The sequence below is a fragment of the Geodermatophilus sp. URMC 63 genome, assembly GCF_053502565.1.
Genome location: NZ_CP199956.1, coordinates 4,024,981 through 4,250,722 on the forward strand (window position 1 = coordinate 4,024,981; position 225,742 = coordinate 4,250,722).

Annotated in this window: 211 protein-coding genes, 1 tRNA gene, 6 pseudogenes and 1 other annotated feature (2 of these 219 running past the window's edge); of the genes and pseudogenes, 112 read left to right on the forward strand and 106 right to left on the reverse strand. The window is 73.4% G+C overall.

The genetic code is table 11. The features are described from left to right. Both ACWIZO_RS19625 and ACWIZO_RS19630 read right to left on the reverse strand, forming a co-directional pair. On the reverse strand, window positions 1-969 hold the 5' portion of the coding sequence (locus ACWIZO_RS19625; RefSeq protein WP_448639321.1) for a serine hydrolase domain-containing protein. 213 nt of this gene lie to the left of the window's left edge; 969 of the gene's 1,182 nt are visible here — the first part of the coding sequence; it begins with the start codon at window positions 967-969; the stop codon falls past the left edge of the window. Between the two features lie 86 nt (window positions 970-1,055). After that, a complete protein-coding gene (locus ACWIZO_RS19630; protein ID WP_448639322.1) occupies window positions 1,056-2,279 on the reverse strand; it encodes a serine hydrolase domain-containing protein in 1,224 nt (407 codons plus the stop codon). Between the two features lie 159 nt (window positions 2,280-2,438). Between ACWIZO_RS19630 and ACWIZO_RS19635 the strand changes: the two genes are divergently transcribed. Together ACWIZO_RS19635 and ACWIZO_RS19640 are read left to right on the forward strand one after the other, a co-directional pair. Then, on the forward strand, window positions 2,439-4,178 hold the full coding sequence (locus ACWIZO_RS19635) for a sensor histidine kinase (RefSeq protein ID WP_448639323.1): 1,740 nt from the start codon (window positions 2,439-2,441) through the stop codon (window positions 4,176-4,178). Further along, window positions 4,166-4,813 carry a response regulator transcription factor gene (locus ACWIZO_RS19640; protein WP_448639324.1) on the forward strand — a complete coding sequence of 216 codons (648 nt, stop codon included), beginning with the start codon at window positions 4,166-4,168 and terminating at the stop codon, window positions 4,811-4,813. Before ACWIZO_RS19635 ends, ACWIZO_RS19640 begins: the two co-directional genes overlap by 13 nt. 68 nt (window positions 4,814-4,881) lie before the next feature. On the opposite strand, the gene ACWIZO_RS19645 is transcribed toward ACWIZO_RS19640, so the two are convergent. The 3 genes from ACWIZO_RS19645 to ACWIZO_RS19655 form a co-directional block, all read right to left on the reverse strand. After that, window positions 4,882-5,637 (reverse strand): ferredoxin reductase, encoded by a 756-nt coding sequence (locus tag ACWIZO_RS19645; RefSeq protein WP_448639325.1) that lies wholly within the window; start codon window positions 5,635-5,637, stop codon window positions 4,882-4,884. Further along, window positions 5,607-6,209: a molybdopterin-dependent oxidoreductase gene (locus ACWIZO_RS19650; RefSeq protein ID WP_448639326.1), complete on the reverse strand. Its 603-nt coding sequence runs from the start codon at window positions 6,207-6,209 to the stop codon at window positions 5,607-5,609. Before ACWIZO_RS19650 ends, ACWIZO_RS19645 begins: the two co-directional genes overlap by 31 nt. A gap of 82 nt (window positions 6,210-6,291) precedes the next feature. Continuing rightward, window positions 6,292-9,111: an AAA family ATPase gene (locus ACWIZO_RS19655; protein WP_448639327.1), complete on the reverse strand. Its 2,820-nt coding sequence runs from the start codon at window positions 9,109-9,111 to the stop codon at window positions 6,292-6,294. 345 nt (window positions 9,112-9,456) lie between these two features. Between ACWIZO_RS19655 and ACWIZO_RS19660 the strand changes: the two genes are divergently transcribed. The 3 genes from ACWIZO_RS19660 (at window position 9,457) to ACWIZO_RS19670 (ending at window position 11,030) form a co-directional block, all read left to right on the forward strand. Next, the gene (locus ACWIZO_RS19660) at window positions 9,457-9,879 is read left to right on the forward strand and encodes a DUF5709 domain-containing protein (protein ID WP_448639328.1); all 423 of its coding nucleotides are present in this window, start codon (window positions 9,457-9,459) and stop codon (window positions 9,877-9,879) included. 34 nt (window positions 9,880-9,913) lie between these two features. After that, window positions 9,914-10,210 carry a DUF6510 family protein gene (locus ACWIZO_RS19665; protein WP_448639329.1) on the forward strand — a complete coding sequence of 99 codons (297 nt, stop codon included), beginning with the start codon at window positions 9,914-9,916 and terminating at the stop codon, window positions 10,208-10,210. Between the two features lie 214 nt (window positions 10,211-10,424). Then, a complete protein-coding gene (locus tag ACWIZO_RS19670; protein WP_448639330.1) occupies window positions 10,425-11,030 on the forward strand; it encodes a TetR/AcrR family transcriptional regulator in 606 nt (201 codons plus the stop codon). Between the two features lie 190 nt (window positions 11,031-11,220). Here the strand turns inward: ACWIZO_RS19670 and ACWIZO_RS19675 are convergent, their stop codons facing one another. Next, on the reverse strand, window positions 11,221-13,989 hold the full coding sequence (locus ACWIZO_RS19675) for a helix-turn-helix transcriptional regulator (protein WP_448639331.1): 2,769 nt from the start codon (window positions 13,987-13,989) through the stop codon (window positions 11,221-11,223). Between the two features lie 272 nt (window positions 13,990-14,261). Between ACWIZO_RS19675 and ACWIZO_RS19680 the strand changes: the two genes are divergently transcribed. Continuing rightward, window positions 14,262-15,263 carry a thioredoxin gene (locus tag ACWIZO_RS19680; RefSeq protein WP_448639332.1) on the forward strand — a complete coding sequence of 334 codons (1,002 nt, stop codon included), beginning with the start codon at window positions 14,262-14,264 and terminating at the stop codon, window positions 15,261-15,263. A gap of 422 nt (window positions 15,264-15,685) precedes the next feature. On the opposite strand, the gene ACWIZO_RS19685 is transcribed toward ACWIZO_RS19680, so the two are convergent. Next, on the reverse strand, window positions 15,686-16,939 hold the full coding sequence (locus ACWIZO_RS19685; RefSeq protein ID WP_448639333.1) for an epoxide hydrolase family protein: 1,254 nt from the start codon (window positions 16,937-16,939) through the stop codon (window positions 15,686-15,688). A gap of 320 nt (window positions 16,940-17,259) precedes the next feature. Between ACWIZO_RS19685 and ACWIZO_RS19690 the strand changes: the two genes are divergently transcribed. The 3 genes from ACWIZO_RS19690 to ACWIZO_RS19700 all read left to right on the forward strand — a co-directional run bounded on the left by ACWIZO_RS19690 (window position 17,260) and on the right by ACWIZO_RS19700 (window position 19,565). After that, entirely contained in the window at window positions 17,260-18,531 is a 1,272-nt protein-coding gene (locus tag ACWIZO_RS19690) for an epoxide hydrolase family protein (protein ID WP_448639334.1), read from the forward strand. After that, window positions 18,528-18,920, forward strand: a complete 393-nt coding sequence (locus tag ACWIZO_RS19695; protein WP_448639335.1) for a cupin domain-containing protein — start codon at window positions 18,528-18,530, stop codon at window positions 18,918-18,920. Before ACWIZO_RS19690 ends, ACWIZO_RS19695 begins: the two co-directional genes overlap by 4 nt. Before the next feature lie 213 nt (window positions 18,921-19,133). Beyond that, complete coding sequence (locus tag ACWIZO_RS19700; protein ID WP_448639336.1) at window positions 19,134-19,565, forward strand: DUF302 domain-containing protein; 432 nt, start codon at window positions 19,134-19,136, stop codon at window positions 19,563-19,565. 195 nt (window positions 19,566-19,760) lie between these two features. On the opposite strand, the gene ACWIZO_RS19705 is transcribed toward ACWIZO_RS19700, so the two are convergent. Together ACWIZO_RS19705 and ACWIZO_RS19710 are read right to left on the reverse strand one after the other, a co-directional pair. Then, window positions 19,761-20,480 (reverse strand): hypothetical protein, encoded by a 720-nt coding sequence (locus ACWIZO_RS19705; RefSeq protein WP_448639337.1) that lies wholly within the window; start codon window positions 20,478-20,480, stop codon window positions 19,761-19,763. Window positions 20,481-20,574: 94 nt separating this feature from the next. After that, window positions 20,575-21,240 (reverse strand): DUF6875 domain-containing protein, encoded by a 666-nt coding sequence (locus ACWIZO_RS19710; protein WP_448639338.1) that lies wholly within the window; start codon window positions 21,238-21,240, stop codon window positions 20,575-20,577. A 266-nt stretch (window positions 21,241-21,506) separates the two neighbouring features. On the opposite strand from ACWIZO_RS19710, the gene ACWIZO_RS19715 reads away from it, so the two are divergent. Continuing rightward, window positions 21,507-22,121, forward strand: coding sequence for a hypothetical protein (locus tag ACWIZO_RS19715; protein WP_448639339.1), 615 nt, complete (start codon window positions 21,507-21,509; stop codon window positions 22,119-22,121). Window positions 22,122-22,207: 86 nt separating this feature from the next. On the opposite strand, the pseudogene ACWIZO_RS19720 reads toward ACWIZO_RS19715, so the two are convergent. The 6 genes and pseudogenes from ACWIZO_RS19720 to ACWIZO_RS19745 form a co-directional block, all read right to left on the reverse strand. After that, a pseudogene (locus tag ACWIZO_RS19720) lies at window positions 22,208-22,294 on the reverse strand (helix-turn-helix domain-containing protein); the annotation flags it as partial. Between the two features lie 71 nt (window positions 22,295-22,365). Continuing rightward, window positions 22,366-22,545, reverse strand: a pseudogene (locus tag ACWIZO_RS19725) (hypothetical protein); the annotation flags it as partial. Between the two features lie 81 nt (window positions 22,546-22,626). Beyond that, window positions 22,627-23,643 (reverse strand): cellulase family glycosylhydrolase, encoded by a 1,017-nt coding sequence (locus ACWIZO_RS19730; RefSeq protein WP_448642973.1) that lies wholly within the window; start codon window positions 23,641-23,643, stop codon window positions 22,627-22,629. A 36-nt stretch (window positions 23,644-23,679) separates the two neighbouring features. Continuing rightward, window positions 23,680-24,504 (reverse strand): transposase family protein, encoded by an 825-nt coding sequence (locus ACWIZO_RS19735; RefSeq protein ID WP_448642974.1) that lies wholly within the window; start codon window positions 24,502-24,504, stop codon window positions 23,680-23,682. 136 nt (window positions 24,505-24,640) lie between these two features. After that, window positions 24,641-24,778 (reverse strand): hypothetical protein, encoded by a 138-nt coding sequence (locus tag ACWIZO_RS19740; protein ID WP_448639340.1) that lies wholly within the window; start codon window positions 24,776-24,778, stop codon window positions 24,641-24,643. 1,078 nt (window positions 24,779-25,856) lie between these two features. Further along, the gene (locus tag ACWIZO_RS19745; protein WP_448639341.1) at window positions 25,857-27,161 is read right to left on the reverse strand and encodes an MFS transporter; all 1,305 of its coding nucleotides are present in this window, start codon (window positions 27,159-27,161) and stop codon (window positions 25,857-25,859) included. A 185-nt stretch (window positions 27,162-27,346) separates the two neighbouring features. On the opposite strand from ACWIZO_RS19745, the gene ACWIZO_RS19750 reads away from it, so the two are divergent. Next, complete coding sequence (locus tag ACWIZO_RS19750) at window positions 27,347-27,544, forward strand: hypothetical protein (RefSeq protein WP_448639342.1); 198 nt, start codon at window positions 27,347-27,349, stop codon at window positions 27,542-27,544. Here ACWIZO_RS19750 and ACWIZO_RS19755 read toward each other — a convergent pair. The 4 genes from ACWIZO_RS19755 to ACWIZO_RS19770 form a co-directional block, all read right to left on the reverse strand. Then, window positions 27,538-28,374, reverse strand: a complete 837-nt coding sequence (locus ACWIZO_RS19755) for an enoyl-CoA hydratase-related protein (RefSeq protein ID WP_448639343.1) — start codon at window positions 28,372-28,374, stop codon at window positions 27,538-27,540. The genes ACWIZO_RS19750 and ACWIZO_RS19755 overlap by 7 nt on opposite strands. Then, window positions 28,371-29,081: a hypothetical protein gene (locus tag ACWIZO_RS19760; RefSeq protein ID WP_448639344.1), complete on the reverse strand. Its 711-nt coding sequence runs from the start codon at window positions 29,079-29,081 to the stop codon at window positions 28,371-28,373. Before ACWIZO_RS19760 ends, ACWIZO_RS19755 begins: the two co-directional genes overlap by 4 nt. 143 nt (window positions 29,082-29,224) lie before the next feature. Further along, window positions 29,225-29,992, reverse strand: coding sequence for an SDR family NAD(P)-dependent oxidoreductase (locus ACWIZO_RS19765; RefSeq protein ID WP_448639345.1), 768 nt, complete (start codon window positions 29,990-29,992; stop codon window positions 29,225-29,227). Next, window positions 29,989-30,768 (reverse strand): crotonase/enoyl-CoA hydratase family protein, encoded by a 780-nt coding sequence (locus tag ACWIZO_RS19770; RefSeq protein ID WP_448639346.1) that lies wholly within the window; start codon window positions 30,766-30,768, stop codon window positions 29,989-29,991. The genes ACWIZO_RS19765 and ACWIZO_RS19770 overlap by 4 nt, the downstream gene beginning before the upstream one ends. Window positions 30,769-31,105: 337 nt before the next feature. Here ACWIZO_RS19770 and ACWIZO_RS19775 point away from each other — a divergent pair, with 337 nt between their 5' ends. Further along, complete coding sequence (locus tag ACWIZO_RS19775; RefSeq protein ID WP_448639347.1) at window positions 31,106-31,513, forward strand: IS630 transposase-related protein; 408 nt, start codon at window positions 31,106-31,108, stop codon at window positions 31,511-31,513. Then, the gene (locus ACWIZO_RS19780; RefSeq protein WP_448642975.1) at window positions 31,510-32,103 is read left to right on the forward strand and encodes an IS630 family transposase; all 594 of its coding nucleotides are present in this window, start codon (window positions 31,510-31,512) and stop codon (window positions 32,101-32,103) included. The genes ACWIZO_RS19775 and ACWIZO_RS19780 overlap by 4 nt, the downstream gene beginning before the upstream one ends. A 132-nt stretch (window positions 32,104-32,235) precedes the next feature. Here the strand turns inward: ACWIZO_RS19780 and ACWIZO_RS19785 are convergent, their stop codons facing one another. The 15 genes from ACWIZO_RS19785 to ACWIZO_RS19855 all read right to left on the reverse strand — a co-directional run bounded on the left by ACWIZO_RS19785 (window position 32,236) and on the right by ACWIZO_RS19855 (window position 49,300). Then, window positions 32,236-33,231, reverse strand: coding sequence for a fumarylacetoacetate hydrolase family protein (locus ACWIZO_RS19785; RefSeq protein ID WP_448639348.1), 996 nt, complete (start codon window positions 33,229-33,231; stop codon window positions 32,236-32,238). A 10-nt stretch (window positions 33,232-33,241) separates the two neighbouring features. Further along, complete coding sequence (locus ACWIZO_RS19790; RefSeq protein WP_448639349.1) at window positions 33,242-34,252, reverse strand: cyclase family protein; 1,011 nt, start codon at window positions 34,250-34,252, stop codon at window positions 33,242-33,244. Window positions 34,253-34,364: 112 nt separating this feature from the next. Further along, a complete protein-coding gene (locus ACWIZO_RS19795) occupies window positions 34,365-35,576 on the reverse strand; it encodes an FAD-dependent oxidoreductase (RefSeq protein ID WP_448639350.1) in 1,212 nt (403 codons plus the stop codon). 20 nt (window positions 35,577-35,596) lie between these two features. After that, window positions 35,597-36,727 (reverse strand): FAD-dependent monooxygenase, encoded by a 1,131-nt coding sequence (locus ACWIZO_RS19800; RefSeq protein WP_448639351.1) that lies wholly within the window; start codon window positions 36,725-36,727, stop codon window positions 35,597-35,599. Between the two features lie 175 nt (window positions 36,728-36,902). Continuing rightward, window positions 36,903-38,234, reverse strand: coding sequence for an aminomethyl transferase family protein (locus ACWIZO_RS19805; protein ID WP_448639352.1), 1,332 nt, complete (start codon window positions 38,232-38,234; stop codon window positions 36,903-36,905). Next, window positions 38,231-39,214, reverse strand: a complete 984-nt coding sequence (locus tag ACWIZO_RS19810) for a quinone oxidoreductase family protein (protein ID WP_448639353.1) — start codon at window positions 39,212-39,214, stop codon at window positions 38,231-38,233. Before ACWIZO_RS19810 ends, ACWIZO_RS19805 begins: the two co-directional genes overlap by 4 nt. Then, window positions 39,214-40,392, reverse strand: a complete 1,179-nt coding sequence (locus ACWIZO_RS19815; RefSeq protein ID WP_448639354.1) for an FAD-dependent monooxygenase — start codon at window positions 40,390-40,392, stop codon at window positions 39,214-39,216. The genes ACWIZO_RS19810 and ACWIZO_RS19815 overlap by 1 nt, the downstream gene beginning before the upstream one ends. Window positions 40,393-41,090: 698 nt before the next feature. Beyond that, window positions 41,091-42,005, reverse strand: a complete 915-nt coding sequence (purU, locus tag ACWIZO_RS19820; RefSeq protein ID WP_448639355.1) for a formyltetrahydrofolate deformylase — start codon at window positions 42,003-42,005, stop codon at window positions 41,091-41,093. Between the two features lie 46 nt (window positions 42,006-42,051). Beyond that, complete coding sequence (locus ACWIZO_RS19825; RefSeq protein ID WP_448639356.1) at window positions 42,052-42,915, reverse strand: methylenetetrahydrofolate reductase; 864 nt, start codon at window positions 42,913-42,915, stop codon at window positions 42,052-42,054. A 146-nt stretch (window positions 42,916-43,061) separates the two neighbouring features. Then, window positions 43,062-43,991, reverse strand: a complete 930-nt coding sequence (locus ACWIZO_RS19830; RefSeq protein WP_448639357.1) for a VOC family protein — start codon at window positions 43,989-43,991, stop codon at window positions 43,062-43,064. 129 nt (window positions 43,992-44,120) lie between these two features. Further along, complete coding sequence (locus ACWIZO_RS19835) at window positions 44,121-45,056, reverse strand: PDR/VanB family oxidoreductase (RefSeq protein ID WP_448639358.1); 936 nt, start codon at window positions 45,054-45,056, stop codon at window positions 44,121-44,123. Further along, entirely contained in the window at window positions 45,053-46,027 is a 975-nt protein-coding gene (locus ACWIZO_RS19840; RefSeq protein ID WP_448639359.1) for a fumarylacetoacetate hydrolase family protein, read from the reverse strand. Before ACWIZO_RS19840 ends, ACWIZO_RS19835 begins: the two co-directional genes overlap by 4 nt. Beyond that, window positions 46,024-47,313: a phosphopyruvate hydratase gene (eno, locus tag ACWIZO_RS19845; RefSeq protein ID WP_448639360.1), complete on the reverse strand. Its 1,290-nt coding sequence runs from the start codon at window positions 47,311-47,313 to the stop codon at window positions 46,024-46,026. The genes ACWIZO_RS19840 and eno overlap by 4 nt, the downstream gene beginning before the upstream one ends. Next, on the reverse strand, window positions 47,310-48,302 hold the full coding sequence (locus ACWIZO_RS19850; protein ID WP_448639361.1) for a phosphotransferase family protein: 993 nt from the start codon (window positions 48,300-48,302) through the stop codon (window positions 47,310-47,312). Before ACWIZO_RS19850 ends, eno begins: the two co-directional genes overlap by 4 nt. Next, window positions 48,299-49,300, reverse strand: coding sequence for a C-terminal binding protein (locus tag ACWIZO_RS19855; protein WP_448639362.1), 1,002 nt, complete (start codon window positions 49,298-49,300; stop codon window positions 48,299-48,301). The genes ACWIZO_RS19850 and ACWIZO_RS19855 overlap by 4 nt, the downstream gene beginning before the upstream one ends. A 124-nt stretch (window positions 49,301-49,424) precedes the next feature. Here ACWIZO_RS19855 and ACWIZO_RS19860 point away from each other — a divergent pair, with 124 nt between their 5' ends. After that, entirely contained in the window at window positions 49,425-50,378 is a 954-nt protein-coding gene (locus ACWIZO_RS19860) for a LysR family transcriptional regulator (RefSeq protein WP_448639363.1), read from the forward strand. Window positions 50,379-50,425: 47 nt separating this feature from the next. Here ACWIZO_RS19860 and ACWIZO_RS19865 read toward each other — a convergent pair whose 3' ends face one another. From ACWIZO_RS19865 to ACWIZO_RS19885, 5 genes are all read right to left on the reverse strand, one after another. Next, window positions 50,426-51,658, reverse strand: coding sequence for an ABC transporter substrate-binding protein (locus ACWIZO_RS19865; protein ID WP_448639364.1), 1,233 nt, complete (start codon window positions 51,656-51,658; stop codon window positions 50,426-50,428). A 96-nt stretch (window positions 51,659-51,754) separates the two neighbouring features. Then, window positions 51,755-52,840, reverse strand: coding sequence for a branched-chain amino acid ABC transporter permease (locus ACWIZO_RS19870; protein ID WP_448639365.1), 1,086 nt, complete (start codon window positions 52,838-52,840; stop codon window positions 51,755-51,757). Further along, on the reverse strand, window positions 52,840-53,721 hold the full coding sequence (locus tag ACWIZO_RS19875) for a branched-chain amino acid ABC transporter permease (RefSeq protein WP_448639366.1): 882 nt from the start codon (window positions 53,719-53,721) through the stop codon (window positions 52,840-52,842). The genes ACWIZO_RS19870 and ACWIZO_RS19875 overlap by 1 nt, the downstream gene beginning before the upstream one ends. Next, on the reverse strand, window positions 53,718-54,467 hold the full coding sequence (locus ACWIZO_RS19880; RefSeq protein WP_448639367.1) for an ABC transporter ATP-binding protein: 750 nt from the start codon (window positions 54,465-54,467) through the stop codon (window positions 53,718-53,720). The genes ACWIZO_RS19875 and ACWIZO_RS19880 overlap by 4 nt, the downstream gene beginning before the upstream one ends. Then, window positions 54,464-55,327, reverse strand: coding sequence for an ABC transporter ATP-binding protein (locus ACWIZO_RS19885; RefSeq protein ID WP_448639368.1), 864 nt, complete (start codon window positions 55,325-55,327; stop codon window positions 54,464-54,466). The genes ACWIZO_RS19880 and ACWIZO_RS19885 overlap by 4 nt, the downstream gene beginning before the upstream one ends. Window positions 55,328-55,416: 89 nt before the next feature. On the opposite strand from ACWIZO_RS19885, the gene ACWIZO_RS19890 reads away from it, so the two are divergent. The 6 genes from ACWIZO_RS19890 to ACWIZO_RS19915 all read left to right on the forward strand — a co-directional run bounded on the left by ACWIZO_RS19890 (window position 55,417) and on the right by ACWIZO_RS19915 (window position 60,146). Further along, window positions 55,417-56,334 (forward strand): LysR family transcriptional regulator, encoded by a 918-nt coding sequence (locus ACWIZO_RS19890; RefSeq protein ID WP_448639369.1) that lies wholly within the window; start codon window positions 55,417-55,419, stop codon window positions 56,332-56,334. A 78-nt stretch (window positions 56,335-56,412) separates the two neighbouring features. Further along, window positions 56,413-57,408, forward strand: a complete 996-nt coding sequence (locus ACWIZO_RS19895) for an amidohydrolase family protein (RefSeq protein WP_448639370.1) — start codon at window positions 56,413-56,415, stop codon at window positions 57,406-57,408. After that, on the forward strand, window positions 57,405-58,403 hold the full coding sequence (locus ACWIZO_RS19900; RefSeq protein ID WP_448639371.1) for a cyclase family protein: 999 nt from the start codon (window positions 57,405-57,407) through the stop codon (window positions 58,401-58,403). The genes ACWIZO_RS19895 and ACWIZO_RS19900 overlap by 4 nt, the downstream gene beginning before the upstream one ends. A gap of 1 nt (window position 58,404) precedes the next feature. Continuing rightward, a complete protein-coding gene (locus ACWIZO_RS19905; RefSeq protein WP_448639372.1) occupies window positions 58,405-59,358 on the forward strand; it encodes a fumarylacetoacetate hydrolase family protein in 954 nt (317 codons plus the stop codon). Next, window positions 59,355-59,807 carry an SDR family oxidoreductase gene (locus tag ACWIZO_RS19910; RefSeq protein ID WP_448642976.1) on the forward strand — a complete coding sequence of 151 codons (453 nt, stop codon included), beginning with the start codon at window positions 59,355-59,357 and terminating at the stop codon, window positions 59,805-59,807. The genes ACWIZO_RS19905 and ACWIZO_RS19910 overlap by 4 nt, the downstream gene beginning before the upstream one ends. A gap of 3 nt (window positions 59,808-59,810) precedes the next feature. Continuing rightward, complete coding sequence (locus ACWIZO_RS19915) at window positions 59,811-60,146, forward strand: hypothetical protein (protein ID WP_448639373.1); 336 nt, start codon at window positions 59,811-59,813, stop codon at window positions 60,144-60,146. Window positions 60,147-60,179: 33 nt separating this feature from the next. On the opposite strand, the gene ACWIZO_RS19920 is transcribed toward ACWIZO_RS19915, so the two are convergent. From ACWIZO_RS19920 to ACWIZO_RS19930, 3 genes are read right to left on the reverse strand one after another with little or no spacing between them, the layout of a single operon-like run. Then, window positions 60,180-60,653 (reverse strand): nuclear transport factor 2 family protein, encoded by a 474-nt coding sequence (locus tag ACWIZO_RS19920; RefSeq protein ID WP_448639374.1) that lies wholly within the window; start codon window positions 60,651-60,653, stop codon window positions 60,180-60,182. A 16-nt stretch (window positions 60,654-60,669) separates the two neighbouring features. Continuing rightward, window positions 60,670-60,843, reverse strand: coding sequence for a 3-hydroxyacyl-CoA dehydrogenase family protein (locus tag ACWIZO_RS19925; RefSeq protein ID WP_448639375.1), 174 nt, complete (start codon window positions 60,841-60,843; stop codon window positions 60,670-60,672). Continuing rightward, window positions 60,825-61,664, reverse strand: coding sequence for a 3-hydroxyacyl-CoA dehydrogenase family protein (locus tag ACWIZO_RS19930; RefSeq protein WP_448639376.1), 840 nt, complete (start codon window positions 61,662-61,664; stop codon window positions 60,825-60,827). The genes ACWIZO_RS19925 and ACWIZO_RS19930 overlap by 19 nt, the downstream gene beginning before the upstream one ends. A 262-nt stretch (window positions 61,665-61,926) precedes the next feature. Here ACWIZO_RS19930 and ACWIZO_RS19935 point away from each other — a divergent pair, with 262 nt between their 5' ends. Both ACWIZO_RS19935 and ACWIZO_RS19940 read left to right on the forward strand, forming a co-directional pair. Continuing rightward, a complete protein-coding gene (locus tag ACWIZO_RS19935; protein WP_448639377.1) occupies window positions 61,927-62,568 on the forward strand; it encodes a tyrosine-type recombinase/integrase in 642 nt (213 codons plus the stop codon). Next, the gene (locus ACWIZO_RS19940) at window positions 62,559-62,690 is read left to right on the forward strand and encodes a hypothetical protein (protein WP_448639378.1); all 132 of its coding nucleotides are present in this window, start codon (window positions 62,559-62,561) and stop codon (window positions 62,688-62,690) included. Before ACWIZO_RS19935 ends, ACWIZO_RS19940 begins: the two co-directional genes overlap by 10 nt. Window positions 62,691-62,863: 173 nt before the next feature. On the opposite strand, the gene ACWIZO_RS19945 is transcribed toward ACWIZO_RS19940, so the two are convergent. The 3 genes from ACWIZO_RS19945 to ACWIZO_RS19955 are packed head-to-tail and all read right to left on the reverse strand — an operon-like array spanning window position 62,864 to window position 68,556. Further along, the gene (locus ACWIZO_RS19945) at window positions 62,864-63,553 is read right to left on the reverse strand and encodes a TetR/AcrR family transcriptional regulator (protein WP_448639379.1); all 690 of its coding nucleotides are present in this window, start codon (window positions 63,551-63,553) and stop codon (window positions 62,864-62,866) included. A gap of 22 nt (window positions 63,554-63,575) precedes the next feature. Continuing rightward, window positions 63,576-65,288: an AMP-binding protein gene (locus tag ACWIZO_RS19950; protein ID WP_448639380.1), complete on the reverse strand. Its 1,713-nt coding sequence runs from the start codon at window positions 65,286-65,288 to the stop codon at window positions 63,576-63,578. Between the two features lie 31 nt (window positions 65,289-65,319). Further along, window positions 65,320-68,556, reverse strand: a complete 3,237-nt coding sequence (locus ACWIZO_RS19955) for a carboxyl transferase domain-containing protein (RefSeq protein WP_448639381.1) — start codon at window positions 68,554-68,556, stop codon at window positions 65,320-65,322. Window positions 68,557-68,989: 433 nt separating this feature from the next. On the opposite strand from ACWIZO_RS19955, the gene ACWIZO_RS19960 reads away from it, so the two are divergent. The 3 genes from ACWIZO_RS19960 to ACWIZO_RS19970 all read left to right on the forward strand — a co-directional run bounded on the left by ACWIZO_RS19960 (window position 68,990) and on the right by ACWIZO_RS19970 (window position 71,058). Further along, window positions 68,990-69,121: a hypothetical protein gene (locus ACWIZO_RS19960; RefSeq protein ID WP_448639382.1), complete on the forward strand. Its 132-nt coding sequence runs from the start codon at window positions 68,990-68,992 to the stop codon at window positions 69,119-69,121. A gap of 310 nt (window positions 69,122-69,431) precedes the next feature. Beyond that, entirely contained in the window at window positions 69,432-70,880 is a 1,449-nt protein-coding gene (locus ACWIZO_RS19965; RefSeq protein WP_448639383.1) for an MFS transporter, read from the forward strand. Between the two features lie 22 nt (window positions 70,881-70,902). Continuing rightward, on the forward strand, window positions 70,903-71,058 hold the full coding sequence (locus ACWIZO_RS19970; protein ID WP_448639384.1) for a hypothetical protein: 156 nt from the start codon (window positions 70,903-70,905) through the stop codon (window positions 71,056-71,058). A 154-nt stretch (window positions 71,059-71,212) separates the two neighbouring features. Here the strand turns inward: ACWIZO_RS19970 and ACWIZO_RS19975 are convergent, their stop codons facing one another. From ACWIZO_RS19975 to ACWIZO_RS19985, 3 genes are all read right to left on the reverse strand, one after another. Continuing rightward, entirely contained in the window at window positions 71,213-71,593 is a 381-nt protein-coding gene (locus ACWIZO_RS19975) for a hypothetical protein (protein WP_448639385.1), read from the reverse strand. Between the two features lie 200 nt (window positions 71,594-71,793). Further along, complete coding sequence (locus ACWIZO_RS19980; RefSeq protein WP_448639386.1) at window positions 71,794-73,050, reverse strand: class I SAM-dependent methyltransferase; 1,257 nt, start codon at window positions 73,048-73,050, stop codon at window positions 71,794-71,796. A gap of 14 nt (window positions 73,051-73,064) precedes the next feature. Next, window positions 73,065-74,432 (reverse strand): FAD-binding protein, encoded by a 1,368-nt coding sequence (locus ACWIZO_RS19985; RefSeq protein WP_448639387.1) that lies wholly within the window; start codon window positions 74,430-74,432, stop codon window positions 73,065-73,067. Between the two features lie 730 nt (window positions 74,433-75,162). Here ACWIZO_RS19985 and ACWIZO_RS19990 point away from each other — a divergent pair. Next, on the forward strand, window positions 75,163-76,197 hold the full coding sequence (locus ACWIZO_RS19990; RefSeq protein WP_448639388.1) for a ketopantoate reductase family protein: 1,035 nt from the start codon (window positions 75,163-75,165) through the stop codon (window positions 76,195-76,197). A gap of 835 nt (window positions 76,198-77,032) precedes the next feature. On the opposite strand, the gene ACWIZO_RS19995 is transcribed toward ACWIZO_RS19990, so the two are convergent. Together ACWIZO_RS19995 and ACWIZO_RS20000 are read right to left on the reverse strand one after the other, a co-directional pair. Further along, window positions 77,033-77,923, reverse strand: a complete 891-nt coding sequence (locus tag ACWIZO_RS19995) for a transposase (protein ID WP_448639389.1) — start codon at window positions 77,921-77,923, stop codon at window positions 77,033-77,035. Between the two features lie 64 nt (window positions 77,924-77,987). Then, window positions 77,988-78,140, reverse strand: coding sequence for a hypothetical protein (locus tag ACWIZO_RS20000; RefSeq protein ID WP_448643013.1), 153 nt, complete (start codon window positions 78,138-78,140; stop codon window positions 77,988-77,990). 491 nt (window positions 78,141-78,631) lie between these two features. Here ACWIZO_RS20000 and ACWIZO_RS20005 point away from each other — a divergent pair, with 491 nt between their 5' ends. Then, complete coding sequence (locus ACWIZO_RS20005) at window positions 78,632-79,783, forward strand: hypothetical protein (RefSeq protein ID WP_448639390.1); 1,152 nt, start codon at window positions 78,632-78,634, stop codon at window positions 79,781-79,783. Between the two features lie 16 nt (window positions 79,784-79,799). Here the strand turns inward: ACWIZO_RS20005 and ACWIZO_RS20010 are convergent, their stop codons facing one another. Beyond that, window positions 79,800-82,214 carry a TOTE conflict system archaeo-eukaryotic primase domain-containing protein gene (locus ACWIZO_RS20010; RefSeq protein WP_448639391.1) on the reverse strand — a complete coding sequence of 805 codons (2,415 nt, stop codon included), beginning with the start codon at window positions 82,212-82,214 and terminating at the stop codon, window positions 79,800-79,802. 443 nt (window positions 82,215-82,657) lie between these two features. On the opposite strand from ACWIZO_RS20010, the gene ACWIZO_RS20015 reads away from it, so the two are divergent. After that, window positions 82,658-82,924, forward strand: coding sequence for a hypothetical protein (locus tag ACWIZO_RS20015; RefSeq protein WP_448639392.1), 267 nt, complete (start codon window positions 82,658-82,660; stop codon window positions 82,922-82,924). A 318-nt stretch (window positions 82,925-83,242) separates the two neighbouring features. Here ACWIZO_RS20015 and ACWIZO_RS20020 read toward each other — a convergent pair whose 3' ends face one another. From ACWIZO_RS20020 to ACWIZO_RS20030, 3 genes are all read right to left on the reverse strand, one after another. Further along, window positions 83,243-84,202 (reverse strand): DUF5996 family protein, encoded by a 960-nt coding sequence (locus ACWIZO_RS20020; RefSeq protein WP_448639393.1) that lies wholly within the window; start codon window positions 84,200-84,202, stop codon window positions 83,243-83,245. A 72-nt stretch (window positions 84,203-84,274) separates the two neighbouring features. Next, the gene (locus ACWIZO_RS20025) at window positions 84,275-85,021 is read right to left on the reverse strand and encodes an alpha/beta fold hydrolase (RefSeq protein WP_448639394.1); all 747 of its coding nucleotides are present in this window, start codon (window positions 85,019-85,021) and stop codon (window positions 84,275-84,277) included. A gap of 102 nt (window positions 85,022-85,123) precedes the next feature. Then, the gene (locus ACWIZO_RS20030; protein WP_448639395.1) at window positions 85,124-85,828 is read right to left on the reverse strand and encodes a hypothetical protein; all 705 of its coding nucleotides are present in this window, start codon (window positions 85,826-85,828) and stop codon (window positions 85,124-85,126) included. A 744-nt stretch (window positions 85,829-86,572) separates the two neighbouring features. Here ACWIZO_RS20030 and ACWIZO_RS20035 point away from each other — a divergent pair. The 3 genes from ACWIZO_RS20035 (at window position 86,573) to ACWIZO_RS20045 (ending at window position 90,480) form a co-directional block, all read left to right on the forward strand. Beyond that, complete coding sequence (locus ACWIZO_RS20035) at window positions 86,573-86,875, forward strand: hypothetical protein (RefSeq protein WP_448639396.1); 303 nt, start codon at window positions 86,573-86,575, stop codon at window positions 86,873-86,875. Continuing rightward, window positions 86,817-87,524: an alpha/beta hydrolase gene (locus tag ACWIZO_RS20040; protein ID WP_448642977.1), complete on the forward strand. Its 708-nt coding sequence runs from the start codon at window positions 86,817-86,819 to the stop codon at window positions 87,522-87,524. Before ACWIZO_RS20035 ends, ACWIZO_RS20040 begins: the two co-directional genes overlap by 59 nt. 214 nt (window positions 87,525-87,738) lie before the next feature. Next, window positions 87,739-90,480 carry an AAA family ATPase gene (locus tag ACWIZO_RS20045; protein ID WP_448639397.1) on the forward strand — a complete coding sequence of 914 codons (2,742 nt, stop codon included), beginning with the start codon at window positions 87,739-87,741 and terminating at the stop codon, window positions 90,478-90,480. Here the strand turns inward: ACWIZO_RS20045 and ACWIZO_RS20050 are convergent. The 3 genes from ACWIZO_RS20050 to ACWIZO_RS20060 all read right to left on the reverse strand — a co-directional run bounded on the left by ACWIZO_RS20050 (window position 90,443) and on the right by ACWIZO_RS20060 (window position 94,505). Continuing rightward, complete coding sequence (locus ACWIZO_RS20050; RefSeq protein ID WP_448639398.1) at window positions 90,443-92,392, reverse strand: helix-turn-helix domain-containing protein; 1,950 nt, start codon at window positions 92,390-92,392, stop codon at window positions 90,443-90,445. The genes ACWIZO_RS20045 and ACWIZO_RS20050 overlap by 38 nt on opposite strands. Then, a complete protein-coding gene (locus tag ACWIZO_RS20055) occupies window positions 92,389-93,069 on the reverse strand; it encodes a sigma-70 family RNA polymerase sigma factor (protein ID WP_448639399.1) in 681 nt (226 codons plus the stop codon). The genes ACWIZO_RS20050 and ACWIZO_RS20055 overlap by 4 nt, the downstream gene beginning before the upstream one ends. Before the next feature lie 701 nt (window positions 93,070-93,770). Continuing rightward, window positions 93,771-94,505, reverse strand: a complete 735-nt coding sequence (locus ACWIZO_RS20060) for an SDR family oxidoreductase (RefSeq protein ID WP_448639400.1) — start codon at window positions 94,503-94,505, stop codon at window positions 93,771-93,773. 324 nt (window positions 94,506-94,829) lie between these two features. Between ACWIZO_RS20060 and ACWIZO_RS20065 the strand changes: the two genes are divergently transcribed. Beyond that, the gene (locus tag ACWIZO_RS20065) at window positions 94,830-95,018 is read left to right on the forward strand and encodes a hypothetical protein (RefSeq protein WP_448639401.1); all 189 of its coding nucleotides are present in this window, start codon (window positions 94,830-94,832) and stop codon (window positions 95,016-95,018) included. 227 nt (window positions 95,019-95,245) lie between these two features. Here the strand turns inward: ACWIZO_RS20065 and ACWIZO_RS20070 are convergent, their stop codons facing one another. Further along, window positions 95,246-95,623 carry a response regulator gene (locus ACWIZO_RS20070; protein ID WP_448639402.1) on the reverse strand — a complete coding sequence of 126 codons (378 nt, stop codon included), beginning with the start codon at window positions 95,621-95,623 and terminating at the stop codon, window positions 95,246-95,248. Between the two features lie 180 nt (window positions 95,624-95,803). On the opposite strand from ACWIZO_RS20070, the gene ACWIZO_RS20075 reads away from it, so the two are divergent. From ACWIZO_RS20075 to ACWIZO_RS20085, 3 genes are all read left to right on the forward strand, one after another. Then, window positions 95,804-95,938 carry a hypothetical protein gene (locus ACWIZO_RS20075; RefSeq protein ID WP_448639403.1) on the forward strand — a complete coding sequence of 45 codons (135 nt, stop codon included), beginning with the start codon at window positions 95,804-95,806 and terminating at the stop codon, window positions 95,936-95,938. Between the two features lie 333 nt (window positions 95,939-96,271). Next, the gene (locus ACWIZO_RS20080) at window positions 96,272-96,397 is read left to right on the forward strand and encodes a hypothetical protein (RefSeq protein WP_448639404.1); all 126 of its coding nucleotides are present in this window, start codon (window positions 96,272-96,274) and stop codon (window positions 96,395-96,397) included. A gap of 209 nt (window positions 96,398-96,606) precedes the next feature. Then, a complete protein-coding gene (locus tag ACWIZO_RS20085) occupies window positions 96,607-97,065 on the forward strand; it encodes an anthrone oxygenase family protein (RefSeq protein ID WP_448639405.1) in 459 nt (152 codons plus the stop codon). A gap of 521 nt (window positions 97,066-97,586) precedes the next feature. Here ACWIZO_RS20085 and ACWIZO_RS20090 read toward each other — a convergent pair. The 3 genes from ACWIZO_RS20090 to ACWIZO_RS20100 form a co-directional block, all read right to left on the reverse strand. Next, window positions 97,587-97,811, reverse strand: coding sequence for a hypothetical protein (locus tag ACWIZO_RS20090; RefSeq protein WP_448639406.1), 225 nt, complete (start codon window positions 97,809-97,811; stop codon window positions 97,587-97,589). Between the two features lie 40 nt (window positions 97,812-97,851). After that, complete coding sequence (locus tag ACWIZO_RS20095; protein WP_448639407.1) at window positions 97,852-98,145, reverse strand: transposase; 294 nt, start codon at window positions 98,143-98,145, stop codon at window positions 97,852-97,854. A 77-nt stretch (window positions 98,146-98,222) separates the two neighbouring features. Further along, window positions 98,223-98,996, reverse strand: a complete 774-nt coding sequence (locus tag ACWIZO_RS20100) for an alpha/beta hydrolase family protein (RefSeq protein WP_448639408.1) — start codon at window positions 98,994-98,996, stop codon at window positions 98,223-98,225. A 373-nt stretch (window positions 98,997-99,369) separates the two neighbouring features. Between ACWIZO_RS20100 and ACWIZO_RS20105 the strand changes: the two genes are divergently transcribed. Then, window positions 99,370-99,456 carry a helix-turn-helix domain-containing protein gene (locus ACWIZO_RS20105; RefSeq protein ID WP_448642978.1) on the forward strand — a complete coding sequence of 29 codons (87 nt, stop codon included), beginning with the start codon at window positions 99,370-99,372 and terminating at the stop codon, window positions 99,454-99,456. A gap of 261 nt (window positions 99,457-99,717) precedes the next feature. On the opposite strand, the gene ACWIZO_RS20110 is transcribed toward ACWIZO_RS20105, so the two are convergent. From ACWIZO_RS20110 to ACWIZO_RS20120, 3 genes are all read right to left on the reverse strand, one after another. After that, window positions 99,718-100,794 (reverse strand): hypothetical protein, encoded by a 1,077-nt coding sequence (locus tag ACWIZO_RS20110; protein ID WP_448639409.1) that lies wholly within the window; start codon window positions 100,792-100,794, stop codon window positions 99,718-99,720. A gap of 9 nt (window positions 100,795-100,803) precedes the next feature. Then, window positions 100,804-101,217 carry a hypothetical protein gene (locus ACWIZO_RS20115; protein ID WP_448639410.1) on the reverse strand — a complete coding sequence of 138 codons (414 nt, stop codon included), beginning with the start codon at window positions 101,215-101,217 and terminating at the stop codon, window positions 100,804-100,806. A 465-nt stretch (window positions 101,218-101,682) separates the two neighbouring features. Next, window positions 101,683-101,979 (reverse strand): serine dehydratase beta chain, encoded by a 297-nt coding sequence (locus tag ACWIZO_RS20120; protein ID WP_448639411.1) that lies wholly within the window; start codon window positions 101,977-101,979, stop codon window positions 101,683-101,685. 32 nt (window positions 101,980-102,011) lie between these two features. Between ACWIZO_RS20120 and ACWIZO_RS20125 the strand changes: the two are divergent. Beyond that, window positions 102,012-102,110, forward strand: a pseudogene (locus ACWIZO_RS20125) (SDR family oxidoreductase); the annotation flags it as partial. Beyond that, complete coding sequence (locus ACWIZO_RS20130; protein WP_448639412.1) at window positions 102,107-102,277, forward strand: SDR family oxidoreductase; 171 nt, start codon at window positions 102,107-102,109, stop codon at window positions 102,275-102,277. The pseudogene ACWIZO_RS20125 and the gene ACWIZO_RS20130, both read left to right, overlap by 4 nt. A gap of 73 nt (window positions 102,278-102,350) precedes the next feature. On the opposite strand, the gene ACWIZO_RS20135 is transcribed toward ACWIZO_RS20130, so the two are convergent. Then, entirely contained in the window at window positions 102,351-102,815 is a 465-nt protein-coding gene (locus tag ACWIZO_RS20135) for a pyridoxamine 5'-phosphate oxidase family protein (RefSeq protein ID WP_448639413.1), read from the reverse strand. Window positions 102,816-103,393: 578 nt separating this feature from the next. On the opposite strand from ACWIZO_RS20135, the pseudogene ACWIZO_RS20140 reads away from it, so the two are divergent. Next, window positions 103,394-106,549: pseudogene (locus ACWIZO_RS20140) on the forward strand (NAD-glutamate dehydrogenase); the annotation flags it as partial. Then, the gene (locus ACWIZO_RS20145) at window positions 106,533-108,233 is read left to right on the forward strand and encodes an NAD-glutamate dehydrogenase domain-containing protein (protein ID WP_448642979.1); all 1,701 of its coding nucleotides are present in this window, start codon (window positions 106,533-106,535) and stop codon (window positions 108,231-108,233) included. The pseudogene ACWIZO_RS20140 and the gene ACWIZO_RS20145, both read left to right, overlap by 17 nt. A 439-nt stretch (window positions 108,234-108,672) precedes the next feature. Here ACWIZO_RS20145 and ACWIZO_RS20150 read toward each other — a convergent pair. Beyond that, window positions 108,673-108,933, reverse strand: a pseudogene (locus ACWIZO_RS20150) (transposase); the annotation flags it as partial. Window positions 108,934-110,020: 1,087 nt separating this feature from the next. Here ACWIZO_RS20150 and ACWIZO_RS20155 point away from each other — a divergent pair. Further along, window positions 110,021-111,865: a matrixin family metalloprotease gene (locus ACWIZO_RS20155; RefSeq protein ID WP_448639414.1), complete on the forward strand. Its 1,845-nt coding sequence runs from the start codon at window positions 110,021-110,023 to the stop codon at window positions 111,863-111,865. A 49-nt stretch (window positions 111,866-111,914) separates the two neighbouring features. Here ACWIZO_RS20155 and ACWIZO_RS20160 read toward each other — a convergent pair whose 3' ends face one another. From ACWIZO_RS20160 to ACWIZO_RS20180, 5 genes are all read right to left on the reverse strand, one after another. After that, window positions 111,915-113,237 carry a glycogen debranching protein gene (locus tag ACWIZO_RS20160; RefSeq protein ID WP_448639415.1) on the reverse strand — a complete coding sequence of 441 codons (1,323 nt, stop codon included), beginning with the start codon at window positions 113,235-113,237 and terminating at the stop codon, window positions 111,915-111,917. A gap of 87 nt (window positions 113,238-113,324) precedes the next feature. Then, window positions 113,325-114,047, reverse strand: coding sequence for a hypothetical protein (locus ACWIZO_RS20165; RefSeq protein ID WP_448639416.1), 723 nt, complete (start codon window positions 114,045-114,047; stop codon window positions 113,325-113,327). 249 nt (window positions 114,048-114,296) lie between these two features. Next, window positions 114,297-115,220 carry an IS5 family transposase gene (locus ACWIZO_RS20170; protein WP_448639417.1) on the reverse strand — a complete coding sequence of 308 codons (924 nt, stop codon included), beginning with the start codon at window positions 115,218-115,220 and terminating at the stop codon, window positions 114,297-114,299. Between the two features lie 119 nt (window positions 115,221-115,339). Continuing rightward, window positions 115,340-115,735 carry a hypothetical protein gene (locus ACWIZO_RS20175; protein ID WP_448639418.1) on the reverse strand — a complete coding sequence of 132 codons (396 nt, stop codon included), beginning with the start codon at window positions 115,733-115,735 and terminating at the stop codon, window positions 115,340-115,342. A 355-nt stretch (window positions 115,736-116,090) separates the two neighbouring features. Beyond that, a complete protein-coding gene (locus tag ACWIZO_RS20180; RefSeq protein ID WP_448639419.1) occupies window positions 116,091-116,324 on the reverse strand; it encodes a hypothetical protein in 234 nt (77 codons plus the stop codon). Window positions 116,325-116,836: 512 nt separating this feature from the next. On the opposite strand from ACWIZO_RS20180, the gene ACWIZO_RS20185 reads away from it, so the two are divergent. From ACWIZO_RS20185 to ACWIZO_RS20205, 5 genes are all read left to right on the forward strand, one after another. Then, entirely contained in the window at window positions 116,837-117,511 is a 675-nt protein-coding gene (locus ACWIZO_RS20185) for a hypothetical protein (protein WP_448639420.1), read from the forward strand. Further along, window positions 117,498-118,040, forward strand: coding sequence for a site-specific integrase (locus tag ACWIZO_RS20190; protein ID WP_448639421.1), 543 nt, complete (start codon window positions 117,498-117,500; stop codon window positions 118,038-118,040). The genes ACWIZO_RS20185 and ACWIZO_RS20190 overlap by 14 nt, the downstream gene beginning before the upstream one ends. A 474-nt stretch (window positions 118,041-118,514) precedes the next feature. Next, window positions 118,515-119,270 carry a hypothetical protein gene (locus tag ACWIZO_RS20195; RefSeq protein WP_448639422.1) on the forward strand — a complete coding sequence of 252 codons (756 nt, stop codon included), beginning with the start codon at window positions 118,515-118,517 and terminating at the stop codon, window positions 119,268-119,270. A 671-nt stretch (window positions 119,271-119,941) separates the two neighbouring features. Further along, the gene (locus ACWIZO_RS20200) at window positions 119,942-120,391 is read left to right on the forward strand and encodes a hypothetical protein (protein ID WP_448639423.1); all 450 of its coding nucleotides are present in this window, start codon (window positions 119,942-119,944) and stop codon (window positions 120,389-120,391) included. 11 nt (window positions 120,392-120,402) lie between these two features. Beyond that, window positions 120,403-121,161 carry a hypothetical protein gene (locus ACWIZO_RS20205; RefSeq protein ID WP_448639424.1) on the forward strand — a complete coding sequence of 253 codons (759 nt, stop codon included), beginning with the start codon at window positions 120,403-120,405 and terminating at the stop codon, window positions 121,159-121,161. 87 nt (window positions 121,162-121,248) lie between these two features. Here the strand turns inward: ACWIZO_RS20205 and ACWIZO_RS20210 are convergent. The 6 genes and pseudogenes from ACWIZO_RS20210 to ACWIZO_RS20235 form a co-directional block, all read right to left on the reverse strand. Continuing rightward, window positions 121,249-121,593 (reverse strand): annotated as a pseudogene (locus ACWIZO_RS20210) (IS982 family transposase); the annotation flags it as partial. A 236-nt stretch (window positions 121,594-121,829) separates the two neighbouring features. Next, the gene (locus tag ACWIZO_RS20215) at window positions 121,830-122,459 is read right to left on the reverse strand and encodes a hypothetical protein (RefSeq protein ID WP_448639425.1); all 630 of its coding nucleotides are present in this window, start codon (window positions 122,457-122,459) and stop codon (window positions 121,830-121,832) included. After that, entirely contained in the window at window positions 122,456-123,082 is a 627-nt protein-coding gene (locus ACWIZO_RS20220; protein ID WP_448639426.1) for an IS3 family transposase, read from the reverse strand. Before ACWIZO_RS20220 ends, ACWIZO_RS20215 begins: the two co-directional genes overlap by 4 nt. Then, window positions 122,990-123,121: a sequence feature (AL1L pseudoknot), on the reverse strand. (Overlaps the previous gene by 93 nt.) After that, window positions 123,079-123,399 (reverse strand): transposase, encoded by a 321-nt coding sequence (locus ACWIZO_RS20225; RefSeq protein WP_448639427.1) that lies wholly within the window; start codon window positions 123,397-123,399, stop codon window positions 123,079-123,081. (Overlaps the previous feature by 43 nt.) Before ACWIZO_RS20225 ends, ACWIZO_RS20220 begins: the two co-directional genes overlap by 4 nt. Before the next feature lie 154 nt (window positions 123,400-123,553). Beyond that, window positions 123,554-124,477, reverse strand: coding sequence for an IS5 family transposase (locus ACWIZO_RS20230; protein WP_448639428.1), 924 nt, complete (start codon window positions 124,475-124,477; stop codon window positions 123,554-123,556). A gap of 431 nt (window positions 124,478-124,908) precedes the next feature. Further along, window positions 124,909-125,100 (reverse strand): hypothetical protein, encoded by a 192-nt coding sequence (locus tag ACWIZO_RS20235; RefSeq protein WP_448639429.1) that lies wholly within the window; start codon window positions 125,098-125,100, stop codon window positions 124,909-124,911. Between the two features lie 368 nt (window positions 125,101-125,468). Here ACWIZO_RS20235 and ACWIZO_RS20240 point away from each other — a divergent pair, with 368 nt between their 5' ends. The 6 genes from ACWIZO_RS20240 to ACWIZO_RS20265 all read left to right on the forward strand — a co-directional run bounded on the left by ACWIZO_RS20240 (window position 125,469) and on the right by ACWIZO_RS20265 (window position 132,280). Further along, window positions 125,469-126,977: a hypothetical protein gene (locus ACWIZO_RS20240; protein ID WP_448639430.1), complete on the forward strand. Its 1,509-nt coding sequence runs from the start codon at window positions 125,469-125,471 to the stop codon at window positions 126,975-126,977. A 3-nt stretch (window positions 126,978-126,980) separates the two neighbouring features. Next, entirely contained in the window at window positions 126,981-127,220 is a 240-nt protein-coding gene (locus tag ACWIZO_RS20245; protein ID WP_448639431.1) for a hypothetical protein, read from the forward strand. A gap of 20 nt (window positions 127,221-127,240) precedes the next feature. Continuing rightward, window positions 127,241-127,969: a hypothetical protein gene (locus tag ACWIZO_RS20250; protein ID WP_448639432.1), complete on the forward strand. Its 729-nt coding sequence runs from the start codon at window positions 127,241-127,243 to the stop codon at window positions 127,967-127,969. Between the two features lie 52 nt (window positions 127,970-128,021). After that, entirely contained in the window at window positions 128,022-129,125 is a 1,104-nt protein-coding gene (locus ACWIZO_RS20255; protein ID WP_448639433.1) for an ImmA/IrrE family metallo-endopeptidase, read from the forward strand. 124 nt (window positions 129,126-129,249) lie between these two features. Continuing rightward, window positions 129,250-130,449 (forward strand): hypothetical protein, encoded by a 1,200-nt coding sequence (locus ACWIZO_RS20260; protein ID WP_448639434.1) that lies wholly within the window; start codon window positions 129,250-129,252, stop codon window positions 130,447-130,449. 1 nt (window position 130,450) lies between these two features. Next, a complete protein-coding gene (locus tag ACWIZO_RS20265) occupies window positions 130,451-132,280 on the forward strand; it encodes an ATP-binding protein (protein ID WP_448639435.1) in 1,830 nt (609 codons plus the stop codon). Here the strand turns inward: ACWIZO_RS20265 and ACWIZO_RS20270 are convergent. The 5 genes from ACWIZO_RS20270 to ACWIZO_RS20290 form a co-directional block, all read right to left on the reverse strand. Beyond that, window positions 132,277-133,632, reverse strand: coding sequence for a DNA methyltransferase (locus ACWIZO_RS20270; protein WP_448639436.1), 1,356 nt, complete (start codon window positions 133,630-133,632; stop codon window positions 132,277-132,279). The genes ACWIZO_RS20265 and ACWIZO_RS20270 overlap by 4 nt on opposite strands. Before the next feature lie 277 nt (window positions 133,633-133,909). Then, window positions 133,910-134,800 carry a hypothetical protein gene (locus ACWIZO_RS20275; RefSeq protein ID WP_448639437.1) on the reverse strand — a complete coding sequence of 297 codons (891 nt, stop codon included), beginning with the start codon at window positions 134,798-134,800 and terminating at the stop codon, window positions 133,910-133,912. After that, the gene (locus ACWIZO_RS20280; protein ID WP_448639438.1) at window positions 134,797-134,952 is read right to left on the reverse strand and encodes a hypothetical protein; all 156 of its coding nucleotides are present in this window, start codon (window positions 134,950-134,952) and stop codon (window positions 134,797-134,799) included. The genes ACWIZO_RS20275 and ACWIZO_RS20280 overlap by 4 nt, the downstream gene beginning before the upstream one ends. Window positions 134,953-135,124: 172 nt before the next feature. After that, window positions 135,125-135,209 (reverse strand) — tRNA-Leu (locus ACWIZO_RS20285). A 16-nt stretch (window positions 135,210-135,225) separates the two neighbouring features. Beyond that, window positions 135,226-136,323, reverse strand: a complete 1,098-nt coding sequence (locus ACWIZO_RS20290) for a GGDEF domain-containing protein (protein WP_448639439.1) — start codon at window positions 136,321-136,323, stop codon at window positions 135,226-135,228. Between the two features lie 87 nt (window positions 136,324-136,410). Between ACWIZO_RS20290 and ACWIZO_RS20295 the strand changes: the two genes are divergently transcribed. The 4 genes from ACWIZO_RS20295 to ACWIZO_RS20310 all read left to right on the forward strand — a co-directional run bounded on the left by ACWIZO_RS20295 (window position 136,411) and on the right by ACWIZO_RS20310 (window position 139,730). Beyond that, window positions 136,411-137,733 (forward strand): M20/M25/M40 family metallo-hydrolase, encoded by a 1,323-nt coding sequence (locus ACWIZO_RS20295; protein WP_448639440.1) that lies wholly within the window; start codon window positions 136,411-136,413, stop codon window positions 137,731-137,733. Between the two features lie 64 nt (window positions 137,734-137,797). Next, window positions 137,798-138,604, forward strand: a complete 807-nt coding sequence (locus ACWIZO_RS20300; RefSeq protein WP_448639441.1) for an SDR family oxidoreductase — start codon at window positions 137,798-137,800, stop codon at window positions 138,602-138,604. A gap of 173 nt (window positions 138,605-138,777) precedes the next feature. Then, complete coding sequence (locus ACWIZO_RS20305) at window positions 138,778-139,257, forward strand: alcohol dehydrogenase catalytic domain-containing protein (protein WP_448639442.1); 480 nt, start codon at window positions 138,778-138,780, stop codon at window positions 139,255-139,257. Beyond that, on the forward strand, window positions 139,188-139,730 hold the full coding sequence (locus tag ACWIZO_RS20310) for a zinc-binding dehydrogenase (RefSeq protein WP_448639443.1): 543 nt from the start codon (window positions 139,188-139,190) through the stop codon (window positions 139,728-139,730). The genes ACWIZO_RS20305 and ACWIZO_RS20310 overlap by 70 nt, the downstream gene beginning before the upstream one ends. 27 nt (window positions 139,731-139,757) lie before the next feature. Here ACWIZO_RS20310 and ACWIZO_RS20315 read toward each other — a convergent pair whose 3' ends face one another. Further along, the gene (locus ACWIZO_RS20315; RefSeq protein ID WP_091107896.1) at window positions 139,758-139,961 is read right to left on the reverse strand and encodes a DUF5703 family protein; all 204 of its coding nucleotides are present in this window, start codon (window positions 139,959-139,961) and stop codon (window positions 139,758-139,760) included. 142 nt (window positions 139,962-140,103) lie between these two features. On the opposite strand from ACWIZO_RS20315, the gene ACWIZO_RS20320 reads away from it, so the two are divergent. The 3 genes from ACWIZO_RS20320 to ACWIZO_RS20330 all read left to right on the forward strand — a co-directional run bounded on the left by ACWIZO_RS20320 (window position 140,104) and on the right by ACWIZO_RS20330 (window position 141,769). Next, window positions 140,104-140,364 carry a hypothetical protein gene (locus ACWIZO_RS20320; protein WP_446760547.1) on the forward strand — a complete coding sequence of 87 codons (261 nt, stop codon included), beginning with the start codon at window positions 140,104-140,106 and terminating at the stop codon, window positions 140,362-140,364. Window positions 140,365-140,452: 88 nt separating this feature from the next. Beyond that, window positions 140,453-140,941 carry a hypothetical protein gene (locus tag ACWIZO_RS20325; RefSeq protein ID WP_448639444.1) on the forward strand — a complete coding sequence of 163 codons (489 nt, stop codon included), beginning with the start codon at window positions 140,453-140,455 and terminating at the stop codon, window positions 140,939-140,941. A 66-nt stretch (window positions 140,942-141,007) separates the two neighbouring features. After that, window positions 141,008-141,769, forward strand: coding sequence for a DUF2470 domain-containing protein (locus ACWIZO_RS20330; RefSeq protein ID WP_448639445.1), 762 nt, complete (start codon window positions 141,008-141,010; stop codon window positions 141,767-141,769). Between the two features lie 99 nt (window positions 141,770-141,868). Here ACWIZO_RS20330 and ACWIZO_RS20335 read toward each other — a convergent pair whose 3' ends face one another. Continuing rightward, window positions 141,869-143,845 carry an AAA family ATPase gene (locus tag ACWIZO_RS20335; protein ID WP_448639446.1) on the reverse strand — a complete coding sequence of 659 codons (1,977 nt, stop codon included), beginning with the start codon at window positions 143,843-143,845 and terminating at the stop codon, window positions 141,869-141,871. Next, window positions 143,842-144,822 (reverse strand): aldo/keto reductase, encoded by a 981-nt coding sequence (locus ACWIZO_RS20340; RefSeq protein WP_448639447.1) that lies wholly within the window; start codon window positions 144,820-144,822, stop codon window positions 143,842-143,844. Before ACWIZO_RS20340 ends, ACWIZO_RS20335 begins: the two co-directional genes overlap by 4 nt. A gap of 215 nt (window positions 144,823-145,037) precedes the next feature. On the opposite strand from ACWIZO_RS20340, the gene ACWIZO_RS20345 reads away from it, so the two are divergent. The 5 genes from ACWIZO_RS20345 (at window position 145,038) to ACWIZO_RS20365 (ending at window position 148,507) form a co-directional block, all read left to right on the forward strand. Beyond that, window positions 145,038-145,871 carry an undecaprenyl-diphosphate phosphatase gene (locus ACWIZO_RS20345; protein ID WP_448639448.1) on the forward strand — a complete coding sequence of 278 codons (834 nt, stop codon included), beginning with the start codon at window positions 145,038-145,040 and terminating at the stop codon, window positions 145,869-145,871. Between the two features lie 151 nt (window positions 145,872-146,022). Then, window positions 146,023-146,727, forward strand: a complete 705-nt coding sequence (locus ACWIZO_RS20350) for a histidine phosphatase family protein (RefSeq protein ID WP_448639449.1) — start codon at window positions 146,023-146,025, stop codon at window positions 146,725-146,727. Window positions 146,728-146,768: 41 nt separating this feature from the next. Continuing rightward, entirely contained in the window at window positions 146,769-147,320 is a 552-nt protein-coding gene (locus tag ACWIZO_RS20355; RefSeq protein WP_446760553.1) for a DUF3090 family protein, read from the forward strand. A gap of 19 nt (window positions 147,321-147,339) precedes the next feature. Beyond that, entirely contained in the window at window positions 147,340-148,086 is a 747-nt protein-coding gene (locus tag ACWIZO_RS20360; protein ID WP_448639450.1) for an SCO1664 family protein, read from the forward strand. A gap of 34 nt (window positions 148,087-148,120) precedes the next feature. Beyond that, entirely contained in the window at window positions 148,121-148,507 is a 387-nt protein-coding gene (locus ACWIZO_RS20365; protein WP_448639451.1) for a VOC family protein, read from the forward strand. 86 nt (window positions 148,508-148,593) lie between these two features. Here ACWIZO_RS20365 and ACWIZO_RS20370 read toward each other — a convergent pair whose 3' ends face one another. Both ACWIZO_RS20370 and ACWIZO_RS20375 read right to left on the reverse strand, forming a co-directional pair. Next, window positions 148,594-149,310: a maleylpyruvate isomerase family mycothiol-dependent enzyme gene (locus ACWIZO_RS20370; RefSeq protein WP_448639452.1), complete on the reverse strand. Its 717-nt coding sequence runs from the start codon at window positions 149,308-149,310 to the stop codon at window positions 148,594-148,596. A gap of 47 nt (window positions 149,311-149,357) precedes the next feature. Continuing rightward, window positions 149,358-150,338, reverse strand: a complete 981-nt coding sequence (locus ACWIZO_RS20375; RefSeq protein ID WP_448639453.1) for a sugar-binding transcriptional regulator — start codon at window positions 150,336-150,338, stop codon at window positions 149,358-149,360. Between the two features lie 164 nt (window positions 150,339-150,502). On the opposite strand from ACWIZO_RS20375, the gene ACWIZO_RS20380 reads away from it, so the two are divergent. The 6 genes from ACWIZO_RS20380 (at window position 150,503) to ACWIZO_RS20405 (ending at window position 157,162) form a co-directional block, all read left to right on the forward strand. Further along, window positions 150,503-152,248, forward strand: coding sequence for a glycerol-3-phosphate dehydrogenase/oxidase (locus tag ACWIZO_RS20380; RefSeq protein ID WP_448639454.1), 1,746 nt, complete (start codon window positions 150,503-150,505; stop codon window positions 152,246-152,248). Between the two features lie 157 nt (window positions 152,249-152,405). After that, window positions 152,406-153,131, forward strand: a complete 726-nt coding sequence (locus ACWIZO_RS20385; RefSeq protein ID WP_448639455.1) for an MIP/aquaporin family protein — start codon at window positions 152,406-152,408, stop codon at window positions 153,129-153,131. Between the two features lie 98 nt (window positions 153,132-153,229). Then, window positions 153,230-153,706, forward strand: a complete 477-nt coding sequence (locus ACWIZO_RS20390) for an FGGY family carbohydrate kinase (RefSeq protein WP_448639456.1) — start codon at window positions 153,230-153,232, stop codon at window positions 153,704-153,706. Continuing rightward, window positions 153,624-154,751, forward strand: a complete 1,128-nt coding sequence (locus ACWIZO_RS20395) for an FGGY family carbohydrate kinase (protein WP_448642980.1) — start codon at window positions 153,624-153,626, stop codon at window positions 154,749-154,751. Before ACWIZO_RS20390 ends, ACWIZO_RS20395 begins: the two co-directional genes overlap by 83 nt. Window positions 154,752-154,835: 84 nt before the next feature. After that, entirely contained in the window at window positions 154,836-156,107 is a 1,272-nt protein-coding gene (gene mshC, locus ACWIZO_RS20400; RefSeq protein ID WP_448639457.1) for a cysteine--1-D-myo-inosityl 2-amino-2-deoxy-alpha-D-glucopyranoside ligase, read from the forward strand. Then, window positions 156,107-157,162, forward strand: coding sequence for an HD domain-containing protein (locus ACWIZO_RS20405; RefSeq protein ID WP_448639458.1), 1,056 nt, complete (start codon window positions 156,107-156,109; stop codon window positions 157,160-157,162). Before mshC ends, ACWIZO_RS20405 begins: the two co-directional genes overlap by 1 nt. A 256-nt stretch (window positions 157,163-157,418) precedes the next feature. On the opposite strand, the gene ACWIZO_RS20410 is transcribed toward ACWIZO_RS20405, so the two are convergent. Next, complete coding sequence (locus ACWIZO_RS20410) at window positions 157,419-158,282, reverse strand: PAC2 family protein (protein WP_448639459.1); 864 nt, start codon at window positions 158,280-158,282, stop codon at window positions 157,419-157,421. A gap of 138 nt (window positions 158,283-158,420) precedes the next feature. Between ACWIZO_RS20410 and metH the strand changes: the two genes are divergently transcribed. Then, window positions 158,421-162,224, forward strand: coding sequence for a methionine synthase (gene metH, locus ACWIZO_RS20415; RefSeq protein WP_448639460.1), 3,804 nt, complete (start codon window positions 158,421-158,423; stop codon window positions 162,222-162,224). A 3-nt stretch (window positions 162,225-162,227) separates the two neighbouring features. Here the strand turns inward: metH and ACWIZO_RS20420 are convergent, their stop codons facing one another. The 3 genes from ACWIZO_RS20420 to ACWIZO_RS20430 form a co-directional block, all read right to left on the reverse strand. After that, window positions 162,228-162,872, reverse strand: coding sequence for a response regulator (locus tag ACWIZO_RS20420; protein ID WP_448639461.1), 645 nt, complete (start codon window positions 162,870-162,872; stop codon window positions 162,228-162,230). Continuing rightward, entirely contained in the window at window positions 162,860-164,176 is a 1,317-nt protein-coding gene (locus ACWIZO_RS20425) for a sensor histidine kinase (RefSeq protein WP_448639462.1), read from the reverse strand. Before ACWIZO_RS20425 ends, ACWIZO_RS20420 begins: the two co-directional genes overlap by 13 nt. Before the next feature lie 90 nt (window positions 164,177-164,266). Further along, window positions 164,267-165,769, reverse strand: coding sequence for a helix-turn-helix domain-containing protein (locus tag ACWIZO_RS20430; protein ID WP_448639463.1), 1,503 nt, complete (start codon window positions 165,767-165,769; stop codon window positions 164,267-164,269). 210 nt (window positions 165,770-165,979) lie between these two features. Here ACWIZO_RS20430 and ACWIZO_RS20435 point away from each other — a divergent pair, with 210 nt between their 5' ends. From ACWIZO_RS20435 to ACWIZO_RS20455, 5 genes are all read left to right on the forward strand, one after another. Beyond that, a complete protein-coding gene (locus tag ACWIZO_RS20435) occupies window positions 165,980-167,023 on the forward strand; it encodes an amidohydrolase family protein (protein ID WP_448639464.1) in 1,044 nt (347 codons plus the stop codon). Window positions 167,024-167,034: 11 nt separating this feature from the next. Beyond that, complete coding sequence (locus ACWIZO_RS20440; RefSeq protein WP_448639465.1) at window positions 167,035-167,817, forward strand: iron-sulfur cluster assembly protein; 783 nt, start codon at window positions 167,035-167,037, stop codon at window positions 167,815-167,817. Further along, window positions 167,814-168,839: an NAD(P)-dependent alcohol dehydrogenase gene (locus ACWIZO_RS20445; protein WP_448639466.1), complete on the forward strand. Its 1,026-nt coding sequence runs from the start codon at window positions 167,814-167,816 to the stop codon at window positions 168,837-168,839. Before ACWIZO_RS20440 ends, ACWIZO_RS20445 begins: the two co-directional genes overlap by 4 nt. Window positions 168,840-169,100: 261 nt before the next feature. Beyond that, complete coding sequence (locus tag ACWIZO_RS20450; protein WP_448639467.1) at window positions 169,101-170,453, forward strand: MFS transporter; 1,353 nt, start codon at window positions 169,101-169,103, stop codon at window positions 170,451-170,453. Between the two features lie 35 nt (window positions 170,454-170,488). Further along, window positions 170,489-171,217: an HAD family hydrolase gene (locus ACWIZO_RS20455; RefSeq protein WP_448639468.1), complete on the forward strand. Its 729-nt coding sequence runs from the start codon at window positions 170,489-170,491 to the stop codon at window positions 171,215-171,217. 86 nt (window positions 171,218-171,303) lie between these two features. Here the strand turns inward: ACWIZO_RS20455 and ACWIZO_RS20460 are convergent, their stop codons facing one another. Further along, window positions 171,304-172,278 (reverse strand): RecB family exonuclease, encoded by a 975-nt coding sequence (locus tag ACWIZO_RS20460; protein WP_448639469.1) that lies wholly within the window; start codon window positions 172,276-172,278, stop codon window positions 171,304-171,306. A gap of 210 nt (window positions 172,279-172,488) precedes the next feature. On the opposite strand from ACWIZO_RS20460, the gene ACWIZO_RS20465 reads away from it, so the two are divergent. The 9 genes from ACWIZO_RS20465 (at window position 172,489) to pafA (ending at window position 182,191) form a co-directional block, all read left to right on the forward strand. Then, complete coding sequence (locus tag ACWIZO_RS20465) at window positions 172,489-173,316, forward strand: tRNA (adenine-N1)-methyltransferase (protein ID WP_448639470.1); 828 nt, start codon at window positions 172,489-172,491, stop codon at window positions 173,314-173,316. Between the two features lie 174 nt (window positions 173,317-173,490). Then, window positions 173,491-175,215 (forward strand): proteasome ATPase, encoded by a 1,725-nt coding sequence (arc, locus tag ACWIZO_RS20470; protein ID WP_448639471.1) that lies wholly within the window; start codon window positions 173,491-173,493, stop codon window positions 175,213-175,215. Between the two features lie 130 nt (window positions 175,216-175,345). Continuing rightward, window positions 175,346-176,851 carry a depupylase/deamidase Dop gene (gene dop / locus ACWIZO_RS20475; protein WP_448639472.1) on the forward strand — a complete coding sequence of 502 codons (1,506 nt, stop codon included), beginning with the start codon at window positions 175,346-175,348 and terminating at the stop codon, window positions 176,849-176,851. Beyond that, window positions 176,851-177,894 carry an acyl-CoA dehydrogenase family protein gene (locus tag ACWIZO_RS20480; protein ID WP_448639473.1) on the forward strand — a complete coding sequence of 348 codons (1,044 nt, stop codon included), beginning with the start codon at window positions 176,851-176,853 and terminating at the stop codon, window positions 177,892-177,894. The genes dop and ACWIZO_RS20480 overlap by 1 nt, the downstream gene beginning before the upstream one ends. Window positions 177,895-178,025: 131 nt before the next feature. Further along, a complete protein-coding gene (locus ACWIZO_RS20485) occupies window positions 178,026-178,235 on the forward strand; it encodes a ubiquitin-like protein Pup (protein ID WP_446760577.1) in 210 nt (69 codons plus the stop codon). Between the two features lie 33 nt (window positions 178,236-178,268). Beyond that, window positions 178,269-178,892, forward strand: a complete 624-nt coding sequence (locus ACWIZO_RS20490) for an endonuclease VII domain-containing protein (protein WP_448639474.1) — start codon at window positions 178,269-178,271, stop codon at window positions 178,890-178,892. 121 nt (window positions 178,893-179,013) lie between these two features. After that, window positions 179,014-179,856, forward strand: coding sequence for a proteasome subunit beta (gene prcB / locus ACWIZO_RS20495; protein ID WP_448639475.1), 843 nt, complete (start codon window positions 179,014-179,016; stop codon window positions 179,854-179,856). 5 nt (window positions 179,857-179,861) lie between these two features. After that, window positions 179,862-180,776, forward strand: coding sequence for a proteasome subunit alpha (prcA, locus tag ACWIZO_RS20500; RefSeq protein WP_448639476.1), 915 nt, complete (start codon window positions 179,862-179,864; stop codon window positions 180,774-180,776). Between the two features lie 56 nt (window positions 180,777-180,832). Next, window positions 180,833-182,191 (forward strand): Pup--protein ligase, encoded by a 1,359-nt coding sequence (gene pafA / locus ACWIZO_RS20505; protein ID WP_448639477.1) that lies wholly within the window; start codon window positions 180,833-180,835, stop codon window positions 182,189-182,191. Between the two features lie 103 nt (window positions 182,192-182,294). On the opposite strand, the gene ACWIZO_RS20510 is transcribed toward pafA, so the two are convergent. Next, window positions 182,295-183,392, reverse strand: coding sequence for a DUF3866 family protein (locus tag ACWIZO_RS20510; protein ID WP_446760582.1), 1,098 nt, complete (start codon window positions 183,390-183,392; stop codon window positions 182,295-182,297). Between the two features lie 115 nt (window positions 183,393-183,507). Between ACWIZO_RS20510 and ACWIZO_RS20515 the strand changes: the two genes are divergently transcribed. The 8 genes from ACWIZO_RS20515 to ACWIZO_RS20550 all read left to right on the forward strand — a co-directional run bounded on the left by ACWIZO_RS20515 (window position 183,508) and on the right by ACWIZO_RS20550 (window position 191,941). Next, window positions 183,508-184,485, forward strand: coding sequence for a helix-turn-helix transcriptional regulator (locus ACWIZO_RS20515; protein WP_448639478.1), 978 nt, complete (start codon window positions 183,508-183,510; stop codon window positions 184,483-184,485). Further along, entirely contained in the window at window positions 184,482-185,471 is a 990-nt protein-coding gene (locus tag ACWIZO_RS20520; RefSeq protein ID WP_448639479.1) for a helix-turn-helix transcriptional regulator, read from the forward strand. The genes ACWIZO_RS20515 and ACWIZO_RS20520 overlap by 4 nt, the downstream gene beginning before the upstream one ends. A 9-nt stretch (window positions 185,472-185,480) precedes the next feature. After that, on the forward strand, window positions 185,481-185,711 hold the full coding sequence (locus tag ACWIZO_RS20525) for a hypothetical protein (RefSeq protein WP_448639480.1): 231 nt from the start codon (window positions 185,481-185,483) through the stop codon (window positions 185,709-185,711). A 121-nt stretch (window positions 185,712-185,832) separates the two neighbouring features. Beyond that, on the forward strand, window positions 185,833-186,117 hold the full coding sequence (gene tatA / locus ACWIZO_RS20530) for a Sec-independent protein translocase subunit TatA (protein ID WP_446760586.1): 285 nt from the start codon (window positions 185,833-185,835) through the stop codon (window positions 186,115-186,117). Window positions 186,118-186,200: 83 nt separating this feature from the next. Next, window positions 186,201-187,091, forward strand: coding sequence for a twin-arginine translocase subunit TatC (gene tatC / locus ACWIZO_RS20535; RefSeq protein ID WP_448639481.1), 891 nt, complete (start codon window positions 186,201-186,203; stop codon window positions 187,089-187,091). A 218-nt stretch (window positions 187,092-187,309) separates the two neighbouring features. Next, window positions 187,310-188,224 carry a diacylglycerol/lipid kinase family protein gene (locus tag ACWIZO_RS20540; RefSeq protein ID WP_448639482.1) on the forward strand — a complete coding sequence of 305 codons (915 nt, stop codon included), beginning with the start codon at window positions 187,310-187,312 and terminating at the stop codon, window positions 188,222-188,224. 165 nt (window positions 188,225-188,389) lie between these two features. Then, window positions 188,390-191,236, forward strand: a complete 2,847-nt coding sequence (locus ACWIZO_RS20545) for a DEAD/DEAH box helicase (protein WP_448639483.1) — start codon at window positions 188,390-188,392, stop codon at window positions 191,234-191,236. A 111-nt stretch (window positions 191,237-191,347) separates the two neighbouring features. Then, window positions 191,348-191,941, forward strand: a complete 594-nt coding sequence (locus ACWIZO_RS20550; RefSeq protein WP_448639484.1) for a DUF4333 domain-containing protein — start codon at window positions 191,348-191,350, stop codon at window positions 191,939-191,941. A 16-nt stretch (window positions 191,942-191,957) separates the two neighbouring features. On the opposite strand, the gene ACWIZO_RS20555 is transcribed toward ACWIZO_RS20550, so the two are convergent. After that, window positions 191,958-192,878: a 5'-3' exonuclease gene (locus tag ACWIZO_RS20555; RefSeq protein WP_448642981.1), complete on the reverse strand. Its 921-nt coding sequence runs from the start codon at window positions 192,876-192,878 to the stop codon at window positions 191,958-191,960. A 77-nt stretch (window positions 192,879-192,955) separates the two neighbouring features. Here ACWIZO_RS20555 and ACWIZO_RS20560 point away from each other — a divergent pair, with 77 nt between their 5' ends. The 3 genes from ACWIZO_RS20560 to ACWIZO_RS20570 all read left to right on the forward strand — a co-directional run bounded on the left by ACWIZO_RS20560 (window position 192,956) and on the right by ACWIZO_RS20570 (window position 196,857). Further along, on the forward strand, window positions 192,956-194,095 hold the full coding sequence (locus tag ACWIZO_RS20560; RefSeq protein ID WP_448639485.1) for a M24 family metallopeptidase: 1,140 nt from the start codon (window positions 192,956-192,958) through the stop codon (window positions 194,093-194,095). Next, window positions 194,070-194,549 carry an Lrp/AsnC family transcriptional regulator gene (locus tag ACWIZO_RS20565; protein WP_448639486.1) on the forward strand — a complete coding sequence of 160 codons (480 nt, stop codon included), beginning with the start codon at window positions 194,070-194,072 and terminating at the stop codon, window positions 194,547-194,549. The genes ACWIZO_RS20560 and ACWIZO_RS20565 overlap by 26 nt, the downstream gene beginning before the upstream one ends. 136 nt (window positions 194,550-194,685) lie before the next feature. Next, a complete protein-coding gene (locus ACWIZO_RS20570; protein WP_448639487.1) occupies window positions 194,686-196,857 on the forward strand; it encodes an intein-containing Rv2578c family radical SAM protein in 2,172 nt (723 codons plus the stop codon). A gap of 22 nt (window positions 196,858-196,879) precedes the next feature. Here ACWIZO_RS20570 and ACWIZO_RS20575 read toward each other — a convergent pair whose 3' ends face one another. Beyond that, the gene (locus tag ACWIZO_RS20575; protein ID WP_448639488.1) at window positions 196,880-197,734 is read right to left on the reverse strand and encodes a hypothetical protein; all 855 of its coding nucleotides are present in this window, start codon (window positions 197,732-197,734) and stop codon (window positions 196,880-196,882) included. Window positions 197,735-197,883: 149 nt separating this feature from the next. Here ACWIZO_RS20575 and ACWIZO_RS20580 point away from each other — a divergent pair, with 149 nt between their 5' ends. Both ACWIZO_RS20580 and ACWIZO_RS20585 read left to right on the forward strand, forming a co-directional pair. After that, a complete protein-coding gene (locus ACWIZO_RS20580; RefSeq protein WP_448639489.1) occupies window positions 197,884-199,032 on the forward strand; it encodes a carboxylate-amine ligase in 1,149 nt (382 codons plus the stop codon). 54 nt (window positions 199,033-199,086) lie between these two features. Beyond that, window positions 199,087-199,956, forward strand: a complete 870-nt coding sequence (locus ACWIZO_RS20585) for a lysophospholipid acyltransferase family protein (RefSeq protein WP_448639490.1) — start codon at window positions 199,087-199,089, stop codon at window positions 199,954-199,956. 29 nt (window positions 199,957-199,985) lie between these two features. Here ACWIZO_RS20585 and ACWIZO_RS20590 read toward each other — a convergent pair whose 3' ends face one another. Continuing rightward, the gene (locus ACWIZO_RS20590; protein WP_448639491.1) at window positions 199,986-200,519 is read right to left on the reverse strand and encodes a GNAT family N-acetyltransferase; all 534 of its coding nucleotides are present in this window, start codon (window positions 200,517-200,519) and stop codon (window positions 199,986-199,988) included. A gap of 78 nt (window positions 200,520-200,597) precedes the next feature. On the opposite strand from ACWIZO_RS20590, the gene ACWIZO_RS20595 reads away from it, so the two are divergent. The 4 genes from ACWIZO_RS20595 to ACWIZO_RS20610 all read left to right on the forward strand — a co-directional run bounded on the left by ACWIZO_RS20595 (window position 200,598) and on the right by ACWIZO_RS20610 (window position 205,306). Continuing rightward, window positions 200,598-202,124: an amidohydrolase gene (locus tag ACWIZO_RS20595; protein WP_448639492.1), complete on the forward strand. Its 1,527-nt coding sequence runs from the start codon at window positions 200,598-200,600 to the stop codon at window positions 202,122-202,124. A gap of 185 nt (window positions 202,125-202,309) precedes the next feature. Beyond that, window positions 202,310-203,959 (forward strand): apolipoprotein N-acyltransferase, encoded by a 1,650-nt coding sequence (gene lnt, locus ACWIZO_RS20600; protein ID WP_448639493.1) that lies wholly within the window; start codon window positions 202,310-202,312, stop codon window positions 203,957-203,959. Next, window positions 203,956-204,750 (forward strand): polyprenol monophosphomannose synthase, encoded by a 795-nt coding sequence (locus ACWIZO_RS20605; protein WP_448639494.1) that lies wholly within the window; start codon window positions 203,956-203,958, stop codon window positions 204,748-204,750. Before lnt ends, ACWIZO_RS20605 begins: the two co-directional genes overlap by 4 nt. Before the next feature lie 52 nt (window positions 204,751-204,802). Continuing rightward, complete coding sequence (locus ACWIZO_RS20610) at window positions 204,803-205,306, forward strand: FxsA family protein (protein ID WP_448639495.1); 504 nt, start codon at window positions 204,803-204,805, stop codon at window positions 205,304-205,306. Between the two features lie 94 nt (window positions 205,307-205,400). Here the strand turns inward: ACWIZO_RS20610 and ACWIZO_RS20615 are convergent, their stop codons facing one another. The 4 genes from ACWIZO_RS20615 to ACWIZO_RS20630 form a co-directional block, all read right to left on the reverse strand. After that, window positions 205,401-205,745, reverse strand: a complete 345-nt coding sequence (locus tag ACWIZO_RS20615) for an RNA polymerase-binding protein RbpA (protein ID WP_448639496.1) — start codon at window positions 205,743-205,745, stop codon at window positions 205,401-205,403. Between the two features lie 193 nt (window positions 205,746-205,938). Further along, complete coding sequence (locus ACWIZO_RS20620) at window positions 205,939-206,589, reverse strand: thymidine kinase (RefSeq protein WP_448639497.1); 651 nt, start codon at window positions 206,587-206,589, stop codon at window positions 205,939-205,941. After that, window positions 206,586-207,935 carry an MFS transporter gene (locus tag ACWIZO_RS20625; protein WP_448639498.1) on the reverse strand — a complete coding sequence of 450 codons (1,350 nt, stop codon included), beginning with the start codon at window positions 207,933-207,935 and terminating at the stop codon, window positions 206,586-206,588. The genes ACWIZO_RS20620 and ACWIZO_RS20625 overlap by 4 nt, the downstream gene beginning before the upstream one ends. 59 nt (window positions 207,936-207,994) lie before the next feature. Beyond that, window positions 207,995-208,771: a glycerophosphodiester phosphodiesterase gene (locus ACWIZO_RS20630; protein WP_448639499.1), complete on the reverse strand. Its 777-nt coding sequence runs from the start codon at window positions 208,769-208,771 to the stop codon at window positions 207,995-207,997. Between the two features lie 106 nt (window positions 208,772-208,877). Here ACWIZO_RS20630 and ACWIZO_RS20635 point away from each other — a divergent pair, with 106 nt between their 5' ends. Further along, window positions 208,878-209,318 (forward strand): hypothetical protein, encoded by a 441-nt coding sequence (locus tag ACWIZO_RS20635; RefSeq protein ID WP_448639500.1) that lies wholly within the window; start codon window positions 208,878-208,880, stop codon window positions 209,316-209,318. Between the two features lie 54 nt (window positions 209,319-209,372). Here ACWIZO_RS20635 and ACWIZO_RS20640 read toward each other — a convergent pair whose 3' ends face one another. Together ACWIZO_RS20640 and ACWIZO_RS20645 are read right to left on the reverse strand one after the other, a co-directional pair. Next, a complete protein-coding gene (locus tag ACWIZO_RS20640) occupies window positions 209,373-209,615 on the reverse strand; it encodes a hypothetical protein (protein WP_448639501.1) in 243 nt (80 codons plus the stop codon). 517 nt (window positions 209,616-210,132) lie between these two features. Further along, window positions 210,133-211,086, reverse strand: coding sequence for an ABC transporter permease (locus ACWIZO_RS20645; protein WP_448639502.1), 954 nt, complete (start codon window positions 211,084-211,086; stop codon window positions 210,133-210,135). 67 nt (window positions 211,087-211,153) lie between these two features. Here ACWIZO_RS20645 and ACWIZO_RS20650 point away from each other — a divergent pair, with 67 nt between their 5' ends. From ACWIZO_RS20650 to ACWIZO_RS20665, 4 genes are all read left to right on the forward strand, one after another. Then, window positions 211,154-212,011: an ABC transporter permease gene (locus ACWIZO_RS20650; RefSeq protein WP_448639503.1), complete on the forward strand. Its 858-nt coding sequence runs from the start codon at window positions 211,154-211,156 to the stop codon at window positions 212,009-212,011. 54 nt (window positions 212,012-212,065) lie between these two features. After that, on the forward strand, window positions 212,066-212,431 hold the full coding sequence (locus ACWIZO_RS20655) for a VOC family protein (protein ID WP_448639504.1): 366 nt from the start codon (window positions 212,066-212,068) through the stop codon (window positions 212,429-212,431). A 582-nt stretch (window positions 212,432-213,013) separates the two neighbouring features. Continuing rightward, the gene (locus ACWIZO_RS20660; protein WP_448639505.1) at window positions 213,014-214,963 is read left to right on the forward strand and encodes an MFS transporter; all 1,950 of its coding nucleotides are present in this window, start codon (window positions 213,014-213,016) and stop codon (window positions 214,961-214,963) included. Window positions 214,964-215,203: 240 nt separating this feature from the next. Then, entirely contained in the window at window positions 215,204-215,911 is a 708-nt protein-coding gene (locus ACWIZO_RS20665; RefSeq protein WP_448639506.1) for a M50 family metallopeptidase, read from the forward strand. A 73-nt stretch (window positions 215,912-215,984) separates the two neighbouring features. Here the strand turns inward: ACWIZO_RS20665 and ACWIZO_RS20670 are convergent, their stop codons facing one another. Continuing rightward, entirely contained in the window at window positions 215,985-218,357 is a 2,373-nt protein-coding gene (locus ACWIZO_RS20670; RefSeq protein WP_448639507.1) for a glycoside hydrolase family 65 protein, read from the reverse strand. Beyond that, window positions 218,354-219,085 carry an HAD family hydrolase gene (locus tag ACWIZO_RS20675; protein ID WP_448639508.1) on the reverse strand — a complete coding sequence of 244 codons (732 nt, stop codon included), beginning with the start codon at window positions 219,083-219,085 and terminating at the stop codon, window positions 218,354-218,356. The genes ACWIZO_RS20670 and ACWIZO_RS20675 overlap by 4 nt, the downstream gene beginning before the upstream one ends. A 182-nt stretch (window positions 219,086-219,267) precedes the next feature. Here ACWIZO_RS20675 and ACWIZO_RS20680 point away from each other — a divergent pair, with 182 nt between their 5' ends. Then, window positions 219,268-219,813, forward strand: coding sequence for a YbhB/YbcL family Raf kinase inhibitor-like protein (locus ACWIZO_RS20680; RefSeq protein WP_448639509.1), 546 nt, complete (start codon window positions 219,268-219,270; stop codon window positions 219,811-219,813). Between the two features lie 93 nt (window positions 219,814-219,906). Next, a complete protein-coding gene (locus ACWIZO_RS20685) occupies window positions 219,907-220,839 on the forward strand; it encodes a serine hydrolase (protein ID WP_448639510.1) in 933 nt (310 codons plus the stop codon). A 25-nt stretch (window positions 220,840-220,864) separates the two neighbouring features. On the opposite strand, the gene ACWIZO_RS20690 is transcribed toward ACWIZO_RS20685, so the two are convergent. Continuing rightward, on the reverse strand, window positions 220,865-221,671 hold the full coding sequence (locus ACWIZO_RS20690; RefSeq protein ID WP_448639511.1) for a GNAT family N-acetyltransferase: 807 nt from the start codon (window positions 221,669-221,671) through the stop codon (window positions 220,865-220,867). A gap of 123 nt (window positions 221,672-221,794) precedes the next feature. Between ACWIZO_RS20690 and coaA the strand changes: the two genes are divergently transcribed. The 3 genes from coaA (at window position 221,795) to ACWIZO_RS20705 (ending at window position 225,247) form a co-directional block, all read left to right on the forward strand. Continuing rightward, entirely contained in the window at window positions 221,795-222,748 is a 954-nt protein-coding gene (gene coaA / locus ACWIZO_RS20695; RefSeq protein WP_448639512.1) for a type I pantothenate kinase, read from the forward strand. A gap of 97 nt (window positions 222,749-222,845) precedes the next feature. Further along, window positions 222,846-224,921 carry a CehA/McbA family metallohydrolase gene (locus ACWIZO_RS20700; RefSeq protein WP_448639513.1) on the forward strand — a complete coding sequence of 692 codons (2,076 nt, stop codon included), beginning with the start codon at window positions 222,846-222,848 and terminating at the stop codon, window positions 224,919-224,921. Window positions 224,922-225,043: 122 nt separating this feature from the next. Then, window positions 225,044-225,247 (forward strand): DUF5999 family protein, encoded by a 204-nt coding sequence (locus ACWIZO_RS20705; RefSeq protein ID WP_448639514.1) that lies wholly within the window; start codon window positions 225,044-225,046, stop codon window positions 225,245-225,247. 129 nt (window positions 225,248-225,376) lie between these two features. Here ACWIZO_RS20705 and ACWIZO_RS20710 read toward each other — a convergent pair whose 3' ends face one another. Then, a protein-coding gene (locus ACWIZO_RS20710; protein ID WP_448639515.1) for a hypothetical protein crosses the window boundary here: on the reverse strand, window positions 225,377-225,742 show its 3' portion. It continues 435 nt past the right edge of the window; 366 of the gene's 801 nt are visible here — the last part of the coding sequence; its start codon lies beyond the right edge, outside the window; the stop codon is at window positions 225,377-225,379.

Genomic DNA, 225,742 nt, shown 5'->3' on the forward strand with positions numbered 1-225,742 from the left:
CCGGGTGCCGGTCGAGGTGAGCGGGGTCCACTCCTGGCGCAGCCGGGCGGTCTCCGGGGCGAGGCCGGCCCCGGTCGCCAGCTGCTCGGCGTAGCGGACCATGTCCGGTACGGTGGAGACGACCGCACCGGCGGTGAACGGGACGTCGGGGTTGCTGAGCGTGACGTCCCGGGGCCCGTCGGCGGCCGGGTCCGCCGGTGCCAGCTCGCTGTCGGTGTTCACGTAGCCGTGCGCGAACGGCTCCGGCAGGGCCGCGGTCGTGGGGTACGACGTCTCCGGGAGGCCGAGGTCCTCGATCACCGAGGTGGTGCACTGCCGTGCCGAGCGGCCGGTGACCCGCTCGAGGACCAGCCCGAGCAGCACGTACTCCGAGTTGGAGTACACGGTCGCCGAGCCTGGCGGGGTGGTCTCGTCGGCGTGCGCGCGGATGATCTCGAGGGCGTCATAGGGGGACCACCCCGGCAGCAGCGGATCGGCGGCGTACCGCGCCAGGAAGTCCTCGTCCGCGACGAAGTCGTACACGCCGCCGCGCATGCCCAGGAGATCCCGGACGGTGATCTCGTCCCCGTGGGGGATGTCGGGCACGTACTCGTCGAGGCGGTCGTCGAGGGACAGCCTCCCCTGGTCGGCGAGCTGCAGCACGGCCTGCGCGGTGAGGGTCTTGCTCACGCTGGCGATGCGGTAGTGGACGTCGGGGGTCATCGGGGTCCCCGCGGCGTCCGCGGTCCCGTAGGCCTGCAGGTAGCTCCCGCGGACCGGGTCGGAGATGCCGACCACCGCACCGGTGACGCCGCCGGTCAACGCGGCCTGCGCGAGGTCGTCGACCCGTGCGGCGAGGTCCGGGTCGAGGGCCGCGGCCGGGGGAGAGGCGGGTCCGGCCGCGGAGACGGGGGTGGCCGTGACGCCGGTCGTCGCCGCGCCGGCGAGCAGGGCGAGGGCCAGGGCGGCGGGGCGCATCCATCGGCGCATGGCGAGCAGCTCCTCCGGAGAGGGAACGGGATGGTGTCCCCGGAGCCGGGCCCGGTCGTGCCGGCCCGGTCCGCCAGGGGTGCCGGTCAGTCGGCGTAGAGCTCGTCGATCACCGCTCGGGCGAGCTCGACGGCCGGGCCCTCGCCGTCGGGCGCGGGGGCGGTGGCGGCCCAGGTGACGACGGTGGTGCCCGTGACGGGGTCGTGGCCCATGAAGGAGTTGGTCCCGGGCAGTTCACCGGAGTGTCCGTACACGGGCCCGAAGCGGGCCAGGCCGAGTCCGTAGCCGGGGCTGGCCGGGTCGTCCGGGTCCACCGGCCGGACGCTGTCGATCCGCTGCTGCTGCAGCTGCGGGCTGAGCAGGCACCCGTCGACCAGGTCCTCCACGTAGTCGGCGAGGTCCTCCGCGGTGGAGATCCCGGCGCCCGCGGTCCAGCCCCACGAGGGGTTGAGGTCGGTGACGTCCATCGGCTCCAGGGTGCCGGCGCTGGCCGCGGCCTGGACCTCCGGTGGGAGCACCAGGCTGTCGATGGTCTCCACGTTCGTGCCGAACGTGTACGTCTGCGGGTGCGGCTCGGGGATCGACGCGTCGGTCACGGCCGGGAAGGAGGTCTCGTCCAGCCCGAGGGGGTCGAAGAGGCGGTCCTGGAAGGCCTGCTCCACCGGGACCCCGGTGAGCTGCTCGATGATCAGGCCCAGCAGCACGTAGTTGGTGTTGGAGTACAGGAACCCCTCACCCGGGGGGAAGGCGGGCGGCTCGGCGAGGCCGATCGCCAGCAGCTCCTCCGGGTCCCACACCCGGCCGGGGTCGCTGTCGAGCTGCTCGTTCAGTTCCAGGTCGGTCGTGTAGTTGGCCAGCCCGCTGGTCATGTCCAGCAGCTGGGCGATGGTGATGTCCTCCCCGTTGGGCACGTCCGGGCGGTACCGCGACACCGGGTCGTCGAGGCCGATCCTGCCCTCGTCGACCAGCTGCAGGACCACCGTGGCGGTCCAGGTCTTGGTGTTGCTGCCGACCCGGACGTGGTCGGCCGGCGTGACCGGCTCCGTGCCGTGCCAGGTCCGGGTGCCCATGGCGGTGACCCAGTCGCCGAGCTCGGGGGACCGCACCAGGACGACCGCGCCGGTGACCGCCATGTCCCTCATCAGCCGGTCGAGCTCGGGCTGGACCGCCGCGGCGTACGCCGGCACCTCCGACGCCGTGGCGCTCCCCGGGGACGCGTCCACGGTCGACGCGTCCGCGGGCGACGAGGTGAACGCCGTCAGGACGACGGTCGACACGAGCAACGGGACGGCGGCCGCTCTGCGGGACATGGCGCCGACCCTGGCGGCGCCGGAACCGCCGGGCAAGGGACCGGGGTGGCCCGCCACCCTGGACCTGGGTACAGGGTCCGGCGGGAGTCGTCGCCGCCGCGACCTGCACCGATCGCGTGTCGCCGGTGCCATGCTGCCCCGGTGCCGCATCGGGGAGGCGTGCGATCACCGCTGGCGCGGGCGCTGATGGTGAGCCTCGCGCTGATCGGCGCCCTCGGTGTCGTCGTCGCCGGCGTCGAGATCGCCCTGTTCGCCGAGCAGGGCGCCGCCCCGTGGTGGCTGCTCGCGTCGTTCCCGGCCGGGGGGCTCGTCCACCTCGCCGCGGGCCTGGAGGCGTGGCGTCGCCGGCCGAGCAACCGGACCGGCCCGATCATGGTCCTCGGCGCCCTGACGTGGTTCGTGGTCGCGCTCGCCAACACCGGGACACCAGCCCTGGTGGCGGTCGGTGTCGTGCTCGCCACCAGCCCGCTCGCCGTGGTCGTGTGGCTGCTGCACGCCTTCCCGTCCGGCCGGCTGCGCTCGCGCACCTCCCGCCTGACGGTGGTGGGGGGCTTCGTGGTGTCGCTCGTCCTGCAGGTCCCGGGGTACCTCTTCGACCGGGGTGCCAGCCCCGGCGGCATGCTCTCCGTCGCCCACCGGGTGGACCTCTCCCTCGCCGGCACCTGGCTCCAGCGGGGCGCGGGGATGGCCGTCATGCTGGTCACCGCCGGTGTGCTCGCCGGCCGGCTGCGCACCGCGACGCGCGGCCAGCGGAGGGTGCTGCTGCCGCTGTACGCCTACGGCATCCTGGCCGTCCTGGCGACGCCGCTCGGTCCGCTCCTGGGGCCCTCCGCCGGTCTGTCGGCCGTACAGGTCGTCGGGCTGCAGATCGTCCTGCTGGCCGGGGTGCCCGTGGCCTTCACGGCGGCGGTGCTGCGCGGCGGCTTCGCGAGGACCGCCGAGGTCCAGGAGCTCAGCGCCTGGCTGGCGTCGTCCGCAGCCACCCCGGGCCTGCTCGCCGACGCCCTCGGCCGTGCGCTCGGGGACCCGTCGCTGCAGGTCGTCTACGCGTCCCGCGACGGACGCGCCCTCGTGGACGGCGACGGCACCGCGGTCGACGTGTCGGCGCTGGGGGAGCACCGCGACCTGGTCGACATCGAGCTCGGGTCGAGACGGATCGGCGCCATCGTCTACGACACGACGGCCGTCGACGACACCGAGCTGGCCCGCGGGGCGGGTCAGGTGGCCGCCCTCGCCATCGACCACGACCGGCTGACCGCTGAACTGCGGGCCAGCCACGCCGACCTGCAGCAGTCGCGCGCCCGCCTCGTCGAGGCCGGCGACCGGGCGCGGCAGCACATCGCGCAGGACCTGCACGACGGTCTGCAGGTGGAGCTCGTCCTGCTGGCGGTGGAAGCGCAGCAGCTGGCCCGCGTCGACGGGCCGGCCGACCTGCCCGCCGCGGCGACGCGCCTGCGGATCGGCATCGACGGTGCCGCCCGGCACCTGCGGGAGATCGCCCACGCCGTGATGCCGGCCGCCCTCATCGAGCGGGGTCTCACCGCGGCGATCGAGGACCTGGCCGACCGCGTGCCGCTGCCGACCCGGCTGGTGCTGGTCGGCGGCGACGGGCGCCTGCCGGCGACGGTCGAGCGCACGGCGTACTTCGTCGTCGCGGAGGCGCTGACCAACGCCGTCAAGCACGCCGCGGCCGACACGCTGACCGTGACGCTCGCGCGCGAGCCGACACGGCTCCTCATCGGCGTGACCGACGACGGCGTCGGCGGGGCGACCCCGGAGGGTGGCGTCGGGCTGCACGGCCTCGCCGACCGGGTCGACGCCCTCGGCGGCCGGTTCACCCTCGAGAGCCCGGCCGGCAGGGGCACGCGTCTGCGGGTGGAGCTGCCGTGCGGGTCGTGATCGGCGAGGACGAGGCGCTGTTGCGGACCGGGCTCGTGCACATGGTGCAGGCGGCCGGGTTCGACGTCGTCGCCGCGGTCGGCGACGCACGCGAGCTGGTCCGCAGCGCGGGGGACCACCTCCCCGACGTCGTCGTCACCGACATCCGGATGCCGCCCGACCACGGGGACGCGGGCCTGCGGGCGGCGATCGAGATCCGCCGGCAGCACCCCGGGATCGCCGTCCTCGTGCTGTCGCAGCACCTCCAGCGCGCCTACGCCGTCGAGCTGCTGGGCGATCGCCCGTCGGGGGTCGGGTACCTCCTCAAGCAGCGGATCGCCGACGTCGACACGTTCACCGACGACCTCCGCCGCATCGCTGCCGGCGGCACCGTCCTCGACCCCGAGGTGGTGAGCCTCGTGGTCGCCCGCGCCCGGGGGCACCGCGAGGCGCTCGACCGGCTGACCCCTCGGCAGCGGCAGGTGCTGGCCCTGATGTCCGAGGGCCGGACCAACGCCGCGATCGCCCGGACCCTGTCGATCACCGAGCGGGCGGTCGTGCAGCACACGTCGCACATCTACGACGAGCTCGGCCTGGCGCCCAGCGACGACGACCACCGCCGGGTGCTGGCGGTGATCCGCTACCTCTCGTCGTGAGCCGCCGACCGAACCGTCCAGCACCGGTCGACACCGCCGCACGCGCCGCGCCGGGGGGCCGGGTACGGCTAGGACGGATCCCCGGACGCCCCGAAGCGCTCCAGCCTGATGTCCGACGGCTCGTGTCCCAGGTCGACCAGTGCCGCGGCGATGTCCTCCACGAAGTACGTGGGCCCGCAGACGAAGACCCGCGGCCGCTCCGAGGGAGGGGAGGTCCGCTCCTGCAGCATCCCCCGGTCGATGCGACCGGTCGGTCCCGTCCAGCCCGCCGGCGCCCCGCGGGTGAGGGTGACCGTCGTGTGGGGGCCGAGGGCGTCCCGGGCGACGACGTCGTCGAGCGTGCGGGCCGAGTACAGCAGGCGCACCGGTGTCGTGCTGCCGGCGTTGCGGTGGTGGCCGAGCATCGCGAGGAACGGCGCCACACCGGCGCCCCCGGCGACGAGCTGCACCGGACGGCGCCCGCCGCTCGCCGCCGCGTCCGTGTCGGCGGACCAGACGAAGTACCCGCCGATCGGTCCCCGCAGCTCGAGGCGGTCACCGGGCCGGAGCTCGCCGGTGAGGTACGGCGAGACCTCGCCCCCGTCGACCCGCTCGACCAGCAGGTGCAGCCGGGGCTCCTCCGGCGGCGAGGCGATGGAGTAGCTGCGCTGCGCCGTGTAGCCGTCCTCGGCGGTCAGGCGCAGGTCGACGTGCTGTCCCGGCAGGTGCCCCCGCCAGTCGGGGACGTCGAAGAGGAGCCGGCGCACACGAGCGGTCTCCACCTGCTGGTCCAGCAGGGTGGCGACCAGCCAGTTCAGTCGCCGCTGTACCGCTGCTCGAGCCATGGGTCCCCACGATCGTGGTATCCGAAGGTCTCCCAGAAGCCCGGCTCGTTCGCGCGCGTCAGCGCGAGACCGCGGAGCCACTTCGCGCTCTTCCAGAAGTAGAGGTGCGGGACCAGCAGGCGCACCGGCCCGCCGTGCTCGGGCGCGAGGGGTTGCCCGTCGTAGGTGTCGACCACCCACGCCCGGCCGTCGGTCAGGTCGGCCAGCCGGTGGTTGGTGGTGTACCCGCCGTCGCAGAACGCGGTGACGTACTCGACCGGGGTCTGCACGCCGGCCAGCAGCGTGTCGACGGCGACGCCCTCCCAGCGCGTGTCGAACTTCGACCACTTCGTGACGCAGTGGATGTCGACGGAGACCGCCTCGCGCGGCAGCGCGCGGAACTCCTCCCACGTCCAGCGCCGCCCGCCGTCCACCTCGCCCTGGACGGTCAGGTCCCAGGAGGCGAGCGGCGTCCGCGGTGTCGGGCCGGCCGAGAGCACCGGGAAGGACGCACCGACGTCGTACTGGCCCGGCGGGAGCCGCTCGTCGCGGCGCACCTCGTGGCGTCCGAACCCGCGGGATACCACCGACATGACCCCTCCACGGTGTCGACTCGGTGCGACCCTCGCCGACGGCGGTGGTGGCGCGCATCAGTCAAACAACCGGGCCAGGCGGTCAGCCGGCCCGGGACGGGACGCCGGCGCCGGCCGGCACCCCGTCCCGGGCCGCGCTCAGGGCGTCCCTCAGCGCGGCGCGGGAGCTGATGCCGAGCTTGGGGAACACCCGGTACAGGTGGGCGCCCACGGTCCTCGGGGACAGGAACATCCGGCTGCCGATCTGCTTGTTCGACAGCCCGGACGCGGCGAGCATCGCGATCTGGTACTCCTGCGACGTCAGCGCCCAGCGCCGGTCACCGGCCGGCGCGGGCCCGGCGGTCCACCCGGTGGCGGCGAGCTCGGTGGCGGCCCGGGCCGCCCAGGGCGTGGCCCCCAGCCGGCGGAAGGCCTCCGCGGCCGACGTCAGCTGCAGCCGCGCCGCCGTCGTCGCCCTGCTCCGCCGCAGGTGCTCGCCGTACGCGAGCCTGGTGCGGGCCTCCTCGAAGGGGTGGCGGTGCGCGCCGGGCGTCGCGAGTGCGGCCTCGAACAGGCCCGTGGCCTCCTCGCCCGACGCCACGACGGCCGCCGAGGCGGACGCCACCACGGCCGGCCACGGACGGCTCCGGAAGACCGTCGAGCGCTGCACGGCCGCGACGTGCCGCTCGGCCTCGGACCTGCGTCCCGTCCGGACGGCGGCCTCCACGACGTCCATGGCCACCTCGAGCGCCACCGGCGCGTGGGGCCGGAGGTCGCCCGGCGCGTTGACGGCCGCGAGGTGCCAGTACGCCTCCTCGAACTCGCCACGTCCCAGGGCCTGCAGCCCGCGCACGTGGTCGGCGTACTGGCCGAGGAGCCGGGTCCCGCGGGAGGCCGACCACGCCTCCAGCCGGTCGGCGCACGCGGCGGCGGTCGCCTCGTCGCCGCGTGCGGCGGCCACCAGGCCCTCGCAGTGGACCGCGGACACCGCCAGGAGCCGGTAGCCCAGGCGCTCGCTCCAGGCGGTGGCCTCCTGCGCGGTCCGTGCCGCCTCGTCCCAGCGGCCCTCCCGCTGCGCGTCGTGGGCCAGCAGCACCAGGGCCTGGAGCGCGGAGGCGACGGCACCGCCGGCCCTGCCGTCCGCGACGACCCGCCGGAGCGCCTGCCGGCAGCCGGCCAGCCGGTCGGACCAGCGGGCCGCCGTGGCGACGCGGACGACGTGCGCGGGGTCGGACCCACCCTGGACCGCCGACACGAGCTCGTCGAGCCGGTCGAGCGCCTCGGGTGTGGCGCGCGCCGGGTCGGCGAACACGGTGGCGGAGACGGCCAGCACGTCGGACGCGCCTGCGCCGACCCGGTCGAGGGCTCGCTCGAACTCACCCCAGAGCTCCTCGCGCCCCGCGACGTGGCAGGCGAGCAGGAGGCAGTGCAGCGCGTCCTCGAGCGTGCGGGCGTCCGGCCGGTCCGACCCGGGGTGGTGGAGCGCCCGCAGGAGGACCAGGGACGCGGTGTCGACGTCGCCGTCGGCGTGCAGCAGGTGGTGGGCCGCCGCGGTGGCGACCCGCAGGGACCCGCCGGCCGAGGGGTCGGCCGCGGAGGCCTCCGACAGCAGCGGCGGGACGGTGCGCAGGTAGCCGGTCGTGTCGGCGCCCACGAACGCCGCCTCGGCCAGGCGCCGGGCGCGGTCGGGCCCGGCCGGGGTGAGGTGTGCCGCCTGGAGCAGGGAACGGACCGAGCGGGGTGCGTCCCCCTTGGCGCGCGCCCGGTGGGAGGAGGTCTCCAGCAGGTCCGCGGCGGCGGTGTCGGGGCCGACCGCGGACTGACCGAGGTGCCAGGCGCACCGCTCCGGGTGGTCGACCAGGGCGGCGGCGAGGGCGCGGTGCGCCCGGCGCCCCTCACTGCTGGTCGCCAGCTCCACCACGGCGGCACCGATGAGCGGGTGCCGGAACGACACGTGGTTCCGTGCCACGTCGACCAGCACCAGGCGGTCGCGCTCCGCCGGTCCGAGGCCGTCGAGCCAGTCGTCGTCGCCGGCCGCCGCCCGGAGGGTGCCCAGGTCGCCGGTGACGTCGAGGGCGACGAGCAGGAGCAGGTCCCGTGTCGTCGCGGGCAGCCGCGCCAGCCGCTCGGCCTGGTCGCGGCGCAGCGCCGTGCTCAGCGGCAGGCGGCGGGGGAGCGCGACCGCCCCCGCACGCTGCTCGGCGGTCACGACGGCCGGCAGCTCGAGCAGGGCGCGCGGGTTGCCGGCCGCTGCCGCCATGACGCGCTGCCGGAGCAGGCCGGTCGACGTCGGGAACCCGCGGTCGAGGAGCTCGGCGGCGGACGGCTCGTCCAGGGGCGGCACCTCCAGCTCGGGGAGTCCGGCCTGCAGCAGGAGGCACCGGCTGCCGGTGGGCGCCGCGCCGACGACGCCGATCCGGCTCCCCTGCAGGCGGCGGGCGACGAAGCCCAGCGCCGCGGCGCTGGCCGTGTCCAGCCAGGGGAGGTCGTCGACCTGCACCAGCACCGGGCACCCGGTCGCGGTGTGCCGGAGCAGACCGAGGGTGGCCGCCGACACCAGCAGGGCCGGCGGCGGCGGGCCGGTGCTCAGTCCCAGGGCCACGGCGAGCACGTCGCGGTGGGGCCCGGGGAGCGCCGGGACGTCCCCGAGCAGGGGCAGCAGGAGCTGGTGGAGCCCGGCGAAGTCCATCCCCGCCTCGAACTCCACCCCGGCCGCCCGCAGCACCGTCGTCCCGGACGCCGCCGCCTCCCGCGCCACGGCCTCCAGCAGAGCGGACTTGCCGACGCCCGGTTCCCCGGTCAGCACCAGGGCCGCGCCGCCGGCGGACATCCGTCGGAGGAAGGAGGACAGGGCCGCCAGCTCGGCGGACCGACCGACGAGGGCCAGGTCCCCGCCCTGGGGAGATCTCGTCTGCTGTGGCACAGGGCCCCCTCCGGCGCGTCCGCTCGTCGCCCGGCGCTGCTCGATCCCCGCTGCGGCCGACCCGGACACCCGGCCGCCCGCCGGCTGAGAGTGTCTCTCACACCGGGGGTCGGCCACCAGCGGTTGCGCCGTGGCGTCGGCGCGGGCGCACGGGCAGTCGGATGACCGATGCGCGTCCCCGGCGTCGCGGGCCAGAGTCGTCCGGCCGGGGGATCGGGCGACGGCCGGACGGCCTCCCGCCGGGGTGCCCGCGCCGTCCCCGTGCCGAGTGCCGCGCCCTCGAGGAGGTCGTCGTGAACCCGTTCCTCTTCGGCTCCGACGGGACCGATCCGGAGGAGGGGTCCGGTGTCCTGCAGCCGCAGGACACCCTCGAGGACCTCGACGGCATCGGCGACGTGCTCGACACGGGGTGGTCCCCGGCCGAGCGTCCCTGGGCGGTCACCGACTGGGGGACGACGGAGCGGGAGGAGCTCGCCGGCGAGGGCCTCGCCGGGAGGCTGTCCAGGGAGCTTCCCGGAGCGGGAGCAGCCCGACGGCGACGGGCTGGGGGACGCCTCCGACACCGACGGCGAGCTGATCGACCGGGAGGTCGGCTGGGCGCGGGCCGGCCGGCTCCTCGAGCCGCCCGGGACATGGGGCGACGCGGAGCCCGAACTGCACGGGCGCGACGTCGGGATCGACTCCGGCGCCGCGTCCGCCGAGGAGGCAGCGGTGCACCTCGTCCCCGAGGACGGCGACGACCGGTCGTCCGGCTGGACCGACCGGTGACCTGCCGGGCTGCGCGATCGATCGGAGGGGTGTCATGACCGAGGCCACGGAGGCGGCCGGCCGCCGCCTGGACGGCAACGCGGCGGCCGGAGTGCTGAGCGAGGTCCTGGCGGTCGACGCGACCACGGCGGTCGTCACCTGTGCCCACTGCGGGAACCCCGCCGCGCTCGGCGCCCACCTCGTGTACGCGGACGCCCCCGCGCTGGTGCTGCGGTGCCCCGGGTGCATGCAGGTGGTCCTGCGGTGCGCCTCCGACGCCGCCGGGGTGCGGCTGGAGATGACCGGCGTCCGGCTCCTGCGGACGCCGCCGGGCGCCTCCCTCGCCCCGTAGCGGCGCCCGGAGCACCTGCACGCGAGCGCCGGTCGGCCGTCCCGCCGTGGCCGGGCGCGGCAGCCGGACACCGTCTCGCCGCCGGGCCCGGCGGACGGGTCGGTCGGTCGCGCGACGGGCCCGGACGGGGGACGGGGCGGGTGGGCCACCGGCAGCGGTGCCACACTCCACCGCGCTCGCGATCGGCGCGGCGACGGGTGCGGATGGAGGCGGCATGGCCCCGAGCGGCCGCGACGGCGGCGGCGGGTCACGGGAGCAGCGACGCTCCCGGATCGAGGAGGTCGCACTGGAGCTCTTCCGGGCCAGGGGGTTCGACCAGGTCACCGTGGAGGACGTCTGCGCGGAGGCAGGTGTCGCCCCCGCGACCTTCTACCGCTGGTTCGGGACGAAGGAGGAGGTCGTCTTCGCCTACCAGGAGGACTTCACCGCGGCACTGGGCAGGGCGCTCGAGGCCGGCGCGGCGGCGAGCGAGCCCGCCCGCCTGTCCGTCGTCCTCGAGGAGTTCGCCTCCTTCCTCGAGTCGCAGCAGGACCTGCTCGCGGTGCGGGACCAGATCGTCCTGGGGCAGCCGCGGCTCATGCAGCGCACCCTGGTCGTGCAGCGGGACCTCGAGGCGGTGCTGGCGCGCGGACTGGCGGCGATGCGCGGCTCGCGCGAACCGGACGCGGCCGCCCTGCTGCAGGCCGGTGTGGGCATCGTCGTCCTGCGTGTGGCCGTGCGCTCCTGGCGGGAGGCGGGCGGGGGCTCGCTGCTGGAGGGCGTCCGGCGGGCGCTGGCGGGGCTGCGGGCGTTCGCGGCCGAGGCGGCCCCGCCGGGGTAGCGGGCCGGGGGAGCGGCCCTGGGCGCTGCCTCGGCCGCCTCCTACCGGCCGAGGTGCTCCTCCGCCTCCCGGAGCAGCCGCCCGGAGCAGCCGGGTCGGCCCGTCGACGTCCCTGGCGTCCTCCTCGGTGGGGAGCGTGCCGCGGTCCCGGCCGGGCCGGCACCGGGCGCCGGCCGGGGTGGTCCGGACGTCACGGGACGGCGTGGTCGCCGTCCTGCAGCGTCCGGCGCAGCTCCCGGCGACTGCTCACGCCCCGCTTGGTGAAGACCTTGCGGAGGTGCCACTCCACCGTCCGGGGGCTGATGAACAGCATCGCGCCGATCTCGGGGTTGGTGAACCCGCCGGCGGCGAGCCGGGCGATGTGGGCCTCCTGGGCGGTGAGCTCGGCGAAGGTCTCCACGCTGCGCCTGCGCGCGGTCTCACCCGTGGCGAGGAGCTCCCGGCGCGCCCGGTCGGCGAAGCCGCAGACCCCCAGGGCGACCAGCTCGTCGTGGGCCGTCCGCAACTGCGCGCGGGCGTCGACCCGGCGACCGGCCCGCCGCAGCCACTCCCCGTACAGGAGCCGGGCGCGGGCGACCTCGACCCGGATGCGGGTGCGGCCGAGTCGCTCGATGCCCTCCCGGTGGAGCTGCTCGGCGGCGTCGCCCGTCGCCAGCAGGGCGCGCCGGCTCGCCTCGGTGCCGAGGGCCCAGTCGGTGCCGCTGGCCCGGGTCAGCGCGGACAGCTGCTCCAGTGCGGCCGCGGCGACCTCCGTGTCGCCCCAGCGGGCACCGGCCTCGACGAGCTCCGCGAGCGCCCACCTCGGCGGCCCCAGCCCGAGCGGGTCGGCCGATGCCTCCCTCGCCGCCCGCAGGGCGTCGCCGTAGCGGCCCAGCCCGTTGTAGAGGACCGATCGGCCCCACTGCACCGTGGTCACGCCGACGCCCTCCCCGCGGGCGACGACGTCGGCCAGGCAGCTGCGGAACAGCCGCTCGGCCCGCTCGGCCTCCCCCCGCAGGGCGAGCAGGGCGACCGCGCCGTAGGGCGCCAGGCTGCCGGTCGTTCCGTCGGTCACCGACCCGGCCTCCTGGACGGAGGCCTCGGCGGAGGCCAGGTCGCCGGTGAGGACCAGCACGGTCGCACGGGTGTCCAGCGCGAGGGGCAGCGCGCTCAGGGCGCCCGCCCCGCGGGTCTCCTCCAGGTGCCGGCGGGTGAGGACGTCCCAGCCCTCGTCGTCCCAGAGCGACGCCGCCGTGGCCGCGGCGAGCCAGGCGTACCGCAGGCCCTCGTCGACGGTCAGGTCCTCGGTGACGAACGCGCGCACCGCCCGCCGCAGGAGCGGCACGGCCGGCGCGTACCCCTCGGTGCACAGGACGGCGAGGCCGTCCAGCAGGACGTCGTCCTTGCGCGGGGCGTCCGGCCGGGGGGCCGCCCGCACGACCTCGGCCACCTCGCGGGCGGTCGGCCCGGCGGCGAGCCGCCCGGCGGACAGCGCGGCGGACAGCGCGTCGAGGTAGGTGTCCCGGGCCGCCGTGGGGTCCAGTGGTTCGAGCCGGCGGGCCGCGGCGAGCAGCAGGGAGGGCGCCTCGGTGCCGCGGTCGGCGACGAACGCGAGCTGCGCCTGTAGCAGGTCCGCCCGCGCCCGCTCGGCCGCGGCGAGCGGGCCGGTCCGCGCCGTGGTGAGCAGCGCCGCCGCGTCGTCGAGCTGACCGGCGTGCAGCTTGGCCTGTGCGGCGTCGAGGGAGCGGCGCACGCGCCGCCCCGGGTCAGGGGTCAGCGAGGTGGCCTGCTCCAGGAAGGCGGCCGCCGCGGCCCACCCCCCGTGCGCCAGGGCACGTCCGGCGGAGCGCTCCAGCTCGGCGGCGACCTCCTCGTCCGGGCCCACGACGGACCGGGACCGGTGCCAGGCCCGGCGGTCGGCGTCGACGTCGGGATCGGTGGCCTCGGCGAGCGCGCCGTGCACGCCCCGCCGCTCCGCCGGCGTGGCCGACCGGTAGACGGCCGAGCGGACCAGCGGATGGCGGAACCGCACCCACTCGCCGAGCTCGATCAGGCCGGCCGCCTCGGCCGGCCGGGCCGCGTCGAACGCGATGCCGAGCCGCTCGGTAGCCCGCCGCAGCAGGGCCAGGTCGCCGACCGGTTCCGCGGCCGCGGTGAGGAGCAGCCACCGGGAGGACGCCGGCAGGGGAGCCGCCTGGCGCAGGAACCCCTGCTCGAGGCGGTGGACCAGCGGCGTCGTCGGACCACCGGTGGCGCCCCCGAACACCACCTCCGCTCTGGTCAGCCCTCCGGGGAGCTCCCGGAGGGCCAGCGGGTTGCCGTGTGCCTCGGCGAGGATGCGGTCCTGGACCCGGAGGTCGAGGGTCCCGGTGACGGCCGACCGGAGCAGGGCCGCCGCGTCGCGCGAGCGCAGGCCGCCGACCGTGCACACCGGGAACCCGGCCAGCAGCGGAGCGTCGTCGGTCTCCCGGACGGCGACCACGACGGCCACCGGCTCGGCTCCCAGGCGGCGGGCGACGAACTCCAGCGTCTGCACCGTCTCACGGTCGAGCCACTGGGCGTCGTCCACGACGCAGACCAGCGGCCGCTCCTGCGCCACCTCGGCGAGGAGGGTGAGCACGGCCAGGCCGACGAGGAAGCGGTCCGGTGCGGTGCCCGAGCGGAGCATGAACGCGGTGGCCAGGGCCTCCTGCTGGGGTCCGGGCAGCGCACCCAGCCGGTCCAGGAAGGGACCGCACAGCTGGTGGAGGCCCGCGAAGGGGAGCTCCGTCTCCGACTCCACGCCCGCAGCACGCGCGATCGTGCAGCCCGCTGCCCGGGCCACGACGAAGTCGAGGAGCGCGGTCTTGCCGATGCCCGCCTCGCCGCGCAGGACGAGCACCTGGCCGCGCCCGGCCCGGGCCGCCGCGACCGTGCCGGTGAGCAGCTCGCACTCGCTGCGCCGCCCCAGCAGGCCCGGCCACGTCGCCGTACCCGACATGCGCACCGCCTCCCTGGGGACGGGCCCGGCGCGACCGGCCGGACCGGGGGACCCCGGGGCGGTGACGCTAGGTGCGGGTGCGGTCGGGCACATGCGTCATTCGACTCCGATGGGCGGTCGAGGCTCCGGTGGCGGTCCCGGCCAGCGGCCGGGACCGGGCCGGCCGGCCCGGGAGGGGCGGGGGAGACCAGGGCATCCGACGGGCGCGACCGGTGCCGCGGACCTGCAGCCTCCCTCCGTCAGCTCGACGCCCAGCCCCCGGAGGTCCCGGCATGTCCGTGTTCGACCGCCTGCGTGTGCACCTGCCCCCGTTCGACGGGGCCACCGCGTGGATCAACTCCGAGCCGCTGGACCCCGAGGGCCTCCGCGGATCGGTCGTCCTCGTCGACTTCTGGACGCTGACCTGCATCAACTGGCTGCGCACGGTGCCCTGGATCCGGGCCTGGTCGCGGGCCTACCGCGACGACGGCCTGGTCGTGGTCGGCGTCCACACGCCCGAGTTCTCCTTCGAGCACGACCTGGACCTGGTGCGCCAGGCGACACAGGCGCGGGGCATCGACCACCCCGTCGTCGTCGACAACGGCTACGCCGTCTGGAGCGCCTTCGACAACCACTACTGGCCGGCGCTGTACTTCGTCGACCGGGACGGCGTCATCCGCGACGAACACTTCGGCGAGGGACGCTACGAGGAGTCCGAGCGGGTCCTCCAGCGGCTCCTCGGGGTGCAGCGGACACCGGTCGCCGTCGAGGGGCAGGGTGTCGAGGGGCACGGTGTCGAGGGGCACGGTGTCGAGGGGCACGGTGTCGAGGGGCAGGGTGTGGAGCAGGAGGCCGACTGGTCCTCCCTGCGCACGCCGGAGACCTACCTGGGTTCCGGGCGCGGCGCGGCTCCCGCCGTGCCGGTGGACGGCATCCACCGGCTGCCGCAACGGCTGCGACCCGGCTCCTGGGCGCTGCAGGGCCGCTGGGCGGTCGACGCCGAGAGGGTCACGCTGCGGGAGCCCGGCGGCAGCATCGCGCTCCGGTTCTCCGCGCGCGACGCCCACCTCGTGCTCGCCGGCGCCGGTCGGGCGCCGATCCCCTTCACCGTGCGCCTCGACGGCGCGGCGCCCGGCTCGGCGCACGGGGTCGACGTCGACGAGCGGGGCGACGGCGTGCTCCGGGAGGGGCGCCTGTACCAGCTCGTCCGGCAGCGCGACGGCGTCCGTGAGCGACAGCTGGAGATCACCTTCTCCGAACCCGGCGCCGAGGCCTACTGCTTCACCTTCGGATAGCCGCGGGACCGGGTGCCGCGGGACCGGGCCGGCTCTGCGGCCGGCTCTGCGGCCGGGTCTGCGGCCGGCTCTGCGGCCGGGGAGGCGCTCGGTGACCTCCTGCAGCACGCAGCCGTCGCCGTCCGGGTCGTCGCCGTCCGGGTCGTCGCCGTCCGGGTCGTTGCCGTCCGGATCGGGGAAGACGGCGGGCGTCCGGTAGCTGCGGCCGTCGGGGTCGCGGCCGGACTGCCGGACGCCGGGATCGTCGGGGTGGGAGCGCCCGGCTGAGCCGTGGGAGACCTCGCCGTGGAAGACGTCGCTCCCGGGCGCACCGCACTCGAGCTCGGCCCGGGCGCCCCCCCGCGAGGGTGTGAGCGGCCGCGCGCGGCCGGCAGGGAGGCCCCGGCCGCGCCGCGGCGCACGGCGTCCGGCGGTGCGGGCGGTCAGCGACGCGGTTCGGGGATCCGCGGCCGGCGCTGGGACCGGAACGCGGCCCGGACCTCGCTGGTGAACAGCTCGGGTTCCTCCCAGGCGGCGAAGTGCCCGCCCCGCTCGACCTCGGAGAAGTAGCCGAGCGTGGGGTAGCTCTGCTCGGCCCAGGTGCGCGGCGTGCGCCAGATCTCGCCCGGGAACGTGGTGAACCCGGCCGGGACCGTGACGGGCGGAGGGGTCTGGCCGGCGGCGGCCGCGGCCGCGGGGGCGTCGGGGCCGTAGCTCTCCCAGTACGAGCGGGCCGCCGACGCCCCGGTGCCGGTCAGCCAGTACACCGTGATGTTGTCGAGGACGTGGTCGCGGGTCAGGTTGCCCACCGGCTGCCCGTCCACGAAGGCGCGGGACATCTTGTAGTAGGAGTCCGTGTCGTGGTCGAGCATCCAGGCGGCCAGGGCCACGGGGGAGTCCAGCAGGCCGTAGCCGATCGTCTGCGGCCGGGTGGCCTGCTCGAGGAAGTAGGCGAAGCCGCTCGACCGGAACGTGCCGATCGCCTCCAGGGCCGCGCGCTCCGCGTCCGTGTCGCCGGGCAGCGAGCTGCCGAGCGCGGTCACGAGCAGGTTCAGGTGGATCGCGAGCAGCCCCTCGGGCGCCTGGCGGCCCAGGGCGTCGGTCACGCCGGCACCCACGTCGCCGCCCTGGGCGACGTAGCGGGTGTAGCCGAGGCGGCGCATCAGCTCCGCCCAGGCCCGCGCGACCCGGCCGACGTCCCACCCGACCTCCCGCGGCTCGGCCGAGAAGCCGTACCCGGGGAGGGAGGGCAGCACCAGGTGGAAGGCGTCCTCGGCCCGCCCACCGTGCGCGGTGGGATCGGTGAGCGGGCCGATGGTCTCCAGCAGCTCGACGACCGAGCCGGGCCAGCCGTGCGTCATGACCAGCGGCAGGGCGTCCTCGTGGGGGGACCGCACGTGCAGGAAGTGCACGTCCACGCCGTCGATCTCGGTCGTGAACTGCGGGAAGGCGTTGAGCCTCGCCTCGCAGCGGCGCCAGTCGTAGCCGTCCACCCAGTACCGGGCGAGCGCCTGCACGGTCGCCAGCTGCACCCCCTGCGACCGGTCGGCCACCAGCTCCTGCGTCGGCCAGCGCGTCGCCGCGACGCGCCGGCGCAGGTCGGTCAGCGCCTCCTCCGGTACGTCGATCCGGAAGGGGCGGACGGCGGTGCCGCGCTCGTCGGCGGCGGTCGTCGTCGGGGCGGTCGACGCGGACATCGGTGCCTCCTGGCACTCGGGCGCTCGCCGTCGGCGAACGGTCGGGAGGGGACTGCGGGAGGACGACCCTCGCCGGGCCCGGCCGCCCTTCGCACCAGGGACACCCACGGGCGGGGTGCCTGGCCGCCGTCCCGGGGTGGTCGAGCCCCGCTGCCGCGACCTGGCCGTCCCCGGGGACCAGGGTGGGCACCAGGGAGAAGCACGGGGGCGACGAGCGCGTCCCGCGGCCAGCGTGGGCACGCGTCGCGGAGCTCCCCTCGCCGGCCCGACCGGGGACGGACACCGCTGCTCGGCCGCCCCGAGACCGCCAGGAGGACCGGATGTCCGCGCCCACCGCCCCGGCCCCGCCGTCCGTCGCATCCGACGACCGCCGGGCGATCCGCCCGTTCCGCTTCGAGGCATCGGAGGAGGCACTGGCGGACCTGCGCAGACGGCTGGAGGCGACGGTCTGGCCGGAGCGCGAGACGGTCGGGGACACCTCGCAGGGCGTGCCCCTGGAGCTGGTGCAGGAGCTGACGCGCTACTGGGCCGGCGGCTACGACTGGCGCCGGTGCGAGGCCCGGCTGCACGCGCTGCCCCAGTTCGTCACCGAGATCGACGGGCTGGACATCCACTTCATCCACGTCCGCTCGCGGCACGAGGACGCCCTGCCACTGATCGTCAACCACGGGTGGCCGGGGTCGGTCATCGAGCAGCTGAAGATCATCGAGCCGCTGGTGGACCCGACGGCGCACGGCGGCAGCGCGGCCGACGCCTTCCACGTCGTCATCCCCTCGATGCCCGGGTACGGGTTCTCCGGCAAGCCGACGAGCACCGGCTGGGGCCCCGAGCGCATGGGCCGCGCCTGGGACGAGCTCATGGGCCGGCTGGGGTACACCGGCTACGTCGCCCAGGGCGGGGACTGGGGCGCCTTCGTCGTCGACCTCATGGGGGTGCGGCGGCCACCGGGACTGCTCGGGATCCACACCAACTACGCCGGCAGCGTGCCCACCGACGTCTACCGGGCCCTGCTGACCGGAGAGCCCCCGCCCTCCGGGCTCTCGGCCGGGGAACGGCGCGCGTACGAGCAGCTGGCCACGACCCTGACGCGCGTGGCCTACGCCAAGTACATGGCGGCGCGTCCGCAGACCCTGTACGGCATCGCGGACTCACCGGTCGGCCTGGCCGCCTGGCTGCTCGACCACGACGACGCCGGTGGCCAGCCCGCCGCAGCGGTCGTGGAGGCCGTGCGCCGGACGACGACCACCACCGGCGAGCTCACGCGCGACGACCTCCTCGACAACATCACGCTCTACTGGCTGACCGGTACGGGCGTCTCCGCGTCCCGGCTGTACTGGGAGTACCGGGGCGGTTTCTGGGACGCCAAGGGCGTCTCCGTCCCCGCGGCGGTGAGCGTCTTCCCCGGCGAGGCGTACCAGGCCCCCCGGAGCTGGGTCGAGCGGGCCTATCCGCAGCTCGTCCACTTCAACGAGCTGGACAGGGGCGGGCACTTCGCGGCCTGGGAGCAGCCGCAGCTGTTCGCCGAGGAACTGCGCGCCGGCTTCCGGTCGATGCGCGCAGCCCCGGTCCCCGCACCGCGTGGCCGGTCGTGACCGCCGGAGCCGCTACCGGCGTGCAGCCGCCGGACGCCCTCGCGGGGACCCTGCGGCGCACCGAGCTGCAGCGCAGCCGGTTCTCCGTGCCGGGGCGGGAGATCGTCCAGGTCCTGACGGAGATCCCGGAGGGCGTCGAGTCCGGCTGGCACACGCACCCGGGCGAGGAGGTCGGCTCCATCGCGGCGGGGACGGTGGAGGTGCTCGTCGCCGGCCGCCCCCCGCGGACGCTGCACGCCGGTGAGGGCTTCCTCGTCCCACCCGGCACCCCGCACAACGCCCGCGACCTCGGTCCGGGGACCGGCCGGATGCTGTCGACCTACCTGGTGGAGATCGGCGAGCCGCTGGTCACGCTGGTGCCCCCGGAGCGGGACGGCGGAGCCGGATGACCCGTGCCCGCAGCCGCCCCCTGCGGCCGGGCCGGGCCGACACCACGCACAGCAGTGCTCGGCGCCGGACCGCATCGTCGTCCACCGACCCGCAGGGAGCCGACGTGAAGCCCACCATCCTCCTCCACGGCGCCTCGGACGTGGTCGGCACGTCCCACCCGGCCGAGACGGTGCAGGTCATCGGCGAGGCCGCCACGGCAGGCGCACCGGTCGGTGCCTGACCACCGCGCCGCGACGGAGTTCCCCGCGTCCGACGGGCTCCGGGTCCGTGCGGTCCCCGGGGAGGTCGCCTCGGTCGTGGAGCGGCTGACCCGGGCGTTACGGAGGCGAGGGGTCGAGCTCTTCGCGACCATCGACCACGCGGCGGGAGCCCGCGCGGCGGGGCTCGACTTGGACGACGAGGTCCTCCTCGTGCTCGGGGACCCGGCGGTCGGGACGCCGCTCATGCAGGCCGACCCGCGGTGCGGGCTCGACCTCCCCCTGCGGGTCCTCGTGTGGTCCGACGGCGCGGTCACGTGGCTGGCGTTCCAGGACCCCGCCCTGCTGGCCGAGCGGTACGCGGTGGGATCCGGGCGACCGACGGTGGACAGGATGCGTGGGCTGCTCGAGGGGCTGGCCGACGAGCTCGGCGCACCCCTGCGCTGAGGACCCCGTCGGCTCCGGGCCGCGGGCCGCCCTGCGCCCAGGGAACCGGGCGAGCGCGCCGTCCCCTCGGTCCGATCGCCGACCCGGGGACGGTGCGGGTGCTGGTGAGCCGGCAGGTCACGGCAGCCGGTCCTCGCCGTCCAGCAGGCGGTCAGCCCGTGTCCCCGGGCACGCGCTCGACCGACGTCCGGGGCGTCACGGCCGGCCCTGTGGACCGAAGACAGCGCCCCAGACCTGTATCGCCGGCAGCGTCCCCTCGCCGGTGCGGTACCGCAGGTGGCGGAGCTGCATCTGCACGGGCTCACCGCCGGCGACCTCGTGGCACGGCAGGTGCATCGCGAACGGGCGGTCGAAGTCGCTGGTCGCCGCGTTGACGATGGCGAACCACCCCGGCGTGGTGTCCCCCGGGACGGGCTGGACGATCCACACCGTCGTGCCCGGGACGTCGCACGGCTGCAGCGTGAGCCCCTCGCCCTGGACGACGCGCGCCACGCCCACGCACATGCCCGTCTCGACCCCGAACGGCGCGTACTCCTGCTGCACGGCGTTCAAGGGGCCGTAGTGGGCGTTCGCCTCGGCGGACACCATCCCGTCCGCGTAGAAGTCGGCGACCGTGCCCCCGCCCGTGGCCGTGCCGGGTCGGAAGTCCTCCGCCGGGTCGGTGCCGCTGACCGGCGCCAGGCCGACCGGCTGCCCGGGTCGCGCCGCGCCTCCGTCGAGGACGGCCTCGACGAAGCCGACGTCGGCGTAGGTGCCCAGTGCGCTGCTGAAGACGGAGATGCAGCCCGGGCCGCACTCGGCGGTGGCCGCGTCCGCGGGAGGGGCCACCGCGCTCACGGCGCCGGCCACCGCCACCGTCGCCGCGGCGGCCAGCACCCTCCTGCGTGACGGCACCGGGGTCGACCGTGGGGTCATGACGAGCTCCTCTCGCACAGCCCGGCGGACCGCTCGGTGACGGCGGGGAACGTCCTGGGCGGGACGGCGCGACGCATCTGCGGCGAGGCGCCGGTCATCCGGGGGTCACGCGCCACGGCAGGCGGCGCAGTTCCCCGGCGAGGGCGTGGACGGCGGACTCCCCGAAGCGACGCGCGTACAGGGGGAACCAGGTCTCGTCGTCCAGGAAGAACTCCCAGTCCTCCACGACCCCGTGCCGCACGAACACGAACGGCACGGGCGATCGGAACGGCCGGAAACGGGAGTTGTGGATCGCGGGCCCGTCGTGACCGTCGTAGAACGGCCCGAACACGATCCCGTCCTCCACGTACGACGGGACGGCGATCCGCTGCAGGACGTCGGCGAAGAGCTCGCGTGCACGATCCGCGGACAGGTCCGTGAAGACGACGATGATCGCCGCGTGGCCGGCGTCCTCGCCGCCGGCGGGCTGAGCCTCCAGGAACCGCCTGCGATAGCCCGTCATGAGCTCGACGACGTCCGGCACGGTCGCGTCGCCGATCCGCTCGGGAGCGAACCAGAGCGTGCGTCGCTCCAGGGCCCCCGGCACGAAGGGACAGACGGGCCCGGCGCGGCCGAGGTCCTGGTGGGGCTCGACCACGAAACTCCTGACCCAATTCGCCACCGCGCGCAGTGCATTCAGGTCGCTCCCCGCGAGCCCGGTGGTCCGGTCGACGTCGTCGAGCTCGTCGGCGAGGAGGAGACCGGCGGTCCGTGTGGGCATGGGTTCTCCTCCTGGGGAGCCGTGGGTGGGACGCCTCCCGGTCGGGGGCGCCACGAAGAGTGGTCGCCACCGGTGCCCGTCGCACCCGGGGAAGGCCCCGGCGCACTCCCTGGCTGCCCCCGGGGGGTCCCCTCGGGACGGCGGGGCCGGGGGCCCCGCTGCGGAGGCCGGCGACACGCCTGCCCTCACCGGACTGCCGCGCCGGGAGCCCGCCACCGGAGCCCGGTCCGCGGCTAGCGTGGGACGCAGCCGTTCGGGGGATCGCCATGCGGGGGATCGCCATGCGGGGGATCGCCATGCGCCGCACCGTCCTGCTCGCTGCCTGCCTCACCGTGCTCGCCGGTTGCGGGCCCGCAGGCGATGGCGCCGCGCCAGGCGAGGCCGTCGGCACCAGCACCCTGGCGCCCGTCGCGGACGTGGGGGATACCGTTCCGTTCACCGATCAGGTGGGCGGCGCGGCCACGATCACCCTCGACGGGGTCCGCCGCAGCCATGGGGCGGACAGTTCCCGGCTCGTCGTCGACGTCGACGTCACCGCCGCCGGCGACGCCGTGTCCGTGGACCCGCTGCGCTTGCGAGCGCAGACCGTCGCGGGTGCCACCGTCGACCCCGGGGACGGCGCGATCGGTCGTCCGGTGGAGGACGGGGTCGCCTTCGACGTCCCGGAGGGCGAGGTCCTGATCTCCTACCTCGACCCGGACGGGGAGGTCCTGGCGGCGTTCCGGATCGACCCGGCGAGTCAGGTGCCCGCGGACGACGAGGTCGACTACCCGCCCTTCAGTTGCGACATGGGCGTGGACGGCATCCCGGTCTGCGAGGGCGACGTCCCCGACTCGGTCGGCGTCTACCGGACGCCCGACGGCGTCCTGGTCGGCGACTGACAGTGCTGCCGGGTAGGCGGTCCGGCTCTCCCGTCGCAGCACGGCGCCCCTCCGTCGGCAGCCCGGCGGGCGAGGAGAGGAGCTCCTCAGGTGATCCCGAACTCGCGCATCTTGCGATAAAGCGTGTTGCGCCCGATACCCAGCGCCTGCGCAGCCCGGCTCCGGTTGCCGCCAGCAGCGCGGAGGCCTCGGCCACGGCTGCCCTCTCCGCCGACTCCAGCAGCCCGACCGTCCGGCGGGAGGAACGGAGCTCGTCGGGCAGGTCGTCGGTCCCGACGGTCCCGCCCCCGGCGCGGCGCGCCAGGAGTCCGACGGTGTTGCGCAGCTCCGCGGGGTTGCCGGGCCAGTGCCACGACATCAGCAGCTCCCACACGGCCGGCGCGAACCGCGTCGCGGACTCTGGTGCCGGCAGCTCCGCGAGCATCGCGTGGACGAGCGCCGACTGGTTGCCAGCGCCGACCCGTGGCCGCAAGCCCGGGCGCCGAGCGTGCGCCCGCAGGGCCGCTCACACCGTGTTGGGCGTCAGGTGATTGTCGTACCACTTTGCCTTCAGCTGCGGGCCATCCTCACGGTCCTGCGTCGTAGGATCTTTGACCGTCAGGGTGAACGGATGGTCGTTGTCGTCCTCGGCGTCGTCCCATGGTGTCCAGCCGAGCCACACGTCGGCGTTGGCGTCCAGGTAGTCGAGCAGGCTGTCCAGCGCGCTCTGGCCCGACGGATCGGTCTTCTCGACGCCGAACTCCGAGAGGAACAACCGCTTGTTCTGCGCCATCGCCCAGGTGGTCACCACCTCCATCTGGTCGGCGTAGGTCGCGAATTCGGTGTTGCGGTATTCGTGCATGTCGAAGGCCAGATTGTTGACGCTCGTGTCCTGGATGGCCAGCGCCGCGATACTGTCCTTGGGGCCGCCCAGCGGGCACCAGACGTCGGTGTCCCAGTGTTCTACGTCTGATCCGTGGCTGTTGGGCACGAGGATCAGTTGGTCGGCCCCGGTGCCGCGGATGCCGTAGATGACCTGCTGCAGACAGGCGAACCAGATGTCCGAGGGGATCTTGTACTTCGTACACCAGTCATGGTCGGATGTACCCGAGGGATAGACCGGCGTGCCGTCCGGCTTCTTCTGCTCCTGATCGCACGGGAAGCGGTGCGGCTCGTTCATCAGCCCGAACACGACCCGGTTGTTGCCGAGGAACCGTTTCGCCAGTTTGGTCCAGACGTCGGCCAGAGCGGTCACGCCGAGCGTGCCATCACCGAAGACGTGTTGGGTGAACGCTCCCACGGGGGTGGGGTGGCCCGCGGCGTCGAACGCGTTGATGGCATAGCGGTTGTAGTTGTGCAGATCGACGATGACCAGAAAGCCCGCCGCGGTGGCCTGGGTGACGTACGTGGTGACTTGCTCGGCGTATCCGGGAATGCCGTCGACCGGGGTGTCGTCGAGCGGGCCCAGCAGCGTGTGCTGCACCCGTTCCCAGGCGATGGGGAGACGGATCGCGTTGAATCCCCTGTTGGCGTAGTAGGTCAGTGAGCCATTCCCAGTAACGGCTCCGCTGACCGTTGATCATGTGGTGCGGCCGTGTTCGTGGTGAAGCAGGACGAGGGCGGCGGCGGTGATCGCCCCGATCCGCCAGGGGCAGAGGCTGACCCGGCGCAGCGCCTTGAAGGTCGTCTTGAGTAGGGAGTTGCCGCGTTCGGCCGGGGCCCGGGTGGCCGCGTGCAGCAGGTTGACGGTGCGCTGGTCGGCGGTCAGCCGATGGCCGGTGCGGTGCTTGATCGGGGTGGTCAGCGCCCCACGTTCGCCCTCGTAACCCAGGTCGGCCAGGGCGGCATGCAGTTCGTCGGTCCACTCGGCCAGCAGCGGCAGCACCTCGGCGTGGGCGCGCAGCGCGGTGGTGTCGTGCTCGCGGCCCGGCCGCACGGAAGAGGTCCACAGCGGCCAGCCGTCCGGTGCGGCGATGACCTGGATGTTGCCGCCGTGTGCCGCGTGCTTGCCCGACCACCACAGGTCCACCCGTCGATCCGAGCGATCCGCCCGGGCGGTCGGACCCGGCGCCGAGCAGCGGTCGGTGCGGATTAGCGTCCCGTCCACCGTCACATGCGTATGGCCGGCGGCACGCGCGGCCAGCAGCGCGCCGCGCAGCCCGGGTGCGGCTGCGGCCAGGACGTCGATGCCCTCGTGCAGATACCGGTAGGCCGTGGAGCGGCCGATCCGGTTGTCGGCGGCCAACTGGGCCAGCCGGGTCCCGTCGACGAACCAGCGCAGCACCAGCACCGCCTGCCGGTAGCAGCCCAGCGCCCGGCGGCGACCTCGGGTACCGCGGCGACGCCGCTCGGCACTCAACAGGCCCGACACGAACAGCACTGTCTGCTCGGAGACCGGAAGCACGGCGGTGTAGCTGACAGGATCGGACACAGCAGGACCTCGGTGTGGGACATCCGTGAGAAGACGTCCCTCCTACCGAGGTCCTGCGCTTGTCCCGGTCACCTCGCCCCCCGGCGTGTCCCTGACCTGCCTGCCTCGGCTACTGGGAATGGCTCAGTTCCTGGGTCAGCCGCGGGCCCTCGGGCACCTCGTACCAGTCGATGGTCTGCCTGGACTTCCAGCCGTCCCACGCGGCCGGGTTCTCGGCGCCGGTCCGGTTGATCCCGCGGTATCTCACGCCACTGGGGTAGGTGCCCATGCTGTCGTGGCCTCCTCGGAGGGGGAGCCGATCCGCGAGCCGTCCCCCGTGTGCGGGCGGCTCCGGAATCAGGTCGAGCACAGTGCAGCGCTTACTGGCCTTCGGCAACAGCGACCGAAGAACAGCGGCACGGGATGAGCGCGTGCAGGTGCAGCGCGGTCAGCGTCGGCAGCGGCCGGTATCACCAGGGTGGAGCGAGTGATCACTCATCCCTGTCCTCCGCCGCCTCCGGAAGTGTGGCCTCGGCAGTGTCGGCCCATTTCGGTGATCGCGTCAATGTCTGTCGCGTCCACGCTGCTAGGCCAACTCGATCCTCATCTGTCCCTCGAAGGGCAGGTCGTCCGTGTGGACGCGGCGGACGTGGAAGTCCGTCACCTGGTGCATGAACTCCGTGTCTTGCGTTCGTGGTCCTTGATCCGCTTGAAAGGGTCCACATCCGTCGTCCTGCCGACGTAGAGGGCCAGGCCCTCCGCCCGGACGTCGTGGACGAAGCCGTGACGCGAGGTGTGGCTGTCATGTCGGCACGATGGCGAGTCGGGCCGCCGATGATCACCCCACGTCAGGGAGGGTACGTTCCGGCCGTCTCAACGGGACGGGATGGCGTCATCGACTGACGGCCGCGACGGATCACCGCCCCCGAGACGCTCTCGCACAGATCCCGGCGACCTCAGGTTGCTGCGCCACCGTTGTGGAGTTCAGCGGGGGCGACCACCACTCATGCCAGCTTGTGATGCCCTCGTACTCGGCGCTAATCATCCCAAGGTCGGTGATGACCTGTTCCAGCGCACACTCGTATGACACGACCTTGGCGGCCACTTGCTCGGTAGTCCGCTCGACGTGATCAACGCACTTGTCAGCGCGTTCGACTACGACCGCTCAAAAGTGTTTGAGTCAGGTGCACACCCGACCAAGAACAAGCAGATGGCAAGTCCGCCAACAAGGCGGCGACGCACGTTCGCACGGTGTGTCCCACCTTGCGCAGACACGGAGGTCGGATCGATCAGCGGGAGCGGGGAACCGGTCGCCGAGGACGCCGCCGTGGCCTCGTGGTCGATGCTCAGGCAGCGCGGTCACCGCTCCTCCCGGTGTTCGCGGTGGCCGGGTCGGCGTGCAGGTCGATCCGCGCGGTCTCCGGGGCCAGGAAGACGCAGACCGTCGTGAGGATGAGGACGACGACCACGTACAGGGAGACGGCCAGGGAGGTGTCGTAGCGATCGAGCAGGGCCACGGAGACGATGGGGGCCAGGGCTCCGCCCAGGATCCCGGCCAGCTGGTACCCCATCGAGGCGCCGGTGTAGCGGACCCGGGTCGGGAACAGTTCAGCGATGAAGGACGCCTGCGGGCCGTACATCGCGGCGTGGAAGAAGAGCGCGATCACCGTCGCGAGGACGATCAGCGCGAAGCGGCCGGTGTCCAGCAGGGCGAAGAACACGAAGACCCAAACCGCGGCGCCGACCGCGCCGAAGAGATAGACCGGCCGTCGTCCGAACCTGTCCGACAGGACACCGAACCAGGGGATCAGGAACACCTGCACCGCGGCGGCGATCAGGACCGCGTTGAGGGCGTAGGTGCTCGGCAGCTCCAGGTAGGTCGCCACGTACGTCGTGATGAACAAGATGAAGGTGTAGAACGCGACGTCGACCCCGACCCGCGCCCCGATGGCGAGCAGCACCCGCGACGGGTACCGGCGGAGGACGTCGACGATCGGCGCCTCCGCCTTGGCGTCGTGCTCCACGACCTCGCGGAACAGCGGACTCTCGGCGATCGTCAGCCGGATCCACAGCCCCACGAGGACCAGGGCACCGCTCAACAGGAACGGGATCCGCCACCCCCAGTCGACGAAGGCCGAGTCGGACGTGACTGCCCCCATCAGTGACAGCACCCCGTTGGCCAGGAGCAGCCCGATCGGCACCCCGACCTGGGGCCAGCTGGCGTTCAGCCCGCGCCGGTGCGCGGAGCCGGACTCGAGCGTCATCAGTACCGCGCCACCCCACTCCCCGCCGAGGCCCAGGCCCTGCAGGAAGCGCAGCGTCACCAGCAGGATCGGGGCCCACACACCGATCGACCCGTACGTGGGCAGCACACCGATCAGGAAGGTGCCGATGCCCATGATCAGCAACGTCACGACCAGCACGTTCTTGCGGCCGAGCTTGTCGCCGTAGTGGCCGAAGACCACCCCGCCCAGCGGGCGTGCCACGAAACCGACTGCGTATGTCGTGAACGCGAGCAGGGTGCCGACCAGCGGGGCGAACTCAGGGAAGAAGACCTGGTTGAACACCAGGGCGGCAGCCGTGCCGTAGATGAAGAAGTCGTACCACTCGAGCGAGGTACCCACCAGGCTCGCCACGATGACGCGACGCACGGATGAGGGCTGGGTGGACTCGGGAGGGCGTGACATCGAAGCTCCTCGTGACCGATTCCGGTCGGTTCTGATCCAGCACAGACCCGACCACGTCCCTGCGCAACAGGAGCCGACTCACGGCGTCGCGCCCAGGGGTGCGGTGCGCCGCAGAGCCGACCGTCCACCAGCACGTGCACCGTGACGCCGTGCGGGTCCCCGAGACCGACCTCGCGGAGATCGCCCGCGGCCACGGGTCCACGGCCGTTCCCGTCCGAGAGCCTGGGGACCTGGCCGCGGTGGGGGAGTGGCTCGCCGGCCTCCGGGCCACCCCGCTGCTCGTCGACGCGGAGGTGCCCGGGGACCTGCCGTCGTGGTGGCTGGAGGAGGCGTTCCGCGGTCACTGACCGCCGGTTCCGCCTCCTCCGGCGCCGGTGCCGAAGACCGGCTCCCGCTTCTCGACGAAGGCGCGCGCGGCCTCCGCGTGGTCGGCGGTGGCGAACGTCGCGAGGTGGTGGGTCACCTCGACGTCCATGTACTCGTCGAGCGGGGCGGTGAGCGCCAGCGCGACGTTCTCCTTCATCGACGCCAGCGCCGCGCGCGGCCCGTGCGCCAGCCGGCGCGCCACCGCGAGCGCCTCGCCCTCGAGGGCCTCCGGCGGCAGCACGGCGTTGACCAGGCCCAGCCGCAGGGCCTCTTCGGCCGACAGCCGCGGCGAGAGGTACAGCAGCTCTCGGGCGCGGGCCGGACCCACGAGGCGCACGAGGAACCACGCGCTGCCGTAGTCGCCGGCGAGCGCGACCCGGGCGAACGCCGTGGTCAGCACGGCAGTGGACGCCGCATAGCGCAGGTCGCAGGCCAGCGCGAGCGACAGACCCGCCCCCGCGGTGGCGCCGGGCAGCACCGCCACGGTCGGCTTGGTCATCCGCCACAGGCGTCCGCTGGTGGCGCGCTGGTTCGCGCGCTGCACCCGCTCCGCCGACGCGCCGGGCGCGCCGGGGGAGCGCTCGGCGAAGCCCTTGACGTCGCCGCCCGCGCAGAACGCCCCGCCCGCCCCGGTCAGCACCACGGCACCCACCGCGTCGTCCGCCTCCACCTGCGCGAGCGTCGCGCCGAGGGCGGAGAGCATCGGCGCGGACAGCGCGTTCCGGCGCTCCGGGCGGTTGAGCGTGAGCACGGCGACGCCGTCCTCGACGCGGGCGAGCAGGTGGTCGGTGCCGGTCTCGATGTCGGTCACGTCTCATCCTCCAGCGGGACGATCTCGACGCGCACGCCGCCGACGTCGGCCACGGAAGGCCGTGCGCCCGGCAGCGCCACCCGTGCCGCGGTCACGGCGGCGACGTCGCCCGCGCCGGCGACGAAGGTCAGGTGCTGGCGGCCGCCGTCCAGCCGCAGCCCGCCGTCGACCACCGGGACGTCCAGCAGCGTGGCCCAGCGACGGACCACCTCCCCCGGGTCGGGGACGGCGACGGTGACCCCGCGCAGCCCACCAGCGCAGGCCGGGCTGCGACCGGTCCACGCCGGACCCGCCCACCGCCACGACCCGGCGGGGTCGACGGCGTCGAGGGCGAGGAGCACGCCGCCGGTGTCCCGCGGGTGCAGGTGCACGTCGACGACGTCGGGCAGTTCGACGCGGTGCACCTCGCGCACGGCCAGCGCCGCGAGGCGACCGGGCGCGGTGAGCGCCGGCGGCCCGTCGACCACGAGCATGTAGCCGCCGTCGCCGCCGTTGCGCGCGAGCCACTGGCCGGCCGCCGTGCCGGGAGCCGAGGGCGACACCACCTCGACGAAGTCGCAGCCCGCGGCGAGGACGGCGTTGGTCAGGCCGAAGCGCCCGACGTCGGGGTCGTGGTGCGGTGCGGCGCCGCCGAGGAGTTCCCGCAGCGCCCGCTCCACCGGTGCCGGCTGCTGCGCGGCGAGCACGAGCTGGCGCAGGCGGGGCACCCGACCAGTCCAGCACGCGGGGCGACGACGTGCCGACCCGCGGCGGCGTCAGGCCACGAGCGGCGCCGTCCGGCCCGCGCTGCGGGGGTCCTCGGGGTGCCGGCCCGGTCCAGCGGGTCGGCCTGCTCCCACCCCCGTGTCCGTCAGAAGACCGCGTAGCCGCCGTCGACGAGGACCGTGGTGCCGGTCTGGTAGCTCGACGCGTCGGCGGCGAGGTAGACGGCGACGCCGCCGAACTCCTCGGGCCGGCCCCAGCGGCCCATCGGCACGCGGGAGATGACCCGGTCGGTGAAGACCTGGGAGGACTGGGCGGCGCTGGTCATGTCGGTCGCGGTCCAGCCGGGCAGGACGCCGTTGACGCGGATGCCGTGCCGGGCCAGCTCGACGGCGGTGGAGCGCACGAACGCGGTCAGGCCGGCCTTGCTCGCCCCGTACGCGTGGTTGCGGGCGGTGCCGCTGATCGCGGCCAGGCTGGCCACCGCGATGACCGACCCGCCGGTGCCCTGCTCGACGAGCACCCGGGCGGTCTCGCGGAGCGTCCAGAAGGCGCCGTCGAGGTTGGTGGCCATCACGGTCCGGTAGTCGGCCGCCGTGGTGTCGACCAGCGGTGTGAGCGGCACGCCGAGCCCGGCGTTGACCACGACGACGTCGAGGCCGCCGAGGAGCGCCACCGTCTCCCGCACGCCCTCGGCGACGGCCGCCTCGTCGGACACGTCGACCTGCTGGGCGTGCGCCACGGCGCCGGCGGCGGTGAGCTCCTCGGCCGCGGCGCGCACCTTCTCGGCCCGCCGTCCCCACAGCGCCAGCGACGCCCCGTGGCCTGCGAGCGCCCGGGCCATGGCCAGCCCGATGCCGGACCCGCCGCCGGTCACCAGCGCGCGGCGGCCGGTCAGGTCGAACAGGGCGCTCACGACAGCCGCCGCCGGACGACCGCGGCCTGCTCCGGGGAGCCGATGAGCGCGCCGATCTCGTCCTGCTCGGCCTGCAGCCCCTCGGCCAGCGGCACCCGCCCGGCCAGCTCGATCAGCCGCTTCGTCGCCCGGGTGGCGCTGCGGCTGTGCCCGGCGATCTGCGCGGCCAGGGCGAGCGCCGCGGCCCGCGGGTCGGCCGCCTCGCGGGTGGCCAGGCCCAGCCGCACCGCCTCGCTTCCGCTGACCCTGCGCCCGGTGAGCGCCAGCTCCTTGGCCACGTCGCGGCCGACCAGCTCGGGCAGCAGCTGGGTACCGCACATGTCGGGCACCAGGCCCCACTGGACCTCCATCACCGACAGCTGCGCGTCGGGCGCGACCAGCCGGATGTCGGCGCCGAGCGCGATCTGCAGGCCGCCGCCGAAGGCGAACCCGTGCACCGCGGCGATCACCGGGGCGGGCACCAGCGACCACACGTGCACGGCCTGCTGGCCCAGCGCGCGGGCCGCGCCGAGCGGCTCCCGGGGGACGACGACCCGGGTGCCCTCGGCCATCGCGGCGAACGAGCCGAGGTCCAGCCCGGCGCAGAACGCCCGGCCGGCGCCGGTGAGCACGACCGCGCCGACGTCGTCGCGGTCGACGAGCGAGGTACCGACGGCGACCAGCGCCTCGAACATCGCCGGATCCAGGGCGTTGAGCTTCTCCGGCCGGTCCAGCCGGACGGTCGCCACGCCGTCGGCAACCTCGAGCGCCACCCGGCGCGAGACGTCGTAGTCCACCCGCCCTGTCTAGGGTCCGGCTGACACGGGTGTCAACGACGCGACGACCGGGCCGACCGCTCCGCAGCCCTTCTCGACGGTCGACCGGAGTGGGCGCCGTCCCCCAGCGGCCGTCCCGGTGGGGGAGGGTGCGCTCTGCGGCTCCGTGGACGTGATCGGCACGCAGCGGGCCGGTCGGAGCGGACGAGATCGTCGGAGGTGCTGGCGCTCGCGGCACCCAGCCGTCGCGGAGCACGTCCGCGCCTGTCGTCCCGATGACCGTGCGCGTGCCGACGTCCGCTCACAGCGGTGTGCTGATTGCTTGACGGTGCACGGGTAACGGGGTAGCCCAATCGGCATGCGGGCGTACTCGACGGATCTGCGTGAGCGCGTGGTGGCCGCCGTCGATGGCGGCATGACGTCTGAACGGGCTGCGACGGTGTTCAGGATGTCGGTGCGGACCGTGGAGCGGTATCTGCAACGCCGACGGGCCACCGGCAGCCTGGCGCCGACCCAGCAGCGGCACGGACCGGCGCCGGCGAAGAAGACCCGGCTGCAGGCCTGGCTGCCGGCCCGGCTGCAGCAGGCCGCAGATGCCACCTTGGCCGAGCATGCCGCCGCCTTCACCGCCGAGGTCGGCGGTGAGGTGTCCCTGGCGACGATGTCGCGGGCGATTGCCGACCTGCCCGCTGACGATCCGGCGCAGGCAGTGACCCCCTCGGGGCGCCGGCGGCGGCCGGGCCGGCCGCTGACGTCAAAAGTCTGAGCGCCACCGAGCGCGACGAGACCGCGCGCACCCGGTGGCGCACCGAACTGGCCGCCACCGACCCGGCCGAGCTGGTGTTCGTCGATGAGTGCGGCACCCACACGTCGATGACCCGCCGCAGGGCCCGGGCGCCCCGCGGCGCCCGGGCGGTCGGGGCGGTGCCGCGCAACCGCGGGCCGGTGACCACGCTGATCGCTGGGCTGTCGTGGGCCGGGATGACGGCGGCGATGACGGTGGAGGGCGGCACCGACACCGCGGTGTTCGCCACCTACCTGCAGCACTTCCTGCTGCCCGCGCTGCACCCCGGGCAGGTCGTGGTGGTGGACAACGTCGGGGCGCACAAGCCCGACCGGATCCGCGCGCTGGTCGAGGCCGCCGGCTGCCGGCTGGTGTTCCTGCCCGCCTACTCACCGGACCTGTCCCCGGTCGAGGAGGCGTTCAGCAAACTGAAGACCCTCATCCGGGCGGCCGCCGCGCGCACCCGGGCGGCGCTGGACGCCGCCATCGCCGTCGCGCTGGCCGCGGTCACCGCCACCGACGCCGCCGGCTGGTTCGTCCACGCCGGCTACCTCACCTCCCAAGCCGCCTGAAAACCGCTGTCAGGATCCGCACGGCGGGACTGCATTGACCGCCTGCCCACGCGCTCGGTCGCATCGGATACGTGCTCTTGGCTGGACCGGACCACGCCCCGTCAGCGGGATCTCCTCGCACCGGCTGCGGTCCTACCGCGTCGGCCGATCCGTCATTCGGTGCTGCCTGTTCCGCGGCCGAGGCCGCGCGGCGCGCACCGGCGGCAGCTCGACCCCCTCGACGACGCGGTTGCGGATCGTGCCGATGCCCTCGACGGTCATCTCCACGACGTCGCCGGGGCGCAGCGGGGGAGGGGAGAGCTCGCCGCGGCGGCCCCACAGCTCGCCCAGGCAGCCGCCGTTGCCGCAGGTGCCCGAGCCGAGCACGTCGCCGGCGCGGACCTCCGTGCCGCGGGAGGCGTAGGCGACGAGCTCCTCGAACGGCCAGCCCATGTTGGACAGCAGGTCCTGGCCGATCTCGGTGCCGTTGACCGACACCCGCATGTCCAGCTGCAGGAAGCCCTCGTCGTCGCGGTACGGCTCGAGCTCGTCGGCGGTGACCAGCCAGGGCCCGAGCGTCGTCGCCGAGTCCTTGCCCTTGGCCGGGCCGAGCCGGACCGCCATCTCGCGGAACTGCAGGTCGCGGGCCGACCAGTCGTTGAGCACCGTGTAGCCGAACACGTGCTCGCGGGCCTGCTCCGGCGTGAGCGAGGCGCCGTCGCGCCCGACGACGACCGCGACCTCCAGCTCGAAGTCGAACCGCTGCGAGCCCGGGGGCACCGCGACGTCGTCGTGCGCGCCGACGAGCGCGTAGGGGTTGGTGAAGTAGAACGTCGGCGCCTGGTACCACTCCGGCGCGACCGGCTCGCCGCTCGGCGCGACCATGCCCTCGACGTGCTCCTCGAAGGCGACGAAGTCGCGCACGGTCGGGGCCTGCACCGGCGGCAGCAGGCGGACGGAGTCCAGCGGCACGACCGGCTCCCGCAGCGCCGCCGTCCCCGCCTCGAGTGCCGCGGGCAGGCCCGCGCGCACGAGGTCGAGGACCGTGGTCCCCTCCGGCAGGGCGTGCAGGCCCGCGGTGCCGTCGGGGAGGTCGGACACCACGCCGGCGGAGACGGCCCCGCCGGCGGACCAGGTGGCGAACCGCATCAGCTCGGCCTCACTTGACGGCGATCGGGTTGACCGGGGCACCGACGGCGCCGGTCACGGGCAGCGGGGCGGCGGTGAGGAAGAACTCCCACGTGCCGTCGGCGGCGCAGTCTGCAGCGAGGGCGTCGAGGTCCCACAGCTCGCCGAGGAACAGGCCGATGTGCGGGATGGCGACCTGGTGCAGCGGCTGGAAGGCCACGTCGAACTCGTTGGGCCGCACCTCGAAGCCCCACGTGTCGGTGGCGATGCCGGCGATCTCGGTGGCGTGCAGCCAGTCGGTGCTGGTGAAGGACAGACCGGGTGCGGGACCGCCGGCGTAGTCGCCCCAGCCGGTGCCGGCGGCCACGGAGCGGCGCGCGCGGGTGAGCTGGCCGGTGCGCACCAGCAGCAGGTCGCCGCGGCCGACGCGGGCGGTGGCGCCCTGGATGGCGATGGTGGCCTCGAGGTGCTCCGAGGTGATGGCGAACCCGTCGGGCAGCTCTCCGTCGTCCCCCAGCGCCCGACCGATGTCGAGCAGCACGCCGCGGCCGGCGATCCGGTCGGCGACGGTCTCGATGCCGGTGACGGCGTCGCCGAGGCTGGTGACGACGTCGCCCGCGCGGCGGCCGTTCCAGGCGTCGCCGTGGTCGAAGATGTGCCCCAGGCCGTCCCACTGGGTGGAGGCCTGCAGCGGCATCGCGATGACGTCGTCGGCGCCGCCGATGCCGTGCGGGAAGCCCTGCACGCCGCGCTCGGCGTCGGTGCCGGTGTCGAGCATCGTGTGCACCGGGTTGGTGCGCCGCCGCCAGCCCTTCTGCGGGCCGTCGGCGTCGAAGCGCTGCGACAGCGAAAATGCCGCACCCCGCCGGATGAGCCGCCCACCCTCGGCGCGCTTGGCGTCGTCGAGGAAGTTGAGCGTGCCGAGGACGTCATCGGCGCCCCAACGGCCCCAGTTCGAGCAGCGCTTTGCGGCCGCCGTGATCGCCCCCTCGGGATCGGAGCGGTCCAGCTCGGCGGGGTCGGTCCAGGTGCGATCGGGCATGTGCAGGATCTCCTCGGGGTTCGCGGGTCGGCAGCCGGCCGACCGGGGGGACGACCACGGCATACCCCGGCCGCCGCAGTCGTCGTGCGGCGGCCGGGATCCCGGGCGTCGGTCAGTCGGTGATGAGCGCCAGCTGCTTGTTGATCTCCCTCGGGTTCGTGTCCCCGACGATCTTCTGCAGAAAGGGCGTGTGGTCGAACACGAAGTCGCGGATCGGCTGCAGCAGCCGGGGCGCATGGTGGAACCGCTGCCCGTTCTCCCAGGCCATCTTCACCTGGAAGTTGACGTGCGGCTTGCGCGGCTCCTCGTAGCTCTGCAGGGCCTGCCGCACGGCCGCGAGGTCGGTGAGCTCCACGCCCCGGAGGGCACGACCGATGAAGTAGCCGTCCTCGATGGACATCCCGGCGCCGTACGCCGCGTAGGGGGAGGTGGCGTGGGCCGCGTCGCCGGCCAGCGTGATGCGCCCCTTCGACCACTGGTCGAGGTAGCCGCGGTCCCGGAGCACCCAGCGCTGCACGTCCTCCGGCGCGGTGCGGTCCATGAGCTGCGGCAGCGGGTACGGGAAGGGTGCACCGAGCTCCTTGGCCCGGGCCAGCAGGTCTGCCGGCGCCGGCGCCTCGGGATCGGTGGCCTCGAGCACCCACCACTGGTACCCGTCGCGGCCCTTGTACCGGATGGAGGTCCAGCTGCCCTGCACCTCGCGGCCGTGGCCGATCACGCACATGCCGGTCTCGCCGCCGATGTCGTCGGCGAAGGTGAACCCGGCGATGGCGTGCAGGCGGTGCTCCCGGATCGGGGTGTCGCCCCACAGCGTGCTCCGGACCAGTGAGTGGATGCCGTCGGCGCCGACGAGCAGGTCCGCCTCGTGCGTGGTCCCGTCGGCGAAGTGGAGCGTGACCGCGCGGTCGTCCTGCTCGATCCGCTCGACGAGCTGGTTGGTGCGCAGCACGCCCGGGGGGAGCGCCGCCAGCATGCGCTCGTAGAGCTCGGGCCGGAGCAGCCCGATGAAACCACCGCCCCGTCCGTACTGCGCCTCGACCTCGGGGTCGCTCTTGACGTGGGCGCGGACCTTCCCCTTGATGTTGCGGAACTGCGAGTGGCACGGGGCCCCGAGGTCCTGGGTGTCCACGCGCATCGTCCGCAGTGCCTTGACCGGCGGCGGCCACAGGTTGAGCACGTTCCCGGCGGGACGTGCCTCGGGGTGCCGCTCGAAGACCACCACGTCGTGGCCGGCCCGGTGCACGGACAGCGCCGTCGCCATCCCGGCGGGGCCGCCGCCGAGGACGGCGACGCGCCCCCGCGGACCTGGAGCGCTCGATGACATCGTCGTCCTCTCGTTCGGGATCAGGCTGGGGTGCCGACGGCGGCCGCGACGCGACGGGTGACGCCGGGGACGTCGCCCTGCACGTGGTCGAGGTTCCACTGCGCCATCTGCATGGACGCCTCGACGACGGTCCTCACCCGGTCGAAGCGACGGGCGGTGAACGCGTCCCACAGGCTCGCGTCGACCGACTCCCGGCTGGTGAGCAGCTCGGCCAGCACGACGGCGTCCTCGAAGCCCATGGCCGCCCCCTGGGCGATGGTCGGCGGGCAGGTGTGCACGGCGTCCCCGATGAGGACGACGCGGCCCCGGTTCCACGGGGCGTCGAGCAGGTGGTGCTCGAACCACGTGTAGTTGAGGTCCGCCGGATCGGTGAACGAGTCCCGCACCTCGTCCCAGGGGCCGTGGTAGGGGCGGCTGAGCTCCAGGAAGTCCGCGAGCCGCTCCTCGGGCGTCTGGGTCGTCCGGTCCCGGGCCGGTTCCACGAGCGACCAGTAGGCCGTCGACTCCGAGGTGGGACACACGAGGGCCATGTACGAGGGGCCGCCGAAGATCGCGTGGAACTCGGTGATGTCCGCCGGCTTCGGCCCGAACATCCGGAAGGCGCCCATGCCCACCGACCGGGTCTCCAGCGGGATCTCGAGCATCCGCCGCGTCCACGACCGCAGTCCGTCGGCGCCGACGACGACGTCGTAGCGACCGGAGGAGCCGTCCGAGAACGTCACGTCGACACCGTCGTCGTCCTGGTCGAGCGACTCGATCGTCGTGGAGAACCGGCTCTTGACCCCCGCCCGCTCGGCGCGGTCCATGAGGATGCGGGCCAAGCGGGGCCGGTACATGCCCATGGTCGCCGGCAGGTCGGGGCCGCCGAAGGGGATGTCGTCGACGCGGGCGACGATCGTCGCCGCCGGGTCGGGCACGCGGATGACGAGCTGGGAGAACGGGAAGCCGTGCTCCAGGCACTCGTCGAGGACGCCGAGCTGCCGGAGGACGCGCAACGCGTTGCCCTGCAGGGTGATGCCCGAGCCGAGAGCGCTCACCTCGGGGCGGATCTCGACCAGGTCGACGGCGACCCCGGCGTCGGCGAGCAGGACCGCGGCAGTGGCCCCGGCGGGGCCGCCACCGACGACCAGGACGGTGTTCACGGCAGGCACGGCGGACTCCTTCGTCCAGGCGCTGAGCCCGGTCAGGGCTGGTAGGGGGACGGCCTCGTCGGACCGGGGGCGGGGGTGCTGGCGCCAGGACTGCTGCCGTTCGCCGGTGCGGAGTCCGGTCGCAGGGGCGTTGGTCGGGGCCCGTCGCTTCCTCGACGGGCCCCGACCGTCCGGCTCAGGACTTCCGGTACTGCGTTCGGGCGTAGTCGTCGTACGGCGCCGGCTGCACGGTCGCCCTGATCCGCGAGGAGCCGAGATCCGCGTCGGGAGCCGTTCCGGGCCCGGGGTGCTCGCCCCAGACCAGTTCGACCTGGGTGCCGGGTTCGGCGTGCTCGCGGTCGATGACGGCGATGGAGTGGATGGCGCCCGCAGGGTCGATGTACGTGGCGTACTCGGACAGACCGATGAGCCGGGCGTCCTTCTCCACGCGGTCCTTGGTGTAGCTCAGGAAGAAGTCCCGCTCCGGCCCGAACGCGGCCGCGACGTCGTCCGCGTCCCAGACCAGGGTGACCTTCTGGCGGTGCACCTGGTCCTTCGCTGCGGCGAGGGCGTCCTTGCCGATGAAGTCGTGGTTGAACGAGACCGAGCGGCCGTATCCGAGCTCGTAGGGAGAGTGGTAGTAGTCCTCGATGTCGTCGGAGTAGAAGCTGCCCCGCAGGGCGCCCTGCCCCTCGTAGGAGAACAGGCTGGTGAAGCTGCGGAATCCAGCCGTGCTCTCCGAGGTGTAGATGGCCGGCACCGGGGTGGCCAGCCAACCGCCCACGACGCCGGCGGTGTAGTAGGCCAGCCCCCCGACCTGGACGAGGCCGAACTGCTCACCTGCTGCCAGCACCGCTTCGCGGACCGGCGCGTAGTCCTCCCAGGCCCCGAAGAACTCGAAACCGGGCTGGCCGGTCATGCCGTGCCGGAGCGCTCGGAACGTCCTGCCCGCCAGCGTGACCTCGGCGGAGTGGAAGAACTTCACCGCGGGCATCGGCCCGCCGAACACGGACTCCAGGAAGGCCATCGCCTTGGCGCCCTGGATCTGGAACCGGAAGAGGACCGGGTCGGCGCCGCCGCGGAACGCGGAGTCGGGGTCGACGGTCAGCGTGACGTCGTATCCCCCTCGCTCCGCCTCGTGCTGCACCCAGGTGCCCGCGGTGCCGATGCCGGCGAGGTTGAACCGGTCCTCGGCGAGGCGGGTCAGGATGCCGTCCTGGACGAGCAGGCCCTCCTCGTTCACCACGATGAACTGCTTCGCCTGACCGATGGCGTAGTTCTCGAAGCTGTTCGCCCCGACCCTGGAGAGGAGGCGCAACGCGTCCGGGCCCTCCACGAACAGGTCGGCCATGTGGTGGGAGAGCTCGAGGTAGGCGACGCCGTCGTACCAGGCGCGCTGCTCCTCGCGCCAGCCGGCGATCTCCGGAGGCACGACCGGCACGGTGACCGGCGGCGTACCCGGCTTCCACAGCAGCTTCACCGGGCTACCGGCCTGGTCGATACCGCTCTGCAGGGAAGGCAGGTTCATGTCGTCCTCTGTTCGTGGGGTCGGGTTGACGGGGCGGCGATCCGGTCGATCGCGAGCTTGCCGAGAGCCCCCGTCCGGAGCGCTTCGAAGGCCGCAGGGACCTCGTCGAAGGGGAAGGTCGCGGTGATGGGCGCGTGCAGTCGACCGGTGCCGACCAGGTCGGCGATGGTGCGCAGCGCTTCCTGGTCGACAGCGGCCCGCACGTTCGTCGCCACGACGCCGGGCAGGCGGTCGGCGTCGGCGGCGTGTCCGGTGCAGGCGACCCGGCCGCCGGGAGCGAGCACCCGGGTGGCGAGGGCGGTGAACGCGTCCTGGTCGCGGTTGACCAGATCGATCACCGCGGCGACTCCGGCGGGGTGCAGCGAGCGGACCAGCTCGGCGAGTTCCCCGGTCGACCAGTCCACGACGTCGGTGGCACCCGTCTTCCGGACGTGCTTCTCCTCCTCGCCCGGCCGGGCGGTGGCCACCACCGTCGCTCCGCGGGCCACCAGCATCTGCACGGCGTAGCTGCCGATGCCTCCAGTGGCACCGTTGACCAGGACGACCTCATCGGTGCTGGGAGCGACAGCCTCCACGCAGCGCAGTGCGGTGAGCGCGGCCAGCCCGAGCGCCCCGGCGGCTGCATCGTCCACGCCGTCGGGGACGGGCGCGATCCAGTCGCGCGGGATGGCGACCAGTTCGCCGAACGAGCCGCGCGCCGCCACGAGCTCGCGGACCAGGCCGAAGACCCGCTGGCCAGGAGTGAGGTCGTCGACGTTCTTGCCGAGGGCCTCCACCGTGCCGGCGAGGTCGCTGCCGAGCACGACCGGGTAGTGGTAGGTCATGTAGCGGGCGGCGCCGCCGCTGGCGACCATCGCGTCGTGCGGGTTGACCGAGGACGCGGTCACCCGCACCAGGACCTCGTCGTCGGCCGGCTGGGGAACGGCGACGTCGGCGAAGACCGGGGAGGCCCCGTCGGCCGGGAGCATGTAGGCGCGCATCAATAGGCCTCCTGCGCGATGCGGGCCTGCGCGCCGGGGATGCCGAGCGCCAGGAGGTCGGCCTCCGCGGGCGTCAGGTCGGCGCCGCCGGTCTCCTGCTTGAGCAGTGCCAACGACATGTCGGCGACGAACAGCGCGCGGTCCCGCCTGCGCTCGTACCAGGCCGACAAGGCCCGGTCCAGGGTCGGATGCTCCTCGAGGGCGGCGGCGAGGGTGACGGCGTCCTCCACCGCCATGGCCGCGCCCTGCGCGAGGTGCGGGGGAGCGGTGTGCGCAGCGTCGCCGGCGATCGCGAGCCGGCCGCGGAACCACGGCTCCCGCACGGTCACGTGGTACAGCGGGGCGTAGCTGACGTAGTTGTCCTCGGTGATGCTGTCGCGCATGTCGCCGATCCGGCCGGAGAAGCCCTGCATGCGCTCCCGGGCGAGGCGGATGAAGTCGGCGGGGTCGAACCGGGGGTTGTCGGGCTCGGGGGTGACGAGCCCGAAGTACATCTGTTCGGCGCTGATCGGGGTGAGCACCGCCTTGGCCGGACCGTTGATGGCGAACGCGATGTGGGTGAGGTCGGCCGGGCGGGGCATCGTGATCCGCCAGCACGCGGACCCGGTGAACTCGGGTGTGTACCGGTCGCCGAAGAGGTGCTCGCGGATCTTGGAGTTGACGCCGTCGAAGCCGACGACCAGGTCGTAGCGGTTGCTGCCCGCGCCGTGGTCGCGGACCGGTGGGGTGCGCTTGCCGGTCCAGGTGGCCAGTTCGACCTCCACCCCGTCGGCGTCCTCGGTCAGGTTCCACACCGTGGAGCCGGTGCGGATCCGGGCGCCCGCCTTCTCGGCGGCCTCCCGCAGGATGGCGTTGTAGACCGGACGGCTGATCGCGTTGTTCGACGGCTTGCCGTACCGACCCTCTGCCGGCGGGATGGTCGCCACCTCGACACCGGCGGGGTTCCAGATCGCCAGTGGTTCGAAGGGGAAGCCGACCTCCAGACAGGCGTCCCGGACCCCGATCTCGTCCAGGGCGGCGAGGGCGTTGTTCGGCTGGCTGAGTCCGACGCCGAGAACGGCCTCCGGACCCGAGGCCTCCAGGACGTCGACCTCGATGCCGCGCTGGCCGAGCGCGGCGGCCAGTGCGAGGCCGCCGACGCCGGCGCCCTGGATCAGGACCCTGCGGACCGCGGTCATCGAAGCCTCCGTGGTTCTGCGTGTTGGCCGGTGCGAGCGATCATGAGACGTCCCATCGGGTGGTGGGCGGGCGTGGGGAGCGCGACGGCGAGGTGACCCGCTCGGTTCGACCGGGGCCGAGCGGTGCGATCCGGGTCACAGGGCACGGTATGAAGACCTCGGGCGGGGCGGAAATGCGGTGTTGATATTGCTCCGATCCATCCGGTGCATGGCGCGCGTCACACGACCGGGTGCCGGTCGGCGGCAGGAGGGTGCGCGGACGTCCGGTGCGCTCCGACGGGACGCGGCGAGGAACCCCGTCGGCCGCCGGCGGTCGCGGAGCCAGGCCGGCCGGCGCCTCCGTCCTCACGGGATCGGGTCGGCGCCCCCGGCACGGGGGTCAGGGCACCGGCGACGGCGTCGGCGTCGCCGCGCAGACCGCTCGCACCTCGGCGGCTGCCGACCCACCTCACCACCGGCGCTGGGCCAGAGGACATCCGGGCCGATGAGACAGGGGCGCCTGCAGCGACGACGAGCACATCGGCGCACCGGCACTGCTCGTCGAGGTGCCGGGTGGGTGCGCGGCAACGGCCGGGCCATGAGCTCCGCCGACGGGAGTGCATCTGCCGACGACGGTCCTGACGCCCTCGGCCGACTCGTCCCGGACGAGTCGGGCGACGGCCGACCCGTCGACCGAGCGGGCAGTCGACGGGGGTGTCTCAGAAGACGATCGTCGTGTTGCCGTGGCGAGCGACGCGGTCCTCGCAGTGCCAGCGCACGGCGCGCGAGAGCACGGCCCGCTCGACGTCCGCGCCCAGACGGACGAGATCGGCGGCGCTGTGACGGTGGTCGACCCGGACCACGTCCTGTTCGATGATCGGGCCCTCGTCGAGGTCTTCGGTGACGTAGTGCGCGGTCGCGCCGATCAGCTTCACGCCGCGGTCCTTCGCCTTCTGGTACGGCCCGGCACCGATGAACGCCGGCAGGAAGGAGTGGTGGATGTTGATCAGCGGGCAGCCGACGCCGGTCAGGAAGTCGGGGCTGATGATCTGCATGTAGCGGGCCAGCACGACGAGGTCGACGTTGTCCCGCAGCAGGTCGAGGATCCGGCTCTCGGCCTCCGCCCGGTTGTCCTTGGTGGCCGGGATGTGGAAGTACGGCACGCCGAACGGGCGCACCTGGTCGGCGAGGTCGGGGTGGTTGGAGATCACCATGACCACGCTCATGTCGAGCTCACCACGGCGGTTGCGCCAGAGCAGGTCGAGGACGCAGTGGTCGGTCGTGGACACCATGATCGCCACTCGCTTGGGCTTGGCGGCCTCGCTGAAGCGGAAGTCCATGCCGAATCGTGCGGCCACCTCTGCTGCGAAGGCCCGCTCGAGCTGATCGCGCACGGCGGGCAGCCCGGGCAGGTGGAACTCGGTGCGCTGGAAGAACGCCCCGCCCCCCTCGTCGACGGCGTGTTGCGCCAGGGAGACGATGTTCGCTCCCGCACCGGTGAGGAACGTGCTGACCGCCGAGACGATGCCGGGCTGGTCGGAGCACTGGATCAGCAGCCGGCCCTGGTCGGCGTCATGTGCGCCGGCGGGGGTGCTTCGCGGTAGGGGCGTGGCGGTGGTCGACAGCGCGGTCATGACTTCTCCGGTCGGGAGCGGGGACGGCGGACCAGGACGGAGGGACTCAACGGAGCGCCTGCAGCGTCCGACGGCGCCAGGCTTCGGTCGGCTCGAGGTCGTTGAAGGTGAAGACGTGGAAGCCCTCGATGGCGTTGTCCGGCTTCCCGATGTGCGGGGCCAGGCCCTTGATGATCTTGTCCGGGCTGTAGCCGCCGGGGAGGAAGAAGCGCCAGAGCAGGTTCTGCTGCTTCTTGAGGAACTTCGCCGACTCCCCGATGCCCAGCCCGCCGGAGACCCGCAGGAGCTTCTGGCGGTGGACCGCGCCGGGGACGCCCACGTGCACCGGCAGGTCGATCCCGCGGCTGCGCAGCTCGCGGGCCCACCGGAGGATGGCCGCCGGGTCGAAGACGATCTGCGTCACGATGTGGGTCGCCAGCGGCGCCTTGTCCACCAGCGCCTGGAACATGACCTCCGTCGACGCGGTGGGGTGCCCCTCGGGGTGCCCGCCGATGCCGATGTCGGTGAAGCCGTGGTCGAGCTCGTGCAGGGCGACCAGCAGGTCGTGCGCGTGCCGGAACCCCGTGGGCTCCTCCGTCGGGTCCCCGCCGACCACGAAGACGTCGGTGATGCCGGCCTCCCGGCAGCGCGCGACGACGTCGGCGAGGTGGGAGCGGTCGCGGACCTGGCGCGCCGACAGGTGGGGGGCCACCGAGTAGCCGTGCGCGGCGAGCGCGACGGCGAGGTCCACGGTCGCGTCCTGGCCCTTGGCGGGGGAGGCCGTCACGGTCAGGCGGACGTCCTTGGGGACGTGCGCGAGGACCGCCTGCTCCGTCTTCTTGAACGGGATCACCTCGTAGCCGAGGCCGGTGAACGCCTGCCGCAGCGAGGCCTGCGTCGTGGCGTCACGGTGCGTCAGGGCGCGGTCCACAGGGTCCTCCGGGCGATCGGGATGGCGGGCCCGGGATGGCGGTCTCCCTCGACGGGGAGTGGCCGGGGGGCGAGGGCGCCAAGGCATGCCACGCCAGCGCGTCGTCCGCCCGCCGATCAATGATCAGCGGGCGGACGGTCGCGGCGTCAGGGCTGGTAGGGGTGGACGGCCTCGTTGGGCTGGAAGCGGAAGTGGTGGCCCCACAGTTCCTGCCGCTTGCCGTTGCGGAAGTTGAGGTTGTTGGGGGAGCGCTTGTCCATCTCGTCGATGTAGGCGCCGCCCCAGCCGTACTCGATCATGAAGCCGCCGGCGGTGTGGACGTAGTAGGAGATGACCTGGTCGCCGATGTGCCGGCCGAAGGTCATCTGCAGGTCCGGGTTGGTGTCCCCGCCGAGGACGTCGTAGTAGGAGTAGCCGACGTCGTCGAGCTCCTTGGACTCCAGGTAGACGTGGTGCAGGCCCAGGGAGTTCGGCATCTCGAGGAACGCGACGCTGTGGTGGCGCGGGTTGACCCGCAGGAACCACATCTCGCCGAGGGGCTCGTTCATCTTGAGCACCTCGCTGGTGGTGAACCCCATGGCGTCGATGTAGAAGTCGACGGCCTTGCGCGCGTCGGGGACCACGAAGACGACGTGGCCGAGCCCCTGCTCCTGGGTGACGAAGCCGGCGTGCGGCCGCGGCGGGTGCCAGAAGTGGTAGTTGGACTCCTGGTAGCAGAAGAGCTCCTGCGGCAGGCCGAACGGGTCCTCGAACTGCACGAGGACGTCGACGCCGCGCTTCTCGGCCAGGGCCTTGTCGGCGTACCGCGGCTTGGCGCCGTTGTCCTCGAGGCGCTTGACCGCCGCGTCGAGGTCGCGGTGGTTGACGACCTCCCAGCCCGCGTAGAGGAAGCGGTGCTCGTCGCCGGGGTGCAGCGACAGCCGGTAGTCGGCGTCGTCGATCTTCAGCCGGACGGCGCCGTCCTCGCCGTCGGGGCCCAGCATGCAGCCCAGCACCTCCGGACCCCAGGTCCGGAACTCCTCGTGGCGGGGCGTCTGCACGCCCACGTAGCCCAGCTTCGCGATGTGGCCCTTCACGGTGGCCCTCCCGGTGAGAGTGGTGCGGCTCCTGTCACGTCGGACGCTAGGAACGGTGCGGACCGAGCGGAAATGCTGCGTTGCTATCTCTGCGATCCACCGGACGCATGACGCAGCTCACAGGTCGCGTCACAGGTCGAGGACGAGCCGATCGGCGGCCGCCCGGGACACGCAGGTGACGATCCGCCGGCCGGCGATCCGGTCCCCGGCCGTCAGGACGGAGTCCCGGTGCTCGACCGCGCCCTGCAGCACGGGGACGACGCACGCACCGCAGATGCCGGCGCCGCAGGAGACCGGGACGTCGGCGCCGGCCCCGTGCAGGGCGGTGAGCAGGTCGGTGCCCGGCTCCACCCGGATGCGCTCCCCGCGCCGGGCGAGGACCACCTCGTAGGGCCGGCCGGAGCCGGATGCTTGCGCCGGTGCGTCGAACCGCTGCCGGTGGACCGCGACGTCCGCGCCGGCCGCCTCCGTGACCGCGTCGACGAAGCGGCTGCTGCCGGCCGCGTACACGGCGGTGCCTCGCGGGAGGCCGTCGAGCGCCGCGAGCCCCTCGGCGTGCGTGCGCACGACCGACGCCGTCGGGCCGAGCCCCTCGACCTCCGCGCGCAGCGACAGCAGGCGGGAGGAGGTGTCGACGTGCACGAGCGACCACGGGTAGACGCGTGCCGCCCGGACCATGCGGGCCATCGGCAGCAGCGGCGCGATCCCGGCGCCCGAGCAGAGGAAGAGGTAGCGGCCGCCTCCTCCCAGGGCGAACAGGTGCCGGGGACCGCGGACGCGCACCGTGTCCCCGGCGCGCAGCGCGTCGTGCACGTGCGCCGAGGCCCCCGCTCCGGGCGAGCGGGCCACCAGGAGACGCCAGGACCGCTCGACGGGGTCCCCGGCGAGGGAGTAGGGCCGGGCGAGACCGGTCGGCACGACCAGGTCGACGTGCGCGCCCGGCGCCCAGCGCGGCAGCCGCCCACCGTCCGCGGCCTCCAGTCGGACCTCGACGATGCGGTCGGCCACCGGCCGGACGCCGGTGACGGTGCACTCCCGGCCGCGGTCGCCCGGGACGGGGGTCACCCCTCCTCGGCCACGCAGCGGTTGCGCTGGACGCCGAGGCCCTCGATGGCGGTCTCCATGACGTCGCCGGGCTGCAGCCACCGCTTCCAGTGCCCGCCGTTGCCGGCGGGGCTGCCGGTGAGCAGCAGGTCCCCGGGGAGCAGGACGGCGGCCGCGGAGACCGACGCGATCAGCGCGGGGACGTCGAAGAGCATGTTCGCCGGGACGTCGTCCTGCTTGCGCTCACCGCCGAGGTCGAAGGTGATGCGCAGCTGCCGGTGGTCGGGGACCTGATCGGCCGGGACGAGGAAGGGGCCGGTGGGCAGGAAGGTCGGACGGCTCTTGGCGCGCAGCCAGTCCCCGCCGAGCGCCTTGTGCTGGGGTGGGAACTGCAGGTCCCGGGCACTGATGTCGTTGCAGACGGTGAAGCCCGCGACGTGGTCCATCGCCCGCTCCCGCGGGACCTTGTGGGCGCGCCGGCCGATGACGACGGCCAGTTCGGCCTCCCAGTCGACCTGCGCGGCGTCGCGGGGGAGGACGACGTCGTCGTCCGGGCCGCAGATCGCGCTCGGCAGGGTCACGAAGACGAACGGGCTGCCGCTGCGCGCGGTCTCGTCCATCTCCTCGTCGGCGTGGCGCCGCAGCTCGTCCTCCGACCGCGGATCGTCGGGGCCGGCGCCGGAGACGATGATCTGCGCGACGTGCGAGCGGTAGTTCGCGCCCGCCTGGAACACCTGCCGGGGCTCCACGGGAGCCAGGGTCCGCAGGTCGGCGACCGGGATCCCGTCGGTCGGGCCGGCTTCCGCCGCGAGGGCACCGAGGCGCGGCGCGACCTCGGCCCACTGCTCGAGCAGCTCGAGGTAGGTCGCCGCTCCCTTCACCAGGCCGTCGTCCACCAGCCGGAGGACCCGGTCGCCCACGACGAGGCCGGGAAAGGGGCCGGTGCCGTCGTCGAAGCGGCCGAGGGCGTGTCCGTCGACGCGCCGGTTCACGAGAGCACCTGCAGAGCCGAGCGGCCGGCGTAGGCGATCCGGTCGCCCAGCTCGGCCTCGATGCGCAGCAGCCGGTTCCACTTGGCCGTCCGCTCCGAGCGCATCGTCGACCCGACCTTGATCTGGCCGGTGCGCCAGCCGACGGCGAGGTCGGCGAGCCAGTCGTCCTCGGTCTCACCGGACCGGGCCGACAGCACGGTGGCGTACCCGGCGGCGTGTGCCCGGCGCACGACCGACCGGGCGGTGTCGAGCGTGCCGATCTGGTTGGGCTTGACCAGCACGGCGTTGGCCACGCCCTCGTCGATGCCGCGCTGCAGCCGCTCCGGGTTCGTCACGAACAGGTCGTCCCCCAGCAGCTGCCGCCCGGCCAGCCGCTGCGTGCCGGTCCGCCAGCCGCTCCAGTCGTCCTCGGCCAGGGCGTCCTCCAGCGACACGATCGGATAGGCGTCGCACCAGGCGGCGAGCTCCTCGACGAGGCCGTCGGCGGCCAGCACGCGGTCCTCGGCGGCCAGCACGTACCGGCCGTCCTCCGCCACGAGCTGGGTCGCGGCGACGTCGATGGCGATGCCCACGTCGTCCCCGGGGCGCAGGCCCGCGCGCTCGATGCCGGCGACGAGGACGTCGAGCGCGGAGCGGTTGGTGGGCAGCAGCGGTCCGAGTCCGCCCTCGTCGGCGACCAGGGCGACCGGCAGTCCCCGGGAGGAGAGCTCCTCGGCCGATCCGGCGCGCACCCGCGCCGCCCACTCGATCGCCTCGGCGAAGGACGTCGCGCCGACCGGTACGGCGAGGAAGTCCTGCACGTCGATCGACCGGCCCGAGTGGGCGCCGCCGGAGATGACGTTGACCATCGGGAGGGGGAGGAGGGGGTCGGTGCCGTCGGCGACGGCGCGGTACAGGGGGAGTCCCTGCGCGGAGGCACCGGCCACGGCCGCGGCCACCGAGACGGCGAGGACGGCGTTGGCGCCGAGCCGGCCGAGGTCGACCGTGCCGTCGAGCGCCCGCAGGCCGGCGTCCAGCCCGGCCTGATCGGTCGCGTCGGTGCCGCGGACGGCGTCGGCGATCTCGCCGGTCACGTGGGCCACCGCGCGGCGCACGCCCTGGCCGCCGTACCGGTCGCCGCCGTCGCGCAGCTCGCGGGCCTCGTGGCGACCGGTCGAGGCTCCCGAGGGGACGGTGGCGCGGCCGGTGGCGCCGCCGTCGAGCCGGACCTCGCAGGCGACCGTGGGCTTGCCGCGGGAGTCCAGGGCCTCCCAGGCGAGCAGGCCGGTGATGGTGGTGTCGCTCATGCGAGCAGCTCCCAGGCGTCGGTGATCGTGTGCGGTGGGTCGGTGAGCAGCCGGCGGGCGAGGTCGCGCACGCGCGGGCGCTGGTCGTCGGTGAGGTAGTCGGCCGGGCTCTTGCCGTCGACGCGGGCGAGCAGCAGGCACCCGGTCTGCCGGACCAGCTGCCCGGGGTCGAGGCGGAGCGCCCCGTCGAGGGCGTCGTGGAGCGCGGCGAGGAACGCCCGGCCCGCGGCGGCGTAGCCGGCCGCCGAGGAGGGCCGGTGCACGGTCTTGAGGAGCAGGTGGCCGATCGTCCACGCCGGGTCGAAGGTGGGGTCGCCGACGTGCGCCACCTCCCAGTCGATCACCCACACAGCGGCGCCGTCCGGGGCGACGAGGACGTTCTTGGGCGTGTAGTCGCCGTGGACGAGGCAGGCCGCCGACGCCGCCATCTCCCGGATCGTCGTGTCGACGACGCCGGCCAGGTCGGGGTGGCGGGCGGCGACGGTCCGGTGGAAGGGGTCGATCCGCAGCTGCCCGAAGGCGGTTCGGTCCCCGAAGTCCCGCGCCACCGCGGCGTCGCCGGCGGTGGCCCGCTGCCACGCGCCGAGCACCCGGCCGAGCTGCGCGGCGACGCCGGCGTCGGCGTCGCCGGTCAGCAGCTGCCACTTCCAGGGAACCCAGCTGTCGGGGGCCCGCTCGATGACCAGGTAGCCGTCGGCGAGGTCGAACACTCGGGGGACGGCGGCCGGGGCGATCCGCCCCGCCAGCTGCAGGGCCCGGCCCTCGGTGTCGAGCCGGGCGGGGTCGGCCAGCCACTCCTCGGCCACCCGCAGCCGGCCGAGAGCCTGCTTGACCACGGCATCGAGGCCGGGTGCGGTGACCGCGACGACGTCGTTGGAGACCCCGCCGGCCAGCGGGCGCACCCGCACGCCGGCCGACGGGTCGACCAGCCCGCGGCGCACCAGGTGGGCCGTCAGCGCATCGGTGTCCGGGGTGGCGGCCGCGGTCACCGGGGCTCCAACGGGCCGCGCAGCACGGGGCTGGCGAGCACCTGGGGGTTGACCACCGTGGCGGGCACCCGTCCCTGCAGGACGTCGACGACGTTGGTGGCGGCGCGCATGGCCAGCTCGGCGAGGGAGCCGTCGGAGGAGAACGCCGTGTGCGGCGTGAGGACGACGTCGTCGCGGGTGCGCAGCGGGGAGTCGGCGGGCAGGGGCTCCGGGTCCGTGACGTCCAGCGCCGCGCCGGCGATCTCCCCGGCCTCCAGAGCGGCCAGCAGGGCGTCGCTGTCGACGAGCGGACCGCGGGCGGTGTTGACCAGCCACGCGGTCGGCTTCATCCGCGCGAGCTGCTCGGCGCCGATGAGGTGGTGTGTCCGCTCGGTGAGCGGCACGTGCAGCGAGACGGCGTCGGCCACGCCGAGCAGCTCCTCGAGCGAGTCGACGACGCGCACCCCGGGCACCGGGCGGCCCGACAGGTCGTAGGCGACCACGTCCAGCCCGAGTGCCTGGGCCCGGGAGGCCAGCGCGGAACCGATGACGCCGAGGCCGACCAGTCCCAGGACCTTGCCGCGCAGCCGGGTGCCGGCGCCGGGGACGGCCCGTCCCCATCCGCCCCGGGCGACATCCCGGTTCAGGGGCAGCAGCCGGCGGGCGAGGGCCAGGATGCCGAGCAGCGCCGAGTCGGCGACCTCGTCCACGCAGTACACGGGGACGTTGCTGACCACCATGCCGAGGTCGGTGGCGTGCGCGACGTCGATGTTGTCCACGCCGACGCCGTACCGCGCCACCGTCCGGCAGCGGGGAGCGGCGTCCAGCACCTCGGCGGTGACCTTGGCGAAGCAGGTGAGGATCGCATCGGCCTCCGCGGCCAGCCGCGCGAGCTCCGTCGGGTCCCCGGTCGGGGACAGGACCAGCTCGGCACCGGCCGCGGCCAGCACGCCGCGTTCCACGTCGGTCGTGGGCCATGCCACGTCGGTGACCAGTACCCGTGTGCGGGTGTCGGGCATCGCGCCTCCTCGTCGAGTCCTCCCGACGCTAGGGAGGACCTCCGTCGTCCGGAAATGCACAGCGTGGTTGGCTGCGATCCACCGTCGTGATGGCCGTCACGACCGCGCAGGACGGAGAGAACCCGTGAAGCTGGGGCAGGTCGACCTCAACCTGCTGGTCGTGCTGGACGCCCTGCTGCGGGAGAAGAACGTGACCCGCGCGGCGGAGAGCCTCCATCTGTCGCAGCCGGCGGTCAGCACGGCGCTCGCCCGGCTGCGGCGCACCCTCGGCGACGAGCTGCTCTACAAGAACGGGCGGTACCTCGAGCTCACCCCCCGTGCGGAGTCGTTGATCGAGCCCGTCCGCGAGGTGCTGGCGGCGATCGAGCAGACGATCGTCGCGCCGCCGACGTTCGATCCCACCGCCGACACCCGCCGGTTCTCCGTCGTCGGGAGCGACTACGTCGCCGTGACCCTCCTGCGCCCGCTCGTGGCCCGACTCTCGGGCCTGGCCACGGGGCTGCGGCTGGACGCCTCGCCGGTCGGGAGCCGGTACCTCGACGCCCTCCAGCGGGACGAGGTCGACGTCGCCGTGCTGCCCGACCGGATCGTCGACGAGCGGTCGTTGCCCGGCTGCTCGCGGATGCCGGTCATCGTCGACCGGTTCGTCGGCCTGGTGTGGGCGGAGCACCCGCGGGCGGGGGAGCGGCTCACGGCGGAGCTGCTGGCGGGGTCGCCGTACCTGGAGTACGTCGTCGAGGGCCGGCGATCGATCGTCGAGGAGGAGCTGGACGCGGCCGGGTGCACCCGGCGCGTGGCGGCGACGGCGAGCGGTTTCGTGACGATGCCGCTCATGCTGCCGGGCACCGAGCTGGTCGCCGTGGTGCCCGAGCGGCTGGCCCTCCGGGTGGCCGCCGCCGCGGACGTGCGCGTCCTGGAGCCGGACGTCCCCCTGCCCCTCCTGCAGCAGTCGGCGTTCTGGCACGCGCGGCGTGACCGCGACCCGGGACACGTGTGGCTGCGCGGGCAGCTGCTGGCCGTCGCGGAGGCCGAACTGCTCCGGCCGGGGACGCGGGGAGCGCCCGCCGGGCCGGCGTAGGACCGGTGCCGCCCTCCTGCCGGAGCAGGAGGGCGGCACCGCCGGGGTCAGCCCTGCGCGAAGTCGTCCGCGTCGATGACGTCACCGGCGTCCTGCCAGCTCGTGCCGTCGAACTGCAGCATCCGGTACTGGTGGACCAGCCGACTGCCAGGACCTGCCGACAGCTGCATGTCGGGCAGGATGGCGGGGTTGTCCAGGCCGTCGATCGAGTCCCAGGCTCCGGTGAAGGCGTCGCCACCCTCGCCGCCGGACTCCTCGAGCGCAGCCACGACGGCCGCGCCGGCCCCGTACCCCTCGATCGCGAGGTAGGAGTCGGCGTTGGCCTCGTCGCCGTACTCCGCGATGTCCTCCTGGAAGGCCTGGACGCCCTCGTCGTCGGCCCAGCGCGGGTCGGCCGGGTCCTTGAAGTATTGCGCCGTGTAGGCGTTCGTCACGTTCTCCAGGCCGGCCGGGCCGATGCTGGTCGCGAAGTCCGAACCGGCGCTGTAGAGGTACGTCGTCGGCCGGTACCCGATGTCGGCCATCGTGCGCAGGGTCGCCGGCTGCGCCGGTCCGACGACGGCGAGGAACAGGGTGTCGACCCCGGCGCCGCGCATCTCGTTGAGCTGGCCGGTCAGGTCCACGACGCCCGGGGCCACCGTGAGCACCTTGGCCGGCGTCACCCCCGCTGCGGCCAGGCCCTCCACCTGGCTCGTGGTGAGGTCGTTGTTGGGACCCAGCACCCCCACCGTGGCGTCGGGCGACACCTCGGTGATGTGCTGCCCGACGACCTGTCCCTCCCAGGTCCCGTCCGGGAACCAGCCCCGCGTGAAGGGCGTGGCCGCGGTGTCGGAGAGGGCGGTCTGGGTGCCGAAGGCGACGTGCGCCACCTGCTCGCCGTTGAGGTAGGGCGCCGTGGCCGAGGAGATGCCGCCGAAGGTCAGGACGACGTCGGCGCCCTCCTGGTCGACGAGCTGACGCGCGTTCTCGGCCTGGCGCGCCGGGTCGTAGGCGTCGTCCAGGACCTGGTAGTCGATCTCGCGGCCGTTCACCCCGCCCTCGGCGTTGACGCGTGCGAAGTAGGCCGCGGCGCCGTCGGCTACCGCCGAGGCCCCGGAGAGCGGACCGCTCAGCGGGAAGCTCAACCCGACGACGATCGGCTCGTCGGAGCCCGCGCCCGATCCGGATGCGGAGCCGGACGAGTCCTCGGCGCGGCCGCTGCAGGCGGCGGTCAGCAGGAGGCTGCCGGCGGCGAGCGCGACGAGCGCTCGGCGCGGGACCAGGCCAGCGTGGACGGACATGGGGACCTCGCTCTCCACTGCGACGGCGCAGTGCGGGACAGGAGGGGACGGCGGTCGCCGGCCCCGGATGGAACGGGGTGGTGCGGATCTCGGGAGTCAGGCCCGGGGGCGTCTGCGCAGGCCTCCGATGAGCCGGGCGACGAGCCGTCCGGCTCCGCCGGCGACGCCGGCCGGGAGGAAGAAGAGGGTCAGCAGGAGGGCTGCGGCGTAGACCAGCTGCGACCACTGGCCGCCGGTCGTCGAACCGATCTGCTGGCTGATGACGTCGGGCAGGTAGACGATGAAGGCGGCCCCGACGAGGGAGCCCGCCCACGTGCGGGATCCACCGACGACGCAGGCCGACAGCAGCGTCAGCGAGAAGAACATCGAGTAGCTGTCGGGCACGGTCGAGGCGAGGACGAGCCCGCCGAGGGCACCGCCCAGGCCCGCGACGGCACTGCTGATGCCGAAGACCGTCAGCGTGAGCCGGTTGACGTCGACGCCCTCCGAGCGCGCCATGAGCGGGTTGGTCCGCAGGGCCTCGACGGCCCGGCCGAGCGGGCCGGTCGTGAGGTTGCGCAGCAGCACCAGCACCACGGCCAGGACGACGACCAGCAGCAGGAACTGGAACTGCTCGGGCGTGAGCGCCAGCGCGGCGGGCGGCGTGAGGGGCGAGCCGGCCAGCTGCAGCCCGATCGTGCCGCCGGTGATGCCCTCGAAGCGGTTCAGCAGCAGGGGGAAGATCGCGGCGATGGCGATGGTGAGCAGCCCGAGGTTGAGGCCGCGCACCCGCAGCGCCGGCAGGCCGATCAGCCAGCCGGCCGCCCCCGAGACGGCGACGGCGGCCAGGACCGCCGGCGGCCAGGCCCACCCCAGCTCCTTGACCACGATCATCGCGGTGTAGGCGCCGAGGCCGTAGAGGGCACCGTGACCGGCACTGATCTGCCCGGCCCGGCCGATGAGCAGGTTCAGCCCCGCCACGGCGATGGCGATGGTCAGCACCCGGGTGGCCTTGAAGAGGTCGTAGTCGCTGACCAGGAACGGCACGACGAGCGCGACGACGAACGCCGCCGTCCACACCCAGGTGACCGGCCGCCGCCAGACCGGGCGCAGCTCGGCCACCTCCGGCGCGGCCGAGGGGGAGGCGGCGGCGGACGCCGGGCCGGTCGTGCGGGTGGGCGGTCCGGAGATCGAGGTGGCCATCAGGCACGTACCGTCGATGCGCGCCCGAACAGCCCCTGGGGCCGGACGAGCAGGACCAGGAAGATGACGGCGAACGGGACCACCAACTGGAGGTCACCTCCGATGCCGGGGACGTACCGGCTGGCCAGGTTGGACAGGACGCCGATCAGCAGGCCGCCCACGACGGCGCCGATCCGGCTGGAGAAGCCGCCGAGCGTCACGGCTGCCAGGGCGAGCAGCAGCGCGTTGGTCATGAGCTCCGGCGACAGGCCGAGCGTGGGGGCGGCCACCAGGCCGGCGACGGCGCCGACGGCGGCGGCGATGCCCCAGCCGACGGCCAGCATCAGGCCGGTCGAGATGCCGAGGAGCTGGGCGGAGTCGGGGTTGTCGGCGACGGCACGCAGGCGCAGCCCCAGCGGGGTGAACCGGAAGACCAGCCCGCACGCGAGCATCGCCACCAGGACGAGTGCCCCGCCGCCGAGGGCCTGGGCGGTGAAGGTCAGGGGCCCGAGGTGGTAGACGGCTCCGCCGAAGGGGCTGGGCATCGAGCGGACGTCGGTGCCCCAGATCAGCGCCACGACGGCATTGGTGCCGAGCAGCAGCGCAGCGGTGACCGTCAGCAGCGCCAGCGGACCGCTGCTCTCGACAGGCCGCACGAGCAGCCGCTCCACGCCGGCGCCGAAGACGAACGCGAGGACGACGAGCACCGGGACGACCAGCCACCACGAGAGCCCGGCGGTGCTGAGGGCGAAGGACACGAAGGCCGCCAGCGTGGCGAACTCGCCCTGGGCGAAGTTCAGCGTGCCGGTGCCCTGGAAGACCAGCGCGATGGCCAGCGCGAGGGCGGCGTAGACCAGTCCCGTCGTCAACCCGGACGCGGTCTGCTGCAGCAGTTCGGTCACGAGGACACCTCCGTCACGCCGTCGGGGGACTCGCCGAGATAGGCGGCGCGCAGGCCTTCGTCCGCGGCGAGTTCATCGGCCGGCGCGGCCGCGACGACCCGTCCGCGGGCCAGGACGACGCCGCGGTCGGCGACCCGCAGCGACGCCCGTGCGTTCTGCTCGGCGAGCAGCACCGACAGCGACCACTCCCGGCGGAGGCTGCCGAGGACGGTGAACATGTCCGCGGACGTCAGCGGCGCCAGGCCCAGCGACGGCTCGTCGATGAGCAGCAGACGAGGGCGGGCGAGCAGCGCGCGGGCCAGCGCGAGCATCTGCTGCTGGCCACCCGAGAGGGCCCCGGCCGGACGCCGGCGCATCTCGCGGAGCACCGGGAAGGTCGCGTAGATGCGCTCGAGGTCGTCGGTCGTGCGGTGGCGGCTCGCGGCCGGGCGGGAGATGACGCCCAGGCGGATGTTCTCCTCAACGGTGAGGCCGGTGAAGGTCCCGCGCCCCTGGGGGACGTGCCCCAGTCCGCCGCGCGCGATGCGGGCGGCACCCGTGCGGGCTAGGTACTGGCCGGCGAGCGTCACCTGGCCGGCGGACCGGACCGTGCCCGACAGGGCCCGCAGCAGCGTCGTCTTCCCGGCCCCGTTGGCCCCGAGGACGGCGACGATCTCGTTCTCGCCGACGGTCAGGTCGATGCCGTGCAGCACCCGGACACCGCCGTAGCCGGCGGTCAGCCCGGCGACCTCGAGCAGTGCGCTCATGCCGGGACTCCGGTGGTGCCGTGCAGCCGCTCGAGAGCGGGGTCGTCGTCGACGTGCTCGGCGCCGAGGTAGGCCTCGACGACGCGGGGGTCGGCCCGCACCTCGTCGGGCGTGCCGACGGCGAGCAGCCGGCCGGAGTCGAGGACGACCACGCGGCGGGCCACCGACATCACCAGCGCGACGTCGTGCTCGACCAGCAGCACCGTGGCCTCGGGACCGGCGTGCGCCTCGACCTCGGCGAGGAGGTCCCGGGCCTCGCCGTCACCGAGACCGGCGGCGGGCTCGTCGAGCATGAGCAGGCGGGGGGAGCCCATGAGCGCCCGGGCCACCTCCACCCGCCGGCGGTCGCCGTGGGCCAGGCCCGCGACCGGCCGACCGGCCAGCGACGCGATGCCGAAGCGCTGCAGCAGGTCGAGGGCCTGCTCGAGCGTCGCACGCTCCTCGCGCCGGCGGCGGGGGGTGACGAGCATGGCGTCGAGGACGCCGACCCGGCTGTGCGCGGCGGCGCCGAGCGCCACGTTCTGCAGGGCCGACTCGGTGTCGAGCAGAGCCGGGGTCTGGAAGGTCCGGGCGATGCCCCGGCGCGCGCGCTGGTGCGGGCGCAGCCGGCCGAGCGACTCGCCGTACAGCGCGAGGTCGCCCTCGTAGCGGTAGAGCCCGCTGACGCAGTTGAACAGCGTGGTCTTGCCGGCGCCGTTGGGCCCGATCACCGCCGAGGTGCCACCGGCGGGGATCTCGAAGTCGACGGCGTCGAGGGCGCGCAGGCCGGCGAAGGACAACCCGACCCCCCGCGCCGTCAGCGCGGGGGGAGGTGTCGTCGGCGGGCTCGGGCGAGCGTCGGCCGGTATGGCGGAGGTCACAGCCGCGGAAGGTAAGGGGTGGCTCAGGCCACACGGAAATGATTCTCTCCAATCCAAGGCATCCGTCGAGTGAATGGATCGGGGGCGCGATGAACCTCGCCGGGGTGGACCTCAACCTGCTCGTGGCCCTGCGGGCGCTCCTGCAGGAGCAGAACGTCACCAGAGCCGCGCAGGTCGTGGGCCTGAGCCAGCCGGCCATGAGCAACGCGCTCGCACGGTTGCGGCGCCAGTTCGGGGACGACCTCCTCGTCCGTGAGGGACGGGGGCTCACGCTGACCCCGGTGGCCCGCGAGCTGCAGCACGCGGTGGAGCCGGCGCTGGGCATGGTCGAGCGGGTGCTGCGCCTGCAGGCGTCGTTCGACCCGGCCACCGCCGCCCAGTCGTTCCGGATCGCGGCCAGCGACTACGGCATGACGCTCCTGGCGCCGCGGCTGCGCGGTCTCCAGCGGATCGCCCCGGGGGTGGTGGTGGACCTCGTGCAGGTCGACCACGGCTTCGTGCGGGACACCGAGACCGTCATGCGCCGCACCGACCTGCTGCTCGCCCCTCGGGCTTTCCTCAGCGGCCACCCCAGCGAGCCGCTGTCGAGCGAGCCGTGGGTGGCGATCGTCGACGCGGACGCAGCCCCCGAGGGGGACGTCCTCGCAGAGGCCGACCTCGCCGGCCGCTCCCTCGTCGGGCTCTTCCACGACCTGGGATCGGGCGCGCACATCGAGCGGCTGCTCACCGTCCGCGGGATCACCGCCACCGGCACCGTGAACGTCGAGTCCTTCTCCGTCGTGCCGGCCCTCGTCGAGGGGACCGACCGCATCGGCTTCCTGCCGGAGGGGCTGGCGCACCGGCTGCGACCAGGGTCGGAGGTGCGCGTCCTGGCCGCGCCGTTCCTGCCCGAGCCGCTGGTGGAGTGCCTGTACTGGCACCGCTCGGCGCAGCGGGACCCCGCCCACTCCTGGCTGCGCCGGTTCCTCCTCGACGCCCGGGGCCGCGATGACGCATCCGCCGGGTGAATGGCTGGGCATGCGGAATCCGCGGTTCCGCCCGACGCGTCGAGGACCGATGCTGCTGCCGTGTCATCGCCGTCACACGTGCCCGCCATCGACGTGCACGCCCACGTCGCCGTCCCCGCCGTCGACGCCCTGCTGGAGGGGCAGCCGGGCCTCGCGCAGCAGCGGGGCGTCGACGCCGCCACGCTCGGGCCGGAGTCCCTCGCCTACAACCTGCGGCACATCGCCGAGCTCGCCCCGCGGCTGACCGACCTGGACCTGCGGCTGGCCGCGATGGACGCCGCCCGGGTCGACGTGCAGGCCGTGTCGGCGACGCCGCTGCCGCACGCCTGGGCCGACCGGGACCTCGCCGCGCGGATCGTCGCGACCACCAACGAGGGCGTGGCCGAGGCTTGCGCGAAGGCACCGGACCGGCTGCTGCCGATCGGCACGGTGTCCCTGCAGCACCCCGATCTGGCCGTCGGTCAGTTGCAGACGGCGGTGCGCGACCTCGGCGCGCGCGGGGTGCAGATCTCGACCGCGGCCGGCCCGGAACGCGAGCTCGACGACCCCTCGCTCGCCGACTTCTGGGCCGCCGCCGAGGAGCTCGGCACTGCCGTCCTCATCCACCCGTGGGGCTGCACGCTCGGTGAACGGCTCAACGCCTACTACCTCTTCAACAGCGTCGGCAACCCGACCGAGACGGCACTGGCCCTGTCACGGATCGTCTTCTCCGGCCTGCTCGAGCGGCACCCGGGCCTGCGGATCTGGTCCGCGCACGGCGGCGGCTACCTGCCCAGCTACGTCACCCGCGCCGACCACGCCTGGGCCGCCCGCGGCGACGCCCACACCACCGAGGCGCCGCCCTCGGAACTGCTGCGCCGCACCTGGGTGGACTCACTCGTCTACACCCCCGAGCAGCTGCGCCACCTGGTCTCGGTCATGGGCGCGGGCCAGGTGACCCTCGGCAGCGACTACCCCTTCGACATGGGCGTCGAGGACCCCGTCGACCGCCTGGAGGCGGCCGGGTTCGACGCCGCCACCACCGACGCCATCCGCGGCGGCAACGCCGCCCGACTCCTGGGGCTGGACCTGTGAACGGATACGACGTCACCGCCGAGTTCGGCGAGGACCCCGAGGCGGCGATCGCGGACTCCGCGAAGCGGTTCGGCAACTGGAACCGGTGGGGCGCTGACGACGCGCTGGGCACGGTCAACCACCTCGACGCCGCCACCCGCGCCGTGGCGGCCACGCTCGTCCGACGGGGCGAGTCGTTCAGCCTGTCGCTCCCCTTCGACGAGAACGGCCCGCAGTTCGGCTGGAAGCGCCGGGTCAACCCGGTGCACACGATGATGTCCACCGGCATGGACACCCCCGAGCAGATGGGCCTGCCGCACGGCCTGTCGGTCGCCGACGACGCCGTCTACATGCCGCTGCAGTGCTCCACGCAGTGGGACGGCCTCGGGCACGTCTTCGACCACGGCGTCGCCTGGAACGGCCGGGTGGGGCGCGAGGTCGTCACCAGCGAGGGCGATGTCGCCACCGGCATCGAGCACCTGGCCGCCCCGGTCGTCGGCCGGGGGGTGCTGCTCGACGTCGGCCGCGCGCTCGGGGAGGACGGCGAGCTGCCCGACGGCTGCCCGATCACCAGCGCCGACCTCGAGGAGACGATCCGCCGCCAGGGGGAGACCGCGCGGGTCCGCCGGGGCGACATCGTGCTGATGCGCACCGGCCAGCTCACCCGCGTCCGCCGCCGGCTGGCCGCCGGCGAGGGCTGGGGCGGCTACGCCGGCGGGCCGGCACCGGGCCTGTCGTTCGAGACCGCCGGCTGGCTGCACGGCAGCGAGATCGCCGCCGTCGCCACCGACACCTGGGGCGTGGAGGTCCGGCCCAACGAGTGGCCGGGCGCCATGCAGCCGCTGCACCAGGTGGCGCTGCCGCACATCGGCCTGCTGCTGGGGGAGATGTGGGACCTCGACGCCCTGGCCGCCGACTGCGCCGCCGACGGGGTCTACGAGTTCTTCCTCTCCGCGCAGCCGCTGCCCTTCACCCGCGCCGTGGGCTCCCCGGTGAACCCCGTGGCGGTGAAGTGAGGTGCGGCTGACCACCCTCCGCACGGCCGGTGGCCCGCGGGTCGGCGTCCTCGACGGGACGATGACCGACGGCGTCGTCCGGCTGCTGGACGCCGGCCCGACGCTGCTCGACGTGATCCGGGGCGGCGAGGAGGCGCTCGCCGACGCCGCCCGGCAGGCGGCCCGCTCCGCGGAGGTCGTGGAGCTGGGGCAGGCGGCCTTCGCACCGCTGCTGGACCCGCCGAGCGTCCGGGACTTCCTCACCTACGAGGCCCACCTCGCCGAGCTCACCGGGGCGCCGCCGCCGGACGAGTGGTACGAGATGCCGCTGTTCTACTTCTCCAACCCGGCCTCGATCGTCGCCCCCTCCGGCGACGTGCGGATGCCGCCCTACGTCACGCAGTACGACTACGAGCTCGAGGTGGCCGCCGTCGTCGGCCGGGCCGGGTCGGACCTGACGCCGGAGCAGGCCGCCGGGCACATCGTCGGCTACACGCTGTTCAACGACTGGTCGGCCCGCGACCTGCAGGTGCACGAGTTCCGCTTCCCCATGGGGCCGTCGAAGTCCAAGGACGCTGCGATCACCCTCGGCCCCTGGCTGGTGACGGCCGACGAGGTCGCTGACCGCGTCGAGGACGGTCGCCTCGCGCTGCGCACCGAGGTGCGGCTCAACGGCGAGCGCGTGGGCGGCGACGTCACCGCGAACATGGCCTGGTCGTTCGCCGAGCTGGTCGCCCACGCCTCCCGGGGCACCGTCGTGCGCCCCGGGGACGTCCTCGGGTCGGGCACCTGCGGCACCGGCTGCCTGGCCGAGATCAAGCGGACGCAGCCCGACACCGCGCCGGACTGGCTGCGGATCGGCGACGTCGTGCGCATCGAGGTCGAGGAACTGGGCGTCATCGAGAACCGCCTCGTGCCGGGACCGGACCCGCTGCCGGTCCCGCGCGGGCGCCGGCGCATCTCCCGGGAGGGCTGACCCGTGCGGATCCAGGACGCCGTCACCGTCGTCACCGGCGCGGGCAGCGGCATCGGCGCCGCCTCGCCCGCCGCTTCGCCGCCGGGGGCGCCGCCGCGGTCGTCGTCAGCGACCGCGACGGCGACGCTGCGCGGCGGGTGGCCGAGGAGATCGGCGGGACCGCCGACACCACCGACGTGACCGACGAGGCCGCCGTCGCGGCGCTGGTGGACCGGACGCTGGCCGCGCACGGGCGGATCGACCTGTTCTGCTCCAACGCCGGCGTCTTCTCCGGCGGCGGGGTGGAGACCCCGACCGCGGTGTGGGAGCAGGTGTTCGCCGTCAACGTGCTCTCCCACGTCCACGCCGCCCGGGCGGTGCTGCCCTCGATGTTGGAGCGGGGGAGCGGGCACCTGCTCAACGTCGCCTCCGCGGCCGGCCTGCTCACCACGCCGGGCGACGCCCCGTAAACGGTGACCGAGCACGGCGCGGTCGCGTTCGCCGAGTGGCTGGCAATCACCTGTGGCGACCGCGGCATCGGCGTGAGCGTCCTCTGCCCGCTCGGGGTGGCCACGCCGCTGCTGCTCGACCCGCTGGAACAGGGCAGCCCGGCGGCGTCGGTGGTCGCCGCCTCCGGCACGGTGATCACGCCGGAGGACGTCGCGCAGTCGGTGATCGACGGGCTGGCCGAGGGCCGCTTCCTGCTCCTGCCGCACCCGGAGGTCGGCACCTACTGGGCGCAGAGAGCAGCCGATCCCGAACGCTGGCTGGCCGGCGTCCGCAAGCTGGTCCGGAAGACGGAGGGCTGACGTGGCGCGCGACGAGTGGTTCCCGACGGCGGGTCACTGCGTCCAACGTGCCGGGTGGATCGTGCTGCGCTCGGCGCCGGCCAGCGAGTAGCCGCGGTCGGCGTAGGGGAAGCCGTTGAGCTCGGTGGTCTGCGGGCGCATCTGGTAGTAGCTGCGGATCTCGCGGATGAGCCCGTCCTGGCCGGTGAACCACTCGGCGCCTCGGGTGGCGACCCGCTTGGTGGCGCCGTCGGGCAGCCACCACATCGTCCACTCGATGACCGCCTGATCCGGGGTCGCGCAGATGCTGTCGACCACCCAGCGGGCCCGCAGCATGCCGGTGACCTTGCGCCAGTAGCGGGCCAGGTGCTCGGCGCCCTCGACCGGCGCCGACCCGGTGTTGGGAGCGAGGAACCAGTGCACGACGTCGGGGTGCAGCGTCTCCAGCATCAGGTCGACGTCGCCGGCGCTGCAGCCGTCGTAGTACCGGCTGATCAGGGCCGTCCACGCGGCGGTGGGGTCGGTCATCTCGTGCTCCTCACAGTCAGTACGCGTGGAAGCCGGCGCCGGTCTTGCGGCCGAGCCGCCCGGCGGCGAGCAGGTCGGTCAGCGCCGCGGCGGGGCGGAGGCGCGGGTCGTCCTCGACGGCGGCCATCGACTCCAGCGCCGCCACGGCGACGTCGATGCCGATGAGGTCGATCAGCGCCAGCGGCCCCATCGGGTGCCCGGCGCCGGTGCGCAGCAGGTCGTCGACCTCCGCGGCGGGCGTCCCCGCTCGTGCAGCCGCACGGCGTCGTTGAGGAACGGGATCAGCAGCCGGTTGACGACGAAGCCGCGGGAGTCCGCGCACACGACCGGCGTCTTGCCGAGGCCGCGGGCCCAGGCGCTCGCCTGGGTGCGCAGCCCTGCGGCGTCCGGCACGTCGTCCGGGACGACCACCTCGACGAGCTTCATCACCTGGGCGGGATTGAAGAAGTGCAGGGCCAGCACCGGCCGGCCGGAGGTCACCGACGGGCGCAGGTCACCGACGCGGAAGGACGAGGTGTTGGTCGCCAGCGGCAGCGACGGCGGCAGGGCGGCATCGACCGCCCCGAGGACGACGGCCTTGACGGCGAGGTCCTCGGCGACCGCCTCGACGATGACGTCGGAGCCGGCCAGGTCGGCCGCGTCGTGCGTCACCGACACCCGGCCGAGCACCTCCGCCTTGCCGGCCTCGTCGAGCCGGCCGCGGGACACCGCGCGGTCCAGGCTCTTCCCCAGCGTGCCGAGCAGCCGGGCGCCCGACGCCTCGGAGCGGGCCAGCACCCGGACCGGCCGGCCGCTGCGGGCGACCGCCTCGACGATGCCGCCCGCCATGTGCCCGGTCCCGAGGACGCCGACCGGGCCGGTCCAGCCGCCGCCGTCGGCGTGGCCGTCGGCCGGAACCGACGCGGGCACCTCGGGGAGCCGGGCCAGCAGGCCGAGGGCACCGCGCTGGTCGGGGGTCAGCGTGGCCAGGACCTCGAACGGCCCGGCGGGGTGGCCGGCACCCAGCCGCATCGCGGTGTCGACGTCCGCCGGGCGCGGCGGTGCCGCGCCCGGCGAGCTGGACGGCGTCCCGCAACAGCCCGGACAGCACGTCCAGGGCCGCGGGGGACGGGGGAGCGGCCACGGCGGACGACGTCACGCAGACCTCCGGGGATCGGCGCGCCGCATCCCGATGACCGGCGCCAGTGCCGGCTCCGAGTCTGTCGATGCGGGTTCGACCGCGGAAATGACTCTTGCCCCATGTCCGGGCATCGGTGCCGCCGATGGGTCGGACGTGCCAGTGTTCACCATCCTGCGGGCGGCACTGAGCGATGCGGTCCGGCAGGGACGGCTGGCCGTCAACCCGACCGACCGGGCGACGCCGCCGAGCCCGTCGGAGGCCCGGCCACCGGAGATGCCGGCCTGGACGGCGGCCGAGCTCGCCCGGTTCCTTCGGTGGGCCGACGCCGACGACCCGGGACTCGCCATGGGCTGGCGGCTGCTGGCGGCCACCGGGATGCGCCGCGGCGAGGCACTTGCTCTGCGCTGGCGGGATGTCGACCTGGCCGCTGCTCGGCTGCAGGTGCGCCGCAGCGTCGGGACGGTGAAGGACAAGGGCGCCGGCCAGCGCCTGGTGGAGGGGCCGATCACAACCGGCCAGTCCCGGGTGATCGACCTCGACGCCGGGACGGTCGCTGCCCTGCAGTCCTACCGCGCCGCCCGGGAGCAGTTGTCGATCGACCTGGTCCGGGACTCCGCGCTGGTGCTGAGCGGCATCGAGGGAGAGCACCGGCATCCCGACCGGTTCTCCCGCAGCCTCGGCGCCCAGCTCATGCGGGCACGCCGGCGCTGGGGGAGGAGGCGCTGCCGGTCATCCGCCTGCACGACCTCCGGCACACCCACGCCACGCTGCTGCTCGCTGACGGCGTGCCGGTGAAAGTGGTCTCGGAGCGGCTCGGGCACGCGAGCGCCACCATCACGCTCACCGTCCACCAGCACGTGCACCCCGGGATGGGGCGCGAGGCCGCCGAGCGCTTCGCCGCCCTGCTGGAGACGTGAGGTCGGGTGATGAGTGTCAAATGGGTGTCACGAGGCCTTGTCGACCGTGAAACGACGCCGCCCCGGGCCTCTGACCTGCAGAGACACCGGGGCGGTGCTGTGTTCGAGGGGGGACACGGTACGTCCGCACACGGCTTCGACCCGGATGACCGGCGACAGCGAGTCGCCCGCGGTCACCGGGCGACGCCCGGCGGCCCCTGGTCCACGAGCGGGCGCCCGGCCGCGACCTCCGTCGCCAGGACCGCCCGCTCCCGCACCCCCAGCAACCGCAGGTACATGGCGGTGAGCTGCTCGACCGCTCGGTCGTACTCGTCCGGGTGGGCGGCCACCAGGTGGGCGAAGTGCATGAACATGCCGTAGACGGCCTCCGCGATCGCCCGGGCCTCAGCGGCCGGGGACGCCAGCCCCTCGGCGGTGACGCGGGTGATGTAGCGAGCAGTCCGCTGGAGAGGACGCTCCCGCAGTTCGCGCCAGATCTGGGCGATCTCCTGGTCGGCGAGGCCCTGGTGCTCGATGACCGTCAGGAGCTCCCGGTGGTCCACAGCCGCCCTGAGGTAGGCGTCGCTCGACCGGTACGCCAACTCGTAGGGGTCGTCGGCGTCGACGTCGGGCAGTTCGTGCGCGGCCAGGAACCGGTCCCGGACACCCAGGGCGACGGCCCGAAAGACGTCGTCCTTGGAAGCGAAGTAGACGTAGAAGGTGGCCCGGGAGACCTCGGCCTCGTCGGTGATGTCCGCGACGGTCGTGCGGGCGTACCCGAGCCGGGCGAACACCCGGCCGGCGCAGGAGAGCAGCAACGAGCGGGTCTCGCTCTCCCTGCCCTCGCGTACGGTGCGGGCCGCCCAGGCCGGCCTGCCGCTCACGACTGCGGCCCGGTACGGGCTGTCACGACCCGGCCAGCTCAGCGGTGATCATCTGCCTGAGCTTGTACTTCTCGATCTTGTTCGTGAGGGTGCGTGGGATGTCGTCCACGACCCGCACGTACCGGGGACGCATGTGCCTCGGCATCGTCTCGGCGGCGAACGCGTGCACGACCTCCTCGGACAGCTCGCTGCCCTCGCCGGGCACGACGTAGGCGACGACGTCGTCCTCGTCGCCCATGCGGCTGGGGATCGCGAACACGGCGCAGAACTGGATGTCGGGGTGCTGGTTGAGCAGGTCCTCCACCTGGAAGGAGGACAGGTTCTCCCCGCGGACCCGCATGCGGTCGCCCATCCGGTCCACGAAGTAGAACTGGCCGTCGGCGCCCCGCAGGGCGGAGTCCCCGGTGTGGAACCACAGGTTGCGGAATGCGGCCACGGTCGCTTCCGGCTTGCCGTGGTACTCGTGCAGGAAGAGCCCGGGCAGCCGACTGCGCAGCGCGAGCTGGCCGGCCTCCTCGGGAGCGCACTCCTCGTCGTGTTCGTCGAGGACGGTCGCCTCGACGAAGGGCGCCGGTCGGCCCATCAGCCCCTTGCGGACGACGTCGGCTCCGGCCAGGAGCGGGAGGCCGGAGCGGCGGGCGAGGTCGCGGATCTCCGCGTGGCTACGGCCGATGTAGGAGTCGGCCGGCGTGCCCTCGCCCTCGGGCACCTCTTCCAGCAGCACGGAGAGCGGGGCGCCGGACTCGGTCTGACCGAACCCGGCGGACACGAAGTCGAAGCCGAACCGGCGTGCGACGTCGTGGTGGTGCAGGGGCAGGGGCTGCATGTACACCTTGTTCAGCGTGTTGGCCCGGTCGCCGTCCTCGGGCGGGGCCTGCATCAGCCACGGGATCATTACGTCGAGCAGGATGGCCGTGGTGGCGCGGCGCGAGCGGACCCGGCTCCAGAAGGCGGAGGGGCTGAACCGGTCCCACACGGCCACCTCGCAGCCGACCCACGCGGCGCGCGCGACGTTCGCGATGGCCCCGCCGACGTGGTACATGGGCAGGTCGCTGTAGATCACGTCGTCCGGCGTCAGCGGCAGGCGCAGGGCGTAGGTGTACTGCGCCATCCACCGGAACGGCTGGACGACTCCCTTCGCGGGGCCGGTCGTCCCGGAGGTGTAGACGATGTTGGCCGGGTCGTCGAACCCGACGACCACGCCCGGCGCCTCGGCGTCGGCGGTGAGCGCTGCCCACGGCACCTCGTCCAGCAGGCTGGGGCCCCGCTCGGACGTGTGGTCGTGTGCGCCGGGAGGTGCCTCGTAGACGATGACGGAGGGGCGCTCGGCCAGGTCTCCGACCACCTCGTTGAGCTGCGGGAGCAGCTCGGGCTCGGTGACGACGAGCTGGGGCCGGGTGTCGTCGAGCTGGTAGGCCAGCAGCCGCCCGGTGTAGGCGAAGTTGACCGGGCAGAACAGTGCGCCCGCCTTCCACGCACCGAACATCACCAGAGCGCTGACCAGCGGGTTGGTGCAGAAGACGCAGATCCGGTCACCGGGGCGTACACCGCGGGCGGCGAGGTTGCCCGCGATCGCGTCGGTGCGGCGGCCGAAATCCGCGTAGGTCAGGGTGACGTCGTCCTCGCCGTAGTGGAAGAACGGTCGCTCGCCGGCGGTCCTCGCCCAGTGGTCGAGGCGGTCGGTGATGATCTCCCCGTCCGCCCGGAGCAGTGCCGCCAGGTCCTGCTCGGTCATCGTCGTCTCCTCCGCTGTCCGGGGCGATCCATCACGGCCGGGCACCGAACGAGGGGCGCCCGGTCAGCTCGGGGAGCAGCCGGTAGGCGTCGGTGACCCAGTCGCACAGCAGTTCCCGGCTGTCCCGCGGGTCTATCAGGTCCTGGACGCCGAAGTGCTCCGCGGTCCGGAAGGGCGAGGTGACCGCTGCCAGCTGGGCACGCAGTCGCTCGAGTTCCCGCTGGGGATCGGCAGCGGACAGCAGCTGTGCGCGGAACGCTGCCTCGATGCCGCCCTGGACGGGGAGCGAGCCCCAGTCTCCCGAGGGCCAGGCCCAGCTGCGACCGGCCCGGTGCCGGTTGACGATGCCGGCGCCGCCGACCCCGTACACCCGACGCAGGACCAGTTCCGCCTGGGGGACGCGCGCCTGGTAGACGGCTGCGATCGCCCGGGCGCCGTACCGGATCGTGCCGCGTCGTTCGGCGGCGGATCCGATGGTCATCCCGGCCTGATCGGTGAGGCTGACGATCGGCAGGTGGAAGGTCTCGCAGAGGTCGACCAGACGGGTGACGGCCTGCGCCCCTTCGACCGACATGGTTGCGCCCTTGAACGGATCGGTCGTGACGACGCCGACCGGATGGCCGTCGAGCCGGGCCAGGGCGGTCACCGTCGCGCCGCCGTACTCGGCGTAGGGGAACACCGACCCCGCGTCGAAGACGGCCTCCAGGATCGGGTGGATCGCATACGGGGCACGCCGGTCACGGGGCACGGCGGCGAGCAGGAACTCCTCGCGGCGGTCGGCCGGGTCGGTGCCGTCGATGACGGGCGGTGTGCCGAACACGCTGTCCGGCAGGTAGGAGAGGAAGGTCCGGACGACGTCGAACGCCTCCTCCTCGGTGCGCACGAACCGTTCCACCGCGCCGCTGCGCCGGTGCACCTCGGCGCCGCCGAGCTCCTCCTTGGTGAGGTCCTCACCGGTACCGCCGCGGACCACCGGCGGCCCCGCGGTAAAGACCTGGCCGACACCCTCCACCATGACCGCCAGGTGCGACATGACCAGGCGGGCAGCGCCCAGGCCGACGGTCGGGCCGAGACAGGCCGCGACGACCGGCACCAGGGACAGGTTGTCGACCGCGGCATCCCACCCGGGGTTGACCGGGATGTAGGTGAAGCCGGCCTCGGCGGCCATCTTCACGCTGCCGCCACCGCTGGCCCCGTCGAGCAGCCGGACCACGGGCAGGCGCATCTCACGGGCGTACTGCTCGGCGTACACCTGCTTGGCGTGGATGGCCGCGTCGCCGGAGCCACCGCGCACGGTGAAGTCGTCGGCGCCCAGGACCACCTTGCGGCCGTCGAGGCGGGCGGTCCCGGCGACGAAGTTCGCCGGCAGGATCGAGCGGAGGTCGCCGGCGTCGTCGTACTCGGCGAAACCCGTCAGCGCACCGATCTCGGCGAAGCTGCCCGGGTCGGCGAGCGACGCGATCCGCTCCCGGACGGTCAGCCGCCCGGTCTCGTGCTGACGGGCCACCTTCTCCGGGCCGCCCAACCGCTGCGCGAGCTCGCGGCGGCGGTGGATCTCCTCGACCTCGGCGGCCCAGTCCTCACTGCCGATGGCACCTGCCTCGGTACCTGCGGCCGCGCCGGTGCCGTCCGGCTCGAGGTGGAGCAGCGGCGCGCCCTCGTCGACGAGGTCGCCGAGGGCGGCGAGCACCAGCCCGACCCGGCCGCCCTTGGGGGCTCGGACGACGTGCTCCATCTTCATGGCCTCGAGGACGACCAGCCGTGCGCCGGGTGCGACCTGGTCGCCGTCGGCTACGTCGATCCGCACGACGACGCCCTGCATCGGTGCTGTGACCGACTCAGTCCCCTCGGGCACCGCGACGGACGCCGCTCGTGCCGCTCCGGGACCGTCCGGATCCAGCCGCAGGCGGCGGTGGTCGCCGGCGAGCAGCTCGTCGAGATGGTGGTCGATGAAGGCCGTGTTCCAGTCCGCGGTCGCGACGTCGGGGTGCTCGAGCACGCCCTGCAGCAGCGGGATGTTGGAGGGCACGCCCTCTAGCTGGAACTCGCTGAGCGCCCCGTCTGCCCGGTGGAGGGCGGAGGAGAAGTCCCGACCGTGGGCGATGACCTTGGCCAGCAGCGAGTCGTACCGCGGGCTGGTCCGGTAGCCGGTGTAACCGTAGGTGTCGACACGGACGCCGGGGCCCGATGGGGGAGTGAAGGCAGTCAGCGTCCCGGAGTGGGGGTGGAGGGCGCCTTCCTCGTCGAGCGTCTCGAGGTTGACGCGGACCTGGACCGAGCAGCCCGTGACCCCGGGCGGCGAGTCGAGTCCGACCTCGGCCAGGGTGGCACCCCGGGCCAGGCGGATCTGGGTGGCGACCAGGTCGATGCCGGTGGTCTGCTCGGTGACCGTGTGCTCGACCTGCAGGCGCGGATTGGCCTCCATGAACCAGAAGCCGTCGGCGCCGACGAGGAACTCGACGGTGCCGAGGCTCCGGTAGCGCACGTCCGCCGCCAGGAGCAGGGCTGCCGCCAGGAGTTCGTCCCGCAGGCGGGCGTCCAGCCGGGGGGCGGGAGCGACCTCGACGAGCTTCTGGTGCCGCCGCTGGATGCTGCAGTCCCGCTCCCACAGGTGCTGCACCGCGCCCGATCCGTCGCCGACCACCTGGATCTCGATGTGCCGGGCGGAGGTCACGAGCCGCTCGACGTAGACGTCCCCGTTGCCGAAGGCCTGCTCGGCCTCCGACCGGCTGCGCTCGAACGCCTCGGGCAGGTCGTCGAGGGACAGCACGGCACGCATTCCGCGGCCGCCTCCGCCGGCGAGTGCCTTGAGCATCACCGGGCCGTGCTGGGCGGCGAACGCGCGGGCTTCCTCGAGCGAGGTGGCGCTCCTCGTCCCCGGCAGCACGGGCACGCCGACGCTCTCGGCCAGGTTGCGGGCCCGGGTCTTGTCCCCGAAGACCTCGAGCTGCTCGGGCGTCGGTCCGATGAAGACGAGCCCCTCGTCGGCGCAGCGACGCGCGAAGTCCGCGTTCTCGCTCAGGAAGCCATAGCCCGGGTGCACGGCAGTGGCTCCGGTGGCGTGCGCTGCCGCGAGGACCTGCGTGGCATCCAGGTAGGCGGCCACGCCGGTACCGGGGAGCGCATGTGCCTGGTCCGCGAGTCGGGTGTGCAGCGAGCCGGAGTCGTCCTGCGGGGACACCGCGACAGTCGTCAGGCCCAGGTCGGCGGCGGCTCGCATGATCCGGACGGCGATCTCGCCTCGGTTGGCGACCAGGATCCCGTCCATCACGTCGTCCTCCAGGCGTCGGGTTGACGTTGACGACAACGTCAACTCATGCGTCAACGCACCGTAACCACGCCTGGCCGGCCCTGCAAGGTCGGTGCACGTGCCGGCACCGGTGCCGCGAGCCGGCACGCTCGCACCGGCGATCATGGAGGCGCTGACGCCGCACCTCGCCGTGCCCGCCTGAGCGGAGCGGTCAGGCGTCCGACCGCGGCGCGACCGTAGGACCCGGCGGTGCCGGGCAGTGGCGGCGATCAGCTTCCGTGCGCGGCGATCGGGAGCGGCTCCTACTCGCGTCAGGTGGCCAGGCGCCGCTGGTACTCCGCGGTGGCCCTCGCCAGCGGTACCCGCCGAGGAACACCCGCAGCGGCGGCTCCTCGGCGTCGACGATCCGCAGGACGGCGGCGGCCGTGGCCCGTCGCTGAGCCGCACGGGAATGGAGACGCAGCTGCGGATCCGCGGGATGCGCGCCGAGGGCAGCGACATCGCCAGCGGCGAGTCCTTCACGTCGTGGATCACCGCGGGCAGCCGGCCGTCGAGATCCGCCTGGCAGGAGCAGGGTTCCTGAGCCGTCGTCGCGCCGTCGTGCACGAGCACCCGGGGCGCCTCGACGACCTCGAGGTGCTGGGTGGTCCCGTCCAGCCGGCTGAGGAAGGCGACGCTCGTGCCGAGGGCGGAGCGGGCCGTGTCGAGGAGATCTGCGATCGGCTGTTCAACGGCCCAACGGCCTCGACGCACGGGGCGCCCTCTTCCGGAGGTGGTCCTCCATCAGCATGGGGCCGCGATGGGCTGGGCGGAGCTCACCCGGATGGGCCATCCCGGTGCGGTCCTGCCAAAGTGCTCGGTTGGCGGCGCCAACCAGTGGGTGAGGGGGACGCATGCACGAGCAGTCGGGTCGCAGGTCACCTCGCGCGACCTTCGCGGTCCTGGCGGCGGGGCTGTGCACCTACTCGCTGCTCCAGTCGATGGTGATCCCGGTGCTGCCGGCGATCCAGGCCGACCTGGGCACCTCCCAGGCCGACGTCACCTGGGTGCTGACGGCGAACCTGCTGGCGGCGGCGGTGGCAACGCCGATCTTCGGCCGGCTCGGCGACATGTTCGGCAAGCGCCGGATGTTGGTGACGGTGCTCCTGGCGCTCTGCGTCGGGTGCCTGCTCTCGGCGCTCGCCGGCGGAATGCCGCTGATGGTCGTGGGCCGCGTGCTCCAGGGCATCGGCGGCGGTGTGATCCCACTGAGTTACAGCATCCTGCGCGACGAGTCCCCGGACTCGGGCGTCGCCGCCGCGATCAGCGTGCTGTCCTCGCTCGTCGTCGCCGCGTCGGGTCTCGGGCTGGTGATCGCCGGCCCGATCGTGTCGGCGCTCGGGCTCGACTGGCTCTTCTTTCTGCCCCTGGGCATCGGCGTGGTCGCCGCGGCGGTTGCCCAGTGGGTGATCCCCGAGTCCCGCGTGCGCACGTCGGGGCGGGTCAACGTGCCGGCTGCGCTGTTGCTGTCGGCAGGGCTGGTCGGCGTCCTCCTCGGGGTCAACCGTGCCACGGCGTGGGGCTGGGGCTCCGCGCGCGTGCTCGGCCTCCTGGGGGTCGGCGCCCTGCTCCTGGCCGGCTGGATCGCGGTGGAGACGCGCTCGGTGCAACCGCTGATCGACATGCGGATGATGCGGCTGCGCGCCGTGTGGACGGCGAACCTGGTCGCCTTCTGCGTGGGGCTGACGCTCTTCGCCTCCTTCGCCTTCATCCCGCAGTTCATGCAGACGCCCACGTCGGCCGGCTACGGGTTCGGGTCGACGATCAGCGAGGTCGGGCTCGCGCTGCTCCCGCAGACCGCTGCGGGGTTCGTCGCCGGGCTGCTCGCCGGGCGACTGAGCCGGCGGCTCGGCTCGCGCCTCATCATCACCGTCACCACGCTGCTGACTGCCACGGGCTACCTGGGGATCACCGTGGCGCACGACGAGCACTGGCAGCTGGCCATCTCCTTCCTGCTGATGGGGTTCGGCACCGGGGCGACGCAGGCGGCACTGATCGACGTCGTCGTCACGTCCGTCCCGCGTGACCAGACCGGTGCTGCCAGCGGCATGAATACCAACCTCCGCACCATCGGCGGCACGATCGGCTCGGCGGGCATGGCGACCGTGGTCACCTCCACCGCACCGGGCGGTGGTCTCCCGACCGAGAACGGCTACACCACCGGCTTCCTGCTGCTCACCGTCGTCATGTTCGCCGGGACGCTGGCTGCCTGGGCCATGCCCGCGTCCCGCCGCGCGAACCGCCGGGCCGCCGCGGCTGCCGCCGCTGCGTCGCCGCTGGCCCCGCTTCCGACCGACTCGTAGGAGCTCCTGCACGTGACCGTCGATGCCGTTCCCCGCGCACCAGTCACCCGGTGACCGGCTCACCGCCAACGTCCTGTCGGCCGCGGTCTGCACGCCGATACTCGGCCGGCTCGGCGACATGGTGGGCAAGAGACGTGTCTTCGCCGCCGCCTGGGCGCCCTCGCCGTCGGGAGCCTGATCGCCGGCCTGGCCGACTCGCTGGCGCTCGTGGTCGTGGCCCGCGTGGCCCGCGTGGTCCAGGGCGCCGGCGGCGGGCTCGTGCCGCTGGCGCGATCGCGCCGAAGCCGAGGGTCAACTTTCCTCCCCCGATGCCTACGATCGTGACATCCGAATCAACGGCAGCAACGCTCCGCGCGAGGGCCATCGCCGGGTGCCACGACGGTGGACGATCGTCCGGAGGGCTCCTCGGGGGTCAGCGTCGCCGTGTGCCGGCCGGCGGTGAGCGCGACGTCCTCGAGCTCGGCACGCAGGTAGCCGCCGCCGTCGGCCCGCACCACGGCGACCTGGTCGCCGAGCTGCAGCCCGACGCGCGCACAGGGGAGCTCGAGGGTCAGGAACGGCAGCAGGTTCGCCCGGACGACGGCCCACCGCCCGCGCACTGTTCCGTCGGTCGCGCGCGGCGTCGAGGTCCGCAGGCGCGGCGGTGCACCGACCAGGGCCTGCCCGCCCAGGCGGACCCGGCCGTCCGCACCGAAGCCGGGGAAGGGGTGCACGCGGACCGGCTCGCCCCGGGGCCACGGGCGTCACGATGAGGCATGCCGCGCCGGATGTCCTCCACCCTCGTGGCCGTGGAGCAGCGGCTCGCCGCCACCCTGGTCCGGCTCGGCGCGCCCCGACACCGGCGTCGGCCGGGGTCCGAGGCAGGCGACCGTGGTGTGCTCGTCCTCCGCCTGAGCCCGAGGGCCGGTGCGCCTCAGACGCCCCAGTCCGGGCGCAGGGGCGCGCCGCTGTCGCCGTCGGTCGTCCTCGTGGCGAGGACCTGGTGCAGCTGGATCTCGTTGCGCTCGAAGCCCAGCCGCGATCCGGCCAGGTACAACGCCCAGACACGTGCCGTCCCGAGCCCGACCTCCTCGACGGCCTGCTCCCAGTGCGCGTCCAGGTTGCGCGACCAGGCCGCGCAGGTACGGGCGTAGTGCTCGCGCAGGTTCTCCTCGTGGCGCACCTCGAGGCCGGCCCGCTGCAGGGCGCCGACGATGCGGCCGACGCCGGGCAGCTCGCCGTCGGGGAAGACGTACCGGGCGATGAAGCCGCGCCGCCGGACGGGCGGGCTGTCGTCGTCGGGGCGGGTGATGCAGTGGTTGAGCAGCCGTCCCTGCGGACGGAGGAGCGAGGACAGGCGGGCGGCGTACGCGTCGAGCTGCGCGAGGCCGATGTGCTCGGTGAGGCCGATCGAGCTGATCGCGTCGAACGTCCCCGTGACGTCGCGGTAGTCCTGGTGGCGCAGATCGACCTGCTCGGTGAGCCCGGCCTCGGCGACGGCCTTCTGGCCCCACTCAGCCTGCTGGCGCGACAGCGTCACCCCGACCACCTCGACGCCGTGGTGCTGTGCGGCGTGCAGGGCCATGCCGCCCCAGCCGCAGCCGACGTCGAGCAGCCGCATCCCGGGCCCGAGTCCGAGCTTGCGGCAGACGAGGTCGAACTTCTCCTGCTGCGCCTGCTCCAGGCTCGCGCCGTCGGTCGGGTAGACGGCGCACGTGTAGGCCATCGAGGGTCCGAGGACCCAGGAGTAGAAGGTGTTGCTCACGTCGTAGTGGTGGGACACGGCGAGGGCGTCGCGCCGGCGCGTGTGGGCGCGCAGTCCGGCGAGGTAGCGGCGGGCGCCGACCTCCTGCGGCGGCGGTTCGACCAGGTGCAGGGCCTCGCGGCCGAGGGTGCGCAGGACGGCGCGGCGCTGGGCCCACGACAGGTCGGCCATGTGCCTGCCGGTGGACAGGACCTGCAGTGCCCGGTGGTGGTGCGGCGCGTCGAGGTCGAGCATTCCGGAGACGTAGCCGCGGGCGAGCCCGAGCTCGCCGGGCGCGACGATCATGTGCGTGAGCGCCCGCGGGTCACGGACGTGCAGCGTCACCTCGGCGTCCGGCGGTCCCGCCACCGACCCGTCGTAGGCCGTTACCGCCACCTGCTCGGGCAGCACCGCCCGCAGCGTCTGCGCGACCCCCAGGGCTCCCACGTCGTCTCCTCGTTCTAGCGGTTGCGCACGGTCTTGTCGTACAGGTCGAGCAGTCTGCGGTGCGGGTCGTACGCGGCCTTGAGGCGTGCATAGGCCTCGCCGCCGTACAGCCGCCAGAACACGTCCTCGTCGTAGTACGCGGTGCTGTACAGCGACTTGTGGCCGCCGAGCTCCTCCACGAGGCGCTCCACCAGGCGGTTGTGCGTGCCGTCCGGCTCGTCGGCGTCGAGGGGGACGCTGGACCAGAAGCCGACGTTCACGTACAGCCGGTCCGGCTCCAGGGGATACAGCGGCCACGTCCGGTCGGCCGAACGCTGCTGGAGCGGGCAGAACCACACCGGGGCGATGGGGATCTCGCGCGCGAAGACGTCCATGAAGTCGGCCAGCCGCTCCACCGGGACCTCGACGTCCTGCACGACGTCCTCGCGCGGCGGGTGCCCGCGGCGCAGGTCCCAGCGGGTCTTCCAGCGGTGCCGCTTCTCGAAGGCGACGAGCTTCCAGTAGACGTCGCTGCGCAGCCACCGCTTGGGCCAGAAGCGGCGCACGGTGGGGTTCTGTGCGCCGAAAGCACGTGAGCACCAGAACCAGTCGGTGTCCCAGCGCCACAGGTAGTCGGCGACGGTCAACCAGTCCTCGTCGCGCGACTGCACGGAGCGGTAGTAGACGTGCTGCCCGGTGTAGTCGGAGACGTACGGGGCCGACGCCGCCCACCTCGCGAGCGTCACGCGGACCTCGTCCGGCGAGAACCACGTGGCATCGACGAAGTCCGCCTCGCGTCCGCGGCACGCGGCGGCCACGACGTCGGCCGCCTCGGCGACGGAGCCGCACGCGACGTGCTGCAGGTGGACGTACGGCTGCACCGGCTCGAGCTCGATGAGCAGGCGCAGGGCGTAGCCGAGGGTGCCGTAGGAGTTGGGGAAGCCCGCGAACAGCTCGGCGTGCTCGCCGTCCGGCGTCACGGTGAGCACCTCGCCGGCGCCCGTGAGCACGTCCATCTCCAGCACCGACTCGTGCGGCGTCCCGTTGCGGAAGCTGCTGCTCTCGATGCCGAGACCCGTGACCGCCCCGCCCAGCGTGATGGTCTTCAGCTGCGGGACGACCAGCGGCATGAGCCCGTGGGGCAGGGTGGCCGCGACGAGGTCCTCGTAGGTGGTCATGCCCAGCACGTCGGCGGTCCGCCGTTCCGGGTCGAGGTGCAGCACGCCGGAGAAGGCAGAGACGTCGAGCCGCGGCGCCGACGACGCCTCGCGGGTCCGGAACAGGTTGCTGGTGCGCTTGCCCAGACGCACAGGAGCGCCGGACGGCAGGGCCGCGAGCTGGGCGCGCAGGCCGGCGACCGCGAGGTCGAAGGCCCGTCGGTCCAGGCCGGCTGCTCCACCCACGGGCCTGAACGTACCGAGTCTGATGTCTGGCCCGAGCAGGCGCCTGGTGGGGCGACGTCGCGTCCGGACCTGGGGTCGCCGACGTCCCGGCGCAGCCGCAGCCGCCTCACCGTGCGGCTCGCGACTGCGGCGACGCGCTCACGTGCCGGTCGTGCACGGCTTCCGGGCGCTCGCAGTCGTCGACGTGCGGTGCGGGCGCGTCCGCGGACCGGACGAGGACGCGTGAGCGCCGCCGGCAGCACGTCCACCCCTGCATGGGCGCCAGGCGGCCGAGCGCCACGCCGCCTCGCTGCGGGGCTGCCCGACGGCCGCGAGGTGCCGAAGTGGTGTCGCGAGGCCTCGTCGACCTCGGAGATGTGGCCGCCGCGGGACTCCGGCCTGCAGAGATCCCGGGGCGGTGCGGTGTCCGAGGGGCGACACGCCAGGTACGCATGGATCGAGCCCCTGCGGCGCAGCCGGGCCGCCGTCACCGCCGTGCTCGCGACGGAGAGCGGGAACCCCGCCGAGGCGACGGCGCAACAGGATGCAGATGGTGCCTCGTCGTGCTGGAGCTCCACGGAGCAGCTGCGGGAATCCTGTGGTCGAGGGGAGACTCCCGGTCTCAACGCCGGGGAACCGGCCGAGCTCAACGCGATCTACGCCCGCGTGGTGGCGCAGCTGCAGCGCCTGACCCGAAACTGAACGAGCACCCGGCGCTTCCACCGCGGCACTGGAGAGGGAACGCTCCTCCATGACCACTTCTGCATCCCCGTCCGTCCTGATCGTGGGGGCCGGCTCGGCTGGCCTCATGACCGGCTCCCAGCTCCAGCACACCGGGGCTTCGGTCACGTTCCTGGTGCGCCCGCACCGCGAGGAGGCGTTGTCGCGTCCACAGCAGCTGTACAGCTACGACGACCGGAGCCTGACGGAGTACTCCGGCTACGACCTGCTGACCGGCCCGGCCTCCCTCGGCGACGCTCCGTTCGACTTCGTCGTCGTCACCCTGGACGGCGCATCGCTGCACGCAGAGGCCGGCCAGGAGCTCGTCGAGGCGCTCGGGCGGGCGTTTTGCGGCACCACGACGGGGTTCATCCTCTGCAGCATCGGCCTGCAAGTGCGTGAGCGGTTCCTGCAGCGCTCGGGACTCGCGAGCAGCCAGGTGAGCCATGGAAGCACCGCTACCCTCGTCCACGAGGCGAGGGGCCTGTCGTTCGCGCCGGACTCAGCGGTGGACCAGGACCTGCTGGACCGGGCGGACCACGCGTACACGTACCTGGGGTCGACGGGTTTCTTCCTGGACCGCTCCGCGCCCCAGGTCGCCGAGCATTTCACGGCCCTCTTCGACCGCAACGGCATCTCGACCTGCACCGCCTTGCCGGCCGAGGTGGGAGCGTCCTGGGGCTCCGTTCAAGCGGTCCTCATGGCCTGGGACCTGCTCGGGTGGCCGGCGGCCGCCCAGATCGACCGGACCGATGAGACATGGCGGCTCGGAGCTGACGCCATGGCCGAGATCCACCGCCTGCCGATCTTCGGACCGGCCGGCGTCGCGGCCAGTGAGCAGATCACGCCCCAGGCGGTGCACGAGCAGATGGTGCAGATGGAACAGGCGGCGCTGCCCATGGACCTTGCGGCCTTCAACGCCTACCACCACGGCGGCAAGGTGAACCTGCAGGACCGCCAGTTCCTGCAGGCGGCGCTGCGTAGCGGAGAGGACGACGGAGTGCAGATGCCGGCCCTGCGCACGCTCGTGTCGCGCTTGGCGGACTCCGACACCACGGCCCGGTAGCGCGACCCAAGGACGGCGGCAGCCAGGGTGACGGGGTTCGGCCGGTCGAAGAAGCACACGTTCGGGCGCTGCACGGACAGCGGCAGCACCTCCGCCGCTGTCTCGCGGAAGACGCGCACCCGTTCTCGTTCCACACTGATCCTGGCTGTGCGGCAACCGCCCGGGCCCGACGGTGAGAAGACCGCATGAACCACCGTCGGCGCCCGGGAGTCGGCGTCGAAAGGCGAGGTGACTGCCTGCGCCGCCCTCTGTCAGACGTGGCGAGATCCCTCCGGTGAGCCGCTCTGCAGGCAGCAATGTGCTCATCGACGCGCGCGCAGGCGTACTCCTCCTCCAGGCCGGTGGTCGGACGGCTGCAGGACGGGTAGGCGGGAGAGTGGCCGGCCAGGCGAGAGCCTCCGGCTCCCCATCGCCGCGAACGTCGAGGCGGTGGTGGTCACGCGAGATCTTCCGGCTTCGAGCGCAGGGCTGCAGCCACCAGTGAATCGAGGACCGCACGGGCGTCGAGTACTCCACAGTTCGGTAGATCCTGCTGTTGCGGATCTACCTGGGAGAGGTCCTGCTCGACGACGGCTGTTCCCCGCCAGTCACGAGCCGCTGATGACGCAAGCGGAGTTCTATGCGGCGCACAAGGGCTTGATCCCTGGGCGGCGACGGCTCGGCTGAAGGCGCTTCCCGTCGAGTTCGCTGCGGGGGAGCGCGGTGGTCGCTGACCCCGAAGACCAGCGGCGCGAGCTGCTCCCGCGGTGCTACGAGGACGAGATCGGTCGGACCTGTATGCCGATGCGAGAACGGTCCTGAGGCGGCAGATCGCCGACGCAACGGCTGAGGCGCGTTATGTGGGTTGACCTATGCAACCGCGAGGTCGGCGAGGTGAACGCGTAACAGGGTGTGCGCGGCGATGGTGGCGGCGGTGCGGGTCAGCAGGCCCCAGAAGGTGTGGGCGCCGTGGCGGGCCAGCTCCATCCGGTCGGTGAGCTCGCCGAAGGTGACCTCGACGTGGTTGCGCCAGCAGGCGATCACCTGGCGCAGCGCGCTGGGCATGTTCGGGCGCTGGGCCTTGGTGGGCGGGGTGAGCACGGCGGTGCCACCGGCGGCGCAGGCGGGCGGTGCAGGCCCGCCCGGTGAAGCCCTTGTCGACCAGCAGGTCGCGCGGTGCTGGCCCGGCGGTGAGCAGCTCGGTGGCGACGTCGCGTTCGTTGACCGCGGCGGGCACGATGCTCCAGGCGCGCACCAGCCGCGATCCCAGATCGGTGCGGACGGCCAGCCGGAAGCCGTAGAACCACTCCCCGTGGGCGCCGTCGCGGCCGAAGCGGGCGACCAGCTCGCCGGGGCCGACCCAGCCATCGGGGCCGCGGACCCGGGAGGGGTGCTTGACCGGCAGCGCGCTGGTGTCGATCTGGGCGCAGTCATCGAGCAGGCAGCGGGCCACCAGCGCGGCGCGCAGCTGCTCGAAGGCGGCCCACAGCCAGCGGATGCGCCGGTTGGCCTGCGACTGGTGGGGCAGCCGGGGAAACAGGTGCGCGAAGTCGCGGGCCACCTCGGCGAGGAACCCGGCTTCGCTGCGCCGGCCCAGCAGATGGCGGACCAGGGCGATGGTGAGCAGTTCGGCGTCGCTGCAGGCCGGCGTCGGACCCGGCCGGGTCGGGATGGTGACCTTTCCGGCGGCGATGGCGTCATCGACGAGCACGTAGACGTGGACGAGGAGGTCCTCGGTGGGCAGCATGATGGGCGCCTCTGCGGGCGAGGGGTCTTCGACAACTGCCACGTTCCGCAGAGGCGCCCTCATGTCAAGTCATCAGTTGCCGCGCGCAACCCGCATAACGCGCCTGAGGCAGCGCCGCGTCGTTCAGCCGGGCCCCGGCCGGGTTCAGGGCCACCGCGTGGTGGGCGATCTTGCCGACGTCCAGGCCGCAGAAGACCGCGTAGCTGCTCTCACTCATCCATGCGCTCCCCGCATGTCCAGTTCTCGTCTTGGTCGGTCGAGCACTGGATGCCGGCAGCCACGTTACGAAGAGACCAGCCCGCAGGCGGTCATGTCCCTATCAGCGGTCCACCAGTGCCACCAGGCCCGGTGACAACACCCCCCGGATCATCAATGACAGGGGCAGTCAGTCATGCCGGGCCTGGTGACCAGGAACCCCCTCGCCGGGGGCGCGAGGAAGGTAACGGGGGCGGCGGTATCGCGGAGGTATCACCTGACCCCGCCGAAGCGGAAAACAGGTGAGCCCCATGCCACTGACCTGCAGCAACATGGGGCTCATTCTGTGTCCGAGGGGGGACACGCTACATACGCACACGGTTGCGGCCCTGATCGGCATGGGGCCGCACATGTCCCCCCGGCTCTCGGCCAGAGGCGCAGCAGGGGGTTGTCGACGGTGAGCCTGGAGCCGATGGTTGTCTCTCAGCCCGGTAGCGCAGAGGACTGCGGGTCATGAGCGAGTACCAGTACTACGAGTTCGCGGCTATCGACCAGCCACTGTCCGCCGACAAGCAGGCCGACCTGCGTGCCATCTCGACACGAGCCCTGATCACGCCGACCAGTTTCATGAACCACTACGAGTGGGGCGATCTGAAAGCCGATCCACGCCGCTTGGTCGAGCGCTACTTCGACGCGTTCCTCTACCTGGCCAACTGGGGAACGCATCGGCTGATGTTTCGGGTACCCGCCGAGGTGTTCGACTCCACCGCCGTCGTGGACCGGTATTTCGTCGGCGACAGCTCGACCGCATGGACCAACAGGGGGAGCGTCGTCATCGACCTGGTCACCGAGGACGACGACGGCGAATACGGCGAGGACTGGCTGGACGGCTCCGGGTTGCTGGCCTCGATCATCCCGGTCCGCGCAGAACTGCTGGCAGGAGACCTGCGGCTGCTCTACCTGGCCTGGCTGCTCGCCGTCCAGAATGACGAGGTCGACGAGGACGCGGTCGAGCCGGACGTTCCTCCGGGCCTCGGTGAGTTGACCGCAGCCCTCGGTGCGGTAGCCGAGTTCTTGCATATCGACCCGGATCTGGTCGCCGCCGCGGCGGAGCGCAGTACGCCGCTCACGACCGACGACACGCTCGCGAAGCTGCCTGGCCGGTTGGCGCAGCTACCGGTGGAGAGCAAGGACGCCTTTCTACTGCGGGTCGCCCGGGGTGACGGGGCGAGGGTGCGCGCCGAGCTGCTGGCCTGCGGCCGTCGATCGGTCGGATCGGTCGAGTCCGGCGACGGCGCCGGCCGGTCCGCGGGCGAGTTGCTTGCACACGCCCGGCGGCGTCGCGACGACAGGCAGCGTGCGGCCAGGGAGCATGCCCAGCGCCGGGCGGAGGAGCGCCGTCGCGCCGCTGAACGCGCCCGCGAGAACCACCTGAGCGAACTCGCGGAGCGGCAGGACCAGGCCTGGCGTGAGGTTGTCGACCTCGTCGAGCGACGCACGGCGGCTGACTACGACGCGGCGGCGGGTCTGCTCTGCGAACTGGCTGAGGTCTGCCGACGCGAGGGGACGAGCGAGCTGTTCGCCGACCGGGTCCGGCAGCTTCGCCGGGAGCAGCGCCGCAAGATCTCGTTCATCCAGCGGCTCGACCGGCTCGGCATGATCTGACCCGAGGTGGGGCCGACTACCGGACGAGCCTGCGCGGGTCCGGGAAGCCGAGGCTGGTGTAGCCCGGTGCGCGCTTGGTCAGCGATGAGGCGAGGACGCCGGTGGCTACGTCGTAGTAGTCGTGCACCTCGGCGGTGGTCTTGCCGGGGAACGGGCGAAGGATGCGGCCGGCGTACTGCACGAGCCGTCCTTTGAAGGCGACGGGTGCTGCGAGGAAGAGCGTGTCGAGCACGGGGCAGTCGAAGCCCTCGCCGATGTAAGGCCCTGTGGCGACGGCGAGCAGTGGCGGCCCGTCCGGCCGTGGGTCGAGACGGCTGAGGGCGGCGGCCCGGGACTTCGCGCCCATGCCACCGCGGAGTACGACGGGTTCGTGGCCGCGCTCGTCCAGCGCAGCCACGAGACGGTCCAGGTGTTCGGTCCACTGGGTGAGCACCAGGCAATGCCTGCCACGGGCGAGTGCGGCGACGACGTCATCGGCGATCTGGTCGGTGCGGACGCCGTCGGCGAGCAGGTCGCGGTAGATGGCGGAGATGCCGCCGGGCGCTGAGGGGTCCGCGTCGCCGGTGTATCGGTAGCTGGTCGGGTGGACGTCCAGGACCGGTTCGGGCGCCTGCGCGTCCGGTGACCGGCTGCCGAGAGTGCCGGCAGGCGCTGGGACGAAGGTGTGGCGGACGGGCCCCAACTGGAGCGTGATGAGGTCGTCGAGCTGGTCGCGCCGGTACGGCGTGGCGGTCAGCCCGAGCCAGCGGCGCGCCGGGATCTGCCGCACGGCGTGCTCGAAGGCGGCGGCGGGCACGTGGTGACACTCGTCGACCACCACCAGCCCGTAGTTGCTGGTCCAGCCGGCCACGTCGTCGTCCCTAGCGAGGGTCTGCAGGGTGGCGACGTCTATGACGCCGGTGGTCTTGCCGCGTCCGCCGCCGCGCTGCCCGGCCTTAACGCCGAGCAGTTCGCCGATGCGGGCCCGCCACTGGTCGGCGAGGGCTTTCCGATCGACGAGGACGAGTGTGGGGACCGCATGGTGAGCGATCAGCGCGCAGGCCATGACCGTCTTGCCGGCGCCGGGCGGGGCGACGAGCACGCCGGCTTCCTGGGCGGCGAGGGCTGCGAAGGCTTGTCGCTGGTCGGGATCGAGTTCTGCGGCGAACTCGAAGGTCTGCGTGTCGCCGGCGGTTCGTTCGTCGGTGAGTTCCAGGCGGCTGCCGGCCTGTTCCGCGAGAGAGGTGAGCCGATCCTGCAACCCGCGCGGCAGGAGCAGGTCACCCGTGATTGTCTCGTCGTAGTTGCGCAGGAAGCGAGGAGTGTCCCAGGTGGAGGCCCGGCGTCGCTGGCGCTCGTAGAAAACCGGGTTGGGCATCGAAGCGGCATGCTTGAGCGTGGCCAGCAGCGCGGGCGGTAGGTCGGCCGCTTCGACGGTGATCGTGGCGCCGAGCCGGGCGCGCACCACGGCGGGCGGCTGGACGGCGATCTTCGTGGAGGTGGGGGAGCGGAGCCGGTTCACCTCGCCGCCGACCGCGACCTGGCCGAGCCGCTGCGCGAGCCGGTTGACCTCCTTGGGCGTGAGCCGGCCGAGGCTGGACAGATACGCCCACTGATCCTCGTGCGGCTCCATCGTGGCCAGGTCGAGGAAGACGGTGGCTCCCCGCCGGCGAGCGCGGCCCTGCAGGGGCGCCGCGATGAGATTGCCGACGCCGCCGACCTGGACGACGTCCTGGGAGGGGAAGAGCCGGTCGTAGCTGACCAGGTCCATCCGCCCGCGTACAGCGATCGCCTCGCGCAGCAGGCCGGTGCCGACCTGGCGGGCGGTTGCCGCGGGGACGGGGGCGGTGAAGAACATCCAGACATGGGCGCCGAGGCCGGAGCGCGACACCTCCAGGGCCGCGGATGCACCGATCGTGCGCGCGGCCTTGAGGTAGGCGAGCGCATCCAGAACAGCGAAGGGACCGTCGAAGTCGGCGGCCAGCCAGTGGCAGCGGTCGCCGTCCAGCAGCGGATACAGCCCCAACTCCAGCTCGCCGGACAGGTGTGCGGTGACGACCTCATCGGTCAGCGGCAGGTATTCCCGCTCCGCAGCGGGCACGCCCTTGCGCCAGCCACCTCGTACCGCTGGGACCCAGCCCGCTCGTCCGGTTCGAGCGTTCTCCCACCGCAGCGCGTAGACGTCGGGTCGGGCGGCGAAGAGGCTGGCGAAGAAGGCGACCTTGGCAGTGGCCGGTGAGCCGGCATGCACCGGTCCGGGCAGGCCTTCGAAGACGCCGGTCTGTACCGGGCCGGGTGGGCGCGCCTGCTGCGGTGTCAACTCCAGCAGGCGCATCAGCCGGGCGTTCTCCGCCCTGAGCCGGGTCACCTCCTCGCGCAGCTCCGACAGCTCGTCGTCAAGACCGATCAACGGCAGCGTGCCCTGATCCACGGACCCGGACGGAATCGCCACGACTCCATACTGTCGCCAGAGCGTGAGCCACCGGCAGATCCTGGGGCTGCCGCATGCTTCCTATGGGGTCAATACCGGGTGGGGGCCGGCTCTCGCTGCTGCTAAAAACGTCATCCGTAAGCCGATGTCTTACACTGTCGCGGTAGGGCTTTACTGGGCAGACGAGGATGCTGCCTACATCTAGTCCCTCTCTGCTCGGTATGCGGGTGCGCTCGACATCGAGCCGGCTTGGACGGCGGAGGTGATCGCCGATGAACGGCTCATCGAGGTCTCGCCTTAACCGACGTCCCGAGTTGGTGCCACCGGCTTCATCGGATATTCGCCGTCCGCCGGGAAGGTCCTCGTCGTCATCGCCTACCGCGACCTCGACGGCGACCCCCACGGCATGAACGCCTGGCCGGCCAGCGGCCGCGATCTCGCGACGTACCTGAAGGAGGGTGACGATGGCGAAGGAGCTTGATCCTCACGAGGCCGGCGTCGCGCGGGAGGACGCCCGGCGCCTGGAAGCGAAAGCCAATACCGGCGAGCCGTACCCGGAGGGCACGGTCGTCAGCCGTTCCAACCAGGCGAGTCGGATGTTCAACGTCCGGCTCTCGGAGGAGCAGTTCGCCGCGATTCAAGATGTCGCCGAGCGACAGCACCTACCGATGTCCACCATGGCTCGCGCTTGGCTGCTTGACCGGCTTGAAGAGGAACGACGCGCGTCCTGAGGCGACTCCGCCAGCTGCAGAGACGTCGGTGTGCCTGAGCTGGTGTCCGAGGGGCGACACGTTTCATACGCACACGGCTCGCTGGCTCGTCATCGAAACCGGCTGTCGGCCAGTAAGCGGACTTCTCGTCATACATGGTCCAACTTGGCCGTGTGTCGATCACCCCGCTTGGGGACGCGCCCCCGAGACGAGAGGACATACCGTGCCGCTGTTACAGCCGGAAGGTGGCCGCTGCGAGTCCACGGAGCCGAGCCTCGGCGAGAGACAGGGAAACGTAGACATGGGCCTGGTCCGACGAAACAGGCGTTGAATCGCAGCTCACGCGCCCGGCGATACTCGTTGTCCATCCCAGCGGTGAGGGTCGGTCTCCAGCGTCGCTCGAGGCCAGCCGCCCAGTTCGGCGCCGGCCGCGTATGTCAAGCCGAGGAAGTCAGCCAACACGCGGTCGGGGTTCTCGGCGCCGGCCACAGCCTCGTAGGGCAATACGAATTCGCCGAGCTCCCGGCTGTAGAACGCCTCGGCCGGGCTGATCTCGGCGTCGGCGTAGCCGGATGGTTCCGGATAGGCGTAGGCGTAGAACGCTCCCTCCTCGCCGCCACCGGGCCAGAAGCCGCAGCTGGCCAGCTCGTGCGAGTAGCCCTCCTGCATGACCCAGGCTGGGCAGTTCGGCGCGCCTCCGGGATGCATCGGAGCCGGCCGGCCGGAGAACCGGGTGCAGGCCAGGTCCATCGCGCCCCAGAAATAGTGCACGGGGCTGACTTTGCCGACGAAGCCCGCTCGGAATTCGTCGAGCAGTCGATTGGCCTGCAGTAGCTGCCGCCAGAAGAGCTCGGCTGCGTGCGAGTCGTAAGAGGCGTGCCGGTCATCCTCGGCGAAGGGGATGGCGGGGTCCACCTCATTGGGGCGCGCGTGAATCCGGGTGTGGAGACCCAGCTCAGCGAGTGCGCCCATCGTCTCGGCGTAGAACTGTGCGACAGGCTTGCGGGCCAGCGTGATCGCTCGACCGCCGCCATCGCTGCTTCTGATGCGCAGCAGGTGGTCGACGAAGTCGAACTCGCAGTCGAACGCTCCGCTGGCGCACGGGATCGCCGCCGTGGTCAGGCCGCGAGGCGTGACGTACAGGGTGGCCTGCCACCAGTGGTTGATCATCGGCGCGTGGGCCATCCGCACTTTGCCGATGATCTGTGTCCACAGGTGCACCGTGTCGCGGGTCTCCGGCCAGTCGGACAGCCGCAGCCGGGGCCACTGTCCTGACCGACGTACCAGTGCTTCAGTCATACCGGATCCTCCCTCCTCCGTCGGCAGAAGGAGCAGTCTTGCATCGGGGGCCGAGGGGCGTTGGTGACAGCCTCACACCATCACGGGTGTGACGGCGTCGGCGGCCCGCAGGATGAGCTGCGTCCCCGCCTCGGGTTGGGACACCATCGAGGCATGTGAGGCGGTCGCCTCCTGGATCGTGGCGTTGGCCCGTTCGGCCATGAATCGCTGGAGTTCTGCGGGAATGGCCCTGTCCTCGGTGCAGAGCAGGTACCAGCTGGGGATCGTCTTCCAGGCGGGCGCGCCGGAGGGCTCGTTGAACGCGGCTCCGGTCCACGGTCGTTGGGTCGCCGCCATGGCGGACGCCGTGCGGTCGTCGACGTCGGCGCAGAAGGCGGCGTGGAACTGGTCGCGCTCCAGATAGAGGTCGGCGCCCTCGCTACCGTCCGTGCCGGTGAACGGCAAGGGGGTGATCGCCGCTCCGACGAGGCTGCCCTCGGTGTGCCGCTCGAAGACCTGCGCGATGCTCTCGCCCTCGTCGGGCATCCACCCGCTGAAGAACACGAGTGCCTTGACCTGCGGGTTCCCGGTGGCGGCGGCCGAGATGACGGCGCCGCCGTAGGAGTGGCCGACGAGCAGGACCGGCCCGCTCAAGGTCCGGACGAAGTCGGCCAGGTATCGCGCATCGTCGGCGAGTGCCCGGAGCGGGTTCGCGAAGCCGATGGCCCGGAAGCCTCGTTCCTCGAGAGCATGGATCTGCTCGGCGAAGCCTGAGGCGTCGGCCCACGCCCCGTGGACGAGGACGATCGTCGGCTTGGTCGTGTCGGTTCGTACGGACATGTCAGCTCCTTGCTCGGGGTGGGAAGTGCTTTCTGTTGCGACGGATGTGGGAGCGCGGCCTGCGCCGGTCGAGTGGCCGCTGGAGTCTCGGAAAGGCACCTGTTATGACACCGTCGGCAGCACCGGTCCGGCCAGGATCTGCGGCCGAGAAGTGGAAAGTGGTGCCGTTGCTCTACGTCGGTGCTCGGCCTCCGCACGGTCCCGGATCCCGCGCAGCATCCGGCGCATCATCGGGAAGTCCGCGACCTCCATCAACAGCACCATCAACGGCGTCAACGGCCGCTTCCACTCGTAGCGGGCGTGCATGCGGGTGACGACCCTCGTACGTTCGCCTGGGAGCGGAACCAGGCGCCAGGCCCACGTGCGACTCGCCATGCGCCACAGCAGCCATTCGGGCGCGGTGTAGCCGTCGACGAAGAAGGCAGTCCTGGCCGACGGGTGGGGTAGCCACGGCAGTTGTTGACCAACGTGGATGTCCTGCAGGTCGGGAATGATCTCCCTGGCGCTGGGGCGGGCGAAGTTGTCGAGAAGATCGTCGGCGTACCAACCGGCGCGCCCGACACCCACCTGTACCAGCCACGGCCAGACCTCGGCCGGCGTGGCGGCAACCGTGATCGCGCGCGTGCACCGGTACTGGATGCGGGGTAGCAGGTCGTCGCCGGGCATCGTGGCTGCGACCTCGTCCGGAGTGGCGCCCCAGGTGCGGTGCCAGTGCCGTAGCAGCGGAGTGACGACGAACAGCGGTGCATCACTGAGTACGTCGGAGAGCTGACGGAGTAGTCCCCGGCCGGTCGTCGCGGCCTCCATCCGTGGCGCGGGTGGCTGTCTGCGCCTTCTGCGCTTCACGGCTTTCCTCCTCTACGCGCCGGCCGGTGTTCGGCACCTGCCTTGGATCGTCAGCGGTTGACGCACGGTCGAGAACGAGGGAGCGAAGTTCTGCGTGGTTTCTTCGTGGTGGCGGGCCGGATCGACCCAAGTTGTGGGGCCGCCTCGAACTGCCGCGAGGAGGACCCGCCCATGGGCTCGGAACACCCGAGGGGAAGCAGGGGTCGGGCGCGAGAGGACGCCGTCCCTGCTGTCGTCACGCCCTTGGGAGGCGACGACCGCAGCGAGAGGGTGAGGGTGGCGCTCCCGTCAATGATGATCGGCCGCCCGGGGTGGGCAGCTTCTTCAGGCTGGCCCCTGAAGAGGGCCGCGTGCACCTGTTGGACAGCCACAGCGGACGACGGTTGCCGGTTCCCAGGCGGTGGCGCAGCAGAGTCGCTCAGCCGCAGGAGCTGAGAGCCAGGAGCGAGGAGCCGCTGTGGGCGGAAGGTGGCCACCTACCTACCGGCCGTCACCCGGACTTCGGATGCGCCATCCAGACCTTCCATCGCTCGCCCGCCGCGGTTCTCGAACCGCACAGTCGGCGGACTCGGGCGGGACCCCCACGCGGCACCCAGCCCGGCGCGCAGGAGCGAACCCCTGCGTGTCTTCTTCGTGGTCCTCCGTACGGGGTGCCCGGACGCTCGTCGAAGTCGTTGCCCCATCGCCCAGACGAGGAGTCGCAGCATGACCGAGCACGTCCTGGAACCGGAAGCCCAGACGTTCGCCGACGCGACCGCAACGCCGCCGTTCCTCTACGAGCTGGGACCCGAAGGCGCGCGCAAGGTCCTCGACGACGTGCAGGCCGCTCCCGTGGACCAGCCTGCCGTCGACGAGGCATGGAGAACCGTCTCCGCTGGCGTGGGGGACGTGCGGGTGCGCATCGTGCGGCCGGTCGGGGCGGCCGGGGAGCTTCCCGGTAGTGCTGTACATGCACGGTGGAGGCTGGGTTCTGGGCAACGCCCGCACCCACGACCGGCTCGTTCGTGAGCTCGCCGTCGGTGTCGGCGCCGCGGTGGTGTTCGTCGAGTACGACCGCTCGCCCGAGGCGCGATATCCGGTCGCGATCGAGCAGGGCTATGCGACCGCTCGGTGGATCACTGCCAACGGCGTCTCCGAGGGCTTGGACGCCGGCCGCATGGCCGTGGCCGGTGACTCGGTCGGCGGCAACATGACCGCAGCCCTCACCATTCTGGCGAAGCAGCGCGGCGACGTGACCTTCGTGCACCAGTCGATGTACTACCCGGTGACCGACGCCGCCCAGGACACGGCGAGCTACCTCGAGTTCGCCGACGGGCCGTTCCTGACAGCCAAGGGGATGGCCTGGTTCTGGGACTGTTACGCGCCCGACGAGCAGCGCCGGCAGGAGATCACCGCCTCACCGCTCCGTGCCTCGCGCGAGGACCTTGTCGGCCTCCCGCCCGCGTTCCTCGTCGTGGACGAGAACGACGTGCTCCGCGACGAGGGCGAGGCTTACGCCCGACGGCTGCTCGAGGCCGGCGTACCGATCACCACCGTCCGCTACAACGCGATCATCCACGACTTCATGATGCTCAACCCCCTCAGGCCGACGCAGGCCGCAACGGCCGCGGTGGAGCAGGCGATCCAGGTCCTCCGCAAGGCCCTCGGCAGCCCGTAGGGACGGGCGCGGGGGCACATCATGTTCGAGCGAAGCGAGGTTCTCCTCGAGCGTCGGTAGCTGAGGCGCTGCCGGGTCTCGATGACGGCGGCACCGCGCACTTCAGCGGCAGTCGGTTCGCCGCTCATGAAGCGCATCCCGGCCGAAGAGCTTCCTCTCGGTGACCGGGCCCGAGGTGGTTGTCGCGGAATCGGAGAAATGCCTACGATCGCCCATGCCCATCCCGGGCCGCCGATCCGGACACGTGCTTCGCGGCCGGGGACGTGAGTGCGCGGCCTTGGATCGTCTGATCGACGGCCTTCATGCCGGTCAGAGCTCTGTGCTGGTCGTCCGCGGGGAGCCAGGTGTTGGCAAGACTGCTCTGCTCAACCATCTCCTCGAGCAGGCGTCGGGCTGCCACGTCGCCCAGGTGGGCGGTGTCCAGTCCGAGATGGAGATCGCCTTCGCCGGGCTGCACCAGCTCTGCGCGCCGATGCTCAGCCGCCTCGACCACCTTCCCGGCCCTCAGCGCGAGGCGCTGGAGAGCGTGTTCGGCCTGCGAGAGCGAACGACTGCTCCCGATCGCTTTCTCGTGGGCCTGGCCGTTCTGTCGTTGTTGTCGGACATGGCAGCGGAGCGGCCACTGATCTGCCTGATCGATGACGCGCAGTGGCTGGACCGGGCGTCGGTCCAGGCCATGGCTTTCGCTGCCCGGCGCCTCATGGCAGATCCCGTGATGATGGTCTTCGCACTACGCGAACCATCTGACCGGCAGGAGCTCGACCACCTACCGGACATGCTCGTCGAGGGAATCGGAGAGGTCGACGCCCGTCGACTCTTGGCAACGGTGGTTCCAGGCCCCCTCGACGCCCGGGTGCGCAACCGGATCATCGCCGAGACGCGCGGGAACCCCCTGGCCCTGCTCGAGGTTCCGCGAGGGCGGACTCCGGCAGAGCTCGCGGGCGGGTTCGGCGTGACCGACGCGGGACCTCTCACCGGCCGGATCGAGCAGACCTTCGTCCGACGCCTCCAAGCCCTTCCGGCTCCGACGCAGCGGCTTCTCCTGACGGCGGCGGCCGAACCGCTGGGAGACGCGCGCATCCTGTGGCAAGCAGTCGGATCTCTGGACATCGACGCCGAGGCGGCGACGGCGGCGGTGGCCGACGGACTGGTCGAACTCGGGCCTCAGGTGCGGTTCCGCCATCCCCTGGTGCGGTCGGCGGTCTACGGTGCGGCTGCACCGCACGAGCGGCAAGCCGTGCACGCCGCGCTGGCCGACGCCACCGACCCGGAATTCGATCCCGACCGGTGGGTGTGGCACCGGGCGCAGGCGGCGGCCGCCCCGGACGAGGCGATCGCCGGAGAGCTGGAGCGCTCGGCCGGACGCGCGCAGCGCCGCGGTGGCCTGGCTGCCGCGGCGGCGTTCCTGGAGCGCGCGGCAGAGCTCACGCCGGATCCGCGGAGAAGGGTGGAGCGGGCACTCACAGCGGCTCAGGCGACGTTCGAGGCGGGAGCCCCGGCCAGGGCCTCGGAGCTGCTCGCCACGGCGGAGCTGGGTCCGCTTCTCGAGCTCGATCGCGCACGACTCGAGCGGCTCCAGGCGCGGCTGCTCTTCGCCCGGTCTCGAGGCAACGACGCCGTCATCCCCCTCATCGAAGCAGGAAGACGCCTGGCTCCCCTCGATGCCGACCTGGCGCGCGAGACGTATCTCGAAGCGTGCTCGGCCGTGCTCTTCTCCGGACGACTGGCACCTACCGGCCGGGCACAGGAGGTGGCCCGGGCGGCTCGTTCGGTGCCGCCGGGGGATCGGCCGATGGACCTGTGGTTGAGGGCGCTGGCGACATGGTTCACCGAGGGGGACGGCGCGAGCGTCCCCCTCATGCGGCAAGCCCTCGATGCGTTCCGCCACGAGGACATCGGTGACAGCGACAAACGCTGGCTGTGGATCGCCGCTCGCGGGGCGTCGGCGATCTGGGACGACGACGCATGGCACGAACTGGCCACGCGGCAGGTCCGCCTCGCCCGTGACACAGGCGCACTGACACTGCTCGCGGTCGCGGTCACCGGCCTGGCGGACGTCCAGGTGCACGAGGGCGATTTCGTCGGAGCGTCCGCGTCCCTGGACGAAGTCGACGTCATCACCGAGATGACCGGCACCGCCCGCATCACGCAGCCGGCACTGGTCCTCAGCGCCTGGCGCGGTCACGAGGAGCAGGCAACCGACCTGTTCCAGTCCGCTTTGCGTGCCGCGACCGCCAGGGGTGAGGGCAGGGCGATCACGATGGTCGACCTCGCGACCGCGGTGCTCCAGAACGGGCTCGGCCGCTACGACGCGGCGCTCGCCGCTGCCCGGGGAGCGTGCCGGCACGACGAGATCGCACTCGCGGGCTGGGGACTGGTGGAGCTGGTCGAGGCTGCTGTACGGAGCGGGGAGCGGGATGTCGCGGTGGACGCCCTCGGCCGGCTGGTGGACCGCACGAGCGTCGCCGGAACGCAGTGGGCCCTCGGCATCCAGGCCCGCTCCCGCGCGCTCGCCGCGGAGGGCACGCAGGCCGACGCGCTCTACCGGGAGGCGATCGACAGGCTGGGCCGTAGCCGGGCCGTGGCCCACCTGGCTCGCGCCCACCTCGTGTACGGGGAGTGGCTGCGCCGGGAGAACCGCCGGGTCGACGCGCGGCAACAGCTCGGCCGGGCCGACGAGATGTTCGGTCGCATGGGGGCCCGCGCCTTCGCGGAGCGCACGCGCCGTGAACTGCTGATCGCCGGGGCGGCCGTCCGCAAGCGCTCCGAGGACCCCCTGGAGAAGCTCACCGTGCAGGAGGCGCAGATCGCCCGGCTGGCCCGGGACGGACTCACCAACCCCGAGATCGGTGCTCAGCTGTACCTCAGCCGCCGCACGGTCGAGTGGCACCTGCGGAAGGTGTTCACCAAGCTCGGGATCAGCTCCCGGAGGCAGCTGCACGAGGCGTTGGCGTAGCGGCGGAGGTCGTACCTCGACCGCCGCGGGGGGCCTCACGAGTCGAGGTGGGGGACCAGCCGTCGGCGGGCTGCCCCGATGTGCGCCAGGCCGTCGAGCGACTCGACGGCAGCCACGGGGCAGCTTCGGCCGGGTCCGTTGACAAGGCCCTTCGATCGCGGAGGTCGACCTCTCGCACGGCGGCGTTCCGGTGATCGGACTCGTCGACCAGCCATGCGTGAGCGACGTCGGGGTGGCCGAAGGAGGACCCGCGATCGCTGTCGACGGACCGCCCCGTCCGGCGGTCCGGGCGAAGCGTCCGTGCCGCGCCGGCCGCGGTGCCGAGAAGCCAGTCGTCGACCGCCGCCTGGATCGCCGCGCGGGTGGCGGGCGACTCCTGCGCCAGCTCCCCCTCGGCGTACAACCGCAGCAGGGCGTGGAGGGTGTAGCGGTTCCCGGCCGCAGGATGGACCAGGCTGTGGTCGGTGAGCTCATCGAGGAGGCGTTCCGCCTGCCAGGCGTGCCGACCGATCAGCGCGCCGGCCAGCCCGGCGTCGAGACTGGAGCCGTCGACCAGCGCGAGTCGCCGGAAGAGGTCCCGCGCGTCGGAACTCAGCTCGTCGACGGACGTCCGAATCGCGGCTGCCATCCGCAGGTCACCGGCCGTCAAGGCGTCCAATCGGCGCTCCACCGATGCCAGGCGGGCTGTCAGGGCCGCAATCGTCCACCCCGGACGGCTGGCCAGGCGGTTCCCCGCGATGCGCAACGCCAGCGGGACGTCGTCGCAGAGTCGCGCCAACTCGTCGAGGTCCGCTCCGGCGGTCTGCTCGGCCGGGATCACAGCGGCGAGCAGGTCGACCGCGTCGTCGCGGCGCAATCGATCCAGCAGCAGCCTCTCCACGGCCTCGAGGCCGGCCAGCGACCGACGGCTGGTCACCAGGACGGCCGCCGGGCCCGCGACGGACAGCGCGGCCCGGACCTGGGACTCGTGCGCGGCGTCGTCCAGGACGAGCAGGAGGGGTGGATCGTCCGACAGCTGCCGCGGGGGTCGTCGGTCACCGGACGTGCGGCCGTGGCCGATGATCGCCTCGCCGATGCCGGCCATGACCGCGTCCGGAGTCCACGCCCCGAGGCTTCCCAGACTCAGGAACAGCTGGTCCGGATATGCGCTGCGCAGGTGGGCCGCGGCCCGAACCGCAAGGGCCGTCTTGCCGTAGCCCGCGGAGCCCGTGATCACGACCGTCGGGGCGCGGGGACCCGAGAAGGCGGTCATCGCGGTGGTGATCCGTGCCAGCTCCCGCTCCCGCCCCGTGAAGTCGTCGACGTCGCGAGGCAGCGGCAGGCGGATCCGACAGGAGGGCGCGGCCCGGCGTCGCCCTGCCCGGGCGGCCCGGACCATGGTGGCTCGGTCGTCGTCGGTCAGGCTGAGGGCCGTCGCGATCGCGAGGACCGTCCGATGCTGAGGGCCCCGAGCAGCCCCCCGCTCGATGTCGCTCAGCGCACGGTCGCTGATCCCCGAGGTCTCCGACAGCTGCTCCAGCGTCAGATCGGCCTCGAGGCGCAGCCGCCGGATCATCCGGCCGACCGGTTCGGGCTCCGCCGCCCCGGCCGTCATCGCGACGAGCTGGTCGAGCGCATGGGGCGCCGTTCCGGCAAACGGAGCGCGGTCCACCACCCGGGCGCGCGCACTGCGCTCGCCGGGGCACCAGGCACGGCCGCCGCCCCCGGCCGGCCGGTCGGCCGGCGAGGTCCGTTCCTCCGGCATGGTCACCGCGCGCTTATCCACGATGGTTCCCTCGTCCGCGAGGCTGGGATCCCTCGGCGTTCGACCGGGGCAATGCGGCTCTCGCGGCCCGGCCGTCGGGTCCGGATGCGCCGGATCCCGGCTCTCGCCGGGGTCCGCGGCGCGTGGCGGCTTCAGGCCGCGGCTCACCGGATGTCCTCCGCGAGCAGTGCCTCCAGGTCGGTGAACTCGCCGGCTCGTGCTGCCCGCACGAACGCACGCACGAGGCGGCGATGCGCGGCGAACTCGACCGGTCGGCTATCGCCGGTTCGGATGCGAGCGTCCGCCCGGCTGACCAACTTCCTGGCGTTCTGCGCGCTGAGCCGAAGGGCACGTGCGACCTCCGGGTAGGAGTAGTCGAAGCCACGGCGGAGGACGAACGCGCCGCGTTCCGCGGGGCTCAGCCTCTGGAGCAGAACGGAGATCGCCAGTTCCGCCGACTCGGTGAGCTCGGCGGCGGTATCCGTGACGGCGAGCGCATACCGCTCGCCCTCCAACTCGGGGCCGAGGGCCGTTTCGTGCCTTGTCCTGGCGGACTGGAGGACGTTGATGGCGAGGCGGCTCGCGGCAGTCGTCAGGAAGCCCGGGGGGTTGCTGACGACTCTGCGGTCGGTCCGCTGCCATCGCAGCCACGTCTCCTGGACGACGTCCTCGGCCTCACTCGCGCTGGCGAGGATCCCGCCAGCGATCCTGAGCAGCTGAGGTCGATGGACCATGAACGTCGCGGCCGCCTGCTGGAGGTCGGCGTCGGTCCGACGGGACCGCGGCTTCTCCATCTCGCAGCGGGCCCTGTGTACTGCGAAGTGGTCCGACAGAGTGGTGTCCATCGTTGGCTCTCCTCCGCTGCTGCCGGGCCGGGCGGGCTCAGACACGGTCGACCATGGCCTCGCACTGCGCCCCAGCGCGCCTGTGAGGACCCCCGTCAGCTGACTGGTCCGCGCTCGCCCGAGCCGCGCATGTGACGGGCCGAGGCACCAGGCGGCGCGTCCCGGGCGGGTCGGGTGCCGATCCCCGGTCGTCCGCCCACGCGTGCGTGCGCCGGCAGCTATAGGGGGACGCAAGTACCCGTACGCGCGGGCGGGCCCGTCGTCCATCGGCCTGCGCGGCGGCGGGCGGTGCCGACTGCAGCTGACCGGTCAGCCACCGGAAGGTGAGGGCGATGGCTCTCACCGTCACCCGGCCGAAGGTGACGAGCCTGACCGGTCCGTGTGCGCCGAGTGCGGTGGGCAGGGCGGGACCTCCGTCCCGGTGACGGAGCCGATGACGAGAGCCGATGCTGTCCCGTCGCTGAGCCGAAGCTCTGCTTGTCGCCGTCGACTTCTGGAGACGGCGAGCGTCCTCGTCCTGCTGCGACCGACCGCGGCGACCCCTCGCACCCACCCGCGACGCTCGTGCCGAGCCGGCGTGGTCTTCCGCAGCGCGCTTTCCTCGGACGTCGAGTTGTCGGGACGCTGTTCACGGTCGTCGGTCCGGTGTCGTTCGCGAGGCGTCATCTCCTGGGACGCCGCCGCCTACGAGCCCGGCTGCCTCAACTCGGCTGACCGCTCAGCCATTCGTCGAAGGTCGGCCCGGCGATGATCGCGTCAGGTCCTGGGAGCAGTGCCCCGTTCTTGATCGAGTCGGGCACCTCCCGGGCGAGCACGGTCAGGTCCTCGTTGCGATGCTTGATGACACGCTGGGCCAGGTCCGCCATGTGCTCGCGCTGGGGCCCCGCCAGCTCGACGAGGGTCTCCTCCCGCTCGCCGGTTGCTAGCGCGACCAGCAGCTTCGCGATCTCGTCCACGGACACGGGTTGGGACAGCAGGTCGTCCACAGTTGTCGTGCTGCCGTCGAGTCCCCAGCGGATGGCCATGCCGGGGAACTGGTGGAACTGGGCAGCGCGGAGGATGTGCAGGCCGGGGGAGTGCGCGCGGTGGGTCTGTTCCTGGGCAACTTTGGCGCGGTAGTACTCGAGCTCGGGCACGCGGTCCACGCCGATGATGGACAGCACCACGGTGCGTGCCACGCCGGCGCGGGTGGCGGCGTCGCCGAGGTTGGCGGCGACGGTCTCGAAGAACGTCACTGCCTGCAGGTCCATGGTCGGGCTGTTGGTCACGTCCACGACCGCGTCCACGCCGGCCAGGAGTTCGTCGAGACCCGCGCTGACCGTGAGGTCGACACCTGCCTCACGGTCGAGCCCGACTGTCGAGTGTCCGGCGGACTCGGCGACGGCGACGACATGAGACCCCACGAGGCCGCGTGAGCCAGCAACTGCGATACGCATGGTGACCTCCGCCTGGTGACTGCCTGGTGCCTCTTATGACCGGGCAGCAAGCCGATCTGTGACGGCCGGACGGCGATCGCAGTCCTTTCCATTGCTGCCCGGGCCGCCTCCGGCTGTTCCGACACCGTCACGATCTCGGGGCTCGTTCCGAAACGGTGGAGTCCGTTGCCGTGAGGGGAGCACCCATCCACACCTGCGCCGCCGGCGTGCGCCCCGTCATGACGAATTGCACTTCTGCGTGAGTCCTTCGTGGTCGCACCTGGCGGGCACACGGAGGCTCGGCACAGCGGCCGTATGCGAGATCCCCAGGAGACCTCGGGGGACATGAGCCATGTGCTGATCACGCGCCAGCATGTCCTGGACCTGCTGCCGATCATGCGACTGAGCCCGGAGCAGGAAGCCCGGTTGCTGGCTCTTCGTTATCCCGTTGAGTTCAACATCGCCGCCGCCGCCTTCGAGTCGGTGGGCGTCGACCTGGACATCCTCATGGACCGGATGGGCGGTAGCCCATGATCTGCGACGCGAGTTCTGGGTCACCGGGTAGGCCACCGATCCGAGGATCGAGGGGTGGGGCGGGGAGGCCTCCGGCGGAGTGCGGTGAGCACCTGCCTCTCGCCGTCGCCAACGCCGCGCCATGAACGAGGCATCGTCGCCGAGGTCGCCGCTTGCTACGGCCTCGAACCACGCTCACCCAGGTCGGGGTCCGGCGGGGACGTCGGGGAAGGGAAGCCGCGGTGGCATCAGTGGCAGTAGGGACAGTCTGTGCCGCCGGTGGCGACGGTGCGCAGGCAGCGGAGCAACGCCTCCAGTCGCGTGCCCTTGGGCACAAGGGCGTGGGCGCCGGCGCCTGCGGCCGCCGATCGTGCCCCGGAGTCGTCTGCAGTCAGCACGATGACCCGAGCAGCGGCATGACTGGCGAGTAGCGCTTCTGTCGCAGTCAGCCCGTCCATCACCGGCATCGACAGGTCCATGAAAACGACGCCGGGCCGCAGTTGGGCGGCGGCTGCCACCACGTGTGATCCATCGTCGCATTGTTCGACGACCGTGAGGTCCGCTTCGTCGGACAGCGCCTCGGCCAGGACACTGCGCAGCGACGGATGGTCGTCGACCAGGAGCACGCGGATTCCGGCCGAGCTGTCACCGCCGCTGCTCCCCAACCGCAGCCTCGCAATGGCCCCAAGCGGTCATCCGCGAAAGGGCCACGTGGCGGACCGAGGGCCCCAGGAAGGTGTCTTCATCGCACTGGGCGCGGACCTGAGAAGGTCTGGATACATCGACGCAGAGTCGAGCTATTCCGCTTGTTGCGCTGGGCGGAGGACCGCGACCCGGACCTCGCGATGGGCTGGCGGCTGCTGGGCGCGACGGGAATGCGTCGGGGCGAGGCGCTGGCGCTGCGCTGGCGCGACGTCGACCTCGACGCCGGCCGGCTTTAGTCAGGCGCAGCGTCGGAGCGGTGAAGAGGAAGGGCGCCGGTCAGCAGCTCCTCGAGGGGCCGACGAAGACCGCCAGGCTCGCGTGGTGGACATCGACTCGGACACGGTTGCCACGCTCCGCGCCTACGGCGCAACTAGTGCCCCTCTCTCGGTCGGTCTGGTGCGCGATTCCGCGGGCTTGACGGCACCCACCGGCACCCGGGGCGCTACTCACGCCGGTTCGTCGACCAACTTGCGCAGGCACGCTGGGCGCTGGGGGAGCAGCAGCTGCCGAGGATCAGGCTGCCCGACCTGCGCCACACTCACTCGACGCTGCTGGCCGCCGGGGAGCCGGTGAAAGTCGACTCCGAGCGCCTCGGACACGCCAGCGCGACCATCACGCTGACCGTCTACCAGCCCGTCCATCCCGGCATGGGGCGGCAAGCAGCCGACCGGTTCGCCCCGCTCCTGGCGGGCTGACCAGCGCCGCGAAGTATCACCGCGGTATCACGAGCCACATCTTGGCTCGGACATGACAACGGCCCGGGTTCTTGACCAGCAGGAATACCGGGGCGTTCGAGTGTCCGAGGGGCGACTCGCTACATACGCACACGGGTTCCGGCGGCCGGAAACGGACACCGCAGGGATCAATCTGTCGCGGACGGGAGAGGGCGTGGATAGTGCTTCGCGTGATTTCGCGCCTACTCGCGCTCCTCGCCACGGCGCTGACTGGGCTCCTGGCAGGTGCGATGATCCTTATCGACGTCGTGCTCCTCCCGTTCTGGCGCGGCGTCCCGCCAGAGCAGTTCCGGACCTGGTTCGCCGCCCACTCCGACCGGATCCGGACCCGGATGATTCCTCTCGGGGCAGGCGCAGCCGCCCTGAACGCTGCGTCGGCCGTCGTGCAGACGGCGAAGGACCCCGGCGCCGGCGCGGCGTTCGTGGGGGCGGCTGCGGCAGCGGGCGTCGTCGCGATCACCATCACCGTCAACGAGCCGATGAATCATCAGTTTACGGTGGGCCACTTGGCGGACGCCGAGACTGCGCACCTGCTCGACCGATGGGCACGGTGGCATCGCGTCCGCGTGGCGCTCGGTGTTCTCGCGACTCTCGGGGTGGCGTTGGCTCTGGTGGACAGGAAGTCCTGAGCCGGTCAGAGGCCCCGACGGCGGGACTGGCCACGCAGCGCGGGCACCGTCGTGTGGTCGCTGGCAGTGTGGGCGGCATGGCCACTTCCTCACGCGTCGTCGTGGTGACCGGTGCGAACGGGTTGGTGGGCGTGCCGGGCGCTCGTCGAGCTGTCGGCACAGGTGCGCGCCGTTGTCCGCCGCGCCGACAGCGCGCCTGCGCTGGACCGCGTCACCGAGGACGTCGGCGAGTTCGCCGACGAGGGCTACGCCCGGGACGTGACCCAGGGTGCTGACGCGGTCGTCACGACGGTCCACCCGATGGGCTCGTCGCGGGACGTCCAGCACCGGGTGGGCGTTGAGGACGCCGGTACTCGCCCGGGACGCAGGCGTCTCCCGACTCGTACACGTGTCCACGGCCGGGGTCCACGACCGCTCGGCCGGCGTCGGGGACGTGGCCGAGGACGGTGCCCTCCTGCCCGAGGGCAGCGGCGATTACCCCGACACCAAGAACGCCACTGACGTTGCGCTAGCTGTGCTGATCACGACCGTTGTTGACGTAGGAGCGACCTCCGGGTCATCGGCTGCCCGTTCGCGACGGCCTCGTCGACCAGCAGCCGGTAGCCGAACTCCGGGTCGTCGCGGTGGGTGTCGAACAACGCGTTGGCCTGGTAGGCCATCACCAGCTCGCTGGTGGTGACCGGGGTGGCCAGCCACCGGTAGTAGGGCTGGCGGGCGATGTTCAGAACCCGGCACGTCACCGTCACGGGGACCCGTCGACGGCCAGCTCGCGGACGAGCGGGTAGATCATTTTCCCGGCAGGTTCGCCTGCGACAGGTAGGCCGCCGCCCGGCGCAGGACTTCGTTCTCCTGCTCGAGCAGTCGGATTCGCTTGCGGGCCTCCCGCAGATCCGCGTTCTCCGCCGCCGTGGTTCCGGGCTTGACCCCGTCCTCCACATCGGCGGCCTTCATCCAGTTCGTCAGGCACGACTCGCTGATCCCGAAGTCGGCCGCGATCTGCTTCAGGTGCTCGCCCGGCTCGCGGTTGCGGGCGACCTTCACCACGTCGTCGCGGAACTCCTTGGGGTAGGGCTTGGGCACGGTGAACATCCTTCCAGCGGCACCTCTCGGCACCACAGATCAGATGTCACCGGTCGGTGCAGCAGTCCCCTCGCTGGTCAGTCGGTCGTGTAGGGGTCCACCCAGGCGCTCACGATTCGCGCCGCTCGTTTGGCTTGGTTCTTCCCTGTCAGGAGATGGTCTGCGCCTTCCAGGGAGACGAAGCTCCGCGGGTGGCGAGCTGCCTGGAAGATCTTGCTCGCATTGGCGATTCCGACGGTGTTGTCGGTCGGCGAGTGCATGACCAGCAGTGGTCGTCGCAGGTTGTGGATCCGCTCGTGGAGGTCAGTGGCACGCACATCCTCGATGAAGTGCCGACGGAGGGTCAGTGCCCTCCCACCGACGAGGAACGGCGCCTCTCCGTCGCTCATGATGCGATCGATGAGGGCGTCGTAGTTGTGTTCGACGTGGCTGGGCTCGTAGGGCGCGCCGATGCTGGCGACGGCACGAATGCCGTCGACCAGGTGTGCCGCGGCTATGACGGCTGCGCCGCCGAACGAGTGACCTACCAACAGCCGTATCGGTCGCTCGGTCGACTGCATGAACCGGACCGCTTGGGCGGTGTCCTCGACCTTGTTGGAGAACGAGCCGTCGCCCCAGTCGCCTTCGGAGTCGCCCAGACCGAGGTTGTCGAACCTCAGCATGCCGATACCCTCGCTGGCCAGTTGCTTGCAGATGCGACTCGCCGCCGGGGAGTCCTTGCCGAGGGTGAAGCCGTGAGAGAAGACGCCCCACCCGCGCAACGGAACGTCCGGCAGGTCGACGAGCCCGGCGAGAAGCGGCCCGCTTGAGCTTTGAAGACGACGGTCTCGGCCACGTCTTTCACCTTTCATCAGATGCGCGCGCCCCGGGCTGTGCTGGAGACGCGAGCGTGGGAGTATTGCTTGCCACGGGGCCGCAGCGGGGTCCCTTGCCGTGGGGACCGCCGTCGGTGGCGAGGGCCGCGGCTGGGGCGCCGAGGGAAGCACGCCGTCAGGTGTGGCCCACGACCTCGCCGACGGTCGGCCCACCGACGCCGAGGGTCCCGGAGGCCGAGACCCCGGGCCCGGCGGTGCGTCTGCCACTCCGCAGTCCGGGCAAGCTCTACCTCTGCGCGATCAAGGACCTGCATTCCGGGCGGATCGTCGGCGACTCGATGGACGCCCGGATGACCGTCGCACTGGCCGTGACCGCGCTGCGCAACGCCATAGCCTTCTGGCGTGGAGCCTGTACCGGCAGGGCGAGTACAGCACCGCCGAAGTCGCAGACCTTTTCGGCGTCGCCCGCTCCACCGTCTACCGCGCCTTGGAATGAGATCAGGTCCTAGGCGTGGCCCGTCGGCGAGTAACGCAGGTGAAGTCAAAATTGCGACAGTGACCGGTCGCCGGCCACAGGGGTGTTCCGCGAGCTAACGCCGTGCGGCCAGAATTCGCGCTGGTCGGTGGCCCGCAGGGAGCCGAAGGGTTCACCGCAAGCGGATCCGTCAGGCGGCCCTCCGTCTTCCGGGTCGCCTGGACCGTCGCCGACTCGACGGGTGAGCTGGTGCCGGGACTGACAGCGAGGTGAGGGAGAGCCTCAGGGGCGCCGCACGGAGGTGAGGCTCATCGAGTGATCGCGGTCGACCGGGCCAGTGACCGACCGAGGGTGAGAAGGAGCACGCCCCAGGAGGGCCCCGGTCAGCAGCGAGGCGATGTCGTAGACGACTTCCGACCGGGTCAGCGCCGACACCGTTCTGATCACCAGACCCAGGGCGACCGCCAGGGGGAGGCGCTGTAGCCGGCGGCCCAGGTGCAGCGCGAGACCCGCCAGGCCTGCCGCCAGCGTGAGGAAGGCTGCATGACCGAGGTGGTCGGCGAGGTCGGTGATCGCCTCGGAGGTGCGCCCGACCGCGATGATGTCCGCCGGGGGTTCGGCGGTGAAGCCGGTGTCCCGCCACAGGCCCGGGGAGTGGCCTGTGACCATGTGCCGCAGGATGAGGCCGTCGAGAGCCGGGTCGTCCCCGGTGGGGACGCCGAGGCTGCGGGCCGCGCCTTCCTGACGCGTGGGCAGACGGACGTCGCGGGCGACGTTGGCCGGGACGACGTCGTCGCGGCGCATCTCATTCCACAGCCAGCGGCAGGCCTGGACCATGGCCTCCTGGGCACCGCGGCCGTCGTGGTCGTGCAGCACCCGGCCGGCGGCTTCTCGCTTGGCGTTGCGGACGACGGTGCGCTGCATGGCGCGCCGTCGCGCCCACCACGCCGCGTCGGCGATGTGGTGGCGGGTGATGACGCGCACGGAGTCGTCGCCGTGGGCGCGCATCCGTTCCCCGCAGTCGACATCCGCATCGGGGGAGCAGCCCTCGGCGTGGGTTCCGGCGGTGCAGCGGCAGGTTCCCGCCGAGCAGGTCAGGCACACGCATGGACAGAAGTGGGGCAGCCCGGTGGCCAGGCGACGCAGGTACAGCGCCCAGGTGCCGTAGGTGCCCTTGGGGTCCCGGCGCAGAACCGGAAGCCGCAGGTCCAGTTGCTCGCGCAGCGAAGTTCCGTCCGCAGCAGCGAGCACGCTGGCCAGGTCCACGCCGCTGCTCCGGGCCTCGGCGACCATCTCGGCCATCCGGGCGGCGAAGTCGTCCCCGTCGCCGGGCTGGCCGGCGATGGTCTGGTCGGTCATGTCGCTTCCTCAGTTCGCGTCGTCGGCGGGCGCCACGGTCGACATGGACGGTGTGGCGCCGGGGGAGAGGTGCATTCGCCCGCCGGGCAGAGCGAGTCGCGGCACGGGCTGCTGCTCCGCGCCGGGCGGTGTGCTCCGCCGAGGGCTGCGGTGGCTGTCGAACAGCTCGTCGAGCTGCGGCGCCAGGCGGCTGGCTGGCATCAGCTCCAGCCCGCCACGCTCGGTGTCGGTGCGGGCGACGATGGTGGCGTTGTCGGCCAGGTCGAGCTGCGTGCGCAGCGCTGGGCCGAGCAGAGGCCGGCGGCGGGCGTCGACACGCAGCGGCGCGGTGTCGTAGCCGGGCCGGGGGGTCGCGGAGCCGCCGGGAAGGAAGACGACCAGCACAGCGCCGTCACGTTCGGCCGGCAGCTGCGCGTCGAGCACCGGGCACAGGGACAGCGGAAGCCGGCCCTTGGCGTCCAGCTTGGTGAAGGTCAGCTCCGTGCGTGCCGGCGCCGGGTCGGCCGCGCGGGCGTGCAGCGGGTGAAGTCGGCGGCGCCCGGCGGCCGTTGATCCGCTCCCGAAGCAGGTCGCTGTTCAGCCACAGCTCGGTGAGCTCCGCCCCGGACGGTGCGCCGCCGCCGAACGCCCAGCCGCCGGCCGGGGCCGGGCCGACTGCCGAGGTAGCGACTGCGGGCACGGTGGCCAAATGGAGCGAGGAGCTGGGCGTGCGGGCGGACGGGCCGCCGCGGCGCCGGGCGTGCGGCGGGGCCGGTGGTGCTGTTCGGGGCATGGCCGCAGCCGTGCCGGGCGTTTCGCCAGCGGGGCTCGGACTCGGCCGATTTGGGTGGAGTTCACCCGAAGGAGGGTGGGACGCATCCCACTTCGAGGTGTCCGAGGGGCGACACGCTACATACGCACACGGCTGCACCCGGTCCGTGGTGACCTCGGAGCGAGTGGATGTGCCATCCCCAGGGTCGAACGCGACGCGGTGCTTCCCGGCGAGCAGCAGCGTCCGCTGCCGTCGGACAGACGCCACCCGCCGACCGGAGGCGCCCTGCCGGCCGTGGCCCGGTCCTCGCCCTCCAAGCCCAGCACGCCGCACTTGTCCGTTCCGTGGTCAGCAGCTGTGGCCCCGAGGGAGCCGAACAGCTCCGACCGCACGCGGGTGACCCAGGGCGCGCGTCCTCTTCGTCGGCTCGGCATCCGGGCTCGCGGGGAGTCCGCGCTTCGCAGCCTACGGAACCGCTAAAGCAGCACTTCATTACCTCACACGCACTCTCGCGATCGATTGGGGCGCACACGGCGTTGGCGTCAACGCCTCGTCCCCGGCATGATCGCGACGAGCAAGACCGTGAAGTACAGGGCCGACGAGGAGGCACAGACTCGACGGACGTCACGCTGGCCGATCCCTCGGATGACGACGCCCGACGAGATTGCCGCGGGAGCGGTGTATCTCTCCTCGCCGGGTGCGGGATACACCACAGGATCGCTTCTCGTGTGAGACGGCGGGCGGAGCGAGGTCGTTCCCCAACCGTAGCCTGCGTCGAAAGATCGGCTCTTCCTGGGCCGCGACGTCATTCCATCGAGGCGCGCTTCGCCCCTGACAGCGGCGTCTGCCATACGCCGGGATCGGCGACCCGGAAGCGCCTACCGCTCGTCGTCGTCGGAACGATCCGGATGAATCGCCCCTTGTCTCCCGCCTGCCACGGATAGAGCGGTAGACCGAGGGTGTCGATCAGATCCGGACCCCCGCGGATCTCCTCGGCATTTCCCCTGATCACGACGCTCCAGGCCTCCGCGGTCCCGGCGTCATAGCCGTCGGCTTCCAGGGCCACCTGAGCGTCGGACAAGGCGGCGGACACCTTGCTGCCTGCCCCGGAGCGGAACACCAACGTTCCGTGATCAACTGCATAGTTGAGCGGGAAGATGTCGGGATGGTCGTCCACCCACACGGCCAGCCGGCCGACAGTGGTGGTGCGGAGCAACGCCCAGCACGCGCTTTCCGACAATTCGTCCACGGTCCGTTCCTCGTCAGCCATCGTCCTCAGTCCGTTCTGTCGCTGCCAGGGAAGTCTTCTCGCGTCGGCTTCGGGATGGAATGCCATCTCTCCAAGGGCTCGGCATGCCTACCGGCGCGGTCGACGGTCGGGGAGCGTGGCCGGCTGCGGAGCAGACGAGGTAGGACCTTCAGGCCCATCCGGGGCATGGCCCCGGACCTGGTGAGCACGCCGAAAAGGAATCGCGGGGACTGGCTGCGATGGCGTCACTGTGGCCGATCGGTGGTCCGCCGGCCACCGTCGAACGTCCCTGAATGGGCGGTCCGCCGGACTCATGTCGCCCACCGTCATCGACTGCAGAGAACCGGCGCAGAGTTCCCCGAAATCTCGATGCGGTTGCGGGTACGACGATGGGATCACCGAGACGGAAAGGGCCCGAGGCCCCGAACGGTGCTGACCGCATCGCTGCTCTCGGAAGGCCGCTCCACGGGCGCTGACGGACGCCGGTATGGGCTTCGCTGTGCTCGGGAGCCGCGCACGGATGCGGAGGCTGGTGGCTACCGACCTTGGCGCGTGACACCGAAAGGAGCACCCTGGGCGGCGCCGAAGGGGGGGTCGCCATGCCCACCATCCCGTCCCGCGACCGGATCGAGATCATCGACGAGATCCGGAGGTACGCGCGGGAGCGGTTGACAGCAGAGCAGCAGCGGCTGTTCGAGACGTTCGTCGGGCAGTACTACCGGCACGTCGCCCGCGAGGATCTCGGGGCCCGGCACGTGCACGACCTGTACGGCACCGCGATGTCGCACCTGACGCTCGGCCTCGACCGCCCGCCGGGGGAACCCGCGGTGCACGTGTACTCCCCGGATTTCGAGGAGCACGGCTTCGGCTCGCCGCACACGGTCGTCGACATCGTGACCGACGACATACCGTTCGTCGTCGACTCGGTCACGACGGAGGTCATCCGGCACGGACTGGGACTGCACCTGACGGTGCACCCGGTCGTTCCGGTCCGCCGCGACGGGGGGACGCTCGTCGACATCCTCGACCGGCACGATCCGGCGTCGGGGACGGCGGCCGAGTCCTTCGTCCACCTCGAGGTCGACCGGCAGACCGGCGCCGGGGTGGTGGACGAGCTGACCCGCGACGTCCACCGCGTCCTGGGCGACGTGCGTGCCGCGGTTGAGGACTGGTCGGCGATGCGGGAGCAGGCGCTCGTCGTCGCCGAGACCGTGGACACCGGGGCGTCGACCTTCGGCGAGGAGGACCGGAAGGAGGCCGCTGCCCTGTTGCGGTGGCTCGCCGACGACCACTTCACGTTCCTCGGCTACCGCGAATACGAGCTCGGCACACAGGACGGCGAGGACACGCTGTCCGCCGTCCCGGGGACGGGGCTGGGGCTGCTGCGCGACGGCCGAGGCCGACCCGTCTCCCACAGCTTCGCGAAGCTGCCCCCGGAGGTGCGGCAGAAGGCCCGCGAGCCGGGGCTGCTCAACCTCACCAAGGCGAACTCGCGGTCGACCGTCCACAAGCCCAAGTACCTCGACTACGTCGGCGTCAAGGTGCTGAGTCCCGAGGGCGACGCCGTCGGCGAACGGCGGTTCCTGGGGCTCATGGCGAGCGCCGCATACCGGCAGTCGCCGCGCGACATCCCGGTCCTGCGCCGCAAGGTGCAGTCGGTGCTCGACCGGGCCGGCTTCCCTCCGGACAGCTTCGACGGGCGAATGCTGCTGAACATCCTCGAGAGCTACCCCCGCGAAGAGCTGTTCCAGATCGAGGCCGGCGAGCTGTACGAGGCGGCCACGGCCATCCTCGACATCCAGGACCGTCAGCGGCTGCGCCTCCTCGTGCGGCGCGACCCGTTCGGCCGGTTCATGTCGTGTCTGGTGTACCTCCCCCGCGACCGCCTCACCACGGCCCTGCGCACTCGCATCGAAGGCATCCTGCGGGCGGCCTTCGAGGGTGTGAGCACGCAGTACGCCACCCAGGTCAGCGAATCAGTGCTCGCCCGGCTGCACATCACCGTTCAGACCGAACCGGGCGCGGTTCCGGAGTACGACGTGGCCGGGATCGAGGCCCGGCTGGTGGCGGCGATGCGCTCGTGGTCCGACGACCTGTACGACGCCTTGGTGGACCAGCTCGGCGAGGAGCGCGGGGTCCAGCTGCACGGCCGCTACGCCGACGCGTTCCCCGCGGCCTATCAGCACGACACCTCCGCAGCCGCTGCGGTCGTCGACATCGGGCGGATGGAGGGGCTCGGCGCCGGCGACGACCTCGCGATGCACCTGTACCGGCCGTTGGAGGCCGCGCCGGGCACGCTGCGCTTCAAGCTGTTCCGCCACGGCCAGTCCGTCACCCTGTCCGACGTCCTGCCACTCCTGGAGAACATGGGCGTCCACGTCGTCGATGAACGCCCCTACGAGGTGCGCCCGGCGGGCGCCGCTCCGGTCTGGATCTACGATTTCGGGCTGCGCCACGACCAGCTGCCCGACCTCGACGCCGAGGGGATGCGTGAGCGCTTCGAGAGTGCTTTCGCGATGGTCTGGCGCGGCGACCTGGAGAACGACGGGCTCAACCGGCTGGTGCTCCGCGCCGGGCTGGGCGGGCGGGAAGTGGCCGTCGTCCGGGCCTACGCGAAGTACCTGAGACAGGTCGGCGCGACCTTCGCCCTGGACTACACGGTGGCCACCCTCGCCAACAATCCGTCACTGGCCCGCAGGCTCTTCGAGCTCTTCCAGGTGCGGCTGGATCCCGACGCCGCCGCGGACCGCGACCTGGTCGCCAAGCACATGGTCCACGACTTCGAGGGCGGCCTCGACGCCGTCACCAGTCTCAACGAGGACCGGGTCCTGCGCACCCTGCTCCGCATCGTGGAGGCGACGCTTCGGACGAACTACTTCCAGCTCGGGCCGGATGGCGCCGCCAAGCCGTGGCTCGCGATCAAGCTCTCTCCGGCGCAGATCCCCGACCTTCCGCTCCCGCGGCCGATGTTCGAGGTCTTCGTCTACTCGCCCCGTGTCGAGGGCGTGCACCTGCGCGGTGGCCCGGTGGCCCGCGGCGGCCTGCGTTGGTCCGACCGGCCGGAGGACTTCCGGACGGAGGTGCTCGGACTGATGAAGGCGCAGACGGTGAAGAACGCCGTCATCGTGCCGGTCGGCGCCAAGGGCGGGTTCGTCGTCAAGAACCCGCCCCGGGACCGCGACGGCCTGCAGGCCGAGGTCGTCGCCTGCTATTCGACCTTCATCCGCGGCCTGCTCGACGTGACGGACAACCTCGTGGCCGGCGAGGTGGTCCCGCCCCGGCGCGTCGTGCGCTACGACGAGGACGACGCGTACCTGGTCGTGGCGGCCGACAAGGGCACTGCCACCTTCTCCGACATCGCCAACGGCATCTCCCAGGAGTACGGGTTCTGGCTGGGCGACGCCTTCGCGTCGGGCGGCTCGGCCGGTTACGACCACAAGGCGATGGGCATCACGGCGCGCGGTGCCTGGATCTCCGTCCAACGCCACTTCCTCGATCTCGGCGTCGACGTGCAGAACGACGACGTCACGGTCGCGGGGATCGGGGACATGTCGGGAGACGTCTTCGGCAACGGCATGCTGCTGTCGCGGCACATCCGGCTGGTGGCGGCCTTCGACCACCGGCACGTCTTCCTCGACCCCGACCCCGATGCGGCGACCAGCTTCGAGGAACGCTCCCGGCTGTTGCGGCTGCCTGGTTCCAGCTGGGCGGACTACGACGCCTCGCTGATCTCGGCGGGTGGCGGGGTCCACCCGCGGACGGCCAAGACGGTCCCGCTGTCACCCGAGGTCAGGGCCCGGCTGGACGTCAGCGAGGAGGAGCTGCACGCCGGACGAGCTCATCCGCGCCATCCTCAGGGCGCCGGTCGACCTGCTGTGGAACGGCGGTGTCGGCACCTACGTCAAGGCCTCGGCGGAGACCCATGCCGACGTGGGGGACAAGCGCAACGACCAGCTGCGCGTCGACGCCGGACGGCTGCGCTGCCGGGTCGTCGGGGAGGGCGGCAACCTCGGCCTCACCCAGCGCGCCCGGGTCGAGTTCGCGCTGCGCGGCGGGCGGATCAACACCGACGCGATCGACAACTCCGCCGGCGTGGACTGCTCCGACCACGAGGTCAACATCAAGATCCTGCTCGATCGCGTGGTCGCCGACGGCGACCTCACGGGCAAGCAACGGGATGCCCTCCTGGCGGAGATGACCGACGAGGTGGCCGCGCTCGTGCTCGCCGACAACGCCGCGCAGACCCGCGCGCTGTACAACGCGCGAGCGCAGGCGCACCTCCTCCGGGACGTGCACGGGCGATACCTGAATCTGCTCGAGCGTTCCGGGCGGCTCAACCGGGCACTGGAGTTCCTGCCGACGGACGACGAACTGGCCGAGCGCCCAGCCGGGACCGGGCTGGTCATGCCCGAGTTCGCGGTCCTGATGGCCTACTCCAAGATCTGGATCTACGACGAGCTGCTCGCCTCCGAGCTGCCCGACGACGCGTTCTTGTCCGCGGAGCTGGTCAACTACTTCCCGACCGCCCTCCGGCAGCGGTACGCCGACCGGCTGCCGGACCACCCGCTCCGCCGCGAGATCGTCGCGACGGCCGTGACGAACGCGATGGTCAACCGCGCCGGCAGCACCCTCGCGTTCCGACTCTCGGAGGAGATCGGCCTCCCCGTCCCGCACATCGCCCGCGCGCACATCGCCAGCTGGGAGATCTTCGGGCTGGCGGAGCTGCAGGCCGAGATCGAGTCGCTGCCCGGGGTGTCGACGGAGGCGCGGATCCGGCTCTTCCTCGAGGTGCGGACGCTGGCTGAGCGCGCCACCCGCTGGCTGCTCCGGAACCGCCGCCAGCCACTGGACGTCCCCACTGTGGTCGAGCACTTCCGGCCGGGCATTCCGGTGCTGGTCGACGAGATCCTGCGCCAGGCCGCCGCAGCGGAGGGACCGGAGAACGAATTCCGCGACGCTGTCGCACGCTCCATCGGGGACGGGGTCCCCGAGGGGCTGGCCGAGCGGGTGGCCGCCCTGCCGGCGCTCTTCTCCGCGCTGGACGTCATCGACGTGGCCGCCGTGACCGGTCGCGAGCTGCAGGAGGTGGCCAGGGTCTACTTCGCCCTCGTTCAGCACCTGAAGCTCGACTGGCTCCGTCAGAGCATCCTGCGACTGCCCCGGGACGACCGATGGCAGGCCCTGGCACGGGCCGCGCTCCGCGACGACCTCTACGCCGTCCGGGCCTCGCTCACCGCCGAGGTGTTGCAGGTAGGTGGCCCATCGCAGGACACCGACGAGCTGATCCAGCGGGGATTCGCCCACAATCAATCGGCGGTCGGGCGGTGCCTCGGTCTCCTCAACGACATCGCCACCGCCGATCGCGCCGACCTGGCAACGCTCTCCGTGGCGCTGCGCGAGGTTCGCGGATTGGTGTCGAACCGGGCCCCCGGTGCCTGAGCGCTGAAGTGTCCTCGCCGACGGGGATCTCGGCGATCGCGCCGTAGGCGCTGCGTCCTGTCCGCGCCAGAGGGGATCAGGATGCCGAGGTGATTCGGCGGGAGAGGCCAGGCCGGCCTGCTGCAGGGATCGAGCTGTGCGGTGAACCGCATGGCCAAGGCTGCGGTCCTGGATGCCCACGGACGACTTGACCGCACCGAGTCCCTAGAGAGCAGAACCCCCAGCGGCCGCAAGGGCCGGGGGGCAACTCGGTGTCCGAGGGGCGACACGCTACACACGCACACGCTTCCTGCCGGTCGGCCGGTGGTCCTGAATAGCCCGTCGACGACGAGTGAGGCGGGGACCGCTGGAGAGCAGCGACGGGTCCGCCCGGAGAGGCCATCTACGGGAGATCATCAGCTGCGGGGCGCCGGAGCGCACCCGCGAGACCAACGCTCCATCACAGACACCCGGCTCGCCGGCCGCGTCGCCGGTGCCGGTTCGTCGGTAGGTGTCGGGGGCAGATGAGGGTGACGGCGAGACGGGCCAGGGCGGTGATCGTCGTGGCGGTGCGGTCGTAGCGCAGCGCGAGGCGTTCATAGGACAGCAGCCAGCCGAGGGTGCGCTCGATCACCCAGCGGTGCCGGCCGAGCCGGGTGCTGGAGTCGCGCCCGATCCGGGCGATGCGGGCGGTGATGCTGCGGCGGCGCAGGTAGCGCTCGAGCACATCGCGATCGGAGACCCGAGGTCGGCCGGTGCGGCGGTGCACCGCCGGCGGCTGCGGCGGGATCAGCGGCTCGAACAGCGCCCACAACTCGTCGCTGATCAGCCGGGGCGGCGGGGAAGACGCCGACAAGGACATACGCCGCAGGCTGCGGCGGACCGTCAGGACGAGGCAGAGCCCGACGACCTGCTTCCGCAACGTTCTTCAAGCACTCGACATGACCGTTGATCCCGAATAGTGCTTCGCGCAGCTCAACACCAATATGGCCCTTGGGCTGGTCTTGTACGCCGCAACAAGCGCCAGTAAACGCATGAAGATGAATTCGTAGGGTTATTGGTTCGAGTCCAACCGGGGGCGCAAGAAAGGCCCCTGACCAGCACGATCGTCGGTCAGGGGCCTTCGTCGTCCTGACACTCGAGGTCAGGTGCACACCTGCGACCTCGTGCATGGTCAGCCGCGGGTCGTCGTCGACCCGACCTGTTCAGCGGCAGTTCGATCACGCGGCGCTGCCGGCCGGCAAAGCTTCCCGGCGAGCGGTGGAGCCGTCCAGGTCGTGGGGCTCATTCCTGACTGGAGACCAGTTCGGTGACCGCTGACAACATCGTCTCGAAGAGGTCGCCTGGCCGAGGGGGCGTGACGGGGACCGCCGGTCTACACGTGGCTGATGCCGTGCTCGACGCGGATCCGCTTCGACGCGTGACCCTGGGTTCGGCCTCGTGCGCAGCGGCAACGACGGGTAGGACCGGGATCTGGTTCTTCGGCCGGGCCGGCCGCCGAGTGATGACCGCGTCGGCGGTCTGGGTGCTCAGGCCCTGGCAGCTGGCGTCGACCAGGGGACAAGGGTCGCGGCTTTCGGCTGCTGGATCCGCATTGTCGGAGCGCTCCCCGGTCGGTGTGGGCAGCGCCCGGGGCGGCCCTACCGGTGACGGACCGGTGACGCCTCCTGGCGACCCTGAGACTCGCCACCCCGCCGAACTCCCCGAGGACGACATCGATGACCGACACCCCACGTACGACGTCCCGCCCCGAGTCCCTGCCCCCGACTCCCAGGTCCGAGCGGACGGCCCCCACCACCGCATCGGTGATGCCCCCGCCGTCCGGGGGCGAGTCGATGACCCCGGTCGCCCGATTCGTCCCACCCGCGGCGACCGCCGCCCTCGGCGACCGCGGGGAACAGGTCGCGCGGACGTACGAGTACCTGCACCGGTTCGGCTACTTCCCCAACCAGAGCTTGGCCCGCAGGTACCCGACGTGGCGTCCTGCGATGGCCTTCGCGCCGGAGGACACCGAGGTCTTCGACGAGACGTTGCAGACGGCGGTGCGGCTCTTCCAACAGGTCAACGGGCTGCCGGCCACCGGCGAGGTCGACGACGTGACCGTCGAGCTGATGAACAGGCGGCGGTGCGGCTTCCCCGACGTCGTCCAGCCCGACGGCTCGGCGGAGTTCGTCGCCCAGGGCAACCGCTGGGCCGGCCCGACCGTCACGTACTCGTTCACCAACACCACCCCCGACCTCACGGTCGCGGAGGTGCGGACCGCCCTGACCGGCGCGTTCGACCGGTGGTCGGCGGTGACGCCGCTCAACTTCGTCGAGAACCCGGCCGGCGGTGACATGCGCATCGGGTTCTTCACCGGCGACCACGGCGACGGCGCGACCAATGCCTTCGACGGCCCGGGGACCATCTTGGCGCACTGCTTCTACCCGCCGCCCAATGGTGGGGACCTCGCCGGCGACTGCCACTTCGACGAGGCCGAGAACTGGTCGGTCAACACCCCGCCCAGCGGCATCGACCTGCCGACCGTCGCCCTCCACGAGCTGGGGCACGGGCTGGGGCTCAATCACTCCTCGGTGACCTCGGCGGTGATGTTCGCCTTCTACGGCGGACCGCGGCGGGAGCTGACCACTGACGACATCGACGGCATCCGCTCGATCTACGGCGCCCGGTTCCGCTGGCACTCCCTGTCAGGGACGATCTTCGACCCGGCGGTGGGATCCAACGCCGACGGCCGGATGGAGGTCTTCGTCCGAGGCACGGACAACGCGCTGTGGCACATCTGGCAGACCGCCCCCAACAACGGCTGGAGCACCTGGCAGTCCCTCGGCGGCGGCATTCAGGGAGCGCCCACCGTCGGCCGCAACGCCGACGGCCGGATGGAGGTCTTCGCCCGAGGCAACGACGGCGCGCTGTGGCACATCTGGCAGACCGCCCCGAACAGCGGCTGGAGCGGCTGGCAGTCCCTCGGGGGATCGATCGTCAACCCGGTGGTCACCAGCAACGCCGACGGCCGGATGGAGGTCTTCGCGCAGGGCGGCGACGGCGCGCTCTGGCACATCTGGCAGACCGCCCCGAACAGCGGCTGGAGCAGCTGGCAGTCCCTCGGCGGCCGGCTGACCAGCCCGGTGTCGATCGTGCGCAACGCCGACGGCCGGCTGGAGGTCTTCTCCCGCGGTGCCGACGGTGCGCTCTGGCACATCTGGCAGACCGCCCCCAACAACGGCTGGAGCAGCTGGCAGTCCCTCGGCGGCGGCATCGTCGGACCGCCCTCGGCCAGCCGCAACGCCGACGGGCGGTTGGAGGTGTTCGTCAAGGGCACCGACAACGCGCTGTGGCACATCTGGCAGACCAAGCCGAACAACGGGTGGAGCGGCTGGGCGTCCCTGGGCGGCGGGATTGACCTGCCGTCGGTGCACAGCAACAAGGACGGCCGGCTGGAGGTCTTCGTCCGGGGTCTGGACAACGCGCTGTGGCACATCTGGCAGACCGCGCCGAACAACGGCTGGAGCGGCTGGGCCACGCTCGGTGGCGGGCTCGTCGGCGGCCCGGTGCCCTGGCGGAACGCCGACGGGCGGTTGGAGGTCTTCGTCAAGGGCCTCGACAACGCGCTCTGGCACACCTGGCAGAGCACGCCCAACGGCGGCTGGAACTGACGTGAGGGGCGACGCCCCGGCCGGTCCTCCGGCCGGGGCGTCGCCCTGTTCAGCTCACCGGGCGGCGCAGGAGCACCAGTCGGCGGTCGCCGAGCCGGAGGGTCGGGCCAGCCGGACCCGTCGCCTCCCCCCGCGGTGACCCGGTGTCCAGCCCCACCGACCACGTGCCCGGGGGTAGGACGAAGTCCACCGGGCCGGTGCCGGCGTTGACGGCGATGAGCAGGTCGTCGTCGCGGATCCGCTCCCCGCGGGGTCCGGGCTCGCTGATCCCGTCGCCGGCGAGGAACACCAGGAGGGCGCGTGCCCACGGGGTGTCCCAGTCCGGGCCGGTCATCGGGGTGCCGTCCGGCCGGAACCAGGCCAGGTCGGCGTCGTCGCTATCGAGGACCGGCCGGCCCTGGAAGAACCGGCGGCGGCGGAGTGCGGGGTGCGCGCGGCGCAGGGCGACGAGGCGGCGGGTGAAGGAGAGCAGGTCGGTGTCGGCGGCGTCCCAGTCGAACCAGGAGACCTCGCTGTCCTGGCAGTAGGCGTTGTTGTTACCGCCCTGGGTGCGGCCGATCTCGTCCCCGCCGAGCAGCATCGGCACGCCCTGGGAGAGCAGCAGGGTGGCCAGCAGGTTGCGCACCTGGCGGGCGCGCAGCGCCAGGACGCCGGGGTCGTCGGTCGGGCCCTCGACGCCGTGGTTGTCCGACCGGTTGTCGTCGGTGCCGTCGTCCGCGCCGTTCGCCTCGTTGTGCTTGCGCTCGTAGCTCACCAGGTCGCGGAGGGTGAAGCCGTCGTGCGCGGTGACGTAGTTGACCGACGCGGTCGGGCGCCGTCGTCCGGCCTCGTACAGGTCGGAGGAGCCGGAGAGACGCCTGGCGACGTCGCCGAGCCCGGCGGTCCGCCCGCGCCACAGGTCCCGGACCGTGTTTCGGTAGCGGTCGTTCCACTCGCTCCACAGGTCGGGGAAGGCGCCCACCTGGTAGCCCTGGGTGTCCCACGGCTCAGCGATCAGCTTGACCTGGCCGATTACCGGGTCCTGCTGCACGAGGTCGAAGAAGACCGCCGCAGGGGTCGGGTCCTGGCCGGCCTCGCGGGCCAGCGTGGTCGCCAGGTCGAAGCGGAAGCCGTCGACGTGCATCTCCAGCACCCAGTAGCGCAGCGAGTCCATGATCAGCTGCAGGGGCGCCGAGTGGGTGACGTTGAGCGAGTTCCCGGTGCCGGTGGTGTCGAAGTAGTACCGCTCGTCACCCTGCACGAGCCGGTAGTAGGCCCGGTTGTCGAGGCCCTTGAGCGACAGCGTGGGGCCGTCGTGGTTGCCCTCGGCGGTGTGGTTGTAGACGACGTCGAGGACCACCTCGAGGCCGGCCCGGTGCAGCGCGGAGACCATCTGCTTGAACTCGGTGACCTGGGCACCGGTGTCGCCGCCGGCGGCGTACTCCCCGTGCGGGGAGAAGAAGCCGAGGGTGTTGTAACCCTAGTACTGACGCAACCCGCGGTCGAGCAGGAAGCCGTCGTGCACGAACTGGTGCACCGGCAGCAGCTCGACCGCGGTCACCCCCAGCGAGTTCAGGTGCTCGAGGGCCGCCGGGTGGGCGAGCCCGGCGTAGGTGCCGCACAGCTCCTCGGGCACCAGCGGGTGGCACTGGGTGAAGCCCTTGACGTGGACCTCGTAGACGACGGTGTCCGCGTACGGAGTCCGCGGCGCGGTGTCGTCCGCCCAGTCGAACGCTGGGTCGACGTCGAGGCCGCGGGGCACGTAGGGAGCGCTGTCCTCGTCGCTGGGGACGTCGGGCTGGCCCGGCCGGCTGCCGTTGAGCGCCGGGTGCCAGTGCACCTGGCCGGCGATCGCCTTGGCGTAGGGGTCGACAAGCAGCTTTGCCGGGTTGCAGCGCCTTCCTCGGGCCGGGTCGAAGTCCCCGGTGACGCGGTAGCCGTAGCGCTGGCCCGGGCCGACGCCGGGGAGGTAGGCGTGCCAGATGTCGGCGTCGACCTCGGTGAGAGGTACCTGCGTCTCGGCGCGGGCGTCGTCGAACAGGCACAGGTGCACCTGGTCGGCGACCTCGCTGAACACGGCGAAGTTGGTGCCGTCGCGGTCGGGTGTAGCACCCAGCGGCCGGGCCGCTCCCGGCCAGCGACGGGTCACCTCGGCCGACGGCGTGATCGGCTCCTGCTGGTCCCTGTTCTCGAGGACGTCCACATCCCCTCCGCATCACCACGAATTCATGACCGCCGAGCGGTCACTGTGGCAGCGGCTCCGTCACCGGCCCGTCACGAGAGCGGCCGAGAGGTCAACCATCGGTCGTACGGCTCACGGCGCAGCGCATACTGGATGAGAATCCAGGAGAACGCCTCGACCGGGTTCGATCATGAGCCCGGCGTCGGGATGGATTGCAGCCTGGTCCGCGAGTGACGGTCGGGACCTCCACCGTCGGAGGCAGCGCACCCGCTAGGCCCTGTTTGAAAGGTCGCGCAGCCAGATGTCGATGTCGCTGATCTGGACGGTGGCCTCGTAGCGGACGGCGAGCTTGTCGTAGCGGGTAGCGAAGCCGCGGTGCTGTTTGTGCAGGTTGATCCCGCATTCGACGGCATGCCGCTGCCGGTAGCGGGCCGGGTCGAACGTCGGCGGTCGACCGCCGGCGGAGCCCTTCTTGCGCCGGTTGGCCTGCTGGTCGGCCTTGACCGGGATGGTCGCCGGGATGCCGCGGCGGCGCAGATAGGCGCGGTTGGCCCGGCTGGAGTAGGCCTTGTCGGCCAGCACCCGATCCGGTCGGGTGCGCGGGCGACCCGGACCGGTGCGGTGTGGCACCCCGATCCGCTCGAGCACGGTGGTGAACTGCGGGCTGTCGGCCGCCTGCCCGGGGGTGAGCGCGGTGGCCAGCGTCTTGCGGCCGGCCTCGACGGCCAGGTGCACCTTCGTCGACAAGCCACCGCGGGAGCGGCCCAGCGCGTGATCGGGCGGCTCCCCGGCCGGCGGAGTGCGCTGGGCTTCGGGATGACGGCGGGCGCCGGCGGCGTGCTGATGCGCCCGGTTGACCGTGGAGTCCACCGACACCACCCACTCGATTCCTCCGGCCTCCTCGCCCAGCGCCGGTAGTCCGGTGAGGATCGCGGTCCACCGGCCGGCCAGCTGCCAGGCGCGGAACAGTCCGTAGATGCTCTGCCAGGTGCCGTAGCGCTCGGGCACGTCCCGCCACGGGCAACCGGTCCGGGTGCGGAAGCGGATGCCGTCGACGAGCTGGCGCAGGGTCCATTTCCGGGGTCTGCCGGGCTTCCTGCCGACCGGGAGCAGCGACTCCAGCAGCGAGGCGAGGATCGCCCACTGCTCGTCGGTCAGGTCATGGCGGGCACCGGCGGGTAGGGTGCCGTCCACGAGGTCTCCGTGGTGAGGGTCTTCTTGGTCGTTGATCCCTCTACCGGAGACCTCGCCTTTTCTCCGGCACCGACACGCCGCCCCCGGCCCCCGAGCAACTTCTCAAACAGGGCCTAGTACTACGATGCCCGGAATTTGACCGAGTCGAATATCGTGTCAGCGATCTGACAGGTTTCTTCGTCGAGGCACGATACTGTCACGGACAGCGCATCCTTGCCATCCTGGAGCTGGAGAACTCTGACGATCGACCATGGGTCACCATCAGCACGGTACGACGCCTCTGTGCCAGTCCGACCGTCGACTTCTCGATCACGGATGACGTGGCCCTGCTCTTTCTCGAAGCCGCCGATCCTGCCATGAGGACCGTACTCGTACACGACCTCGTATCCGCGGCCATCAATTATCCCTGCGATCGAGTCGATGGGCTGCACATTCCGGTCATGCGCGTCTGCCGGCACGTTGACAACCGCAACGTCTCCGATGTCGACTACACGCCAGCTCGTCGGTTGGGCCACGTCGCCGCCCTCTTCGCTTCCGGGGCCATCGCAAGCGGCAGTACTGAGGACCAGGGCGACAGCACCAATTGACAGGATCCCTGGACCGGCTCCCCTGTTCCGTCGCGTGTCAACCACCCGGAATCGCCTCCTCATCACTCGGGAAGGGCGAAACAGGAGCACTCCCGGCCCGATGTATTGATGGGCCAATTGTGGAGTATCTTACCACAGATGGGCGCCTCAACGATGAGATTGCAGGGTGCGTGACATCAGGTCCACGAACGAAGACCGTGCAGCTCGGCTTCCGCCCGATGACGGACGCGGTCGGGCGAGTTGCCGGATGCCAGCCCGGCTGCGGCGCCGAGGGCTGGATGGCTCAGATGAGCCCCAGCGTGAGCAGTGCTGCGCCGCCCAGTGCGCCGACGCTCGCCACAGCGCGGCCGGTGCCGATCCGCTTGCCGTCGAGGGGCCTGACCGGGGTGAGCACGGACGCGGCCATGATGACCGTCGTCACCGCCAGCAGCCGCGTCAGCGGCACGTCGAGCAGTGCCGCTTCGAGCAGCAGGGGCAGGCCGAGGAGTGCCAGCGCAACAGAGGCCGTCCAGTACACGCGCGCGTCGTCCCGGGACGAGCTCACCGCCGGGAGAGGCGCCCAGGGCAGCCCCGCCGCCCCCGTGGCGACCCCAACAGCAGGCCCGGTCCCAGGCGGCCTGTGTGGCCGTCTGGGACCGGGCCGACGTGCGACGACCGACCGCGCCCGTACCGCCAGGCAGGCGACGAGCAGAACGCCGACGCCATGGCCCAGCACCTCCGTCGTGCGGCCGGCGAGGTGACGATCTTCAGCGAGCACGAAGGTCCCGGTGGTGGTCGTGGCGAATGCCCGACAGGGGTGGCTCAATCGTTGGAGCAGCGGCAACCGGCCGAGCCAGCCGGTCACCGGCTCGACGACCTTGCCCAGGGCCTGCCGCACATCACCCGAGTTGGTCTTGCGGGCCGGCCTCAGCGCGAGCGTGCAGGCTGCCAGGAGCCCCGTCGCCGCGGCCAGCGCCTGGCTCGGTACCTGGGCGAGACTCCAGTGGCAGCACGGCGGGCCTGGCCTCCGACTGGTGGAGGGATGGGTTCATGGCCACGACGAAGCGCCGGCAGGCCGACGAGGGCGGGATCAGTGAGTACCAGACGAAGGCCGGCCCCCGGTTCCTCATCAGGTACCCGGTGCTGCGGGAGGACGGGACCAAGCGCGTGGTCCTCAAGCGGGGCTTCACGACCAGACGCGAAGCAGCCGTCGCGCTGCGCGCGGAGCTCCGGAGGACGGAGACGGGCGAGTGGGTCGAGCCGTCGAAGCAGCGCCTCGACGCCCATCTGGCTGAGTGGCTTGAGGGCCAGCGGTTGGCGCCCGCGACGCTGGCCAGCTACTGGAAGAACGTGCGTCTGCACATCGCGCCCCGTCTGGGTGCCACCCCCATGGACCGCCTGACCAGAACGGCGGTCGACGCCTGGATGCGCACGCTGGAGGCCTCGGGCAGGGCGGACGGCCAGGGCGGACTGTCACCCCGCACGGTCCGTTACGTGTACACCATCCTCCGGTCAGCACTCGACGACGCGGTCAAGCACGGCCGGCTCGCCGTCAACCCGACCGACCGCTCGACCCCGCCGAGTCCGTCGCAGGCCCGGTCGCCGGAGATGCACGCTTGGACCGCACCCGAGCTTCGCCCGGTTCCTGCGGTGGGCCGAGGAGCACGACTCCGACATCGTCATGACCTGGCGGCTGCTCGCCTACACTGGGATGCGCCGCGGTGAGGCGCTGGCCCTGCGCTGGCGGGACGTCGGCCTGGACCTCGGCCGCCTGGCGGCTCGCCGCAGTGTCGGCGTGGTGAAGGCCAAGGGCGGCGGCGAGCGCCTCGTCGGGGGGCTGACCAAGACCGGCCGGTCCCGGGTCGTCGACCCCGATGCCGGCACCGTGGCCGCGCTGCGCGCCTACCGCACGGTTCCCGGTGCGCTGACGCTCGACCTCGCCCGGGACTCGGCGCTCGTCCTCAGCAACCTCGACGGCACCCATCGGCACCCGGAGCGATTCTCGCGCCGCTTCTCCGGCCAGGTCGCCCAGGCCCGCAAGGCGCTGGGGGAGGAGCAGTTGCCGGTGATCCGACTGCACGACCTGCGGCACACCCACGCCACCCTGCTGCTTGCCGACGGCGTGCCGGTGACGGTCGTCTCGGAGCGCCTGGGCCACGCAAGCGCCACTATCACGCTCACCGTCTACCAGCACGTGCACCCCGGCATGGGCCGCGAGGCCGCCGACCGCTTCGCCGCGCTGCTCGAGGGCTGATCCGGCGCACGAAGTATCACGCGGGTATCACGAGGGCCTCGAGGGCCACTTCATGCGAACGCCCTGGGCCCCTGACCTGCAGGGACACCGGGGCGGGAGAGTGTCCGAGGGGCGACACGTCACATACGCACACGACTCGACGGCTGGCGATGAGCCGTCAGCTGGTGTCCGAGGGGGAGTCCGTACCCTCGCACACGGCTACGGACGTGCTGCCGGGCCTCCGATCGGACACGGGTGACGTGCAGGGATCGGAGAGGTCGGGGCCGGCGCAACCGGGGCGTGCTGGCGGGACGCGTCCCTGTGACGTGCCGTCTGTCGGCCGAGGCGCCAATCGGACAGCGGCAGCGGTCCGTGCCACCTCTCGTGTGGTCCCAGCGGAGACCCGGGGGACCTCGTCGACGGCGCGTTCTCAGGCCTGTGCCGGGCCGGCCGGCGCCGACAGCGAAGGGTCCGATGGTGGCAGCATCCGGCGACATGGACGCCCCTGCGCCGCACCGCTTCGTGGCCCGTGTCATCGAGGAGGCCGAGAACAAGATCCACGATGACGGCGTCGCCCGGCGGTTCGGCTTCTCCGGCGCGCTGGTGCCCGGGGTGGAGCTCTTCGCCCGCACGACCACGCCCTTGGTGGCGGCTTGGGGAGAGGAGTGGCTGTCCGGCGGGCGGGTTGATCTGCGTTTCCGTCGGCCGGTCTACGACGGCGAGGAGTTGCTCGTCGACGTGACCGGTGGCCAGCTGACCGTCACCGGCGCGGACGGTGAGGTGCGCTGCCTGGGCTCGACCGGTCGCACGGGGGACCGCCCCGACCTCGCCGACTTCGCGGAGGTGTCAGCTGCCGGCGAGCCAGTGATCGACCCGGTCGCCGGGCCGTTCGGCAGCGTCCACGAGGCCGGCACCGTCGAGGAGAACGAGTGGTACCTCGATGCGATCGGCGAACCATTGCCGCTGTACCGGGAGAGGTTGTGGGCGCATCCCGGTCTGTTGCTGCGCCTGGTCAACAAGCTGCTCATGCACAACGTCGCCCTCGGACCGTGGATCCACACCGCGAGCGACTGCACTTTTCTCGGCATCGTCCGGCTGCCTGCGCAGATGACCGTGCACGGACGCGTCACCGACGTGGGCCGGCGCGGCCGGCACGAGGAAGTCCGCTACGACGCTCTGGTCCTGGCCGACGCCGAGCCCGTGCTGCACGTCCACCACACCGCGCTCTACCGGCTCTCCACCACGGCCTGACGCCGGCCGGCGGTCAGCCGTCGGACATCGAGGCACGACTGGCGCGCTCCTGGCGGACGACCGGGCGGCAGGAGGGGCCCGCGGCCCGCCGACGGGCTGTCCTGCACTGCCGGCGCTCCGCGTGACCAGCTGGGTGCTGTGGCTGCCACCGGAGGAAGCCCCGCAGGGTCATCGCGCCGTGTCCACCGTGTCGCGTCGGGGGCCAGCAGGCAGCCGGAGTCCGCCGTCGCGTCCGGTGAGGACGGCGGCGCCCGACATGGCGACCAGGAGGCCGGCGATGAGCACCGGTGTCGCCCGTATGTGGCGCGACTGGGTGCGGCTGCGCGAAGGCGGTCCGGCAGCACAGCCGCCGGGTGATGGCCTGGGTGCTCCGGAGCCCTGCATGACCACGCCCCGGGCTCCTGACCTGCAGAAGACCGGGGCGATCCTGTGTCCGAGGGGCGACTCGCTACATACGCACACGACTCGTCGGGTGGCGGTGAGCCGTCATCGGTGTCCGAGGCGCGTCACGCTGCCCGAGCCCACGAGCGACCCGGCCGTGTGACCGGCCCCACGACGTCTGGGAGGGACTCGACGGAGGTGGTTCAACTGAGGCTGAGGTCGCCTGATTGAAATTGCGGCTGGGACAGAGCCGCTTCTGTTAAACCGAAGGCGAGGCTAGCGTCGACTAGGTGGCGACGACCTCAGAGGAGTGGCTGGAGGCCTACGCGCAGCAGCAACTGGCTACTCAACGGGCGACGGCAGACGACGCCAAGCTTGTCGCCACCTTCGCCGCAGCCCTCGCCGGCAGTCTCTTAGCGTCGGCCCTGCAGGAAGGTGAGAAGCCTTCGGGCTGGGACTGGGTATCGAGTGTTGCACTTAGCCTGACGGTTTTACTGACCCTGCTTGTGACGGTGATCCTCGACCGTTTCGAGGAGCCGGACTACGCGAAGGTTCAACAATCAGCACTCCAGGGGAGCTGGAGCGACGCTCACCAGCTTTTCGAGCTTCGCCAGGCTACAATCGCTGCGCGTAACGTCAACCAGGCGGTCGTTACCAAGATCATTTTTACCATGTGGGCGCAGCTCCTTGCTGCGGTGTTCACTGGTGCGACGGCGGCGCTCTCAATGCTGCTGGGCTGACGGGAGCTTCGATGAGCGAGAAAGCGACGAGCGACGAAGCGACGAGCGACGAATTGATGACCCGGGTGACCGGCTGGGGCTTCCTCCGGCTCCCAGGAGAGCTTGGACGCAGGCAAGAGGCACACAAGCAGGCTCGAGAGGCCCTGTTGATCGCCCGTGGGTCGGTGAAGGACAAGCGGACGGTCCCCGTGGACTGGAATGACGGCGCGGCGACGCCAGTCGTGGAACCGACGGAAGTCGAGCCTAGCGCGATACCGACGGAGGCTGAGCCTTCCGGGCCGTCAACCGCCGTTCCGCCGCCGGATCCGGAGTCGAGTATGCGATCCAATCCACCAGAGGTCGTTCCCCCTGAGGTCAAGAAGACTAGGCGGCTTAGCAAGCAGGAGGAATCGAGCCTGCGGGCGAAGCTGAGCCATCGGAGTTTCGCGTCCCTTATGCCTACAGGAGGCGTGGAGTTTATCCACAACCCCGAGGCGACTGATCCCCGGCTTCGCTTCATCGCCCGATTCGCCATCCCAGCCGAGGTGGCCGCCTCGCTTGCTGATCAGCGATCCGCGTTGCGTGAAATCGAACGTGATCTCGAAGCCATGATAGAAGTCCAATCGTTCGAGAACGTTGTTTACGTCGCCGCTGCCAACGAGAAGGCGATGAATCGTGCAGTCGACTCAATTCATAGGCTGGCTGGGCTTAATGTCAGCCCCCGAATGCCGAGGCGACAAGTTACCGCTCGGCGCACCCGCCGTAGCTCGGGTCCGGACCTTTCCCGGTAGTGCGGTGCCTGATGTCTCCGTAATTTCTTGCGGTCACCGTCCACTCGAACCACGCGTCAGCATCTAGACGAATGAGTCCGAAGTCGGTCAGTGGTCGTAGGCGATCAGTGATCGGGTGACGGGCAGGCCGGTGGCGCAGTTGTGCCAGATGGCGGCGGTGAGCGCCATCAAGCGCTGGGCGACTCGGGTGGCCACGCCGGTGATCGTGCGGCCGCCGTGCAGTTTTGGGTCGAGTTAGCCTTTGAGGGTGTCGTAGACCGACCCGATGAGCTGGCGGATCGGGGCGAGCAGGGCCTGACCGGGGCGAGGCGTGCAGTGGCGCAGCGACGGGAGCAGCAGATCGGCGCCGCGGGCGTGTAGGTAGTCGTCGAGCTCGGCGGAGATGTAGCCCTTGTCGGCCAGCAGGAGCAGCTCCGGGCGCTCGGCTATTAGGTGCGGCTCCTCATCGAGCATGCACAGCGCCCGTACCGGCGGGGCTAGATGCTACATACGCACGTAGTCCCGACCCTGATGTGGCGCCCACTCGCCCAACTATGCACGGTGTCGATCAGCTCAGATGACGCTGCGTGATGCTCGCCGCCACGCCGATTGGCGGATCTAACCCGGTGGGGGATCCCTGCCGCTTGGAGGAGACACCTCTGCACCTACCAACCCGATCGACGGATGGGTCAGCGTCGGCGGGTGGTGCGGTGCCACAGGCGCCGGAGGAGGCCCGAGGGGAGCGACGGCTCGGTTTTCGCGAAGCGCGGTGCAAGGTTGACGGGCGCGCTCGAAGGTGGCTGCACTGTGCGGCCAAGGAGGGAGCCGATTGAAGGCGCTCCGGCGTCGGAGGGCGCCGTTGCCCTAGACCGCTGACGATGGACGACCTCCCATTTCACACTCCAGTGGTCGATCACGGTGTCGAATACCGTGTCGGTGAACGTGTACTGGACGCCGGCTGGCTCGCGGAGCACTGTGAGGTGGTCCCCCTGACGCCACTCCTCGAGCTTCGGACAGTGGCGCAGCGCCAAGCCAAGACACCGCTCATGAAGCAAGGTGTCCTGGTTGAAACCTGCCGCGGCGTTGCATCGACCGCCGCTCGGTAGACCGAAGGGGCGGTCGTCGAGCACTGCTCCGCAGATCTGGCACTTGCGCAAGCGCACGCATTCGCGACGCCGGTCGCCGTTGAAGTTGCCCACAAAGTTGTGGGGATCGTTCTGGATGTAGAGAGTGGGAAGCCCTTGGCAGTTGCGGGGACGCGGCCAGCCTGCATCCAGGGCTGACGACGAGCAGGTGCAGGCGTCGACGGGGAAAGTCACAGGAGCATCGTCGCTGACACCGTCGAAGGTTCCTGTGATGAGAGTCGGCGCCGCGCGTCGCGTCGGGACCACAGGCCCATCTCCAGGGCATCGAGGGCCAGGTCGGTGCGCAGCGACTTCGACAGCTGCCAGCCGACCACGTGGCGGGAGTGCACGTCGATGACGAAGGCGGCGTACACCCAGCCAGCGAAGGTTCGGCAGTAGGTGATGTCGGCGACCCACAATTGGGCCGGCGCGGTCGCGGTGAACGCGCGGTCGACCAGGTCCGGGCGGGTGTCCGGCCCGGAGCCGGGCACGGTGGTGCGCGGCCCCTTGGCCCGGCTGATCCCTCGCAGGTTCGCGGCCTTCATCAGCCGGGCGACGGTGCAGCGGGCCACCGGATGGCCTTGCCGGCGCAGCTCGGCGTGCATCTTGCGGGTGCCGTAGACGCCGAGGTTCTCCGCGTGCACCCGCTCGATCTCCCGTGTGGTCGCCACGTCGCTGATCGACCGAGCAGAGGGCGGGCGGGTCTTGACGGCGTAGTAGGTGCGCGGGGCGATCTGCACGCCGGAGTCCTTCAACACGGCGCAGACCGGCTCAACCCCGAACTCGTCCTTGTGGGCGTCGAGGTAGTCGACGATCACTTCAGTCGGCGGTCGAGCTCCGCCTGGGCGAAAAACGCCGACGCGGTCTTGAGGATCTCGTTCGCCCGGCGCAGCTCACGGTTCTCCCGTTCCAGCTCGGCGATCCGAGCCGCGTCGTCGGTCGTGGTGCCGGGGCGGACGCCGCCGTCAATCTCAACCTGGGTGACCCAGTTGCGCAGCGTCTCGGGGTTGATGCCCAACTGCTTACCGATCCGGGCGAGCGCCCCGGCGCGGGTCGCTGGGTCCCGCCGGGCCTCCACCGCCATTCGGGTCGCCCGCTCACGCAGTTCGTCGGGGTACTTCCTCGGTGCCGCCATGACTCTCATCCTTCCGGCGAATGAGAGCCTCCATCAGACCCGGCGCGGGACACCGAGATGCACGTTGGGCCGCAATGATTGGCACCGGCTGGCTGACTCGTCCAGTACTCGAGCGCCGGTTCGAGTACCGGATCGGCGTCCGCGTACTTGCCTGTTAGGCCCTGTTTGAAAGGTCGCGCAGCCAGATGTCGATGTCGCTGATCTGGACGGTGGCCTCGTAGCGGACGGCGAGCTTGTCGTAGCGGGTAGCGAAGCCGCGGTGCTGTTTGTGCAGGTTGATCCCGCATTCGACGGCATGCCGCTGCCGGTAGCGGGCCGGGTCGAACGTCGGCGGTCGACCGCCGGCGGAGCCCTTCTTGCGCCGGTTGGCCTGCTGGTCGGCCTTGACCGGGATGGTCGCCGGGATGCCGCGGCGGCGCAGATAGGCGCGGTTGGCCCGGCTGGAGTAGGCCTTGTCGGCCAGCACCCGATCCGGTCGGGTGCGCGGGCGACCCGGACCGGTGCGGTGTGGCACCCCGATCCGCTCGAGCACGGTGGTGAACTGCGGGCTGTCGGCCGCCTGCCCGGGGGTGAGCGCGGTGGCCAGCGTCTTGCGGCCGGCCTCGACGGCCAGGTGCACCTTCGTCGACAAGCCACCGCGGGAGCGGCCCAGCGCGTGATCGGGCGGCTCCCCGGCCGGCGGAGTGCGCTGGGCTTCGGGATGACGGCGGGCGCCGGCGGCGTGCTGATGCGCCCGGTTGACCGTGGAGTCCACCGACACCACCCACTCGATTCCTCCGGCCTCCTCGCCCAGCGCCCGTAGTCCGGTGAGGATCGCGGTCCACCGGCCGGCCAGCTGCCAGGCGCGGAACAGTCCGTAGATGCTCTGCCAGGTGCCGTAGCGCTCGGGCACGTCCCGCCACGGGCAACCGGTCCGGGTGCGGAAGCGGATGCCGTCGACGAGCTGGCGCAGGGTCCATTTCCGGGGTCTGCCGGGCTTCCTGCCGACCGGGAGCAGCGACTCCAGCAGCGAGGCGAGGATCGCCCACTGCTCGTCGGTCAGGTCATGGCGGGCACCGGCGGGTAGGGTGCCGTCCACGAGGTCTCCGTGGTGAGGGTCTTCTTGGTCGTTGATCCCTCTACCGGAGACCTCGCCTTTTCTCCGGCACCGACACGCCGCCCCCAGCCCCCGAGCAACTTCTCAAACAGGGCCTAGTCCGGGCCTCCGACGCCTGATGCGCCTGGCGAGCAACTGGCCCATTCGCAGCCCTGCAAGAGTGGCCGCTGTCGGTCGAGGTTGGCGACAGCCTGCAACTGAGGGGGCCGTCCGTGCAGACGGATCGGTCACCCTGTTCAATCGGTCACCCTGTTCAGCCGATGGTGGGGGAGCGGCTTGCGGTGCTGCCCCAGTCCGGCGGTTGGAGACCCCCGCATCCCGTGGGGCCTGCGTCCTGGCTTCCGGCGATCCTCCAGTCCTCACGAAGGTTGACCGAACAAGGACGTCCGGCCGCTCCGGTGCCACGTCCGCGGTCAGCGGGCGGGCGGGCTGGCCAGCAGCCGGGTCCGGAGTCGGTGCAGGCGGGGCATCAGCCCGTACATCACGATCGGGACGGCGATTATCGCGACGATGACGGTGCGCAGCACGACCGGGGTGTCGGCGAGCAGGCTGCTCAGGCCGATATTGAGCACGGTCAGGGTGGGCAGGACGGCCAGCCAGATCATCAGCGCCACCATCACGCTCACCGTCTACCAGCACGTGCACCCGAGCATGGGCCGCGAGGCGGCCGAGCGGTTCGCCGCGATGCTCGACGGCTGACCAGAGCGCCGGGAAGTATCAAGGTGGTATCACGAAGGCCCCAGAGGCCGAGACATGAACGCGCCCCGGGCTTGTGACCTGCAGGAACACCGGGGCGATGCTGTGTCCGAGGGGCGACACGGTACTTCCGCACACGCTTGCCCGGATGACTAGTTGATGATCCGCATCACCGGGTGGTCCTCGCCGAGCAGGCGACGCTTGATGGGCCAAGGCGTCTGGAGCCAATCCGGGCTTGGTCTGGTTGTCCCGGCGGGGCGCGGATCATCGCCCGGTCGTGCAGGTTGGCCGCAACCTCGTAGTCGGGGCCGGCCCGAAGCGGGTCTGCCAGGGCGACAGAGCCTGGTTTGACCAGCGCCGCTGCTTCGTCGAGCCGGGCCTGCCCGGCGGGAGCGGCACGAAGGACGGCGATGTCGGCTGCCACGCCGTTAAGATCGGGTTCCGTGGCTTCGAGCGCCTCAGCTGGAGGCCCTGCGCGCAGGGCCCTCAGCGACCTTGTAACTCTGCCGGGGTCGACCACGATCATGACCACGATCACCGGAACTGCCACGGTCTCGGGTTTACCCACCTGGCCTTCGCGGAGAGTCGGCTCGGCGGAGTGGCCAGGAATCCGCTGACCGTCGGGATCGGCACGATCGCGCTCGACCTGACCCGCCCGCCTGACGTGCGATCTGTCCAGTTGTGTCGTCATCCGAGTCCGGCTCCGGAAGGAGGTGGTGACGCCGCCGGCTCGGCGGCAGTCACAACGGAAGGCAGGTCGATGACCGCTCACCTTGCTTCAGTGTCCCGACCGACGGTGACCGTGGCCGGCAGCTCCCTCTACATCCGAGAAATCTCCTGCTCGGACCGCGACCTAGTCGCCCTCGTGGACGGCGCGGATGATCCCGAGGGGGTCGTGCAGCGCACCCTGTCCACCGGCGCGCGAGCACTCGCGATAGCTCAGGTAACCGTCGATACCGCGGTGGTCGAACAATCCTTCGCCGCACTGGAGCGGCAGTTGCGGGACTTCATTGACGGCGCGGATGCCCGAGTTCGGGGCACCGCTGCCGACGTGCTGGATCACCCCGAACGTGGTATCTCGGCGACGTTGGGATCGTGGAAGGCTGACATCTCGTCGCTGCTTGCGCGAACCTTCGACCCGCAGTACACGGACGGCGCTTTCGGGAACCTCGACAAGGTGCTGCGCGAGGCGTCCGATCGGCAGCTGTCCGCCACTCGCCGCCTTCTTAATCCGGAGGCCGATGACAGCCCCTTGTCCCGCGTGCTCGCCGGCGTTCGCGATCAGGTAGCGACGGTCCTCGACGCCGTGGCCCGCTTGGCTGAACAGATTTCGAGTGACAAGGCGGCTGCCGCCGCCACCGCGGTCGCGCTTGAGCGCAGTGCCGTGAAAGGCATGGCCTTCGAGGATCAGGTCACCGTGGCGGTCACCTCCCTCGCCGCCGAACGCGGCGACGTGGCCGAGGGCGTCGGACGGCTGCAGGGGACGGGCGGTGGCCGGGTTGGCGACATCGTGGTTCAGGTCGATCCCGACAGCCTTGGAGGGCTGTCGGGTGGTTACGTCCTCGAATGCAAGGATCGCCGGCTGAGCCTGACCGCAGCGTTGGCCGAACTTCGACGTGCCGCGGACAACCGTGAGGCCAGCGCCGCGATCGGTGTCTTTTCCAGCATCGAGAACTGTCCCACCGGTGCACCTTTCGGTGTCTTCGATGATCGGGCGATCGTCGTCTACGACAAGACGCATGCCGATCCGACCGCGCTGCGACTGGCGTGCGCCTGGGCACGGTGAATTGTGCAGCGCAGCCGCCGCTCCACCGGGCAGGACCTGGACCTAGAACTGATCGGGAGACTCATCGACCAGGCGCGCCGGGGACTGGACCGTTTGAGCAGCATCAAGCGCGCCCATACGGCCGCAGTCAGAAAGATCGACGAAGCGGGCGGCCACCTGGCCGAACTCCACGCCGAGGTTGCGCTCGCACTCGATCGCATCGAGGCGGCCCTGTCGCCCGCCCGGGCCGACCGCACCGCGTAGTCGCCCGGTGGCGAGCCGCATTGACCCTCGATCCGGTCACCGCCACGCTGGTCACCCGTGAGTCCGCTGTTCTCGGCCACCTGTGGCAGCCCGCGTGGAAGGCGGTGACCGTGGCCGCTGGGCCCGATCTGCAGCAGCAGGCGCTGGAGATTCATCGCAGGCTGCTGCGTGGTGATCCGACCGCGTCCCTCGACGCGGCCGAGCTGCTCGAACCGCTGACGTTTCGGCTGCGCCTCAAGTGGCCGGGGCCGGACTACGCGGAGGCCTGCGGCGATGCTGCCGTGGAAGTTCTCGTCGGCTACCTGCAGGCGCCCGACCGCTACGACCCGACGCGCTCGGCCCTGCTCACATGGCTCGTGATGCAGGCGCACGGCGACTTGCTCAACGCATACGCATCTCCACAGAAACGGTTCGAACGTGCATGGTTGGTCGAATCGTCGCTCGTCTCCGACGCCACCGATGAAAAAGCTCCCAGCGCTATCGGTGACCACATCCCCTCATTCGACACAGTGCCCAGCCTCACGAAGTCGACGGTGCTGACGGCAGTAGCGGACGCGTTCCCCGAGGAACGCGACCGCCAACTGATTTGGCTGATGTGCGTGGAAGGTTCCCGTTCCACGGACGAGGCGGCCAAGGTGCTCCAGCTGCTCGATTTGCCGCCCGATGAACGGGCGCGGGCGGTGCGACGTCACAAGGACCGGATCATGCAGCGTCTACGGCGCCTCGGATTGGACAAGCGCGATGAGTAACCCAGCGATGCTGGCCCGCACGGCAGCCAGGCTTCGCACCGTTCCCGGATTCATGGCCTACGAACTGGACCGCTATCGCCGACTGACCCTGGCCGAGCCAGCCCAAGACTTTGCGGTGCCCGAGGAACAGCTTCTGCCATTCAGCCTGTGCCGGCGTCCTCGATCCGACCATTACGCGGACGACGTGACCGCTATCGCCGCCCGAAGCGGAGTGCGCCCAGAGACGGTGGCCAACATCCTCCGGGCCACCGAGGTTGTCTCGGTGCTGGCCGCCCGGCAGCGGGACACGCCCGCCTCCTCGGGCATGCTGACCGCTGCCCGCGACCACGCCGCCGAACAGACCGTCTTTGAGGAACCGGCGGGCGTGCCGACGCTGCTGCCCGGGTGGCTCAGTTCCGCCGTGGACCGCTTTTGGGGCGACGACGGGGAGCCGGGGACACGTCCTCGGGAGCTTCTCCTCCCCATCCTGATCAATCTTCCGGTGGCCATCATTGAGATGGAAGGACTCACCGTCCGCAGCCTCGGTGACTGGTTGCAGCGCCGGAATCTGCCTGCGATGGACGCCGTCGTCGATCGTCCACTTCGCGGCTGCCTGGTCGCGCTCGGCGGACTGGGCGTCATCTTCGTCGACCGCACCGATGCCGACGACGAACGCCGGCTGACCCTGGCCCACGAGGTGGGGCACTTCCTGTTGGACTATCTGGTGCCCCGCGAGGATGTGGCCCGTCGACGGCCGGAACTGCTCGACGTTCTCGACGGCGTGCGTGCGCCCACCGACGCCGAGCGCTTCGACGCGTTGCTGGCCGACATTCCGGTCGGCTTCCACACCCACGTGCTAGAGCGGGACGCCCACGGCGGCCACCTGTCCAACAGCACTGCTGAGGTGGAAGATCGGGCCGAACGCTTCGCCCTGGAGCTGCTCGCCCCATTGCGATCCGTGCTGCGCGAGGCGGGTCCGGTCGACGACCGCGACGTCGCGGACCTGCTCCGGCGACGCTTTGGCATCCCGCACGGGGCCGCCACCCGCTACGCCAATCACGTTCGGCGTCTTCGGCCACGCCCGGCAGGCACGTTCTTCGACGCCATCGGCCTGACCCCGCCCAGCCGATTCGAGGACAACGCCGACGCCACCGACCCCGACCGTCCGCAGCCGTGACCGGAGACCGCCGATCCTCAGCCACGTTTTCTCCCCGGCCATGTCGTACTCGGGGGACGGGGCCGGAAGGGAAGTTCATGGACCTCGACCGCCAGCCTGCCCGGGCGCCGAGCCGGAGCCGGACATGAGCCAGCCCGGCCGTCCCGAGGAGACCGACAGGCAGCCGCTAATCGCCGACGACGAGTTCAAGTCGGCCACCGGCGAACCCATCGAGCGCACCCTGGACCTGAGCACCTGGGAGACGGGAGTCGACCTCGGCGCGCTGTACCAACGGCTCGAAGCCGAGGTCGGTCCGGCGGTGGAGCAGGAGCGGCGGATCCAAGACGTGGTGCGCACCAGCATCTTTCCGCTGCTTCGACAGGCGGAGGACGCACCGGCCGAGGCCGGAGTCCACCAAGCCAAGCCCGCTGACCTCGAGGAGGTCCACCGCAAGGTCCTTTTCAGCGGCCGGCTTGACACCTGTGACGGGACGTCGATCACCCACGACACGCTGCTGTTGACGGTCACCCAGATCGGGGTGTGCCTCGTCTCCTACCAGGGGGACGAGCTCGCGCTGTCCCAGCGCCTGTTCCGCCGTGACCTGCGTACGGTGGGCCCGGATCCGGTGGAAGAGGCGAAAGAGCTGCTGGCCCGGCGCAAGGACCGGGCCGCCACCGGTGTCCCCGACAAGCGGGACACCCTCTCCGAGCTGGCCCGTCGGGGCATCATGACCTACGCCGAGCGGGCCACACTGCTGCACCGATCCACGGCCGCCTGGCGGATGGGACACGGCAACATCACCCCGTACGAGCTGCTGACCGGCTCGGGCAACATGGCGCTGCTGACGCAGTCGCTGCAGGTGTTGCGCGACCTGGTGGGCTATCAGCAGTTCGTCTTCGTGCCATCCGCCATCAAGGACCGCCTGTTGCTGACCATCGGCGACGCGCTCGGGCCGGCCGAGTACGCCGTCATCCGCACCGCGGACCAGGCCATGCGGCAGATCGTGGGCAACGGTCGCTACCACCCGGAGTACAAGCGCCAGGCCGACAGCTTCGTGGACGACATCGGCCAGCAGATCGCCGTCGGGGTGTACCGGGCCTCCGCGCACTCGCCTGCCACCCCATTCTTCGCCCACGTCAACCATGTGCACGAGGCGGCGCACATCGCAATCGCCGACTCGCTGCTGCAGGAGCACCGAGGCTTCCCGTTGTCCATCGACCTGGCCGACCGAGCCTGCCAGGCGATGTTCGGCGCCGAGACCTTCGATGACGCCGTCGCCTCGGCCTACCGCCAGCACGGCGAACCCCTGCGTTACCTGCCCGAACGAACCACCAGGGAGAAGTGACATGACAGACGAGCCCACCGCGGCCCCCGGCGACCACGCCCCGGAGGACGATCGCATCGCCGAGCTACGTGCGCTGCCCGCCTGGAACGAGCCCGAGGCCTACCGCGGCAGCGTCGGACGGACCATGTTCGACACTCCCGGGGCCAAGGACAACAGCGTCACCGTGCTGCTGCCCACCGACGCCGTGCAGCAGGTTCCGGCCCAGGCGCTGGTGCGCATCGACAGCCAGCCCGACGGTCGCCGCTACTTGGGCATCGTCGTGGCCGGCCCGTTCGCGGAACCCGACGGGTTGCGCGCTGACACGCCGGCGATCGTCACCACGGCGGTACGCGGCGCAACCTTCATGCCCCGCTACCACGGTCGGGTGCAAGTGGAGCTGATTGGGGAACAGCTGCCCTCGGGCACGCTCGTTCCGCCACGCCTGCGGCCGCTGCCCAACAGCCCCGTGTTCGTGCTCCCGTCCGCAGAGAAGGCGGCGATCCTCCACGTCGAGGGCAGCATGCTGCTCGGCGTCGCCGCAGGCGATGAGCACATCGAGGTCAAGATCCCCGGAGACCGCAAGAGTGTGCTGCCGCGCCACACCGGCGTGCTGGGCACCACCGGCGGCGGCAAGTCGACCACGGTAAGCCGCCTGATCCGAGAGGCCGCCGCAGACGACTACGCGGTCATTCTACTGGACACCGAAGGGGAATACACCCAGATCAACGAGCCGACGGAGGACCCGACGATGCTGGCGGCGCTCGCCCAGCGGGGCCAACGCCCGGAGGGGACACCGCGGACCCGCATCTACACCCTGGTCGGCAAGGAGACCTCCAACCCGGACCACGGCGATGTGGTGCCCTTCACCTTGAGGTTCAACACGATGTCGCCTTTCGTCGTGGAGGAGCTGCTCGACCTCAACGAGGCGCAGAAGCAGCGCTTCGAGAAGGCGTACGACACCACCAAGCACGTCATGCAGGACCTCGGCGTCTTTCCGCGCCCAGACCATCCCGACGACAAGCGGGTCAGCATCGAGCTCGACGAGTTCGACACCGGCTATCCCCGCATGCGCCTGGCCCACCTCTACGACGTCATCGCGTTGATCCACGCCAAGGTCGGCAAGGAGGATCCCGCCGCCGTCTACCTGCGGTCACCCGAATTCCGGGGCGCGGATAAGAAGAAGGTGCTCGACCGCGTCCAAAGCGTGACCGCCGACCACGTGATGTCCTGGCGGGCGCTGCTGGGCAAGGTCGGGCGGCTGATGCGGCTCAACGTCTTTGACCACGCCGACGCGACACCACTGGACTACGACGCGCTGCTGCAGCCCGGCCGGGTGTCCATCTTCGATCTGTCCGACACGGATAGCCCGCTGCTGAACAACCTGGTCATCGCCGACCTGCTGCGCGGCACGCAGCGCAGGCAGGACGAGCACTACCAGGCCAGCCAGCGACCTGGGGGAGCCACGCTGACCAAGACCGTGATCATCATCGAGGAGGCGCACGAGTTCCTCTCCGAGGAGCGGATCACCGCGATGCCCAACCTTTTTCAGCAGGTGGCTCGGATCGCCAAGCGGGGCCGCAAGCGCTGGCTGTCGCTGGTCTTCGTCACCCAGTTGCCCCAGCATCTGCCGCGTCAGGTGCTGGGCCTAGTCAACAACTTCGTGCTGCACAAGATCAGCGATGCGACCACGATCAGCCGTCTCCGCTCGTCGATCGCCGGCATCGATGATGCGCTGTGGCAGCGGCTGCCCGGCTTGGCGCCGGGTCAGGCGATTGTCACCTTCACCTCGATGACCCGCCCGCTGCTGGTGGCCGTCGACGCGACCCCCGCCAAGCTCCGGATGGTTGACTAGCCGATGCCGGTCCCGCCATCGGCGGCCGTGCGGCGGGCCACGATCACGTACTCGGTGCGCATCCGCTCACCGAAGGCGTGTTCCAGGTAGGGCATGACCCGCCGGTGGTCGTGAATGGTCCGAGAGTAGGTGTCCTCGACCGCCAGGCGGCCACCGGAGACCAGCGGGGCCAACGAGGCGAAGACGTCATGTGTCTCGACCCGGACCCGGCGAATGTTGGACGGGCAGACCACGATGACGACGTGGCCGCCGGGGCGGGTGACCCGTGCGCATTCGGCGAGGACGGCGGCCATGTCTCGGAAGTAGCGGTGCACCGTCCAGGCCTTCGCGGGCGCCGCCGCGAGGCGGTGGACCACCTCGTCCACCTGCGGCCAACCGGTGGATGGCGGCAGCGGTCGGGCGGCGGTGGCCTGCGCAAGCGCTGCCCGGTCGGTGCCGATGTAGCGCCGCGCGTCCATGCGGTACTGGTCGATGTCCACTTCCAGGACATCGGACAGCCAGGCGACGGCGAACGCGTGGGCCCGTGGATAGTCCAGCGCGGAGACGTAGGGCGGCGAGAAGAACGTCAGGTCCACCGCCCCGTCGGGGATGGTGAGTGCGCGTGCGTCGGTTCCGGCCAGCCGAACGGTGACTGCTGGCCCGTCGGGGAGCCGGCGGGCCAGGTCCTGCATCATGCCCGCAGCCCTCCGCAGCTGTCGGACAAACCGCCCCGGGACGTCGGGGTTCGTGGTCCATTCGCGAAAGTGGTGGCGGGAATGCACCAGATCGCGCGCGTTGGCGACCGACGTGCGGGCGACGATCAGTGAGGAGAACACCGTCCAGGCCAGGTTCCGCAGGGCGGACTCCGGCGCCGTGGCCTCGGCGATCACGCTCTTCACACGGGCCAGGTCGGCAGATACGTCCTCGCGGAACCAGTACTCCAGCCGGGGAAGGTTCGGACGCCACGAGTCCTCCACGCCGGAGTCGGCCAGGCGCCGCTCGACTGCGTCCGCCAGGGCCACGATCCGGTCGGCGGGCAGCGGTGTCGCCTTGGTCCGAGCGATCAGTCGCGCGAGAGGATCGATGTCGACCCCCCAGGCATGCCGACCGGCGAGCAATCCCTCCACCAGCGTGGTTCCCGAACCGCACATCACGTCCAGGACGTAGTCGCCGGGATCGGTGAAGCTCTGCACCGCCCACTGGGCCAGGGGTGGTGGCAGGCGCGCGGCGAACGCGTGCAGACCGTGCGTGGCGTAGAGGTGCCCGGATGCGCTGAAGTCCAAGGCGCCCGGCGCCAGCGCCCGATCGTGCCGGTGGCAGGTCGTGCCTGCGGTTACGTTGCTGGCGGGCACGCTGGTCAATACCGTCGACACCGGACGATCATGCCGGGCGTGGGCCGCCGCGTCCCACCACGACGCGCGGCCAGGACACAGTTAGGTGTCATTCGAACACGGTCAGCGTGCGGAGGGCGCGAGGTGAGCGGGCGCCCGCAGTGACCCCGGCGCGAACCCCGGGTGAGGTTGCCCGCACAGGTGGCGCGGTCGGGTGTCGCGGCTCGTCTGGTAGTCGGGCACGATGCGGCCCGGCGGAAACCTCGGTCAGCCGTCCCCCCGAGGGGTCCATGTGGCAACGATGACCGTGCCACCGTGGTCACTTGAGCACTCGGTGCTCGAAATCTTCGCCGTCCTGCCAGATCACGTCGAGATCCAGGTACATCGACGCGGCGCATGAGAGGTCGCCTTGGGACGGTTCGCCGGGCAGCAGTACGGCTACTCGGTCCACGAGCGTCCGGTCGGCGGCGAGGTTCACGAGGTATCGGTACCGGTGCACCTGCCCGATCGCCGGGAACAGTCCCTCGACGGTGGCTTTCGCCTCGACGATCAGGCGGCGACGCTCGTCGTAGATGTCTGCGACGAGGTCCGTGCCCCCCTCCCTCCCGATCCGGTACTCGAGCCTCGGCCTGTAGCCGAGCGTCGCGATGTAGGAGGCGACGAGGTGGGCCTCGAGCCTCCTCTCGTCGGCGAGAGCTTGCGCGACGGTGGTGTCCGGGTCCGCGAGTCGGGTGGCTGCGAGTGCCAGCTCGCCGCGGGCGCGCCAGCACTTCATGGCGTACAGCTCGAGCTCTCGCCCCTTGAGCCGCTCGTGCATCGCCTGGTAGACGTCGGCGTGCCGGTACCTGCCGCCGAGCGCCACGAAGGTCTGGTAGATCGTCCGGTGCCCACCGTCAGCCTTGGTCGGCCAGCCGAGGGCGAGCACGGCATCGACGACCTCGGCGAGCGGCGCCTCCCGCGGGTCGGTCGGTCGAGCCCGCCGGTACTCCTCGGTCTCGAGGTCGTGGGCGAGCGCGCCGGTCGACTCGAGGTCGATCACGGCCCGCAGGACGGGATCGATGGTGAGTGCCGGCGCGATGCCGAGGGTCATCGCGAGATGCTTCCGGGTGTCCTCCCAGGTGGCGGTGCCCGCGGTGTCGAGCTGCTGCTCGATGTAGCGGGTCGCGCGGCTCACCCGGTGCTCGAGGGTCGGGCCGAGCGGGGGCGTCACGGTGCGACCGTCCAGACGTCCTCCAGCAGCGGCGGGACCGAGCGGGCGACATGGGCCTCGGTCGAGATCTGCACGACCTCAGAGCGCGGTGTGGGTCGAGCATGGGCACGGGCGGTGAGCGTGGCGCTCGGTGAGGTGGCAGGCGACGTCATGACCGCGACCGTGCCATGCACCAGGCGCTACAAGCAGGGCGGACGCTTCGAAACTTCCCGTCCGCCTGGCGAGCTGGCTCGTCCGTGCCGGTGTTCAGGCATCAGACGAGCGTGCCGATAGTTGAGACAAGTGAATCCCCACCGACCTGATGGCCGTGGGGGTTCAACTCGGTGTCCGAGGGGGGACTTGAACCCCCACGCCCGATAAAGGGCACTAGCACCTCAAGCTAGCGCGTCTGCCATTCCGCCACCCGGACGAGTGCGGAGCAGAGCTTACCCGACCGTCGGCGCCGGTTCGCGCAGCCCCTGCACGGCCACGGCCGCGCGAGCCGCAGGGGGTGAGGCGAGCGCCACGCGTCCCCGGCCGGCCCGCTTGGCCTCGTACAACGCCTGGTCGGCCGCCGAGTACAGGCCGTGCAGGTCGGTCGCCTGGTCGGTGGTGTGCGCCACCCCCATGCTCACCGAGAGCGCCAGCAGGGTGCCGTCGGGCAGCTGTAGCGGCGTCGCGCGGACGGCGTCGTGCACGAGCCGGGCGCGCTCGGCGGCCACCGACGGCGGGCAGTCCGGCAGCAGGACGGCGAGCTCGTCCCCGCCGAGCCGGGAGAGCACCGCGTCGTCGCTGCGCACCTGCTCGCGCAGGATCCCGGCCAGGTGCACGAGGACGGCGTCGCCCACCGGGTGCCCGTGCGCGTCGTTGATCTGCTTGAAGGTGTCGACGTCGAGCAGCAGCAGCGCGGTGCCCGCCGCTGTCCGCCGGCTGCGCGCCCCGGCCAGCGCCTCGTCGAACACCCGCCGGTTGACCAGCCCGGTCAGCGCGTCGACGCGGGCCTGCTCGCGCAGGGCGGCCACCAGCCGCTCCTGCACCCGGCCGCTGCGGACCAGCATGACCGCCAGCACCGCCAGCACCGCCCCGAAGGTGCCCAGGTCGACGAGCGCCCCGGCCGGCGGGGTGAGGGCGAAGAGGGTGACGGCCTCACCCCCGACGGCGACCGACGTCGCCACGGCGATGCCGGTGGGCCGCAGGTGCGACCCCGCCCAGAGCACCGGGAAGACGAAGAACGCCTGGGCGGCGGCCGAGGCGTCGCGGGTGACCAGGTTGAGCGCGCTGATCGCCACGACCCCGCCCAGCGCCGTCGACATCCCCAGGCCCAGCCGGTCGTAGCGCTCCGGCGTCACCAGCCGGCACGCGGCGGCGCCGGCGAGCAGGACGGCGACGACGGCCGCGTGGGCGGCCAGGACGACGACGCCCGCCCCGTTCTGCACGGCGAGCGCGAAGCCGGCGACGACCGCCGCGCAGACCGAGAGGATCAGCGTCGACGAGTGCGCCGCCGCCTCCGGGTCCCGCGCTCGCAGCGCCGCCGGCATCTCCATGGCCTCTGCATCGGCAGCGGTGTCGACCGGGTCCAGTGGGGCTCACCCGGCGGGGTGACCGGCGGGGGCGGTGGCACCATCGGCGGCATGTCCGAGACGACGCCCGCGCCGCGCGCCCAGGACGAGGTCGCCGAGCTGCTGTCCGACCTCATCCGGATCGACAGCACCAACACCGGCGACACCGCCACCAGCGCCGGAGAGCGCCGCGCCGCCGAGTGGGTGGCCGGCAAGCTCGACGAGGTCGGCATCGACAGCGTCGTCCACGAGTCGGAGCGGGGGAGGGCCAGCCTGGTCGCCCGCATCCCCGGCGCCGAACCGGGCCGCCCGGCGCTGCTGGTGCACGGCCACCTCGACGTCGTCCCCGCCGACCCGGCCGAGTGGAGCGTCCACCCGTTCTCCGGCGAGGAGCGCGACGGCTACGTCTGGGGCCGCGGCGCCGTCGACATGAAGGACATGGACGCGATGGTCCTGGCGCTCGTGCGCGAGTGGGCCCGCGCCGGCGTCCGGCCCCCGCGCGACGTCGTCCTGGCCTTCGTCGCCGACGAGGAGGCCGGCGGCCGGCTCGGCGCCCGGTTCCTCGTCGAGGAGCACCCCGACCTGTTCGAGGGCTGCACCGAGGCGATCAGCGAGGTGGGCGGGTTCAGCATCACCGTCCGCGACGACCTGCGCCTCTACCTGGTGCAGACGGCGGAGAAGGGCCTGGCCTGGATGCGGCTGACCGCCGGGGGCCGGCCCGGGCACGGCTCGTTCGTCCACGACGACAACGCCGTCACCCGGCTCTGCCAGGCCGTCGCCCGCATCGGCTCCACCCGGCTGCCGACCGTGCTCACCCCGCCGATGCGGCAGTTCCTCGCCGCCGTCGAGGACGCCTACGGCATCGAGATCGACCCCGACTCCCCCGAGGAGGCGCTCGCCCGCCTCGGCAGCATCAGCCGGATGATCGGCGCGGCCCTGCGCAACACCGCCAACCCCACGATGCTCGACGCCGGCTACAAGGCCAACGTCATCCCCGGCACGGCGAGCGCCACCGTCGACGGCCGCTTCCTGCACGGCCAGGAGGAGGAGTTCGAGCGGCAGCTGGCCTCGCTGGTCGGCGAGGGCGTGCAGCGCGAGTGGCTGGTGCACGACCAGGCCGTGGAGACGACGTTCGACGGCCCGCTGGTCGACCAGATGGTCGCCGCGCTGAGGGCGGAGGACGACGGCGCCCGCCCCGTGCCGTTCACCATGAGCGGCGGCACCGACGCCAAGAGCTTCGAGCTCCTCGGCATGCGCTGCTTCGGCTTCTCCCCCCTGCGGCTGCCGGCCGACCTGGACTTCGCCTCGCTGTTCCACGGCATCGACGAGCGGGTGCCGGTGGAGTCGCTGCGCTTCGGCGTCCGGGTGCTCGACCGCTTCCTCCGCTCGGTCTGAGCGCGCACCCCGCGAGGGGAGTGGGGCCGGAGGATGCGGAACACCGTCGTGGTGTGATGCCGGGGTGACCTCTCCCACACCTCCCGGCCCCGGTTCCGTCGCGCTGATCACCGGGGGGACCGGCGGCTTCGGTCGGGCGCTCACCGAGAAGCTGCGCGGGCGCGACGTCACCGTCGTCGTCGCCGACCTCGACTCCGAGCGCAACCGGTCGGTGGCCGACGACCTCGGCGCGCACTTCCTCGCCCTCGACGTCACCGACCGCGCCGCGAACGAGGCCGTCGTCGCGCAGGTCGAGGCCGAGCACGGGCGCCTGGACGCCGCCTACCTCAACGCCGGCATCTCGGCGGCCAAGAGCGACGACGCCCTCGACCTCGACGAGTTCATGCGCGTGGTCGACGTCGACCTGTTCGGCGTGGTCTACGGCGTGCAGGCCGCCCGCCCGGCGATCAAGCGCGCCGGCGGCGGCGCGATCGTCGTGACGGCGTCACTGGCCGGCCTCTCGCCGATGGCCACCGACCCGGGCTACAGCGTGGCCAAGGGCGGGGCCATCGCCTTCGTCCGCTCGATGGCGCCTCGGCTGACCCGCGAGGGCACCACCATCTCGGCGATCTGCCCGGGGTTCGCCGACACCGCGATCATCGACCGCATCCGGCACGAGTTCGAGGCCGCGCAGTTCCCGGTGATCCCCGCCGCCGAGGTGGCCGACGCGATGGTCATGGCCTGGGAGGCCGGCGAGCCCGGTGCCGCCTACGTCATCCAGCCCGGCGTCGGCACGGTGCCCTATCGGTTCAAGGGCGTGCCGAGCGCGAAGACGGCGACCGGCGAGACCGCCGTCGTCCCGGAGGCGCTGCGCCCGCCGTCGATGCGCTGACGCCGTCCTCCCGCACCGCAGCGCCTCCTCCCTCACGTCCCACGGTGAGGGAGGACGCGCCATGATCAGGGAACCTGATCGTGGCCCGCCTGCCCGCCCACCCGCCTGCCTGCCCGCCCGCCCGCCCTCGGCCGCGGAGAGGGGGTCGCCGGGGCTCTGGCAGGGTCGTGCGCATGCGTGCATGGCGGGTCCACGAGCTCGGCGATCCCTCCGAGGTCGTGCGGCCGGAGGACGTCGAGGAGCCGACGCCGGGCGAGGGGCAGATCGAGGTCCGCGTGCGGGCGGCGGCGCTGAACTTCCCCGACGTGCTCATGGCGCAGGGGCGGTACCAGGAGCGCCCGCCGCTGCCCTACACGCCCGGTGTCGAGCTGTGCGGCGAGACCGAGGACGGCCGGCGGGTGATCGGCGGCCCGGCCGGCGGCCCCGGCGCCTTCGCCGAGTACGCGCTGATGGACGCCCACGACGCCTGGCCGGTGCCGGACTCGCTGTCCGACGAGAAGGCCGCCGCGCTGTACCTCACCTACCAGACCGGCACGTCGGCCTGCACCGCCGCGCGCACCTGCAGCCGGGGGAGTGGCTGCTCGTGCACGCCGGGGCCGGCGGTGTCGGCTCGGCGGCGATCCAGCTGGGCAGGGCCGCCGGCGCGCGGGTGATCGCCACCGCGGGCGGTGCACACAAGGTCGAGGTCTGCCGCGAGCTGGGCGCCGACCACGTGATCGACTACACCGCCGAGGACTTCGTCCCCGTGGTCAAGGAGCTCACCGGCGGCGAGGGCGCCGACGTCGTCTACGACCCGGTGGGCGGCGACGTGTTCGACCGGTCGCGGAGGTGCACCGCCTTCGAGGGCCGGCTGGTCGTCGTCGGCTTCACCCGCGGTCGCATCCCCGACGCCCCGGCCAACCACGCGCTGGTCAAGAACTACAGCGTCGTCGGCCTGCACTGGGGGTTGTACGAGGAGAAGGACCCCGCCGTGATCGCGCGGACCCACGACGAGCTGGTCGGCCTGGTCGCCACGGGGGCGATCGACCCGCTCGTGGGCCAGGTGCTGCCGCTCGACCGGGCGCCGCAGGCGCTCGCGGCGCTGGCCGACCGGGGCACGGCCGGCAAGGTCGTGCTGGTGGCGTGAGCGGTCCCGTCCGGAGGACGGGGTCCGTCAGGTGACCGGCATCGGCAGGTAGGACAGTCGCGCCCGCCGCCGCAGCACGGCCCTGCGGGTGCCGTCCGCGTGCAGCTGGAGGCGGGCCAGCTCCCACCCGCCGACGTCGACCTGGAGGCTCAGCATGGTGGCCGCTGCGGACCGGGACGTGCCCGGCGGGATCCGCAGCGGCGCGTACTCGTAGTCGTCGGCGCCGTCCACCCGACCGATCGTGCCACGGCCGGTGCGGCCGGGTCATCCACGCGTTCCCGCCCCGGTCCTCGCGCGTTCCGGTGCTGCCACCGCCACGGCCGGGCGGCAGGATGGGCGGCGACCCCGACCGCACGACGAGCAGGAGGACGACGTGACCGAGCCCGGTGCCGCGAACGACGCCGACCGCGCCGAGCAGGAGGCGCTCCTCGAGCCCGCCGCGCCGGTGGTGGCCGGCGACGCCGACGCGATCGGCGACGCCGTCCCCGAGGCCGACGCGCTGGAGCAGCAGCTGGCCGCCGCGCCCGGTGCCGCCGGCACCCCTGGTCCGGTCGGCGACCGCGACGCGAACGAGGCCGACGTCCTCGAACAGCAGGCCGACGTCCCCCTCGACGAGGACGAGCGGGAGGTCTGAGGGCGCGGGGTCGGGGTGGCACCGCCGCGCGGCACCCGATCGGGCGAGCCCGTCGCGCCGACCGGCCGGGACGCCGACGATCGCCGGCGTGACCGCCGCCGTCGTCTCGATCGTGCTGCTGCTCGTCGGTCTGCCGCTGCTGGCGTTCTGGGTGGGCCGGCGGCGGTTCTGGTCGCGGCTGCGTCCCGGCCGGGGGCCCGACCCCTGGGGTGACCTGGTGCGCGGCCACCGGCTCACGGCCGGGGAGGCGGCGACGGTCCGTGCCGCCGTGGCTCGGGGGCAGCGGCTCGACGACGAGCGCCTGCGCCGGGCTGCCGTGGACCTGGCCCGCCAGGAGATCGCGGGGCTGGGTCCGCGGTGGCGGGACGGGACGCGCGCGCAGCGGCTGCTCCTCGCGGTGGGCGCCGGGTGGCTCGTGCTGGCCGTCGTCAGCGTCGTCGTCCCCCTCGCGACCGGGGAGCCCGGGGACGTGCCCTGGACGAGCGTCGTCCTCGGCGCCATGGGCGCGGGCGCGGTCGTGCTGCTGCGCCGGCGGCTACGGCGAGCGATCGACCTGAACAGCGGGCCGCTGGCCTGACCCGGCGCTTCCCCTCGGAGATGGGTGTGGTTAGGCTGTCCTAAGTCACCGTCCCGAGGGGGAGCCTTGACCACCTGCCCCGGTTCCCCGGCCCTGTCCGTGGCCGGCACCGCCGAGCGCGCCCGGACCACGGCCACCCGGCTCCCGGCCGCCCTGTGCCTGCCCGGCCGCCAGCCGACCCGGCCGCTCGCGCACGCCACCACGGCGACCGGGTCGGTGCTCGTGCTGGTGCCCTCCGACGGCGAGGTCGCCGCGGCGCTGGACGGGCGGGCCGACGTCTCGGCGCTGCTGGTGGTGAGCGACCGCGCCCCGATGCCGCTGCGCGACCCGGTGCGCGCCACGCTGTGGCTCTCGGGCTGGCTGACCCCGGTGGCGCCGGCCGAGCGCACCGCCGCCGCGCTGGACTTCGCCGAGGTGCGGCCCGAGGGCGCGCTGCTCGACGTCGGCGGCGCGGCCGCGCTGCTGCGCCTGGACCTCGCCGAGGTGGTGCTGCGCGAGGGGGGCGCGTGCACCGAGGTGTCCCCGGCCGGGTTCGCCGCGGCCCGGCCCGACCCCCTGGCCGCCGTCGAGGAGCGGGTGCTGCGCCACCTCGAGCGCGACCACCCCGACGTGCTCACCGCGCTGCGCGGCCGGGTCGCCGTCGGGCCGGGGGAGACGGTGCGGCCTCTGGGCGTCGACCGGTTCGGCTACCGGTTCCGGATCGAGCGGCCGGGCGGTCAGCGCGACGTCCGGGTGCGCTTCCGGCGGCCGCTGACCTGCCCCGGCCAGCTGCACGCGGCGACGTCCCGGCTGCTGTGCGCCCTCCGCGCCGCCGGCGACGAGGCATAGGAAGCCATCCGCACGTGCTGGCGGCCAGGACGTGCGGCGGCCCTCCTGCAGGGGCCCGCCGCGAGCCTGCGAGTGGTGGGGGGCAGGAGGGTCCTTCGGCTATGCCTGCGCCAGGTTCTCCTGCAGGAGCGCGGCGAGGCGGGTGCGCCGGGGCCGGACGTCGACCTCCCTCACCGCCCGGGCCAGCGCCGCCCCCGAGGCGTGCACGATCGACAGGTGCTGCTGCGCCCGCGTGAGCGCGGTGTAGACCAGCGGCCGCGAGAGCATCCCGCCGGCCTCCGGCGGCAGCACGACCACGACGCCGGGCCACTCCGAGCCCTGCGCGCGGTGCACCGTGATCGCCCAGCCGTGGCGCAGGTCGGGCAGCGCGTCGCCGGTCACGGTCACCGGCCCGGAGGAGAAGTCGACCGTCAGCGACCCCTCCCCGGTGCCGGTGACGACGCCGACCTCGCCGTTGGCGAACCCGACCGGTTCGAGGTCGAGGTGGTTGGCGGTGGCCACCACCCGGTCGCCGACGTCGAAGCCGAACACCGTCCCGTCGCCGGGGTTGAGCCGGTCCTTGAGCGCCTTGTTCAGCTCGATGGTGCCGGCCGGCCCGCGGTGCACCGGCGTCACCACCTGCACGTTGCGCGGCTCGATGCCCAGCGCCCGCGGGATCGAGTCGGTGACCAGCTGCACCACCCGCCGCGCCGCCTCGCCACTGCCGGACGCCGGCACGACGACGACCTCGCGGTCGGGGGAGTCCACCGGCGGCAGCTGCCCGGTGCGCACCGCGCCGGCCAGCCGGGCGATCGCCCCGCCCTCGGCCTGCCGGTAGAGCGTGGTCAGCTCCGTCACCGGGACGGCCCGCGAGTCGATGAGGTCGCCGAGCACGTGGCCGGGGCCGATCGAGGGCAGCTGCGCGGGGTCGCCGACCAGCAGCAGGTGGGTGCCGTCAGGGCAGGCCTCCAGCAGCGCCGCGGTGAGCTCGACGTCGAGCATCGAGGCCTCGTCCACCACCACCACGTCGGCGTCGAGCGGCCACTCCTCGGTGCGGGCGAACCCGCCGCCGAAGCCCTGCGCGCCCAGCAGCCGGTGCACCGTCGTCGCCGGGTGGTCGGTGAGCTCCTCCAGCCGCTTGGCCGCCCGCCCGGTGGGCGCGGCCAGCGCCACCTCGGTGCCCCTGGCCATGAGCAGCTCGACCACGGCCGCCACGGTGCGGCTCTTGCCGGTGCCCGGGCCACCGGTCAGCAGGGAGACCCCGGCGCCGAGCACCTGCGCCACGGCGGCCTTCTGCGCCTCGTCGAGGCCCTTGGCCACCGACCGGACGGCGGCGGGGTCGGCGATCCGCTCGGCGGTGGCCGCCAGCCGCGCCACGCCCTCGGCGACGGCCTCCTCGGCCATGCCGTAGCGGGCCAGCGACAGCGTCCGCAGCGCCGGATCGGGCTCGGGCGGCTCCTCCCCGGACTCCTCGTCCCACTCCGGCTCGGGCGGCTCGTGGTCGAGCACCTCGCCGGACTCCACCGCCGCGACGATCGCGGCCGCCGGGTCGGCGACGCCCTCGGCGTGCAGCGCGGCCACCACCAGGTCGGCGGGGAGCACGGTGTGCCCGTCGCGGGTCGCCGTCCGCAGGGTCATGACGACGATCGCGCGGCCGCGGCGGGTGTCCTGCCGGTCGGCGCCGGGCAGCAGCGAGATGGCCAGCCGGTCGGCGTCGGTGAGGCTCACGTTGGGCAGGCCGAGCAGCGCCCACGGGTCGTCGCGCAGCCGGCGGGCGGCGTCGTCGCCCAGCGTGTCGGCCGCCGAGGACGCCAGCCGCGCCTCCAGCCCGGCGCGCACCAGCAGCTCGACGACGGAGTACGTCGGCTGGGCGGACAGGAACGAGGAGAACAGCCGCTCGGCGCGCTGCTTGCCGACCCGCGGCATCGTCAGCAGCTTCGCGGCGGTGACGTCGTCGGGGGAGGTGATGCCGGCGGCCGGCAGCTCGGCGACGGCGCGCTTGCCCAGCCCCGGCCACAGGCCCGCGGCGCAGAAGGCGGCGAAGACCGGGTCGCCGGCGGTGGGGGACGGCGCGGTGCTGGTCGAGGGGGTGCTCATCGGGCGGATCTCTGGTCGGGGTAGGAGAAGTGCGGCGCCGAGACGTCCTCCAGCGCCGTCCGGATCGCCGCGGGCAGCCGCACCGCGTCGGCGTCGAGCGAGGCCTGCAGCTGCTCGGCGGTGCGCGCGCCGACGACCGGGGCGACGACGCCGGGGCGGTCGCGCACCCAGGCCAGCGCCACGGCCAGCGGGCTCGTCCCCAGGCCGTCGGCGGCGGTCACCACCGCCTCGACGATCCGCTCGGACACCGCCGAGCGCAGGTCGTCGAGGAAACCCTGCCACTCCGGGGACGCGCCGCGGGACCCGTCGGGGGTGCCCGAGCGGTACTTGCCGGTCAGCAGGCCGCGGCCCAGCGGCGACCAGGCGAGGACGCCCAGGCCCAGCGCCTCGGCCGCGGGCACCACCTCCCGCTCGACGCCGCGCTGCAGCAGCGAGTACTCGACCTGGGTGCTCACCAGCGGCGTGCGCCCCGGCCACGCGCGCTGCCAGGTCGCGGCCTGCGCGGTCTGCCAGCCGGTGAAGTTGCTGACGCCGACGTAGCGCACCCGGCCGGAGGCCACGGCGGCGTCGCAGGCGGCGAGGGTCTCCTCGACCGGGGTGTGCTCGTCCCAGGCGTGCAGCTGCCACAGGTCGACGTGGTCGACGCCGAGGCGCTCCAGCGAGGCGTCCAGCGCCGCGAGCAGGTGCCCACGGGAGCCGCCGCGGCCCATCGGCCCGCGCCCCGTCCGGCCCACCGCCTTGGTGGCCACGAGCAGCTCCGAGCGGGGGACGACGTCGGCCAGCAGCCGGCCCAGGGTGCGCTCGCTCTCGCCGTCGCAGTAGACGTCGGCGGTGTCGACGAGCGTGCCGCCGGCGTCGACGAACGAGGTGAGCTGCAGCGCCGCCTCGTCCTCGTCGGTGTCGCGGCCCCAGGTCATGGTGCCCAGCGCCAGCCGGGAGACGACCAGGCCGCTGCGTCCCAGCGCCCGTTGTTCCACGACCGGCCAACCTACCTCCGGACGGCGTCCCGGGCCGGGGGACGCGGCGAGTGCGGGCTCGTGTGGAGGCTCGGGTGTGGGCTCGGGTGTGCGCGACGCCGCGCCGGGGCGTGCCCGGCCGTGCACAGGTCGCCGTCCTAGGGTGTGCGCCCGTGCTCCTGACACCCCCGTGTACCTCCGCCCGCCCGTCGTCTCGACCGCAGGACTGACCGGCGGTGGGCTGGTTCGAGGCGGTCGTCCTGGGGCTGGTGCAGGGGCTGACGGAGTTCCTGCCGATCTCCTCCAGCGCCCACCTGCGGGTGGTCGGCGAGGCCGCCGGCTGGGGTGACCCCGGCGCGGCGTTCACCGCGATCACGCAGATCGGCACCGAGGCCGCGGTGCTGCTCTACTTCCGGCGCGACATCGGCCGGATCATCGCCGCCTGGCTGCGGGCGCTGTTCGACCGTTCCCGCCGCAGCGACCCCGACGCCCGCACGGGCTGGCTGATCATCGTCGGCAGCATCCCGATTGGCGTCCTCGGCCTGCTCTTCCAGGACGACATCGAGACGACGCTGCGCGACCTGCGGATCGTGGCCATCTCGCTGGTCGCCTTCTCCCTGGTCCTGTACTGGGCCGACCGGGTCGGCCGCAAGCGCCGGGAGCTGCGCCACCTGACGGTGCGCGACGGGCTGCTGTTCGGCCTGGCCCAGGCGATGGCCCTGGTGCCCGGCGTGTCCCGCTCGGGCGGCACGATCACGATGGGGCTCTTCCTCGGCTACACCAGGGCCGCGGCAGCGCGGTACTCCTTCCTGCTGGCCGTGCCCGCCGTCCTCGCCTCGGGTCTGTTCCAGGTGTACGAGTCGCTGACCGGCGAGGTGGCCGGCGAGACGGTCAGCTGGGGGCCGACGCTGCTGGCCACGGTGATCGCCTTCGCCGTGGGCCTGTCGGTCATCGCCTGGCTGCTGCGCTACCTCGACCGCGGCACGTTCACGCCCTTCGTCGTGTACCGGGTGGTGCTCGGCCTGGCGCTGCTGGCCCTCGTCGGCGTCGGCGTGCTCCCCCCCTCCTGAGGGGGCGGCGACGATCAGGGAACCTGATCGTCGCGTGTCCTCCCGCACGGTGCGCGGTGAGGGAGGACGCGCTGCGGTGGGGGAGGACGGGCGGCGCCCGTGCTCCGCCGAGGGACGGCGCGGTCCGGGACGCCGCCCTAGGCTCCACCGCGTGACCACCGTCATCCTGCTGCGGCACGGCCGGACGACCGCCAACGCGGGAGGCGTGCTCGCCGGGTGGACGCCGGGGGTCGAGCTCGACGAGAGCGGGCAGGCGCAGGTGGCGGCGGTGGGGGCCCGGCTGGCGCCCGTGCCGCTGGCCGCGGTGGTCAGCAGCCCCCTGGACCGCTGCCGGCAGACCGCCGGCGCCGTCCTCGCCGGCCGCGACCTGGAGCTGCAGACCGACGAGCGGCTCGGGGAGGCCCGCTACGGCGACTGGACCGGCCGTCCGCTCAAGGAGCTGGTCAAGGACCCCATGTGGAAGGTCGTGCAGCAGCACCCCTCCGCGGCGGTGTTCCCCGGGCCCGAGGGGGAGGGGCTCGCGCAGACCCAGTCCCGCGCGGTGGCCGCCGTCCGCGAGTGGAACGCCCGCCTGGGCCCCGACGCGGTGTGGCTGGCCTGCAGCCACGGCGACGTCATCAAGGCCGTCCTCGCCGACGCCCTCGGCCTGCACCTGGACGCCTTCCAGCGGATCGTGGTCGACCCGGCGTCGATCTCGGTGGTCAGCTACACCGACACCCGCCCGTTCGTGCTGCGCGTCAACGACACCGGCGGGGACGTCACCGCGCTGATCCCGCCCAGGAGGAAGGGCCGGCGACGCCGGAAGGCCGACTCCGACGCCGTGGTCGGCGGCGGGGCCGGCGCGGCCGTGACCTGACGGTCGGCGCCGGTGTCGGCGGCCCCGCGTAACCTGATCGCGTGTCCCGCCAGGTCTACCGCTTCGACCGCCCGTCCCGGTTCGTCGCCGGCACGGTCGGCCAGCCGGGGGAGCGGACCTTCTACCTGCAGGCCTCCGACGCCGAGGGCCGCGTGGTCAGCGTCGCGCTGGAGAAGTCGCAGGTCCAGGTGCTCGCCGAGCGCATGGACGAGCTGCTCGACGAGATCGCCACCCGGCCCGGCACCGTCGTCCCCGCCCAGGCCGAGGTCGACGACCTCGAGCCGCTCACCGCGCCGGTCGACGAGGAGTTCCGCGTCGCCGCGATGGGCCTGGCCTGGGACGGCGAGGCGCAGGCCGTCGTCGTCGAGGCCGTGGCCGCCGGCGAGGAGCCCGTCGACGAGGACGCGATCCTCTCCGACGCCGAGGACGGCCCCGACGCGCTGCGGGTCACCATCACGCCCGGTGCCGCGCGCTCCTTCGTGGCCCGCGCCCGCCGCGTCGTCGCCGCCGGCCGGCCCTCCTGCCCGCTGTGCTCGCTGCCGCTCGACCCCACCGGGCACGTGTGCCCCCGGCAGAACGGCTACCGCCGCTGAACCGGGTACCGGACCGGCGATGACCGAACACCCCGCGGCCGGGCTGCGCGCCCCCGCCGACGACGCCGAGATGCGGACCCTGCTGCTCGAGGGCGAGATCGACCTCGAGGGCCGCATGCTGGACGCCAGCAACGTCACCCTCGTCGGCGCCATCCGCACCGCCGCCCTCGAGGCCGAGTGCGTCTACAAGCCGGTGGCCGGCGAGCGCCCGCTGTGGGACTTCCCCGACGGCACCCTCGCCGGGCGCGAGGTGTCCGCGGCGCTGGTCAGCGAGGCCACCGGCTGGTCGGTCGTGCCGCCCACCGTGCTGCGCGAGGGCCCCTTCGGCCCCGGCATGGTGCAGCTGTGGATCGACGGGGACCCCGACGTCGACCTGCACCGGTTCGTGCGCTCCGACCACCCCGGCCTGCGCCGCATGGCCGTCTTCGACGCGGTGGTGAACAACGCCGACCGCAAGGGCGGGCACATCATCCCGACGTCGTCGGGGCACGTGTACGGCGTCGACCACGGCATCTGCTTCTCCACCGACCCGAAGCTGCGCACGCTGCTGTGGCGCTGGGCGGGCAAGCCACTGCCGCTGGAGGCGCTGGCCGTGCTCGAGCGGCTGGCCGACGACCTGCGCGGCGACCTCGGCGAGGCGCTGCACGAGCACCTCACCCGCCGCGAGGTGCGCTGCACCCAGCAGCGGGTGGCCGAGATGCTGCGCACCCAGCTGCACCCCGAACCCAGCGGCGACTGGCCGGCGCTGCCCTGGCCGCCGTTCTAGCCCCACCGTCGGTGGGGCGGGCAGCATCCCGCGCATGGCGCACCGGAGCCGACTGGCGATCCTCCTGCTCGACCTGCCACCGGAGGTCCACGCCGCCGGCACCGCGTTCTGGGCCGGTGCGACCGGGCGGGCCGCCGTCCCGGACGCCACGGACGCCGACTGGGCCTCGCTGGGCTGCTTCGCCGACGGCGTCCACCTCGAGGTGCAGCGCACCGGGGCGGGGACGCCGCCGCGCTGGCACGTCGACGTCGAGACCGACGACGTCCCGGCCGAGGTGGCGCGGCTGGAGGCGCTGGGGGCCACCCGCCACCGCGACATGGGCTCGTTCTGGCAGATGCTCGACCCGGCCGGGCTGGTGTTCTGCGTGGTCGGCGTGCAGACCGGCGAGGAGTTCGACCGGCACGCCGTCACCTGGCCCTGAGGCAACGCAGGCGGAGGAGGACGGCGGCCTCCCTGCAGGGTCCCGCTGCGAGCTCGCGAGCGGCGGGGGGGCAGGGAGGTCCTTCCTCAGTCGAGGCGCACCCGGTCGATCATCGCGGCCGCCTGCAGGCCGTCGCCGTCGACGGTGAGCACCTCCAGCGGCACCCGCCGCCAGACGGCCAGCAGCAGGTCACCGGCGTTCCCGCGCACCGTCGCGACCGGCCACGGCCGGCTGCCGGCGAACAGCGTGCGCTCGACCCCGGCGTCGATGGCGTGCAGCACCACCGGGTGCGCGCCCTCGGGCGGGCCGTCGGGGAAGACGCCGGGCACGACCACCTCCAGCCACTCGTCGAGCCCGTCGAGACCGACGTCGGCGGGGACGGGCCGGACGTCGCCGAGCACCTGCTCGACGTCGACGGTGTGCACGACCGCCTCGTGCACCTGCCGCCGCAGCACGAAGGCGACGTCGTGCCGCGGCGCCCACGTCCACACCCGCTCGGCGGGGTCGGCGGCGGCCAGCACGGTCTCCAACTCCGCGGACTGCCCGGCCGACCAGCCCAGCAGCTCGTCGTCGGGACGGCGGCGCGGCGTGTCGTACCCGCCGGGGTCCGGCGCGCGGGTGCGCACCACCCACGCCCAGAAGTGCTGCACCGAGCCCAGGTGCCACACCAGGTCGGCCAGCGTCCACCCCGGGCAGCCGGGGACCGGGGCGGCCCACCCGGTGGCCAGCACGGCCTCGGCCGCGGCGTCGGCGAAGCGGGCGTCGGCCCGGCGCAGCTCCGGCAGGTACGCGAACGGCTCCACGGACGCCTCCTCGCGGGACGGGGTGCCCGACGCTAGCCCCGCACGGGTCAGCGGCTCCACAGCGCCGGGGGCCTCGGGACCGGGCGGCGCGCCAGCAGCTCCTGCGCCGTCCGCTCGTCGAGCACCAGGTCGGTCACCAGCCCGCCGGCCAGCGCCGCGGCCAGCCCGACCACCTTGTTGCTGCCGGCGACGGCGCACACCCGCCGGGGGACCCGGCGCAGCGCCGGCGGCAGCAGGCCGCTGGTGCGGGCGTTGAGCGGGATGCCGTCCCAGGAGCCGTCCGCGCGCAGGAACACCGTGCACACGTCCCCGACGACGTGGGCGGCGGCGAGGTCGGCGCGGTCCCCGGCCGTCAGGTAGCCCTCGGCGTACACCCGGGAGCGCACCGCGCCGGCCACCGCGCCGATGCCGAACAGGGCGACGTCGGCCGCCTGCTGGATGCCCAGCACCCGGCGCACGCTGCGCTCGCGCCACATCGCCTGGCGGGTCTCGGGCCGGTCGAAGAAGGCCGGCACCGGGAAGTGGTGCACCTGCGCGTCCCACGCCCGGCCGAACCGGCCCAGGACGTCGCTGCCGTAGCCGACGCCGCTGCTGTGGGTGTTCATCGCCCCGTTGAGCTGGACGACGTGCGCGTCGCGCAGCGGCCGGGCACGCAGGTGCTCGCCGACGGCGCTGGTGGTGGTGCCCCAGGCCAGCCCGAGGGTGGACCCCGGCGCCATGACCTCGTCGAGCACCGCCGCGGTCTCGGCGGCGACCAGGCGCAACCGGGTGAGGTCGGGCGCGTCGTCCGGCACGGCGACCACGCGCGCCGAGACGCCGTGCCGGTGGCCCAGCTCCACCGCCATGGCGGCTGCACGTCCGTGCACGGGGTTCACCGACACCGAGACGACCCCCGTCGCCCGCGCGATGTCAAGGGCGCGGGAGATCGTCGACCGGGAGACACCCTCCTCGACGGCGATCTCCTCCATCGTGGCCCTGTCCAGCCAGTACCGGCGGGCCACCCGCTCGACCCGGTCATCCCCCGACATCGCCGTCCTCCCCGCCGACGCGCTGCCGACCCGATCGACGGTAGTCCGCACGTGCACAGACGTGCAGCCCTCTTGCCCGAGACGCACGACAGCGGGAGGTTTCCCCCTGTTCCGGGGAGCCGGCACCAGCGCCGGGTCCCAGCGCACCACCCAGGAGTGCCACCGTGCCCACCGCCCTGTCACCGCAGAACCGCAGCGACGCGCTCGACCGCATGGCCGGCCAGACCCTCGACGTCCTCGTCATCGGCGGCGGGGTCACCGGCGCCGGCGCCGCCCTCGACGCCGCCAGCCGGGGTCTCGACGTCGGGCTGCTCGAGCAGCGCGACTGGGCCTCGGGCACCTCCAGCCGGGCCAGCAAGCTCGTCCACGGCGGCCTGCGGTACCTGGAGATGCTCGACTTCGCCCTCGTGCACGAGGCCCTGCACGAGCGCGGACTGCTCGTCGGCCGCCTCGCCCCGCACCTGGTGCACCCGGTGCCCTTCCTCTACCCGCTGCGCCACCGCGTGTGGGAGCGGGTCTACACCGGCGCCGGCATCGCCCTCTACGACACCCTCGGCGGGCTGCTGGGCCGCGTGGGCGGCCGGGGCGTCCCCCTGCACCGGCACCTGTCGAAGAAGGCGCTGCGGCGGGTGGCCCCGTCGCTGCGCGACGACGTCGCCATCGGCGCCATCCGCTACTGGGACGCCAAGGTCGACGACGCCCGCCTCGTGCAGGTGCTCGTGCGCACCGCCGTCGGCCACGGCGCGCTGGCGGCCAGCCGCACCCAGGTCACCGGCTACCTCGAGGAGGGCGGCCGGGTGGCCGGCGTGCGCGCCGTCGACCTGGAGACCGGCCGCGAGCTCACCATCCGCGCCCGCCACGTCGTCGGCGCCACCGGCGTGTGGACCGACCAGACCCAGGAGCTCTTCCGCGCCCAGGGCCTCACCGTGCGGGCGTCGAAGGGCGTGCACATCGCCGTGCCGCGCAGCGTGATCGCCGGCGAGGACGGCTTCATCCTGCGCACCGAGAAGAGCGTGCTGTTCATCATCCCGTGGCCCACCCACTGGGTGATCGGCACGACCGACACCCCCTGGGACCTCGCCAAGGACCACCCGGTCGCCTCGGCCGCCGACGTCGACTACCTGCTCGAGCACGCCAATGCCGTCCTGACCCGCCCGCTGACGCGCGCGGACGTCCTCGGCGTCTACACCGGCCTGCGTCCGCTGCTGCAGCCGGTCGACGACGGCAGCGGCTCGACGACGAAGGTCTCCCGCGAGCACACCGTGGCCACCGTCCGGCCCGGGCTGACCGTGATCGCCGGCGGCAAGTACACGACCTACCGGGTGATGGCCCGCGACGTCGTGGACATGGCGCTGGCCGACCGGGCACCCGGGGAGGACCCCGACGCCGCGGTCCCCGCCTCCCTCACCGAGGAGCTGCCGCTGGTCGGTGCCGACGGCTACCGGGTGCGGTGGAACCGCAAGAGCCACCTGGCCGCCGCGCACGGCTGGACCGAGACCCGCGTCGAGCACCTGCTCGACCGCTACGGCAGCCTCGTCGACGAGGTGCTCGCCCTGGTCGACGCCGACCCCGACCTCGGCCGGCCGCTGGAGGGGGCGCCGGACTACCTGCGCGCCGAGGTCGTCTACGCCGTCACCGCCGAGGGGGCGCTGCACCTGGAGGACGTCCTCACCCGCCGCACCCGGCTGTCCTACGAGCAGGCCGACCGGGGGACGGCGTCGGCCCGCCCGGCCGCCGCGCTCATGGCCGGCCTGCTGGCCTGGGACGACGCCCAGGTGGAGCGGGAGATCGCCACCTACTTGGCGCGGGTGGAGGCCGAGCGGGCCGCCGAGGCCATGCCCGACGACGACTCCGCCGAGGCCGCCCGGCTGCAGGCGCCGGAGATCACCCCCTTCGCCAGCGCCTCCTGAGGACCACGGCCGGGCCGCCGCGACCGGCGGCCCGGCCGCAGACCCGACCACGTCGTCCGTCCCCACCGGAGGGAGGTGTTCCCCGGGCCCCGCACGACTCACCCGCCCGGGTGGGATCTCACCAAGGCACAACCGGACACAGAGAGGTGTCTCCAGGGTGTCACTGACCTCCGTCTTCTTCTCCGAGGTGCTCGGCACCGGCCTGCTGCTGCTCATGGGCGTCGGTGTCGTCGCCAACGTCCTGCTCACCGAGTCCAAGGGGCAGGGCGGCGGCTGGCTGCTCATCAACTTCGGCTGGGGCCTCGGCGTCTTCATCGGCGTGTACGGCGCCTACCGCAGCGGCGGCCACCTCAACCCGGCGGTCACGCTCGGGTTGTGGGCGTCCGGGGCCGACGAGTACGCCCCCGGCGTCGCCGTCACCTTCGGCAACACGCTGGTGTACTTCGCCGGCGAGTTCATCGGGGCGTTCCTCGGCGCCGTCGTCGCCTGGCTGGCCTACCAGCGGCACTACGCCGCCCACGGCGACCCGGGGGAGATCCTCGCGACGTTCTCCACCGGCCCGGCGATCCGCAGCTACGGCTGGAACGCCGTCACCGAGGCGATCGGCACCTTCGTGCTCGTCTACGTCGTCCTCAAGTTCGGCAACACGCCCTCGGAGATCGGCCCGCTTGCCGTCGCCCTGCTCGTCGTCGGCATCGGCAACTCCCTCGGCGGACCCACCGGGTATGCCATCAACCCCGCCCGCGACCTCGGGCCCCGCGTCGCGCACGCGGTGCTCCCCATCCCCAAGAAGGGCGGCAACGACTGGGGCTACGCGTGGGTCCCGGTGGTCGGCCCGATCGTCGGCGGTGTGCTCGCCGGCCTGGTCTCCCAGGTCTTCTGACCCGCCCCTGCCTCCTCTCGCCCGCACCCCTCACCTGCACCCCTCACCTGCACCCCTCACCTGCACCCCTCACCTGCAACGACGCACCGGAGGACCCCGTGAGCCAGTACATCGCCGCGATCGACCAGGGCACGACGAGCACCCGCTGCATGGTCTTCGACCACGCCGGCGCGGTCGTCGCCGTCGCCCAGAAGGAGCACCAGCAGATCTTCCCGCGCGCCGGGTGGGTCGAGCACGACCCGCTCGAGATCTGGGCCAACGTCCGCGAGGTCGTCGGCCAGGCGCTGGCCCGCGCGGACCTGACCGGGACCGACCTGGCCGCGGTGGGGCTGACCAACCAGCGCGAGACCACCGTCGTCTGGGACAAGACCACCGGCGAACCGGTCTACAACGCCATCGTCTGGCAGGACACCCGCACCGACCGCATCGTCACCGAGCTCGGTGCAGCTCGGCGGCGGGGCCGACCGCTACAAGGAGAAGGTCGGCCTGCCGCTGGCCACCTACTTCGCCGGGCCCAAGGTGACCTGGGTCCTGGACAACGTCGAGGGTGCCCGCGAGCGCGCCGAGCGCGGTGACCTGCTCATGGGCACCATCGACAGCTGGCTGCTGTGGCACATGACCGGCGGCACCGACGGCGGGCAGCACATCACCGACGTCAGCAACGCCTCCCGCACGATGCTCATGGACTACCGCACGCTGGCGTGGGACGAGTCGATCGCCGCCGACATGCGCATCCCGGTGTCGATGCTGCCGGAGATCCGGTCGAACTCCGAGGTGTACGGCGAGGGCCGCAAGGCCGGCGCGCTGGCCGGCGTGAAGATCGCCGGCTCGCTCGGTGACCAGCAGGCGGCCACCTTCGGCCAGGTCTGCTTCTCGCCCGGCATGGCCAAGAACACCTACGGCACCGGCAACTTCTTGCTGCTCAACACCGGCGAGGAGGCGGTGGCGTCGAAGAACGGCCTGCTGACGACGGTCTGCTACCAGATCGGCGACCGCAAGCCGGTGTACGCGCTCGAGGGCTCGATCGCCGTCACCGGGTCGCTGGTGCAGTGGGTGCGCGACAACCTGCGCCTCATCGGCGGCGCCGGCGAGATCGAGGCCGTCGCCCGCTCGGTGGAGGACAACGGCGGCGCCTACTTCGTCCCGGCGTTCTCCGGCCTGTTCGCCCCGCACTGGCGCTCCGACGCCCGCGGCGCGCTGGTCGGGCTCACCCGGTACGTCAACCGCGGGCACATCGCCCGGGCGGTGCTGGAGGCCACCGCCTACCAGACCCGCGAGGTGGTCGAGGCGATGAACGCCGACTCCGGGGTGGACCTCACCGAGCTCCGGGTCGACGGCGGCATGGTGGTCAACGAGCTGCTCATGCAGTTCCAGGCCGACATCCTCGGCGTCGACGTCGTCCGGCCCAGGATCGCCGAGACGACGGCGCTCGGCGCGGCCTACGCCGCCGGCCTCGCGGTCGGCTTCTGGGCCGACGAGGACGAGCTGAGCAGCCAGTGGGCCGAGGACAAGCGCTGGGCCCCGGCCATGGACGACGCCACCCGCGACCGCTTCTACCGCAAGTGGCAGAAGGCGGTCACCCGCACCCTGGACTGGGTCGACGACGACGACCAGGAGTAGGGACCCCTCCGCCCCCGCGGGCGCCGTCCCCACCTGGGGCGGCGTCCGCGGGGCGGTCCCGGCCGCGCAACTAGGCTCCTGCCCGTGCTCGCCTGGCCCGCCCCGCTCCTGCCGACCCTGCCGGGTGCCGGCGCCGTCCTCCGGCTCTTCGACACCGCCCGGGGAGAGGTCGTGGCCACCGCGCCGGACCGGGTGGCCCGGATGTACGTCTGCGGCATCACGCCCTACGACGCCACCCACCTCGGCCACGCCGCCACCTACCTGGCCTTCGACCTGGTCAGTCGGGTGTGGCGGGACGCCGGGCACGCCGTGCACTACGTGCAGAACGTCACCGACATCGACGACCCGCTGCTCGAGCGCGCCGAGCGCGACGGCGAGGACTGGGTCGTGCTCGGCATGCGCGAGACGGCGCTGTTCCGCGAGGACATGACGGCGCTGCGGGTGCTGCCGCCCGACGACTACGTGGGTGCGGTGGCGACCATCCCGCGCATCGTGCGGCACGTCGAGACGCTGCTCGACGAGGGCCTGGCCTACGTCCTCGACGACGGCACCGGCGACGTCTACCACGACATCGCCCAGGCGCCCGGCTTCGGCGAGGAGTCCGGCTACGACGAGGCCACCATGCTGGCGCTGTCGGCCGAGCGCGGCGGCGACCCCGACCGCCCGGGCAAGCGCAACCGGCTCGACCCGCTGCTGTGGCGCGGTCGCCGTGAGGGCGAGCCGTCCTGGCCCGGGCCGCGTGGCGTCGACGGCCGCCCCGGCTGGCACATCGAGTGCGCCGCCATCGCGCTGGACACCATCGGCATGGGCTTCGACGTGCAGGGCGGCGGCAGCGACCTGGTCTTCCCGCACCACGAGTTCTCCGCCGTCCACGCCGAGGCCCTGGCGGGCACCAAGCCCTTCGCCCGGGCCTACGTGCACGCGGCGATGATCGGCCTGGACGGCGAGAAGATGAGCAAGAGCCGCGGCAACCTGGTGTTCGTCTCCAAGCTGCGCGGCGAGGGCGTCGACCCGATGGCCATCCGGCTGGCGCTGCTGTCGGGCCACTACCGCACCGACCGGGCCTGGACGCCGGACCTGCTGGCCGCCGCCGAGGCCCGGCTGGCCACCTGGCGGCAGGCCGTCGCCCGCGACGCCGGCGCCCCGGCGGCGCCGGTGCTGGCCGGGCTGCGCGAGCGGCTGGCCGACGACCTCGACAGCCCCGGCGCCATCGCCGTCGTCGACGCGTGGGCCGCGCGGACGCTGGCGGCCGGCCCCGACGACGAGGTCGACGACGGCGCGCCGGTGGTGGTGGCCGACGCCGTCGACGCGCTGCTGGGCATCGACCTGCTCGGCGCTGCGCCGCAGGAGGGGTGATGCCGGGCGGGTCCCTGGGTGGTGACGCGGCCGGGGGGTTCCGTCTCACCGACCGCGCCGGGCGCGAGGCGGAGGAGTCCGGGCTCGCCCCGGCCGCGGCGCGCTCGGCGGCCAGCCGGGGCCGCGCCGTCGACGAGCCCGAGGACCGGCTGCGCACCGCCTTCGAGCGCGACCGCGACCGGATCCTGCACGCCAAGGCCTTCCGCCGGCTCAAGCACAAGACGCAGGTCTTCCTCAACCCCGACGGCGACCACTTCGTCACCCGGCTCACGCACACGCTGCAGGTGACCCAGGTGGCCCGCTCGCTGGCCCGGGCGCTGGGGCTCAACGAGACCCTCGCCGAGGCGATCGCGCTCGGTCACGACGTCGGCCACTCGCCGTTCGGGCACATCGGCGAGGACGCCTTCGACCCCTACGTGCCCGGCGGGTGGCACCACGCGGCCCAGGGCGTGCGGATCGTCGAGGTGCTCGAGCGCCTCAACCTCACCTGGGAGGTGCGCGACGGCATCCGCGCGCACAGCTGGAAGATCACCCCGCCGCCGGCGACGCGGGAGGGGGAGTGCGTCCGGTACGCCGACCGGATCGCCTACCTCTCGCACGACGCGCTCGACGCCGTCCGCGCCGGGGTGCTGCGGGTACCCGACCTCCCCGCCCGCGCCCGCGCGGTGTTCGGCGAGCCCGGCAGCGAGATGGTCGGTGCGATGGTCGACGCCGTCGTCGCGGGGTCGCTGGCCGACGGGGGAGCGGTGGTCATGGCGGCCGGGCCGCTGGCGGCGATGCACGAGCTGCGGGCGTTCATGTTCCAGCGGGTGTACGCCTCGGAGACCGCGGCGGGGCAGAAGCAGCTCGCCGTCGACGTCATCCGCCGGCTGGTCGACCACCACCTCGCCCACCCCGAGCTCATCCCGGCGACCTACCGCGACACCGCGGCCGACCCGGTGACCCAGGTGGTCGACCACGTCTCCGGCATGACCGACCGGTTCGCGCTGGCCACCCACGACCGGCTCTTCGCCGACGACGCCGCCGCCCGGATGGCCCCGCTGCTGCGCACCTGAGCCCTCGCCGTCACTCCCGGGGTGCTGTCTCCTGGGGTGCCGTCCGTCCTCCCGGGGCGCTGCAGCGCTCCAGGAGGACGAGGAGTGCTCCAGGAGCGGGGCCGGACCGCCGCACTGCCGGCGTTCCTCGCGCACTGCGGGCGCTGCAGCACCGGCGATGGACGAGCACCACCGGCAGTGCGGCGTCCCCGACCGTTATCCCCAACTCCTGCCTGCACCACCCGACCATCGCCGGGGGACGACGGCCGAGGAGCGCTCAGTTGGGGGAGGAGCCCCGGCGGCGCAGGTAGCGCTCGAACTCGCGGGCGATCTGGTCGCCGTTGGCCTCGGACAGGTCGCTCTGGGTGGCCCGCTCCTCCAGCGAGCGGACGTACTCGACGACCTCGGCGTCCTCCTGGGCCATCTCGTCGACGGTCTTGACCCACTCGTCGGCCTGCTGGGGCAGCGCGCCGAGCGGCACGGCCACCTCCAGCACCTCCTCCACGCGCTGCAGCAGCGCGACGGTCGCCCGCGGCGAGGGCGGCTGGGAGACGTAGTGCGGAACGGCGGCCCAGAAGCTCACCGCCGGCAGCCCGGCCTGCACGCAGGCGTCCTGGAATACCCCGAGGATCCCGGTCGGGCCCTCGTAGCGGGAGGTCTCCAGGCCGTAGGCGCGGGCGGACTCGTCGTCGTAGGCCGACCCGCTGACCGGCGTGGGCCGCGTGTGCGGCGTGTCGGCGAGCAGCGCGCCGAGGGCGACGACGGTCTGCACGTCGAGCTCGTGGCACAGCTCGATGAGCTCCTCGCAGAAGCCGCGCCAGCGCATGTTGGGCTCGATGCCGCGGATGAGGACGACGTCGCGGTCGCTGTCCGGCGGGCGGGCCACCGAGACGCGCGTCGTCGGCCACTCCACGCGCCGGCTCACCCCGCCCACCAGGGAGACGGTGGGCCGGTTGACCTGGAAGTCGTAGTAGTCCTCGGGGTCGAGCGCCGCGAGGGGGGTGGCGTCCCAGATGAGCTCCAGGTGCTCGAGCGCCCCGGTGGCGGCGTCCCCGGCGTCGTTCCAGCCCTCGAACGCGACCACCACCACCGGCTGGTTCAGCTGGGGCAGGTCCTCGGAGGCGGACTTCGGGTCGATCACCCCTGCGAGCCTACGTCGGTCGCGCCGTCCTGCCGGGGTGGCGCGGGATGGGAGGATGGCCCGCGGAACACACGCGGCGCCGCGCGCGCTGCTGCTGCGACAGGCCCGGCCCGCCGTCGACCCACCCCGAGGATGCCCGTGACCGACGCCCCGTCCCCCCGCCCCGACGCCACGGCGGAGCTGACCGCTCTGCTCGAGCAGCGCATCCTGGTGCTCGACGGGGCGATGGGGACGGCGATCCAGCGGGACCGGCCCAGCGAGGCCGGCTACCGCGGCGAGCGGTTCGCCGGCTGGCACCGCGACGTCCAGGGCAACAACGACCTGCTCGTGCTCACCCAGCCCGAGCTGGTCGCGGGCATCCACCGCGAGTACCTCGAGGCCGGCGCGGATCTGATCGAGACCAACACCTTCAACGCGACGGCGATCTCACTGGCCGACTACGGCATGTCGGAGCTGGCGCACGAGATCAACGTGGCGGCCGCGCGGCTGGCCCGCCGCGAGGCCGACGCGATGACCGCGCGCACGCCGGACAAGCCGCGCTGGGTCGCCGGGGCGCTGGGCCCGACCAGCCGGACGGCGTCCATCTCGCCCGACGTCAACGACCCCGGCGCCCGCAACGTCACCTTCCCCGAGCTGGTCGCCGCCTACCTGGAGCAGGCCACCGGCCTGGTCGACGGCGGCGCCGACCTGCTGCTGGTCGAGACGGTCTTCGACACCCTCAACGCCAAGGCCGCGGTCTTCGCGCTGGAGACGCTGTTCGACGAGCGCGGCCGCCGCTGGCCGGTGATCGTCAGCGGCACCATCACCGACGCGTCGGGCCGCACGCTGTCGGGGCAGACCACCGAGGCGTTCTGGAACTCGGTGCGCCACGTCCGCCCGCTGGCCGTCGGGCTCAACTGCGCGCTCGGTGCCGCGGAGATGCGGCCCTACGTCGCCGAGCTGGCCCGCGTCGCCGACACCTTCGTCTCCTGCTACCCCAACGCCGGGCTGCCCAACGCCTTCGGCGAGTACGACGAGGCGCCGGCCGAGACCGCCGGTATCCTTCAGGGCTTCGCCGAGGACGGCTTCGTCAACCTCGTCGGCGGCTGCTGCGGCACCACGCCCGAGCACGTCGCCGCCATCGCCGCCGCCGTCGCGGGCGCGGCCCCGCGCACGCCGCCGGTCCGGCGGCCCGCGCTGCGGCTCTCGGGCCTGGAGCCGCTGACCGTCGACGCCGACTCGCTGTTCGTCAACGTCGGCGAGCGCACCAACATCACCGGGTCGGCCCGCTTCCGGCGGCTGATCCGCGACGGCGACTACGCGACCGCGCTGGCCGTGGCCCGCCAGCAGGTCGAGGCCGGCGCGCAGGTCATCGACGTCAACATGGACGAGGGCATGATCGACGGGGTCGCGGCGATGACCCGCTTCACCCGGCTGATCGCCGCCGAGCCCGACATCTGCCGAGTGCCGGTGATGGTCGACTCCTCCAAGTGGGAGGTCATCGAGGCCGGGCTGCAGCAGCTGCAGGGCAAGTCGATCGTCAACTCGATCTCGCTGAAGAACGGCGAGGCGGAGTTCGTCGAGCAGGCCCGGCTGTGCCGCCGCTACGGCGCCGCCGTCGTCGTCATGGCCTTCGACGAGCAGGGGCAGGCCGACAGCCTCGAGCGGCGGCAGCAGATCTGCCGCCGCGCCCACGACGTCCTGGTGGACCAGGTCGGCTTCCCGGCCGAGGACGTCATCTTCGACCCCAACGTGTTCGCCGTGGCCACCGGCATCGAGGAGCACGCCCGGTACGGGCTGGACTACATCGAGGCCACCCGCTGGATCAAGCAGAACCTGCCCGGCGCGCTCGTCTCCGGCGGCGTCTCCAACGTCTCGTTCTCCTTCCGCGGCAACGACCGCGTCCGCGAGGCCATCCACGCGGTGTTCCTCTTCCACGCCGTCGCGGCCGGCATGGACATGGGCATCGTCAACGCCGGCGCGCTGGAGGTCTACGAGGAGGTGCCGCGGGAGCTGCGGGACCGGATCGAGGACGTCGTCCTGGCCCGCCGCCCCGACGCCACCGAGCGGCTGCTGGAGGTCGCCGGGGACTACGCCGCCTCCGGCGCGGCGGAGGAGGCGGCCACCGAGGAGTGGCGCGCGCTGCCGGTGGGCGAGCGGATCACCCACGCGCTGGTCAAGGGCCTCGACGAGTTCGTCGAGGCCGACACCGAGGAGCTGCGCGCGCAGATCAGCGCCCGCGGCGGGCGACCGATCGAGGTCATCGAGGGCCCGCTGATGGACGGCATGAACGTCGTCGGCGACCTGTTCGGCGCCGGGAAGATGTTCCTGCCGCAGGTGGTCAAGTCCGCGCGGGTGATGAAGAAGGCGGTCGCCTGGCTCATCCCGTTCATCGAGGCGGAGAAGCAGCCCGGCGACGCCGAGCGCAGCAACGGCAAGGTCGTCATGGCCACCGTGAAGGGCGACGTCCACGACATCGGCAAGAACATCGTCGGCGTCGTCCTGCAGTGCAACAACTACGACGTCGTCGACCTCGGCGTCATGGTGCCGGCGCAGAAGATCCTCGACACCGCCAAGGCGGAGGGCGCCGACGTCATCGGCCTGTCGGGTCTGATCACCCCGTCGCTGGACGAGATGGTCGGCCTGGCCGCGGAGATGGAGCGGCAGGGCTTCGACGTCCCGCTGCTCGTCGGCGGGGCGACGACGTCGCGCGCGCACACCGCGGTCAAGGTGGCACCGCGCTACCACGGCCCGGTGATCTGGGTGAAGGACGCCTCCCGGTCGGTGCCGGTCGTGGCCGCGCTGCTGTCCGACGAGCAGCGCCCGGGCCTGCTGGCCTCGGTCGAGACGGAGTACGAGGCGCTGCGCGAGCGGCACGCGGCCCGCACCGACAGCCGGGCGCTGCTGCCGCTGGCCGCCGCCCGCGCCGCCGCGCCGCGGCTGGACTGGTCGTCCTACACCCCGCCGCGGCCGAGGGTGCTCGCGCAGCAGAGCCGCGACGTGTGCGCCGGACCGGGCTGCGACCACCGGCACGGCGAGGTCACCCGGTTCACCCGGGTCTTCTCCGAGTACCCCTTGGAGGAGCTGCGCCGGTACGTCGACTGGCAGCCGTTCTTCAACGCCTGGGAGATGCGCGGCCGCTTCCCCGACATCCTGCACAACCCGACCACCGGCGAGGCCGCCCGCCGGCTGTTCGCCGACGCCCAGGCCATGCTCGACCGCGTCGTCGAGGAGCGGTGGCTGACCGCCAACGGCGTCGTCGGGCTGTTCCCGGCCAACCGGGTGGACGGCACCGAGGACGTCGAGGTCTACACCGACGAGTCACGGACGGCCGTGCGCGCGGTGCTGCACCAGCTGCGGCAGCAGACCGAGGGCCGCGACGGCTCCCCGCGCAAGTCGCTGGCCGACTTCGTGGCGCCCCGGGGGAGCGGGCTGCGCGACCACGTCGGCGCGTTCGCCGTCACCGCCGGGCTGGGCGCGGCCGAGCGGGTGGCCGCCTTCAAGGCCGACCACGACGACTACTCGGCGATCATGCTCGAGGCGCTGGCCGACCGGCTGGCCGAGGCGTTCGCCGAGCGGCTGCACGAGCGCGTGCGGCGGGAGCTGTGGGGCTACGCCGCCGACGAGCACCTGGACAACGACGCGCTCATCGCCGAGCGGTACCAGGGCATCCGGCCGGCGCCGGGCTACCCGGCCTGCCCGGAGCACACCGAGAAGCAGACGATCTGGGACCTGCTCGACGTCGAGGCGACCACCGGGCTGCAGCTGACCGAGAGCATGGCCATGTGGCCGGGCGCGGCGGTCAGCGGCCTCTACTTCTCCCACCCGCAGTCGCGCTACTTCGTGCTCGGCCGGCTGGGCCGCGACCAGGTCGAGGACTACGCCCGGCGCAAGGGCTGGACGCTGGCGGAGGCCGAGCGCTGGCTCTCGCCCAACCTCGGCTACCGCACGGAGGAGGACTAGTCGTCAGGAGCGCAGGTAGGCGAGGGTGGCCAGCACGCGGCTGTTGCGGTCCTCGTCGGGGGCCAGGCCGAGCTTGGCGAAGATCCGCTGGGTGTGCTTCTCCACCGCGCCGCCGGTGACCACCAGCCGGCGGGCGATCGCGGCGTTGGAGGCCCCCTCGGCGATCAGCTCCAGCACCTCGCGCTCCCGCGGGGTCAGCCGGCGCACCGGGTCGTCGGCGCGGCGGCGGGCGAACAGCTGCGCGACCACCTGCGGGTCGAGCACGGTGCCGCCGGCGGCCACCCCGGTCAGCGCGGCGAGGAAGGCGTCGAGGTCGGTCACCCGGTCCTTGAGCAGGTACCCGACCCCGCCGCGGCCGTCGGCGAGCAGCTCGTCGGCGTAGGCCACCTCGACGTACTGGGACAGCACCAGCACCGCGGTCCCGGGAACGGCGGTGCGCGCCGCGACCGCGGCGCGCAGGCCCTCGTCGGTGTGCGTCGGGGGCATCCGGACGTCGACCACGGCGACGTCCGGGCGGTGCTCGGCCACCGCCCGGACCAGCGAGGGGCCGTCGCCGACGGCGGCGACCACCTCGCTGCCCTCCTCCTCGACCAGGCGCACCAGCCCCTCGCGCAGCAGCACCGAGTCGTCGGCGATCACGACCCGCACGGCAGCTCCGCGACCAGCCGGGTCGGCCCCCCGGGCGGGCTGTCGACGGTGAGGACGCCGTCGACGGCGCGCAGCCGGTCGGCCAGCCCGGCCAGCCCGTGCCCGGGCACGAGCACCGCGCCGCCGGGGCCGTCGTCCTCCACGGTGACCCGCAGCGCCGGCCCCACCGCGACCACCACCACCTGGCAGGCCGCGGCGCCGCTGTGCTTGGCCACGTTGGCCAGCGCCTCGCTGACCACGAAGTAGGCGGTGTTCTCCACCGCCGGCGCCAGCCGCTCCGGCGGCAGGTCGACGGCCAGCTGCACGGGCACCGGCGACCGCGCCGCGACGGCGGCCAGGGCGGCGGCCAGGCCGCGGTCGGCGAGGACCGGCGGGGCGATGCCGCGGGAGAGCGCGCGCAGCTCCTCCAGGGCCTCGCGGGCCAGGCCGGCGGCCTCGCCGATCGTCGTGCGGGCGGCGGCGGGGTCGCGGTCGAGCTGGCGCTGCGCGCGGGAGAGGTCCATGCCCAGGCGGACCAGGTGCTGCTGCGGCCCGTCGTGGATGTCGCGCTCCAGCCGGCGCAGGGAGACCGCCTCGGCGGCGACGGCGGCGTCCCGGCCCTCGGCGAGCCGGCCGAGCTCGGCCTGCGTGGCCGCGCGGGAGGTCAGCAGCACCCGGCCGAGCTGGGCCTGCAGCAGGGCGACGGCGCGGACCACGAACGGCAGCGTCACCGCGAACAGCAGCCCGACCACGGCGTAGAGCAGGATCCGCCGCAGCGACGAGGTCTCCAGGCCGACCAGCTCCAGCAGGTCCTGGTTGTCCGGGGTGCCGGCGGGCTCGGGCAGCGCCCAGTCCCACAGGCCGTAGGTCAGGCCGCCCAGGGCGACCGACCACCAGGTCACGGTCACGGTGAACGCCACGATCGACAGCGCGAAGCGGGCCACGGCGTGCAGCGCGTCGAGCCAGGTCTGCGGGTCGCGCACCGGCGTCAGCACCCGGGCGACGGTGCCGCCGGCGGCGCGCCGGTAGGCCGGGTGGGGCAGCGGCGTCCCGAGGACGGCGGGCAGCCAGGCGCGCTCGGCGCCGGCCAGGCCGCGGGCGGCGACCAGGGTGACGGCGAGGACGGGCAGGCCCACCCAGACGACCAGCAGGCCGGTGCCGAGGGCCAGGCCGGTCACGACGACGACGAAGGCGACGATCGCGACGGGGAAGGTGACCAGGTTGTAGGCGGTGTCCACGCCGAGGGCGCGCAGCCGGTCGGGCGGCCGGGCCGGCGCGGGTGTCGGAGGGGTCGTCGGCGGCAGGACGGCGGTGTCGGTGCTCATGCCGACGAGCCTGGCGGCGGGGGCGTCACGGTCCCATCCTGCTGCCCGGCCGGTCCGCTGTCGGGCTTCCCCGACACGGCACCTGCCGGCTCACGACGTCCGGGGCGGCACCCTGATCTTGTACTGGGCGATCTTGCGGTAGAGGGTGGCCCGGCCGATGCCGAGCTCCTCGGCGACGCGGGTCATCGTGGTGGCCGGCTCGGTCAGGCACCGCGCGATCTCGTCACGCTCCAGCCGCTCGAGCCGCGACAGCGGCCGGGTGCTGCCGTCGAGCACCTCCGGCGCCAGGTGGTGGACGTCGACGACGTCGGCGCGGGCGGCGGCGTCCCGGACGACGCGGCGCAGCTGCCGGACGTTGCCCGGCCACGCGCAGGCCTCCAGCGCCCGGGCGGCGCGCGGGGTGAGGTCGACCTCCCGGTGGCGCTCCTGGCGGGCCACCCAGCGGGTCAGCGGCAGCACGTCGTCGGTGCGTGCGCGCAGCGGCGGGACCTCGACCACGGCCTCGACCAGCCGGGCCAGCGGGTCGGGGAGCGCGGCGAACACCGGCGCGGCCAGCACGAAGGGCTGCGGCCGGCCGGCGCGGCGGGCGGCGGCGAGGACCTGGGCGAGGTCGCCGGCGGCCCAGGCGGGCAGGTGCGCGAGGCCGGAGACGATGACGCAGGTGTCGGGGTCGCGCAGCTCCGGCGTCCACAGCTCCAGCCAGGCCGCGGCCTCGCCGGACCCGGGTGCGGTCAGCTCGCCGCCCTCCGGCGCGCGGGCGTGCAGCAGCCGCTGCCGCCCGCCCAGCCGCCGCCGCGCCAGCGCGGCCAGCGTCGCCTTGCCCGCCCCGCCCTCGCCCACGACCGCCAGCACCCGCCCGGCGGTGATCGCCCGGGCCGCCTCGCCGAGCGCGCCCTGCCAGCCGGCCGAGACGCACGGGTCGCCGTCGTCGGGAGCCACCGAGCTCCGGACGACGGAGAAGACCTCGCCGCGCGGCGTCGGGCGCACCGTGCGCCCGCCCGCGCGCACGAGCATCAGCGCGCTGGTGGCCGCCGCCGCCGTCTGGGCCAGGCCCAGCAGCAGGTCGGAGGAGGACTCCGACCAGGTGGTGAGGTTGATGCTGCCGGCCAGCTCACCGGTGACCGGCTCGAGCACCGGCGCGGCGGCGCAGGTGTAGCCGCGCAGGTCGGCGCAGTAGTGGTCGCCGGCCCGCACGAGCGAGGGCGCCCGGTCGGCCAGCGAGAGCCCCAGCCCGTTGGTGCCGGCGTTGCGCTCGCTGTAGGTGAACCCCGGCGCGAGGTGCACCCGGTCCAGCGACCGCCGGATGCCGGGGTCGTCGCCGAGCCGGGCCAGCACCAGCCCCTCGGAGTCGGCGACCATCAGGCTGACCGGCTCGTTGGCGATCGTCGACTGCAGGTCGGAGAGCACGCGGTGCGCGCACTCGTAGAGCAGGCAACCGGTGTCCGGCGAGCCGGTGAAGACCGGGATGACCTCGTCCGGCGGGACGCCGTAGCCCTGGCTGCGCTGCCACGACGCGCGCAGCCGCGGCGCGCCGGCCCGGCCGGCCAACGCGGGGTCGGCGAGCAGGCCGCGGGAGGCCGGCAGGTCGTCCACGGGTCCCTCCGGAACGGGAGGCCGGCTGGGCTGGCCGGCGTGGAACGGGGAGGACGGGGCTGTGGCGCAGACCACGCAATGTACGCCCCTGCACGGCCGGCCCGGTGTACCGAAGTGAGACACCGGACGTCTGTCCGCAGGTCGGCGGGCTGCCTAGCGTCGTGGGCCAGCAGGGTGACCTGAACCACACCGAGCCGACGGAGGCACCGGATGTACAGCAAGGACGGCGAGCAGTACTACGTCGTGGACTCCCACATCGCCCTGTGGGACGCGCGGCCGGACAACCAGCGCAACGTCCACGGCAAGCAGTTCATCGACTGCTTCTACGACTACCACCGCAACCTCAGCCCGGAGTCGGAGGTGTGGTCCTACGAGGAGTACCTCTACCAGGGCGGCGAGCGGCTGATGCGCGACGTGTTCGCCGACGGGATCGTCGACCACGCCGTCTTCCAGCCGGCCCGGCTGGCCGAGTTCTACCACCGCGGCTTCGGGCAGACCGAGGAGGCGTTCGCCCTCGCCCAGGCCCACCCGGACAAGCTGACCTACAACCACTACTGGGACCCGCGCGACGGCGAGAACGGCCTGGACGCGCTGCGGGCCAACGCCGAGCGCATGCACCTCAAGGGCGTGAAGCTCTACACCGCCGACTGGCACGGCGAGTCGCGCGGCTGGAAGCTCACCGACCCGATGGCCTACCGCTACTTCGAGCTCTGCCGCGAGCTGGGCATCAGGAACGTCCACATCCACAAGGGCCCGACGATCCGCCCGCTGGACCGCGACGCCTTCGACGTCGCCGACGTCGACCACGCGGCCACCGACTTCACCGACCTCAACTTCGTCGTGGAGCACTGCGGCCTGCCCCGGCTGGAGGACTTCTGCTGGATCGCCACCCAGGAGCCCAACGTGTACGCGGGCCTGGCGGTCGCCATCCCGTTCATCCACACCCGGCCGCGGTACTTCGCGCAGATCATGGGCGAGCTCACCTACTGGCTCGGCGAGGACCGCATCCTCTTCTCCAGCGACTACGCGCTGTGGACGCCTACGTGGCTGGTCGAGCGCTTCGTGGACTTCCAGATCCCCGAGGACATGACCGAGTACGCCCCGCTGACCACCGAGGTGAAGAAGAAGGTGCTCGGCCTCAACGCCGCGCGGCTCTACGACCTCGAGGTGCCCGAGCACCTGCGCCTGCCCGAGGCCGACGAGACGGCCACCGGCCCGCGCAAGCCGGCCGCCGCCGACCTCGCCGGCGTCTGAGGAGGACGCCGATGACCGCCGTCCTCCCCGACCTGACCGGAACCGAGGCGGAGGTGCGCGCCGCGCTGGGCACCGTCGTCGACCCCGAGCTGGACGAGCCGATCACCGACGTCGGCTTCGTCCGCTCGGTGTCGGTCTCGGGCGCCGCCGGCGGGGGTGCTGCCGTCGAGGTGCACCTGCGGCTGCCCACCTCGTTCTGCGCGCCCAACTTCGCCTGGCTGATGGTCTCCGACGCCCACGACGCGGTGTCCGCCGTCCCGGGGGTGGACTCGGTGGTGGTCGAGCTCGACGACCACCACGACTCCGACCTCATCAACCGCGGCATGGCCGCCGGGCTGGGCTACCGGGGCACCTTCAGGCACGAGGCGGAGGAGTCCCTCGACGCGCTGCGGGCGACCTTCCAGCGCAAGGCGCACACCGCGGCGATGGAGCGGGCCCTCACCGCGCTGCTGCGCAGCGACCCGACGGTGGACGTCGCGGCGCTCACCCTCGGCGACCTGCCGGCGGGGGAGCACACCACCGGCGCGCTGCTGCGCCGGCGGGCCACCCTCGGCCTGCCCGTGGACGACGCGGCGCCGGTGCTCGTGCACGACGACGGCACCCGCCCCGACCCCGCGCAGGCGGAGACGATGCTGCGCCGGGCCCGTTCGGTGCGCATCTCCGTCGACGGCAACGCGCACTTCTGCCGGGGCCTGCTCACCACCCGCTACCCGGGGTCGGAGGCCGACCAGACCCCCCGCCCCGAGGACCGCCCCCTGCTCCCGCTCACCGTCTCGAAGGGAACCCACCCGTGAAGGCCGTCCGCGTGCACGAGTACCACGTCGACCCCTCCATCGACGACATCCCCGAACCGCAGGTCCAGGGTCCGCTCGACGTCATCGTCAAGGTCGGCGGCGCCGGGGTCTGCCGCACCGACCTGCACATCCTCGAGGGCCAGTGGGCCGACCTGCAGAACCCGGACCTGCCCTACGTGATCGGGCACGAGAACGCCGGGTGGGTGCACCAGGTGGGGGAGGGGGTCACCAACGTCGCCGTCGGGGACACGGTGATCCTGCACCCCCAGCCCAGCTGCGGCCTGTGCATGCCCTGTCGCGCCGGCCGGGACATGCAGTGCGTGAACGCCTTCTTCCCCGGGCTGTCGAACAACGACGGCGGCATGGCCGAGTACCTGCGCACCACGGCCCGCGCCTGCGTCACGCTCGACCCGTCGACCAACCCCGCCGACGTCGCCGCGCTCGCCGACGCCGGCATCACCGCCTACCACGCCGTGCGCAAGGCCCTGCCGCTGCTGTACCCGGGCACGACGGCGGTCGTACTGGGCGCCGGCGGTCTCGGCCACATCGGCGTGCAGTGCCTGGCCGCGCTGTCGGGCACCCGGGTCGTCGTCGTCGACCGCAACCCCGACGCCCTGGAGCTCGCCCGGCAGATCGGCGCGGACGAGACCGTCGTCGCCGACGGCGACCACGTGCAGGCGGTGCAGGACCTGACCGGGGGTGGGGCGAACGTCGTCTTCGACTTCGTCGCCGAGCAGGGCGCGGAGATGGACGGCTGGCACATGACCGGCCCCGCCGGCTCGTACTACGTCATCGGCTACGGCGGCGAGCTGCGGATCCCGACGCTGGACTTCGTCGCCGGCGAGAAGAACATCGTGGGCAACATCGTCGGCACCTACACCGACCTGGCCGAGCTGATGGTGCTCGCGCAGGCCGGCGAGGTCACCCTGCACACCCAGCAGTACCCGCTCGACCGGGCCGTGGACGCACTGCGCGACCTCGACGTCGGGAAGGTCCGGGGCCGGGCGATCCTCGTCCCCTAGGCAGGGACCCCGCTGCGCCCCGGCCGGCCCTCGTGGCCGGCCGGGGCGCCGCGGCGTGCGGGCCGGGCGATGGATGGGACAGGAGGGACGCAGGACACGGTTTGGGGCGGGCGCGTGGGCACGCTCACGGCGACCGGAACCGTGTCGACACACGCCGCTGACCTGCAGCTGGCACCGTGGAGGACGGCGCCCGAGGTCGTGTGCTCCCCGACCCCCCGCCCGCCGTCCGCGGCGGCGCGCTGTCCCCCCTGAGGTCCTCCGATGCCCCTCACCCTGCCCTCCCGTGCCCACGTCCGGTCCGGATCCCCGCCCGCCCCGTCGTCGGCCGCGCGGCTGCGCACCGCGGTCGCGGTGCTCTTCGGCCTCGACGGCTTCGTGTTCGGCAGCTGGGCCGCCCGCGTGCCCGACGTCAGCGCCGCCACCGGCGCCGGCTCCGCCGCGCTGGGCGTCGCGCTGCTGTGCCTCTCGCTCGGCGCGCTCGCCTGCATGCAGGTCACCGGCCGCCTCTGCACCCGGCTGGGGACCGGTCGCACCGCCGCGCTGGCCGGGACCGGCGTCAGCGCCTGCGCCGTGCTGCCCGGCCTGGCCTCCGGGGTGCCCGCCCTGTGCGCCGCGCTGCTCGTCTTCGGCGGCCTCACCGGGGCGGTGAACGTCGCGGCCAACAGCGTCGGCGTCCAGGTGCAGGCCCGGGCCGGCCGGCCGCTGCTGCCGCTCCTGCACGCGGCGTTCAGCGCCGGCGGCCTGCTCGGCGCCCTGCTCGGCGGCCTCGCCTCGGCCACGACCGGCGTCGCGGTGCACCTGGCCGCCGTCGCCCTGCTCGGCCTGGCCGTCATGGCGTGGGCGGCGCCGGTGCTGCGTTGCGCCGACGCCGTCCCCGACCCCACCGGCGCGGCGGACGGCGGTGGGCCGCCGGCCGGCCGTCGGCCCACCGCCGTCCTCGTCGTGCTCGGCGGCGTCGCCGGGGCGACGGCCTACGGCGAGGGCGCCCTGTCCGACTGGGGCGCGCTGCACCTGCGCGAGCACCTGCACGCGACGCCGCTGCTCGCCGCCGCCGGGTACGCCGGCTTCTCCTCGGCGATGGCCCTGGCCCGGCTGGCCGGGGGCCCGCTGGTGCTGGCCCTGGGGGAGCGGCGGCTGCTGGCCGGCGGTGCCGCCCTGGCCGCCGCCGGCGCGCTGACCGCGGTCACGACGTCGTCGCTGCCGGTCGCCCTCGCCGGGTTCGTGCTCGTCGGGCTGGGGCTGGCCAACGTCTTCCCGCTGGCCATCGCGCGGGCCGGTGCGCTCGGCGGCCCGAGCGGCGTGGCGCTGTCGACCACGGTCGGCTACACCGGCCTGCTCGGCGGGCCGCCGGTCATCGGGTTCCTCGCCGAGCACGCCGGGCTGCCCGCCGCGCTGGGCACGGTCGCGCTGGCGGCCGGCGTGGCCGCGGTCCTCGTGCTGGGCGTCGAGGGCTCCTCCGTGCGGCGCCCCGTCCTGCCGCGGCGCCCGGTGTGGCCGGCGCCGGTGCGCTTCGGGCTGCGGCCGGTGGCCGTCGCGCTGCGCCCGGCGGCGGCCCGGGTGCGCGGCGGCACCGGCGGCTACCTGCGCGACCTGCGGCTGCTGGAGGTCTCGTGACCGGGAGCGGCGGTGGGCTCGGTCACGCTCCTACCGTGGAGGTGGTGGAGACCCGGGCAGCACAGGCAGCGACGCCGCGGGCGGTGCTGTTCGACATGGACGGCACCCTCGTGGAGACCGAGCAGCACTGGGGGACGGCGCTGTTCGCCCTCGCCCGGCGGCTGGGCGGCGAGCTGAGCCGGCCGGCCCGGGAGGCCACCGTCGGCACCAGCATGCGCACGGCGCTGGGCGTGCTCTACGCCGACCTCTGCCTCGACCGGCAGGCCGCGTGGCAGGCCGACGCGGCTTGGGTCGAGGACACCGTCGCCGAGCTGCTGGCCGCCGGGGTGCCCTGGCGGCCGGGCGCGCGCGAGCTGCTGGCCGAGCTGCGGGCGGCGGCGGTGCCCACCGCCCTGGTGACGACGACGCCGCGGCGGCTGGCCGACCTGGTCCTCGCCCAGCTCGAGCGGGACTTCCCCGACGTGCCGCCGTTCGACCTGACCGTCTGCGGCGACGAGGTGCCCGCGCGCAAGCCCGACCCGGCGCCCTACCGGCAGGCCGCCGCGGCCCTCGGTGTCGACCCGGCCGACTGCATCGTGGTGGAGGACTCCGCCGCCGGCGTGGCCGCGGGCCTGGCCGCCGGCGCCGCGGTGCTCGGCGTGCCCTCGCTGCAGCCGCTGTCGCCCGCGCCGGGCCTGGTGCTGCGGGACACCCTGACCGGGCTCGGCCTCGGCGGGCTCGCCGCCGTCCTCGCCGCCCGCGCCCCGGCCGCCGCCCGGGCCTGAGCCGGCTCCGGGCGCCTCGTCCGGGGACCCGCGGGGAGCCGCGGTGCCCCGGGGCACCCGCCCGGGACCGGACGGTCCCGGGCGGCTCAGTCGCGCTCGACCAGCGGCAGGGTCGGCCAGCCGGCCGCGGCGGCGGCCTCGGCGGGGAAGGGCGGGGGCGTGCCGCCGAAGGACGGGCACAGCGCCTGGTGGTCGCACCAGTCGCACAGCCGGGTGCGGTTGGGGCGGAAGTCGCCGGTGGCCACGGCCCGCTCGATCGCCGCCCAGATGGCCAGCAGCGTCCGTTCGAAGCGCACCAGCTCGCCCTCGTCGGGGGCGTAGGTCAGCGCGTCGGCGTCGCCGAGGTAGATGAGCTTGAGCTGGCTGGCCACCACGCCGCGGGTGCGCCACAGCACCAGGGCGTAGAACTTCATCTGGAACAGCGCCTTGGACTCGAACGCCTCGCGCGGCATCGAACCGGTCTTGTAGTCGACCACCCGCAGCGCCCCGTTGCGGGCGACGTCGAGGCGGTCGACGTACCCGCGCAGCAGCAGCCCGTCGGGCAGCGTGACCTCGACCAGCTCCTCGCGGCCCTCGGGCTGGATGCGGGTGGGGTCCTCCAGGGAGAAGTAGGTCTCCACCAGCTCCCCGGCCGAGGCCAGCCACCCCTCCAGCGACGGCGGGGGCGCGCCGTCGTCCCCGGCGGTGAACAGTGCCGCCACCTCCGGGTCGGCCCGCAGCTCCTCCCACGCCGGCCCGACCAGACCGCGCGCGGCGTCGACGGTGCGCTCGGCCGGCGGGAGGTCGTAGAGCCGCTCGAGGACGGCGTGCACCAGCGTGCCGCGCACCGCCGCGGCGCTCTTCCTCTCCGGCAGCCGGTCGATGGTGCGGAAGCGGTAGAGCAGCGGGCAGGTCTTGAAGTCCGCCGCCCGGCTCGGCGACAGCGACGGCCGGCGCGGCGCCCGCTGCGCGGCCGGGTCGGTGTCCACCACGTCCCTCCGCGCCGGGTCCTGCGCCACTTCCTCCCGCGCCGTTTCCTGCGCGACGTCCCCCTGCGCCGAGTGCTGCGCCATCGCCGTCATGCCCTCGAGGCTAGGTCGCCCCTCCGACAGTTCCGCGGCACCCGCGCCGGACGGACCCGTCCTGCCGCTCGCCTAGGCTGGCCGCCCGTGGACCCGCAGCCCGAGCCCAGCCAGAACGCGACGAGTGCCGCCCCCGTCACCGAGGACGGCCCTCCTGCAGGGGCCCGCCGCGAGCGTGCGAGCGGTGGGGGGCAGGAGGGTCCTCCGACGGTGCCCGGGGCCTTCGTCGCCGGCGACCGGGTGCAGCTCACCGACCCCAAGGGCCGGCTGCACACCGTCGTCCTCACGCCCGGCAAGCAGTTCCACACCCACCGCGGCGCCATCGCCCACGACGACCTCATCGGGGCGCCGGAGGGCTCGGTGGTGCACTCCACCGCCAACACCGGCTACCTGGCGTTCCGGCCGCTGCTGGCCGACTTCGTCCTCTCCATGCCCCGCGGCGCCCAGGTGATCTACCCCAAGGACGCCGCCCAGATCGTCGGCAACGGCGACATCGGCCCCGGCATGCGCGTCCTGGAGGCCGGCGCCGGGTCCGGCGCGCTGACCTGCTCGCTGCTGCGCGCGGTCGGCGAGCACGGCCGGGTCACCAGTTACGAGCGCCGCGAGGACTTCGCCGACGTCGCCCGCGGCAACGTGTCCGCCTTCTTCGGCGGCGCCGTCCCCGGCACCTGGGACCTGCGCCTGGGCGACCTCGCCGACCACCCCGCCGAGGAGGTCGTCGACCGGGTCGTGCTCGACATGCTCGAGCCGTGGGCGGTGCTGCCCACGGTCGCCGCGGCGCTGCGGCCCGGCGGCGTCCTGGTCGGCTACGTGGCCACCGTCACCCAGCTGTCGACCTACGTCGAGGCGCTGCGCGCGCAGGGCGTGTGGACCGAGCCGTACGCCTGGGAGTCGCTGGTGCGGCCGTGGCACGCGGTGGGCCTGGCGGTGCGCCCCGAGCACCGGATGGTGGCCCACACCGCCTTCCTGGTGACCGCGCGCCGGCTGGCCGAGGGCGTCGTCGCACCGGCCCGCCAGCGCCGCGCCGCCAAGGGCTGAGCCGGCGGGCGGGAGTGACGTGACGAGCGTGTCACGGTCTGCGCGAGCCCCGGGCGGGCTGTCGGTCGGCGTGTATAGATTTGCCTCCTGGCTCCCCCCGATGTGCGGAGGTGCGCGATGGGCCCCGGCCTTGGTAATGGTCCCGACGAGTTCCGAGCACGGCGTGAGCGAGACGTGTCCGCGCTGCTCGCCCAGATCTCCTACCTCGAGGAGGAGATCGGTCTGCTGCGCCGCAAGGTGTCCGACAGCCCCCGCCAGGTGCGGGCGCTGGAGGAGCGCATCGCCGAGGCGGAGGGCCGGGCGGCCTTCCTCTCCGAGCGCAACGACAAGCTGACCGGCACGCTGCGTGACGCCCGCGAGCAGCTGGTCACGCTCAAGGAGGAGGTCGACCGGCTCGGCCAGCCGCCCTCGGGCTACGGCGTCTTCCTGGGCCGCCACGACGACGGCACGGTCGACGTCTTCACCGGCGGGCGCAAGCTGCGGGTGTCGGTCTCCCCGGCCGTCGAGGGCCAGGACCTGCGCCCCGGCCAGGAGGTCATGCTCAACGAGGCGATGAACGTCGTCGAGGCGCTCGGCTACGAGAAGCAGGGCGACGTCGTCATGCTCAAGGAGCTGCTCGAGCCGATCGACGGCGTGACCCGGCGCGCGCTGGTCATCGGCCACACCGACGAGGAGCGGGTGGTCTACCTGGCCGACTCGCTCACCGACCAGCCGCTGCGGGTGGGTGACTCGCTGCTGCTGGAGTCGCGGTCGGGCTACGTGTACGAGCGGATCCCCAAGAGCGAGGTCGAGGAGCTCGTCCTGGAGGAGGTCCCCGACATCGACTACTCCGACATCGGCGGGCTCTCCCGGCAGATCGAGCAGATCCGCGACGCCGTGGAGCTGCCGTTCCTGCACGCCGACCTGTTCCGCGAGTACGAGCTGCGCCCGCCCAAGGGCATCCTGCTCTACGGCCCGCCCGGGTGCGGCAAGACGCTCATCGCCAAGGCCGTGGCCAACTCGCTGGCCAAGAAGGTCGCCGCGGTGAAGGGGGAGGGGCAGGCCAAGAGCTACTTCCTCAACATCAAGGGCCCCGAGCTGCTCAACAAGTACGTCGGGGAGACCGAGCGGCACATCCGGCTGGTGTTCCAGCGGGCCCGGGAGAAGGCCAGCGAGGGCACGCCGGTCATCGTGTTCTTCGACGAGATGGACTCGATCTTCCGCACCCGCGGGTCGGGCGTGTCCTCCGACGTCGAGTCGACGATCGTCCCGCAGCTGCTCAGCGAGATCGACGGCGTGGAGGGCCTGGAGAACGTCATCGTGATCGGCGCCTCCAACCGCGAGGACATGATCGACCCGGCGATCCTGCGGCCCGGCCGGCTGGACGTGAAGATCAAGATCGAGCGGCCCGACGCCGAGGCCGCGCGCGACATCTTCAGCAAGTACCTGCGGCCGTCGCTGCCGATCTCGCCCGACGACCTGGCCGAGAACGGCGGCAGCCCCGAGGCGACCATCCAGGGGATGATCCAGCGCACCGTCGAGCGGATGTACACCGAGAGCGAGGAGAACCGCTTCCTCGAGGTGACCTACGCCAACGGTGACAAGGAGGTCCTGTACTTCAAGGACTTCAACTCCGGCGCGATGCTGCAGAACATCGTCGACCGGGCCAAGAAGATGGCGATCAAGGAGAGCCTCGAGTCCGGCTCGAGCGGCCTGCGGGTCGGCCACCTCATGCAGGCCTGCGTCGACGAGTTCAAGGAGAACGAGGACCTGCCCAACACCACCAACCCCGACGACTGGGCGCGGATCTCGGGCAAGAAGGGCGAGCGGATCGTCTACATCCGCACGCTCATCAGCGGCAAGGGCAACGACTCCGGCCGCGCCATCGACACCGCCACCAACACCGGTCAGTACCTCTAGTCCCTCCCCGAGCCGTGGCCCGGCCGTCCCGCGGGACGGCCGGGCCGCCGCCGCGCGCTGCCCGTGCCCGCCGGCGCGGGGCCGCACACGCCGCCGCGGGCGCCGCCGGAGTGACGCCTAGTCTCGGGACATGAGCGTGCGCCGGGTGATGGGGACCGAGATCGAGTACGGCATCTCGGTGCCCGGGCAGCCCACGGCCAACCCCACGACCCTCTCCAGCCAGGTGGTGAACGCCTGGGCGGTGGCCGACGCCCCGACCCGGCGCCGGCCGCGGTGGGACTTCGAGGAGGAGTCCCCGCTGCGCGACGCCCGCGGCTTCGATCTCTCCCCGGCCAACGCCCTCGACCACACCGACCTCGACGAGGACTCGGGGATGGCCAACGTCATCCTCACCAACGGCGCCCGGCTCTACGTCGACCACGCCCACCCGGAGTACTCGACGCCGGAGGTCACGAACCCGCGCGACGTCGTCCTGTGGGACAAGGCGGGGGAGCGGGTGATGGCCGAGGCCGCGCGGCGGGCCGCGCGGATCCCCGGCACCCAGCCCATCCAGCTGTACAAGAACAACACCGACGGCAAGGGCGCCAGCTACGGCGCGCACGAGAACTACCTGATGGACCGGCGCACGCCGTTCATCGACATCATCCGCGGGCTGATCCCGTTCTTCGTGACCCGGCAGGTCTTCGCCGGCGCCGGCCGGGTCGGCATCGGCCCCGAGGGCCGCACCAAGGGCTTCCAGATCTCCTCGCGCGCCGACTTCTTCGAGGTCGAGGTGGGCCTGGAGACCACGCTCAAGCGGCCGATCATCAACACCCGCGACGAGCCGCACGCCAACCCCGACGAGTACCGCCGGTTGCACGTGATCATCGGCGACGCGAACCTCGCGGAGCTGTCGACCTACCTCAAGGTCGGGACGACGTCACTGGTGCTGGCGATGATCGAGGCGCGGGCGCTGACCGAGGACCTGTCGATCGAGGAGCCCGTGGCGGCGCTGCAGGCGGTCAGCCACGACCCGTCGCTGACCACCCAGGTGCGGCTGCGCGACGGCCGGCGGATGACCGCGCTCGACGTGCAGCGGGCCTACCTCGACCAGGCTGCGCGCTTCGTCGACCGCACCGGCACCGACGACGAGCAGACCGCCGACGTGCTGCGCCGCTGGGCCGAGGTGCTCGACGACCTCGCGGTCGACCCGATGCGCTGCGCCGACCGGCTCGACTGGCCGGCGAAGCTGCGCCTGCTGGAGGGCTACCGCTCCCGCGACGGGCTGGACTGGGGCGACTCGCGGCTGCAGCTGGTCGACCTGCAGTACTCCGACGTCCGGCCGGAGAAGGGCCTCTACCAGCGCCTGGTGGCGCGCGGCTCGATGCAGCGGCTGCTCGGCGACGACGAGGTCGCCCGCGCGATCGTCACCCCGCCGGCCGACACCCGCGCCTTCTTCCGCGGCGAGTGCCTGCGGCGGTTCCCGGCGCAGGTGGCGGCGGCCTCGTGGGACTCCGTCGTCTTCGACCTCGGCCGGGAGAACCTCGTCCGCATCCCGACGATGGAGCCGCTGCGCGGCACGCGCGAGCACGTCGGCCTGCTGTTCGAGTCGACGTCGTCGGCGCAGGAGCTGGTCGACACGATCACGGGCGGCTGATGGGCGGACCTCCTCCTCCCCACCACCCGCACGTCGGCGGCGGGACCCGGGAGGAGGCCGACCCGGTCGCCGTCGCCGGGCGGCTGGCCGCCGAGCTGCTCACGCCCGCGGCCGCCGGGGTCGATGCCGGCGGCGTCCTCCTGCGCGGGCACCTCGACGCCCTGGCCGACGCCGGCCTCTACGGGCTGACCGGCCCGCGCTCGGCCGGGGGCCTGGCCGCCGACGTGGCGACGGTCGCCGCGGTGGTCGAGGAGCTGGCCGCCGGTGACCTGGCGACGACGTTCGTCTGGCTGCAGCACCTCGGTGTGGTGTCCCGGCTGGCCGCGCACCGTCCGCCGGCGCTGTCCGACCGGCTGCCCGACCTCTGCGCCGGCCGGCTGCGGGCCGGGATCGCGCTGCTGGCGGCCGTGCGGCCGGGCCCGCCGGCGATCACCGTGCGGGCGGACGCCGGCGACCTCGTCCTGGACGGGGCCGTCCCGTGGGTGACCGGCTGGGGCGCGGTCGACGTCGTCCTGGTGGCCGCCCGCGACGGCGAGGACGTGCTGTTCGTGCTCGTCGACGCCGTGGCGGGTCCGACCCTCGGCGTGGTGCGGCAGCAGCTGGTCGCGGTGCAGGCGAGCGCGACGGTCGAGCTGCGGCTGGCCGGGCACCGCGTCCCCACCGAGCGGCTGGTGCACCGCGCCCCGCTGGCCGGGCTGCTGGCGGGGGACGCGGCGACCCTCCGGGTCAACGGGTCGCTGGCGCTCGGCCTGGTCCGGCGCTGCACCCGGCTGGTCGGGCCCTCACCGCTGGACGCGGACCTGGCCGCCGTCCGGGCCCGGCTCGACGCCGCCGGGCCGGCGGACCTGCCCGAGGCCCGGGCGCAGGCCGCCGCGCTGGCGCACCGCGCCGCGGGCGCCCTGGTGGTGGCCACGGGGAGCCGGTCGGTCCGCGCCGGCAGCGACGCCGAGCGGACGGCGCGGGAGGCGCTGTTCCTGCTGGTCTTCGGCTCCCGCCCGGCGATCAAGGCGTCGCTGCTCGGCCGCCTCGGCGGAGCGGGTTGACGTGGACGCTGCCGTTATCCCCAACTCGGCGCGTGGATGGGTGGTGACCGGGTGTACGCAGCCGACAGGTGTCGGTCCCTGCGGGTAGCTTCGGCGGCAGCACGCACCCGGCGCGCACCAGGGGAGGGCACATGGCCACCAGGGACACCGGCGGACAGCAGCGGACGACCCGCTCTCGGGAGGAGACCGAGGAGGTCGAGGCGTCGGTCGACACCGAGGTCGCCGAGCGGCACAAGGAGATGTCCGAGGACGTCGACGCCATTCTCGATGAAATTGACGACGTCCTCGAGGAGAACGCAGAGGAATTCGTCCGTTCGTACGTGCAAAAAGGGGGCCAGTGAAAGCCGTTCATGCGCCCTCTCCAGGGCGCGAGAATGAATTTCAAGTACTGTCGCGACTGCGGTGAGGAGAGACCGGTCGCGGAGTTCACGAGGAACCGGAACTCTCGCGACGGTCTCGCCTCCTCCTGCCGTGTGCACGCGCGGCGCCGCCACCGCAGGAGCCGTGACGAGCGCGTGGGGATGCCGGCACGCCGCCACCCGCGGGACGTCGTCGTTCCGGAGGGGCACAAGTGGTGTCCCGACTGTGGAATGGTCCTCCCGCTGTCGTCTCTCGGACGGAACGCCGCTGCCAGCAGCGGCGTGGACTCGTACTGCAGACCATGCCACAACGCCCGCGGCAGGGCGTCCAAGGACGAGATCGGCGGGTCGAGCACGTACCACCTGAGGCGGCGGTACGGGATCACCGCCGAGGAAGTCGACGCGATGTTCGCGAAACAGGGTGGACGCTGTGCCATCTGTCGTCGCGCGCCGGCTCTGCACGTCGACCACGACCACCGCACCGGGGAGGTGTGGGCACTCCTCTGCTCCGGGTGCACCGGCGGGCTCGGCCAGGTCAAGGACGACCCGGACGCATGGCACGCGGCGGCCTACTACGTGGCAGTCCACGAGGCCCGGCAGGACGTCCTCGCCGCCATGCGGCCGCCGTCCCGCAGCTGAGCGAGGCGCCCGCGGCGCCCCGGGTGGGCCGTCGGGCGCGCCGGTAGGGTCAGCGGCAGACGCCGCGGGATCTCCGCGGCACGTCGATCAGCACCCCCAGCGGGGCGGAGAGGTGGACGGGTTGACCCAGTCGCACACCGGTCGGAGCGGCTTCCCGCCCGCCTACCTGGACCGGGTGGGTTCCTCGTTCACCGACTTCCTGGCCTCCGCGGCCCCCGACCTGCTGCCCAGCAGGCGCCCGGTCCCGGCGGTGAACGCCGGCGACCTCACCCCGCACGGCACCACGATCGTGGCGGTCACCTACGCCGACGGCGTCCTCATGGGCGGCGACCGCCGCGCCACGATGGGCAACCTCATCTCCAGCCGCGACATCGAGAAGGTGTACCCGGCCGACTCCTGGTCGGTCATCGGCATCGCCGGTGCCGCCGGCATCGCCATCGAGATGGTGAAGCTCTACCAGGTCGAGCTCGAGCACTACGAGAAGATCGAGGGGCTCACCCTCAGCCTCGACGGCAAGGCCAACCGCCTGGCCCAGATGATCCGCGGCAACCTCGGCGCCGCGCTGCAGGGCCTGGCCGTCGTCCCGCTGTTCGCCGGCTACGACCTCGACGCCGCCCCCGGGGCGACCCCGGGCCGCATCTTCAGCTACGACGTCACCGGCGGGAACTACGAGGAGCGCGGCTACGCCGCCGTCGGCTCGGGCTCGCTGTTCGCCAAGAACTCGCTGAAGAAGACCTGGCGCCACGGGCTCGACGGCGACGCGGCCACCCGCACCCTGGTCGAGGCGCTCTACGACGCCGCCGACGACGACTCGGCCACCGGCGGCCCCGACCCGGTGCGCCGCCTCTACCCGATCGTCTACCGGGTCGACGCCGAGGGCGCCGTCCGCCTCGCCGACGACGAGGTCGCCGGCGTCGCCCGGACCGTCATCGACGAGCGGGCCGCCGCCGAGGGACAGGGCTGACCGCCATGACCATGCCGTACTACGCCTCGCCCGAGCAGCTGATGCGCGACCGCTCGGAGTACGCCCGCAAGGGCATCTCCCGCGGTCGCAGCGTCGCCGTCCTCACCTACGCCGACGGCGTGCTGTTCATCGCCGAGAACCCCAGCGCGACGCTGCACAAGGTCGGCGAGCTCTACGACCGCATCGGGTTCGCCGCCGTGGGCCGCTACAGCGAGTTCGAGAGCCTGCGGGTGGCCGGCGTCCGGCTGGCCGACGTCCGCGGGTACTCCTACAACCGGCGCGACGTCACCGGCCGGGTGATCGCCAACGCCTACGCGCAGACCCTCGGCGAGATCTTCACCCAGCAGATGAAGCCCTACGAGGTGGAGCTGTGCGTGGCCGAGGTCGGCGACAGCTCCGAGGGCGACCAGCTGTTCCGGCTCACCTTCGACGGGTCGATCGTCGACGAGCCGGACTTCGTCGTCATGGGCGGGCAGGCCGACGCGGTGAGCAACCACCTGCGGGAGGCATTCCGCCCGGGGCTGCCGCTGGGCGAGGCGCTGATGGTGGGCGTCCGGGCCCTGTCGGCGGTCAGCCCGGCGATGTCGGGGGGCAACGGGGACGGGGGCCTGCTCCCGGCCGCCCAGCTCGAGGTCGCCGTCCTGGACCGCCGCCGCCCCAAGCGGGCGTTCCGCCGGGTGGTGGGCGCCGCCCTCGCGAGCCTGCTCGGCGACCGGTCGGCCGACCAGGCCGCTCCCGAGGGCGCCACGCACGCGCACGCCCCCAGCGCGCCGCAGCCGGGCACCCCGGCCGGCCTCGGTGACCCGGCCGCCCCCGACACCGCAGGCGGCACCGGCGGCTCGGGGGAGGGCAGCGGCCCCCAGACCGGCCCGGCCGACGGCGCGGGCGGCGGCACCGACGGCGGGGCTCCGGCGTCCTGAGCGGCGGGCCGCGCCGGGAACCGGCCGGAGTCGCATCCGGCGCCTAGAGTCGGTCCGTGGACCGACGGATCTTCGGGATCGAGACCGAGTACGGCGTCACGTGCACCTTCCGCGGGCAGCGGCGGCTGTCCCCGGACGAGGTGGCCCGCTACCTGTTCCGGCGCGTGGTCTCGTGGGGGCGCAGCTCCAACGTGTTCCTCCGCAACGGCTCGCGCCTCTACCTCGACGTAGGCAGCCACCCCGAGTACGCCACCGCCGAGTGCGACGACCTCACCGAGCTGGTCGTGCACGACAAGGCCGGCGAGCGGATCCTCGAGGGCCTGCTGGTCGACGCCGAGCAGCGGCTGGCCGAGGAGGGTGTCACCGGCGACATCTACCTGTTCAAGAACAACACCGACTCGGCCGGCAACAGCTACGGCTGCCACGAGAACTACCTGGTCGGGCGGCACGGGGAGTTCAGCCGGCTGGCCGACGTCCTCATCCCGTTCCTGGTCAGCCGTCAGCTGGTGGTCGGCGCCGGCAAGGTGCTGCAGACCCCGCGCGGGGCGATCTACTGCGTCAGCCAGCGGGCCGAGCACATCTGGGAGGGCGTGTCCTCGGCGACCACCCGCTCCCGGCCGATCATCAACACCCGCGACGAGCCGCACGCCGACGCCGAGCGCTACCGGCGGCTGCACGTCATCGTCGGCGACTCGAACATGAACGAGACGACGACGCTGCTCAAGGTCACCATCACCGACCTGGTGCTGCGGATGATCGAGGCCGGGGTCCCGATCCGGGACATGGCGCTGGAGAACCCGATCCGCGCCATCCGCGAGATCAGCCACGACATCACCGGCCGGCGCCGGGTCCGCCTGGCCAACGGCAAGGAGATGTCGGCGCTGGAGATCCAGGCCGAGTACCACTCCCGCGCCGCGGAGTTCGTCGACCGGGAGGGCTTCGGCCCGGTGCACCGGCAGATGCTGGAGCTGTGGGGGCGGGTGCTCAAGGCCGTCGACACCGAGGACCTCTCGCTGATCGACCGCGAGATCGACTGGGCCACCAAGCTGTCGCTGATCGAGCGCTACCGCAGCAAGCGGGACCTGACGCTGTCCTCCCCGCGGGTGGCGCAGATGGACCTCGCCTACCACGACATCAGCCGCCGCCGGGGCCTGTACTACCTGCTCGAGCGCGCCGGTCAGGTCGAGCGGGTGGCGCACGAGCCGCGGGTGTTCGAGGCGAAGAACGTGCCGCCGCAGACCACCCGCGCCAAGCTGCGCGGCGAGTTCATCCGCAAGGCCCAGGAGAAGCGGCGCGACTTCACGGTCGACTGGGTGCACCTCAAGCTCAACGACCAGGCCCAGCGGACCGTGCTCTGCAAGGACCCGTTCAAGAGCGTCGACGAGCGCGTGGACAAGCTCATCGCCTCGATGTGACGGTCTCGCCGTGATCATCGGCGGGTGGCGGCGCCCGTCGGCGTGTCGGACCGCCACCTGCCGATGATCACGGCCGAGGGGAGTCGCGGTCGCGCTGCGGACCTCAGTCGATCGGGACCTGCAGGGCGGCGTAGCGGCCGGCGGCCGCGGCGGCCAGGAAGTAGGCGCGCTCCTCGGGCCAGCCCCGGCCCATGGTCGACAGCGTCACCGGCGAGAGCTGCAGCGCCTCGTCGAGGCCGTCGGTGTCGACCCACACGACCTCGTTGCGCTCGGGCTGGCCGGCGAGGTCCTCCTCGACCTGCTGGCCGAGCTCGGAGCCCAGCCCGCGCGGCGCCACCAGGGTCACCCCGGCCAGCGCCACCCGGCCGAAGGCGGTCAGCGAGTGGTGCGAGACCCCGCGGTGGCGGGGGCGCGGGTCGGCGTCGGAGATCCGCAGCGCGCCGACCGGCTCCCCACCGAGCACCGAGACGGCGTTGCAGGCCTCCCCGGCGGCCACGCCGGAGAAGCCCCACGACGTCCCGGTGCCCAGGTTGCCCGGCCCCTGCGTGACGACGGTGACGTCGGCGCCGAGCACGTGCCTGGCCGCCAGCAACCCGGTGTGCAGCGTGACCGCCTCCAGGTCGCCGCCGAAGGCCTGCCCCACGGTCACCACCCCGGTCAGCGAGGGCGCCAGCGTGTGCAGCGTGCGGGAGAACCCGGCCACCAGCGCGCCGCCGTCGGTCATGACGTAGGCGACCTTGAGGTCGGGGTCGGTGGCGAAGACGCCGATCAGCGCGGCCGGCAGCGCCGAGTGCAGGTCGGCGACGACCACCGGCATGCCGCCGAGGTCCTCGGCCTCGGCGATCGCCGCGTGGTGCTCGGTGTCCTGCTCGTCGACGCCCTGCACGCTCACCTGCAGCGGCGTGTACCGCGCCTTGACCAGGTGGCCGGGGCCGGTGGGGTCCGGCGGCAGCCGGTCGGGGACGGCGACGACGAGCGCATAGCCGCCGGTGCCCAGGCGCTGCGCCCAGGCGGTGGTGTTGAGCAGCACCTCGTCACCGACCTCGGGGACGCCGACCAGCGACGGGTGGGCCAGCGACCGCACCTCGCCGTCCCCGTCGACGGCGACGGTGAGCTCCTGGGCGTCGCGCCAGCTGCGTCCCAGAGCGGTCACCCGCCCGCGTCGCCAGCGGATCCGGTGCACGCTCGTCTGCTCCCCCACGGGGGGAGCGTAGGGACCCAGGTGTCCCCCGCGCCCTTCGGTGCCTCCTCGCGGGGTCCCGGTGCGAGCGTGCGCGCAGCGGGGGGCAGGGGGGCCGTTGTCTAGGCTGGGGCGCGTGTCGGCGAAGCGGGCGGAGCGGCTGGTCAACCTGGTCATCGCCCTGCTCGGCACCCGGCAGTACGTGACCGCGGCCCGGATCCGGGCGATCGTGCCCGGCTACGAGCCCGACGACGGCACCGCCCGCGCCGACGAGGCGTTCAAGCGGATGTTCGAGCGGGACAAGGCCGAGCTGCGGGAGATGGGCGTCCCGCTGGAGACCGGCCGCACCAGCGTCTTCGACACCGAGGACGGCTACCGCATCGCCCGGGCCGACTACGAGCTGCCCGAGATCACGCTGACCGGCGAGGAGGCCGCCGCCGTCGGCCTGGCGCTGCGGCTGTGGGAGTCCGCCCAGCTCGCCGAGGCAGCGCACAGCGCCCTGGTCAAGCTGCGCGCCGCGGGGGTCGACGTCGACCCGACCCGCGCGCTGCCCGTGCAGCCGCGGCTGGATTCCGGCGAGCCGGCCTTCGAGCCCTGCTACGCCGCCGCCCGCGACCGACGGGTGCTGCAGTTCGACTACCGCCGGCCCGACGAGGACACCCCCGCGCGCCGGCACGTGCAGCCCTGGGGCGTCGTCGCCTGGCACGGCCGCTGGTACCTCGTCGGCCAGGACCTCGACCGGCAGGCGCCGCGGGTGTTCCGCCTGTCCCGGGTGGCCGGGGTGCCGCGGGCCACCGGCCCGGAGGGTGCCTTCGAGCCCCCGCCGGACGTCGACCTCTCCGCCCTGGTCGCCCGCCAGGCCGGGGGAGAGGAGCACCTGGTGGTGGTCCGCGCCCGCCCCGGCGCCGCGGTGGGCCTGCGCCGCTGGGGCACGCCGCTGGGTGCCGCCGACGACGGCGACGACCGGCTGCAGCTGCGCACCACCGAGCCCTGGCGGCTGGCCGACCAGCTGGCCGCCTACGGACCCGACGTCGTCGTCGAGTCGCCGCAGTCGGTGCGCGCCGCCGTCGTCGAGCGGCTCACCCGGCTCGCGGCGATGGGGGAGCGGGCGTGACCGGCCCGGCCACCAACGAGCGGATGACCCGGCTGCTCTCCCTGGTCCCCTACCTCACCGCCCGGCCGGAAGGCGTGCCGCTGGCCGAGGCCGCCCGCGACTTCGGCGTCCCCGAGCGGCAGCTGCGCCGCGACCTGGACCTGCTGTGGATGTGCGGCCTGCCCGGCTACGGCCCCGGCGACCTCATCGACCTGGCCTTCGAGGGCGACCGGGTGCGGGTCACCTTCACCGCCGGCATGGTCCGCCCGCTGCGGCTGACCACCGACGAGGCGGTGGCCCTGGTGGTGGCGCTGCGCACGCTGCTCGACCTGCCCGGCCTCGCCGAGCAGGAGGCGGTCAGCCGGGCGCTGGCGAAGGTGTCGGCCGCCGCCGGGCACGCCGCCGAGCGGGTCACCCCGGTGGCGCTGTCGGTCGACGCCCGCGAGCAGGCGCTCGCCGTCGTCCGCGACGGGCTGGAGCGCAGGCGGGCGCTGCACCTGCACTACTACGTGCCCACCCGCGACGAGCGCACCGAGCGCACCGTCGACCCGATGCGGCTGCTGCTCGTCGACGGCCGCTGGTACCTGGAGGCCTGGTCCCGGGAGGTCGGCGGCGTCCGGCTGTTCCGGCTCGACCGCATCGACGACGTCCGGGTCCTCGACGAGCCGGCCGCCCCGCCGCCGCAGGCCGCGCCGCGCGACGTGGAGTCCGGCCTCTACCAGCCCGAACCCGGGTCGCCGGTGGTGCGGCTGCGGCTGGCCCGCACCGCCCGGTGGGTGGCCGAGTACTACCCGGTCGAGGACGTCCGGGAGGTCGGCGACCCGCCCGGCGGGCTGGCCGTCGCGCTGCGCACCGCCGACCTGGCCTGGGCCCGCCGCCTGGTGGCCTCCCTCGGCGGCGCGGCCACCGTCGAGGAGCCGGCCGAGCTGGCCGCCGCCGTCGCCGCCGACGCCCGCGCCGCGCTGGACCGGTACGCGCCCGGCGCCGGCCCGGCACCCGGGGCCTAGGGTCGGGGCGTGCTGCTGCTCGTGGTCTGGATCGCCGTCGTCGTGCTGTCCCTGGTCGTCCTCGGCGCCCTGGCCCACGGCGTCCTCGGCGCGTTCGGGCGGCTGGGCCGGGAGCTGCAGGCCGCCGAGCGGGACGTGGCGCCGCTGCTGGAGCAGGTGCAGGCGGCCGCCGCCCGGGCGGCCGCGCTGCAGTCGGCCGACGAGCGGACGCCGGCGCGCCGGGGAGCGCACGCCGGCTGACCGCCCGCGGCTCGCTCACCCGGCGGCGCAGTCACCGGCGGGGCGCGACGTCCGCCGAGGGACCCGGCGACGAACACCCTGCGGCGTAGCATCGCCCCCGTTCCCTCGACCTGGAGGACGCATGAACCTCGGTGCGCCGGAGATCATCCTGATCATCCTCGCGATCCTGCTGCTCTTCGGCTACAAGAAGCTGCCCGACGCCTCGCGCTCCCTGGGTCGCTCGCTGCGCATCTTCAAGGGCGAGATGAAGGGCATGAAGGACGACGACCGCAGCCGTCCGGCCCAGCTCGAGGCCTCCGACGCCGACCGCCGGGCCCAGCTCGAGGCCGAGGCGGCCGCCGCCGAGGCGCGCGCGGCCGAGCTGCGGGCGCGCGCCGCCCAGCCCGGCGCCGCCGAGCCCCGCTGACCGCTCCGCGGCACAGGAACGTGAGCGCGCCCGGCACCCGGGGACGCCGGCGCCGTCGGCCCCCGCGCGACCCCGAGGCGACGATGACCCTCGTCGCGCACCTCACCGAGCTGCGCAACCGGATCGCCAAGGCGCTGCTGGCGCTGGCGCTGGGCACCGTCGTCGGCTTCCTCTGGTACGACCACGGGCTGCTGGCGTTCCTCACCGAGCCCTACTGCTCGGTGCCGCCGCAGCTGCGCTTCCAGGGCTCGCAGGACTGCCAGCTGGTGGTGCTCGACGTCTTCGGCGGCCTGCTGCTGCGGCTCAAGGTCGGCGTGATCGCCGGCGCGGTGCTGTCCTCGCCGTTCTGGCTCTACCAGCTGTGGGCGTTCATCACCCCCGGCCTCAAGCGCAACGAGAAGCGCTACACGGTCGCCTTCGTCGCGGCCTCGAGCACGCTGTTCGCCCTCGGCGCCGTCCTGGCCTACGTCACCCTCTACAAGGGCCTGGAGCTGCTGCTCGGCCTGGCCGGCGACGAGGTGGCCTTCCAGCTCACCGCCCCGGACTACCTGGGCTTCGTCATCAGCCTGCTGGTGGCCTTCGGGCTGAGCTTCGAGCTGCCGCTGGTCCTCGTCGCGCTCAACCTGGTCGGCGTCCTGTCCCACGCGGCGCTGGCCCGCAGCCGGCGCTGGATCTTCTTCCTCACCATCGTGTTCGCCGCGTTCATCACGCCCACGCAGGACCCCTTCACCATGCTGGCCATGGCCGTGCCGATGGTGCTGCTCTTCGAGCTGGCCATCCAGGTCGCCCGGGTGGTGGACAAGCGGCGCGCCCGGCGCGAGGCGCTCGAGCACTTCCACGACGTCGGCGACGACGAGGCCTCCCCGCTCGACGCCCGGCCCTCCGCCGTCGACGCCGCCCCGACCCCCTACGAGGAGCTGCACCGCGACGGCGCTGCCCCGCAGCCCCGCCCCGGCGCCTCCTCCCGCGGCTGACCGCACGGTCGGCTGAGCGCTCCGTCCTCCGAGCGCTCCGTCCTCCGAGCGCTCCGTCCTCCGAGCGCTCCGTCCTCCGAGCGCTCCGTCCTCCGAGCGCTCCGGCGGCGGGGGCCGCGGCGCGGTGCTCCGGACCGCGTGCTCTCCACACCCCGCACGGCCCGGTCCGCTGCGACGATGCGCCGGTCCCGGATCGCGGGCGCGGGGGAGGGGGCCGGGTGAGCGCGGGTGTCGACGTCGCCGTCCTCGTCGGTCCCGCCGCCGGACGGGGACGTGCGCGGACGGTCTCCGGTGCCGTCCTGGACGTGCTGCGCCGCGGCGGGCTGGCGCCACGGCTGCTCCCCACCACCAGCCGGGTGGAGGCCGCGCGCACCGCAGCCGCCGCCGTGGCCGGGGGCGCCGCGGCCGTCGTGGCGGTCGGGGGCGACGGGGTCGCGCACGCCGCGCTGCAGGCCGTCGCGGGGACGACGACGCCGCTGGCGGTCGTGCCCGCCGGCACCGGCAACGACCTCGCCCTGGCCCTCGGCGTGCCGCCCGAGCCGGTGACCGCCGCGGTGGCCGCGGCCGCGGACCTGCGCGACGGCGACGTCCGCGCGGTCGACGCCGGGCGCACCGCCGGGCGGTGGTGGGCCACCGTGCTGTGCTGCGGCTTCGACTCCGCCGTCACCGACCGGGCCGACCGGCTGCGCTGGCCGCGCGGTCGGCGCCGCTACGACGTCGCGGTCCTCGCCGAGCTCGCCCGGCTGCGGCCCCGGGAGGTCACGCTCACCCTCGACGGCGCGGCCCGCACGCTGCCGGTCACGCTGGTCGCCGTCGGCAACACCGCGTGGTACGGCGGGGGCCTGCGGGTGTGCCCGGCCGCCGACCCCGCCGACGGGCTGCTCGACGTCACCGTCGTGGGGCCGGTGTCGCGCCGGGAGCTGGTGCGCACCCGCCCGCGGCTGGCCGACGGCAGCCACGTCGGGCACCCCGCCGTCACCGTGCACCGGGCCGCGCGGGTCGGGCTCGCCGGTGCCGGGCTGACCACCCACGCCGACGGGGAGCCGGTCGCGGCGCTGCCGGTCGTGGCCGAGGCCGTGCCCGGCGCCCTGCACGTGGTGGGCACCGGGCGGGGCGTGGCCACGATCAGGTGACCTGATCGTGGCGCGTCCTCCCGCACGGTGCACGGTGCGGGAGGACGCGCTGCGGTGAGGGAGGACGGCCGACACGTGACCGCCACCTCGACCGTTATCCCCAACTACTGCGACGAACGTCCCCGAGATCGGCGACCTCTCGGCGGAGCGCCTAACGTGGGGAGCATGTCCAGCCCCGCCGAGCGGTACGCGGCTGCCCGGCGGCGCAGTGCGCACCCGACCCTCGCCGACTTCACCGCCGACCTCGGGTTCTCCCTCGACCCGTTCCAGGTGGAGGCGTGCGAGGCGCTCGACGAGGGCGCCGGCGTGCTGGTGTGCGCGCCGACCGGCGCCGGCAAGACCGTCGTCGGCGAGTTCGCGGTGCACAAGGCGCTGGCCGAGGGGCGCAAGGCCTTCTACACGACGCCGATCAAGGCGCTGTCCAACCAGAAGTACAACGACCTGGTCGACCGCTACGGCGAGGACCGGGTCGGCCTGCTCACCGGCGACAACGCCGTCAACGGCGACGCCCCGGTGGTGGTGATGACCACCGAGGTGCTGCGCAACATGCTCTACGCCGAGTCGCCGGCCATCGACGGCCTCGGCTACGTGGTGATGGACGAGGTGCACTACCTCGCCGACCGCTTCCGCGGCGCCGTGTGGGAGGAGGTGATCATCCACCTGCCGGCATCGGTGACGCTGGTGTCGCTGTCGGCGACGGTCAGCAACGCCGAGGAGTTCGCCGACTGGCTGGTCACCGTCCGCGGCCACACCAGGGTCGTGGTCAGCGAGGTCCGGCCGATCCCGCTGTGGCAGCACATGCTGGTCGGCGGCCGGGTGTTCGACCTGTTCAGCCTGCGGCCGGCCGCGCACGCCGCCGAGCTGGGGGAGACGCCGCGGGGGCAGTCCACCCGCGACCGCGGCGCCAGCGTCGTCGACCCCGAGCTCGTGCGGTACGTGCGGGAGCACGAGCGGCGCCTGGACAGCTGGGGCGGCGGCAACGGCGGGTCCCGTCGCGACCGCGACTGGCACAAGCCGCGCCACCGGCCGCCGTCGCGCACCGAGGTGGTGGAGCGCCTCGACCGCGCTGGGCTGCTCCCGGCGATCACGTTCATCTTCAGCCGCAACGGCTGCGACGCCGCCGTCGCCCAGTGCCTGCAGTCGGGCCTGCGGCTGACCGACGAGGCCGAGCGGGCCGAGATCGCGCGGATCATCGACGAGCGCACCGGCTCGCTGCCCGACGAGGACCTGCACGTCCTGGGCTTCTGGGAGTGGCGCGAGGGCCTGCTGGCGGGACTGGCCGCCCACCACGCCGGGCTGGTGCCGGCGTTCAAGGAGACCGTCGAGGAGTGCTTCGTGCGCGGCCTGGTCAAGGCCGTGTTCGCCACCGAGACCCTCGCGCTGGGCATCAACATGCCCGCGCGCACCGTCGTCCTCGAGCGACTGGTCAAGTGGAACGGCGAGGCGCACGTCGACGTGACGCCGGGGGAGTACACCCAGCTCACCGGGCGGGCCGGACGACGGGGGATCGACGTCGAGGGGCACGCCGTCGTGGTGTGGGCGCCGGGCATGGACCCCTCCGTCGTCGCCGGGCTGGCCAGCACCCGCACCTATCCGCTGCGGTCGAGCTTCCGGCCCAGCTACAACATGGCGGTCAACCTGGTCGGCAGCTTCGGCCGGGCGCGCGCCCGCGAGCTGCTGGCCTCCTCCTTCGCCCAGTTCCAGGCCGACCGCTCGGTGGTCGGCCTGGCCCGGTCGGCGGCCCGCCACGAGCGCGAGGCCGAACGGGCCGCCGCGGAGATGGTCTCCGAGGGCGGCGACGTCGCCGGGTACGCGCGGCTGCGCCGGGAGATCGCCGACCGGGAGAAGGAGCTCTCCCGCGACTCGGCGGCCAAGCGCCGGATCGAGGCCGCCGACGCGCTGGCCGCGCTGCGGCCCGGTGACGTGATCCGGGTGCCGTCGGGACGGCGGCAGGGGCTGGCGGTGGTCCTGGACCCGGGGATCACCGACCTGGCCGACCCGCGGCCGCTGGTGCTTACCGAGGACAAGTGGGCCGGCCGGCTGGGCAGCGTGGACTTCCCGACGCCGGTGGCCGCGCTCGCCCGCGTCCGGGTGCCCAAGAACTTCAACCACCGCAGCCCGCACGCCCGCCGCGACCTGGCCTCCACGCTGCGCGCCGCCCGGGTGGAGAACGACCTCGGGGCGCGGCGGGTCAAGCAGCGGTCGGCGGCCGCCGACGACCCGGTGCTGGCCGACCTGCGGCGCGCGCTGCGCCACCACCCGGTGCACGCGCTGCCCGACCGGGAGGACCGGGTGCGCGCGGCGGAGCGGTACCTGCGCTCGGTCGCCGAGGCCGAGGCCACGCACCGCAGGATGGCCGAGCGCACCGGCTCGCTGACCCGGCAGTTCGACCGCACCTGCGACGTCCTCGAGGAGCTGGGTTACCTGGTGCCCGAGGCCGCGCCGCTGGTGCCGGCCGACACCGACGAGCCGGTGCCCGTCGACGACGTCCCCCGCGTGACCGACGAGGGCCGGCGGCTGGCCCGCATCTGGTCCGACGGCGACCTGCTGGTCGCCGAGTGCCTGCGCGCCGGTGCCTGGCGCGGGCTGGGGCCGGCCGAGCTCGCCGCCGCGGTCTCCACGCTGGTGTTCGAGGCGCGCCGCGAGCTGCCGGGGCAGCCGGCGGTGCCGGGGGGCGCGGTCGCCGCGGCGATCGCCGAGATGCGCCGCATCCGGGCGCGGCTGCAGGACGTCGAGCTCGACCGCGGGCTGCCGGCCACCCGCGACCTGGACCTGGGCTTCGCGTGGGCGGCCTACCGCTGGGCCGACGGGCAGAGCCTCGACCGGGTGCTCGCCGGCGCCGAGCAGGCCGGCACCGAGCTCTCCGGTGGGGACTTCGTCCGGTGGGCCCGCCAGCTCGTCGACGTGCTCGACCAGCTGGCGAAGGTGGCCGACGAGTCGGTGGCCGGGGTGGCGCGGGCCGCGGTGGGCCGGGTCCGGCGCGGCGTGGTCGCCGTCGCGGTCAGCGGCTGACGCACGGGCGCGCGGGCACGGGGCGACCGTCCCCGTGGGGCACGATCACCCCGCTCCCGTGGCGCGGTGTCGTGGGACGGCCCCCGCGGGGTCGGAGGAAGAGGAGCGACGATGAGCAACCCACCGCAGGGTGGCCAGCCGGGTCAGTACGGGCACCCGGAGCAATACGGGCAGCAGCCCGGCCCCTACGGCCCACCGGGGCCGTTCGGCCAGCCGGGCCAGTACGGCCAGCCGGGTGGGCAGTACGGACAGCCGGGTCCGTGGGGGCCGCCGGGCGGCTACCAGCAGCCGGGGCCCTACGGCCAGCCCGGCCCCTACGGGCAGCCCGCCGCGCCCGGCCAGCCGTTCGGGCCCTCCGGCCAGCCCGGCTTCGGCCAGCCCGGCTTCGGGCCGCCCCCGAAGAAGTCGCGCACCCGCCCGCTCATCGGCACGGCGATGGCCGTGGTCCTCATCGGCGTCGGGATCCTCCTGGCGCTGCTCCTCGGCCGCGACGTCCTGGACGGCGACCGGGCCGAGGAGGACATCGCCCAGCAGTACCAGGAGACCTTCGGCGTCGGCATCGACGTCGACTGCGACGACGAGCTGATCGTGCGCGACGGCGCCACCTACGAGTGCTCGGGCACCACCGAGGACGGCGAGGACGTGACCATCCGGATCGCGATCACCGACGAGGACTCGGCGGCCTACACCTGGCAGGTCGTCTGACCCGGGCCGGCCGGCGTCACCGGTCCAGGACGTCGGCCGGCCACCCCAGGGCCGCGCCCAGCCGCCCGATCGAGGAGCGCAGGCCGTGTGCGTCGGCGAGCGCCGCCAGCGCGGCGGGGTCGGCCGGCCGGCGGGGGAGCGCACCCTCCACGGCGGGCAGGTCGACGTCCCGGGCCACGGCCACCACGACCGGGGCGGCGTCGAGGTACTCGCCGCCGGCGTGCAGCCTCTTGAGGACGGCGGCGGTGAGCGGCGCCCTCGGCACCCCGGTGCGCGCCGCGGCCGCCCGGATGCCGGCCAGGTCGCCGAACTCGGTGACCAGCGCCGCCGCCGTCTTCGCGCCGATGCCGGCCACGCCGGGCAGCCCGTCGCTGGGGTCGCCGCGCAGGACGGCGAAGTCGGCGTACGCCCGCCCCGGGATCCCGTACTTCGCGCTCACCGCCGCCTCGTCGACCACCTCGATGTCGGCGATGCCCCGGTTCGTGTAGAGCACCCGGATCCCGCGGGCGTCGTCGACGAGCTGGAACAGGTCGCGGTCGCCGGTGACGACGTCGACCGGGCCGCGTGCGCGGGTGGCCAGCGTGCCGATGACGTCGTCGGCCTCGTAGCCCGGCGCCCCGACCCGGGCGATGCCGGCCGCGGCCAGCACGTCGACGAGGACCGGCACCTGCGGCGCCAGCTCGTCGGGGGTCTCCTCCCCGCCGTCGGGGGAGAGCCGGTGCGCCTTGTAGGAGGGCAGCGCCTCGACGCGGAAGGCCGGGCGCCAGTCGTCGTCCCAGCAGGCCACCAGCCGGTCGGGGGAGTGCGCGGTGAGCAGCCGGGCGGTCATGTCCAGGAACCCGCGGACGGCGTTCACCGGCCGGCCGTCGGGGGAGGTCACGCTGGTCGGGACGCCGTAGAAGGCCCGGAAGTAGAGGCTCGCGGCGTCGAGCAGCATCGTCGTCACGGGCGGGGACGGTAACGGTCCGGCGAACCCGGGCGGGCGCGGTCGGTGCCCGGGGTTAGTGTCCGGGCGTGGCAACGACCGCGGGGGCCCTCGTCACCATCGACCGCGTGTACGCCGCGCGCGCCGTCGCCGCGGAGCTCGGCGTCGACGTCCTCGTGCTCACCCCGGGGTCGGACCTGCGCTACCTCACCGGCTACGACGCGCACGCGATGGAGCGGCTGACCGCCCTCGTCGTCCCGCGCAGCGGCGAGCCGCTGCTGGTCGTCCCGCGGCTGGAGGCCCCGATGGTCGCCGCGAGCCCCGCCGGCGCGCTCGACCTGGACCTGCACGCCTGGGCCGAGACCGACGACCCCTTCGCCGTCGTCGCGCGCGCGGTCACCACCCGGCTCGGGACCGCGCCGGCCCGGGTGGCCGTCGGCGCCCGCACCTGGGCCGAGCACGCCCTGGGCGTGCACCGGGCGCTGCCCGGCTCTGCGCTGGAGCTGGCGACGCCGGTCCTCGACCGGCTGCGGGTGGTGAAGACCGCTCCCGAGGTCGAGGAGCTCGCCGCGGCCGGTGCGGCCATCGACCGCGTGCACGCGCGGATGGGGGAGTGGCTGCGGGTGGGCCGCAGCGAGGCCGAGGTGGGCGCCGACATCGCCGCGGCGATCCTGGCCGAGGGCCACGTCGGGGTGGACTTCACCATCGTCGGGTCCGGGCCCAACGGCGCCAGCCCGCACCACGAGCTCTCCGACCGGGTGGTGCGGGCCGGCGACCTCGTCGTCGTCGACATCGGCGGGGAGACCGTGACCGGTTACCGCTCCGACTGCACCCGCACTTACGTCGTCGGCGGCGAGCCCGACGCCGAGGTGGCCGAGTGGTACGCCGTCCTGCAGGACGCGCAGCAGGCCGCGGTGGCCGCCGTCCGGCCCGGGGTGACCGCCGAGCAGGTCGACGCCGTGGCCCGCGACCGGATCACCGCGGCCGGCTGGGGCGAGCACTTCATCCACCGCACCGGCCACGGCATCGGCCTGGACACCCACGAGGCGCCCTACATCGTGGCGGGCAACGACCTGCCGCTCGAGGCCGGCATGGCCTTCTCGGTGGAGCCGGGCATCTACCTCGCCGGCCGGTGCGGAGCGCGGATCGAGGACATCGTCGTGTGCACCGACGAGGGCGTGCGCGCACTGAACCGGGGTCCCCGTGAGCTCGTCGTCCTCCCCGGCTGAGCCCGGGGCACCGACCGCCCCGGACGTCGACCGGGCCCTGCTCGCGGCCCTCGCCCGCGACGGGCGGGCCAGCTACACCGAGCTGGCCGAGCGGGTCGGCCTGTCGGTGTCGGCGGTGCACCAGCGGGTGCGGCGCCTGGAGCAGCGCGGGCTGATCACCGGCTACCGGGCCGGCATCGACGCGCGTCAGCTCGGACTCGGGATGACCGCGTTCGTCTCGATCACCCCGCTCGACCTCGCCGAGGCCGACGACGCCCCGGCCAAGCTGGCCCACCTGTCCGCGATCGAGGCCTGCCACTCGGTGGCGGGGGTGGCGAGCTACCTGCTGAAGGTCCGGGTGGCCTCTCCGGAGGCCCTCGAGGCGCTGCTGCGGGAGATCCGGGCGACGGCGAACGTCAACACCCGCACCACCGTCGTCCTCTCCACCTTCTACGAGGACCGGCCGCCGCTCTGATCCGGCCCACCGGCGACGGATGGCACACGTCGTCACCACGACCGTTATCCCCAACTGTACGATGACGCTTTTGGGGAAATCTCCGCACATCAACGAGCCGGCTGGACAGGTCCTCGAACGTGTGTTCGCATGAGGCGTGCGATGGGACACCCGGCGCCTCGACGACGGGGACGCGACGCTGCTGCCCGGCATGCCCAGCACACGGGGACTGCTGCGCAGCGTCGAGGTGTCCGAGTTCCCGGGTGTGACGCTGCACGAGGTGCTGTGCCGGTCGGCGCTCAACGCGGTGCCCGACGGCTCCCGGGTGCCCTTCCGCTACACGATCAACCCCTACCGGGGCTGCCTCCACCAGTGTGTGTACTGCCTGGCCGGTGACACGCTGGTCCTGATGGCCGACGGTCGGCAGCGGCCCATCGCTGATCTGCGGGTCGGCGACCGCGTCGTCGGCACCGAGCGGCGTGGGACCTACCGCCACTACGTCCAGACCGAGGTCCTCGCCCACTGGAACACCGTGAAACCGGCCCGACGGATCGTCCTCGCCGACGGCACGGACATCGTCGCGAGCGGCGACCACCGGTTCCTGAGTGCCCGGGGCTGGAAGTACGTCTCCGGCACGACGTCGGGACGCGAGCGCCGACCCCACCTGACGACCAACGACGAATTGCTCGGCTTCGGGCGGTCCGGCGTCGCGCCGGCCGTCTGCGCGGAGTACCGCCGCGGCTACCTCACCGGGATGGTGCGCGGCGACGGGCACCTGGGGACCTACCACTACGACCGTCCCGGCCGTCGGCACGGAGACGTGCACCGATTCCGGCTCGCGCTCACCGACGTGGAGGCGCTCAACCGCGCGCAGGGGTTCCTGGCCGAGGCCGGTATCCGCACCGATCGCTTCGACTTCACCGCCGCCACGGCGACGCGACGGGCGATGACCGCCATCAGGACGTCGGCCGAGGTGTCCGTCGCCCGGATCACCGAGCTGGTGGCCTGGCCCGACGACCCGAGCACGGCCTGGCAGCGCGGCTTCCTCGCCGGCATCTTCGACGCGGAGGGCAGCAGGAGCCGTGTCCTGCGCATCACCAACACCGATCCGGAGATGCTGGTCCGGACACAGCGGGCCTGTTCGACCTTCGGTTTCGAGACCGTCCTCGAGGACCACCACCGCGCCAACGGTCTGTCTTCTGTCCGCCTGCGGGGTGGACTCCGGGAGCAACTGCGTTTCGTCCACCTCGTCGACCCAGCGATCCGCCGGAAGTGCGGTGTCGAGGGCATCGCGGTCAAGAACGACGCCGATCTGCGGGTGGTCGAGGTGCGGGACCTCGGACTCGAGGTGCCCATGTTCGACATCACCACCGGCACCGGTGACTTCGTCGCCAACGGCGTCATCAGTCACAACTGCTTCGCCCGGTCGACGCACGAGTACTTGGACCTGGACGCCGGGCGGGACTTCGACACGCAGATCGTGGTGAAGACCAACCTGGTCGAGGTGCTGCGCCGCGAGCTGGCCCGGCCGTCGTGGAAGCGCGAGCACGTGGCGCTGGGCACCAACACCGACCCCTACCAGCGCGCCGAGGGCCGCTACCGGCTCATGCCCGGGGTGATCCGGGCGCTGGCCGACTCCGGGACGCCGTTCTCCGTCCTGACCAAGGGCACGCTGGCCCGCCGCGACGTCCCCCTGCTGGCCTCGGCGGCCCGGGACGTCCCGGTGGGCTTCGGTGTCTCCCTGGCCATCTGGGACGAGCAGCTGCACGCCGGCCTCGAGCCGGGCGTGCCCTCGCCGCGGGCCCGGCTGGACCTGGTGCGCGCGATCACCGACGCCGGCCTGCCGTGCGGTGTCTTCCTCGCTCCGGTGCTGCCCGGCCTCACCGACCGGCGCAGCGACCTCGACGCCGCCCTGGCCGCCGTCGCCGCGGCGGGGGCGACCGGGGTGACGGTCGTGCCGTTGCACCTGCGTCCCGGCGCGCGTGAGTGGTTCTCCGCGTGGCTGGCCCGGGAGCACCCCGCGCTCGTGGGCCGCTACCGCCAGCTGTACCGGGGTGGCGCCTACGTGCCCGCCGAGTACCGGGCGTGGCTGGCCGAGCGGGTCGCGCCGCTGCTGCGCCGCCACGGCCTGGACGGCTCCTCCGCAGGGCAGGTGCGGGGCGCCGGCGGGACGGCGGCCTCCGGGGTGCCCGGCGAGGACGAGGCGGCGTTCCCCGCCGGCAGCCTGCCGCCGGTCCGCGACGGGGGACCGGCACCGGCCCGGCGCCCGCGCGCCCGCGCCTCGGCGGTGGGGGAGAGCGACCTCGCCGAGCAGCTGCGCCTGCTGTGACCCGGTGGGGGAGGGGAGGGGCTCAGCCAGCCGGCGCGCCGGCAGCGCGGTTGGCCCGGGCGGCGCGCTCGGCCCGGACCGCGCCGCGCTCGGCCACCGGCTCGGCGCCCGCGGCCAGGGCCAGGCGGCGGTAGGAGTCGTAGGAGAGCGTCTCGTAGACGGCGGCCAGCGCCTCGGCCCGGGCCCGCCGCGCGCCGGCGCTGGTCGCGCGCAGGTGCAGCGCGGTGCGGACGGCGTGCTTGGTGAAGGTGACCTGCAGCGCCTGGCTGGACAGCCGGCCCCCCACGTGTGAGGTGTAGCCGGGGCCGCGCCGCAGCGCCGGCAGCACCCAGGGGCTCTCGGCCAGCGCCGGGAAGCGGTTGCGCACGGCCTCCCAGGCGTGCCAGGCGGACAGGGCGCCGGGCACCGACCACTCGCCGTCGTCGGTGCGCACCAGCAGCCGGCGGGTCGTCGGGTGGACCTGGTCGCGGCGCAGGTCGCGGAAGGCGCCGACCGGGGCCGGCCAGCGCAGCGCGATCGCGCACCAGACGACGGTGCGCAGGTGCTCGGGCTGCTCGCTGCGGACCTCGGTCAGCGGCCGCAGGTCCAGCGTGCGGGGGTCGGGCTCCGGGGTCGGCGGCACGGGCAGCGGGACGCCCCCGTAGCGGGCGACCTTGCTGTAGAGCGTGACGGTGGCCGGCTTCCAGCCCCGCGCCGCGGCGACGTCGTCCATGCCCCCGGCCGCGAGCTCCTCCGGGCCCAGGCCCAGCTCCAGGGCGGCGTCGATCAGCCGGCGCCACTGGACGGCGTAGCCCTCCGGCGGCACCAGCCGCTGCCAGGCCCGTGCCGCCGGCGGGGACGGCATCTCCGGGAGGGGGTGCTGCCAGCTCCGGCTCATGTCCTCACCATACCCGTTATCCCCAACAAATACATTAACTATTACAGTTGCGCCTACGGCGCCCATCCCCTCCTACTCGCAAGGCCCCTTTCGGTCGGATCGCCGTCGTCCGTCCTGCGAGGTGGAGCACCGCCGACCACGATGTGCCGGTGCGCACGGTGGGGGTCGAGGAGGAGCTGCTGGTCGTCGACCGATCTGGGGTGCCGGTGCCGCTGGGCCCCGAGGCCCTCGCGGTGGCCTCGCGGCGGGGCGAGGGGGAGACACCCGAGGAGCACGACCGTGCTCCGCACGCGGGGGAGGAGGGCCGACAGGAGTCGCCGGGCCACCTCGTCCCCGAGCTGATGCAGCAGCAGCTGGAGCTGGGCACCCGCGTGTGCACCGACCTGGCCGAGGTGAGCGGGGAGCTGCGGTACTGGCGCGGCCGGGCCGACGCCGCGGCGCGAGCCGTGGGTGCCCGGGTGGCTGCCCTGGCCAGCTCACCGGTGGCCGTGGAGCCGGTGACCACGCCGGGGGAGCGGTACGAGGAGATGGCGGCGACCTTCGGGCTCACCGCGCTCGAGCAGCTGACCTGCGGCTGCCACGTGCACGTCTCGGTCGCCGACGACGAGGAGGGCGTCGCCGTCCTCGACCGGATCCGGACCTGGCTGCCGGTGCTCACCGCGCTGACGGTCAACTCGCCGTTCTGGCTGGGCCGCGACAGCGGCTACGCCAGCTTCCGGTCGCAGTCGTGGAACCGCTGGCCCTCCTCGGGCGCCACCGAGCTGTTCGGCGACGCCGCGACCTACCACCGGGTGGTCGCCGACCTGGTGGCGACGCGGACGATCGTCGACGCCGGGATGGTCTACTTCGACGCCCGGCTGTCGCAGAGCTGGCCGACCGTCGAGGTGCGCATCGCCGACGTCTGCCTGCGCGTGGAGGACGCCGTCACCCACACCGGGCTCGTCCGCGGGCTGGTGGAGACCGCCGCCCGCGAGTGGCGGGCCGGGCGGACGGCGCCCGGCGCGCGCAGCGAGCTGCTGCGGGTGGCCGCGTGGCGGGCCGGGCGCTCGGGCACCGCCGGTGAGCTGGTGCACCCGCTCACCGGTCGTCCCGCCCCGGCCGCCGACGTCGTGGCCGCCCTGCTCGAGCACGTCACGCCGGCGCTGGAGGACACGGGGGACCACGCCCGGGTGTCGGAGGGCGTGGCCGAGATCCTGTCCCGGGGGACCGGCGCGGAGCTGCAGCGGCGGGTGCACCGCGACACCGGTGAGCTCGCGGCCGTCGTCCGCGCCGCCGTGGACGTGACGGCCGGGCGGTGACGGCCGGCGAGCAGCCGCCGGGTGACCTCCGACTCCGCCGGTTATCGTCCCGCCATGTACACCGTGAGGTGGCGTGACGTCGTCCGGGGCGATCTGTTCGGGCCGCGGCCCGACCGACGCGACCGGCCCTACCGGTTCGTCATCCGGCTGGCGCTGGTGGTCTTCCGGCTGTTGGGGCTGCGCTTCGACGTCCGGGGCTCCGGGCACGTCCCGGCCGGCGGCGGGGCGGTGATCTGCAGCAACCACGTCAGCTACCTGGACTTCACCTTCCTCGGGCTGGCCGCGCTGCCGCGGCACCGCCTGGTGCGGTTCATGGCCAAGGCCTCGGTGTTCGGTCACTGGTTCGCCGGGCCGTTCATGCGGGCGATGCAGCACATCCCGGTCGACCGCACGGCCGGCGCCGCGGCCTTCGACGCCGCCGTCCGCGCGCTCAAGGACGGCCAGCTCGTCGGGGTCTTCCCCGAGGCGACGATCAGCCAGAGCTTCACCGTCAAGGGCCTCAAGGCCGGGGCCGCGCGCATGGCCATCGACGCCGGGGTGCCGATCGTGCCCGCCGCGGTGTGGGGTGGGCACCGGGTGGCCACCAAGAAGCACCCGGTGGACCTGCGGCGGGGCAAGGCGGTGACCGTGCTGCTGGGGGAGCCGATCACGCCCGAGCCCGGCGAGCGGCCCGCAGCGCTGCTGGCCCGCACCCACAGCGCCATGGAGCGCCTGCTCGACGAGGCCCAGCGCACCTATCCGCAGCAGCCGGCCGGCCCCGACGACCGGTGGTGGCTGCCGGTGCACCTGGGGGGCACGGCACCCACGCTGGAGGAGGCCGACGCGCGCGACCGGGCCGACGCCGCCGGGCACCGCACGAGGGTGCGCACCTCCCGCCGGGCGCGGCTGCGCGCCCGCCTCACCGGCCGCCGCGGGCGGCGGTGACCGGGCGGCGGTGACCGGCCGGCGCTGGCTCAGTAGACGACGGACGGCGCCATGAGGCGGAACGCCTCGAGCTCGACGTCGTACCAGCGGCGCATCCGTCCCAGCGGCTGCATGCCCAGCCGCCGGCAGACCGCCAGGGAGGCCTCGTTGCCGGGCCGGACGACGGCGTAGACCTCGGGCAGGCCGGCGCCGAAGGCCCGCTCGACGACGGCCCGCGCGGCCTCGGTGGCGTAGCCGTGGCCCCAGCTGTCGGGGTGCAGGTGCCAGCCGACCTCGATCTCCCCGACGCCGTCGGGCAGCGGCTTGAGCAGCACGGTGCCGGCCACCGCCGGCGCGCCGTCGCGGACCTCGATGGCCCAGCAGCCGCAGCAGGGGTCGACGCGGGGGATCTGCGCCCACCGGGCCACCAGCTCCGCCGGCCCCACCGACGGCGGCCCGCCGAGCCAGCGGGTGACCTCCTCGCGGCCGTAGAGGTCGGCCAGGCGGGCCAGGTCGTGGCGGCCGGTGGTCCACGGGCGCAGCCGCAGCCGGGAGGTGAGCACTTCCCCGTCCCGGTCCGGCACCGCTCCTGCCTACCGCCGGGGACCGGCCCCGGCCACCCGGGGCCGGCGTCGCGCGGGGGAGCCGTCATGCTCGGCGGCATGCGCCCCGACGACACGGACCTGCTGCTCTCCGACGTCATCGTCGGCGACCGCCCCGGTCGCGCGGTGCACGTCGTCGACGGCCGGATCGGCTGGCTCGGGGCGGCGGCCGACGCCCCGAGCGCCGGCCGGGTGTTGGCGGGGGAGGGGGCGCTGCTCACCCCGGCGTTCGTGGACGCGCACGTGCACGCCACCGCCACCGGCCTGGCGCTCACCGGTCTCGACCTCCACTCGAGGTCGAGCCTGGCCGAGGCGGTGGCCGCGGTGGCGGAGGCGGTCCGCGGCGGGCCGCCGGGGATCGTGCTGGGCACCGGGTGGGACGAGACCGGCTGGCCGGAGGGCCGCGGGCTCACCCGCGCCGACCTCGACGCCGTCGTCGGCGACCGGCCGGCCTACCTGGCCCGGGTGGACGTGCACTCGGCGACGGTCTCCACGGCGCTGCTGGACCTCGTCCCGGGGGTGCGCGACCTGCCCGGTTTCTCGCCGGACGGGCGGCTGCGCCTCGACGCCCACCACGCCGCCCGGCAGGCCGCCCACGGTGCGGTGACCGCAGCCCAGCGCGCGGCCGCGCAGGGGGCGACGCTGGCCGAGGCGGTGCGCCTGGGGATCGGCAGCCTGCACGAGATGGCCGGGCCGGAGGTGTCCGGCGCCGAGGACCTGCGGGCGCTGCTGGCCCTCGCCGGGCGTCGGCCCGGGCCGCGGGTGGCCGGCTACTGGGGGGAGCTGGTCGAACGCGGCGGCCTGGACCTGGTGCGGGAGCTGGGCCTGGCCGGCGCCGGCGGCGACCTGTTCTGCGACGGCGCCCTCGGCTCGCACACCGCGGCGCTGAGCGGCCCCTACCGCGACCGCCCCGACACCGCGGGCGCGTTGCGGTTCGCCACCGCGCAGCTGGTCGAGCACGTCCGCGCCTGCACCGCGGCGGGCGTGCAGGCCGGGTTCCACTGCATCGGTGACGCCGCGGTGGACCAGGTGCTCGACGCGGTCGGGGCCGTCGTCGCCGAGCTCGGCCTGCCCGCGGTGCGCGCCTGCCGGCACCGGCTCGAGCACGTGGAGATGGCCGGGCCCGGCGCGGTGGAGCGGATGCGGGCGTGGGGGATGGTGGCCAGCGTCCAGCCGGCCTTCGACGCGGCGTGGGGCGGGGAGGCCGGGATGTACGCCGAGCGGCTCGGCGCCGAGCGGGCCCTGGCCGCCAACCCCTTCGCCGACCTCGCCGACGCCGGGGTCGCCCTGGCCCTGGGCAGCGACGCCCCGGTCACCCCCATGGACCCGTGGGGCGGGGTGCACGCCGCCGTCGACCACCGCACGCCCGGAGCGGGTCTGCGGCCCTTCGACGCCTTCGACGCGGCCACCCACGGCGGCTGGCACGCTCTGCGGTCGGAGACCGCGGCCGGGCCGCTAGCGGTGGGCGCGCCGGGCGACCTGGCGCTGTGGGCCACCGGGTCGACCCTGTCCGGCGTGCTCGAGCGGCGCGAGCGGCCGGGCTGCCGGGCCCTGGTGGTGGCGGGGCACACGCTGCAGTCGCTGTAACGGGACGCCCGGCCGGGTGCGGCGACCGCACTGCCGGGCGACCTCGCCGGTCGCAGCTCCGGTCGGGCCGGGCGGGATGGGATGCTGGTCGGTGGACCACACCGTGGTCTGCAGCCGCGGGGGACGCGGGTGCCAGCCGGACGCCCGGGCCCTGCCCGCGGCTCGACGTCGCGGGGAGGCCGGCGGTGGCTGCAGCGGCCGTGCACGACACCGCGACCGCGGGCGCCGGCACGACGCAGGTCCCGGCCCGACGGGGGCTGCCGTGGCGCACCGCGCTGGCCGCGGCCGGCGGGGTCCTGCTGCTGCTCGCCTTCCCCGGGTGGTCGCTGCCGCCGCTGGCCGTGCTGGGACTGGCGGCCCTGGCGCTGGCCGTGCACCGGCAGCGGGCGCGCGCCGGCGCGTGGCTGGGCCTGGTGTTCGGGCTGGCCTTCTTCGTGCCGCTGCTGTCGTGGAGCGGCACCTACGTCGGCGCGTTCCCGTGGCTGGCGCTCGCTGCCTCCCAGGCGGCGTTCCTCGCCCTGCTGGGAGCGGCGACGGCCGCCACCTCCCGGCTGCCGCTGTGGCCGCTGTGGACGGCGGCGCTGTGGGTGGCCGACGAGGCCCTGCGCGGCCGGGTCCCCTTCGGCGGCTTCCCCTGGGGCCGGCTGGGCTTCAGCCAGACCGACGGCCCGTTCCTCGCCCTCGCCGCCTACGGCGGGGTGCCGCTGGTCGGCTTCGCCGTGGCCCTGACCGGTGCGCTGGTGGCCGCCGCCGTCCTCGCGCTCGTCCGTGCCCGCCGGGCGGCCGACGCCGCCGCCGTGGGCGGGCGCCGCCGGGCGGTGCGGACGGCGGTGCGGACGGCGGCGGCCGCCCTGGCCGGGGCGGCCGCCGTCCCGCTGCTCGGCGGGCTGGCCTGGCTGCCCCTGCCCGGCTCCTCGCTCACCGCCGGCGGCCCGGCGGTGACCGTCGCCGTCGTCCAGGGCGACGTCCCCGAGGCGGGCCTGGAGTTCAACGCGCGACGCCGGGCGGTGCTGGACAACCACGTGCAGCGCACCCTCGAGCTGGCCGCGCGGGTCGCCGCCGGGGACGAGCCCGCGCCGGACCTGGTGGTGTGGCCGGAGAACAGCTCCGACATCGACCCCTACCTCAACGCCGACGCCGCCCGGCAGATCGACCGTGCCGCCGAGGCGGTCGACGCGCCGATCCTCGTCGGCGCCGTCCTCGACGGGCCCGGCCGGTTCATCAGCAACACCGCGATCGTGTGGGAGCCCGGGACCGGGCCGGGCGACACCTACGTCAAGCGCCACCCCGTGCCGCTGGCCGAGTACGTGCCGGCGCGGGGGTTCTTCCGCTTCTTCAGCGACAAGGTCGACCTGGTGCGCCGCGACTTCACCGCCGGCACCGAGGTCGGCGTGCTCGACGTCGGCGACGCCCGCGTCGGCGACGTCATCTGCTTCGAGGTGGTCTACGACTCCCTCGTGCACGACACCGTGGAGGCCGGCGCCGGCATGCTCGTCGTCCAGACCAACAACGCCACCTTCGGGTTCACCGACGAGAGCGCGCAGCAGGTCGCCGCGGCGCGGGTGCGGGCGGTGGAGAGCGGCCGGTCGGTCGCGCTGGCCTCCACCAGCGGCATCTCCGCGGTGATCGCCCCCGACGGGTCGCTGGCCGCCTCGTCCGGGCTGTTCGAGCCGGCGGTGCTGGTCGCGGCGATCGCCCAGCGCGACGCGGCGACCGTGGCCACGCGGCTCGGCGCGGCGCCGGAGTGGGCGCTGTGCGCGCTGGGCGCCGCCGCGGTGCTGGCGGCTGCTGCCCCGGCGGTGCGCCGGCGGGTGCGCGCCGGAGGCGCCCGGTGACGGCGGCACCGCGGGTGCTCGTGGTCATCCCCACCTACGACGAGGTGGACAACCTCGAGCCGATCCTCGACCGGCTGCACGCCGCCGTCCCCGGGGCGCACGCCCTGGTCGTCGACGACGGCTCGCCCGACGGCACCGGCGAGCTCGCCGAGAAGCTCGCCGCCGAGGACGCCCGGGTGCACGTGCTGCGGCGGACCGAGAAGTCCGGCCTGGGACCGGCCTACGTCGCCGGGTTCCGGTGGGGACGTGAGCACGGCTACGACGTCCTGGTCGAGATGGACGCCGACGGCTCCCACCACCCCGAGCAGCTGCCGCGGCTGCTGGCCGCCCTGGCCGACGCCGACCTGGTGCTGGGCTCGCGCTGGGTGCCCGGCGGCCGCGTGGAGGACTGGCCGCGCCGGCGGCTGCTGCTGTCGCGGGTGGGCAACCGCTACACCCGGTGGGCGCTGCGGCTGCCGCTGGCCGACGCGACCGGGGGGTTCCGGGCCGTCCGCGGCGACCTGGTCGACCGGCTGCCCTTCGCAGAGGTGGCCAGCCAGGGCTACTGCTTCCAGGTCGACTGGGCCTGGCGCGCCTGGCGGTCGGGCGCCCGCGTGGTGGAGGTGCCGATCACCTTCACCGAGCGGGCGTACGGCAGGAGCAAGATGACCGCCTCGATCGTTGAGGAGGCGTTGGTACGGGTCACGTGGTGGGGCCTGCAGGACCGGCTGGCCGACCGGCTGCCGGGCCGGGTCCCCCGCGCCGTACCGGGACGGGTCCGCGACGGCGGGCGGTCCAGCGCGGTCCGGTAGGCGGACCCGGGCCGCCGGCACGAGCGGGCCGAGGAGAGCCGTGGGACACCGCGTGAGGGTGCTGGCGGGGCTGTGGGCCCTGGCCGAGGTCGTCGTCTTCGTCCTGGTCGCTGCGTGGATCGGGGTGGGCGCGACACTGCTGGCGGCGCTGGCCACCACCGTGCTGGGCTGGGTGCTGCTGACCCGTCAGGGCACCCGCGCCCTGGCCGAGCTGCGCGAGCGGGCGCAGGCGCACCGGCCGGCCGGCCGCGCCGCCACCGACGCCGGCCTGGTCGCCGCCGGCGGGGCGCTCATGGTGCTGCCGGGCTTCCTGGGGGACGCCGTCGGGCTGCTCTGCCTGCTGCCGCCGACCCGGCCCCTGGTGCGGGCCACCGTGGTCCGCGGGCTGACCCACGGCCTGGCGGGCCGGCTCGGGGCGGCCGGTCCGGTGCGGGTCCGCAGCACCCGGGTGCCCGGCGCGGCCTCCCCCCGCCCCACACCGGGGGGGCGGTCGGGATCCACGGCGTCGCGGGTGATCGAGGGCGAGGTCGCCGGTGAGGAGCACCTGACCCGCTAGGAGGCCAGGGCCGCACACTCCCGGACGCGGAACGGCCCCGGTGGGGGATCCCACCGGGGCCATCGAGCGTCGATCCGGCGTCGACCGGACCAGCTCAGCTGGCGCGGGTCCGCCGGCCGCGGAGCACCTCGAGGCGCTCGGCGAGGACCTCCTCGAGATCCTCCACGGAGCGGCGCTCCAGGAGCATGTCCCAGTGGGTCCGCGGCGGCTTGACCTTCTTGGGGGTCGGCTCGGTGCCACCGACCAGCTTGGCCGCGGCGCCGTCGAACTTGCACTCCCAGGTGTCGGGCACCTCGGCGTCGTCGGCGAAGGGCACGGTGAACTGGTGGCCCGCGGGACACTTGTACTCGGCGTACTGCCGCTCGATCGGCGCGGTGTTCCGCTCGGTCTCGTAGCTCACGCTGCCCAGTCGGCTGCCGCGCAGGGAACGCTCGCCCATGGCACACCGTCCTCTCGTGCTGGTGGAGTCGGTCAGGAGTCCTCGTCGCAGCTGGGAGCTACCCACTGCGCAGGGGAGTCGAAAGAGACCAACGACGGATTTCGCGAAGAGATTCCGCTGAGTCGGTTCCAGATCATCGCATGGGGTGGTATTGGCCCGCGCGGTGACCCCCCGTCCGGGGGAGGAGGCGGCCTCAGGGGAGGGCCAGCTGCCCGGGACCGGCCGCCGTCGGGCCCAGCTGGCCGAGGACGTGGTGGCGCCAGCACAGCACCTGGTAGTGCACCTCGCCGCCGGGGGCGGCGTCGTCGGCCACGCCGGGCGCCGGGGTCGGTGCGGTGTCGGCGACGACGACCGTGGCGCCCGAGCGGACCATCGCCCCGTCGACGACGCGGGCGTTGAGCAGCCCGGGCGCGCCGCACCAGCACAGCACCTCGACCTGGATGCGCTGGACGTCGTCGGCGACCTCGAGCAGCCGCCGGGTACCCGGGAACAGGCGGGTCCGGAAGTCGGTGGTCAGGCCGAAGGCGTAGACGTCGACGTGCGAGGCGTCGACGAGCCCGGCGAGCTGGTCGACCTGGGTGGGGGTGAGGAACTGCGCCTCGTCGACGACGAGGTAGTCCACCCGCCGGCCCGCGGCCCAGTGGCTGCGCACCAGCAGCAGCAGGTCGGTGCCGGGGTCGACCTGCTCGGCGGCGCGGCGCAGCCCCACCCGGGAGCTGATCTGCGGGGTCGACTTCCCGCAGTCCATCGGCCCGTGGAAGAACCGCAGGTGCGCCGGGGCGGGTGCGGCCCGCCGTCCCCCGGCCGCGGGCACCGACACCGAGTCGGCTGCGGGACCGCTCACAACCGCTCGGGAGGCGTGTTGCCCGCTGCCACGACGGCCCGGCGGATCGGCAGCCGCACCAGCAGCACGAACCCGGCGACGAAGAACACCACCAGGCTGGTGATCGCCGAGCGGTAGGAGCCGGTGAGCTGGTAGGTCAGGCCGAACAGCAGCGGCCCGAGCCAGCTGGTCCCGCGGTCGCTGATCTCGTAGAAGCTGTAGTACTCGGCCTCCTCGCCGGCCGGGATCAGGTGGCTGAACAGCGACCGCGACAGCGCCTGCGTGCCGCCCTGCACCAGCCCGATGACGGCGGCCAGCGCGTAGAACTGCGCGACCGCGCCCTCCTCCAGCGCGTAGGCGGCGACCAGCACCGCCGTCCAGGCCACCAGGCAGCCCAGGACGGTGCGCAGCGCGCCGTACCGGGCCGCCACCCGGCCCAGGCCCAACGCCCCGAAGACGGCGACCACCTGGACCATGAGGATCGCCCCGGTGAGCACCGACTGGGACAGCCGCAGCTCCTCGCTGGCGTAGGTGGCCGACAGCGCGATGACCGTCTGGACGCCGTCGTTGAACAGCAGGTACGCGCCGAGGAACCACAGCGTCAGCGGAAAGGCGCGCATCCTCCGCAGCGTCGCCCGCAGCTGACCGAGACCGCTGCTCACCGGGCCGTGCGCGGCTCCCGGCGGGCGGTCGCGCAGCAGCGTCACGGTGACCAGGGTGAACAGGCCCCACCACAGCCCCGCCGTGGCCAGGCAGATCCGCACCGCCTCGCCGCTGGTCAGGCCCAGGGAGCCCGCGCCGAGGAAGAGCCCCAGGTGGACGGCCAGCAGCAGCGCGCCCCCGACGTAGCCGAACGCCCAGCCGCGGCTGGACACCGCGTCGCGCTCGTCGGGCCCGGCCAGGTCGGGCAGCCAGGAGTAGTAGACGACGGTCGCGGCCCCGAAGCAGACGTTGGCGACGACGAACAGCGCCGCCCCCAGCAGGTAGCGCCCGTCGGCGACGAAGAACAGGCAGGTCGCGGCCACGGCGCCCAGCGCGGTCAGCCCGCCGAGCAGGTGCCGCTTGCGGCCGGTGCGGTCGGCGACCGCACCGGTCAGGGGCAGGACGAGGACCTGCACGAGCACCGAGAAGGACAGGACGTAGGAGAACCAGCTGCCCGGCGGGATCGACAGGCCGAGGAACGGCAGCCGGCCGTCGGCCCCCGCGGCGTCCTCGGCCACCGAGGTCAGGTACGGGCCCAGGAAGACCGTGGTGACGCTGGTGTTGAACACCGACATCGCCCAGTCGTAGGAGTACCAGCCGAAGCGCTCGCGGCGCAGCGCGGGATCGACGGGGCGGGCGCCGGCGTCGACGTCGGGGGCGGTCACGGGCGCAGGGTGTCAGCCGGGACCGGTGCGGTCCAGCACCGTCCGGTCACGGATCGTGCTCACCGGGGTGTCCACTGGCCGCGTTGCTCGAGCAGGCCCTTGAGCATCGACGGGCGGTCGGTCATGACCCCGTCCACCCCCAGGTCGAGCATCGCCGTGGCCTCCTGCACGGTGTCGACCGTCCACACGTGCACCTGCAGGCCCCGGGCGTGCGCGGCGGCGACGAACCGCTCGTCGACCAGCGCCCGCCCGCCCAGCTGCAGCGGCACCTGCGCGCACCCGGCCGGCACGCGGACCAGCCCGGCGGCGCGGGGGGAGTAGGAGGACAGCCGCAGGGCCGCGACCCCGCGCGGGCCCAGCGAGGTGCACACCGCCGGCCCGAACACCCGCCGGGCGGCGGCCAGACGCGCGTCGGAGAACGAGCCCAGGCAGATGCGGTCGGCGACCCCGGTCCGGCGGACGCTGTGCACCAGCGGGGCCAGGACGCCGGCCGCCTTGATGTCGAGGTTGAACCGGACGTCGGGCCAGGCGCCGAACAGCTCGTCGAGCCGCAGGACCGGCTCGCGTCCGCCGATCCGCGCCGCGGCCACCTCCGCCCACGGCAGCTGCTCGAGACGGCCGGTCCGGTCGGTCACGCGGTCGAGGGTCGGGTCGTGGAAGACGACCGGGACGCCGTCGGCGGTGACCCGCACGTCGGTCTCCAGGTACCGGTACCCCATCGCCACGCAGGCCTCGAACGCCGGCATGGAGTTCTCCAGGTGCTCGACCGCGCCGCCGCGGTGGGCCATCGCCAGGGGGGTCGGTCCGTCGAGGAAGGCATACCGGACCGGAGGCACGCGCGACACGCTAGTGCCGGGCTCCGACACGCCGGGCCCGACCTCCGCGGAGCCGTGTCGGGCGTGTCCGGCGGGACTGTCGGTGGCGCCGTCTAACGTGCCCGCCGTGACACAGCAGCACACCCGCACGGCGGTCCGGAAGGTGGTCGCGACGACGACGGAGCAGGACACGGTGGTGCCCGACGAGGCCGCCGGCCGGCAGGGGAGTGGTGCCGAACGCCGGTGCGGGTGGTGCCGTCGGGTCCTGCCCCGGGCCGGGTCCGTCGGGCGGCCGCGCATGTACTGCGGCCAGGCCTGCCGGCAGCGCGCCTACGAGCAGCGCAACGCCACGGCCCGCGCCGGCCTGCCCGGCGACGTCGTGCTGGTCACCCGCGCCGAGCTCGACGGCCTGCAGGACCGGCTCTACCAGCTGCGGTGCGCCATCGAGGACGTGCAGACGCTGCTGTCCGAGCGCCACACCAAGGCCGAGCTCGAGCGCTCGCTGGCCGACCTGGTGCACTCCACCGGCCGGCTGGACCGGCTCTGGGTCACCGAGCGCGCCGGCTGACCTCCCACCTCCGGCCGGTCGTCACGTCGGTCGTCCGGTCCGGCTCAGTCCGGCTCAGTCCGGGTCCTGGGTGTCGTCGTCCTGGTCCTCGGGCGCACCCGGGTCCGGGTTGCTGTTGTCCGGGAGGTTGTCCTGCGACTCCTCCGACGGGTCGCCGCCGCTGGTGTTCCCGCTGTCGTCGGTCGTGCCGTCGTTGCGGTCCTGGCCCGCCGGGTCGCCGCACGCCGTCAGCGTGGCACCGCCGCCGAACAGTGCCAGCGCGGTCATCAGAGCGGCGATCGGGCGTCGGAGTTCCATGACGTCGACCCTACGGAGCGACAGGGCCAGCCGCCCGTCGAAGCCCCCAGCCCACCCGCATTCCGTCACTGTGACGGATTGTGGGTGGTTCCGGCCCGGATGGTGGGGAGGAGCGGCGCCTGACCCCAGAGGTCACCGGACACCCGGCACGGCGACGAGGACGAGGACGGCGGCGCGGTGGCCGACGGACGGGACGACGACAGGAGAGGTGAAGCCGGAGATCCCGGGGACCCCTGGGGACCCCGGAAGCCGGAGCACGAGATGGCGACCGGGTGTCATCAGGCCGGGGCCCGGCGACCAGCGGTGGGCCGCGGGCGGTCGACGTCGGTCCCAGGACGCCGACGCCAGGGGTCGCGCGTCGGTGCGGACACCGGTGTCAGGACGCCGACCGGACGTGTCGGTGCCTGGCCATGGACGGGGCCGGGACGACCGTGCGGCCTCCTCGCTCCGCCCGTCCACCCTGTGCCGATAATGCACATTATGTCAGGTTGTCGGGATCTGGCCGCCTCCCCGGCCCTCAGGTCACCGACCCCAGCCGCACGCGAGGGTCGATCGCCGCCGCTGCGACGTCGGCGAGTGCGTTGACCACGATGACCGCGGCGATGACGACCGTGGTGAGCCCGACCAGCATCGCCCGGTCGTGCCCCTGGATCGACCGCAGGATGGCGTTGCCGATGCCCGGCATCCCGAACACGCCCTCGACGACGACCAGCCCGACGAACAGCTGGCCCACGTTCGCGGCCACGAAGGTCACCACCGGCGTCAGCGCCGGCCGCAGCGCGTGCACCCCGACCACTCGCCACGGCCCCAGCCCGCGGCCGTACGCCGCCCGGACGAAGGGAGCGTGCAGGGTGTCCTGCACCTCGGCGCGGGTGATCAGCGCGACGTACCCGGTCGACAGCGCCGCGAGGGCGATCACCGGCAGCACGTAGCCCGCCGGGCCACCGGACGCGCCCGAGAACGGTACCCACCGCAGTTCCTGGACGAACACGAGGTGCAGCACGTACGCCGCGACGACCACCGGTGTGCCCACCAGCAGCGTCGCCGCGACGTGGACGCCGGCGCCTCTCCACCGCCCGCCGGCGGCCAGCGCCCCGGCGAGCACCCCGACGACCAGTTGGACGACGACGGCTCCGGCGAGCAGCACGGCGCTCACCGGTGCGGTCACGGCCACCACGTCGGCGACGGCCGGACCGGCCACCGTGCTGGCGCCCGGGTTGGGCGGCAGTCCCCGGCCCCAGTCCCCCGTGAGCAGGTCCCGCAGGTACAGGCCGTACTGCACCGGCAGCGGCTCGTCGAGGCGGTACTCCTCGCGGATCCGGGCGTAGAGCTCCGGAGGCGGCGGTTGGAAACCGAACAGGGCACGCACCGGGTCACCAGGCAGTTGCGTCATGGCGAGGAAGACCAGCGTCACGGCCGCCCACAGGCTGAGCACCATCTGCACGAGACGGCGGACGGCGAAGGCGAGCACGGCGCCATCGTGGCAGGACCATGATCGCCCGGTCGCGCGGACGGCACCGCTCGGTCACACTCCGCGCGTGCCGCCGCCACCCGCACCTCCCCTGCCCACGGCGGGACGGGCGGCACGCCGGCGTCGCCCGAACGGCCCGCTGGCCGCCGCGACGGTGCTCCTGGCGGTGCTGGCCGTGATGGCCGCGGCGCCCTGGGCGCTCACCGGTGCCGACCCGCACGCCTGCGACCTCGCCCGGTCGCTGGCGACGCCGTCATGGGCACACCCGTTCGGCACCGACGTCTTCGGGTGCGACCTGGTCGCCAAGACCGTGTACGGAGCCCGGACGTCGCTGGCGCTCGCGGTCGCCGTCGTCCTCGTCTCCGGGCTCGTGGCGCTCCTGTTCGGGACCGTGGCCGGGTACGCCGGCGGCCTGCTCGACGGCCTCGTCTCCCGCGCCACCGACGTGTGGTCGGGCATCCCCCTCGTCCTCGGCGGCGTCGTCCTGCTCAGCGGCACCGACCGGCGCGGCGTGGGGCAGGTGGTCCTCGTGCTGGCGGTCTTCAGCTGGCCGCCCATGCTCCGCATCGTGCGCGCCGCCACCCGTCAGGCGATGACCCTCGACCACGTCACGGCGGCACGCGCGCTGGGCGCCGGCCCCCTGCGGCTGCTGTCCCGGCACGTGGTGCCCCACACCATCCGGCCGCTGCTGGTGTTCGGCAGCGCCTACACCGGCTTCCTCGTGTCGGCCGAGGCGGTGCTGACCTACGCCGGGGTCGGCCTGCAGCGCCCGACGGAGTCCTGGGGCATCCTGCTGCAGCAGGGCGGCGAGGCGGCGTCGCGGGCACCGCACACCCTGCTCGGGCCCAGCCTCGTCCTGGTCGTGGCGGTGACCGCCTTCGTGCTGCTCGGCGAGGGGCTGCGGACACGCCCGGCGCACCGCTGAGTCCGGCCGGCGCGGACGGTCGTCCCTGCACAGCCCCGAGCTCGAGGAGGTCCCGTGCCGAGCACCGTCCAGCCCGTCCTGGTCACCGGCGACGTCGCGCGCCTGATCCGCTTCTACACCGGGGTGGCCGGCGCGGTCCCGACCGACCGCGTACCCGACGACGGTCCGGTGTTCTTCCAGGGCCTGCGGATCGGTGACAGCGACCTGGGCATCGTCGTCGACACGGACGTCAGCACCGGCTCCCCCGGCCGGGTGCTGCTCAGCATCGAGGTGGACGACGTCGACGCCGCACTCCCCCGCGTCGTCGAGCTCGGCGGCTCGTCACCGAGTGCCCCCAACGACATGCCCTGGGGGCAGCGCGTGGCCCACGTCCGAGACCCCGACGGCAACGCCGTCAACCTGACGACGACGCAGGTTTGACCTGTCGTTGATGCTCTAGCGGTGCGTCAGCACCGCCATCTGTATTGATAAGACGTATGTTGGGGATAACGGTAGAGGAGCGCGGTCCGGTCGGATGACCTCCGTCGCCGCCCCACACCCGCCCCTCGCGCGGCCACGTCATGCTGCCGTCCTCCGCCGTCGCGCCCCGGCAGCGTCCGCGCAGCGCGTGTCGTGGCCGATCGCTCCTCAGGGATCGATGGCGGTACTCCCGTCCTGGACCGGCTGGTGAGCACCGGCGTCGTCGTGCCGACATGACTCGAGGCCGCCGATGTGTCATCACCTCCGTGCCGGCAGCGGCCGCCCGGCGGCACCGGTGGACCTCACTCCCCCGGCGTTTCGCCGTTCTTTGGTGGTTGCTCGGTCGTTCTGTGTTAAGTGATTAACAACAGTTGGGGATAACGGATGTAACAGTTCGGCATGGTGTCTCGATCGGGTCGTTGACCTGCACATCGACCTGCCGTTACGTTCCCGCCGGTGTGTTTCACGCCACACCGGCGTCCGCCCGCGGGGCGGTCGTCCTCCCCCACCCGTGCTCGGCGCTGCGCCGGGAAGGGACTGTCCGTGACCGCAACTGCCGTGCGCCCCGACGAGGCTCCCGCACCGGGGGAGGCCGGCGGCCTCCACCGCCTCTGGGACCGCAAGCTGCACCACTACCCCGAGAACGGCCCCCGCTCCCTGTACCTGGGGATCACCGTCCTCGCGACGATCGTCCTGTACTACGAGCTCTACATCGCCGGCGCGGTAGCCACGCAGATCATCGCCGAGTTCGGCATCTCGTTCACCTACTTCGTCTTCGTCTCGGTGATCGGCAACGCCGTCGGGGCCTTCGCCTCGCTGTTCGCCGGCCTGGCCGACCGCTGGGGCCGGGCCAACCTCGTCGTCGGCGGGCTGCTCATCACCGGCCTGCTCATCGCCCTCGGCCTCCCCCACGCCCCCAACGCCGGGGTCTACACCGCTCTGTTCGCGCTGCTCAGCTTCGTCGAGGGCATCGTGCTCGTGGCCACCCCGGCGCTGATCCGCGACTTCTCCCCGCAGGTCGGCCGCGGCGTCGCCATGGGGTTCTGGACCCTCGGCCCGGTGCTCGGCAGCCTCGTGGTGACCATGGTCTCGAGCAACACCCTCGACGACCACCCCGACTGGCGCTGGCAGTTCTACGTCTGCGGCACCGCCGGCCTCGTGGTCTTCGTCGTCGCGCTGTTCGGCCTGCGGGAGCTCTCCCCTGCCCTGCGCGACCAGCTCATGGTCAGCATGCGCGACCGCGCGCTGGTCGAGGCGCGCGCCGCCGGCATGGACCCCGAGCAGGCGCTCAAGGGCCACTGGCGGCAGATGCTGCGCTTCGACGTCATCGGGTCGGCGTTCGCGATCAGCATCTTCCTGCTGCTCTACTACATCCTCGTCGGCTTCGCGGTCGTGTACTTCGCCACCGTCTACGGCTACTCCGAGGCGCGCGCCAACGGTCTGGCCAACTGGTACTGGGTCACCAACGCCATCGCGCTGGTCGTGACCGGCGTCCTGTCCGACCGGTTCCGGGTGCGCAAGCCGTTCATGATCGTCGGCACCGCCATCAGCATCGTCGGCGCGGTGCTGTTCGCCCTGGCCGCGACCGACCCGGACACCGGCTACTACGAGATCGCCGTTTACTTCATCCTCTCGGCGGCCGGTGGCGGCATGGCCTACGTCGCGTGGATGGCCTCGTTCACCGAGACCGTGGAGCGGCACAACCCCGCCGCCACGGCCACCGGGCTGGCCATCTGGGGCTGGCTGTTGCGCATCGTCGTCACGGCGTCCCTGGCCGTCTTCACCCTCGTCGTCCCGGCCACCTCGGTGCTGGTCGACCAGGGCTCGCGGGTGCAGGCGATCGTCGACGCGCACCCGGCGGAGGTCGCCGTCCTGTCGGCCATCGACCCGGCGACGTCGGAGGCCCTGGCCGCCGACCCGACCGACGTCGACGCGCTGGGCGCCGCACTCGGCGGGGTGGCCACCCAGCAGGGTGCCGGCGCGGACGAGGCCGCCGCGGTGACCGTCGCCGTGCGGACGCGGGCGCCGCAGCTGGCCGCCGCGCAGGCCGTCGACCCGGCCACCCTCGCCGCGCTGCAGGCCAACCCGGCCGACCCTGCCGCGGGTGCGGCCGCGGTCGGGCAGATCGCCTCGGCGCTAGGCATCGGTGCCGACCAGGCCACCGCGCTGCTGGTCAGCCTCGGCGACCCGGCCGTGCAGGCCGACCTGGCGCTGGTGCAGCGGTACGGCACCGTGCTCCAGGAGGCGAACGCCGCCATCCCGGCCGACGACCTGGCCTACCTCGCCGAGCACGGCGAGGAGGTCGCGGCGGCCGCCGAGGAGAACCCGCACCAGTGGCAGACCTGGTGGTGGGTGTGCGTGGCCGGCCAGGTGCTCTTCCTGCCCTTCGTCTTCGTGATGGCCGGCCGGTGGAGCCCGCGCCGCGCCCGGCAGGACGAGCAGGCGCACGAGGAGATGGTCGCCCGCGAGCTGGCCGCCCTCCAGCGGTCGTGACCGCCCGGGCCGCACACACGGCCCGACACGCGACCTGACGCACCAGCCGACCGGCCCGGGGAGCACCGCTCCCCGGGCCGGTCGGTCGTCTCGGTCGCCGTTCTGTTCGTCGGTTTTCTGCTGTCGTCGCTGCAGTTAGGGATAACGGTCAAGGTCCCGTCGGCCCGGTGTCGGGCGGGCCGGGCTCACAGGAACGCCTGGGAGGCTGGGGTGCCAGACCACCGCACCCGGAGGAGGCCCGTGGACGTCCTCGGCCCGTGGTGGACCCGGGTCTCGGCCGAGGTGCCGCTGCCGCTGGAGGTGCTCCTGGCCGCTGCCGTCGCCGCGCTGGTGGTCGTGGCCAGCCCGGCCCTGTGGCGGCCGGCGCGCACGGTGGTGACCATCGCGCACGAGGGCGCCCACGGTCTCGCCGCGCTGGCGACCGGGCGCCGGCTGGCCGGCATCCGGCTGCACTCGGACACCTCCGGGCTGACGGTCTCGGCCGGGCGGCCGACCGGGCCCGGGATGGTGCTCACCCTGCTCGCCGGCTACGTCGGCCCGGGCCTGTTCGGCCTCGCCGCGGCGGCCCTGCTGGCCGCCGGGCACGCGGTCGGGGTGCTGTGGGCGGTGCTCGGCCTGCTGGCGCTGCTCCTGCTGCAGATCCGCAACCTCTACGGGCTGTGGGCGGTGCTGGTCACCGGCGGAGTGGTGCTCGGTGTCACCGAGTGGCTCCCGCCGGCCGCTCAGGCCGCGTTCGCCGCCGCCGTCACCTGGTTCCTGCTGCTGGCCGCCCCGCGCACGGTCCTGGAGCTGCAGGCCGCCCGTCGCCGGCGGGCCGCGCCGCACTCCGACGCCGACCAGCTGGCCCGCCTCACCGGGCTGCCGGCACCGGTGTGGGTGGCGCTGTTCCTGCTCGTCGACGCCGGCGCACTGGCGCTGGCCGCCGGCTGGCTGCTGCTCCCGCGGTGACGTGCTGGAACGGCCCCCTCGCAGGGCCCCGCGCCGAGCGCCAGCGAGGTGTGGGGGGCGAGGGGGTCCTTCCTCAGTCCCGGCGGCCGTGGCCGCGCCGCCGGGGCGCCGCCCCCGGCGGCTGGCTGACCGGGGCGACCTCCGGCGCCGGCGGGATGTCGAGCACCGTCTCCGTCTCGTCGACGGTGACCCGCCGGCCGTGGTGGTGGACGTCGAGCGGCTCGCCCTCGGTGAGCTGGTAGGTGGCCTCCGTCGGCGTCACGGTCACCACCAGCAGGCGGCCCTGGTAGTTCAGCCGGAAGCGCAGCCGGGTGATCCGCTCGGGCAGCCGGGGCGCGAACGCCAGGTGCCCGCCGTGGTCGCGCATCCCGCCGAACCCGGCGACGGCGACCGTCCAGCCGCCGGCGAGCGAGGCGATGTGCAGCCCGTGCCCGGAGTTGCCGTGCAGGTTCTGCAGGTCGGTGAGGGTGGCCTCGCCCCAGTAGTCGTAGGCCAGCTCCAGGTGCCCGGTCTCGGCGGCCACCACCGCCTGCTGGGTGGCCGACAGCGAGGAGTCGCGCACCGTCCGCGCCTCGTAGTAGGCGAAGTCGGCGGTCTTCTCCTCGAGGGTGAAGGCGTCGCCGCGCAGGTGCAGCGCCATCACCAGGTCGGCCTGCTTGATCACCTGCTTGCGGTAGATGTCGAAGTACGGGTAGTGCAGGAGCAGCGGGTAGCAGTCCGGCGGGGTGGCCGCGAAGTCCCACTCCTCGTGGTGGGTGAAGGCGTCGGACTGCATGTGCACGCCGCGGCGGGTGTCGTAGGGCACCGCCATCAGCGCCGCGGCCCGCTCCCAGCGCCCGGTCTCCTCCTCGGTGACGCCGAGGCGGCCGGCCACGTCGGGCTGGCGCCGCACCGCCGCGATCGCCTCGCGCAGGTTCCGCTGCGCCATGAGGTTGGTGTAGACGTTGTTGTCCACGACCGCGGTGTACTCGTCGGGGCCGGTGACGCCGTCGATGCGGAACCCGTGCTCGTCGTCGAAGTGCCCCAGCGAGGCCCACAGCCGGGCGGTCTCCACGAGCAGCTCGGCGCCGTGGTCGCGGTCGAACTCCTCGTCGGCGGTGGCGTTGTGGTAGCGGACGACGGCGTCGGCGATGTCGGCGTTGATGTGGAAGGCCGCCGTCCCCGCCGGCCAGTAGCCCGACGTCTCCTCCCCGCGGATGGTGCGCCACGGGAAGGCCGCCCCGTCCAGGCCGAGCTCGCGGGCCCGCTCACGGGCCAGTTCCAGGATCGAGTGCCGCCAGCGCAGCGCGTCGCGCGCCGCCTCGGGGGCGATGTAGGTGAGGACCGGGAGCACGTAGGTCTCGGTGTCCCAGAAGGTGTGCCCGTCGTAGCCGGGCCCGGTGAGCCCCTTGGCCGGGATGGGCTGGCGCTCGGCCCGCAGCCCGGCCTGCAGCAGGTGGAAGACGCCGACCCGCACCGCCTGCTGCAGCTCGCCGTCGCCCTCGATCTCGACGTCGGCGTGCTTCCAGTGCTCGTCGAGCACCTCGCGCTGCTCGCGCAGCAGCCGCTCGAACCCGGCCAGCTTGGCCGTCGCCAGCCCTCCCTCGACCTGGTCGCGCAGCGCGGCCGCCGAGCGCCGCGACGACCAGCCGTAGGCCAGGAATTTGACCAGCTTCACCGACGAGCCCTGCGGCAGCCGGGCGGCGAGGGTGAAGCGGGCGAGGTCCTCCCCGGCCTCCATGTCCTGGCTGGCGGTGTCGGGCACGTCGACGACGTGGTCCATGCCGGCGGCCATCCGCAGCCTGCTGCGCCGCGTGCGGTGCACCAGGACCGCCCGCTGGCCGCGGCCGACGGCGAGCTCGTTGACCAGTGGGCGGGCCAGCGCGGCGGCGGCGCGCGGGTCGTCGGCCTCCGCGCCGCTGTCGACCGGCTCGTTGGCCAGCAGGTCCGACTGCAGCGCGATGTAGAGGTCGCCGCGCCCGTCGGTGCACTCGACGGCGTACTCGATGGCGGCGATCGAACGCCGCCGCAGCGACACCAGCCGGGTGCTGGTCACCGTGACCGTGCGGCCGTTGGGCGAGCGCCACTCGGTGACCCGCCGCAGCACCCCGCGGCGCAGGTCCAGGGTGCGCCGGTGCTCGACGATCTCGCCGTAGTCCAGGTCGAGCGGGGTGTCGCCGACCAGCAGCCGGACCAGCTTGCCGTCGGTGACGTTGACGACGGTCTGCCCCTGCTCGGGGAAGCCGTAGCCGACCTCGGCGTAGGGCAGCGGCCGCTCCTCGAAGAAGCCGTTGAGGTAGGTGCCCGGGACGACGACCGGCTCGCCCTCCTCGAACGACCCGCGCATGCCGATGTGCCCGTTGGACAGCGCGAACACCGACTCGTGGACGGCGAGGGAGGCGTGGTCCAGGCCCGTCTCGGTCAGCGCCCACGGCTCGATCGGGAAGGACGGGCGCCCCTCGGTCACCGGGCACCGTCCAGCAGCTGCTCGAGGTCGGTGACCACGACGTCCGCGCCGCTGTCGCGCAGCGCCTGCGCCTGCCCGACCCGGTCGACGCCGACGACGTGGCCAAAGCGACCGGCCCGCCCGGCGGCGACCCCGGCCAGCGCGTCCTCGAAGACCGCGGCCTGCGCCGGCTCGACGCCCAGCGCGCGGGCGCCGGCGAGGAAGGTGTCGGGCGCCGGTTTGCCGCGCAGCCCCTCCCGGGCGGTGACGACGCCGTCGACCCGCGCGTCGATGAGGTCGGCGAAGCCCCCGGCGGTGATGACCTGCTCGCCGTTGGCCGAGGCGGTGACCACCGCGGTGGCCAGCCCGGCCGCCTTGACCGCCCGCAGGTAGGCGATCGAGCCGGGGTAGACCTCGACGCCGTGCTCCTCGAGCTCGGTGAGCAGCAGCTCGTTCTTGCGCCGGCCGATGCCGTGCACGGTCCGTGCGTCCGGCGGGTCGTCGGGTGACCCCTCCGGCAGGGTGATGCCGCGGCTGGCGAGGAAGTCGCGGACGCCGTCGGCCCGCGGCTTGCCGTCGACGTGGCGGTTGTAGTCCAGCTGGGTGAACTCCGGGGCCTGCGGGTCGGTGGCGCGCAGGAACTCGTCGAAGGTCCGCTTCCAGGCGGCCATGTGCACCGTCGCCGTCCGCGTGAGGACGCCGTCCATGTCGAAGAGACAGGCGCGGATGCTGTCCGGGAGTCCGAGCACGGCCCGACGCTACCGGCGCGTCCGTGCCGGTGACCTGTCGAGACGGCCAGGCCCCGCCGTCCTCCCCGCCCACGCGGCAGGGGACCGCCGCGGGCCGTGGGCGCAGGAGGCGGCGGGAACGTCCTGGCTAGGGTCGGCGCCGGACGGCGGCGAGCCGCCCGACCCCGAGGAGAGGACCGTCCATGGCCGACCGGCCCGTAGCGCCCAGCCCCTACGACTTCCTGCCCCCGGTGCCGTCGTTCACCGTCACCAGCACCGACGTCCGCGACGGCGAGGTCCTGCCGACGCCGCAGGTCAGCGGTGTCATGGGCGCCGGCGGCGAGGACCGCTCCCCGCAGCTGTCGTGGTCGGGCTTCCCGGAGCAGACGCGGGGCTTCGCCGTCACCGTCTACGACCCCGACGCGCCCACCGCCAGCGGCTTCTGGCACTGGGTGGTCACCGGCCTGCCCGCGTCGGTCACCGAGCTGCCCGCCGGTGCCGGGGACCAGGAGGGCTCGGGCCTGCCGGCCGGCGCCCGCCAGCTGCGCAACGACGCCGGCTTCCCCGGCTTCGTGGGGGCCGCTCCCCCGGCCGGGCACGGCCCGCACCGCTACTTCGTCGTCGTGCATGCGCTGGACGTCGAGGACATGGGGGTGCCCGCCGACGCCTCGCCGGCCTTCCACGGGTTCAACCTCTTCGGCCACACGCTGGCCCGCGCCGTGCTGGTGCCCACCTACGCCCAGGACTGACGCGCCCAGGACTGACGCACCAGCCTGCACCGGCGGAACGCGGACGTCCACACCGGACGGCGTGCCCGGGAGCGGCCGGGGTACCGCGGCGCCATGTCGTCGCGGGCTCCCCGGCTGCTCCCCGCCCGTGCGCTGCCCGCCCGTGTCCTGCCCGCCGCTGCCCTGCCCCGCCGGGTGCTCGTCCCCGTCGTCGTGCTGGCGGTGCTGTGCGCGCAGGTCGCCCTCGGCAGCGGCCGTCGGGCCCTGGCCGGCCCGCCGGCCGCCGAGGTGGTCCCCGCCGCCGTCGGCGCCTACGGCGACACCGGCGGGGTGCTGGCCGTCGCGCTCACCGCCCAGGTCCCGCCCCCCGACGGGCTGACCCGCCCGGCGCTGGACGCCCGCGACGCCGTCCTGTCCCGCCGCACCGCCGACAACGGCGCCGCGGCCGACCGCCCCTTCCCCACCGCCTCGCTGGTCAAGCTGTTCCTGGCCGAGGACGTGCTGCACCGCGCCCGCACCGGGCAGCTGACCCTCCAGCCGCGCGACTGGCGGCTGCTGCAGGCGATGATCTCCTCGTCGGACGACCCCGCCGCCTCCGAGCTGTGGGACCGCTTCGACGGCCCGCGGATGGTGCGCGACGTCGCCGCCCGCTACCGGCTGACCGGCACCGCGCCGCCGGCGGACCCGACGCAGTGGGGCGAGACGACGACCACCGCCGGCGACCTGGCCCGCTTCCTCGCGCTGCTCCCGACGGTGGCCTCCCCCGCGGATGCCACCACGCTGCTGGTGTGGATGCGCACCGCCACCCCGCTGGGCGCCGACGGCTTCGACCAGCGCTTCGGCGTCCTCGGCGCCGTGCCCGGACGACCGGCGGTCAAGCAGGCCTGGATGTGCTGCCTCGGCGGCAGCCGGCACCTGCACTCGGTGGGCGTCGTCGGGACACGGGTCGTCGTGCTGCTCAGCGAGGTGCCGCGGTCGGTCGGCTACCAGCGGGCCGCCGCGGCGCTGACCGCCGCGGCGGCGGCCCTGCCCCCGCCCGGCTCCTGACCCCCCGGCGCCCGGGCCGGGCCGCTCAGTCCAGCGAGGGCAGGCGGTCGGCGACGCCGGTGGTGCCCACCTGGGCGAAACCGACCCGCTCGTACACGCGGGCGACGTCGTCGTCGCCGGCGGTGAGGAAGACCAGGTCGGCGGTCTCGCGCGCCTGCGCCACCAGGGCCGAGGCCAGCGCCGCGCCCACACCCCGGCCGCGGCGCCGCGGCGAGCTGGCCACCCCCACCACCTCGCTGACCTCGCAGTCACCCACGTCGACGGGGTGGTGCGAGCCGACCGCGACCGGCTGCCCGTCCTCGACGGCCACCATCAGCACCGTGCGGCCGGTGAGCACCCGCTCGCGCAGCACGGCGGTCCGCGCGTCCTCCGCCGGCGTCCGGCCGTCGCCGTCGCCGGTCCCCTCCGCCTGCGGGGCGAAGGCGGTCTCCAGCAGGTGCTGGTAGTGCGGCAGCCGCGGGTCCTCGGCACCGACCAGGTACAGCCGCACCCCGGCCGGGAGCAGCAGCTCCACCGGGTCGTCGACGACGAGCAGGGGGAACTCGGTGACGACCAGCCCGGCGGCGCGGGCCGCGGCGCCGAGCGAGGGGGTGCGCTCCTCCACCCACTCCACGGCGGCGGGCAGCCCGGCGTCCTCCTGCAGGACCACCGCCGCCCGGACGTCGGCGGCCGAGACGCTGCGCGCACCGGGCCGCGGGCGGGCCGGGTAGGGCCACGCGGGCGAGCCGATCGGCACGTCGAGGGGGCCGGCCGCGACCAGCCGCGCGTCGGGCAGCGGCGCAGCGGCGGCGTACTGCTCGACACGGTCGAGCAGCCCGGGGCGGGTCGGCACACGCGCACCCTAGACGCGGCTCCGCCTCCCGGGCGCCTCCGGAGCGCAGGTCACCGCGGCTCCTCCCCCCGGCGGGGGACCCCGGCGGCACGGGCACCGGACCGCGGGCGGCACGATGGGCGCGTGACGGCAGGGACCCGCCCGCAGATCTCGCCCTACGCGGCGTTCGACCGGGACACCTGGAGAGCGCTGGCCGGCAACCGCGCCCTGCCCCTGGACGAGGCCGACCTGCGCGCCCTGCGCAGCCTCGGCGACCGCATCGACCTCGACGAGGTGGCCACCGTCTACCTGCCGCTGGCCGAGCTGCTGGCCCTGCACGTGACCGCCAGCCGGCGGCTGTGGGCGGCGCAGAGCCGGTTCCTCGGCGACACCACGGCCAAGGTCCCCTACGTGATCGCCGTCGCCGGCAGCGTCGCCGTCGGCAAGAGCACCACCGCCCGCCTGCTGCAGACCCTCCTGACCGCCTCCCCCGGCGCCCCTCGCGTCGACCTGGTCACCACCGACGGGTTCCTGTGGCCCAACGCGGTACTCGAGCAGCGCGGGCTCATGGCGCGCAAGGGCTTCCCGGAGAGCTACGACCGGCGCGCACTGGTCCGCTTCCTCGCCGAGGTCAAGTCCGGCCGGGGCGAGGTGAGCGCGCCGGTCTACTCCCACCAGTCCTACGACGTGCTGCCCGGGCAGCGGCAGGTCGTCGACCGGCCCGACATCCTCGTGCTCGAGGGCCTCAACGTGCTGCAGGCCGACCGCCGCGACGACGGCCGCGTGCCCGAGGTGTTCCTGTCGGACTTCTTCGACTTCTCCGTGTACGTCGACGCGGCCGAGGCCGACGTCCAGCAGTGGTACGTCGAGCGGTTCCTCGCCCTGCGGCGGACGGCGTTCGCCGACCGCACCGCCTACTTCCACCGCTACGCCGACCTCAGCGACGACGACGCCCGGGAGACGGCGCTGTCGATCTGGGCCGCCGTCAACGGGCCCAACCTGCGGACGAACATCGCGCCCACCCGCTCGCGCGCCCGGCTGGTGCTGCAGAAGGCCGCCGACCACTCGGTGCGCCGGGTGCTGCTGCGCAAGCTCTGACCCTCCCCTCCGTCGCCGTCCTCCCCGCTCTCACTGCGTGCTCGTGAGTTGGGGATAACGGATACGTTCGTGATGCGGTCGTGCCAGGGTCACCGGCGTGTGCTGTGGCGAGGACGCGGTGCTGGACCTGCCGGCCCCGGTGCTGGAGGCACTCGCCGGCTACCGCCGGATGCGCGCGGCCTCCGGCTGGGGCTGGGGCGAGGACGGGCTGCCCGACCTGTTCCGCTGGGCCCGCTTCTCCCTGCTGGGCGACGCCTTCGACGCCCTCGCCGCCACCGGCGACTGGGCCGCCGCCGTGCGCGCCGCCCTCGGGGACGGGGACCCGCCCGCCGGGGTCGCCGTCGTCACGACCGGCCCGGGCGGAGAGCTGGTCGTGCGCACCGGCCCCCTCCGGCCGGGGCCGGCGGGAGCATCGCTGCCCGTCGACGTCGTCGTGCTCTCCGACACCGCGGACGACCGCACCGTGTCCGTCGCCGGGACCGCCGTCGCGGTGCCGGCCGGCGGGGTGGGCTTGGCCGTGGTCGACGTCGACCCCGCCGCGCCCGCCGTGCCGGTCGCCTGCGGGGCCGCGCGGGCCGAGGTCGTCGCGGTGACGGCGGTGCCGGCGGCCCGGCTGCGGGTGTCGGCGCCGGCGTGCGCGCGCTGGTCGGTCACCGACGCCACCGGCGGCGGCTGGGGGCCGCCGGGGCCGCCGGCGAAGTGGGACGCCACGCACCGGCCCTACTGGCACGCCCGGGAGGCCGAGTTCGACGTCCCCGCCGGCCCGCTGGAGGTCGTGGTCGCCCGCGGGCTGGAGTGGCGGCGGACCACCCTGACGGTGACGCCGGGCCCCGGGGAGACCGCGGAGGTCGCCTGGGAGCCCGAGCGGCGCTTCGACCCGGCGGCGGGCGGCTGGTACGGCGGCGACCTGCACGTGCACCTCAACTACTCCGGCGACGCGGTGCTCGAGCCGGCCGACGCCGCCCGCATGCAGGCCGGCGAGGGGTTGCACCTGGTGCAGCTGGTGGCCGGCAACCTCGGCGGGACGCTGGTCTACGACCGCGAGCTGCTCGAGACCACCGCCGGCCGTGAGCTGTGGTCCGGCGAGCGCGTGGGCGTGGCCGGCCTCGAGTACCGCAACGACCTGCTCGGGCACGTGCACGCGTCGGGTCTCATCGGTGTGCCCGCGCTCGTGCACACCGGCCACGAGGGCACCGACGCGCCGTGGGACTGGCCGCCCAACGCCGCCCCGTGCGCCGCGATGCGCGACCTCGGCGGGCTGACCAGCTACGCCCACCCGGTGTACTCGGCGCTCACCGACGTCGGGCAGCTGTACGCGCCGGCCCGCACCGTCGAGGCCCGCGAGCTGGTCGCCGACGCCGCGCTCGGCCTGGTCGACGCCGTCGAGGTGGTGTCCTGCTTCGACGACCGCGGCGCCGTCGCGCTCTGGCACCGGCTGCTCGACTGCGGGCTGCGGCTGGCCGCGGTCGCGGGCACCGACGCCTTCCTCTCCTTCGCCCACGGCCCCGGTGTCGCGTCCAACCCGCCCGGCTGGGGCCGGGTGTACGCGCACCTCGGCACCGAGCCCCTGACCGCGGCCGGCTTCCGCGCCGCGGTGGCCGCCGGGCGCACCGTGGTCACCAACGGCCCGTGGCTCACCCTCGACGTCGACGGCGCGGGACCCGGCGCGGTGCTCGACCGCTCCCCCGGGGACCGGCTGGCCGTCCGCGCCGGGGTCACCGGCGGCGGTGTGGACCGGCTGGTGCTGCACGGGGCCGGGGGCACGGTGCTCGCCGAGACCGACGGCGCCGAGCTCGCGGCCGACGTGCCGGTGACGGCCGGCACCTGGCTGGCCGCAGCCGCCTACGGCGGGGACGACGAGCACACGCCCGGTGCTCCCGTCTTCGCGCACACCGGCCCGGTGTACGTCGACGTCGACGGCCGCCGTGTCGGGGTCCCCGCGTCGGCCCGCTGGTGCCTAGCCGCCCTCGACGCCCTCGAGGCGCTGGTCACCACCGAGGGCCGCTTCGACCCCGACCGCCGCGCCGAGCAGCTCGGCGCGCTGCGCTCCGTCGTCGAGGCCGCCCGTGCCGTCTACCGGCGGGTCGCGTCGGGGGAAGGGCGCGCGGGGCCGGATGGTGCGCCTGCGACCGACCCGTCCGCCATGGCAGGTGCTGACGACTCGGACGGGTGAGGTGGTGAGGTTCATCACCTGACGAAAGGGCGGGCCGGGCGCACACTCGGAGGCGTCCGGTGATCGGACGCTCACTGAAAGTCACCCCGGCTCCCCGCCGGGCCGATCGGGAGTCGATCCTGATGTGCGTACACACCACCCCCTGCCCCGATGCCACCAGCGACGCGCGTGACCTCGCCGCCGCCGTGAGCAGCCACCCCGAGCAGGGCTGGAGCCTGCTCTGCAACGGCGTCGTCCTCTTCGACGACGACGGCGAGCTGCTCCCCGACGGCCAGGCCGTCGACACCCACCACGAGTGGCGGACCGCCGGGCTCGTCTCCGCCTGAGCGAACACCCCCGCACGTCCGGGGCGCGGGCCCGCGACGGGGCCGGTCCCGCCCGTGCCCGGGTCCGGAGCGGACCCGGGCACGGGCTCACCCGCGGCGGCCGGAGCTCAGCCGGTGGCGGGGCAGGGCTCAGCCGGCGGCGGCCTCGGCCGCGTCGCCCAGCAGGGCGGTGAAGGCCCCCGCGTCCGGAGCCGGCGCGCCCGGCGCCCCGGTCTGCGCCAGCAGCACCCCGCGCCGCCCGTCGAGGACCACGCCGACGAGCGCGGTCGTCGTCCCCCCGTCCGGCCGGCCGGCCGTCACCTGCAGCGCGGCGCTCTCGTCCCCCAGCTGCGGCACCTCCAGCGCCGCGAGGTCGACCGTGGTGCTCCCGTCCGGGCCGCTCACCGTGACCGACGAGCAGGCGCCCAGGAGCTGGTCGACCGGCAGCTGCCGTCCCTCCAGCTCCGGCGACTCCGCGAGCGCCTCCAGCGTCCGCACCTGACTCCCGAGCGCCGC

Excerpts from the sequence above, each read along its gene's own strand:
- ACWIZO_RS20100 (WP_448639408.1), bottom strand. The coding sequence starts at position 98,996 with ATGAAAGGTGAAAGACGTGGCCGAGACCGTCGTCTTCAAAGCTCAAGC.
- ACWIZO_RS19665 (WP_448639329.1), top strand. The coding sequence starts at position 9,914 with ATGACCGAGGCCACGGAGGCGGCCGGCCGCCGCCTGGACGGCAACGCG.
- ACWIZO_RS20280 (WP_448639438.1), bottom strand. The coding sequence starts at position 134,952 with ATGACGTCGCCTGCCACCTCACCGAGCGCCACGCTCACCGCCCGTGCC.
- ACWIZO_RS19690 (WP_448639334.1), top strand. The coding sequence starts at position 17,260 with ATGTCCGCGCCCACCGCCCCGGCCCCGCCGTCCGTCGCATCCGACGAC.
- ACWIZO_RS20190 (WP_448639421.1), top strand. The coding sequence starts at position 117,498 with ATGCGCCGCGGTGAGGCGCTGGCCCTGCGCTGGCGGGACGTCGGCCTG.
- ACWIZO_RS19790 (WP_448639349.1), bottom strand. The coding sequence starts at position 34,252 with ATGCCCGATCGCACCTGGACCGACCCCGCCGAGCTGGACCGCTCCGAT.
- ACWIZO_RS19795 (WP_448639350.1), bottom strand. The coding sequence starts at position 35,576 with ATGTCATCGAGCGCTCCAGGTCCGCGGGGGCGCGTCGCCGTCCTCGGC.
- ACWIZO_RS19855 (WP_448639362.1), bottom strand. The coding sequence starts at position 49,300 with ATGCCCGACACCCGCACACGGGTACTGGTCACCGACGTGGCATGGCCC.
- ACWIZO_RS20405 (WP_448639458.1), top strand. The coding sequence starts at position 156,107 with ATGCCGGGCGGGTCCCTGGGTGGTGACGCGGCCGGGGGGTTCCGTCTC.
- ACWIZO_RS20185 (WP_448639420.1), top strand. The coding sequence starts at position 116,837 with ATGGCCACGACGAAGCGCCGGCAGGCCGACGAGGGCGGGATCAGTGAG.
- ACWIZO_RS20160 (WP_448639415.1), bottom strand. The coding sequence starts at position 113,237 with ATGGTCTCCGCGCTGCACCGGGCCGGCCTCGAGGTGGTCCTCGACGTC.
- ACWIZO_RS19920 (WP_448639374.1), bottom strand. The coding sequence starts at position 60,653 with ATGACCGACCCCACCGCCGCGTGGACGGCCCTGATCAGCCGGTACTAC.
- ACWIZO_RS20545 (WP_448639483.1), top strand. The coding sequence starts at position 188,390 with ATGTCCAGCCCCGCCGAGCGGTACGCGGCTGCCCGGCGGCGCAGTGCG.
- ACWIZO_RS19685 (WP_448639333.1), bottom strand. The coding sequence starts at position 16,939 with ATGTCCGCGTCGACCGCCCCGACGACGACCGCCGCCGACGAGCGCGGC.
- ACWIZO_RS20015 (WP_448639392.1), top strand. The coding sequence starts at position 82,658 with ATGGCGAAGGAGCTTGATCCTCACGAGGCCGGCGTCGCGCGGGAGGAC.
- ACWIZO_RS20135 (WP_448639413.1), bottom strand. The coding sequence starts at position 102,815 with ATGGCTGACGAGGAACGGACCGTGGACGAATTGTCGGAAAGCGCGTGC.
- ACWIZO_RS20705 (WP_448639514.1), top strand. The coding sequence starts at position 225,044 with ATGTGCGTACACACCACCCCCTGCCCCGATGCCACCAGCGACGCGCGT.
- ACWIZO_RS19775 (WP_448639347.1), top strand. The coding sequence starts at position 31,106 with ATGCGGGCGTACTCGACGGATCTGCGTGAGCGCGTGGTGGCCGCCGTC.
- ACWIZO_RS19630 (WP_448639322.1), bottom strand. The coding sequence starts at position 2,279 with ATGTCCCGCAGAGCGGCCGCCGTCCCGTTGCTCGTGTCGACCGTCGTC.
- ACWIZO_RS20680 (WP_448639509.1), top strand. The coding sequence starts at position 219,268 with ATGGCCGACCGGCCCGTAGCGCCCAGCCCCTACGACTTCCTGCCCCCG.
- ACWIZO_RS20035 (WP_448639396.1), top strand. The coding sequence starts at position 86,573 with ATGACCGAGCACGTCCTGGAACCGGAAGCCCAGACGTTCGCCGACGCG.
- ACWIZO_RS19715 (WP_448639339.1), top strand. The coding sequence starts at position 21,507 with ATGCGGGGGATCGCCATGCGGGGGATCGCCATGCGCCGCACCGTCCTG.
- ACWIZO_RS19815 (WP_448639354.1), bottom strand. The coding sequence starts at position 40,392 with ATGACCGCGGTCCGCAGGGTCCTGATCCAGGGCGCCGGCGTCGGCGGC.
- dop (WP_448639472.1), top strand. The coding sequence starts at position 175,346 with ATGAGCGTGCGCCGGGTGATGGGGACCGAGATCGAGTACGGCATCTCG.
- ACWIZO_RS20575 (WP_448639488.1), bottom strand. The coding sequence starts at position 197,734 with ATGAGCCGGAGCTGGCAGCACCCCCTCCCGGAGATGCCGTCCCCGCCG.
- ACWIZO_RS19805 (WP_448639352.1), bottom strand. The coding sequence starts at position 38,234 with ATGAACCTGCCTTCCCTGCAGAGCGGTATCGACCAGGCCGGTAGCCCG.
- ACWIZO_RS20060 (WP_448639400.1), bottom strand. The coding sequence starts at position 94,505 with ATGCGTATCGCAGTTGCTGGCTCACGCGGCCTCGTGGGGTCTCATGTC.
- ACWIZO_RS20025 (WP_448639394.1), bottom strand. The coding sequence starts at position 85,021 with ATGTCCGTACGAACCGACACGACCAAGCCGACGATCGTCCTCGTCCAC.
- ACWIZO_RS19865 (WP_448639364.1), bottom strand. The coding sequence starts at position 51,658 with ATGTCCGTCCACGCTGGCCTGGTCCCGCGCCGAGCGCTCGTCGCGCTC.
- ACWIZO_RS19675 (WP_448639331.1), bottom strand. The coding sequence starts at position 13,989 with ATGTCGGGTACGGCGACGTGGCCGGGCCTGCTGGGGCGGCGCAGCGAG.
- ACWIZO_RS20460 (WP_448639469.1), bottom strand. The coding sequence starts at position 172,278 with ATGACGGCGATGGCGCAGCACTCGGCGCAGGGGGACGTCGCGCAGGAA.
- ACWIZO_RS19960 (WP_448639382.1), top strand. The coding sequence starts at position 68,990 with ATGGAGACGCAGCTGCGGATCCGCGGGATGCGCGCCGAGGGCAGCGAC.
- ACWIZO_RS19785 (WP_448639348.1), bottom strand. The coding sequence starts at position 33,231 with ATGCGGTTCGCCACCTGGTCCGCCGGCGGGGCCGTCTCCGCCGGCGTG.
- ACWIZO_RS20030 (WP_448639395.1), bottom strand. The coding sequence starts at position 85,828 with ATGGAGGCCGCGACGACCGGCCGGGGACTACTCCGTCAGCTCTCCGAC.
- tatC (WP_448639481.1), top strand. The coding sequence starts at position 186,201 with ATGACCCTCGTCGCGCACCTCACCGAGCTGCGCAACCGGATCGCCAAG.
- ACWIZO_RS20290 (WP_448639439.1), bottom strand. The coding sequence starts at position 136,323 with ATGGAGATGCCGGCGGCGCTGCGAGCGCGGGACCCGGAGGCGGCGGCG.
- ACWIZO_RS20375 (WP_448639453.1), bottom strand. The coding sequence starts at position 150,338 with ATGTCGGGGGATGACCGGGTCGAGCGGGTGGCCCGCCGGTACTGGCTG.
- ACWIZO_RS19710 (WP_448639338.1), bottom strand. The coding sequence starts at position 21,240 with ATGCCCACACGGACCGCCGGTCTCCTCCTCGCCGACGAGCTCGACGAC.
- ACWIZO_RS20045 (WP_448639397.1), top strand. The coding sequence starts at position 87,739 with ATGCCCATCCCGGGCCGCCGATCCGGACACGTGCTTCGCGGCCGGGGA.
- ACWIZO_RS20005 (WP_448639390.1), top strand. The coding sequence starts at position 78,632 with ATGAGCGAGTACCAGTACTACGAGTTCGCGGCTATCGACCAGCCACTG.
- ACWIZO_RS19990 (WP_448639388.1), top strand. The coding sequence starts at position 75,163 with ATGACCACTTCTGCATCCCCGTCCGTCCTGATCGTGGGGGCCGGCTCG.
- ACWIZO_RS19880 (WP_448639367.1), bottom strand. The coding sequence starts at position 54,467 with ATGAGCGCACTGCTCGAGGTCGCCGGGCTGACCGCCGGCTACGGCGGT.
- ACWIZO_RS20155 (WP_448639414.1), top strand. The coding sequence starts at position 110,021 with ATGCCCCCGCCGTCCGGGGGCGAGTCGATGACCCCGGTCGCCCGATTC.
- ACWIZO_RS20365 (WP_448639451.1), top strand. The coding sequence starts at position 148,121 with ATGGCGCACCGGAGCCGACTGGCGATCCTCCTGCTCGACCTGCCACCG.
- ACWIZO_RS19705 (WP_448639337.1), bottom strand. The coding sequence starts at position 20,480 with ATGACCCCACGGTCGACCCCGGTGCCGTCACGCAGGAGGGTGCTGGCC.
- ACWIZO_RS20640 (WP_448639501.1), bottom strand. The coding sequence starts at position 209,615 with ATGGAACTCCGACGCCCGATCGCCGCTCTGATGACCGCGCTGGCACTG.
- ACWIZO_RS20225 (WP_448639427.1), bottom strand. The coding sequence starts at position 123,399 with ATGGCGGCACCGAGGAAGTACCCCGACGAACTGCGTGAGCGGGCGACC.
- ACWIZO_RS20485 (WP_446760577.1), top strand. The coding sequence starts at position 178,026 with ATGGCCACCAGGGACACCGGCGGACAGCAGCGGACGACCCGCTCTCGG.
- ACWIZO_RS20110 (WP_448639409.1), bottom strand. The coding sequence starts at position 100,794 with ATGACCGACCAGACCATCGCCGGCCAGCCCGGCGACGGGGACGACTTC.
- ACWIZO_RS19970 (WP_448639384.1), top strand. The coding sequence starts at position 70,903 with ATGCCGTTCCCCGCGCACCAGTCACCCGGTGACCGGCTCACCGCCAAC.
- ACWIZO_RS20255 (WP_448639433.1), top strand. The coding sequence starts at position 128,022 with ATGGCCTACGAACTGGACCGCTATCGCCGACTGACCCTGGCCGAGCCA.
- ACWIZO_RS20195 (WP_448639422.1), top strand. The coding sequence starts at position 118,515 with ATGGACGCCCCTGCGCCGCACCGCTTCGTGGCCCGTGTCATCGAGGAG.
- ACWIZO_RS20490 (WP_448639474.1), top strand. The coding sequence starts at position 178,269 with ATGAATTTCAAGTACTGTCGCGACTGCGGTGAGGAGAGACCGGTCGCG.
- ACWIZO_RS19670 (WP_448639330.1), top strand. The coding sequence starts at position 10,425 with ATGGCCCCGAGCGGCCGCGACGGCGGCGGCGGGTCACGGGAGCAGCGA.
- ACWIZO_RS20615 (WP_448639496.1), bottom strand. The coding sequence starts at position 205,745 with ATGGGCGAGCGTTCCCTGCGCGGCAGCCGACTGGGCAGCGTGAGCTAC.
- ACWIZO_RS20260 (WP_448639434.1), top strand. The coding sequence starts at position 129,250 with ATGAGCCAGCCCGGCCGTCCCGAGGAGACCGACAGGCAGCCGCTAATC.
- ACWIZO_RS20065 (WP_448639401.1), top strand. The coding sequence starts at position 94,830 with ATGAGCCATGTGCTGATCACGCGCCAGCATGTCCTGGACCTGCTGCCG.
- ACWIZO_RS20040 (WP_448642977.1), top strand. The coding sequence starts at position 86,817 with ATGCACGGTGGAGGCTGGGTTCTGGGCAACGCCCGCACCCACGACCGG.
- ACWIZO_RS20055 (WP_448639399.1), bottom strand. The coding sequence starts at position 93,069 with ATGGACACCACTCTGTCGGACCACTTCGCAGTACACAGGGCCCGCTGC.
- prcA (WP_448639476.1), top strand. The coding sequence starts at position 179,862 with ATGACCATGCCGTACTACGCCTCGCCCGAGCAGCTGATGCGCGACCGC.
- tatA (WP_446760586.1), top strand. The coding sequence starts at position 185,833 with ATGAACCTCGGTGCGCCGGAGATCATCCTGATCATCCTCGCGATCCTG.
- ACWIZO_RS20685 (WP_448639510.1), top strand. The coding sequence starts at position 219,907 with ATGTCGTCGCGGGCTCCCCGGCTGCTCCCCGCCCGTGCGCTGCCCGCC.
- purU (WP_448639355.1), bottom strand. The coding sequence starts at position 42,005 with ATGACCGCGCTGTCGACCACCGCCACGCCCCTACCGCGAAGCACCCCC.
- ACWIZO_RS20480 (WP_448639473.1), top strand. The coding sequence starts at position 176,851 with ATGGGCGGACCTCCTCCTCCCCACCACCCGCACGTCGGCGGCGGGACC.
- ACWIZO_RS19955 (WP_448639381.1), bottom strand. The coding sequence starts at position 68,556 with ATGGACGGGATCCTGGTCGCCAACCGAGGCGAGATCGCCGTCCGGATC.
- ACWIZO_RS20000 (WP_448643013.1), bottom strand. The coding sequence starts at position 78,140 with ATGAGTGAGAGCAGCTACGCGGTCTTCTGCGGCCTGGACGTCGGCAAG.
- ACWIZO_RS19645 (WP_448639325.1), bottom strand. The coding sequence starts at position 5,637 with ATGGCTCGAGCAGCGGTACAGCGGCGACTGAACTGGCTGGTCGCCACC.
- ACWIZO_RS19930 (WP_448639376.1), bottom strand. The coding sequence starts at position 61,664 with ATGCGGCTGGGTGCCGGCCACCCCGCCGGGCCGTTCGAGGTCCTGGCC.
- ACWIZO_RS20335 (WP_448639446.1), bottom strand. The coding sequence starts at position 143,845 with ATGAGCACCCCCTCGACCAGCACCGCGCCGTCCCCCACCGCCGGCGAC.
- ACWIZO_RS20550 (WP_448639484.1), top strand. The coding sequence starts at position 191,348 with ATGAGCAACCCACCGCAGGGTGGCCAGCCGGGTCAGTACGGGCACCCG.
- ACWIZO_RS19810 (WP_448639353.1), bottom strand. The coding sequence starts at position 39,214 with ATGCGCGCCTACATGCTCCCGGCCGACGGGGCCTCCCCGGTCTTCGCC.
- ACWIZO_RS19650 (WP_448639326.1), bottom strand. The coding sequence starts at position 6,209 with ATGTCGGTGGTATCCCGCGGGTTCGGACGCCACGAGGTGCGCCGCGAC.
- ACWIZO_RS20555 (WP_448642981.1), bottom strand. The coding sequence starts at position 192,878 with ATGCTGCTCGACGCCGCGAGCCTCTACTTCCGGGCCTTCTACGGCGTC.
- ACWIZO_RS19870 (WP_448639365.1), bottom strand. The coding sequence starts at position 52,840 with ATGGCCACCTCGATCTCCGGACCGCCCACCCGCACGACCGGCCCGGCG.
- ACWIZO_RS20130 (WP_448639412.1), top strand. The coding sequence starts at position 102,107 with ATGATCGCGACGAGCAAGACCGTGAAGTACAGGGCCGACGAGGAGGCA.
- ACWIZO_RS20425 (WP_448639462.1), bottom strand. The coding sequence starts at position 164,176 with ATGAGCACCGACACCGCCGTCCTGCCGCCGACGACCCCTCCGACACCC.
- ACWIZO_RS20585 (WP_448639490.1), top strand. The coding sequence starts at position 199,087 with ATGTACACCGTGAGGTGGCGTGACGTCGTCCGGGGCGATCTGTTCGGG.
- ACWIZO_RS20205 (WP_448639424.1), top strand. The coding sequence starts at position 120,403 with ATGAGCGAGAAAGCGACGAGCGACGAAGCGACGAGCGACGAATTGATG.
- ACWIZO_RS19680 (WP_448639332.1), top strand. The coding sequence starts at position 14,262 with ATGTCCGTGTTCGACCGCCTGCGTGTGCACCTGCCCCCGTTCGACGGG.
- ACWIZO_RS20020 (WP_448639393.1), bottom strand. The coding sequence starts at position 84,202 with ATGACTGAAGCACTGGTACGTCGGTCAGGACAGTGGCCCCGGCTGCGG.
- eno (WP_448639360.1), bottom strand. The coding sequence starts at position 47,313 with ATGAGCGACACCACCATCACCGGCCTGCTCGCCTGGGAGGCCCTGGAC.
- ACWIZO_RS20450 (WP_448639467.1), top strand. The coding sequence starts at position 169,101 with ATGCCCCTCACCCTGCCCTCCCGTGCCCACGTCCGGTCCGGATCCCCG.
- ACWIZO_RS20360 (WP_448639450.1), top strand. The coding sequence starts at position 147,340 with ATGACCGAACACCCCGCGGCCGGGCTGCGCGCCCCCGCCGACGACGCC.
- ACWIZO_RS19925 (WP_448639375.1), bottom strand. The coding sequence starts at position 60,843 with ATGGGGCCGCTGGCGCTGATCGACCTCATCGGCATCGACGTCGCCGTG.
- ACWIZO_RS19890 (WP_448639369.1), top strand. The coding sequence starts at position 55,417 with ATGAACCTCGCCGGGGTGGACCTCAACCTGCTCGTGGCCCTGCGGGCG.
- ACWIZO_RS20120 (WP_448639411.1), bottom strand. The coding sequence starts at position 101,979 with ATGCCGAGCCGACGAAGAGGACGCGCGCCCTGGGTCACCCGCGTGCGG.
- ACWIZO_RS19995 (WP_448639389.1), bottom strand. The coding sequence starts at position 77,923 with ATGCTGCCCACCGAGGACCTCCTCGTCCACGTCTACGTGCTCGTCGAT.
- ACWIZO_RS20595 (WP_448639492.1), top strand. The coding sequence starts at position 200,598 with ATGCGCCCCGACGACACGGACCTGCTGCTCTCCGACGTCATCGTCGGC.
- ACWIZO_RS19950 (WP_448639380.1), bottom strand. The coding sequence starts at position 65,288 with ATGACCGAGCAGGACCTGGCGGCACTGCTCCGGGCGGACGGGGAGATC.
- ACWIZO_RS20235 (WP_448639429.1), bottom strand. The coding sequence starts at position 125,100 with ATGATCTGGCTGGCCGTCCTGCCCACCCTGACCGTGCTCAATATCGGC.
- ACWIZO_RS20305 (WP_448639442.1), top strand. The coding sequence starts at position 138,778 with ATGCGTGCATGGCGGGTCCACGAGCTCGGCGATCCCTCCGAGGTCGTG.
- ACWIZO_RS20435 (WP_448639464.1), top strand. The coding sequence starts at position 165,980 with ATGTACAGCAAGGACGGCGAGCAGTACTACGTCGTGGACTCCCACATC.
- ACWIZO_RS20265 (WP_448639435.1), top strand. The coding sequence starts at position 130,451 with ATGACAGACGAGCCCACCGCGGCCCCCGGCGACCACGCCCCGGAGGAC.
- ACWIZO_RS19965 (WP_448639383.1), top strand. The coding sequence starts at position 69,432 with ATGCACGAGCAGTCGGGTCGCAGGTCACCTCGCGCGACCTTCGCGGTC.
- ACWIZO_RS20440 (WP_448639465.1), top strand. The coding sequence starts at position 167,035 with ATGACCGCCGTCCTCCCCGACCTGACCGGAACCGAGGCGGAGGTGCGC.
- ACWIZO_RS20295 (WP_448639440.1), top strand. The coding sequence starts at position 136,411 with ATGTCCGAGACGACGCCCGCGCCGCGCGCCCAGGACGAGGTCGCCGAG.